Genomic DNA, 221453 nt, shown 5'->3' with positions numbered 1-221453 from the left:
CGGCGTGATCATCCTCTCCACCGGACTGGGCGTGGCCGCGTTGCTGTTCACCTTGGCCACCTACCGCCGCGCACCGGCGGCGGTGGCACAGGCGACCACCTGACCCGGAGCTAGCCCGGCCCGCCCATCGTCGCCCTGGCGTGCTCGACCAGCGCACGGGCCGCCGGCCCAGCGGGCTGGTCGGTACGCCAGGCCAGCCCCATCTGCCCCCGCATGGCGGGCTCCCGGATCTCCAGCACGTGCAGGTCGTGATGCCGCGCGGTCGCCGACCGCGGCAGGATCGCCACCCCCAGCCCGTGACCGGCCAGCTTGGCCAGGAAGTACGGCTCGCTGGCCTCGAACGCCACCCGAGGCCGGAAGTCCGCACCGGCGCAGGCAGACTCGAGGATGGACCGCAACCCGGTCCCCGACGGCAACGTGATCAGCGTATGATCTCGCAGCTCCGACACCGTGACCGAGTCCCGCCCGTCGAGCTCGTGCCCGTGCCCGACCGCCGCCACGACGTCCTGGTCGATGACCACCTGGGTCTCCACCCCGGCGGGCAGCTGCGCCCCGAGCCCGAGCAGGGCCAGGTCCACCTGCCCTGCCGCCAGCGCCTCGGCGAGCGTGACCGGGTCCATCTCGTTGAGCGTGATCTCCACGGCCGGATGCTTGGCGTGGAAGTCCGCCAGGAGCCCGGCCAGGTCCAGCGCCCAGGGCGCGGTCACCACGGCCATGACCACCCGCCCCCGCAGCAGCCCGGTGAACTCGTCGACGACGTCGCGCATCCCGGTCACCGCCCACAGCGCGGCCCGCGCGTAGGGCAGCACCGCCCGCCCCACCTCGGTCAGCGTCACGCTGCGCCCCGACCGGTCGAACAACGGCTGCCCCAGCTCCCGTTCCAACTGCTTGACCTGGGCGCTCACACCGGGCTGCGCCACATGCAGCTTGGTCGCGGCCTTGGTGAAGCCGCCCTCCTCGACCACCGACACGAAGTACTCGAGCTGCCGCAGTTCCATAACTGTGGATTATAGCTACGAGCAGAAACAGCTCTTGGACTTATGGAAAGCCTCTGGGCACGATGGCCGTATGGCTCACACCATCACCCCAGACTCCGACCAGTACGACAGCGAGCGGACCGGCTTCCAGCTCTCCGCGAGCCATCGCCCCGACGTGATCTTCGCCGCGGAGAACGCCGCGGACGTCCGCGCCGCCGTGTCCCATGCCGCCGCGCACGACCTGCCCGTGGCCGTCCAGGCCACCGGCCACGGACTGGCGGTCGCGGGTGACGGCGGCGTCCTCGTCACCACGGGAAGAATGAACGGCGTCCGCATCGACCCGGCGGCCAGGACCGCCTGGATCGAGGCGGGGACCCCGTGGTCCAAGGTGATCGAGGCCGCCGCCGCCCACGGCCTGGCCCCGCTGTCCGGCGCCGCACCGGCGGTGGGCGCGCTCTCCTACACCCTCGGCGGCGGCATCGGCCTCATGGCCCGCGAGCACGGTTACGCCGCCGACCACGTCAAGGCGATCGAGGTGGTCACCGCCGACGCCGACCTCGCCCTGGCCACCCCCGACAAGGAGCCCGACCTGTTCTGGGCCCTGCTCGGCGGCAGGGGCAACTTCGGCGTGGCCACGGGCCTGGAAATCGCCCTGTTCCCGGTGACGACCCTGTACGGCGGCGCGCTGTTCTTCGACGGCTTCGACGCGGTGCACGCGTGGCGCGAGTGGGTGGCGAACGTCCCGGAGAAGATGACCTCGTCCGTGGCCGTCATCCCGTTCCCCGACGTCCCGTTCGTCCCCGAACCCCTGCGCGGCCGCCGGGCGACCCACGTCCGCATCGCCTACGCGGGCCCGGCGGAGGAGGGCGAGCGCCTCATAGAACCCCTGCGCGCGTACGGCCCGCGCCTGATGGACAAGGTGGAGGAGATCCCCTACACCCGATCGGGCATCATCCACAACGACCCGACCGACCCGGTGGCCTCCCAGTCCTCCCACAGCCTCCTGCGGGAACTGCCACCCCAGGCGGTGGAGGCGGCCAGGTCCCTGACCACCACCATCGTGGAGATCCGCCACCTGGGCGGAGCCCTGTCCCGCCCGCCGGCCACACCGAACGCCATCGGCAACCGGGACGCCTCGTTCCTCTACGGCATCGTCTCCAGAGGCGGCGAGGTAGCCCCAGAGCACGCCCAGACCGAAGCCGCCCTACGCCCCTGGTCAACCGGCGGAAAGGCGCTGAACTTCCTGTTCGCCGCCCACGCGACGGAAGAAGACGTGAAGAAGGCCTTCGAGCCGACAGCATACGAACGCCTCAGGGACCTCAAGACGACCTACGACCCGGCCGACCTGTTCCGCCACACCCACCACATCCCACCCCGGTAGGCCGGGAGAGGGGGCCGGCGAAAGGCCGTGACGGCGGGCACCACGTCCGGCGTGAGAGGCGACCCCCACGATCGGCGCCCGCCCACGCCGGCGGGTGGCGTGGGCGGGGGCTCGCCGTAACGGATAGAAGCCCTAAATGAGGGTCAGATCCCCACCGGGTGCCAGACGGTCTTGGTTTCGAGGAAGCGGGTCATGCGGGAAAGGGCCGGGTCCGGGGACCAGTCCTCGGACGCGGGGCGGAAGACGCGCTTGAGGTTCTCGGCGGCCTCCTGCTCGCACTTCAGCGCCAGGTCAGGATCCTCGACGCCGCCGAGGTCCAGGCCGTTGACGTCCATGTGCGCTGCCAGCCACGGGGCCAGTTCCGACTGGTGGCCGGTGAGGAGGTTGACCACTCCGCCGGGCAGGTCGGAGGTGGCCAGCACCTCGGCCAGCGTGATCGCGGGCAGCGGCGCGTTCTCCGCGGCCACCACCACGCACGTGTTCCCGGTGACGATGACGGGCGCGATCACCGAGATCAGCCCGAGCAGCGGGTCGGCGGGCGCGACGACCGCGACCACCCCGGTCGGCTCCGGCGTCGAGAGGTTGAAGTACGGCCCCGCCACCGGATTCGCCGCCCCGCGCACCGAGGCGATCTTGTCCGACCACCCGGCGTACCAGACCAGCCGGTCCACGGCCGCGTCCACCCGCTCGGCCGCGGCCTTCTTGGGCCCGCCCAGCTCCTCGGCGAACTGCGCCCGCCGCCCCTCCAGCATCTCCGCGACGCGGTAGAGGATCTGCCCCCGGTTGTACGGCGTGGCCCCCGACCACCCGGGGAAGGCCTTGCGGGCGGCCACCACGGCGTCACGGGCGTCCTTGCGCGAGGCACGCGCCGCGTTGGCCACGAACTCGCCCTTGGCCGAGGTCACGACGTAGGACCTTCCACTCTCGGAGCGCGGGAACGCCCCGCCGATGAACAGCTTGTAGGTCTTGCGAACGGCCAACCTACTCATCGCCGCGCCCCCTCCACGTGATCTCCTGGGTCAGCTGCACAGGAGCGAAGATCTGACCGCACCTGCTGACGCCGCAGCGGTGCGCGAACCACCCGGTACGGCCGGGCCGCCCGGCCCTGGCGAAGGCGTGTCCCCGAGTGGCCTGCCCGCGGCGGGCCCTGCGTCTGCCGCGCTTGTGCTCACACATCGAGGTAGGCCTCCAGCCCGGCGAGCCCGCCTTCCCTGCCGTAGCCCGACTCCTTGTACCCGCCGAACGGCGAGGTGGGGTCGAACTTGTTGAAGGTGTTGGCCCACACCACTCCGGCGCGCAGCCGGTCGGCCATCCACAGGATGCGCGAACCCTTCTCGGTCCAGACGCCGGCCGACAGCCCGTACGGGGTGTTGTTGGCCTTCTCCACGGCCTCGGCCGGGGTGCGGAAGGTGAGCACGGACAGCACCGGCCCGAAGATCTCCTCGCGGGCGATGCGGTGGGACTGGGCGACGCCGGTGAAGAGGGTCGGCGGGAACCAGAAGCCCTTCTCCGGGATGTCGCAGGGGGGCGACCAGCGCTCCGCGCCCTCCGAGTCTCCAATTTCCGACATTTCACGAATCTTCGCCAGCTGCTCGGCGGAGTTGATGGCGCCGATGTCGGTGTTCTTGTCGAGCGGGTCGCCGAGCCTCAGCGTGCCGAGGCGGCGCTTGAGCGCGGTCAGCAGCTCGTCCTGGACCGACTCCTGCACCAGCAGCCGCGAGCCGGCGCAGCACACGTGGCCCTGATTGAAGAAGATGCCGTTGACGATGCCCTCGACGGCCTGGTCGACGGCGGCGTCCTCGAACACGATGTTCGCGGCCTTGCCGCCGAGTTCGAGCGTGAGCTTCTTGTCGGTGCCCGCGACGGTGCGGGCGATGATGCGGCCGACCTCGGTGGAGCCGGTGAAGGCCACCTTGTTGACGTCGGGGTGGGCCACGACGGCCGCCCCTGTCTCGCCCGCGCCGGTGACGATGTTGACCACGCCGGGCGGCAGGTCGGCCTGCTGGCAGATCTCCGCGAACAGCAACGCGGTCAGCGGGGTGGTCTCGGCCGGCTTGAGTACGACGGTGTTGCCGCAGGCCAGCGCCGGTGCGATCTTCCACGCCAGCATGAGCAGCGGGAAGTTCCAGGGGATGACCTGACCGGCCACGCCCAGCGGCTTGGTGCCGAACCCGGCGTGCTCCAGCTTGTCGGCCCAGCCCGCGTAGTAGAAGAAGTGCGCCGCGACCAGCGGCACGTCCACGTCACGCGACTCGCGGATGGGCTTGCCGTTGTCGAGCGACTCCAGCACGGCCAGCTCGCGGGCCCGCTCCTGGATGATGCGGGCGATGCGGAAGATGTACTTGGCCCGCTCGGAACCGGGCAGCGCGCTCCAGACGCCGAACGCCTTGCGCGCGGCCTGGACCGCGCGGTCCACGTCGTCGGAGGTGGCGGTGGCGATCTCGGCGAGCTTCTCCTCGCTCGCCGGATTGATCGTCTTGAAGGGGGCGCCGGACCCCTCGGCGAACTCGCCGTTGATGAACAGCCCGTAGGACGGCTTGATGTCGACGACATCGCGCGACTCGGGCGCGGGCGCGTATTCGAAGGCCATCGTCAGTCCAAGGTGAAGTAGTCGGGGCCCGCGTAGCGGCCGGTGGCCAGCTTCTCTCGCTGCATCAGCAGGTCGTTGAGCAGCGAGGAGGCGCCCAGCCGGAACCACTCGGGCGTCAGCCAGTCCGCGCCCGCGGTTTCGTTGACCAGGACCAGGTTCTTGACGGCGTCCTTCGTGGTGCGGATCCCGCCGGCGGGCTTCACGCCCACCTGGCGGCCGGTGGCGTCGCGGAAGTCGCGCACGGCCTCCAGCATGATCAGGGTCACCGGGAGCGTGGCCGCCGGGGCCACCTTGCCGGTGGAGGTCTTGATGAAGTCGGCGCCGGCGATCATGGCCAGCCAGGACGCGCGCCGTACGTTGTCATAGGTCGCCAGCTCGCCCGTCTCCAGGATCACCTTCAGGTGCGCCTGGCCGCAGGCGGCCTTCACCGCGACGATCTCCTCGAAGACCTTGAGGTAGTCGCCCTCCAGGAAGGCGCCGCGGTCGATCACCATGTCGATCTCGTCGGCGCCCGCCGCCACGGCCAGCGCGGTGTCGCTGACCTTGACCTCCAGGGAGGAGCGCCCGCTCGGGAAGGCGGTGGCCACCGAGGCGACCTTCACCCCCGAGCCCCTGACGGTCTCGGCGGCGACGGCCACCAGGTCGGGGTAGACGCAGACCGCCGCGACACGAGGCGCGCCGCCACCAGGACGCATCGCCTTGGTGCACATCGCCCGCACCTTGCCGTGCGTGTCCGCGCCTTCCAGCGTGGTGAGGTCGACCATGGAGATGGCCAGGTCGATGGCCTGCGCCTTCGCGGTCGTCTTGATGGATCGGGTGCCGAGCATCGCCGCTCGCTGGTCCGCGCCGACCCGGTCGACACCGGGCAGGCCGTGCAGGAAGGCCCGCAGCGTGGTGGCGGATGCCGCCACGTCCGCGAGCGAGTTAGTCACAGTAGATGACACCCCCACAGCATCGCCGACCGGGCAGGCTACCTCCAAACCGGATCAGGTCACCGATAGCCGAGGATCAGCTGGCGCGTCACTCCAGCCTCACGCGTTTCGGCCGTGGCCCACATCGTCCTGGTTCCCGGCACGTTGGCCAGGCCGTTGAGCGTGACCTTGCCGACCGGGGTCCGCGTCCAGCGTCCGCCCTGGTAGTGGGTGAGGACGTCCGGCAGATCCTGGCGCCGCGTGGCCAGCCACAGCCCTCCGGCTCCGTCCGGCGCGACCTTCGTATAGGAGGTCCCGGCCGGGCGGTGGGCCAGCCGTACCCAGGAGGTGCCGTTCCAGCGCAGCACCAGGGCCTCACGCATGACCCGTTCCTCGCCGATGATGAAGGAGATTCCGCCCACGGCGTACGCCTCGTCCGGCCCGAGCGCCATGATGTCGTGCAGTTCCGCGTAGGCGTCGCCGACCCGCGACCGGCTGGGCAGGGAGATCGACGGCACCGGCGAGCGCCGCCACCCCGAGTCCGTCAGCCGCAGGACCGACGCGGCGTGCGCGGGCGACTCCGCCCCCAGGCTGCTGAGCGCCCACACGTGCTTCGGGGAGGAGGCGGCGAAGTCGGTGATGGGCAGCGGGGCGGCCACCTCCGTCCAGCGCCTTCCCGTCCAGTGCCACACCACGTCGCGCAGCCCGCGCGGGCCGAGCCGCAGCCCCGCCGCCCAGCACTCCGACGGGCCCGTGGCCAGCGCCGCCGTCGCGTGCGCGCCCTCGGCCTCGATCGGGCGCGCGTACCACTTGCCGCCGGTCAGCTGGCGGGCGTCCACCCGGGCCGGGCTCTGCACGAACTGCCAGGCCGTCCCCCGCCCCGCCGCCGTCACCAGGTACGGCACGGCCCCGCCCGCCGAGTTCCGCCAGGCTTTGCCGTTCCATCGCAGCAGGGGTTGCCCGGTCCTGACCACCCAGGCGTCGTCGCCGCCGGTGGCGCCCACGTCCTGATAGCCGCCCAGGGATCCGTCCGTCCTGGAGACCCGCCAGGCCGCTTCCCCGGCCGCGGCGGGCGCCGCCGCCACCAGCGGGAACAGCGCCAGCGCGGCGATCGCGATGCGTCTCATGGGCCATCATCGTGGCCTGCCTTAGGCGGGTGGCAGGCCTGTCCTAGGTAGGGGTAAGCCGATGGTTCGGCAAGAGATAAGGCATCCGACCGATGTGGCCGGCCGGGCCTTAGGAGGAGTGTTAGGGGTGCAGACGACAAAGGAGAAGGAAATGAACCCCGAGCTCGACTTCCAGCTGATGAAGAGCCAAGCCGGTGAGCTTCGGCGGGCCGCCGCCGAGCACCGCAGGGTACGTGAGGCGGAGCGCCGCAACAAGTCCGAGCGCCGCTCGGTCTTCGGCAAGCGCCGCGTGTCATGACCCCCACAAGAGTGCCCGGCCGCAACCTCCCTCGCGGCCGGGCCTCACACCCTCCTTGACCCGGCGGGAAAGCGCCTCGACACATCCCCCCAACCCCGCCGCCTTCGGCCACAAGCCTTCCGGTCGGTCCCTGCGCCTCCGGTCAGCGCCTCCATAAATGCGGCGAAAGCTACAGGTAAGGCGTGACATGCTGGATGACATGCTGGGACGTATGGTGAGTCCCGTCTTCGTCGGGCGGGAAGCGGAACTCGCCCACCTCGCCGACGCCATGGACGCGGCCAGGCAGGGCACCGCCACGGCCGTGCTGCTCGGCGGCGAAGCCGGTGTGGGCAAGACCCGGCTGGTGCAGAAGTTCGCCGATCGGGCCGCCCAGGACGGCGCCCACGTGCTCTTCGGGGGCTGCGTGGAACTGTCCACCGACGGCCTCGCCTACGCGCCGTTCACCGCCGCGCTCAGGCAGCTCGTCAGGGAGATGGGCACCGCCAGGATCGCCCGTCTCCTGCCTGAGGGCGCCGAGCGCGACCTGGCCAGGCTGCTGCCGGAGTTCGGCGAGCCCACCGTCGACGGTGACACCGACACCGGCCGCGCCCGGCTGTTCGAGCAGTTCCTCACCCTTCTGGAACGTCTCGCCGAGTCCCGCCCCACGGTCCTGTTCATCGAGGACATCCACTGGGCCGACCGCTCCAGCCGCGACCTCATCGCCTTCCTCAGCCGCAACCTCGCCGCCGCCCAGGTCCTGATCGTGCTCACCTACCGATCCGACGACCTGCACCGCCAGCACCCGCTGCGCCCCGTCCTGGCCGAGCTGAGCCGGGTCAGGGGTGTGCTCAGGCTCGACCTGCCCCGCCTGTCGCAGGACGAGGTGGCCGAGCAGATGACCGGGATCCTGGGCCGGACCCCCGAATACGCCAGGGTCGAGAAGGTCTTCGAGCGCAGCGAGGGCATCCCGCTGTTCGTCGAGGCGCTGCTCGACGACCCCGACGGCGACTGCGCCTTCCCCGACTCCATGCAGGACCTCATCCTCAGCGCCGTCGAGCGCCTGCCCGAGGAGACCCAGCGCGTCCTTCGGGTGGCCGCCGCCGGCGGCATCCGGATCGGCCACGCCCTGCTCGCCGCCGTCAGCGGCCTGTCCGACCTGGAGCTGGAGTCCGCCCTGCGTCCTGCCATCGCGGGGAACGTGCTGCAGATCGCCGACAACCGGGCCTACGTCTTCCGGCACGCGCTGATCCGCGAAGCCGTACACGAGGAACTGCTGCCCGGCGAGCACCAGCGGCTGCACGCGCGCTACGCCGAGGAGATCTCCCGCGACCGCAAGCTCGTCCCGCCCGGTCGCGCCGCCGTCGAGCTGGCCCACCACTGGTACGGCGCGCGCAACGACGAATGGGCCCTCATCTCCGCCTGGGAGGCGGCCCGCAAGTCGATGAAGGCCTTCGCCTACGCCGAGGCGATCCCACTGCTCGAACGCGTGCTCATGCTCTGGGACAAGGTGCCGGGCGCGGCCGGGCGCATCGACGCCGACCACTCCTACGTGCTGGAGAAGGCCGCGCTGGCCGCGGGCAACAGCGCCGAGGTGGATCGCGGCGTGAAGTTCGTGCGGGCGGCGCTCGCCGGCCTCGACGAGGACACCCAGCCCGACCGCGTGGCCATGCTCATGGTGCGCTGGGCCGGGTTCAAGATCTCCAAAGGCAAGATGGGTGTCGTCGAGGACTTCCACAAGGCCCTGGAACTCGTCCCCGACCACAGCCACCCGCGCGCCGAGGTGCTGACGAAGCTCAGCCAGCACCTGATGCTGCAGGGCGAGGTCGAGGAGGGCACCGCCAGGTGCGAGGAGGGCCTGCTCATCGCCAGGGACGTCGGCGACGAACACCTGGAGGGCGAACTCCTCATGAACCTCGCCCTCGGCCAGGCCATGGCCGGCGGCAGCATCGCCCAGTACGAGACCAACCAGCTCGCCCGCGCGATAGGCGAGCGCATCGACTCGCCCCGCCTCATCCTGCGCTCCGTCGGCAACAACATCGACGCGCTCAACGACCTCGGCCGCTCGGAAGAGGCGCTCGAACTCTCCTACGAGGGCGAGCGCATGGCCAAGAAGTACGGGCTGATCAGGACCATAGGCGTCTTCATCCTCAACAACCGCGCCGAGGCCCTCGAACTTCTCGGCCGCTGGGACGAGGCGCTGGAGACCGCGGAACGCTCGCTGAGGTTCGGCCCCAGCCTGCGCACCCGCCACCACATCCTGCGCGTCCAGGCCGACATCGCGCTGTCGCGCGGCGACCTGTCGACGCTGGAGAGCAACCTGTCCGAGCTGGGCGTGCTCAAGGAGCGTCCCGAGGACTTCGTCCAGGACATCACCTCGAGCTCCCGCCTGCACATGGGCTGGCACCTGCTGAAAGGCGAGCCCGAGTCGGCGCTGGAGGTCGCCCACCGGGTGCTGTCGCGGCCGTCGCAGTCCAGCAAGTCGGCGCTCGGCTGGCGGCTGCTCTCCCTCATCAGCCACGTCTGCGACCAGGCCGAGGCCCTCGACCCCACACTGTCCGAGCACGTACGCGGCCACGCCGCCGAGGTCGCCGCCACGCTGCGCATCTCGGGCCCGCCCGCCGAGGCCTACCGCCTGACCTACACCGGCGACTTCGACGCCGCCGCGGCCGCGTGGGAACGGCTGCGCCGCCCGCACGCCCAGGCCAAGGCGCTCCTGCACGCCGCGACCATCGCCGCCCAGTCGGGCGACCGCGAGGGCGCCGCCACGCGGCTGCGGGTCGCGCAGCCGCTGGCCGAGGCGCTGCGGGCCACCCCGCTGGTGGAGGAGATCGAGATGCTCAGCCGGCGGGTGGGCGGCGCCTCCGCGCCGTCGGCGACGTCGGAGCTGCTGACGCCCCGGGAGTTGGAGGTTCTCCGGCTGGTGGCGCTGGGGCGCAGCAACCGCGACATCGCGGCCGAGCTGTTCATCTCGGCGAAGACGGTCAGCGTGCACGTCTCCAACATCCTGGCCAAGCTCGGCGTCTCCAGCCGGGGCGAGGCCGCCGCCGCCGCGTACCGGCTGTCGCTGCTGTCGACCTGAGCTACCAGATGGCGTCGGCCAGCAGGACGATGCCGAAGACGGCGAACGCCGCGGCGGCGCCGTAGCGGATGGCCTTCTCCGGCAGGTGCTTGCCGAGGATCCGCCCGACCACGATGGCCAGGGCGTCCGCGGCGACCATACCGACGGTGGAGCCGATCCAGGTGCCGAGCCAGCCATGCTGCGTGGCCAGGACGATCGTGGCCAGCATCGTCTTGTCGCCCAGCTCGCTCAGGAAGAACGCGACCGTCACCGCGATGATCGCGTTCCTGGTGGTGCGCTGGGCCTTCTTCGACTCTTCGTCGGTCAGCTCGTCGCCGCGCAGCGTCCACAGCGCGAAGCCGAGGAAGGCGATGCCGGCCGCGACGGAGATCGCGGTGGTGGGCAGGGCGTCGCCGATGAGCCCGCCGACGGCCACGCTGAACAGGTGCACGACGGTCGTGGCGATGGTGATGCCGACCAACACCGGCCAGGCCTTGAATCGGGTGGCGAACGTCATCGCCATCAGCTGGCTCTTGTCACCCAGCTCCGCCACGAAAATGGCCACAAGACTGATCCAGAACGCTTCCAACGGTCCTCATTCCTACGAACCGGACCGGAGCGCCTGCCGGGGCACGACTCTTCGGCCCGGCATGACAGCCAGGCCGAAGGTCTCGTCCGCCTGTGAAGGCCCACGTGACCGGGCGTCGGGACGCCAGTGTGTCGATCACGTGATTTGGGACTACTCCCCTTCGGAATATCTCGGCCACTTTAACAGGCCGAACCCGCCGAATGTTCCTCAGGCGAGGGTGTCAGAGCTCACAGCCGACCATCACCGGCTCGTTGACCAGCCGCACCCCGAACTTCTCCGCGACCCCGTCACGCACCTCCCTGGCCAGCGCCAGCAGGTCGGCCGCGGTGGCCGAGCCGTCGGGGTTGGTGAGAGCGAGCGTGTGCTTGGTGGAGATGCGGGCGGGCCCGCGGCGGTACCCCTTGGGGAAACCGGCATGCTCGATCAGCCACGCCGCCGGCACCTTGACCGTGCCGTCGGGCAGGTCCCAGCGAGGATGGCCGGGCGCGCGCAGCTCCAGCTCGGCGGCCTGGCCGGGAGTCAGGATCGGGTTGGTGAAGAACGATCCGGCGCTGCGGGTGTCGGGGTCTTCCGGGTCGAGCACCATGCCCTTGCTCCTGCGCAGGGCCAGGACGGCCGCGCGGGCGTCCGCGAGCCGTACCCGCTCGCCCATCGGCACCCCGAGGCGCACCGCCAGCTCCTTGTAGGCCACCTCGCCCGACAGCTCGGAGATGTCCAGGACATAGGTGACGCCCAGCACCACGTGCCGCGACAGGTCCCGCTTGAACGCGCTGTCGCGATAGGAGAACCCGCACCGCCGGGCCTCGATGTCCACCACCTGCCGGGTCTTGCGGTCGTAGGCCCGCACGCAGCGGACGGTCTGCGACACGTCCTGCCCGTAGGCGCCCACGTTCTGGATCGGCGTCGACCCCACCAGGCCCGGGACGCCGGACATGCACTCGATGCCGGACCAGCCCTCGGCGACCGCGCGGGCCACGAGCGCGTCCCAGTCCTCGCCCGCCTCGACCGTGAGCAGCACCTGCCCGCCGTCGCGCTCGGCCCGCACCCCGGTCGAGGCGACCTTGACCACCAGCCCGTCGAAACCCTCGTCGGGCACGACCAGGTTGCTGCCGCCGCCCAGCACCAGCGTGGGAACCCCGTCGCGGTCGGCCTCGGCCACGAAGGAGACGAGCTGCTCCGCCGTACCGGCCTCGACGAACTCGCGGGCCGGGCCGCCCAGGCCCAGCGTGGTGTACGGCGCCAGCATCTCCATGGGGCCCTAGCTTATGAGCCCCCCGCGATGCGCGGCACCCGGCGCCCGCGTCAGGAGGAGCGCAGCAGGCGCAGCACCCGGTCGTAGGTGCGGCGGGACTCGCGTTCGCGGTAGTCCTGGTCGACGTCGTGGTAGCCGTGGTGGCGCAGGCCGTGCACGGGGAGCGTCTCCTGCGGCACCACCAGTTCGCCGTCCAGGCCGAGCGAGAGCTCCAGGTCCGCGTTGCGGTAGTAGCGGGCGTCCTGCGGCATGGCGGCCAGCGCCTCGGCCCGCCGTACCGCCATCAGGTAGCCCATGAGCGCGCGGACCCGTCCAGGACCGGCCTCGTGCCACGTGTGGCCGTCCGCGTCGGGGTCGGCGCCCTTCCACCCGGCCGCGACCGCGCCGTGCTGGATCGCCGCCGTCAGCGGCGTGAGCGCGTCGCCCGTGAGGATCGTGGAGGTCTCCATCAGGACGTGCACGTCCGAGGTGTCCAGCCGCATCAATGCCGTACGGCAGGCGCTCCACCCGGCCGACCCCCCGAACCAGTGCGGCAGCTCGGCCACGTGCCAGACGGTCACCCGCTCGGGCCGCCGGGCGGCGAACTCGTGCAGGACGTCGCCCGCGCCGTCCCGGTTGCCCAGGTCGAGGGCGAGGACGGCGGCGTCGGTGTGCTCCAGCAGCGCCTCCACGCAGGCGCGCACGTCGTCCGGCCGGCCGTCGGCGATCAGGCCCGCCGAGACGGTGACGTCGACGATCTCGGCGCGTTGCCGCTCCTGGTTCACCCCGGCGTCGTCGAGCCGGTTGGCGGCCAGGCTGGCGTCCCAGATCCGCTGCGCGTGGAGCATGTCGTCCTCGGGCGTCCCGCTCGATCCGGGGTCGCCGGAGAAGCCCAGTTCGGCGGCGGGGTCCTCCTGGGCTCCCGCGCCGGCCGTCCCCGCCGTGGAGCCCGCTGTGGGGCTCGCTTCAGGGCCCGTGTCGCCGCCGGTCGTGTCGCGGCCGGTGCCCGAGGCAGGGGCGACGGCCCGTGGGTTGAGGTGGCGGGGCGGGCCGGCGTCGGTGACGGCGCTGATCGGGATCGAGCGGACGGTCGGCCAGATGGTGTAGGGCGGCTTCTCGCTCAGCGTGTAGCCGTCGGGGGCGTCCTTGACCAGCCACCCCTCGCGCTCGATCCGCGCGCGCAGCTCGTCGGCGAGCGCGTAGTCGCGCTCCGCCCTCGCCTTCACACGCTGCTCGGCCAGCTCGATGACGTGGTGCGGCACTTCACTCATACCGACCGCCCTACCCCAGGACAGGGCACCTCTATCAGGACAGCTGAACCACCGCACGCGCCTTGGACAGCACGTTGGCGTCCGCGGACTTGGCCACCAGAGCGATGACGACCCGCTTGTCCTCCAGCTTCTCCTCCACGACGCCGCTGACGGTGATCGTCGCGCCCGCGTCGTCGTCGGGCACGACTACCATCGAGGAGAACCGCACCCCGTAGTCGACCACCGCGCCGGGATCGCCGGCCCAGTCGGTGACGAACCGCCCCGCCTGCGCCATCGTGAACATGCCGTGCGCGATGACGTCGGGCAGGCCGACGGTCTTGGCGAACCGCTCGTTCCAGTGGATCTGGTTGAAGTCGCCGGAGGCGCCCGCGTACATGACCAGGTTGAGGCGGCGCACCGGGTAGTCGGCCGCGGGGATCTGCTGGCCGACCTCGACCTCGTCGTACTTGACCGTCGCCGTCATCTCAGGCCGCCCCTCCACGCTCGACGATGGTGTTGTAGGTGGTGCAGACGGGTTCGCCGGCGACGGTGCTGACCTCGCTCCTGATCGTGAGCAGCTCGTTGCGCCCGGCGCTGCGGATGTCGGTGATCGTCGACCGGGTGACCAGTTCGTCGCCGGGGTAGATCGGCCGCGTGTACTCGAACCGCTGCTCGCCGTGGACCACCATCGCGAAGTTCAGCCCCAGTTCGGGGTCGGCCAGCGCCTCACCGCCGCTCTGCAGGCTGAACACGATGGGGAAGGTGGGCGGCGCCACCACGTCCGGATGTCCCGCGGCCTGCGCCGCGTCCCGGTCGCGGTAGATCGGGTTGTGGTCGCCGATCGCCGCGGCGAACTCGCGGATCTTCACCCGGCTGACCTCGTACGGCGCGGCGGACGCATACGACCGCCCCACGAAATCACGGTTCAAGGCCATTCGTGCCCCTTCACGCGTTCCTGAGCTTTGACCCGACCGTAACAGAACAAGGTTCGGCTGTCGCCGTCCCGGCTCCATCATGAACCGCCCGAACCCACGACGGCCCCGGCATTGCCGCACGATGACCCTGAGCACGGATGATGCCCGATCGCCCAACCGGACAGAAGTGAACAGACACTCCACTTAGGGCATGATCTATACCATGCGCCGTTTCCTCAACTGGACCACCGCCGTCCCTCTCCTCGCACTTCTGGCGCTGGCTCTGACGTGGGGACGGGAACCGCCGATGGTCGTCGTGATCATCGTCGCGGTGCTGCTGGCCGGGGCGGTTCTGGCGGCGGTGCACCACGCCGAGGTCATCGCGCACCGCGTCGGCGAGCCGTTCGGCTCACTGGTGCTCGCGGTCGCGGTCACCGTGATCGAGGTCGCGCTGATCGTCAGCCTGATGATCAGCGGCGGCGAGAAGACCGCGACGCTCGCCCGCGACACCGTCTTCGCCGCCGTCATGATCACCTGCAACGGCATCGTCGGACTGTCCCTGCTCAGCGCCACGCTCCGGCGGAGGGTCGTGGCGTTCCACGCCGAAGGGACCGGCGGCGCGCTCGCCACCGTGGCCACGCTCGCGACACTCAGCCTCGTGCTGCCGACGTTCACGACCAGCGCCCAGGGCCCGGAGTTCTCCCCCGGCCAGCTCGCCTTCGCCGCCGTGGCCTCGCTCGCGCTCTATGGCCTGTTCGTCCTCACCCAGACGGTACGGCACCGCGACTACTTCCTGCCCGTCACCCACGACGGCCAGGCCATGCCCCCGGACGCCCACGCGCCCAGGCCGACCACGAGAACCGCGACCGTCAGCCTCGGCCTCCTCCTGATCGCCCTCGTCGCCGTCGTCGGCCTGGCCAAGGTCGAGTCGCCGATCATCGAGAGCGCCGTCTCCGATGCCGGGCTGCCGCACGCCGTCGTCGGCGTGGTGATCGCCCTGCTGGTCCTGCTGCCCGAGACCATCGCCGCGGTACGCGCGGCCAGGCGCGACCAGCTCCAGATCAGCCTCAACCTGTCGCTCGGCTCGGCGATGGCCAGCATCGGCCTGACGATCCCGGCCATCGCGCTCGCGTCCATCTGGCTGGACGGGCCGCTGGTGCTCGGACTGGGCGGCACCCACATGGTCCTGCTCGCCCTGACCGTCGGCGTCTCCACCCTCACCGTGGTGCCGGGGCGGGCCACGTTGCTGCAGAGCGGCGTCCACCTGGTGCTGTTCGCCGCATTCCTGTTCCTGGCAGTCAGCCCTTGACCACTTCCTGGCAGTCAGCCCTTGACCACGTGGCCGGTCTTCAGAGGTCCGACCACCTGGGCGGTCTTTGAGGGGTTGACCCCACCTGGCCAGGCCTTTGAGAGTTGACCTACCTGGCCGGTCTCTGGGGTTGACCACTTGACCGGGTGACGTGGCGCCGTTGCGGCGGGCGCCACGTCCGGCGTGAGAAGCGATCCCCACGATCGGCGCCCGCCCACGGCGGCGGGTGGGGGTGGGGTGGCGGAGCCGTAACGGATGGTGCGCCCTTGAGGGGTTATCCCATGGCGCGCCCTTGAGGGGTTATCCCATCGACTTCTGGCCGTCGATGGACTCGCGGATGATGTCGGCGTGGCCGGCGTGCTGGGCGGTTTCGGCGATGATGTGGAGCATCGTGCGGCGGACCGACCAACGCGCCCCCTGCTCGAACCACGGCGCCGTGGGCAGCGCGTGCGAGGTGTCGAGGTCGAGCGTGCGGGCGAGCTCGTTCGTGGCCCGAGCCACCGACTCGTAGTGCTTGAGCAGGGCGTCGAGCGTGTCGCCCGCGTCCATTCTGAACTGCCCCTCCCAGTCGACGGGCACGCTCTCCATGTGCTCGGCACCGCCGACGGCGAAGCGCGCCCAGCGCTCCTCGACGTTAGCGACGTGCTTGACGAGGCCGCCCAGGCACAGCGCGCTGGCCGTGGGCGTGCGGGCCGCCTGCTCGTCGGTGAGCCCCTGGACCGTGTGGAGGAGGAACCCGCGGTGCTTGTCCAGCGTCTGGACGAGGTCGTCGCGCTCGCTCGACATGTCGTCACCCCTTCCGGGGTCTAGATGCCCTTGCGCATCGCCCGGGTTCCGGCATAGAGGCCGATCAGTGCCACCAGGCCGGCGGCCGCTGCGCCGTACAAGACAGAGATATCACCCAGCTGACCGGAGAAGAGCGAACGTTGTGCGTCGACGAGGTATTTGACGGGGTTCACGTATCCGACGATCCGCAGCCACGTCGGGCCGGAGTCCACGGGCAGCAGCACTCCCGACAGAAGGAGCAGCGGGAACAACGCCCACTGCGTGACCAGATAGAACATCGTGCCGTCCGGCGCCGACTTGAGCGCCAGCACGAACGACAGCGACCCGAGCCCCACCCCCAGCACGATCAGCAGCACGAGCCCCAGGATCACCCCGGCCAGGTGCAGCTCGAAGCCGAGCGGCAGCGCCAGCAAGATGATCAGCACGGCCTGGAGGAACAGGACGGCCATCTCCTTCAGCGTCCGGCCGACCAGCATGGCGGTGCGGTTCAGCGGCGAGACCATGAGGCGTTCGAGCGAACCGCCGATCGCCTCGGTGAGCAGGTTGTAGCCGGAGCCCATCGGCCCGGTCAGGCACATCATGACCAGGATGCCGGGCACGAACCACTGCCACGAGGTGTCCGTCGCCCCCTTCAGCAGCGAGCCGAACAGGAACAGGAACAGCAGCGGCTGCAACATCTCGAAGACCAGGTTCGTCGGCTGCCGAAGCGACGGGGTGAACTCCCTGGTGAAGACCGTCGCGGTGTCACGCAGGAACGTCGTCATCGGCCAGGCTCCTTCCGGTCAGCGCGAGGAAGACGTCGTCGAGGGTCGGGCGCTTCGTCTCCGCCGCGGTGACCTTGATCTCGTGCGCGTCGAGGGTTCTGAGGCATTCGGGCAGCGCGGCCGGGGCGTTGGGGACGCGCAGCTTCACGGTGCCGCCGTCCGCTTCGCCGCCGGTCAGCTCCGCGGCGCGGGCGGCGTCGGAGGTGGTCAGGATGATGTGGTCGCCGGCGAGGTCGTTCTTGAGCTGCTCGGCGGTGCCGTCGGCGATGATCCGGCCGTTGTCGATGATGATCACCCGCTCGGCCATGGCGTCGGCCTCTTCGAGATAGTGGGTGGTCATGAAGATGGTCATCCCGATCGCCTCGCGCAGGCGCAGGATGTGCGACCAGACCTCGGCGCGGCTGGTCGGGTCGAGGCCGGTGGACGGCTCGTCCAGGAAGAGCAGCTTGGGCTCGTGCACCAGGCCGATCGCGAGGTCGAGGCGCCGGCGCTGGCCGCCGGAGAGCGTGCCCGGCTGGCGCTTGGCCATATGGGTGAGGTCGAGCATGTCGAGCACCTCGTCGGCGCGGCGGCGCGCCTGCGGGATGGGAAGGCCGTAGCAGCGGCCCTGCGCGACGAGTTCGTCGCGAACGCGGTAGTTCTCGCCCGCGCTGTTCTTCTGGCCGACGTAGCCGATGCGGGCGCGCACGCCGGACGGGTCGGTGGCGATGTCGTGCCCGGCCACCGTGGCGCTGCCCTTCGTGGGCGGCAGCAGCGTGGTGAGCATGCGCAGGGTGGTCGATTTCCCCGCGCCGTTCGGACCCAGGAAGGCGACCAGCTGGCCGTCCTCGATGTCGAGGTCGATCCCGCGTACGGCGTCGACGGTCTCTTTTCGTTTCAAGGTGAAGCTCCGGGTGAGTCCCCGGGCGCTGATGATGGGCATGGCAAACAGCCCCTTGCTTGGGAGGCGGGCGGATTTCCCCAAGCTTGCGCAGGTCAGCGGGGTTTAGGCAAACGCGAACACTACATTCACATACGGCGCTGACCTGCGGAAACGCCATGTAAGCCATCATTTGAAATAGCGCTCCGACCTGGGATTTCAAGAAATTTCGGCTATGCCGCAGTAGAGCGGTTGCGGGCCCTGCCGTACTCCGCGAAAATCTTGGCCTCATCGGTGAAAAGGGGACCCTCGTGAAGCGTGTTCTGGTGGCCGCGGCGCTGGCCGCGGTCGGTTACGGCGCGAACGCGTTACCCGCCCAGGCCGTCGACGGCGTGCCGGGTGTCGACGTGAGCAACTGGACCGGCGAGGTCGACTGGGCGAGTGTCGCGTCGGGCGGCGCGAAGTTCGCGTTCGTGATGGCCAGCGAGGGCGGCGACTTCGTCAGCCCCACGTTCTCCGCCCAGTTCGAGGGCGCCGCCGACGCGGGGCTGATCCGCGGTGCTTACCACTTCGCCCAGCCGCACGAGTCGGACGGCGCCGCCCAGGCCGAGTACTTCGTGCAGAACGGCGGCCGCTGGACCGGCGACGGCATCACCCTGCCGGGCGTGCTCGACCTGGAGGACAACCCCTACAAGGACCGCAACGGCAAGGACAACTGCTACGGCCTGTCCCCCAAGGACATGGTCACGTGGGTCAAGGACTTCACGAAGCGCTACCACCAGCGCACCGGCCGCCAGGCGATCATCTACACCACGACGAGCTGGTGGAAGACGTGCACCGGCGACTCCGCCAAATTCAAGGCCAACCCGCTCTGGCTGGCCCGCTGGGGCGCCGATCCCGGCGAGCTGCCGAAGAGCTGGGAGAGGCACACGTTCTGGCAGTCGGCCGACAAGGGCACGCTGGCCGGCGGGCAGAACTCCTTCAACGGCAGCGAGTCCGAGCTCAGGGAGCTGGCCATCGCGGCGGTCGAGCTGACGGTGTCCGGCCAGGTGAAGAGCCGCCGCTCGTACACGCTCACGATCGCCAACACCGGCCCGCACCCCGCGGGCACGATCAAGATCTCCGGTCGGGCGTACGGCGGGCAGAAGATCGTCAAGGCCCCCGGCTGCAAGTTCAGCGGCACGGCCGTGAAGTGCACCGTGGCCAAGCTGAACCGGGGACAGAAGGTCCGGCTGACGTTCACCACCAAGGCGCCGGCCAAGGGAGGCGTGGGGATCCGGTTCACGGTCGGAACGGTGGAACTGGACCTGAAGGCGCGCTGAGCCGCGCGATCTTGCGGCTTTTGCATGAGGATATATCCCGACTTTCCCTATAAAACGGAGGCATAGGCGGGTGTCGGGGCGGCTACGGCGGGGACTGCTGCCCGCGCTTGCCCTGGTGCTGCTGCTGGCCACCGCCTCCGCGCCCATCAGGGAGTGGGTGGCGCCGGACATCGTCAGACTCGCCTACGAGATCGAGCGCAAGGACATCACCTACTCCTGGGGCGGCGGGCACGCCGACGAGCCGGGCCCGTCCAAGGGCACCTGCCTCGGCTACAAGGGCAAGATCCGGCCCTGTCCCGCCGCCAGGACCAGGGGGCTGGACTGCTCGGGGTTCACGAGGTGGGTGTACGCGCTCGCGCACGGCTCCGACGTGCTCGGTCCCGGCAACACCGACGACCATGTGCGGCGCATGTACCGGGTGAAGAAGCCGCAGCCCGGCGACCTCGTCTACTTCGGAAAAATCACGAAAAAGCGCATTAAGACGCACCACGTCGGGATCTTCCTCGGCAACGGGAAGATGATGAACGCCCCCGAGACCGGCGCCGAGGTCCGCATCGACGACATCGCCGACAAGAAGGGCTTCGCCGGCTACTACCGGTTCTGACCCACGATGCCCAGGAGGCATGAGTCGCTGCGTGAAAATTGAGAGTCCTGAGGTCTACTCTGTGCCGCTATGGACAGGCGATGGGTGGGCCCCCGCGGCTACGAGGTCGTCCCCGCCACGCGGGCCGGCCGCCAGGTGCTCCGGATCCGGCGCAACGGCTGGCTGATCGCCGACTGCCTGTCCGTGGCCGACGTCGCCAGGCATGTGGATCTGGCCGACCTGTGCGAAGTGATCACGCTACCGATGGACCGTTGTTACAAAGCTGCCGGATAACCGACACAGGCTCCGCCTTACCCTCGTTGACATGCGAAAACAGGCTCTGACGTTCCTCGCGCTCGCCCTGACGGCGGCCTGTGGCGCCGCCGGTGGAGTCCGGGTCGAGGGCCCGGCGCCGCCGGCGGAGTCCCGCGGTCCCGTCTACGTCGTCGCCTACATGGGCGACGCCCTGCAACGCCCGTCGGACTTCGCGCTCACCGAGTTCAGCGGCATGAACGGCGTGCGCTGGCAGTCGTGGGGCGGCGAGCGCGCCGTGGGCACCGGCGAACTGAGCGGCACCTGGTGCCTGCCCGGCTGCGAGGTCAAGGGCTACCCCGCCACGATCACCCTCAGCCGCCTGACGCGGTTGGAGCGCACCGGCTACTACGCCCGCTTCACCGTCACCTCCGGCCACGAGATCAAGGACGACCTGACCGACCAGAAGCTGGAGGTGCCGCCCCGATGACCGACGTCCTGCTCGTCGAGGACGACGCCGTGATCCGCGAGGCCACCCAGCTGGCCCTCGAACGCCACGGCCTGGCCGTACGCACGGCATCGGATGGTCTGTCCGGCCTGTCCGCCTTCCAACGCCAGGCTCCCGACGTGGCCCTGCTCGACGTGATGCTCCCCCACCTCGACGGCGTCAGCCTGGCCAGGCGCATCAGGCAGGCGGGCGGCGTCCCCATCATCATGATCTCGGCCAGGTCCGACGCCATCGACGTGATCAACGCCCTGGAGGCCGGCGCCGACGACTACGTCACCAAGCCGTTCGAACTGGGCGTCCTGCACGCCCGCATCCGCGCCGTCCTGCGCCGCGCCGCCGCCGCGAGCGCCCCCGCCGTCCTCACGTTCGGCGACCTGACGGTCGACACCCGGTCCATGGAGGTACGGCGGGGCGGCGCCCTCCTGTCCCTGACCCCGACCGAACTGAAGCTGCTGCTGGAGTTCGCGGCGAACGCCGGGATCGTCCTGTCCCGGGACACGCTGCTGCAGAACGTCTGGGACTACGCCTGGGACGGCGACACCCGCGTCGTCGACGTACACGTGCAACGCCTGCGCTACAAGATCGGCAACGACCGGGTCGAGACCGTGCGCGGGTTCGGCTACAAGCTGAGGCGCTCATGAGCCTGCGCCTGAAGATCGCCCTGTCGCTGGCTCTCACCGCGGTGGCGGTGGCCGCGGCCATCGGACTCCTCGTCCACCTGCGCACCGCCGACACCCAGCTCGACACCGCGCGCCGTACGCTCGACGCCCAGTTCCAGTCGCTCCTGGCCCGCCAGGCGGAGGGTCAGGACGCCGGCCTGACCGTCGGGCCCGTCCCCGGGCCGCTGTCCCGCGAGATCACCGCCCGCCCCGTCCGCGCCACGTACCTGGACGGCGGCACCCTGTGGGCCGCCACCACCCTGGGCGGCAAGACCGTCTCCCTGGCCCGCCCGTACCACCCCGAACAGGCTCAGCTCGCCGCCCTCGACCGCACCCTGCTCACCTCGGGCGCGCTGGCCACGGTGGCGGCGTGTCTGGCGGGGATCGCGGTGGCCACGGGCTTGAGCCGCCGCATCCGCCACGTCTCCCGAACCGCCGCCACCATCGCGTCCGGCGACCTGACCGCCCGCGTCTTCCCGCCCCCGCCTGTGGTGCGACCGTCTGGGGGCGCTTGGCAGGGGGACGAGGTCGTGGCGGTGGGCAGGGCGCTGGACCGGATGGCCGACGCGCTCCAGGCCAGGCTGGAGGCGGAGCGCCGCGTGACGGCCGACATCGCGCACGAGCTGCGTACCCCGGTCACCGGCCTGATGACCGCCGCCGAGCTGCTGCCTCCCGGGCGGCCCACCGAGCTGGTCCGCGACCGCGCGGCCGTACTCGGGAGGCTGGTCGAAGACATCCTGGAAGTGGCCCGCCTGGACGCCCACACGGAGCGACCCGCCCTGGAACGCCGCCTGCTGAGCGCCCTGACCCGCCGGGCCATCACCGCCGCCCACGCCCACACCGACCCCCTGCCCGCCCCCTCAACTGCCGAACCCGGCCACACGTCCTCAGAGCACCCGGGCCTCACGGAGGCGGCTTCTCCGGTGAGCGATGGCGCCGGGGGCGGGGTGCGGTTGGTGGTGGTCCGGGATGTTGAGGTGGAAACCGATCCGCGGCGGGTCGAGCGCGTTCTGGCCAATCTTGTGGCCAATGCCGTGCGTCATGGGCGGCCGCCGGTCACGGTCACCGTCGACGGCATGACGGTGCGGGTGGAGGATCATGGGCAGGGGTTCCCCGCGGACATGCTGGCCGTACTGCGAGAACATGGTCCTCAGCGGTTCGCCAGCGGTGCGAGCGCCCGCGGGACGGGGGTCGGATTGGGGTTGACGATCGCCGCCGGGCAAGCCCGGATGCTGGGTGCTGACCTGGAGTTCGGCGACACGGGCACGGGTGCCGAGGTGACCCTGAGATTGCCTGGAACCAGTTCGCATCATCGCTGACTGCCGTGTATGGTTACACCTGTCCGCAACGCAGACAGCGCCTGCGGACAGGCCCCTATAGCTCAGTCGGCAGAGCGTCTCCATGGTAAGGAGAAGGTCAACGGTTCGATTCCGTTTGGGGGCTCCAGCTTCACCAGGCCTCACCGGAAGTTTTCGGTCGAGGCTTTTGTTATGAGTTCAGCGGTGAGGCATAGATGAGGTCAACCCACCTGACCAGGTGATGTACGTATGTGCTCCTGAGGTCGGGTATCCTCTACGGGTCCGGGTTGTTTCGCCCGGCTCCAGGCGGAGTAGCTCAGTCAGGCAGAGCAAACGGCTCATAATCGTTGTGTCGCCGGTTCAAGTCCGGCCTCCGCTACGGCCCTTCTCAGGTCACCTGGCCTGGGCACGGGTATGTCCATGTCCCGAACGTAGAAAGGCACTCCCACGTGGCTGCCACCGACGTTAGGCCGAAGATCACGCTGGCCTGCCAGGAGTGCAAGCACCGCAACTACATCACGCGGAAGAACCGGCGCAACGACCCGGATCGGCTTGAGCTGAAGAAGTACTGCCCCAACTGCCGCACCCACCGCGCGCACCGCGAGACCCGCTAGCACTCGGCCGCGGCCAGGCCACCTCCCGATCCGGCCGACCGCGCCTCAGCCGCGATTCCACACGCGGCCCGGGTTCTCCGCAGGGCAGACACTCCTGCAACACACCGCACGAACCGGCACCTCCACCGAGGCGCCGGTTTGTCGCATTTCCAGCACCCCGCGCTGCCCCCGCCACCCCGGCCCCCTGTGGACACCGCGCCACGACTCACCCGCGCACCTGTGCCCTCGTGCGCCCGCGCCAAGGCGCCCAACCACCCACCTGGCGTCCCAGGCCATCGGCTCAGCCGCCACCTGGCCCCAGACCCCCGCCTGCCCGCTCCCCTCGGGCCAACGGCCCGCTGGGTCGCCCTCCGCTGGTCAACCGCTCGTCTGCGGGCTGCGCGGTCTGGGGTGGCGGGCCGTACCGGGTCAGAGGGGTTGGTTGAGTTCTCTCAGGGCCAGGTCCCAGGGCTGGGTCTGCTGTTCGCCGTCCGATCCCGCCACCACCACGACACCCTCGGCCCGCAGGCTCTCCACGCTCCGCACGAACGGCGCCCGCGCCGACAAGGCCGCGTTGACGAAGGTCAGCACCACCACCGGGATCCCCAGACCGGGCGCCTCGGCGAGCAGGCCGAGCGCGTACGAGTCGGTCATCCCCTGGGCGAACTTGTTCACGGTGTTGAAGGTGGCCGGGGCGACGATGATCGCGTCGGGTCTGGGCGGCTTGGGTTCGTGGGGTTTGCGGTAGCGGCTGCGCACGGCCCTGCCGGTCTGGAGTTCCAGCGCGGGCACGTCGATGAAGTCCAGGGCCTGCGGGGTGGCGACGATCTGGACGTCCCATCCGGCGTCTTGGGCCAGTTCGACCAGGCGGCCGACGTCCGAGGCGGGCGCGGCGGCGCAGACGATGACGTAGAGGACCTTCACCAGGCCAGGCTAGTTGCCCGTCCGGTTCGCGATGCATCGCCGACCTTGAAAGGCTCGGTCGGCTTACGTGGGAAATGCGGCTTAGGCTGTCGGTCGTGACGAAGATCCCGCTGCGCCGGTTCACCGGACGCGCACTCCCCATCAATGACGAAGGCCGGGTCCTGTTGCTGCACGGGTTCGATCCGGCCAGGCCGGAGCAGCCGTTCTGGTTCACGATCGGCGGCGCGGCCGAGCACGACGAGACGCTGCTGGACGCGGCGGTCCGGGAGCTGTACGAGGAGGCCGGGATCACGGCGCCCGCCGGCGAGTTCACCGGGCCGCTGACGACCGGGACGATCTCGTTCGACTTCGGCGAGTACGCGATCACGCAGGACCAGACGTTCTTCGCGGTACGGGTGACCGGCGCGGAAGTCTCGTTCGAGCACATGGAGGACATCGAGAAGGACACCACGCTGGGACACCGCTGGTGGAGCGTGGAGGAGCTCGAGGCGACGGACGAGGCCTACTTTCCCGCGGACCTTCCGGCCATCCTTCGCAAGATCACACTGGACGGAGAATCCGGGTAGCTCCGGCGATCAGCGCGGTGGCCAGGATCCACCCGGCGACGATCAGGCCGTACGCCAGCCCCTGGGTCCAACCGGCCGGATCGAACAACTCCCGTTGCCCGAAGGTCGCGATCGGCAACAGCAGGTCGAAGGTGTAGGCGAACGCGTCGAACGCGGGCGCTTCCGCGGGCTTGAGCGCTCTGGGTGGGTTCAGAGCGAAGACGACCGTGCCCACGACCAGCAGCAGGACGAACCAGATCGAGGCCAGCCAGGGGCGGTAGCCGTACCCGACGGTGATGTCGAGGAGATTGCCCCAGATACGGCCACTGAGCGGGAAGGTACGGCGGCGCGCCCGCAGCTTGGCCAGCTGGGTACGGCGGGCCAGATGCTCGTTCCCGTCGCGCAGGCACCACGCGGCGAGCTGCTCGTACGGCTGCGGCCGGAAGCCCGCCGGATCCCGGCCGGCCCAGTCGATGCGCCTGGTGACGCCGCTGCCGCGCAGCGCTTCGTAGACCAGGCCGTTCAGGCGGAGTTTCTCCGGCCAGGTGTCAGGGTCGTCGCGGAGCGTGCCGACGCGGGAGTGGGCGAGGCTGACGACGCCCTCGATGGGTTCGGCGGGCTTCAGGACGAGTTCGCGGACCTCCATGTGGCTGGCGTGCAGCGCGTACGGCGTGTCGGGGCTGTGGATGGCGCCGGTGATCGACAGGGTGCCGTTGACCCGGGCGCCGCGCAGCCGTACGACCCCGAAGGCATGGAAATCGCCCTCGAAGATGTCTTCGACCGTGATGTTGTCGGCGGCCAGCGCGTCCTTGCCGGGGTTGCGGATGGTGGCGTTGTTCATGAACAGGCCGCCGTTGAGCCGCGCCCCGACCAGGCGCAGGCCGCCGGTGATGTCGGCGTTGTTGAGGTACAGGCCTGCGTCGACCACCATCGCGCCCGACCACAGCGCCCACTCGTCCGTGGTGACGATCTTCGTGCCACCGAGCCAGAGACCGCTCTCGAACACCGCCCGCGCCACCCGGACCGCGCCGGTCACGATCGAACCCGACAAGCTCATGTGTCCGGCCACCCGCATGCCGCTGCCACGCAGTCCGGGCAGGTGGCAGTCGGTGAACCGCATCGTCTTGGTGGTCGCTCCCGCGCAGTCGACCGGTTCGTCCAGGTGGCAGCCGCTGATCGCGAGCTCGTATGCGGTGTTCGCCCCTCTGAGGGCGATCTGGCCGGTGATGCGGGCGCCGCGCAGCCGTACGGCGGGGGCGGTGCCCGCGGCGGGTTCGTGGGCGCCGAGGAGCAGGGCCGAGATCACCTCGCCGCGCACGGTGCGCTCGGGGCCCCACGTCTCGCCGTCCGTGGGCGCGTTTTCGCCGGCGGTGCGGCCGGGGCCGGTGATGGGGTCGGCGAACTGGGTCCACGCGCCCGTCTCGAAGGCCTTCCAGACACGTTGCTCGGCCGCGTTGAGCCGCATACGTAACCCCATGATCCAATTGTGCACCACCGGGTGCCGGAACCTCAGCGCCGATATCCCGCCATTCGCTCCAGCCTCGCCACGCGCTGCGAGGTGGGCGGGTGGCTGGAGAACATCCGGCCGAGTCCCGATCCGCTGAACGGGTTGGCGATCATCAGGTGCGAGGCCGAGGTCAGCCTGCTGTTCTCGGGCAACGGCAGTCGCCGGGCGCCCATCTCGATCTTCCGCAGCGCCGAGGCCAGAGCCAGCGGGTCCCCGGTCAGCCGGGCCGCCGACTCGTCCGCCTGGAACTCGCGTGTCCGGGAAATCGCCATCTGCACCATGCCGGCGGCGACCGGGCCCAGCACCATCATCAGCAGCGCCCCGAGGAACCCGGGGCCCTCATCGTCGTCCGAGCCGCCGAAGAACACCGCGACGTAGCTGACCCAGGTGATCATCGTGGCCAGCGCCGCCGTAACGGACGAGAGGAGGATGTCGCGGTTGTACACGTGTGACAGCTCATGCCCGATGACCCCGCGCAGCTCCCGCTCGTCCAGCAGCCGGGTCAGCCCCCACGTCACGCAGATCGCCGCCCGCCGGGGGCTCCTGCCCGTGGCGAAGGCGTTCGGCTGGGCCGTGGGCGAGATGTACAGCCTCGGCATCGGCTGCCGCGCCTCCGTGGACAGCTCGCGCACGATCTTGTAGAGCGTCGGCTGCTCGACCTCACCGACCGGCCGGGCCCGCATGGCCGACAGCGCGATCCGGTCGGAGAAGAAATACGCGACCCCGGAACTTCCCAGCGCCATCAGCAACGCGACCTGGAGCCCGACCCTGCCGCCCACCCAGGTGCCCACGACGAGGATCCCTGCCGACAATCCGCCAAGTAGCACGGCAGTGCGCACACCATTGCGACGCAAGGCTCCCCCTTCCGTGGTCTGGGTTCACCAGCTCCAACGTCCATCCCCCACCCCAACGTTCCCGCCCCACCATCCCGCACGCCGTTCCGGAAATCTCCCGTTCCCCGACTTGACCGGACATTGAGGACGCTGACCTGCACAAACCAGAAACCCACCAACCAGTCAGGGGGTACGGCATGCGGTCAGGGGGCCTGTCAACAGGGGTCCAGTCCGGCCGAAGCAGTCCTTGGCCAGAGCAGCACGCCGCGATCCATCCCGGAGCGGCACAAGCTTCGGCCACAGCGAGCACAGCCCGTGGCCTCGACAGGCACGGGGCGGCGCGGCGCAGGTTTCGGCCAGAGCGGCACGTCCCACAGCCCTGCCAGCCACGGCACGAGGCGGAGCGGCGCTGGGCCTTGCCCGGAGCGGCGCGGCTCGCATGACAGGCGGGGTTCCGCCCGGCGCGGCTTCTCGGGGAGGTGTGGTGCTTGGGTCGCCCGCAGTGGCCGGGGCCCGCGAGATGGCGGAGGCGCCCGCCGTACCTGAAGGGGCGGGTGAGCGGCTCGGGGCACGGCGTGCCCCGAGCGTCGCTAGCGGTAGTTCACGAACTGCAGGGCTACGTCGAGGTCCTTGCCCTTGAGCAGGGTGATGACGTCCTGCAGGTCGTCCTTCTTCTTGGAGCTGACCCGAAGCTCCTCGCCCTGGATCTGCGCCTTGATGCCCTTGGGGCCCTCGTCGCGGATCAGCTTGGAGATCTTCTTCGCGTTCTCCTGGTCGATGCCCTCCTTGAGGGCGATCATCATGCGGTACTCCTTGCCCGACAGCTTCGGCTCGCCGGAGTCAAGGATCTTCAGGGAGAGACCCCGCTTGATGATCTTCTCCTTGAACACGTCGAGGGCGGCGTTGGCGCGCTCCTCGCTGTTCGCCTTGATCTCGATGTTCTGCTGGCCGGACCAGCTGATCGAAGCGCCGGTGTTCTTGAAGTCGAAGCGGTGCCCGATCTCCTTGACTGTCTGGTTCAGCGCGTTGTCGACCTCCTGATGGTCGATCTTGCTGACGATGTCGAATGACGAGTCTGCCAATGCCCGAAACCTCTCAGACGGGCCAAGTCACGGCGGACTCGGCCTTCTTCACTCTCGATAGCCCGCACGGGCGCCGCGGCCCGATAGTCCTTGATAAGCCTGACAAGCCTAGCCAGCATCCGCGCGCGGCGCTCTGCCGGTCAAATGTCGTTTACCCGAGCCTTGGCCGGGGAGATGGGGGTGAGCTGCGGGAATACCCACGACCAGGATGGTGAGAGGTGGAACCTTTGAACAAGCAGTCATTGACCGCGGTGGCCCGCAACCAGCTCGAAACCGCGCGTGTCGCCTCAAGCGGCCGCTCCGCCACCACCCTGTACGGCGGGCACGAACAGGTCCTACGCCAAACCATGATCGCCCTGGCTGCCGGATCCCGCATGGACGACCACAACAATCCCGGCGAAGCCACCCTGTACGTCGTGTCCGGCCGGGTCAGGCTCCTGTCCGACGGAGTGTCCTGGGACGGGATGACCGGGGACCTGCTGATCATTCCGCAGGCCGTACACGCGGTCGAAGCCGTGGAGGACTCAGCCGTCCTCCTCACCGTCGCCAAGCGCCACTGACCCGCGACCACAAGCAGGACATTCTGATGTCACGTCCACCTCGAAAGTCCGCTATTCTTCTACCTGTCGCCGCGCAAGCGGGTCTGACAAGGCAGGTTGCCCGAGTGGCCAATGGGAGCGGACTGTAAATCCGTCGGCTTAGCCTACCCAGGTTCGAACCCTGGACCTGCCACACGCAGTACGAAGGGCCTCTGGTCTGCGCCTACGCGCACCAGGGGCCCTTCGCTTTGGTCGGCGGAGTCATGGCCTGCCGCCGGGTGGCGCCCTCCTGGCCATGCGTCCGCTGGGTGTCGCTTGTCGGTCAGAACTTGGCCGTGGTCAGCAGCCAGGACTCGACGGTGCCGTCGGGGGCTCCCGCGAGTGCCTCCGACTGCAGGGCGAACGCGGCGGCGCCGCCCACGAGAATGCCAGCGATGATCGTACGACGTGAGACTGATTCGGACATGAGTGTCCTCCGTTAGCGGATCTGTTGACGGATGAGGTTGAGTACGTCGGCGTCAACATGGCCCGCGGCGTGCCGCAGGAGTTCCTGGAGTGTGCTCGATTCGGGGTCGGCCAGCAGGACCATACGCCGATCGGCCGACAGTTCCAGCGCGACGACGCGCGGGGCCACCTTGGCCCGTGCCACGCGGCCGTGCGAGGTGTCCAGACCGGTCACCTCGATCCAGCGGAAGCCGAGCCTGCCCTCGTCCGGTGGCTTGAGTCCCTCGTCGACCCGCAGGCCGTCCACCGCCGTCACCACCGCGGAGCGCGCGGATCTGTCGAGGGTCCAGCTCGGATTCGGCCGACCTGAGTAAATCTCGACTGTCGCCACGCTCGGCGAGTCGCCCTGGGCATCAGAATTGCCGCAGGCGAACATGGACAGCGAAACTCCGATCACCGCGAGAACAAGCCGGACAGCCACTGGAACTCCCTGACTAGTTGATAGTGGACCGCGGATTCACCCGGGGATAGATGTACGGAGATCCGTCCACTGTATACGGGCCCCGGTTGCATGTCACCGGATTGGTAATGGCCAGCCCGGAATTGTCGACGTTCGTCGCCGGTGTGCTTCCTGGTTTGTGCGCCCAGCGCTGGAGGCTGCCGGAGTAATCGGCGATCCGGTGGTAGAAGTGAAAGTCCTCCCCCGGCCAGATGCAGAGATAGCTGACGAACCTGTCGTCGTTGCAGGCGCTGGTGTAGCCGTCGCGGAACACCGCCGCCTTGATGTTGGCGATGGTCAGCGCGGTGAAGACGCTGCCGGTGCCGCGGCCGGGCTGGGCGAAGGTGCCGGTGGCGAGACTGGAGGCGAAGTTGTAGCAGTTGTTGGTGGGGCGGCGGGTGCCGTTCCAGAAGGTGTTGAGGTCTGCCCAGGTGGACGACCAGGTCGCGCAGGCCGCGATCTGACCTGCGGCCCCCGATTCCTGCTGTGCCGACGGGGTGCCGATGGTCAGGTCGGCCACGTCGCCGACCTCGGGCGAGATGGTGGCCTGCGAGCCGGGGGTGTGTAACAGCCAGCGTTCCGTGACGTCCGACACCCGCAGGCCGGTGGCCTCTCTCAGGCGGAAGCTCGGTGGCAGGCCGGATGCGGTGAGGCGTTCCTGGCTTGACCGATCGGCGGTCACGACCATTCCGCGATATCCCAGCTTGGACTCGACGTCGTTGACCGGGCGCAGCCCGGAACGATTCGCCTTGAGCCGGTCGATGAGTTCGCGTTCTTCGCGTGCCGTGAGCTTCCAGTGCGGATTCGGACGTCCAGAAAAGACGTCGAGTTCGATGTGGAGCATTGCCTCTCCTCCGCGATCGTTGATTCCACAGAGAAGTTAACAGGCAAGCAAGCACCTGGAAAGACACAAAATTCAGGCCGAAGGCGCCGCCACAGGAAATTCAATTCAAATTGAAACTTCCATTAACCGTTCGGCCATATTTGTAAACCCCGCCGAAAAGGGGTGCGCGCTCTAAAATACCTTCCTGCGTGGTGCGCCTTCTCATCAGGTGAGCGATGGAGCGGTCCCGTGCGACCAGGTTGAGCAGGCGGGACGTGACGGCCGCGAAGTGATCATCAGCGTCGACCTGTCAGGCGGCGACCTTTGGTTTCGGTCGGCCATTCGCCCCGTGTGCTCGCTGTGCCAGGGTGTCAGCCCGTCAGCGTGGTCAGGGTGAGAACCAGTTGCGGGGCCGCGGAGAACAGGACGGCGACCGCCAGGGTGGCGGCGACGGCGACCCAGGTGGCCGGGTGGATCCGGGCGGGTTCGTGGACGGGAGCGGCGGCCGGGGTGACGATGCGGGCGGTCCAGGCCACGTAGTAGTACAGGCCGATGACCGTGTTGACGGCCATGACCACCGCCAGCCAGCCCAGGCCGCCCTCGACGATCTCGCGGAAGACCACGACCTTGGCGAACAGCCCCGCCAGGCCGGGCGGCAGGCCCGCCAGGCAGATCAGGCAGAAGGCCAGGGCGATGCCCGCGACCGGGGTACGGAAGGCCAGGCCCCGGTAGTCGTCCAGTTCGTTGCGCGGGGCGCTCCGGGAGACGAGCATGACCACGGCGAAGGCGCCCAGGTTCATGGCGGCGTACAGGACCAGGTAGGCCATCGACGCCGCGATGGCGGCGCCCGATCCCGCGGCGATGGCCAGCGGGGCGAGGATGTAGCCGGACTGCGCCACCGAGGACCAGGCGAGCAGGCGTACGGCGGAGCGCTGGCGCATGGCCAGCAGGTTGCCCGCGGTCATGGTCAGGGCGGAGAGGATGGCGATCAACGGCGACCACGTCGCCGCCTGGCCCCGCAGGGCGGCCACGAGGACGAGGATGAGGCCGGCGAACCCGGCGGCCTTCGAGATGACCGACAGGAGCGCGGCGACGGGGATGGGCGCGCCCTGGTAGACGTCGGCGGCCCAGGAGTGGAACGGGACGGCGGCGATCTTGAACGCGAAGCCCGCCGTCACGAGGACCACGCCGACCGCGACGACCGCGGGCAGCGCGCCGGAGGCGCCCGGGGCCGGGAGCTGGCCGCTCAGCGTCGCGGCCAGGCGGTTGAGGTAGACGGTGCCGGTGATGCCGTAGAGCAGGGAGACACCGAAGAGCATGATGGCGGTCGAGACCACGGACACCACGAACAGCTTCACCGCCGCCTCCGAACCGCGGCCGTCGTAGCGTCTCAGCGCCGTCAGGGCGAAGACCGGCAGGGAGACCAGTTCGAGCGCGACCACGAGCATGATCAGGTCGCGGGAGGCGGGGAGGGCGACGGCGCCCACGAGGGTGCAGAGGAGCAGGAAGTACCACTCGCCGACCGGGATGCCACCGCCCGCGAGCTCGGTCATCGACAGCAGCACCACGACGACCCCGGCCACCAGGGCCAGACCGGCGAAGACCACGGTGAAGTGGTCGACGACGAAGGAGCACATGGGAGTGGGGCCGGTGTTCAGGGTCTCCGGGACGCAGAACGTGGACAGCCCCTGGGCCGCCGCCGGTGCCTGGGCCACCACGAAGGCCAGGGCGGCCAGCAGGCCGGTCAGCGTGATGAGGCCGAGCGCGGCGCGTACCCGGCGGGTCGCGGGCAGGAAGGCGTCGAGCAGCAGTACAAGGCCCGCCACCAGCGCCAGGATCAGCGGGGCCGCGATGGCGAAGTAGTCGATCGACTGGATCACGACACGACCCCCAGCAGCGCCTCGACGGCGGGTGTGGTGAGCGAGAGCAGGAGGCCGGGCCAGAGGCCGAACAGCAGGATCAGCACGATCAGCGGCACCCAGGCGGCCATCTCGTAGCCGCGGATGTCGGGCATGCGGGACAGCAGGCCGATCCGCTCACCGGACTTCTCCAGGCGCGTGTCGGCGAGCTCGTCGGACGGGCCGGGTGCGGGTGAGGGCGCGGCCCTGCCGCCGGGCAGGCCGTGGGTCACGCGGGAGAGCATGACCAGGAAGTACGCGGCGGTCAGCACCGCGCCGAGGCCGCCGATGACCATGAACGTCAGGAACAGCGGCCGGGACAGCGCCTCGGCCGGGTCGAAGGCGCCCAGCAGCGCGAGCATCTCACCCCAGAACCCGGCGAGGCCCGGCAGCCCGAGCGAGGCGATGGCGGCGAACGTCAGCACCGAGCCCAGGTGCGGGAGCGTGGCGAGCATGCCGGTGATCGAGGGCATGTCGGCGGTGGAGTAGCGCTCCTTGATCGCTCCGGCCAGGAAGAAGAGCAGGCCGGTGATGAGGCCGTGGGCGACGTTGGCGAACAGGGCGCCGTTGATGCCCACGGTGGTCAGCGTGGCGAAGCCGAGCAGGACGAAGCCCATGTGGCCGACGGAGGAGTAGGCGATCATCCGTTTCAGGTCACGCTGGGCCAGGCAGGCCAGGGAACCGTAGATGATGCCGACCACGGCCAGCGCGCCCAGCCACGGCGCCAGGGTGGCGGCGCCCTCGGGCAGGACCGGGATGGCGATTCTGGCGAAGCCGTAGGTGCCCATCTTGAGGAGGACGCCGGCCAGCAGCACCGAGCCGACGGTCGGCGCCTCGGTGTGGGCGTCGGGCAGCCAGGTGTGCAAAGGCCACATCGGGGTCTTCACGGCCAGGCCGATGCCGACCGCCAGGAACGCGATCACCTGGACCGCCCTGGACATTCCCGCGCCGTGCCCGGCGGCCAGCTCCACCATGTCGAGCGTGCCCGCCTGCGCCCAGATGAGCAGCAGGCCCAGCAGCATGACGACGGAGCCGAGCAGGGTGTACAGGATGAACTTGATCGCCGCCGCCCGGCGGGCCTTGCCGCCCCATACGGCGATCAGGAAGTACATCGGGATCAGCACGATCTCGAAGAACACGAAGAACAGCAGCAGGTCGAGGGCCAGGAAGGTGCCGATCATGCCGACTTCGAGCACCAGCAGCGTGAACACCAGCGCCCTCGGCCGGCCGCCGCCCGCCCTGGGGCGTAGCAACTGGCCCTGGCCGCGGCCGTCGCCGACGCCCAGGTAGACGAAGCACAGGAAGGTCAGCAGGGCGGTCAGCGCGACCAGCGGCAGCGAGATCCCGTCGACTCCCACATGGAACCTGAGTCCCAGGCCGGGGATCCACGGCAGGTCGAGGGTGAACTGCATGCGGGCGGCCTGGCCGTACTCGAAGGTCACCACCATGATCGCGGCCAGCACCAGGACCGCGCCGGAGACCGCGAGGCCGTAGAGGCGCAGCGTCCGCCGCAGCACCGGCGGGGGTGCGAGCAGCGCAAGAGCGCCCAGCAGAGGTACGGCCAGCAGTGCGACAGGCAGCCAGCTGAGCCCGCTCATGCGAACATCACCGCCCCGACGACGATCAGGAGCACTCCGGCGAGTACGCCGCTGACGTAGAGCTGCACGTTGCCGTTCTGCGCGAGGCGCAGGACCCCCGACAGGCCACGGGCCGTGCGGCCGGAGCCGCGCACCGCGCCGTCCACGACCCGGTCGTCGGTGCTGACCACCAGCCGGGACAGCGCGAGGATCGGACGGACGAACAGGGCCGCGTAGACGGAATCGACGTAGAAGGCGCGCTCGCAGGGGACGCGGAACGGCCCGAGGATGCGCGCGGGGTCGGCGACCGGATCGCCGCGCCAGAAGGCGTAGACGACTCCTGCGCCGAGCAGCGCCAGCACCACGCTGATCGTGGCCACGCCGGCGTCGAGGTGGAGACCGCCGGCGAAGCCCAGCAGGAGGGCGGGGACCGCGAGCAGGACGATGGGGATCAGCATCGTCCGCGGCGCCTCGCGGGTGTCGACCACGTGCGCCGTGCCGGGCTGCGGCTCGGGCAGGGCGATGGTCCGCGCGGGTCCGAAGAACGTACGCAGCCAGGCACGGGCCGAATAGGCGCCGGTGACGACGACGGTGGCCAGGGCGCAGGCGTAGAGCAGGAGCGCGGCGGCGTCGGTGAGGGTGGCACCGCTGACCGCCCCGTCCATGGCCAGCAGGAGGCTGTCCTTGCTGAAGAATCCGCTGGCCGGTGGCAGGCCCATGAGGGCGGCGAAACCGATCGTGGTCGCGGCGAACGTGACCGGGAGCTCACGGCGCAGGCCGCCCATCTGGCTCATGAGATTGGAGCCGACGTGGTGGATGACCGCGCCCGCGCACAGGAACAGCAGCGCCTTGAACGCCCCGTGCGTGAGCAGGTGGAAGATGGCCGCGTGGTCGGAGCCCGCGGCCAGGCCGCCGGCCATGTAGGACAGCTGGCTGATCGTCGAATAGGCGAGCACGCGTTTGAGGTCGTCCTGGGCCAGCGCGGCCAGGGCGGCGCCCAGCATGCCGAGCGCCGCCATGACGGCCAGCACGTCGAGCGTGGGCCTGGCCCCGAGGAACGCGGGGAAGAGCCTGGCCACGATGAAGATGCCCGCGGCGACCATGGTGGCGGCGTGGATCAGCGCGCTGATCGGCGTCGGACCGGCCATGGCGTCGGGCAGCCAGGTGTGCAGCGGCACCTGGGCGCTCTTGCCCGCCACCCCGGCCAGCAGCAGCATGGTCGCCGTGACCAGCGTGGCCGTGGACATCTCGGGCACCTTGGCGAGCACGTCGGCGATGCGGAAGCTGTCCGCCGAGATGCCGAGCACGAAGATGCCGAACAGGAAGCCGACGTCGCCGAGGCGCGTGACCAGGAAGGCCTTCACGGCGGCCCTGGAGTTGGCCCGGTCTTCCCACCAGTGGCCGATGAGCAGGTAGGAGCACAGGCCCATGACCTCCCAGCCCACGTACAGGACCAGCAGGTCGCCGGAGTAGACGACGAGCAGCATGGCGCTGGTGAACAGGCTGATGAAGGCGCTGTAGGACGGGTAGCGCCGGTCGTCGTGGAGATAGCCCACCGAATAGACCTGTACGGCCAGCGCCACCAGGGTCACCAGGACGCCGAGGACACCGGACAGGGCGTCGACCTGGAGGGTCAACGTGATGGGGACCGTACCGGTGACGATCGTGCCGTAGTCGGCGCCGACGGGGGCGGCCGCGCGTCCGGCGAAGAAGGCGAAGCCCTGAGCGGCCGCGAGCCAGAGCGCCAGAGCGGCCGAGAGCGCGGTGGGAAGGACGGCGATCCAGGCCGCGCGCCGGTTGTCGCCCCGGTGTGGCCGCCCTGCCGCTTCGGCGCCCTCGGGTCGGCTTGCCTGCGGCCTTCCCGGCCGACGGGACAGGAGCAGGCCCGCAAAGGCCGCGAGGAACGGCAGAGCCACGATCAGCAGAGGGAACGGCGAGGACGTCGTGGTCATGCGTTGCCTCCTCGCCTGGCGGGGTGACCGGGGCGGCCCACGCCGTCGCCCTGGTCGGAGGCGCCGTTGCCGCGTGCCGTGAGCTGGGGTGAGGTGACGGTGCCGAGTTCGGCGGGCTGGTGGTCGTCGGCACGCCCGCCGTTGCCGCCGCCCGCGCCGTTGTCGCCGTCGGCGGTGGTGTCCGGGCCGGCGGGTTCGGCGAGGTCGCGCAGGCGGTCGAGGTCGACGCTCTGGCGGTTGCGGAAGAGCGCGAGCACGATCGCCAGGCCGAGACCCAGCTCGGCCGCCGCGATCACGATGATGAACAGCGTGAGCACCTGACCGCTGTGGAGCACGTCGGCCAGCCACATGTCGAACGCGACCAGGTTGATGTTGACGGCGTTGAGCATGAGCTCGACCGACATCAGCACGAGGATCGTGTTGCGTCTGGCCAGCACGCCGTAGACGCCGATGGAGAAGAGCAACGCGGAGACGACCGCGGGGTACACGATGTGCACTAGGGCCCCCCGGGACCTTCAGCCGGAGCCGGATCGCCGCCGGCCTCGTCCGCGGACGGCGGGGCGCCGCGGATGTCGGTGCGGGACAGGACGATGGCGCCGATGAGCGCCGCGAGCAGGAGCACGGACAGCGCCTCGAACGGCAGCACCCACGTGCTGAACACGCTCGCGCCCAGCTCGCCCGCCGAGCCCTCACCCGGCTTCAGCGGCGCGTAGGCCGTACGGAAGCCGTCGATCACGACCGTGACCAGGACCGCGGCCGTCGCCAGCGCGACGACGGCGGCCACGACGCGGTTGCCGCTGTCGAGGTCGGCCGAGCGTCCGATGGGGGCGCGCGTCAGCATGATGCCGAACAGCAGCAGCACCACCACCGCGCCCACATAGATCAGCACCTGCACCCAGGCGACGAACTCCGCGGTCAGCACCAGATATCCGCCGGCCAGCGCGCCGAAGCAGACGACGAGCCAGAGGGCGGCGTGGACGAGCTGCTTGGTGGTGACGACAAGCAGCGCCGATCCGACGGCCACCGCGCCCAGGAGCAAGAACACGACTTCTTGCGTGGTGGGTGGCAGGAAGGGCGCCGCCTCGGTCACGAATCCTCCTCGGACTCCTGTGTCTCGTCGGACTGCGGCTGCCCAGGCGGACGGATGGACCGTGGATCGGCCATCCGCCGCCTGCGCGGGCTCGCGGCAGAAGTCTGCTCCCCCGAATCGGACGGCCGCGACGACTCGCCCGAACCTGTGGACAACTCGTCATCGGATTGCTCGCCTGTGGACAACTGCCCGCCCTCGGGCTCTGCGGGCCCCGGCTCTGGCGTGCCGTCAGGGGGCGCGGGCTCGGCGGGCGTGTCCTGTGCGGGCTTCGCTTCTGGGGTACGGCCGGCGGGGTCGGGCAGCGCGCCGGGGGGCCGGATGCCGCGGACGTTGGTCGCCGGCCTGCGCGGACGACGGCCGCCGGGCTCTTGCGCCGGTCCGGTCGCTCCTGTGGGCGAGCTGCCTGTGGAGGGAGCGCCTGTGGCCGGTTCGTCTGTGGACGCGTCGGTTGCCGGTGCGCCGCCTGTGGACGTTGTCTCGGTGCGCGAAGCCTCCGTGGGCGTTGCCTCGGGGAGGGAACCCGTGGGCGTTGCCTTGGGGAGGGAACCCGTGGGCGTTGCCTCGGGGAGTGAACCCTCTGGGGACGGTGCCTCTGGGGCCGGGCCCTCTGTGGGGGCTGCGGCTGTGGAGGTTGCGGCTGTGGAGGTTGCGGCTGTGGGGGTCCGCTCGGCGGGCGTTTCCGCGGCGGACGAGTCTTCTGTGGGTTTTTCTCCGCCGGTGCCCTCTGGGGGCGGTTTCCTGGCTGGGGTGTCGCGGGTTCGGCGGGGCGCGGGGGTGTCTGAGGGCGCCGGTCTGGCGGAGGGGCCTGCCGTACCGGATGGGCGGCGTGGAGCCGCGGTCAGCTCCTTGGGAGGCTCCGCGCCCGCGTCGTGGGCGGGCGGCGGCGGGACGGTCTCGACCCATGTCCCGAGCTGCTCCTTCTCGTGGAGAAGGTTGCGGATGTCGCCCTCCGCGTACTCGAACTCGGGTGACCAGAACAGCGCGTCGAACGGGCACACCTCAATGCAGATGCCGCAGTACATGCAGAGGGCGAAGTCGATCGCGAATCGGTCGAGGACGTTGCGCTGGCGGGGGCGGCCGCCTTCCGGCGCGGGGAGCGTCTCCTTGTGGGAGTCGATGTAGATGCACCAGTCGGGGCATTCGCGGGCGCACAGCATGCAGGAGGTGCAGTTTTCCTCGACCAGCGCGATGACGCCGCGGCTGCGGGGCGGGAGGGCGGGTTTGACCTCGGGGTATTGCCGCGTCACGGATCTGCGCAGCATGTGGCGCAGGGTGATGGACAGCCCTTTTGCCAGCCCTACTCCCGGTATCCGCACCATGGTTCAACATCATGACGCACTATGCGTCTGAGGTGAATGAGCCAGACTGTTGTCCCCAGTTTTTCCACAGACATCCACAGGCTGTCCCCGAGTTATCCACAGGAGAGCCGCCCCACCTCGCCCTGTCACCCCCGACCGATAGTGTTCCGGCATGCCACACCCCCACCCCGCCCGCCCCAGCGCCGGGATCTGGGCTGCCTTCGTGGGTTGGGCGATCCTCCCCTTCATCAGTTGCGGCCTGGCCACTCCGCTCACCATCGGCTTCGCCGCCTTCTGGCTGCGCAGCACCTTCCACGCGATCGCCGCCGTCGTCTACACGGTGTTCGTGGGCTCGTTCCTGATCACCATCGTGGGGTACGAGGAGTTCGAGCAGATACCCGACCCGATGCGGTCACTGATCACCATCGGCTTCGGCATCAGCTGGCTGGGCGGCGTGATCCACAGCGGCATCCTGGTTCCCTTCATGGCCAAGGCCCGCCTCAAGCCCCCTCTGGACCTTCACCAGCGGGTCACGACCCCCACCTACCATCCGCCGCCCGGCCACACCGGCTTCCAGAGCCAGCCAGGACATCCCGCCTGGATCGGGCATTACCGCGTCCTCCACCTGCTGGGCCGCGGCGGCCAGGGCGCGGTGTATCTGGCGACCGCGCCCAACGGCAACCGGGTCGCGGTCAAGGTCCTGCACGACCTGGTGGACGAGACGGCCCGCGCGCGGTTCGCCCGCGAGGTCGACTCGGCGCGCAGGGTGGCGACCTTCTCCACGGCCAGGCTCCTCGACGTCAACATCACCGGCCAGCACGCCTACATCGTGAGCGAGTACGTCGAGGGACCGTCCCTGGAACAGCTGGTCAAGAAGCACGGTCCGCGCGATCAGGACAGTCTGGTACGGCTCGCGTTATCCACAGCCGGTGCATTGGCGGCCATCCACAAGGCGGGCGTCGTCCACAGGGACTTCAAGCCGAGCAACGTCCTGATCGGCTCGGACGGCCCCCGGGTGATCGACTTCGGCATCGCCAGAGCGCTGGATCAGGTCACGGTGACGCAGGGGAAGATGGTCGGGACGCCTCCGTACATGTCGCCCGAGCAGCTGACGGGTGAGGCGGTGGGTCCGGCTTCCGACGTGTTCAGCTGGGCGGTGACGATGGTGTTCGCCGCCACGGGGCGTCCGGCGTTCGGCGAGGACACGGTTCCGGCGGTTTTCAACAGGGTGCTCACGGTTCATCCGGATCTGTCGCCGCTGCCGCCTGCGTTGCGCGGGGTCATCGGGTCGTGCCTGAACAAGAAGCCAGAGGAACGGCCGTCGGCCTCCGACGTGATGCTGGCGATCGTGCACTGACCGGGTCCTCCGGTGTCACGTGGTGGCGTCGGCGGAGTCCGCGGTCAGGGCCAGGTATTCGTCGTGGGTGAGGGTGCGGATCTCCAGGGGGAGGTTGTGGCGGGCGGCGAACCGGTTGACGTGCTCGGGTGACCAGGGGCCTGGGAGGTGGTGGACCGGGTGCCCGTCGGCGGCCAGGACCACCAGACCGGCCAGGTCCCGGTGGCGGTAGAGGAACAGCCGGGCGGCGAACCCCTCGGCCCTGCCCTCGGGCTCCGGCCTGTCGACGGGGTTCGACGGCGCCTGGGCACCGGGGGTCTCTTCCACGCGAGCATCGGCGGCCGGTGCCGCCCAGGCGCCGGAGCCGGGTGCCGGAGTGGGTGCCGGGTTCGGGCTTGAGGAGTGCGGCACCGCCGAAGCGTCGGGGGTGAGGGTCGCCGGGGTCTCGGCGTGCGGCGCCCCAAGGGGAACGCCCTCTGGGGAGGGTGCCGGGTCGGCCGGGGAGAGTGTCGGGTCGGCCGGGGGCGGTGTCGGGTCGGCCGGGTAGGGCGCCCCGAGGGGCTGCGCGTGGTCGGCCTGCGCTGCAGGAGAGGGAGTCACCGCTGGTGCGGTAGTGGGTGGCAGGTCCGCAACCGGAGAAGGTGGCGGATCCGCGGGCGCGAGGGAAGCGGGCGCGGGGGAAGCGGGCGCGGGGGAAGCGGGTGGGGAGGGCGCGAGGGAAGTGGGCGCGGAGGGGGTGGTGGGCGCGGAGGGGGAGGGCGGGATCCAAGCGGGCGCGGAGGGCGCGGGCGCCGGGGAAGCGGGCGCGGGCGAAGCGGGTGGGGAGGGCGCGGGCGCCGAGGAAGCGGGCGCGGCTGCGGGGGAAGCGGGTGGGGAGGGAACGCGTGTGGGGGCGGTGCGTGTGGGGGCCGTGGGTTGGGAGGGGGTGGGGTGGGGGGTTACGGGGAGGGCGGTCAGGGTTTGGGGGCCGCGGTTGATGTACAGGATGCCGGACGTCAGCTTGAGGTGCAGGCCGCCCACCGACCCCACCATCGCCCCCTTGCGCACGCTCCGCCGCGTGAGGCGCTCGCGCACAGGCGCCAGGAACAACAACAACGGGCTGAACAAGAAGATCAGCCACTTGACCTCGACGACATCGATCAGCATGCGCCCGATCGCCGAGAACCCCCGCCACACGTACCAGAACCCGTTCGACGTCAGGTAGATCATGATCCCGAGGGCCGCCACCCCCAGCCCGATCGCCACCGGCCTACGCCGACGAGCGGCCGGTGCGGGCGGGACGCCGGCGATGCGCCTCCAGCCAGGCGCACGGGCGGCCAGCACCGCCCGGACCCGGGCGGCGGGGGCGTCGAGCGCCGCGTGCAGAGGAACGCCGCCGGCCCGCGCGAAGGCCGAGACGCCTTCCCAGTCGCCGGGCAGGTCGGCGAGGACGAGGCCGTCCTGGTCGAGCACCGCCAGGCCGCTCACGGTCCGCTCGTAGGCGGGCAGGCCGTTGGCGCCGACGGTCGTCTGCTCGTAGCGGTAGTGGAGGAGGGCGGCGGGCGTGAGCCGTACCGGGGAAGGGGAGATGAGGAGCTCGCCTGAGGACCAGGACAGGACGGTGAGGCCGGAGCGCAACTCGCTCAAAGCAGCACCTTCACGACCCCCGTCAGCGCGAGCTGGACGAGGGCCAGCGGCACCAGCCCGACCCAGGCCAGCTTCTGCAGCTGGTCCTCGCGCAGCCGGGGGAAGCTGACGCGCAGCCAGATCACCACGAAGGCCAGCAGGAACACCTTGATCAGCGTCCAGATCCACCCGGCCAGGAAGGGGCCGTGCCAGCCGCCGAGGAACAACACGGTGGTCAGGAAGGAGAGCACGACGATGCCCGCGTACTCGGCGAGCATGAACAGGGCGAACCGCATCCCGGTGTACTCGGTCATCGGGCCCATGATGATCTCGGACTCGGCGATGGGCATGTCGAACGGCGGGCGGCGCAGCTCGGCGAGACCGGCGAGGAAGAAGACGACGCCGCCGACGGCCTGCCACGGCAGCCACCACCACTGCCACTGGTCAAGGATGCCGGGCAGCGAGAGGGTGCCCGCGGCCATGGCGACGGAGGAGGCGGCGAGCACGAGCGGCAGCTCGTACGACATGAGCTGGGCGGCCGAGCGCATGCCGCCGAGCACGGAGTATTTGTTGGCCGAGGCCCACCCCGCCATGATCGAGCCGAGCACGCCGATGCCCATGACGGCCAGCACGAAGAACAGGCCGAGGTCGAGGTTGACGCCGAAGCCGTTCTTGTCGATGGGGATGACGATCAGCACGACGAGGTACGGCACGAGCGCCACGCCAGGGGCGATCATGAAGACGCGGCGGTCGGCCGCGGCCGGGATGACGTCTTCCTTCTGGGCGAACTTGACCCCGTCGGCGATGAGCTGGGCCCAGCCGTGGAAGCCCCCGGCGTACATGGGCCCGAGCCGTGACTGCATGTGCGCCATGACCTTGTGCTCGGTCTGTCCGATGATGAGCGGCAGGAGCAGGAACACCGCGAGGATGACGGCGAAGCGCAAGATCACGTCAAGCATGTGGCCTAACCTCCAGTGCCCCAGTCGGCGGGTACTCCGGGTGGGAGGATCTTACGGCGGCCGGGCGAGGACTCGCCGGGTTCCTTGGCGCCGGGCCAGGCCTTGGCCACGCGGGCGGCCAGGATGAAGTCCTTGCGCAGCGGGTGGCCCTCGAAGCCGTCGGGCAGGAGCAGCGGCACGAGGTAGGGGTGGTCGTCGAAGGTGACGCCGAACATCTCGTACGTCTCGCGCTCGTGCCAGTTGGCGCCCCGGTAGACGCCGACGGCCGAGGCCAGCCGCGGTTCGGCGCGTGGCACCCAGGTGCGCAGCAGGAGCCGGGCGCGTTCGGCGGGGTTGTAGACGTGGGCGACGACGGAGAAGCCTTCCGGCGGGTCGTCGACGCCGGTCAGCCAGTCGAAGAACTCGTAGCCGAGTTCGTCGCGGGCGTAGGTGAGGGCCTCGGTCCAGTCGGCGGCGGCGACGTCGACGGTGTGCTCGCCGTACGACTCGCTGAGCTGGGCCCGCTCACCCCAGGAGGAGAAGCTCACACGTCCTCCTTGTGGGCGCGCGACCAGATGTAGCGGTCGCTGAGCTTCTCCCCCGCGATCTTCTCCTGAAGCTTCATGATCCCGTAGAGCAGCGCCTCGGGCCTGGGCGGGCAGCCGGGCACGTAGACGTCGACGGGGATGATCTGGTCGACGCCGTTGGTGACGCAGTAGGAGTCCCAGTAGGGGCCGCCGGAGTTGGAGCAGGCGCCGAAGGAGATCACGTACTTGGGGTCGGGCATCTGCTCGTAGAGCCGCTTGACCGCGGGCGCCATCTTGTCGGTGACGGTGCCCGACACGATCATGAGGTCGGCCTGCCTGGGCCCGTTGGCGAACGGGATGACGCCGAACCTGATGAAGTCGTGGCGGCTGGTCGAGGTGGCGATGAACTCGATCGCGCAGCAGGCCAGGCCGAAGTTGAACACCCACAGCGAGTAGCGCCGCCCCCAGTTGAGGATGAACCGCATGGGCTTGGGAGCCAGCCGCGAGATCGGCCCCACGGTGGGCATCGGAAGATCGGCCATGTTGACCATTCTCGCGCGGGTGGCGGCGGAAGAGTAGAGCCCCCTACATGTACAGCGCGGCGCGGGCGTTGTCGACGATCTCGCTCGCGATCCGCCGCGCGGCCTCGTCGAGCTCGCGGTCGATGGGCTCCATCCGTGGCGCGCGCACGATCGGTTCGGTGTACGGCCGGCAGGCCAGCAGGTCGCGGCGCAGGTGGGTGGGCGGATGGGTGGTGTCCACGCGCGCCTCCTGCTGCCGCGCGGTGCGGCGGCGCCGGTCGCGCTCGTCCTCCGGCACCTCGGCCACGTAGGACCTGACCGCCGCCCACAGGTCGCCGCGTACCTGGTGGGCCTGGGTGCCGAGGTAGTCGGCGAGGTGGGGCAGGGCCCAGAGCCCCTTGTCGATCGAGGTGAGCGCGGCTTGCGACCCGGCCACGCGCAGGGAGATGAGGTCGGCCCGGTATTCGGCACGCTGCGTGGCCCGGTGGGTGATGCGTTCGAGCGCCGTGTGCGACCAGCCGGCGACCAGCCGCAGCGGGGCCACGACGATTTTGCCGAAGGTGATGGTGTCGCCGTCCAGCCTGGCGGTCTCGCGCAGTTCGGCCAGCGCGCCCAGCGCGGAGCCGACGACGAATCCGTGCCGGGTGTCCTGGTTGACCGAGTGGGCGAGCTCGTGCCCGAGCATCGCGATCCGCTCCTGCGGGGTCAGCGCGAGCCAGAACGGGTAGCCGAGTTCCAGGAAGCGCCGGCGCAGCAGGCCGTAGGTGCCGTAGGCGGCGTTGACCTCGCCGGTGACGACGATCATGTGGGGGCGGGGCGCGCCCAGCGCCGCGGCGATCTCGTCCACGAGCCGGAAGAGCTCGGGCGCGTCGGTACGGCCCAGCGCCACCCCGTCAGGCAGTTTCCCCGGCCGCGGCGCCATGAGCCATGCCAGCCCGAGCGCCCCGGCGCCGAGGATGATCCCGATGAACCCGGGCCGCGTGATCAGCCAGATCCCGGCGGCGACGAGGGCGAGCGTCAGCAGGTGCACCAGCAGCGCGGCGGCGTAGGAGGCCAGGCGGGCGAGGCGGCCGCCGGTGGCGGAATCGTCGCCGGCCTCGTCGTGAAGTCCTTCGGCCGTCGGCGTGCGCGGCCGGTCCCGCCATGACGTCATGGGGCACTGTATCCGGGGCTAGGTCCAGGTCAGGACGCGCTTGCGCCAGGCGTACAGGATGCCGAGGGCGATGAAGCCGAGGAAGACGAACATCTCCACGAGCGTGGTCATGCCGTAGCCGGGGGCGGCGAAGACCGTGGCCCAGGGGAACAGGAAGACGGCGTCGACCGCGAAGACCACGTAGAGGTAGGTGAAGACGTAGTAGCGGATCTGGGACTGGGCCCAGCCGTCGCCCACCGGGTCCACACCGCATTCGTAGGTGGTCAGTTTCTCCGCGGTCGGGCGGGTGGGGCGCAGGAGGCGGTTGGCCATGAGCGCGCCGGCCACGATGGCCACGCCGATGAGCAGCAGCGCGGCGACCAGAGCGTAGTTGCCGTAGTAGCCGTCCATGGGCTGATCGTAACCGCCGTCAGCGCACCCGGCGAGGGGCGGCGCGGCTGCGGAGGGCGGGGGCCACCGGGGCTCCGTTCAGGAAGCGGTCGATGCCGTCCTCCAGGGCCTTGCCGTACACGAGCAGGGCGGCGCGCGCGGCCTCGACGGTGAGTTCGATGTCGTCGGGCGTGTGCGCGGCGGAGACCACGAACGACTGGCACAGGACGCCGTGCCGCAGGAGTTCTTGCAGGAAGAGCGTGCGGAACGGCTGTGACGGCTGCCCGGCGGCGTCCTTGGTGGTGAAGATCAGGCAGGAGGGGCGGCCGACGACCGCGACGTGGTCGGCGACGCCGAGTTCGCGGGCGGCGGAGTTGACGCCGTCGGCCAGCGCGCGCCCGCGTTCCTCCATGACCGCCACGGGGTCGTGCTCGGTGTAGGCGCGGATGACCGCGCGCAGGGCGGTCAGCGACACCGTCTCCGCGCCGTGGGTGGACGACAGCAGGAAGACGCGGTCCCGGTCGGTGCGCAGGCCGCCGAGCTCCATGACCTCGCGGCGGCCGGTCAGCGCCGAGATGGGGAAGCCGTTGCCGATGGCCTTGCCCCAGCAGGCGAGGTCGGGGCGGACGCCGTAGAACTCCTGGGCGCCGGGGTAGGCCCAGCGGTACCCGGTGATCATCTCGTCGAAGACGAGGAGCGCGCCGCGTTCGGTGCACAGGGCGCGAACGCCTTCGAGGAAGCCGGGCTCCGGCTCGGCCAGGGCGGTGGCGGCCTCCATGATGACGCAGGCGATCTGCCCGGGGTGCCGGTCGAACAGCGCGCGCAGCGAGCCGACGTCGTTGTAGGCGAAGCGGAGGGTCTGCTTCCTGGTCGACTCGGGCACGCCGGCGTTCATCTCCAGCGCGCCGACGAACCAGTCCTCGGTGGCGAAGAACGGCTGCGCGCAGACGGCGACCAGGTCGCGGCCGGTGTAGGCGCGGGCCAGCCGGACGGCGCCGGAGGTGGCGTCGGAGCCGTTCTTGGCGAACTTCACCATGTCGGCGCCGGGCAGCGGGGCGAGGAAGTCCTCGGCGGCCCGCAGTTCGAGCTCGGTGGGGCGGCTGAAGCTCAGGCCCTGGTCGAGCACCTCGCGCACGGCGTCGAGCACCGGCCGGTACGCGTGCCCGAGCGTGACCGAGCGCAGGCCCATGCCGTACTCGACGAAACAGTTGCCGTCGGCGTCCCACACCCGCGCGCCCGATCCGCGCACGAGTACCGGCGCCATGCCCTCCGGATACTGGTCGTCGCCGCGCGCGTACGTGTGCGCACCACCCGGCACCAGGTCATGGAGCTTGCGCTGCAGAAGGGTTGACTGGATGAACCCCGTAGACGGTCCTAGATCCCGCACCCATCACATCGTAGGCACGCAACTCCTTTACGTACATACCCCGCTAAAGGCTCGACTCCAAGATTCCCAAGAGAAGGTAAAGCGCTAAAAGGGCCCCCATAGCCTGGCCCGCATGCACAAAATGCGATTCTTCGGAGGAATCGCGCTGATTGCCGCATTCGTCGCCGGTTGCGGCATGACCACCGCCTCCCCCGAGGGCGACCACAAGGTCCCCGCAGAGCCGACGAAGATCGATTTCGTGACCCCGTCGGCGGTCAACGGGCTCGTCACCAGGACCCTCGGCGAGGGGGACGGCGGCGGCCGGTACGTGCACATCACCTACCCCGAGATCAAGGGAGCCGACCCGCTCAACGACAAGGTCAGGCAGGAGGCGGAGCGCCAGCTGCGCGCCTTCCGCGAGTCCACCGTCAAGCACGGACCGGCCCCCCGGCCCGAGCTCAACGTGGACTGGCAACTGCCCGTCGCCTCCGACGCCGCCATCGCCGTACGGCTGCGCACCGGCGAGTTCTACGGCGCCAACTGGGGCAACGCCAACCGGACGATCTGGTACGACGGCCGGACCAAGCAGGCCTTCCCCTCCACCGGGCTGCTCGACGGCGAGGCGGCGCTGGGCGGGCTGGCGGAGAAGGTGAGCCGGCGGCTGGAGGCCCGCGGGTCGGGCGGGGTGGGGGCGAATCCCGAGCTGTTCGACTCGATGGCCTTCAACCGCGACGGGGATCTCGTGGTGGAGTTCGACGACTGCCAGGTCGGCGCCTGCTCCTTGGGGAGGGTGGCGGAAGCCGTACCGGCCGCCGAGGTGGAGCCGCTGCTGTCGGCGGCGGGACGGCGGGCGCGGGAGGCGGCCCGCGCGGCCGCGCCGCCGACGCCGGAGACCACGCCGAAGGTGACGCCCACGCACAGCCCGGAGGCGACCAGCAACCAGGCGGGCACGGTCGACTGCGCGAAGACGAAGTGCGTCGCGCTCACCTTCGACGACGGGCCGGGGCCGCACACGGCGATGCTGCTTGACACGTTGCGCGACGCGGGGGCGCGCGCGACGTTCTTCACGGTCGGCGTCAACGCCGCGGCCCGGCCCGACCTTCTGCGCCGGATGAGCGGCGAGGGACACCTGGTGGGCAGCCACAGCTGGGCGCACCGGGACCTGTCGAAGCTGTCGAGCAGCAAGATCGCCGACTCGCTGATCCGGACCCAGGACACGTTGACGGCCACGCTCGGTGAGCGGCCGACTCTGGTCCGGCCGCCGTACGGAGCGATCAGCAAGGATGTTGTGGCGGTTTCGAAAGAGCTGGGGATCTCGCTCGTCAACTGGGACGTCGACACCCGCGACTGGCGTGACAGGAAGGCGGGGGTCGTGGCCGAGCGGGCGGTCAAGGGCGCGCATCCTGGGGCGATCATCCTGATGCATGACATTCACCGCACGACCGTTGAGGCGGTTCCGGACGTCCTCAAAAAACTCCACGGGAAGGGTTACACCTTCGTCACCGTTCCAGAGTTGTACGGCTCTGCTGGGATGCAGGCCGGACGCCTGTACCCGTCGGGGGCCAGCGGTGCACGCAAGCAACCCCTGACGTAGCCTGAGCTTTGGGGGGACGTATAGTTGGCGCTCGTGACCCGAACCACCCTCTTCGCCCGCCTGCACGTCGATCTCGGCAGGCTCGCGTCCGGGCTGTGTCACCCTTAGTCGTTCTCCCCCGCCACCCCTAACTTTCAACGCGTTTACCCGCATTGTGCGGCGAGGAAACGTCTTGACCCTCCCGAGGATCTAGCATGGAAACAGAGACCGCGCCCGCTCCCGCGCAATGGCGCGTCGAGGAGGACTCGTGACCGAGCGTAGCGAGGGCACCCGCGAGCACACCGCGCCGACCAAGGAGGCGCCGTGACGAAGCAGGTTCAGCAACTCGACCGTGTGATCATCAGATTCGCCGGTGACTCCGGCGACGGCATGCAGCTCACCGGCGACCGCTTCACCGCGGGCACCGCGGAGTTCGGCAACGACCTGTCCACGTTGCCCAACTTCCCCGCCGAGATCCGCGCCCCCGCAGGAACGCTGCCGGGTGTGTCCAGCTTCCAGCTGCACTTCGCCGACCACGACATCCTCACGCCGGGGGACGCTCCGAACGTCCTGGTGGCGATGAACCCCGCCGCGCTCAAGGCCAACCTCGGCGATCTTCCCCGGGGCGCGGACATCATCGCCAACACCGACGAGTTCACCAAGCGCAACCTGCAGAAGGTCGGCTACGAGGGCAACCCCCTCGAGAACGACTCGCTGTCGGAGTGGCGGGTGCACGCGGTGCCGCTGACCTCCCTCACGGTCAAGGCCCTTGAGGGCTTCGACCTGTCGAAGAAGGACGCCGAGCGCTCGAAGAACATGTTCGCGCTCGGCCTGCTGTCGTGGCTCTACCACCGGCCGACCGAGCACACGATCACGTTCCTGGAGCAGAAGTTCGCGAAGAAGCCCGAGATCGCCAAGGCGAACATCGCGGCCTTCCAGGCGGGCTGGAACTTCGGCGAGACGACCGAGTCGTTCTCGGTCTCCTACGAGATCAAGCCGGCCAAGCTGGCGCCGGGCGTCTACCGCAACATCTCCGGCAACCAGGCTCTCGCCTACGGCCTCATCGCCGCGAGCGTGCAGGCCAAGCTGCCGCTGTTCCTCGGCTCCTACCCGATCACCCCGGCCAGCGACATCCTGCACGAGCTGTCCAAGCACAAGAAGTTCGGCGTGCGGACGTTCCAGGCCGAGGACGAGATCGCCGGTGTCGGCGCCGCCCTGGGCGCGGCCTTCGGCGGCGCGCTGGGCGTGACCACCACGTCGGGTCCCGGCGTCGTGCTCAAGGGCGAGACCGTCGGCCTCGCGGTCATGACCGAGCTGCCGCTGATCCTGGTGGACGTGCAGCGCGCGGGCCCCTCCACCGGCATGCCGACCAAGACCGAGCAGACCGACCTGCTGATGGCCATGTTCGGCCGCAACGGCGAGTCGCCGGTGCCGATCGTGGCGCCCAGTTCGCCGAGCGACTGCTTCGACGCGGCCATCGAGGCCGCGCGGATCGCGGTGAAGTACCGCACGCCGGTCTACCTGCTGTCCGACGGCTACCTGGCCAACGGCTCCGAGCCGTGGCGCCTGCCCGAGGTCTCCGACCTGCCCGACATCTCCACCGAGTTCGCGGTCAAGAACGGCGACGAGGAGTTCCTGCCCTACAAGCGCAACACCGAGACGCTCGCCCGCGCCTGGGCCATCCCCGGCACGCCGGGCCTGGAGCACCGCATCGGCGGCATCGAGAAGGCCGAGGGCAGCGGCAACATCTCCTACGACCCCAACAACCACGACCTCATGGTCCGGCTGCGCCAGGCCAAGATCGACGGGATCGACGTCCCCGATCTGGAGGTCGACGACGTCCACGACGGCACCAAGGTGCTAGTGCTGGGCTGGGGTTCGACGTACGGGCCCATCGCGGCGGCGGTGCGGCGGATCAGGAAGGCCGGCGGCAAGGTCGCCCAGGCTCACCTGCGCCACCTCAACCCGCTGCCCGCCAACGTCGGCGAGGTGCTCAAGAGCTACGACAAGGTGCTGCTGCCCGAGATCAACCTGGGACAGCTGGCCCTGCTCCTGCGCGCGAAGTTCCTGGTGGACATCATCAGCTACAACCGTGTGCGCGGGCTTCCGTTCAAGGCCGAGGAGCTGGCCGGAGTCATTCAGGACGTGATTGAGAAATGACTGAGCTGGTCAATGGCAAGGGGCTGAACCTCATCCCCAAGACCGACGTGAAGCAGACGCTCAAGGACTTCAAGTCCGACCAGGAGGTGCGCTGGTGCCCGGGTTGCGGTGACTACGCGATCCTGGCCGCGGTGCAGAGCTTCCTGCCCGAACTGGGGCTCAAGCGGGAGAACATCGTCTTCGTCTCCGGCATCGGCTGCTCCTCGCGGTTCCCGTACTACCTCAACACCTACGGCTTCCACTCGATCCACGGCCGCGCGCCGGCGATCGCGACGGGGCTGGCGGCCAGCCGCCCCGACCTGTCGGTGTGGGTGATCACGGGTGACGGCGACGCGCTGTCGATCGGCGGCAACCACCTCATCCACGCGCTGCGCCGCAACGTCAACCTGAACATCCTGCTGTTCAACAACAGGATCTACGGTCTGACCAAGGGCCAGTACTCGCCCACCTCCGAAGTCGGCAAGATCACCAAGTCGACGCCGATGGGCTCGCTGGACAAGCCGTTCAACCCGATCTCGCTGGCCATCGGCGCCGAGGCCTCGTTCGTGGCGCGCACGATCGACTCCGACCGCAAGCACCTGCAGTCGGTCCTGCGCGAGGCCACCGCGCACCGGGGCACGTCGCTGGTGGAGATCTACCAGAACTGCAACATCTTCAACGACAACGCCTTCGAGCCGCTCAAGGACCCCGAGGTCCGCGACGACATCACGCTGCGGATGGAGCACGACCAGCCGATCGTGAGCACCTCCAAGGCCGTGGTCAGGGCGGCCAACGGCGGCATCGAGGTGGTCGCGCGCGATTCGGTGAGCGAGGACCAGATCCTCGTCCACGACGCGCACAACCCGGACCCGTCGCTCGCGTTCGCGCTCAGCAGGCTCGACGAGCCGGCGTTCGAGCACGTGCCGATCGGCATCTTCCGGCAGGTGGACCGCCCGGCCTACGACGTGCTCATGGCCGAGCAACTGGAGCAGGCGGCCACCGGGAAGGGCCCGGGAGATCTCAGCGAGCTTCTGCTCGGCGGAGACACCTGGCGCATCGGCTGAGCCGAGCCGACAATGTCTCCGTAGCAGAACCTCTGTCGCGGAGACTCACTTGGCTGCCAAGAGCGTGCTGTCTGCCGTCTTGCTCTTGGCGGCCGCATTTCTCGGCTTACCGGCGGTGGCCATACCGCCGGCGGTAGCCGCGCACGTCTCCGTCGTGGAGTCCGAGCAAGCGCCCGTCGAACCCGACTGCGGCGGTCACCCCTGCCGCCTGACCAGGACTCCACGGCACGCCTGGCCCGCGCACTGCTCGCCCAGGCGCTCGTCCCCCGTCGCCACGGCCACCGCCGCCGCGCGGCCGCAACGGCAGCGCCGGGAGATCCGCAGGTACGTCCCGCGACGCCGCACGCGAAGCCACCGCCGCCTCACACGGGCGGGGCCCGACCCCGATCCCCACAATCCCGGCCACCCCCCGCCCAGTCCGAGGGGGCCGCCGCCCCTCCGTTCAGGCACGTTCCGACATGTCATGAAGGAGGGAAAAGAGAATGCCGCAATGGCAAGGAACTCGCGCGCTGGTCACCGGCGCCAGCGGGTTCATCGGATCGCATCTCGCGCGCAGGCTCGAACTGCTCGGCGCCGAGGTGCACGCGGTGAGCAGGCAGCCGCAACCGCAGGTAGGAGCCGAGATCTGGCACCGGTGCGACCTGCGCGAGGCGGCGCCCACCGCCGACCTCCTGGGCACGATCCGGCCCCGCCTGGTCTTCCACCTGGCCAGTGAGGTCACCGGGATCAGGGACGTCGGCATGGTCAGAGCCATGCTGGACGGCAACCTGGTCGCCGCGGTCAACCTGCTCACGGCCGCGGCGGGACAGCCCATGAAGCTGGTCTTCGCCGGGTCCATCGAGGAGATGCGCTCCGAGGAGAGCGCGCCGCACTCGCCGTACTCCGCGGCCAAGTCCGCGGCCACGGTATACGCACGGCTCTTCCACCATCTGTGGTCGGTGGACGTGTCCGTGCTGCGCATCGCGATGGTGTACGGCCCCGGCCAGCGGGACATCGCCAAGCTGGTGCCGTACGTGACCACGGAGCTGCTCAACGGGCGCTCGGCCCGGATCGGCAGCGGCTCCCGGCTGGTCGACTGGATCTACATCGACGACGTGATCGAGGCGTTCGTCGCGGCGGCGGAGAGTGAGAAGGCCGCCGGTGGCATGTACGACGTGGGCAGCGGGGTGGGCGTGTCCATCAGGGACACGATCGAGCTGCTCCATCGTCTGGCCGCCAGCCCGATCACGCCCCAGTACGGCGCGCTGCCCGACCGGCAGCTCGACCGCGCCCATATCGCCGACGTCGGCCCCGCCGGGTCGACGCTCGGCTGGCAGCCCAGAACCTCACTCGTCGACGGGCTGAAGAACACGATCGCCTGGTACGCCGACCAGCAGAGAAAGTCCTGATCAAGGGGGGTGGCAGACCGGCGACCCCGGCCTGCCACCGCTCAAACGGTCTCCGGCGCCAGACGCCGGACCGACGGCAGCTGGCTGAGCTGAAGGACGCTGTAGCCGAACAGCAGCACGCCCAAGGGGAGATGCAGGGTCACCGCCTGCGCGATGCCCAGCGCGATCTGCGCCAGGACGAGAACGAAGAACCCGGCCGAGTACAGGACGGGCCGGCCAGCGCCGCCGCCCCGCCGCCAGACCAGGATCACCGCGATCAGGTGCACCAGACCCGCGGCGAACACCGAGTACGCCGAGGCGCTGTGCAACACCCGTCCACTGGGAGCGGTCAGCAGCAGCCCGGCGGTGATGGAAGTAAGGAAGAGGGCCACGGCTTGCAGGATGATCGCGACACGCAGGAACACGGGTGACTCCTCGACGGCCAGGACGGCGCTGGATGGATCTGTCATGAGTACGACGCCGTAGCCCGCCGGAACGTGAGGCCTCACATTCCCCGCGGCTGTGTCGTCGGACCTCCGAGACAACGCCGATCATAGGGAGAAGCCCCATGTCCGCATCCATTGAGTCGCGCCTGCCCGACCCCATGCAGTTCTTTCCCGAGGTGGGGACGATCGCCGGCGCCATGACCAAGGCCACCCACAACGGCGCGATCCCGGCCATCACCATCATCCTGATCCAGCTGCGCGCCGGGCAGATCGCCGGCAGCACGTACCACACCGTCCGGCAGACCGAACTGCTGCGCAAGGCCGGGGAGACGGAGGAGCGCATCGCCGCCCTGCCGTCCTGGCGGGACGCCCCCTACTTTACCGACGCCGAACGGGTCGCGCTGGAGCTCGTGGAGGCGGTCCTCACCCCGAACCCGTCCGGGGAGCGCGTCCCCGACGAGCTGTACGCCAGGGCGGCGGCCCTCTACGACGAGAAGGCGCTCTGGACACTCATTCTCACGATCGGCCAGATCTGCTTCTTCATCCCGGTCGCCCTCATCGCCAAGCCGATCCCCGGCCGGCCGCTCGGAAAGAACTACAGCAAGGTGGCCGAAGGTGGCCTACCTGGGTAGAAGGCTGGCGCGGTGGCAGCCCGTAGGCGAAGATGACGCGGTGGGATCTCCCTTGCGGAATTTATTCGTCGACGGTCCTAATTCCGTCGCGGCAAAGGCGCGGGCGCGCCGCTGGCGTTGGGTGGCCGAAAGCTTTCCCGACCTGGGACAGATGAACGTCATCGACCTCGGCGGCACCGCCACCGCCTGGATGCGCGCCCCGATCAAACCGGCCAGCGTCCACGTCATCAACCTGGCGCACGATGACCAGGAGCTGCCGAGCTGGCTCAGGACGGAAGTGGGCGATGCCTGTGACCTGCCCAAACGCATTCTGGGCGACGACTATGACCTGGTCTTCTCCAACGCGGTGATCGAGCACGTGGGCGGCTACGCCAGGCGGCAGGCGTTCGCCGACGCGGTGCACTCGCTCGCCGGGCGGTTCTGGGTCCAGACGCCCTACAGATACTTTCCGGTCGAGCCGCATGTGCTTTTTCCTTTCTACCAATTCCTGCCGCTGAACGTCCGGGCCCGGATCAACCGGCGCTGGCCGCTGGTGCACACCAAGTCCCCCGACTGGTCGGCGGCGCTCCAGGACGCGCTGGAAATCGAGCTGATCGGCCGCGCGGAAATGGCGCTGCTTTTCCCCACCGCGCGGATGAGGGCCGAAAGGGTGGCGGGGCTCACCAAATCGCTGATCGCGATCAAGGCGTGACGGTCTCGATCGGGCTGGCCGGCGCCGGGCCGTGGGCGCGGGCGTTTCACGCGCCGACGTTCGCCGCGGGTCCCGAGACACGGCTGGCGGGTGTCTGGTCGCGCGATCCCGGCAACGCGGCACGGGTCGGCGTGCCGGTGTCCGACACGTTCGACGAGCTTTTGGAACGTTGCGACGCCGTGGTGTTCGCCGTCCCGCCGGACGTGCAGGCGGCTCTGGCGGTCCGGGCGGCGCGGGCGGGCCGGGCCGTACTGCTGGAAAAGCCGCTCGCGCTCGACGTCGCCGCGGCGGAGCGGGTGGCGGCGGAGGTCGGGCGGGCGGGCGTCCCGAGCATGCTGACGCTCACCAACCGCTTCCGTCCCGGCGTGCGCGCGTTCCTGCGCGCGTGCGCCGAGACCAGCCTGTACGGCGGGCGGGCCTGCCAGCTCACCAACGAGTTCCGCGACGGCACGTTCGCCCACAGCCCGTGGCGGAGCAGGGGCGGCGTCCTCTACAACACCGGCCCGCACGGCCTCGACCTCCTCGACGCCGCCCTCGGCACGATCAAGGAGGTCAGCTCGGCCGGATCGGCCGTGCACATGCTGACCTGCCTGCACGAGGGCGGCGCGGTCAGCCAGCTGACGCTGTCGGGCCAGGTGCCCGGCGTCGGCAAGCGCACGGTCTACGAGATGTACGGCCCGCACGGCGAGCTTCGCCTCGACCTGGCCGACCTGGCCGGCGACTCCGAGCCGACCAGGGCGGCGCTGCGCGCGGAGTTCGCCGCGGCGGTGCGCGAGTGGCGTCCCCATGAGATCGACGTGAACAGGGGCCTGCACCTGCAAAAACTGCTGGCCGCGGTGTAACGGGGTCATCCACCGCCCGATTACCTAAAGCTGACCTGGGAGGGGCATGTGGGGGATTCGGTCGTCAACCTGACCGTGCACGGCATCGGCGAAACCCGCCGGACGCTCGATCCGGGCGAGGATCTGACCTGGGTGAGCGTGGAACGGTTCGAGCAGGTCATGGACGCGGTGGTGAACCGGCCCGACGTGCGGATCACCTTCGACGACGGCAACGCCTCCGACCTGGAGATCGCGCTGCCGAGACTGCTGGAGCGGGGACTGCAGGCGGAGTTCTTCGTGCTGGCCGGCGAGCTCGGCAAGCCGGGCCGCCTGGACGAGGACGGCGTGCGGACGCTGGTGGCCTCCGGGATGCGGGTGGGCTCGCACGGCTGGGCGCACCGCGACTGGCGGCGCGTCTCGGCGCGCGAGGCCGAACAGGAGCTGGCCCAGGCACACACGGTGCTGAGCGAGGTGTCCGGGCGCCGGGTGTCACGGGTGGCGATCCCGTTCGGCTCCTACGACCGCCGCGTGCTGGCCAGGCTCAGGCGGGCGGGAGTGAGCCGGGCGTACACCAGCGACGGCGGGCGGGCCAGGCCCGGCGGCTGGCTGCAGGCGCGTACCAGCCTCAAGCACGATCTGGACAGCGCGTGGATCGAGCGGGTCCTGCACTCCGGGACGTCGCTGCGCGATCTGGGCGCCCGCCTCTACAAAAGGACACGCGGATGAAGCGGGTCGCGGTGGTGATCGTCACCTACAACAGCGCCGACGTGATCGACGGCTGCCTGCGCTCGATCGTCGCGGGTTCGGAGGGCGTGAAGCTCATCGACGTGGTGGTGGCCGACAACGCCTCCAAGGACGACAGCGTGGCGCTGGCGAAGGCGGGCGGGGCGCGGGTGGTGGAGGTGGGCTCGAACGCGGGGTACGCGGCGGGCTTCAACGCCGCCGTGGCCGCGCTCGACCTGGGGGAACTGGACGCCGTCTACCTGATCAACCCGGACTGCCGGCTGCGGCAGGGATCCATCCTGCCGCTGGCGGAGGCGGCCTGGCGGGGGATCGCGGCGCCGTACATGGTGAATCCGGACGGCTCGCTGCAGCCGTCGCTGCGGCGGATGCCGTCGATCGGCCGGGCCGCGGTGGAGGCGGCCATCGGCGGGATCCGGGCGGGCCGGCTCGGCAGGCTGGGCGAGCTGGTGACGCACCCGAGCGAGTACGCCGAAGCGCGCGAGGTCGCCTGGGCGACCGGCGCGGCGCTGTGCATGTCGGCGCGGATGCTGGCCGAGCTCGGGCCGTGGGAGGAGTCGTTCCTGCTCTACAGCGAGGAGACCGAGTACTGCCTGCGCGCCGCCGACCACGGCTGGGCCACCTGGTACGAGCCGGCGTCGGTGATCGAGCACATCGGCGGCGACTCGGCGGTGAACCCGTCGCTGGCGGCGCTGCTGATGATCAACAAGGTGACGTTGTTCCGGCGCCGGCGCGGCCCTCTGGCCGGGGGCCTGTACTTCCTGATCGTGCTGCTCGGCGAGGCGGCGCGGGCGCTGACCGGGCGCAGGACCTCGCGCGAGTGCGTGGCCTGGCTGCTGCGGCCCGCGCGGCGCTGGAAGAGCCTGCCGCAATGAGGCTGCTGCCCTTCCACGAGCTCACGCTGGAGCAGCTCGACACCTGGCACGGGCTGCGCGCGGCCAATCCGGCGCTGGACAGTCCCTTCTTCCATCCGCGCTTCGCCGGGGCGGTGCACGCGAGCGGCCGGGCCGTGCACGTGGCCGTGGGCGAGGACGCGATGCTGGCCTGCCATCTGATCGGCTCGACGCTGCGTCCTGCCGGGTGGCCGGGGGCGGACTTCCAGGGGCCGCTGCTGGCGCCGGGGACCGCCTTCGAGCCGCTGCGGCTGCTCGGCAAGGGGGTGACCGGGTTCGAGTTCGACCACCTGGTGGAGGGGGTGGCGGGGTTCGACCGGTGGACGGTCACCCGGCGGGCCTCGCCGTACGTGGAGGTGGAGGGCGGGCTCGACGGCTACCTCGCCCGCGCGTCGAAGGCGGGCAAGGACAACATGGGGCAGGCGCGCAGGCGCGCCGCCAAGGCCGGGCGCGAGCTGGGGCCGGTGCGCTTCGCCGCCGACAGCCTGGACGAGGACGCGCTGGCGCGGGTGATCGAGCTGAAGCGGGACCAGTACCGGGCGACGGGCGCGCGCGACTACTTCGCCGAACCCGGCCGTACGGACCTGCTCAAGCTGCTCCTGCACACCCGCGAGCCGGACTTCTCGGGCATCCTGTCGACCCTGCACGCCGGTCCGCACCTGCTGGCCGCGCACTTCGGGATCAGGTCGGGCGGGGTGCTGCACTGGTGGTTCCCGGTCTACGACCCCGGCCACGCCAAGCTGGCGCCCGGCTGGATCCTGCTGCGTGAGCTGGTGCTGGCCGCGCCGTCCCTGGGCGTGGAGCGCATCGACCTCGGGCGCGGCGACGACGAGTACAAGCGCCGCGCCAAGACGGGCGAGACGACCGTGGGTCAAGGTCTGGTCACCCGCAATCCGGTACGGCGGGCCGCCCGCACCGCGCTGGAGCGGGCCAGGCCCACGCTGAGCCGGATGAAGCGCCGCCTGACATGACCACCTAGCGCAGCCGCCGCTCCAGCGGCCGTTCGACATACCGGTAGAGCGCCCACGAGGCGGCGAGCGCGAGCGCGAGCATGCCCGCGACCGCCAGCAGCACGACGGGAACCGCCCGGTCGCCCCCGACCAGCCGCCCCGCCACCCTGATCACCGGCTGATGGACGAGGTAGAAGGCGAAGGAGATCTCGCCCAGCCACACCATGGGCCGCGAGGCCAGGAACGAGACCCGCTCCCCCAGGTTGTCGCTGGTCGCCGCCGCCGCGATCAGCAGCGCGAACGGCCCCGCCGTCCAGGCCACCCATCCCCAGCGCTCCCACACGAACGGCACCGTGGCATAGGCCGCCAGCGCGATCACCGCCGCGACCGGCAGGCCGGGCCCCCGCCAGCGCCCGGAGGCGACCAGCAACGCCAGCGTGATGCCCAGCGCGAACTCCAGCGCCCGCGTGACCGGGAAGATCCAGACGAACCAGTAGGCGATCTCGTCACCCATCGGCTGGGACAGCAGCGGCACCGCCCAGATGCCCGCGAGCATCCCGCCCGCCACCCAGCCCAGCCGATGCGCGGGCACCCGTCGCAGCAACGGCAGCAGCACCGGGAAGGCCGCGTAGAACGCGAGCTCGCACGACAGCGACCAGGCAGGCGTGTTGCCGCCGAAGTAGAAGGCCTCGACCGGCACCCAGCTCTGCAGCAGCGCCAGCCCGCTCAGCGCGGGACCGGCGGAGACGGCGACGCCGGAGACGGCCAGCAACGCCAGTACGGCGAGCCAGGTCAAGACGTGGTTGGGCAGGACACGCGCGGCCCTGCGCCGCCAGAAGACTCCGGCGGAGGTGCCGGGCCGCGCCGACCAGGTCAGCACCATCCCGGACAGGATGAAGAAGAAGGGGACACCGGCGGCGCCCGCGGAGAACAGGGCGGACAGTACCGTCTTCAACGCCGGGTCGCTGGTCAGCCCGGCCGCGTGGATATGGAAACCGAAGACCGCGAAGGCGGCGATCCACCGTAACCCGGTCAGTGAATCCAGCCTCTTGCGAGTTACTACGAGCTCGCTCATCACCCGTAAATATCACGACCTGCTGCCTCTCGTAACGTTCCAAGCGCAGGTATCGATATCCGAGACGTGGGCGGGGGGATGCGCTGCCCTTGCTTGTCTGGAGGGCAGATGAGGATCAGCGTCTTCGGCCTCGGATACGTCGGCTGCGTCTCGGCCGCGTGTCTCGCTTCGATGGGCCACGAGGTCGTCGGAGTGGACGTCAATCCGGAAAAGGCCGAGCTCATCTCCCGCGGGCTCGCGCCCGTGGTGGAGGAGCGGATCGGCGAGCTCACGCGGGAGGTGGTGCAGGATGGCAGGCTGCGCGCCACCACCGACGCGGTCGCGGCCGTGGCGGCCAGCGACCTCTCGCTGATCTGCGTGGGAACGCCGTCGGCGGCGAACGGAAGCCTGTCGACGGCCTTCCTGGAGCGGGTGGCCGAGCAGATCGGGCGGGCGATCGACGGGACGCGCAGGCACACCGTCGTCTTCCGCAGCACCATGCTTCCGGGCACCTGCGCGGACCTGCTCATCCCGATCCTGGAGCGCGCCTCGGGCCTGAAGGCGGGGACGCATTTCGGGGTGGCGGTGAATCCGGAGTTCCTGCGCGAGGGCACCAGCGTGCGTGACTTCTTCGATCCGCCGAAAACGGTGATCGGGGAATCCGATCGCGAGACGGGCGATCTGGTCGCCGCGTTATACCGGGATTTACCGGGTGAGGTATTCCGCGTCCCGATTCCCGTCGCCGAGATGACGAAATATGCCGACAACGCGTTCCATGCGGTGAAAATTGGTTTCGCCAATGAGATCGGCGCCGTCTCCCAGGCCCTCGGCATCGACTCCCACCGCGTCATGGACATCTTCCTGGCCGACAGGAAGCTCAACGTCTCCCCCGCCTACCTGCGCCCCGGCTTCGCCTTCGGCGGCTCCTGCCTGCCCAAGGACCTGCGCGGCCTGGTCTACGCCGCGCGCCGGGCCGACGTCTCCGTACCGCTGCTGTCCCACGTGCTGCCCGCCAACGAGGCGCACCTGCAGCGCGCACTCGACCTGGTCATCGGCGCCGACCGGCGCAAGGTCGGGCTGTTCGGGCTGTCGTTCAAGCCCGGCACCGACGACCTGCGGGAGAGCCCGCTCGTCGAGATGGCCGAACGCCTGCTCGGCAAGGGCTACGACCTGCGCATCTACGACGCGAACGTCACCCTGTCGCGGCTGATGGGCGCCAACCGCGCCTACGTCGAGCAGCGCCTGCCGCACCTGGCCGACCTGCTCACCGACTCCGCGCAGGAGGTGCTCGACCACGCCGAGGTGTGCGTGGTCGGCTGCAAGGACCAGGCCGTGCTCGACGTGCTCACGCGCGCCGGGGACCGCCCGGTCATCGACCTCGTCCGCCTGCCCGACGCCGAGCAGCGGCGGGCTGAACCTGGATATGTGGGCCTTGGCTGGTAGGAAAGCGCTGATCCTTGTCGAGAACCTCTCCGTGCCGATGGACCGGCGCGTCTGGCAGGAGAGCACGACGCTGCGCGACGCGGGCTGGGAGGTGCACGTCATCTGCCCGCAGGGCGCCAAGCAGGACACCGAGCCGTACGCCGTCATCGACGGCATCACCATCCACCGCTACCCGCTGACCGCCGCGACCGGCGGCCCCAAGGGCTACCTCAAGGAGTACGGCACCGCCCTGTGGCACACGTTCCGCCTGTCCAGGCGCGTGGGCCCGGTCCACGTCGTCCACGGCTGCAACCCGCCCGACTTCTTCTTCCTCGTCGCCCTCCTGGCCAAGCTGCGCTGGCGCAGCCGTTACGTCTTCGACCAGCACGACCTCATCCCCGAGCTGTACGAGTCCCGCTTCACCCGCGGCCGCGACCTGCTCTACCGGGCGGTCTGCGCCCTTGAGAGGGCCACCTACCGGGTCGCCGACGTCGTCATCGCCACCAACGAGTCCTACCGGCAGGTGGCGCTCACCCGCGGCGGCAAGCGGCCCGAGGACGTCTTCGTCGTCCGCAGCGCCCCCGTCGTCGAGCGCTTCCACCAGGTGCCGCCCGAGCCCGAGCTCAAGAAGGGCCGCCCCCACCTGCTGTGCTACCTGGGCGTCATGGGGCCGCAGGACGGCGTCGACTACGCGTTACGCGCGCTGGCCAAGCTCCGCGACGAGCTGGGCCGTGACGACTGGCACGCGGTCTTCGTCGGCGGCGGCGACACGTTCGAGGCCATGGTCGAGCTGTCGAGGACGCTCGGGCTGGAGGACGTCGTCGAGTTCACCGGCCGCATCCCCGACGCGGACCTGCTGCGCTATCTGTCCACGGCGGACGTCTGCCTGGCGCCCGACCCGCTCAACCCGCTCAACGACGTCTCCACGATGAACAAGATCATGGAGTACATGGCGATGGCCCGGCCGATCGTCTCCTTCGACCTGCGCGAGGCCAGGGTCTCGGCGGGCGAGGCGGCCCGGTACGCGCCGCCCAACGACGAGTCGGAGTTCGCCAAGCTGATCGCGCTGCTGCTGGACGACCCGGACGAGCGCCGCAAGATGGGCGAGATCGGGCAGGCCCGGGTGTCGGGCCCGCTGTCCTGGGCGAACTCGCGCACCGCGCTGCTGGCCGCCTACGAGGCCGCCGTCGCCTCATCATGAGCTCAGCGGCTGCTGGCGTCGGTGCCCCAGTCGGCGGGGCGGCCGCGCCGTACCCGGGTCAGGAGACGGTCTGCGAGGAGGACGGCGAGGTAGCAGCCGGCGTCGAGCACGCTCACCCGGCCGGCGCGCAGCAGCGCGCCCAGATCGCCCAGCCGCAGCGGCACCGCGTTGACCGGCCGGCCGAGCTCGGCCAGCTGCCGGTTGCCCAGCCGCACCCGCACGCGGCGGCGCAGGTGCGCGCGGACCGAGCGCGCGGGACGCACCACCGAGCTCGCGCCGTCCACGACCACGCGCTCGTGCGGCGCGAAGCTCGCGTGCACCCAGCCGTCGTCGGACAGCACGTCGGGCAGCGGGAAGACGCGCGCGTGCCCCTCCTTGCCCAGCGCGTAGACGCCGACGCCGGCCAGCGCGCGGTGCGGCGCCACGAGCGCGTCGTGCACGCGGTGCACCCGCCCGGCCACCCACGTGGCGCCCTCCAGGTCCCAGACGGGCCTGGGCGCGGCGGCCAGGACGCCCGGCCGGGCCAGCGCGGCCGCGAGCGCGCGGGCGGAGTCCGCGTCGAGCCCGACGTCGGCGTCGGCGTAGATCCGCGGGAAGGCGCCGCAGGCGGCGTCTCCCATCCGCAGCGCGTTGGCCTTGCCCGCGACCGGCGTCTCCAGCACCCGCACGCCGGGGCGCGCGGCGGCCGATACGGTGGCGTCGGCGCAGGCGTTGGCCACCACGATCACCTCGAACTCGCCCGGAGCCGCGCCGCCGAGCAGCCGGTCGAGTCCGGCCGCGATGACCGCTTCCTCGTTGTGCGCGGGGATGACGATGCTGGCGACGGGATTCACCTGTCGTTCCCTTCGGAAGGCCGACCATGAGAGTAGAGCGGACCGCCCTGGACGGGGTCCTGCTGTTCGTTCCGACCCCGCACCGTGACGATCGGGGCCTGTTCACGCGGACGTTCGACGCGGTGCTCGCGGCCGAGCACGGCATCGACCCGGCCGCGTTCGTCCAGGACAGCCAGTCGCGCTCGCGCCAGGGCACGATTCGCGGAATGCACGGGCGAGCCGGGCGCGGTGAGGCCAAACTGGTGAGATGTGCGCGAGGGGCGGTCCGTGACATGCTCGTCGACATCCGGCCGGGTTCGCCGACGTTCGGCCGGAGCCAGGCGGTCACGCTCGACGACGAGAGCTTCGTGACCCTCTACGTGCCCGCTGGATTCCTGCACGGATTCCAGGCCCTGACCGAGCAGACCGACGTCTGCTACCGCATCGACCGCGAGCACGACCCGTCCGAGGACCTCTCGGTCCGCTACGACGACCCGGACCTCAAGATCGACTGGCCGCTGCCCGCCGCGGCGGTCAGCGCGCGTGACCTCGCCGCCGGTTCGTGGGCGCGGCTGCTCGACCGCCTGACCTGAAGGAGTGGCTGCGATGCGACGGTTGTTCAAGGGCCTGCCCGTGCTCGCCGCGCTGGTGACGACGGCGGCGTGCACGGCCGCGGGCGGCCAGGCGCCGTCGAGCGGGGCCCTGACCCCGCGGGGCGGGCCGACCGTCACGGTCACGGTGACCGCCTCGGCGAACCCGTCGCCGAGCGCCTCCCCGCTGACCAGCACCGGCAAACCGCAGCCGACGCCCAAGGCCACGAGCAGGCCGACCGCGCTGGGCCCGCGCCAGGTCGTCGCGCCCGACGGCCGCGCCTGCCCCGACCACCCGACGGCCGCCTGCACCGGCGTGCCGCCCGGCACCAAGCTCACCGAGGCGGTGCTCAACGACAGCGGCCAGGCCCACCGCGTCGACGTGGCCGGGCGGCGGCTCGACCGCGTGCACATCAAGGGTGACCTGGTCGTCCTGGCCGACGACGTGGTGATCACCAACAGCGTGATCGACGGCCGCATACTCAACGAGAAGGACAGGAAGCTCAAGCGCTTCACGATCAGCGACAGCACGGTCGGCCCCGAGCAGGGCTGCGACAGCCTGCCCGGCATCGGGGACGGCGAGTTCACCGCGGTCCGCGTGCACGTGCGCAACCACGGCGACGGCATCCGCTTCTCCGGCGACAACATCGTCGTCCAGGACTCCTTCATCGACCTGTGCTCCAACCCGAAGGACCACTCCGACGGCATCCAGGGCTATTACGCCAGAAGCAACCTGGTCTTCGACCACAACACCATCGACCAGCGCGGCGTCACCGACCACAACGCGCCGATCTTCATCCCGCGCACGCAGAACCCCGACGTGGAGAACGTCGTGATGACCAACAACCTGCTGATGGGCGGCACGTTCAGCATCCAGCTCTGGGACATCGGCGGGTACGTGATCTTCCGCAACAACCTGCTCGTCGACAACACCTGGGACTACAAACCGGCGGAGGTCGAGTGCGCCACCGTCGACTGGCGCGACAACAAGCTCGTGACCATCGACGACGCCTACCGGGTGACCGGGGTGGTCGGGCCGCTGGCCTGCATGGGCTGAGCCTCCTGCCTGGCCACGCGCAGCAGCGCGCCGCACGCGCCGATGAGCAGGAACATGAGCCCGGTCACGGTGGCGAAGGCGAGCAGGTCGAAGGTGGCCGAGGCCACGATCGGGGCCAGCATGACGCCGCCCAGTGTCAGCCCGAGATCGCGCACGTGCGGGTCCTTGCTGAGCCTTCTGGCCCAGAGCCCGGCCACGATGCCCAGCGCCATCATGATGACGTAGACGGCGGTGCCTATCAGGCCCAGGTCGATCGCGGTCTGCATGTACTGGTTGTCGAACACCTGATATTTCGGGAAATACCAGCTGCCGGTGCCGCGCCCCAGCCACAGGTGCCGCTCGATCTCGGCGATGGCGATGCCGTAGTCGTGCGTGCGGTACTGCACGCTGGAGTCGGTGAAGAAGTTGACGAACAGGTCGAGGAACGTGCCCAGCAGCCCCGGCACCGCCACCTTCATCACCGCCAGGAAGCCGGCGAGCACGGCCAGCGCCCGCAGCCGCCGCTTCCACGTCCATCCGCACACCAGCACCGCGCCGATCGCCACCAGGCTCAGCACCGCCGAACGCGAGACCGAGAACATCAGCCCGGCCCCGATCATCGCCGTACACGCCCACCAGCGCAGGAACGGCCGGCCCAGCGCCTTGGCCCGCAGCGCGTAGTGCGCGGCGATCGGCAGCAGCATCGCGCTGATCACGCCGAACTCGATCGGGTGCGCGGTGGTGGCGGCGACCCTGCGCACCGAGCCGCGCTCGAAGACGTAGAGGTCCTCCCAGCTCAGCCGGAGACCGGGCAGCACCAGGTAGCGCGTGATGTCGAAGCCGGTCACGAACTGGATCGCGCCGATGACGCCGATGATCGCGCCACCGGCCACCGCCGCCTTCAGCACGAGGTTCAGCCGCTCGATCCCGCGTACGCCGTCGCAGACCAGCAGCCCGATGCCCAGGTTGGCCAGCAGCAGGAAGAGGTTCTGGTCGGCCAGGTTCAGCTCGTCGGACGGCAGCCAGTGGTAGGTGCCGTAGCCGTAGCTGACCAGGTTCGCGGTGAAGAACAGGAACAGGCCTGAACGCGCCATGTTGCGGCCCTTGGCCGCCCCGAGCGTGGTGGTCAGCTGGGTGATCAGCCACAGCACCAGTCCGATCATGCCGACGATCGCCGCCGGCGTGACCGACAGCGGCAGCCCGCGCACGATGAGCGCGGCCGGCGTCGTCAGCAGGATCACGATGTAGATGCAGGCGATCGTGGCCCCGTCGGCGCGCGGGCCGGCGAACATCCCGTCGAGGTCGGCCACCTGCACCGGCCGGTGCCCGTTGAGGCTGGGCAGCCCGGCGGGCCGGAAGTCGATGGCCATGGTCAGGGCACCCGCTCGGGCAGGACCACCTCGGGCAGGCCCGCGTCCTTGGCCACCCGCCTGCGCCGGGCCAGCGCGAAGCTCTCCGCGGCGTAGGCGGAGGTCAGCGCGGCCATGCCGCCGAGCGCCAGCGCCACGACCATGGCCCGCGACTTGCGGGCCAGCCGGGGCTCCGGCGCGGTGGGCGCCACGACGTCGGTGACCACGATGTAGGTCGTGGCCGGGGCCGCGACCTGCACCTCCCGCTCGCGCAGCTCCACCCGCGCGCGGGCGCTGACCCGCTGCACGAGCTCACGCGACAGGTCCGGCGACGGGCTCTCCACCTCGATGTACACCAGCGGCCCGTTGGCCATCGCCTCCAGGTTGCTGCTGCCGTTGTTGACGCTCAGCTCGACCGCGCCACCGGGGGGCGCGCCCAGTTCGGTGGCCACGTCGGGCGAGTTGAGCGCGGCGATGAGAATCGAGGCCGTGGCGGTCAGCCCGCGCTCGGTGACGATCAGCGGGTTGAGCTCCGGATTGGGCTCCCTGGGGTTGTACGGCAGCACCCCGCCGTTCTTGGGCAGGGTCAGGGCGATCACGGCGTTCGACGCGTACTGCACCGGGACCGTGCGGTAGACCGCGAGCGAGGCGAAGATCGCCAGCGCGAACGCGGGCAGCACCACATACCAGCGCCGGAACAGCACGCCGATCGTGCTCCAGAAGTCCATGGCGCTCCCGTCAGCCGCCGCGCTCGGTGGCCACGGCGTCCTCGGGCTCGCTGTCGTCCTCCGGCTCTTCCGCCTTGGCCTTGCCGTTGCCGTTGGAGGTCTCCTCGGCGACCACGGCGGGGAAGGAGTCGGTCGGCATGTCGTCCTCGTCGGCGGCGGGCTCCGGGCGTTTGCCCGGAATCTGCGCGTGGACCACCAGTTCCTTCTCCGGTACGGCCGGCGCCCGCGCCACCCGCCTCCGGGCACGGCGGCGCTCCAGCCCGTACACGATGCTGATCCCGAGGAACATCGCGATCACGAAGCCCATCGCGGCGCCCATGAACTTGTCCATGGAGTCCGACTCGGGCGGCGTGGGCGGCACGATGTCCATGAGCACCACGTACGTGGCCGTCGGCGCGCCCAGCTCCCGTTGCCGGCCGTCGAGCTCGCGGATCAGCCGCTCCCGCGCCTTGGCCACGACGTCCGCCGACGCCTTGGCCGAGGTGCTGGTGGCCTCCACATAGAGGAACGGTCCGTCCATGCCGATGAGCCGGGGACTGGTGCTGCCGTCGTTGACGACCAGTTCGGTGGGCCCGTCCTTGGGCGCGCCCAGCTCGACCCGCGTCTCCTCGACGCTCAGCGCGAGCACCAGCGTGGCGACGGCGGTGCTGAGCCCCTCGGTCTGGATGAGCAGCGGGTTGCCGCCGCCGCCCGGGTTGACCGCGTTGCGGTTGACGATGCCGCCGTTGACCGGCGGGGACACCATCATGATGGTGCTCGACATGTAGCGGACCGGGATGACGGCGAAGGTCGCCGCCGCGACGCCTACGGCGGCCAAGGCGACTGGGATCCCAATGCGCTTCTGCAGGAGGAGGCGCAGGAGCGCCTTCCAGAAATTCACGTGCCGGTCTCCCCCTCAGTGCCCGGGACGCAGGCCCCCAACACGATTTCATCGTTCCAATGGGGCTTGTCGTTACATAGCACGCGCGGCTTCCGGTATCCGCTCAAGGTCGCTCGCCCGCATGAAGTCGCCCAGCGTGGTGCCGCTGCACGCGGCGTCCACGTTCGGCGCACCCCTTCCGGCCAGCACGTCGTCCAGGTTCACGGTCCGGAAGTCGACGCTGAACCTGGTGCGCCCGGAGGTGTTGGGCACGGTCGAGTGCAGTTGCGCGCCGGAGAACATCAGGATCCCGCCGGGCTCGGGCACGATCCTGATCTCGGGCTGCAGGTCGAGCGGTTCCTCCGGCTTGGGCTGCTCGCGGGTGTCGGAGTGGATGTGGCGCGCGGCCGTGGGCCGCCCGACGCGGTTCCACTCGCCATAGTCGTAACGGGCGCTGCCGTTGGCCACGGGCCGGTCGAAGTAGCGCGGATGGAAGGCCATGACGTTCTCCGGCACCACCTCGAACACCGGGATCCACCAGTTGACCTGGCTGAAGGGCGCCGAATACCAGCAGTCGCGGTGGGCGTGGTAGGCGTAGGAGATGCCCGAGTCGAGGTAGCGGTCGGAGGTGGACGTCCGTAATCGGGGGACGTCGTAGTAGGTGCGCTCCAGGTTCATGCCCATCTCCTCGAAGATCTTGGGCAGGATCTCCTTGCACCGCGGGTGGTGGATGAACCGCGGCTTCAGGTCCGACAGCAGTCCGGCGAACTCTTCTACGGGCATCTCGAACTGCGCCGTCTCCGGGTTCCTGCCCGCGAAGGCCTCCTCGATCAGCTCCCGCGCGAACGTGATCAGCTCGGTCGAGGCCGCCGTGGCCGGAAAGGTGAAGATCTCCCCCTTGAAGATGAGATCCCGGCGAGCGTCGTCGTCAAAGGTGCTGCTGGAGAAGACTGACGTCATGGGTTGAACTTTCTCGTGCTCCCCGCCCCAATTAATTGCTTTATATCTCGGCAATATGGGGCGATCCGTTACATGCCCGGAATGAGGCGCATGAGACGGCGCGTACGGCGGCGCAGCAACATCCGCTGCCGAGCCGCGTAGTGCTTGTAGACCGCGGCCCGCGCCCGGCGGCGCTGGTCGGCGTCGAGCCCGGCCTCCTCGGCGGCGCGCAGCAGCTCGCGGGTGAAGATCACGTTGGCGAAGACGCCGCGCCAGGTCGGCAGCTCGTGCCGCCTGGACATCTTCAGCATGCGGGCCGGAATCCAGATCCGGGCCGCCAGCACCTCGTTGACGTGCGCCCACGGCCCGGCCAGGGCGTAGCGGGCCGCCGCCAGCTCGTCCTCGCGCACCAGGATCGGCCGCGGGATGCTCACCGCCACGTCGCGCCGCATGAGCCCGTAGAGCGGGTCGATGATCGTGTAGCTCTCGGTCAGCAGCCGCAGAAGCTCGGCGAAGCGCTCGACCGGGTCGTCGGAACCCAGCTCGGTGCCCTCGTAGCGGGCCGTGGTGGTCACGCCTTCCGTGGTGTACGCGGTCTGGTGCGTCACCAGGATGACCCGCGGGTCACGCTCGAACTCGCGCAGCACGCGTGAGACGTAGTTCGGCTCGATCCGGTCGTCGTCGCCGATCCAGCGGAAGTACTCGCCCGTCGACAGCTCCATCGCGGTCATGAAGTTGGGGATGGTCCCCAGGTTGCGCGGCTGGCGGTGGTACAGCACGCGCTCGTCGGCCGCCGCCAGCTCGCGGCAGATCTCCTGTGTGCCGTCCGTGGAGGCGTTGTCGGAGATGACCAGCTGGATGTCGGTGTGATCCTGAGCCAGGATCGATCGCACGGTCTCGGCCAGATGCTCGGCGCCGTTGTAGACGGGCAGGCCGATGGAGACGGTCATGACGCGACTTCCTTCTTCCCGAAAGAGGGCATCTTCCTGAGAACGGGCACGACGACAAGGGTGTACACGAGCATGGCGGCGCCGCCCGCGGTGATCAGCTCGACCACCGCCGGAGCACTCACCAGGCGCTCGATCACGTACGCGGTGGCGGTGGCGAGCACAGCCGCGAGCGTCGGACGCAGCAGCGACGGCAGGACGCCGTGCAGGTCCACGCCCGCTCTGCGCAGGAAGAACACGGCCAGCGGCATCGCCGCGGCGACCGAGGCGATCGCCTGGCCGATGGCCGCGCCCCGGATCCCGTCCAGATGCGCGCCGGCGATCAGCGCGGGCAGCAGCACGAAGGCGTGGCCGAGGTTCATCCAGACCGTCGCCTTGGTGGCGCCCTGCGCGGTGAGGATGTCGTAGGTCAGCGCGACCAGCATCCTGACCACCATGACCACCGCCAGCCAGCGCAGCACGCCGGCCGACTGGCCCCACTTCTCGCCGTAGAGGAGGTCGATGAGCGGGTGCGCGAGGGTCGCCATGATCACGGCGAACGGCAGGATGGCGGTGTAGAGCAGTGGGGTGGCCCGCCGTACCCCGTCGGACAGGCGTTCGCCGCCGTCCTCGGCCAGGCGGGAGAACCCGGGGATGGCCACGTTCCTGATCGCGTTGCCGATCAGGCCGGGCACCCAGCTGGAGACGTTGAAGGCGAGCAGGAAGTAGCCGAGCCAGTCCGGGCCCATGACCGCGCCGACCACGATGTAGCCGGCGTTGAGCAGCACGCTCTCCAGCCCGACGCCCGCCGCGGAGGGCAGTCCGAACTTCATCAGCTTGACCGCGATCGGCCGGTCGAAGGCGATCCTGCCGGGCAGCTTGGCCCAGAAGAAGACGATCACGCCGGTGATGACCGCCGCCACGACCTGGCCCCACGCGAAGCTGTACGCGCCCGCGCCCGCCTTGGCCAGCGAGATGGCCACGGCGGCGTTGGCCACGAAGCCGATCGCGATGGCGGTGGTCAGCTTGTCCTGCTCGAAGCGGCGCAGCATGGCCGCGCTGCGTACCGCGGTGAACGCCTCCACCAGGATGATCGCGGTCAGCAGCCGGACCACGCCGGTGGCCTCCGGCGCGCCGGAGGCGGCGGCGTAGTAGGGGGCGCCGAGCCAGAAGATCCCGTAGAGGATGATCGCCGAGACGAACGAGAGCAGGGTCGCGGTCGGCGTGACGTCTTCGAGCTTGCCACGCCACTGCACGACCGCGGCCATGATGCCGAGGTCCTTGACCGTCATGACGAACGCGGTGGCGGCCATGGCCACCGCGAACACGCCGAAGTCCTCGGGGGTCAGCAGCCGGGCCAGGACCAGGCCCATGGTGAACGACCCGGCCCGGGTGATCAGATTCCCGACCAGACCCCAGCGCAACCCGCGCCCGGCCTGCTGACCTATGGATGTCACTGATACTTCTCGCTCTCGTTGACACGTTCCAGCCAGATCTCCCGCCAGAACGGCACGAACTCCCGCGGGCAGTTGACGCTGTAAGCGCCCGCGCAGACGATGTCCTCGAGCGTGATGCACGGGCTCTTCATGGTCAGCAACTCGCCTGTACGCTCGTCGACGCAGACCTCCACCCGTGAGCGGACCCTGGTCACCTTGCCGCAGTGCCTGGCCATCTCCTCTTCGAAACCCAGGCCCCTGTTGTTACGGTTGGCGTCCAACGTCGCGAGGATGTCGGCCTTCGGCCGGACCCGTACGAGCTCGCCCGGCTTGAGGTCGAGTTCGCCGGACGGGGTGCGCTTGAGCGTGCCCGGCGGCACGAAACCCCAGTTGATGCCGTTCTTGATGCGTAACGGCCGGGGCAGCCGGCGGGAGAAGCGCTGCCAGTGGTTGAACAGGCCGACCGTGATCGTGCGCACGGTCGCGAGCACGCCCGCGTTGCCGGTCTTCACATCGGTCACGTACTGGCCGACGTCGCTGAAGCGCACGCAGGTCGGCGCCGCCCGCAGCAGTTCGGTGGCCTGGCAGGCGAAGCGGTCGGGACCCTTCAGCGTGTTGGCGTCCAGCAGCGGCAGCAGCTTCGGCGCCGGCCTGGCCGCCTCCTCCGGATCCGCGGGCGTGACCTTCTTCAGCCAGTCGTGCTTCCAGTAGATGGAGCAGGCCGTCCCGCACCCGCCGTGCGCGCCGCCGTCGCAGCGCGCCCCGGTCAGATGTACGGCATGCTCCATCCTGCGCATGCGTCCTTTCTCGATCGTGTCGCAGAGCTTGTGCGCCACTTTGTGCACGGTCATGCGCTGCCCGCAGTACTTGAGCATCTCCGGCATGAACGGCAGGCTGTCCAGCTCGCCCCGATCGTCCAGGGTGGCCAGGATCTCTTCTTCGCTCCGAACTTCCACCAGGTCCCCGACCCGGAGCTCCATCACGTCTTCTCCTTCAACAAGCTCGCGCCATGCAGCGCGACAGCGGCCTGGGCCACCGCGGAGAACGGCAGGTTCGCGCGCTCGGCGATGTCGAGCAGGGTGTGTTCGCCGTCGGAGAGGTTCAGCACCCACAGCATCGCCATCTGGGCCTGTTTCGTGTCACTCCTTCCGCCCAGTGGCGCGTAGAGGCCTCTCCGGCCTAGTTGCGGCTCGCCGTACGGGCTGAGGTTGAGGTAGGCGCGGTTGCCCTCCAGGACCTCGACCACCTGTTCGAGGGTGTCGAGGGTGTCGGCCATGGCCTCCTCGGTGACGAAGCCCGGGTTGTCGCCCGAGGTGTGGTACTCGGGGTAGCCGGCGTACGGGGTCCTGGTCAGACCGCCGACCGGCAGGTTGAAGCCGGGTGAGCAGTACTGGCGTTCGTCGTAGCCGTAGGGCGAGAAGTCGAGCAGGGTGTGCGGTCGTTCGCGCAGCACGTGGGCGACGACCCGGTCGATCGGGGCGTCGCCGCGCCTGCTGCGTTTGTACGTGAGCGGGCCGGGGTCGCCGGCGCAGGCCAGGGTGAGGCCGTGTTTGATCCGCTCGGTCCGCCCGCGGTTGCGGGCCAGCCAGGTGATCGCGCCGATGGTGCCTGGCGCGAAGATGAACCGGTAGGTGTGGCGGGGGCTGACCAGGCTCTTCGCCAGCTCCACCGCGACCGCGATGCCGGCCAGGTTGTCGTTGGCCAGCGACGGGTGGCAGGTGTGACAGGAGATCAGCACCTCGTCGTCGATTTCGCCCGGGATGACGTGCTCGGCGTAGGTCAGGCTGCCATCGCTCAGCGTGGAGTCGATGAGCACCTCGTAGGGGCCCTCGTCCATCGCGTCGAGCGTCTCCTGCGTGAGGCAGAAGCCCCAGGTCTGGCTGTAGTAGCTGGTGCGGTAGGGCACCAGGCCGGGCAGCGTGTGCAGCCTCGGGCGCAGCTCCTCCAGCGTGAACGTGCCGCGCACGGGCACGCTGTAGCCGACCACGTGCAGGTTGAGCTCCTGGAAGTCGACCACCTTGCGGCCGGACCGGTCCTTGATCCAGGCGTCGCGGATGTTCCACTCCTGCGGCACGTTCCAGTCGAGCACCTGGGTGCCGGTCGGCACCTCGGAGACCGTCAGCGGCAGGTGTTCGCCGATGATCGCCAGCGTCTCGCGGACGCCGTCGCCGGTGATGCTGCGGCAGATCGGATAAAGGCGCTCGACCAGCTCTTTCACGGGCGCAGTGTCCCGTCCACGGTCCCGGCGCCCTGCCGGTCGGCCAGGCGGGCCAGACGGGTGAAGCGGCGCTCGAAGGCGTGCTTGTCCAGGCCGTGCCGCTGGTAGGCCTCGACCAGCTCGGCGGCTCCCGCGGCCACGGTCCAGCCCGCGTCGAAATCGGGCATGGCCTGCCGGATCCTGGCGAAGTCCACACGGTAGGAGCGCGGGTCGTTGCCCGCCTCGCCGGTGATCGTCAGCCGCGAGCCGGGCACCGCGTCCGCGACCTCCCGCGCGATCTCGGCCACCGTCACGTTGTTGCGCTCGGTGCCGACGTTGAAGGGCTGATCGTGTACGGCCCCGCGCGGCGCGACCAGCGCGAGGGCGAAGGCCTGGGCGATGTCCAGGGCGTGCACCAGCGGCCGCCACGGCGTGCCGTCCGACAGCACGCGCACCTCCCCGGTCAGGAACGCGTGCCCGACCAGGTTGTTGAGCACGATGTCGGCCCGGAGCCTGGGCGAGAAGCCGAAGGCGGTGGCGTTGCGCATGTACACCGGCGAGAAGTCGTCGTCGGCCAGCTTGGCCAGGTCCTCCTCCACGCGCACCTTCGACTCGGCGTACGGGGTCACCGGCTTCAGCGGGGCGTCCTCGTTGACCAGGCCGTCGCCGCCGGAGGCGCCGTAGACCGAGCAGGTGGAGGCATAGAGGAAACGGCGCACGCCGGCGGCCTTGGCGAGTTCGGCCAGCCGTACCGAGGCATGGTGGTTGATGTCGTAGGTCAGCTGGGGCGCCAGTGAGCCCAGCGGGTCGTTCGACAGCGCCGCCAGGTGGGCCACCGCGTCGATGCCCGTGAAGACCTCGGGCCCGGCGTCGCGCAGGTCGACGGTGTGGCCGGGCGGGTCGTCCGGCGCCGGGCCCAGCACGCAGTCGGCGAACAGGCCGGAGTCCAGGCCGGTCACCTCATGGCCGGCCGCGCGCAGGACCGGGGCCATCACGGTGCCCAGATAGCCTTGGTGTCCGGTCAGAAGTACCCGCATGTCAGTCTCCAGCCAGGTCGATCGTCAGCTTGTTCACATGGAAGGCCTCGGCGTAGCGGCTGTTGCACTCGATGCCGCGAAGGCGCATCAGGCCGAGGAAGGCCTCGCGGTCGAACCAGGCACGCCCGCGCTGCGAGGGGTAGAGCAGGTGAAGCAGGTCTATCTTGCGCTCGGCCAGCTCGGGCGCGATCGGATGGTAGGCGTTGGGGCGGCCCATGTCGCCGTCCCACTTGGCGATCTCGTAGCCCAGCGTGAGGTGGTCGCGGAACGTCGTCGGCACGAGCTGGGCCAGGCCCCGGTGGTCCTGGTGGGCGTCGCCCGTCCAGGGGGCCAGGATCAGGTCGGGGTCGGTGGCGGCGCGCAGGTCCTCCAGCGCGTTCTTGGCGCGCTCCCAGTGGGCGGGCAGCCGGCCGTCCGGGATGTCCAGGACGGTGACGTGCACCTCGGCCTCGGGGCAGAGCGCCTTCAGCGCGGCCCGCTCCTCGTCCTCCCTGGAGGTGCCGCCGCCGGACAGGACGAGCGCGTCCACGCGGGTCGCGCCCAGCGTGAGCAGCGTGGCGCCGGCGCCGATCGCGAGGTCGTCGCAATGGGCGCCGAGTGCCACGATCCGCCCGGCTCGGCCGGGCCTGAGTCCGATCATGCTTCCCACAGCGCCCACGGACGCTCGCCCCGGCTCCACGAGTTGTCCAGCTCCAGGCGCTGGTTGACGGTGTCGCTCGGACGCCAGTAGCCGCGGTGCCGGTAGGCCAGGAGGCGGCCGCGCTTGGCCAGCTCCATGCAGCCGTCGGCGACCAGGTCGCCGCCCTCCGGGATGTGGTCGAAGATCTCCTGGCGCAGCACGAAGAAGCCGCCGTTGATCCACAGCGGCATCTCGCTGACCGGGGTGATGCCGCCGACCAGGCCCTCCTCGCCCATCTCGATGACGTGGAAGGTGTTGGACGTCGGCGGGACCACCATCATGGACGCGCCCGCGCCGGAGGCGGCGAAGCTGTCGATGATCTTGGGTAGCGGCGCGTCGGCCACCACGTCGGCGTAGTTGGCCAGGAACATCTCATCGCCGTCCAGCCGCTCGCGCACCCGGCGCAGCCGCTCGCCGATCGGCGAGTCGAGGCCGGTGTCCACCAGCGAGATGCGCCAGTCGGAGATGTCCGTCTCCAGCATCTCGACGGTGCCGTCGCGCAGCGCGAACTGGTAGGTCAGGAAGAAGTCCTTGATGTGCTGGGCGCCGTAGCCCAGACACAGGATGAAGTCCTTGTGACCGAAGTGCGCGTAGTAGCGCATCACATGCCACAGCAGCGGCCGGGGACCGACGAGCTGCATGGGCTTGGGGATGTCGCCGCCCACGCCCTCGTGCCGCATGCGGGTGCCGCGCCCTCCGCAGAACAGGACGACCTTCACTCGACGACCTCCAGCCTGGGGATCGGGAAGACCAGCCGGCCACCCCACTCGCGGACGAAGGAGAGCTGCTCGACCAGCTCGTCACGCAGGTTCCACGGCAGGACCAGCACGTAGTCAGGCCGGTCGGTCTCGATCGCCTCCGGAGGCAGGATCGGGATCCGGCTGCCGGGGGTGAACCTGCCATGCTTGTACGGGTTGCGATCCACCGTGTACGCCAGCAGGTCCGGCCGGATGCCGCAGTGGTTGAGCAGGGTGTTGCCCTTGCCCGGCGCGCCGTACCCGACGACGGTCTTGCCCGCGTCGGCGGCGTCGATGAGGAAGCGCAGCAGGTCGCGCCGGACCTTGGCGACGCGGGCCGCGAAGTTCGCGTACCCGGAGATCTCATGCAGTCCGGCGGCCTTCTCCCGCGCCAGGACGTCCGCCACCCGCTCCGACGGCTCGCCCGACGGCTTCGCCCACAGCCGGATCGAGCCGCCGTGCGTCGGCAGCAGCTCCACGTCCACCAGCGTGAGCCCGCCACTGGCCAGCGCGCGCTGCGCCGAGGCGACCGTGTAGTACTGGAAGTGCTCGTGGTAGATCGTGTCGTACTGGTTCAGCTCCATGAGCGTGAGCAGGTGCTGCACCTCGATCGCGACCAGGCCGTCGTCGGCCACCAGCGCCCGCAGGCCCTGGGTGAACCCGACCACGTCCGGGATGTGCGCGTAGACGTTGTTGGCGACGACCACGTCGGCGGGGCCGTGCTCCTCGCGCACCCGCCGCCCCACCTCGGGCGAGAGGAACTCGGTGAGCGTCGGCACGCCCTTCTCCACCGCGGCCGCGCCCACGTTGGCCGACGGCTCGATGCCCAGGCAGCGCACCCCGCGCTCGACCACGTGCTGCAGGAGGTAGCCGTCGTTGCTGGCCACCTCCACCACGAACGAGTCCGGCCAGAGCGTCAGCCCGTCGACGAAGCGGCGGGCGTGCTCCACCCAGGAGGAGGAGTAGGAGGAGAAGTACGCGTACTCGGTGAAGGTGTCCTCGGGGGTGATCAGCGGCGGGAGCTGGGCCAGCCAGCAGTCCGTGCACACCCGCAGGTGCAGCGGGAAGGTCTGCTCGGGCTGGTCGAGGCGGTCGGCGGTGAGGAACAGCTCGCACGGCGGCGTCGCGCCGAGGTCCACGACGCCGGCCATCGCCCCCGACCCGCACAGACGACAAACGATCATTTCAGCTCACTCCCGCGTGTTCGTCGGACATAGCGGACGGATCGTTACAGCTGCTGCCCGCGGAGTAGACGGTGGTCACTTCGACCTAGCCCTTTCAGGAGTGTTTGTGTGATGCTGCGCCCCATGAAGCCCCTGAGCATCGACGGTGCGTGGGAGTTCACCCCGCGCGTCCACGCCGACCCTCGCGGCGCCTTCCTGGAGGCCTACCGAACCGCCGACCTGCCCAGGCCCTTCGAGACCGTGCAGGTCAACTGCTCGGTCTCCAAGGCGGGCGTCCTGCGGGGCGTGCACTTCGCCGACGTGCCTCCCGGACAGGCGAAATACGTGATGTGCGTGTCCGGCGCGATCCTCGACGTCGTCGTGGACCTGCGCGAGGGCTCCCCGGACTTCGGCCGGTGGGAGGCCGTGCGGCTCGACTCCGACGAGCGCAGGGCCGTGCTCATCGCGGAAGGGCTCGGCCACGCCTTCCTCGCGCTGAGCGAGCAGGCCACGGTGCTCTACCTGTGCTCCTCCGGCTACAACCCGGGCGGCGAGCACGGCGTCCACCCCCTCGACCCCGACCTGGGCATCACGTGGCCGGTCGACGAGCCGCTGCTGTCGGACAAGGACGCGGCCGCGCCCACGCTGAAGGCGGCGCTGGAGTCCGGGCTGCTGCCTTCCTACGCCGCGTGCCAGAAGTTCTACGCGGGACTGCACTGACGACCAGCTCTCGTGGCCAGCACCGGCCAGGCGGCGTGCAGCGCGGCTCGCCAGTCGCGCAGCGGCTCGCCTCTGGTGCAGGCGAGCAGGCTGTTGGCAGGGCGCGCGGCGGGCATCGGGTAGTCGGCCGTGGTGATCGGCCTGACCCGGTCGGGGCTCGTGCCGAGCAGCGTGAAGATCTCGCGGGCGAAGCCGTACCAGGTGGTCTCGCCGGCGCTGGTGCCGTGGTAGACGCCCGGCGGCTGGTCCGACTGGGCCAGCCGGACCAGGTAGTCGGCCAGGTCGGCGGTCCAGGTGGGCTGGCCGCGCTGGTCGTCGACCACGTTCACGAACTCGCGTTCACCGGCCAGGCGGATCATGGTCTTGACGAAGTTACGGCCGGCGGCGCCGTACAGCCAGGCGGTGCGGACCACGTAGTGCCCGGCGGCCGCGACCTCGCCGGCGAGCTTGCCGCGCCCGTAGGCGTTGAGTGGATGCGGTTCGTCGTCCTCCCGGTACGGCCGCGCCGACCGCCCGTCGAAGACGTAGTCCGTCGAAAGCTGGACTAATCGCGCCCCGGCCCGCACGCAGGCGTCGGCCAGCACCTCGACCGCCCTGCCGTTGACCGCCATGGCCTCGTCCTCGTGCTTCTCGGCGTCGTCCACGGCCGTCCAGGCGGCGCAGTTGACCACCACTCTGGGCCGGTAGGCGCCGATGAAGTCGCGCACCGCGCGCGGCTCGCACAGGTCGAGGTCGGCGCGGGTGAGCGCGAGCACCGGCTCCCCGGTGAGCGCGATCCGCTCCAGCACGTCGGTGGCGAGCATGCCGCCGCCACCGGTGATCAGCCAGCGCATCAGTCGTTCCACCGGTCCCCGTGCTCGGCGTACCAGCGGACGGTGTCCTTCAGACCCTGGTCGAAGGCGACCTCGGGCCGGTAGCCGAGCGCGCGCAGCTTCGCGTCGTCGAGCGAGTAGCGCCGGTCGTGGCCCTTGCGGTCGCTCACGTACTCGACCATGTCCCAGTCCTTGCCGCAGGCGTCGAGCAGGCGGCCGGTCAGCTCCACGTTGGTCAGTTCGGCGGTGCCGGCGATGTGGTAGACCTCGCCAGGCTCGCCCTTTTCCGCCACGAGCCGGATGCCGGCGCAGTGGTCGCTCACATGGACCCAGTCGCGGACGTTGCCGCCGTCGCCGTACAGCGGGACCTTCTTGCCATTGAGCAGATTCGTCACGAAGAGCGGGATGAGCTTCTCCGGGTACTGGCGTGGGCCGTAGTTGTTGCCGCAGCGGGTGATGGAGACGTCCAGGCCGTGGGTGATGGCGTAGGCGCGGGCGATCAGGTCGCCGCCGGCCTTCGCCGCCGCGTACGGCGAGCGGGGCTGCAACGGCGCGTCCTCGGTCCACGAGCCGATGTCCACCGAGCCGTAGACCTCGTCGGTGGAGACCTGGACCACCTTGCGCGTACCGGCTCTGAGACAGGCGTCGAGCAGCGTCTGGGTGCCGAGCACGTTGGTGCGCACGAACTCGGCGGCACCGTCGATAGAGCGGTCCACGTGCGACTCGGCGGCGAAGTTCACCACCAGGTCGTGGCCGGGCACCACCTCGTCGAGCAGGGCGCCGTCGCAGATGTCACCGTGGACGAACGTGTGGCGCACCTCGTCGAGGTTGCGCCGGTCGCCGGCGTAGGTGAGCTTGTCGAGGACGGTGATCTCGGCCCGGTCGTCCACGCACATGCGCGCGTACGCCGAGCCGATGAACCCCGCACCCCCAGTGATGAGGATCTTCACTATGCCGACTTCGTCGTCATCGTGACATTCATGCTGCGCCTAATGGTTCCCTCACTACGTTCGGTCATGGATCTGCACCTTGCTGTGATCGCCCAGCACGAGGCGGTGGGCTCTGGGGGTGTTCGGGGCGGGTGTGACCTGGACGTCGTGGCCGATGAGTGAGGCCTCGATGCGGCGCACGCCCTCGATGGAGGCTCTGGGCAGCACGATGGAGTACTCGATCTCGCTGTCGGCGATGACGCAGTCGGCGCCGATCGAGGTGAAGGGGCCGACGTAGCTGTCGGCGACGCGCGCGCCCGCCCCGATGACGGCGGGCCCGACGATGCGCGAGCGCTCCACGCGGGCGCCGGCCTCCAGCCGCACCCGGCCGATGAGCTCGCTGTCCACGCTCTCCCCCTGTACGGCCGGCTCCATCGACTCCAGGACCAGCCGGTTGACCTCCAGCATGTCCTCGACGTTGCCGGTGTCCTTCCAGTAGCCGGTGACGGTCGTGGACTCGACGTGGTAGCCGCGGTCGATGAGCCATTGGATGGCGTCGGTGATCTCCAGCTCGCCGCGCCAGGACGGTTTGAGCTCGGCCACCGCCTCGTGCACGGCGGCGGTGAAGAGGTAGACGCCGACCAGGGCCAGGTCGCTCTTGGGGTGCTGCGGCTTCTCCTCCAGGCTCTTGACGCCGCCGTCGGGATTGAGTTCGGCGACGCCGAACTGGCGGGGGTCGCCGACGCGGGTCAGCATGATCTGCGCGTCCGGCTTTCTGGCCATAAATCCGGACACGATGTCGTTGATGCCGCCGACGAGGAAGTTGTCGCCCAGGTACATGACGAAGTCGTCGTCGCCCAGGAAGTCGCGGGCGATCAGCACCGCGTGCGCCAGCCCGAGCGGCGCCTCCTGCCGCAGGTAGGTGACCTCCAGCCCGAACGCGGAGCCGTCGCCGACGGCCGCCTCGATCTCGGCGTGCGTGTCACCGACCACGATGCCCAGCTCACGGATGCCCGCCGCGGCGATCGCCTCCAGCCCGTAGAACAGGACCGGCTTGTTGGCGACGGGCACCAGTTGCTTGGCCGAGGTGTGGGTGATCGGCCTGAGCCGGGTCCCCGACCCTCCGGCGAGGACGAGTGCTTTCACGGCTAGTAGGCCCCTTCTCCACGGGTGACGACCGACCAGGTCTTCCAGAGGATCTGCAGGTCGAGAATGAGCGACCAATTCTCGACGTACCTGAGGTCGAGCCGTACCGACTCCTCCCAGGTTAGGTCGGAACGGCCACTGACCTGCCACAATCCGGTCATACCCGGCTTGACGACCAGGCGCCGGCGGACGTCTATGCCGTATCTGGCGACCTCTTCCGGCAGCGGCGGGCGCGGGCCGACCAGCGACATGTCCCCGGCGACGACGTTGAGCAACTGGGGCAGCTCGTCGATGGAGTATCGGCGCAGGAAGGCGCCCACCCGGGTGATCCGTGGATCGTTCCTAATCTTGAAGAGCACGCCGTCGAACTCGTTCTCGTCGAGAAGCGTGTCCTTGAGTTGCTCCGCGTTTACCACCATGGTCCGAAATTTCAGGACCTTGAAGGTCGTGCCGTCCCTGCCCACCCGCGTCTGGCGGAACAACGCGGGCCCGGGACTGGTCAGCCGGATCGCGAGCGCGATGCCCAGCAGCGGAATCGACAGCAGCAGCACCGCCAGCGCCGCGACCACCCGGTCGAAGGCGTTCTTCACCACCCGCTTGGCCCCGCCGAACTCCGGGTGCTCCACGTGCAGCAGCGGCATCCCGGCGACCGGCCGGATGCTGATGCGCGGCCCGGCCACTTCCATGAGCGCCGGAGCCACGAACAGATCGGTCTTGGCCGTCTCCAGGCTCCACGCCATCCTGCGCAGGGTCGTCCCGTCGAGTTCGGGACAGGCCAGCACCGCGACGGCGTCCGCCCCGACCTTCGCCACGACGTCGGCCACCTCGGTGAAGGAGCCGAGCACCGGCGTCCCCTCGAGATCGGCGTCCATCGCGCCGGGCGGCAGGCACGCGCCCACGACCACCATGCCGTGGTGCGGCTGGCGGCGGAAGGTCACCACCAGGTCGATCACGGCCTCCCGATGGCCGACCGCGATGACGTGGCGCATGTAGTCGCCGACCGCCCGCCTGCTGTGCAGGCGTTTGCGCATGCGGTAGCGGAAGAACAGCGTCGTCATGATGGCCAGCGGCAGCGTGGCCATGACGAAGCTTCTGGCGACGGCCGTCTGGGTGGCGTAGGCGCCGATGGCCACAGCGGCCATCAGCCCGACACCGCCGTTGAACACCGCGCGGAACTCGTCAGTGCCCTCGCCGTGGGCTCGCTGACGGTACGCGCCGCCCAGCATCAGGGCCAGCGGCCAGGCCACCAGCAGCCCGATGCCCAGCGCGAACTCCTCCGCCGGAATGTACGCGCCGAAGCCCAGCCGCACCCCGAACACGAAGGCACAGCAGGCCACCGCACAGGCGACGTCGCCCAGTAATAAGAGCCGTAGATACGCCCGCGTCCAGATACTGGATGCGTGACGCGGCACGGCATGGAGGAGCACGACATCGGACTCCCCTATCCCCACCCTCATAACACCCCACCTGCAACTCTCGGCACCGCAATAACGTGACGTTCCTTGAAGCGCATGGGTTTACCCACATCCCACATGAACTCAAGGGCGGCGGCCCCCACTAAAGAGTAAAGATCGATTCCATGCTGGGGAATAACGCACTATGTCCACAATCGGACGCCGGGGCGCAGATTTCTGACCTTGACGGAACGATCCAAAGATGCAGCGAGGAGCAGGAGAAATGTCTGTTTGACCACTGGAAACCCAGCGATAGCGCCAGAATTCAGGAGCTAGTCATACTCAAGATCTGGCAATGCGGACGGCGGATCCGGACTGCGCCACACGACCACAATCCCGTCCTGCACCGACTCCGCCGCGACGGCCAGTCGATCAAGATCGAAATCCGGCAGATACCGCAGGCGCGCAAGGAACGTCGCATCGGTCGCCGACCTCGGCACGACGCAGCCCTCGCCGTCGCGATCCAGCAAGATGTAGAGGACGTCGGCCCCGGGCTCGGTGACAACCCTCACCTCGACCACGTCCTCCCACGCCAGCGCCTCGACGCTGCCGTCGGCGTAGTGACGGGTGACGCCCTCCTCGGTCACGTACACGTAGGAGTCCGGCATCGGGTTGCCGTGCATGGGCGCGATTCTCGCGACTCGGGGCCTCGTCCCGCAAGGGCCTGCGCTTATAGGTGCTTATGGGACCACCGGCAATCGCGTACCGGCGATCATGGGCTGTCGATGAGCCCCAGGGTGGCCTCGAACGCCGTCACCATCTCCTGCGGCGCCGTCAGGCACCACGCCTCGGCGACCAGCTCCCACAGCTCCTCGGCGTCGATCCGGTCGAGGTGCACGACGACCCAGCCGAACCGCCCCGCGGTGAACTGCACCTCGAACACCTCGGGCCGCTCGGCCACGAGCGCGAGCTGCTCCTCGATGGTGGCCTTGAGCCCGACCGTCTCCGTGCGCTCCCACAGGTAGCCGAACCCGCGTCCGTGGACCTTCACGCTGGTCCACTCGCCGCCGTCGCCGAGCTCGTGCTCGGGCAGCCGCCGCAGCATCTCCAGGAACTCGTCAACGGTTACGCCCATGCCCACAGGTCTAGCAGAGCCGTCCGACATTTGCCGTATCGAAGGTGAGAAGCGGCCTTTGTCTAGCTGAGGTAATGTCTGTCCGGTGCCGGAGCCTCTTGACGACACGGAACTCGATCGGCTGATGGCCGACACCCGCGCGCTGATCGACGCGTTGCGGACGGGTGAGGCGGACGCGGCGCCGTACGGCGAAGGCACGAGCGAGGACGGCCGGGTGCGCGTCACCGTCGGACGCGGCGCCGTCGAGAGCATCAGGCTGGACCCCCGCCTTCTGCGGCTGCCGCCGGACGAGGTGGCGGAGCTGGTGCTCGGGGCCGTCAACGCGGCGATCGGGCAGGCGCGCGGCGCCCACGGCGCTCCCGACGTCCCCGACCTGGCGGCCATGTCACAGATGTTGCGCCAGGCGCGCGACGAGGCCCTGTTCCAGATGGACACGATCGCCCGCGGCATCGCCTCTGCGATGGCCGAGCTGCACGGCCGTACCCGGGTCGAGGGCGCGGCCGACACGCGCAGCCTCGGCCTCGACCAGCTCCTCGAACTCACCCAGGCCTACCTGGACGTGGCGGCCGAGGGACAGGAGCGGCCGATCGAGCCGCCGCGCGGCGAGGGCCTCGCGCTCGACGGCCAGGTACGCGCGCTCGCGGCCGACGGCCGCCTGGACGCCTTGGAGATCGGGGCGAAGGCGATGTCCGCCGGTACGCACGAGCTGGCCGGGCATCTGCGCACCGCCGTCAACGAGGCGTTCGCCGACCTGCGGGCCCAGCGTGCCGAGAGCGAGGCGGCGGCCGGCCTGCACCGTGAGGACCTCGACCGGCGGGCTCGCCAGCTCCAGGACCTCAGCCTCGACCAGATGCACCGGGCCACGCGGGCGCTGCGCGACATCATGTCCAGCGTCCGGGGTCCGGACTAGGGAGGTGGCCGTGGAAGACAGCCTGCACAGACCCGCGCGGACGTACGGCGCGGCCGGCGAGGTCGGTGCCTCGGCCGACGAGCTGCGGGCGCAGCTGGACGCCTTCCGCCGCGAGGTCGAAGGCGACGGCGGCGCCCTCGGCGGCGACGACCTCGGCATGCTCATCGGCGCCGTCTACGCGGCCATCCACGAGATGGCGTTCGGCTCCTACAGCGAGAACACCGACGATCTGAAGGCCGTCGCCGCGGACATCGAGACCATGGGGGCGAACCAGCAAATGGGCGAAGAGCTGAATCTCATCGAGATCAACAACGTCAAGAAACTGCTCGGGTAGACGTCATGGGGATGCAGCCCCCGGCCGGGCTCGGCAAGGTCATGTACTCGCTGGGCCGCCACTGGCCGATGACCGACGAGGAGTACCTGTTCAAGATCGGCCTCGCCTGGATGGCGCTGGGCCGGGACATGGGCACGGCGGTGAACAAGAGCGAGACCCCGGCGGCGGGGGTGTGGGCGGAGCAGAAGGGCGACGGCGTCACCGCCTTCCGCCAGGCGTGGAACGCCGGGGACTCCCCTCAGGGCAACCTGCGCGACGGCACGACCGGCGCCGGCGTCATCGGCCTCGGGCTGATGGTCCTGGCCGCGATCGTCCTCATCCTGAAGATCAACTTCATCGTCCAGCTGATCCAGCTCGTCATCCAGCTCCAGATCGCCATCGCCGCGGCCCCGGCCACGATGGGCGCCTCGACGGCGCGCATGCCGATCATCATGGAGATCACCGGGCGCCTGCTCGACCTGTGCGTCACCATCGCGATGAACGGGGTCATCGGCGGCTGAGGCTCAGGGCGCCTGCCCGCTCTCGTAGGCCTCCAGCGCGGACTCGCGGGTGTGGAAGGACGGGAAGTCGATGATCCGCCCGTCCTCGCGCAGCACCAGCAACGGCCCGGCACCGGCCAGACCCTCGCCGGGCTCGCGGGTACGCAGGTAGGACACCGTCGTATAGGTGAACAGCCACCCGTAGGGCTTCTCGATCGTGGCCGCGTCGTCGACGGCGACCTCCTCGGCGCCGTCCAGGTCCGGGAACTCCCTGGCGACGAAGTCGCGCGCGGCGCGCTCGGCCGCCTCTCTGCCGATCATCGATGGCCGCCTCCTCACGCGGTGCGGAAGAACTCGAACGAGCTGAACTGGGTGTGGGTATTGACCGGCGACACCAGCCTGGACTGCCCGTCCAGGTAGAGCACCCTGCCGTTGACGTTGGCGACATTGTAGATGTGGGCGTTGCCGTTGCCGCCGCTCGCCATGATGATGCCGCGCGATCCCGGGTTGGCGGCGATCGTCCGCGCCACGGGGTCGAGGGAGTCGCTCCGCGTCGAGCCCTCGATCGCCCTCCTCTGCAGGACGCCCCGGGCCTCGCCCATCGGCGAGCCCCGAAGCGGACCGGCGACCGCGACCCGCCTGGCCAGCACGTCGTCCACGGCCAGGGCCGTCTCGGGACAGTTTCTGAGGCTCCTGGTCGGGTTGATGCGCTCCAGCATCTCCCGGATCTTCATGCGCGACAGCGGCCCGTCGCCCGCCGCCCTCTGGAGGCGGGCGATCTCCTGGTGCGCCGCCCGCATCAGGGCCTGGTCCGCGGCCGACACCGGCGCCACGGCGCGCTCGAACTGGTCGATCTGCCGTGGGCGGATGTTCGCCAGCGGCACAGGGCCACGACCCGGCACCCGGGGCGGAACCCGGCCGGGCCCGGCCGCCATCTGCGGGCGCCTGCCCTTGCGCGCCGCCTTACCGCGCTTGAGCCAGGGAGCGGCGACGCGGAACAGCCCAAGCCGCACGACACCACCGAACTTCGCCATTGGGGATTTATAGCAGTCAGTAGGCTGGAGGCATGTCGGCTCCCCGGTTCGGAGTCCTGGGGCCGTTGGAGGTCAGGGGCGAGGATGGCGAACCCGTCGCGCTCGGCGGCCCCCGCCCCAGAGCGCTGCTGGCTCTCCTCCTTCTGGACGCGGGCAGGCTGGTCAGCACCGAGCGTCTCATCGACGGCCAGTGGGGCGAGGACCCGCCGGCCGGCGCGGTCAACGCGATCCAGGCCCACGTCTCCCGGTTGCGGCGGCAGCTCCCGCCCGACCTGATCGAGTTCCACGGCAGCGGCTACCGGCTCGCGGTCGACCCCGACGACGTGGACGCCCACCGCTTCGAGCACCTGGCCGCCGACGGCCGCGCGCTGCTGGCCGCCGCCCAGCCGGAGCGCGCCGCCGCCACGCTCCGGGAGGCCCTCGCGCTGTGGCGCGGCCCCGCCCTGCCGGAAGTGGCCCACGCCGGCGCGCAGATCGCCCGCCTCGACGAGGTACGGCTGGCCGCGACGGAAGACCTGATCGAGGCCGAACTGGCCCTCCCCGCGGGCACCTCGGTCGGCTCCCTGAGGCAGCTCGTCTCCGCGCACCCGCTGCGCGAGCGGCTGCGCGGCCAGCTCATGCGCGCGCTGCACGCGGGCGGCCAGCAGGCCGCGGCCCTGGAGGTCTACGAGGAGGGGCGCCGGTTGCTGGCCGACGAGCTGGGCGCCGACCCCTCGCCCGAGCTGGCCGGACTCCACGTGGCGATGCTGCGCGCCGACGCCCCTCGCGCCAGCCTGCGGCTACCCGCCCCCTTGACCAGCTTCGTCGGCCGCGAGGCCGAGCTGGACCGGCTCACCGCCCTGGCCGCCGCCCGGCTGGTCACGATCACCGGGCCGGGCGGCACCGGCAAGACCCGCCTGGCGGTGGAGTCGGCCCGGCGGGGCGGCCGGGACGTCTGCTTCGTCGACCTGTCGGCGGTGGCCGATGCCGGGCTGGTCCCGCACGCGGTGATGGGCGCGCTGGGCGTGCGCGAGACCGGGCTGGGGCTGCTCCAGCCGCCGGACCCCGTGGAGCGGGTCGTGTCCGCGCTGGCCGACCGGGACCTGCTACTCGTCCTGGACAACTGCGAGCACGTCGTCGCCGCGGCCGCGCTGCTGACCAGACGGCTGCTCGACGCCTGCCCGAAGCTGTCGGTCCTGGCCACCGGCCGCGAGCCGCTCGGGCTGACCGGCGAGGTACTGGTCCCGCTGGCCCCGCTGGCGCTTCCGGTCGCCGGCGCGGAGCCGGGCGAGTGGACGCGGGCCCCGGCCGTGCGGCTGTTCACCGAGCGGGCCCTGGCCGTGCGCCCCGGGTTCGAGCCGGGACCAGAGGTGGTGGAGATCTGCACGGCGCTCGACGGCTCGCCGCTGGCGATCGAACTGGCGGCGGCGCGCCTGCGCTCCTTCACCGTGGCGGAGATCGCCGCCCGGCTGGCCGAGCACGGCCGGTTCAAGCTGCTCTCCCGCGGCGACCGGACCGCCGCGGCCAGGCACCGGACGCTGCGCGCCGTCGTCGACTGGAGCTGGAGCCTGCTCAGCCACGAGGAGCAGGTGGTGGCCAGGAGGCTGAGCGTGTTCGCCGGCGGGGCCGGGCTGGAGGCCGTCGAGCGGGTCTGCGGCGACGGCGAGGTGCTCGCCGATCTGGTGGACAAGTCCTTCGTGGAGGCGGCCGACGGCCGGTACCGGATGTTCGAGACGGTCCGCCTGTTCTGCGCGGAGAAGCTGGAAGAGGCCGGCGATCCCGCCCGGGACGTGCATGCCGCGTATTTCCTGGAACTGGTGCGGGAGGCCGATCCCTGGCTGCTGCGGGCCGAGCAGCTCGACTGGCTGGCCCGGCTCTCCGCCGAGCAGGCCAACCTCCAGGCGGCGCTGCGGCACGCCGTACGCCACGATCCGGGAACGGGGCTGCGGCTGGTCGGGGCGCAGGCGGCCTACTGGTTCCTGAGCGGGCGGCGCGGGCAGGCCGCCGCGTCGGCGCGGGAGCTGCTCGACCGGGTGGGTGAGCCTCCTGCCGAGCTGGTTGAGGAGTACGTGCTGTGCGTGCTGCTGGCCGTACCGGATGTGCGGGAGGAGCAGTGGGCTCGGGCGGAGGCGATCATGAACGTGCTGGACCGCACGCTGCGCCACCCGTTCGGGACCGTCCTGTGGGGCATGGTCGCTGGGCCCGGCAGTCCCGGCGTCGACCGGAGGCGGCGGGGGCGGATGCTCGGTCCCGAGCCGTGGAGCAGGGCGGTGGCCGTGCTCGGCGAGGCGCTGGTCGACCAGCTCGACGGGCGGCTGGCCGAGGCCGAGCGCGGGCTGGAGACGGCGCTTGCCAGCTTCACCGCCCTGGGCGAGCGGTGGGGCATGGCGCAGGGCCTGGAGTCGCTGGCGACGCTGGCGAGCTGGCGCGGCGAATGGGCGCGGGCGCGCGAGCTGTGGCAGCGGGCACTCGACCTGATCGGCGAGCTGGGCGCGGACGACGAGGTCGTGGACATCCTGTGCCGCCGGGCCAGCGGGCTCATGCGCGAGGGCGACCAGGACGCGGCCGCCGCTGACCTGGCCAGAGCCGCCGAGCTGGCCCGCATGACCGGGCGGCCGGCGATCGTGGAGTTCACGCTGGGCGAGCTGGCCGACCGGCGCGGTGACCCGGCCGCGGCCCGCGCGCACTACGAGAGCGCGCTGGCCGTCGCCCAGCCCGGCGTCTTCGTCACCGAGGGCCTGCGGCCGCACGCGCAGACCGCCCTCGCGCGCCTGGCCGTGCGGGACGGCGACCACGCGCGGGCACGCGCGCTGCACGCCGAGGCGCTCACGGGCATCTCGCGCTCGCTGGCCGGCGACCTGGCCACCGTGGTCGAGGGCCACGCCGACCTGGCCCTTCTCGACGGTACGGCGGAGCGTGCCGCCTACCTCCTGGGCGCTGCCGCGACGCTGCGCGGCATGGCCGTCACCGGCGACCGCGCCGTGGCCGACGTGGCCGCGGCGGCGACGCGGGCGATCGGCGCCGAGCGGTTCGCCGCGCAGTACGCGAAGGGCGCGGCGCTGAGCAGGAACGAGGCGCTGACAGTGCTGTCGTGACCGTCAGCCGGCCGTCGCCGGACTGTCAGCGCCCCCGCCGAAGCTCGTGGACATGAAGAACAGCAACATCCTCATCTCCGGCGCGAGCATCGGCGGCCCCGCACTCGCCTACTGGCTGGCCCGCCGCGGCTTCAACGTGACCGTCGTCGAGAAGTCGCCCGTGCTGCGCCCCGGCGGCCAGGCCGTCGACTTCAAGGGTGAGACGCACCGGCTCGTGCTGGAGCGCACGGGCATCCTGCGGGAGGTGTCGCGGCACCAGACCGGCGGCACCGACCAGCAGATCGTCGACGCCGCCGGGCGTGAGCTGGCGGTGATACCCGGTTCCTTCACCGGCGGCGACCTCGAGATCGGGCGCGGCGACCTGTCCCGCATCCTGTACGACGTCAGCGTGGCGGCCGGCGCGCGCTACGTCTTCGGCGACTCGATCACGTCGCTGACCGAGACCGAGGGCGGCGTGCACGTCACCTTCGAGCGGAGCACGCCGCGCACCTACGACCTGGTCGTGGGCGCGGACGGCATCCACTCCAACGTGCGCAGGCTGGCCTTCGGCCCCGAGTCCGACTACGTCACCCATCTCGGCCACTACTACGCGCTGGCCGATCTGCCGCAGCGGTTCGACGGGCCGGCGCAGATGTACAACGAGCCTGGTCGCATGATCGCCTCGGGTGGGCCGAAGGCGGGGGCGCTCTTCGTCTTCGCCTCCGGTGAGCTGTCCTTCGACCGCCACTCGGCCGAGGACATGAAGCGGGTCCTGGCGGAGGCCTACCGCGGCATCGGCTGGCGGGGGGCGGAGATCGTGGCCGCGGCCGGCGACGTCTACCTCGACTCCATCAGCCAGGTCCGCCTCGACCACTACGCCAGGGGCCGCGTGGTGCTGATCGGCGACGCCGCCTACGGCAACACGCTGGGCGGGTTCGGCACCGGTCTGGCGATGGTCGCGGCGTACATGCTGGCGGGCGAGCTGGCCGCGGCCGGCGGCGAGTACCGGGCCGCCTACCAGGCCTATGAGGACGCCTTCCTCGGCTACGCCAAGATCGCGCGTACCGGCAACGCGGGCACGTTCCTGGCGCCGACCACCAGGCGCGGAATCAGAATGCGCAACTGGATCTTCAAGTACCGCTTCCTGCTGCGGGCGATGACGAAGATCGGCGACCGGGCGGCCACGGACATCGAGCTGAAGGACTACCCGAGCCCCGAGCCGCCGCTCGACAGCCGCTCGGCGTCGGCGATCACGTCGAGCACGAAGTCCGCGGCCTCGCGGGGGCGCACGGCGGCGGGCGGGCCGCCGCGCCAGTAGGCGAGGGCGCCGCGCAGGAAGGGGTGCCAGCGGGCGTCGAAGACGTCGAGCGCGTACTCACCGGCGGCCTCCTTCGAGATCACTCCGCCGGTGGCGATCGTGTGATGCAGCCGCGGCGGTCCCAGCGCCGTCCAGGCCATGCCCGTTCTCCGTCCGGTCAGCGACGGCTTCGCGCGGCGGGCCGTCCGCTCCGCCAGGCCCTTCCAGTAGCCGCGCAGGTTCGCGAGGTTCCACTCCTTCAGCCGCGCGGGCTCCGGGTCGAGGCCCAGCTCCGCAGGCTCGGCGCCGCGCACCGCGATGCCGTGTTCGCGCAGGATCTTCCAGGTGACCGGGTTCACGTCGAAGGCGGCGCCGGCCCGGAAGCCGGAACCGCTGTGGGAGGCGACGGGCCTGATCTGGGTGACGGGCCGGGTGAGTTCCTCGCGGGGGACGAACACGCCGTTGACGGTGCCCGGGATCGCCCAGTTACCGCGGGCGAGCTGGCGCAGGCCGGCCGGGGTGTTGGCCGTCCATTGCAGGGCGCGCAGGCGGGGCAGGCTGATCGCGCCCTCGGTGACGGCCACGAAGTCGATGTCGCTGCGGCCCCGGCGGAAGGCGCCCAACGCGGTGGAGCCGACCACGTAGAAGCCGGTGATCCTGCCGGGGAGCAGGCGGTCGGCGATCGAGAGGTAGCGCCGGACCTCCGGCCCGATCATCCTCGGGTCGCCGCCTTGCGCAGCCTGCCCCGTACGGCCCGCCGTACCAGAGGGCCCATCTCGTCCAGGACGCTCACCAGGACGGCGAGCTGTTCGAGCGAGTCCAGCGCCTTCGCGGCGCCGTCGGCGTCGACCCCCTCATACAGTTCCAGTCCGATGAACGCGGCGGCGACCGAGCGCGCCAGCCCGGACACGTCCACCAGTTCGGCCAGCGGCGTCTCGCCCAGCACCCGCGCCAGCGTCCGCTCCAGCTCCTCGACCCACAGGTGGAGACCGGCCGCGGTCGCGGGGGCCAGCTTGGCGTCGGTCTGGCTGCCGGCCAGTAGTTGCGCGAGCACGGCGATGTTGCCGGACTCCTGCTCCTCGTCGTGGATGGCGCGGCCGAGTGCGAGCAGTTCGGCCAGGGTCGTGACGGCGGCGAAGCGCTCGCGGTAGTGGGCCACCCGCTCGGTGGAGCCGTTCTCGCACGCCTCGGCGAGCAGTTGGTCGACACTGCCGAAGTGGTAGAACACCAGCGCCTGGTTGACCCCGGCCGTGGCGGCGATCGTGCGGGCGGAGACGCCTGCGATGCCCTGGACGCGCAGCGTCGCCAGGGCCGCGTCGAGCAGCTTGGCGCGGGTGGTGGTGGACATCGGCAGCGGCACTCCTCTTCGGGTTTCCAAGCGTAGATGGGGCTGAGCGACCGCTCAAGTCGACGCTGTGATGGGGTATATCGGTATATGTCGGCAGTAGGGGGGATATTTCTTGACAGGGATAGAGCTGCGAGAGTGGCGCGACGCGGACACCCCCGCGGTGCTCCAGGCCTTTCAGTCCGAGGACATGCGCCGGCAGGCGCCGTGGCCCATGATCACCCTCAAGGACGCCCAGGGCTGGATCGCCGCCTGGGAAGGGGTCGGGCACGCGTTCGCCGTGACACTGGACGGCCAGGTCGCGGGCAACGTCGCCGTCACCGGCATCGACCGCCACCTCAACGGCTGGGTCTCCTACTGGACCGTCCCCGAATTCCGCGGCAGGGGCGTGGCCGCCATCGCCACCTCCATGCTGGCCGACTGGGCGTTCAAGGAGCGCGGCCTGTTCCGCCTCGAACTCGGCCACCGTGTCAACAACCCCGCCTCCTGCAAGGTCGCCCTCAAGGCCGGATTCCTCGCCGAGGGCATCGAACGCGCCAAGCTCAGCTACGACGGCGTCCGCTACGACGTCGAACGCCACGCCCGCCTGGCCACCGACTAGCGCAGATCCTCCAATAACCGGTCGAGCAGCCGCACCGCGGGCCCGGTCACCTCGATCGTGTACTCATCCAGCAGGACCAGCGCCTCCTCCACCGTCGGCACGCTCTTGCGCGGCAGTTCGACGAGCGGCTCGTCCTCCGCGACCACCTCGCCGTCCACGCGGTACGCGCCGTCGGCCACCGCGACCGAGACGGCGAAGCGCACCTCCCGCCCGTCGGGCAGCGTGAAGACGGTCCCGGCGACCGCACCGGCGGGTGGGGCGAGGTAGGTGAACGGGGCGCTCCGCACGAACGGATGACGCAGCTCGGCGAGGGTTCCCGCGGCCCGGCTCAGCGCCGAGAGCAGGGCGGCCGCGGCCAGACTCTCGCTGTCCACGCACCTGAGCGTAGATCAGCGACGTCACTCCCGCCACCTGATCCCCTGGACAGGATTGTCTGTTTGTCAGACAATCCTGGTATGCGCAATGGTCCGTCCGCCGTCGTCGGCGCCGCCGTCCTCTGGGGTACGGCAGGCACCGCCGGCCTCCTCGTCTCCGCCGACTCGGTGGCGCTGGCCGCCGCCCGCCTGGTCATCGGCGGCGCGGCGCTGGCCCTGCTGGCCTCGTCGGAACTGAGATCCGCCCTTCGCCCAGGCCTTCTGCTGGGCGCGGTGGCGGTGGCGGCGTACCAGCTGTGCTTCTTCGCGGCCATCAGCCGCACCGGCGTCGCCATCGGCAGCGTCGTCGCCATCGGCAGCGGCCCCGTCTTCACCGGCCTGCTGTCCTGGCTGCTCCACGGCCGGCGCCCCAGCGCACGCTGGTCGGCCGCCACGACCGCCGCGATCGCCGGCTGCGCGGCCCTCATCGCCGGCGGCGGCGCCCAGGCCGGCGGACAGGTGCTCTCCGGCATCCTGTTCGCCCTGGCGGGCGGCCTCGTCTACGCCTATTACGCCGTCACCGCCGCCCGCGCCATCTCCCAGGGCCTGCCGTCCAACGCCGTGATGGGCGTCCTGTTCGGCGGCGCCGCCGCGATCATGCTCCCCATCCTCCTGTGGCAGGGCATGGACTGGCTCACCACCCCGACCAGCCTGGCGGCCGTCCTGTACCTGGGCCTCGGCACCACCGCATTCGCCTACTTCCTGTACGGCAGAGGCCTGCGCACCACCCCGGTGGCCACAGCCGCCACCCTGGCCCTGGCCGAACCCGCGGTGGCCGCCCTTCTGGGCGTGGTGGTCCTGGGCGAACACCTGGCCCTGCTCTCCATCCTCGGCCTGGCCCTCCTGGCGATCAGCCTGGTGACCGTAGCCCTTCCCGAACCCCGTACGGTGAGCCGCTAGAGTGCCATGGTGCCGTTCAGACCCGTGTCCACCGTCGACGCGCTGGCCGAAGCGCTACGCGGCCGAATCCTGTCCGGCGAACTGGCACCCGGCGCCTCCCTCCCCGAACTGGAGATCGCGGCAACCTATGGCGTGGCCCGCCCGACGGTCCGCGAGGCCCTGGCCGTACTGGTCCACGAGGGCCTGCTCCGCCGCGAACGCAACCGCAGCGCCCAGGTCCGCCTGGTCACCCTGGAAGACCTGAGCGACCTCATGTACGTCCGCCGCCCCTTGGAAGACCTGATGGCCAGAGCATTGGCCGGCCGGAGGGTGGAGGCGGCGGAATCAGCGCTGGCGAGACTGGAGTCCCTCCCGGAAGAAGCCCCGTGGTCCGCGATAGTGGCCGAACACATGGCGTTGCACCAGGCGCTGATAGAGGCGGTGGGCAGCCCCCGCCTGGAACGCCTCTACAGCGCCCTGGCCGCCGAAACCCAGCTCGGGGTGGTCCGCCTACGCGAGGTCTACAAGGACCGCGACCGCCTGATCGCCGAACACCGAGACCTCCTGGACGCGATAGCCACCGGCCCGGCAGAAGCCGCCCAAGCCGCAGTGGCCACCCACCTCAACCACTCCTGGGGCGAATAGAAGGGCAAGGAGCTCCGCTCCGCACGCTTTGACCGTGCTAGCGCTTTCCGGCAGCAGGTCAATGCGCCGAACGTACCGAGTGCCCCCGGCCAACGCCCAACAAATCAACCTCAGGCCGCAGGCGCACGCGGACTGATGCGTACCTCCAGATCGGCGTCCAGAGCCCTGGCCAGTCGCCCAAGAACCGGCAACGTCGGGACGGTGCCTCCTCCTTCGAACCGAGCCACGACCGACTGTGTCATGTCAGCCGCACGAGCCAGTTCACTCTGGCTCCACCCACGAGATTCCCGCATCTCTCTAACCGCCCGGCCCAGCTCAAAGGCGAGATGGGCAGCATCGTAGGCCTCCGCCGCCCCGGGCTCACGCAGTCGTCGGTCCCGCAGATCAGCCCAGTCGCTCCGCTCGGTCATCACCACTCCTCGTCCGCCGAGTGCGCCTCATCCTTACAACGGAACAACGCCCGCCGCGCTCGGTCCACTTCTCGATCTTCCCTCATTCGCGTTTTGTGGAAGACGGTCAGAAGGATGATCCTCCGGTCCGGAGCGATCCAGTAGGTGATTCGCATTGTCAGCTCATCAAGGTAGAACCGCAGCTCGCGCAGCTTTCCATCGAGCTGTCGCGTGTACGGTTCTCCCAGCGACGGGCCTTCCGCCGCCAGCAGGTCGATAGAGAAAGCCGCTCGCGCGAACGACTCTGCCGAGAGCTTCTCAAGCCACTCCCGGACTTCCGGTTCCAGCTCCACGCTACCCCAAGCCATAGCAACGATGCTATGGCCAGGGTCCTCTACAGCCAGGCGATTGTAGGCATTCGGCCACTTAGCGTTATCTCGCTCCCATCCACAGCCGCTCCAGTCACCCGCTTCAGCGGTTGGACAATCGGAGTCCCACCAGTAAGCCGCGCTTCGCGCGAGCGCTTTGATCGTGCGCGGCGCTGCCGCCCTGGGCTCAGCCAGTCGCCGGTCCCGCAGATCAGCCCAATCGGTCCGCTCGGTCACGTGCGCCTCATCCCTGCGACGGAACAACGCCCGCCGTACCAGCTCCGCTTCGCGACCTTCACTCAGAGAAGACGACCAACCAGATACCGCCACCCCAGGATCCCGTACCAGATCATGATCGGCAGGAGGAGCGCATAGCCGAGCCGCTCCAGCGCCACCGAAGCTCCGCCGGTCCCGGTCGTCCAAGGAAGCGCGACCGCGACCAGCCCGGCGAGCGCCGCTCCTACACCGACAGCCCGAAGCCAAGCAGGCAGAGCGAGCCCCACCACCCCAGCGACGGTCGCGGCCACCCACAGCAGTCCGGCAAGGTTGACCAGCCATTTAGCGGTGAGCAGCACCGCCAGGGCCACGGTGGCGACGGCCGGATCCGCAGGCCGGGCGGCCAGCTGCGTCATGGCCAGGTTTCCACCGTCATGAAGCAGCCCCGCCAGCCCAGCTCCCGCCAGCAGACCACCGGCGAGGGTCTCCAGGTACGCCTGAGCCGGACCGGCCGCCACGACCAGCCCGGCCGCGGTCAACGCCAGCCAGCCCAGCACATCGAGAGCCAGCTCGGTCAGATGCAGCCCGACCTGCTGACCCACCGCCTTCAGCGCAGCGGTGGGGTCGGCCGGACTCAGGGACAACCCCGATGGCACCACGGCGGCCGCACCAGCGACCATGGCTACCAACGAGGTCAGCAACAGCGCGCCAATGAGCCGGCCGCGAGCGTTCGCATCGGTCATGACGGTGACGCTAAAACTCTGCCGCAGGGACAAAGTCAACAGGCCGGGGAAAGGTGACGCGATGTGGCGAATCGGGAAACTGGCGCGTATGGTCGGCGTCTCCGAACGCACGTTGCGCCACTACGACAAGATCGGGCTGCTCGTTCCCGCCGCGGTCGACCGCACGACGGGCTATCGCTGGTACGGCGTGGCCGAGCTGTCCCGGCTGGAACGCATCCGCGGCCTCCAACGCCTCGGCCTGCCCCTACGCCAGATAGCCGACCTCCTGGAAGCCCCCGATTCCCAGCTGCGACAGGCACTGACCGACATCGTGACCAACATCCGCGACGACATAGCCGCCCTGGCCGCCACCGCGGCCCAAGCCGAAGACCACCTCGCCGTCCCGATGTCGATCCTGCCTCAGCAGGCGACGGTGCCCCCGCGCCGGCTACGCGTCCACCACACGCGCCTCACCCACCCATCCGAACTGACCACCCTCTGCCCGTCCCCACCCGCGACCCTGCTGACCTGGCTCAGGGAGCGACCGACGGGCGCCTTCCACGCCGCGATAGCCACCGATCGGGCCGCCGACCATCTCACCCTGCCCGTACGCACCGTGATCCGAGCCGTCGTCCCACCCTCGGCAGGTGTCGTACACGCCGGTCAGGACCTGTTCGCCTGGCTGACCCGCCACAACCTCGCCATCACCGGCCCCACACTGGAAGACCACCTCATCGACGCCGACGGCACCCACGCCACCGTCCTAGAGATCCCCGTCGCGTCCCCCAGTAGTGGATCAGCCAAGAGACGACCTACATGACATCGGCGTCTTGGAACACCATCAGGTACGCCCGGCAGGGCTGAAGTCAGTGCAGGCACGGTTGGACGAGGACGAACTGCACACCTTCACCCAGATCTTCTTGCCCTCCGTGTAGTTCTGCTTGTACCTGCCTTCGCCGTAGAAGGTCGCGGTCCCGCTCCCGGCAACCTTCACGTAGGCGACAGGCGCCTTGCCACCGTTGTCGAACACCTCGACGACATCCCCCTCGTCGGTGTACCGAACTCCGGCGACCAGGTTGGCCTCACGCTCACAGGACCGCCGGCAGATCCACGCCTCGGTCTGCCCGGAGCCGTAGCTCCCCGAGCAGACCCAGTTGGGCTTGGACGGATAGCACTTGTCCGAGTCGGCCAGAGCCGCCCCACTACCACCGACCAACACCGCGGCCCCCACAAGGGCTCCCGCGCAGATCGCGACAAGCTTCTTGATCATCTCATCTCCCCATACATCCGGCTTGAGCGATGAACATGGGGAGTCTAGGGAACCCGGCTTTCGATCCCCTTTACCACCGCACAAACCGCCCGATCCATGGACATCGCCCGACTTCCCGCAACCGAGCACACCCGGGACCTTGAACACGTACTGCTGGTGGCGGCGCTTCGCCTCCCGCGAGAGTTCCGAAGACTTCTGCTCACCCCTCAAGCCGTCTCAGACAGGGACTACTCGCACCGCCTTTTCGCATAGTTTGCTCATATCGTCCTCGTCAGATGTCAGAACGATGGCCGGGCGCTCCGAGCGCAGTGCGGTGGCCGCGACCACAGCGTCGATGGCGTAGATCGACGACAGCGACACGCCGCTGCTGCTCGCGGGCAGGCGTCTGACCCTGCTCATCAAAGCTTTGTGGAGGGCGGTAATGCTCAGGCCTTGCCGTACATAGACGGTGGTGTCCGTAGTTTCTCCTGACAAAGGATGCCCGTGACTGAGGAACGGCTGGCCAGGTTCGAGGCCGTTTACCGGCAGACGTATGGTCAGATCACCGCATATGCGATACGGCGCTGCGCCGTGCCGCAGGACGCGGCCGACGTGGTCGCCGATACGTTCGCCATCGCCTGGCGCAAGGTGGACAAACTGCCAGACGGCGAGCAGGCCCTCCTCTGGTTGTACGGCGTGGCCAGGAAGGTGCTGGCCAACCACCACCGCACCGACAACCGGCGCCGGGCCAGGACCGTCGAGCTCGACGCGGAGATGACCGACCTCTATGCCGCCGCGCCGGAGAGCAAGATCGAGGCCGAGGCGGTGGCGCAGGTGTTCACCACACTTCCCGGCGACGATCGGGAGGTGCTGGCCCTGGTCGCCTGGGAAGGCCTGGACCGGGCGGAGGTCGCCGCGGTGCTGGGCCTGTCGCGCAACGCCGTACGGGTGCGGCTGCATCGCGCGCGCAAACGGTTCGCGCGGGCGCTGACCGAGGCAGGAGTGCGGACGGACCGGCGGGTATCTGCGGAAGGGGCGCTGTGATGGACGAGATCGAGACGATGACGAAAGCCCTGGCCAGGGTGAAGCCGGGCGAGCACGGCGGGGACCCGTCCGGCGCGGGGGCGCGGGCGCTGCTGGCGGAGATCACCGCGCGCCCGCCCGCCGAGAGAGCAACGGCGCGGCGCTGGTCGCAGCGGCCTCGATTGGCGCTGGGACTGGCGGTCACCGTGACGGTCGCCGCGGCGGCGGTGGTCGTGCCGAGCGTGCTGGATGACAATGGCACCTACAGCTCGGCCTCCTGGGCTGTCACCAAGCAGGCGGACGGCGTGGTGTGGGTCAGAGTGACCGACTTCAAGGACGCCACCGGGCTGAGCAGACAGCTCAAAGAACTGGGCGTGCCCGCGATCGTGGACTACGTGCCCGAGGGCGACAAGTGCAGGGAGCCGCGCGCTGAGCACGTCGAGGACGTGCCCAAGGGCCTCTACCACGCGCCACGGAACATCCCGGGCGACGACCGGGGCTGGCAGATGCGGGTCGACACCAAGCTATTCCGCCCGGGTGAAACGTTCGTCTGGACGATCACTCCGCTGTCCGGCGGCGGCAGCAGCACCAGCACGATCCTCATGAAGGATCCCGTCGCGCCGTGCGAGCTGGTCCCCGACGACCGCGCTGAGAAGCTGATCAAGGAGTTCGCCTCCCGCTCGGCGACCGGGAAGGGCGGCCTCCTGGAGGACTACCCGGTTGAGGGCAAACCGCTGGAAGAGGTGCGCAAAGAACTCGATCGTCGCGGCCTGGACTCGACGTTCGTGGTGATGCCCGGCGGCCAGGGCGAGAACCTGGTGGTCGTGGACGCGCGCCAGGACCCGCTGGAGGGCGAACGGTTCATCCAGCTGCTGGTGAAGCCCGCTCCGTGAGGATGGGCAGCGCATCCGGCGAACCCATCCCAGCTCCCCGGGGCCACCTGGCGGCCGGGGTCCGCCTAGGTTCGGTGTCCGAGCACGGCGAGCGCGTTCCGAAGCAACGGTATGCCCCTGGCTGCGTGGTCGCTTCAGTTCTGGCCGTAGAGGGCGGGCAGGTCGATCTCGTGGCCAGTATGGGCGACGGGGTCGTGGAATGGCGTGCCCACTCGGGCGGACAACCCGCCGAGCAGGTCGGGTTCAGCGTGGTGCAAGGCCCAGTCGCGGCGAACCTGTTCGAAGTGGGGGCCGAGGACATCGCCGGCGAACAGCGCTTGCTTGCCGGCCAGACTCACTTCGCGCTGCCGGCCGCGAGTGGTGTTCCCGTCGGCCACCGCACCCAGGACGCGCAGATCGGGTTCTCAGCAAGGAGACAGCGAGCCTCTCGGAAGAGCGGTGTCTCCGGGTTGAGGACCGTACGGACGGCCAATCATCGAAGTCGGCCGGGGAGTCACCACGCGCGAACTCACGCCGGTAGGCGGGTATGCCACCGACGATCGAGTTCACCATGAGAGCCAGGCGCGGATCGGTGACGTCCCAGAACTCGGCGGCAAGGCGGTGATCAAGTGGGGCGAACGAGCAGTTCAAGGCCGGACCGGCCGCGCAATGGTGCGTTGCCCGCCAGGAACTCGCCCATGAAGGACAAGGCGGAGCCGGCCGGGGCAACTCGGCGTCAGCGGCCTCAGCCACGTCGAAGTAAAACCCTCCGGCTGCCCGACATGCGGCGTCGAGCAGGAAGGGCTCCGGCCCATCATCGGCACTGGGCGATCAGAGGTCGAGATCTAGCTATATCCGTACGTCTATGCCTCTCCGGAGGTCAGACCCACAGGGCAGGAGACGCCGGTGCCTGTGGGCGCGCAGTAGCCCTGGACCGGAACGCTCACACTGCGACGAGTTTTACGGCTTTCCCGCACAGTTTGCTCATGTCATCGACATCCGACGTAAGCAGGATGGCAGGCCTGACAGCGCTTAAGGTCGTAGCGGCGACCACGGCATCGATGGCGTACTTGTGACCGTGCAACCGAGACGCACGAAGCAACTCGATCGCGGCCAGGCTGATCTCCTCGCTGACCGGCTCTACCCTCAGCCGGGACAGATGCCAGCGGAGGCGATCCGTCTTGACTCTCACATCCTGGGCTTCGACGGGGGTCAGCGCACTGACCACCACGCGAAAATCGTTGCCCTGCGCTTCCCTGACATACGCGCTGACGCGCGGATCAGCCTGACACCACTTCGACAACCCCTGGCAGTCCAGGACCAGCGTCCCAGCGCTCAACCGGCTTCGTGTGCGCGCCATTCGCCGCCCTCCTGAAGTTCAGGTGCGGACTTCACCTCGCGGAACAGTGCTGCCGCCTCATCCCGCATCGCCTGTGGGATAGGCCCGGCGGCTTCCTCATTCGCCTGGAGCGCTTCCTCCAGCAGGTCACGCTCGATCTGACGCTCGACAGCGGCGTCCACGTAGGCCGAGAAGCCTCGAGAACCCACCCGCTCCTTGACTGCCCGGATGTTGCCGGCCCGCAGCGACACGCTCACCTTTGCTGCAGGACCCCCACCGGGCTGGTACTCCTGTTCTGGCATGGCCATCCCCCTAGTTTACTACTCGAAGTAGCAATACTTCTAGGCATCGTCGTGAGAGGCCGTGAGTCCCGTTGGACAGACCACAAGGAAGGGTCACCTAGCTTGACGTTGGTGCCACCGATGCCGCAGTAGCCGTTCGGGACCTTGAACAAGTACTGCTGGTGGTAGCACTTCATCTCGCGCGATAAATCAGGCTCAGGCTGCGGAAGCACGTGGACTGATCCGCACCTCCAACTCGGCGTCCAGAGCCGTAGCCAGCCGCTCGAGGACCGGCAGCGTCGGCACGGTGCCTCCTCCTTCGAAACGGGCCACTGCTGACTGCGTCATGTCAGCCGCACGAGCCGGCTCACTCTGGCTCCACCCACGAGATTCCCGCATCCGTCGTACTGCCCGACCGAGTTGGAAGGCGAGACGAGCCGCATCGTATGCCTCGGCCGCCCCGGGCTCGGACAGTCGTCGGTCACGAAGATCAGCGCATTCGGTCCGCTCGGTCATCACCACTCCTCGTCCACCGAGTGCGCCTCGTCCTCGCAACGAGACAACGCCCGCCGCGCCCGGTCCACTTCTCGATCTTCCCTCATTCGCGTTTTGTGGAAAACGGTCAGAAGGATGATCCGTCGATCCGAAGCGATCCAGTAGTACGGCAGACCAGCCACGGTAGATGCGGCAAATCTGCCGTAGACGTATCGGCAGATCCGCCACAGGCAATGCGGCAGATCTGCCACAGACCTGGACGGGATCCTGACGGGATCGTGCACCACGATGGGCTCCTTCTCATCGATGCGGCGTTCCGAAGCGGTCCTGATCTCAAGATTCCGAGATCTCCGTTGCGTCGAGCCGACTATGTGGATCGCGCTCTGAGGGGCGGCTATCCAGAGGCGGTCCACCGCCCCACGCATCGGAGAAGGGCCCGCTTCTTCGAGTCCTACATCTCCGATTTGATCAATCGGGACGTGAAGCAGGTGTCCGACATCGAGCGCCCTGCCGACATGCGACGTCTGCTCAACGTCCTTTGCGGCCGGATGGGCGGACTGGCTGTGATCGACAACATCAGCCGCGACCTCGGACTCCCTCGCAACACTGTGAAGCGATACCTTGACCTGCTAGACCTCGTTTACGTCATCAGGCGGATTCCGGCTTGGTCGTCCAACACGACCACGCGCGCCGTCGCGACGCCTAAGCTTCTCGTGGTCGACTCCGGACTGGGAGCGCACCTCGCCGGCCTCACCCCGGCTCGGACTACCGATGTAACGGTGCCCGTGGGGCCGCTGCTGGAGAATTTCGCCCTCGGCGAGTTGGCCCGCCAGTTGACGTGGTCGGAGGAACCCGTACGCCTCTACCACTACCGAGACCGCGACAAGGTCGAAGTGGACGGCATTCTGGAGCGGGCCTCCGGCGAAGTCGTCGGTATCGAGGTGAAGGCGGCGGAGACCGTACGTTCCGACGATTTCCGGGGACTCCAGCACTTGGCCCGTAAGCTCGGCGACCGTCTCATCGCCGGATATGTCCTCTATGCGGGCCAGGAAGTGCTTCCTTTCGGAGACCGAATGCGTGCCCTCCCGCTATCCGCGCTATGGGAGGCAACCGCAAACCCATGAGCAACCTTCGCGGTACAGGGCTTTCGCCGAAAACGGCTCTGGCCCCTGATCGTCATCGGGCAGGCTGGGCAACCAGGAGCCAGGGTCAGTCAGCTATCGCAGGTCAGGCCTCGCCGGTGGTCAGGCCGATCGGACACGAGACGCCCGTACCGCCGATTCCACAGTACCCATTGGGCACTTTGTGGAGATATTGCTGGTGATACTCCTCGGCGAAGAAGAACTCGGGGGCCGGGGCGATTTCTGTGGTGATCTCGTCGTAGCCGGATGCCTTCAGGACGGCCTGGTAGGCGTCTCGGGATGCCAGAGCCGACTTCTCCTGCTCGGGCGAGTGGTAGTAGATCGCGGATCGGTACTGGGTGCCGACGTCGTTGCCCTGGCGCATGCCCTGGGTCGGGTCGTGGTTCTCCCAGAAGAGCTTGAGGAGTTCCTCGTACGAGACCTTCGCCGGGTCGTACACCACGCGCACCGCCTCGGTGTGGCCGGTGGCGCCGGTGCAGACCTCTTCGTAGGTGGGGTTCTCGGTGTAGCCGCCCTGGTAGCCGACCGCGGTCGTGTACACGCCTTCGGTCTGCCAGAACTTGCGCTCGGCGCCCCAGAAACAGCCGAGGCCGAAGTCGGCGATCTCCAGCCCCTCCGGGTACGGCGGAGCCGGCGGAGCGTCGAGTACGGCGTGCCGCGAGGGCACCGGGATCCTGGCGGAGCGCCCCGGCAGGGCCTCCTCCTGACGGACCATCGATGTCTTGTTGCCGAACAGCCAACCCATGGTGCACCTCCTGCTTTCCAGCGTACAGAGCGATACAGAGGTGCCAACCGTTAAGACAGCCTAAATAGTCCCACATAGTAGTACGCGTTTGTGTTTAAGCATGTAATGTCCGAAAATGGGCTACATGCCTGACGAGAAGCGTGGTGTGTTGTTCGGGGTCGCGGCCTACGCGATGTGGGGGCTGTTCCCCCTCTACTGGCCGCTGCTCAAGCCCTCGGGAGCGCTTGAGATCCTCGCCCACCGCATGGCGTGGTCGCTGGTGGCGGTGGTCGTCATCCTCGCGGTGAGGCGGCACTGGTCGTGGTTCAGGGAGTTGCTGAAGCAGCCCAGGAAGCTCGTCCTGCTGGCCCTGGCCGCCGTGATCATCACGGTCAACTGGGGCACCTACATCTACGCGGTCAACACCGGCCATGTCGTCGAGGCAGCCTTGGGGTACTTCATCAACCCGCTGGTCAGCGTGCTGTTCGGGGTCCTGCTGCTGCGCGAGCGGCTGCGGCCGCTGCAGTGGGCGGCGGTGGGGTTCGGCATGCTGGCCGTTGTCGTGCTCACCCTCGACTACGGCCGGCTGCCGTGGATCGCGCTCACGCTGGCCGTCAGCTTCGGCGTGTACGGGCTGGTCAAGAAGCAGGCCAACGTCGGCGCCGCCGAGAGCCTCACCGTCGAGACCCTGGTCCTGCTCACGCCCGCCCTCGGCTACCTCGTCTACCTGGAGGCCTCGGGCCAGGCCACCTTCGGCCACACCAACCCGGGCCACGCGCTCCTGCTCGCCGGCGCGGGGCTGATCACCGCGGTTCCGCTGTTGTTCTTCACCGCCTCGGCCATCAGGGTGCCGCTGAGCACGATCGGCGTCCTGCAGTACATCGCGCCGATCCTGCAGTTCCTGTGCGGCGTCCTGATCGTCAAGGAGACCATGCCGCCGAGCCGCTGGATCGGGTTCTCGATCGTGTGGCTGGCTCTGTCGGTCTTCACCTACGACAGCATCAGCGCCGCGCGGGCCAACCGGAAGCGGGCCGCCGCCGAGCTGGTCAAGACGGCGGCCTGACCGTGCTCGACGGCATCTACGCCGGCGACGAGCAGGTCTTCCGCTTCTATCCCGACGGTCTCGTCCTGGATGTTCTGGTACGGCCCGCCCCCACCCCCCGGAGTGGAGCCCTCATCGCCACCTGGCTCCGCCGGGAAGACCCACCGGCCGGCGTCCACACGGCCCGCTACACACGCGACGGCGGCGCGTACACCTTCGAGACCAGAGGCCATCTCAGAGACGAGCAGGTCGTCGTCCGGGCGACGAAGGCCAAGGACCATCTGGTCGTCGACCGCCGCGACGGCGGTCGACTACGCCGCAACCTCCGCTTTGATCGGATATATCCCGAAAAATCAGCCTGAGCGTTCCACCACGTAGTCGCACAAAGCGAGAAACGCGTCCTTCGCCGGAATGTTCGGCAGGCCCGACAGGTCGGCCCGCGCCCGGTCCACCCACGCGTCCAGTTCCGCACGGGCCTGAGCCATCGCCGGGTGCGCCCGCAGCAGCGTCAGCGCCTCCTCCAGGTCCTCCTCCGCCACCGGCCCCGACAGCAGCGTCTTGAGCCGCGAGTCCTCGGGCGAGGCCAGCAGGTAGAGCACCGGCAGCGTGCGGATGCCCTCGCGCAGGTCCGTCCCGGGCGTCTTGCCGGACTCCGACGAGGTCGAGGCCACGTCGAGCAGGTCGTCACCGAGCTGCCAGGCCACGCCGATCGCCTCGCAGGCCCGGCTCAGCCGCTCCTCCACGCCCGTGGGCGCGCCCGACAGCAGCGCCCCGAACCGCCCGGAGGCGGCGATGAGCGAGCCGGTCTTGTCGGCCAGCACGTTGATGTAGAAGGAGATCGGGTCGTCGCCGGGACGCGGGCCGATCGTCTCCCTGATCTGGCCCTGCACGAGCCGGGAGAACGTCTGCGCCTGGACCCTGATCAGGTCCGGGCCGAGGTCGGCCAGGAGGTCGGAGGCCTGGGCGAACAGGTAGTCGCCCGTCAGGATGGCCACGGTGTTGTCCCACCGGGCGTTGGCCGACGGGGAGCCGCGCCGTACCGGAGCCTCGTCCATGACGTCGTCGTGGTAGAGCGAGCCGAGGTGCGTCAGCTCGATCACCACCGCGCCCGGCACGACGCCGGGCGCGGACGGATCGCCGAACTGGGCCGCCAGCAGCAGCATCAGCGTGCGGAACCGCTTGCCGCCCGCCTCGATGAGGTGCTTGGACGCCTCCGTGACGAAGGCGTCCTCACTCTCGACCGACGAGCGCAGCAGTTTCTCGACCGCGTTCAGCCCACTGGCGATGTCCTGCGCCAACCGCTCATCCTCAATGGGCAGATCAACAACCGGTGGCGCGGACATAGGTACCCCTATCTAATGAACAGGCCGGACGCAGCCTGGTTGGCGATGTCGAGTGCGGGCTGCGGGAAAAGCCCGACTCCTACCGTAACCAGCAGCGCGACGCCGATGACCACCGCGGTGCCCATGCTGGGCGCGACCACGGTGGGGCCGTCGGCGGCAGGCTCGCTGAAGAACATCAGCACGATGACGCGGACGTAGAAGAAGGCCGCGATCGCCGAGGCGATGACACCCACGACGACCAGGCCGGTCATCCACGCGCCCATCGAGTCTCCGGTCTGCGTGCCACTGCTCACGGCAGCCGCGAACACGGCGTACTTCCCGAAGAACCCGCTGGTCAGAGGGATACCAGCGAAAGCCAGCAGGAAGAAAGCGAACACACCGGCAAGCAGCGGAGATCTCTTCCCGAGTCCGGCCCAGCGGGACAGATGACCCGCCTCGCCGCCGGGGTCGCGCACCATGGTGACCACGGCGAACGCGCCCACGGTGGTGAAGCCGTAGACCAGCAGGTAGAACAGGATCGCCGACAGCGAGGCGGCGTTCTTCTCCGCGGCCTCGAACGTCGCCATCACGCCGATGAGCAGGAAACCCGCGTGCGCGATCGAGGAGTAGGCCAGCATGCGCTTGATGTCGGTCTGCGTGATCGCCAGGATCGCACCGACGATCATCGTCAGCGCCGCGACCACCCACATGACCGGACGCCAGTCCCAGTCCAGGTTGCCCAGAGCCACCCAGAACACCCGCAGGACCGCGCCCATGGCCGCCACCAGCGTGCCGGAGGCCATCAGGGCGGTGACCGGCGTCGGGGCGCCCTGGTAGACGTCCGGCTTCCACGCGTGGAAGGGGGCCGCACCGATCTTGAAGAGCAGGCCCACGCCGAGCAGCGAGAGGCCGAGCAGCAGCAGCGGGTCCATGAGCGAGCCGGTGGACATCGACTGGCTGATACCGGGCAGGCTGACCGTGCCGGCGTAGCCGTAGATCATGGCCATGCCGTACAGGAAGAAGGCCGAGGAGAACGCGCCGAGCAGGAAGTACTTCAGCGAGGCCTCCTGCGACAGCAGGCGGCGCCGGCGGGCCAGGCCGCACAGCAGGTACAGCGGCAGCGACATGACCTCCAGGGCCACGAACATCACCAGCAGGTCATGCGAGGCCGCGAACAGCAGCATGCCGCCGACGGCGAAGAGCACCAGCGGGTAGACCTCGGTGTGCGCGCTACCGCTCGTCTCCGCCTCCTCCTCATCCGCACTCCCCGGTACGGCCGCCGCCGACGCGACGAAGTGCCCGTCGTCGTTGACCATCAGCACGGCGCCCAGCGAGAGCACCAGGATGACGCCCCAGATGAACAGCGAAGGACCGTCCACCGCGACGGCGCCCATCGCCGAGGCCGTGGTCGGCACGCCGCCCCTGGCCACCTGCACGATGACCAGCGCGAAGGCGCCGATCAGGCTCAGCAGCGAAAGCGGCACCTGGATGGACTTGCGCAGGTAGCGCGGCGCGAACGCCTCCACCAGGACGCCGATGCAGGCCGCGCCGAAGACGAGCAGCAGCGGCGCGAGCTGCCCGTACTCGATGGTCGGCGCCTCGAAGCCGTTCACTCTCCGGCCCCCTTCTCAGCGATGGCGGGGTTCTTGACGTCCACGTTGGTGAGCGTGTGCTGCACCGACGGGTTGATCACGTCGAGCAGCGGCTTCGGGAAGAAGCCGAACCCGATGATCAGGGCGACGAGCGGGGCGAGCACCACGACCTCGCGGACGTTGAGGTCCTTGAAGCCCTTGACGCCCTCGGCCGTCGGGCCGTTCAGCGCCCGCTGGACCATCCACAGGATGTAGACGGCGGCGAGGATGACCGCCACCGCGGAGACGATCGCCGCCACCGCGAGGGCGCCGGATCCGAACGCCTGGCTGGAGTACGTGCCGATCATCACCATGAACTCGCTGACGAACGACGACAGCCCCGGCAGCGACAGTCCGGCCAGACCGGCGATCAGGAAGAACCCGGCCAGGACCGGGGCGACCTTCTGCACGCCTCCGTAGTCGGCGATGTACGGCGAGCCGCGGCGGGAGATGAGGAAGCCCGCGACCAGGAACAGCGCGCCGGTGGCGAAGCCGTGGTTGACCATGTACAGGGCGGCGCCGGACTGCGCGACCTGGGACATCGCGAAGACGCCCATGACGATGAAGCCGAAGTGCGAGATCGAGGTGTAGGCGATCAGGCGCTTCATGTCCGTCTGCCCGATGGCCACGATCGCGCCGTAGATGATGCTGATCACCGCGAGCACCACGATCGGCATCGTGAACGCCTTGGCCGCCTCCGGGAAGAGCTCCAGGCAGAAGCGCAGCATGCCGAACGTGCCGACCTTGTCGAGCACGCCCACCAGCAGCACGGCCGCGCCCGCCGGAGCCTGGGCCGCCGCGTCGGGCAGCCAGGTGTGCACCGGCACCAGCGGAGCCTTGATGGCGAAGGCGATGAAGAATCCGGCGAACAGCCACTTCTGCGTGGCCGGGTCCTGGATGGCGCCGACGAGCTCGGGGAACATGAACGTGCCCTTGCCCGCCGCGAAGTACAGCCCGATGACCGCGACCAGCATGAGCAGGCCGCCGAACAGCGAGTACAGCAGGAACTTCACGGCCGCGTAGGACCGCTGGGCGCCGCCGTAGGAGCCGATCATGAAGTACATCGGGATCAGCATGGCTTCGAAGAAGATGTAGAAGAGGAAGATGTCGGTCGCCGCGAAGACGCCGATCATCATCGTCTCCAGCACCAGCAGCAGCGAGAAGTAGGTCTTGACCGACCTCTTCGGCGCGATGACCGTGCCGTCCGCAGTCTTCACGCCGTCGGCGTCGTTCCACGAGGCCAGCACCACGATCGGCACCAGCACCACGGACAGGGCGATCAGCACCAGCGCGATGCCGTCCACCCCGACGCCGAACTTGACCCCGAAGCTGGGGATCCAGTTGTACTCGGCCACGAACTGGAAGCGGTCGCCGCGCGGGCTGAACTGCACCGCCATGACGAGCGTCAGCACCATGACGACCAGGGAGACCAGCAGGGTCACCTGCTTGGCCAGCTTGTCGCTGCCCTTGGGAAGCAGGGCCACCACGACGGCGCCCAGCACGGGCACCGCCATGAGGATGGGAAGCCAGGGTGACATCAGATGTTCCCAACGAGGAGCAGGGCGCCGGCCAGGAGGGCCGCACCGAACAGGATGGACAGCGCGTACGTTCTGGCGAAGCCCGTCTGCAGCCGCCGCATGCGGCCCGAGGTCCCGCCGATCGCCGCCGCCAGCCCGTTGACCAGGCCGTCGACGCCGCGGTTGTCGAAGAAGACGGCGATCCTGGTCAGCCACTGGCCGGGGCGCATGAACAGCGACTCGTTGAGCGCGTCGCCGTACAGGTCGCGCCGGGCGAAGACGGTCAGGAACGAACCGCGCGGCGCCAGGACCGGAACCTCGGACTTGCCGTACTTGTACCAGGCGAAGCCCGCGCCCAGGGCGACGAGGGCCAGCGACGACAGCCCCACCGTGGTGGTGCTGAACAGGTGGAATTCGGGCAGCCGCTCAGGCAGGCCGACGGCCGGGGCGAGGAACTTCATGAACCGGTTGTCGCTGATCAGGTAGTAACCCAGGCCGATCGAGCCGAGCGACAGCAGGATCAGCGGCACCGTCATGACCGAGGGCGACTCGTGCGGGTGCGCGTCCTTGTCCCAGCGCTTCTCGCCGAAGAACGTCATGAAGATCATGCGGGACATGTAGAAGCCGGTGATGCCCGCGCCCAGCACGGCCAGCCAGCCCATCCACTGCCCGTGCTCCATGGCCGTCTCCATGATCCCGTCCTTGGTGTAGAACCCGGACAGGAACGGGAAGCCGATGATCGCCAGGTAGCCCACCATGAAGGTGGCGAAGGTGATCGGCATGAGCTTGCGCAGCCCGCCGTACTTCCTCATGTCGACCTCGTCGTTCATGGCGTGCATGACCGAACCGGCGCCGAGGAACATGTCGGCCTTGAAGAAGCCGTGCGCGATGAGGTGCGCGATCGCGAAGGCGTAGCCGGCGGGGCCGAGGGCGGCGCCGAGCATCATGTAGCCGATCTGCGACATCGTCGAGCCGGCCAGGCCCTTCTTGATGTCGTCCTTGGCGCAACCGATGATCGCACCGGCCAGCAGGGTCGCGACGCCGACGATGGCGACGACGAGCGAAGCCGTACTGGATGCCTCGAAGAACGCGCCCGAGCGGACCACCAGGTAGACGCCGGCGGTGACCATGGTGGCGGCGTGGATGAGGGCCGAGACCGGGGTCGGGCCCTCCATCGCGTCCAGAAGCCAGGACTGCAGCGGCAGCTGGGCCGACTTGCCGCACGCGCCGAGCAGCAGCAGGAGCCCGATCGCGGTCAGCGTGCCCGAGGAGGCCTCGCCCACCTTGCCCTGCAGGTCGCCGAAGGCGAGCGTGCCGAAGGAGGTCCAGATGATGAACATGCCGACCAGCAGGCCGAAGTCGCCGACGCGGTTGACGATGAACGCCTTCTTCGCCGCGACCGCGGCCGACGGCTTGAACTGCCAGAACCCGATGAGCAGGTAGGACGCGAGACCCACGCCCTCCCAGCCGATGAACAGCCCGACGTAGTTGTCGGACAGCACCAGCAGCAGCATCGCCGCGACGAACAGGTTCAGGTAGGCGAAGAACCGGCGCCGGTCGGGGTCGTGCGACATGTAGCCGATCGAGTAGATGTGGATCAGCGATCCGACACCCGTGATCAGCAGCGCGAAGCTGATCGACAGCGGGTCGATCAGCAGCCCCATGTCGACCATGCCGGGGATGAACTCATACAGGTGTACGGCCAGCCGCCGGTTCTCCTCGGGAAGCCCGAGCAACTCCACGAACCCGAGCACCGCCACGACGAACGAGGCGAGCGACATCGCCACGCCCAGCAGGTGTCCCCACTTGTTCGTGATCCGGCCGAGAACCAGCAGAATCGCGGCGCCGAGGAGTGGCAAGGCGATCATCAGCCATGACACACCGATCGCGCCGCTGCCGGCGAAATCGGCGATCTTAACGGGATCCACCAGTCACCCCTCAGTACTTCAGCAGGTTCGCGTCGTCCACGGACGCCGACCTGCGGGTTCGGAAGATCGTCACGATGATGGCCAGACCGACCACGACCTCGGCCGCGGCCACCACCATCACGAAGAACGCGATGATCTGGCCTTCGAGGTTGCCGTTCTGCCTGGCGAAGGTGACGAACGCGAGGTTGCAGGCGTTGAGCATCAGCTCCACGCACATGAACACCACGATCGCGTTACGCCTGATCAGCACACCGAGCGCGCCAATGGCGAAAATCAGCCCCGAGAGGATCAGGTACTGCGTCGTCACTTCGAGTCCTCCTCGACCTCGACCGAGTGCTTGATCGCCTCGGCGAGCTTCGGGTCGGCGGGCAGGTGGCCGTGCTCGACGTCGTAGCGCGCGATGTAGCGGTTGACCGACTTCTCGGAGACCGAGCCGTCGGGCAGCAGCGCCGGCATGTCGATGGCGTTGCTCCGGGCGTACGTGCCGGGGCCGGGCAGCGGCGAGGGCTGGTCGCCCTGGAACCGGGCGCGCGAGAGGTCCTTCTGCGTGGCCTTGGCGGTGAGCCGCTCGCGGTGGGCGAGGACCATCGCGCCGAGCGCCGCGGTGATCAGCAGCGCCGAGGTCACCTCGAAGGCGAACACGTGGCGGGTGAAGATCTGCCCGGCCAGCGAGCGGATGTAGCCGCCCTGACCGGTCGCCGCGGCCAGGCCCTTGGCGTTGCCGAAGACGGCGTTGCCGACGGCCAGGATGATCAGCGAGGCGAAGCCGAGCCCGGCGATCGCGGCCCAGAAGCGCTGCCCCTTCAACGTCTCCACGAAGGAGTCGGAGGAGTCGACGCCCACCAGCATGAGCACGAACAAGAAGAGCATCATGACGGCGCCGGTGTAGACGATGATCTGCACCGCGGCGAGGAACGGCGCGTCCTGCGCCGCGTACAGCACCGACAGGCAGAGCATGACGCCGCCCAGCATCAGCGCGGAGTAGACCGCCTTGCGGCTGAACACCACGCCCAGGGCCGCCGACACGGACACGACGGCGAGCACCCAGAAAGTGACTTGCTCACCCATTGGTCCGTCCCAGGCGGTAGTAGTCCTCTTCGGTCTCACCGAGCCGCATCGGGTGCGGCGGCTGCTCCATGCCCTGCGTCAGCGGTGCGAGCAGCATCTCCTTGGTGTAGATGAGGCTTTCACGGTTGGTGTCGGCCAGCTCGTACTCGTTGGTCATGGTGAGCGCGCGAGTCGGGCAAGCCTCGATGCAGAGACCGCACAGGATGCACCGCAGATAGTTGATCTGGTAGGTGCGCCCGTAGCGCTCGCCCGGGGAGAAACGCTCCTCCTCGGTGTTGTCCGCGCCCTCGACGTAGATCGCGTCGGCCGGACACGCCCATGCGCACAGCTCACAGCCGACGCACTTCTCCAGCCCGTCGGGCCAGCGGTTGAGCTGGTGGCGACCGTGGAAGCGAGGGGCCGTGGGCCGCTTCTCCTCCGGGTAGTTCACCGTGACGGGCTTCTTGAACATCGTGTGGAAGGTGACGCCGAAGCCCTTGACGGGGTTCAGCCAATCAGTTAGTCCCACTGGGAACCTCCTTGTGCTGCACCCCGTGGTAGTGCGGCAGATCGAGCGGCGGCACCGGGAATCCGCCGGCGGTCGGCTCGCGGTCCAGCTCCTCGAACTCCGCGGCGACCTTGGCCTTCTCGGCTTCCTTGCGGCGCTGGTTGACGGTGTCGAACCGGGCCCAGATGCCGAGCGCGCCGAGGACCACGACGGCGGTGATCGTCAGGACGACCGCCATGCTTCCCTCGAAGCCGGAGGTCGGACCCTCCTTGACGTACATGATCGCCCGGACCGAGGCCACGAGCATGATCCACGCCAGGTTCAGCGGGATGAGGACCTTCCAGCCCAGCGACATCAGCTGGTCGTAGCGGACACGCGGCAGCGAGGCCCGTACCCAGACCACGAAGGAGAAGACCAGGACGAACTTGATGAAGAACCAGAGCAGTCCCCACCAGCCCTCGTCCGGCAGGCCGAAGGGCGCCTGCCAGCCGCCCAGGAACAGCGTGATCGCCATCGCCGACGCGGTGAACGTGTGCAGGTACTCGCCCATCATGATCAGGGCGAACTTCAGCGAGGAGGAGTACTCGGTCTGGAACCCGCCGACCAGCTCGCCCTCGCCCTCGGGCAGGTCGAACGGGATACGGGCGGCCTCGCCGAAGCCACAGATCACGAAGATCAGGAAGGACGGCAGCAGCAGCACCACGTACCAGGAGGGCATCGGGATGCCCCAGAACTCCCCGCCCGTGGCCTGCGCCTTGACGATCTCCGACGTGGACAGCGTCCCCGCGAACAGGAACACGCCGACGAAGGACAGTCCCATGGCGATCTCGTAGGAGACCACCTGCGCCGCACTCCGCAAACCACCCAGCAGCGCGTACGGCGAGCGCGACGACCACCCGGCCAGCACGACGCCGTACACCGAGATGGCGCCCATGGCCAGCATGAACAGCACCGCGACCGGAAGGTCCACCAGTTGCAGCGGCGTCTGCACGCCGAACAGGTTGACCATGCCGGCGAACGGCGTGATCGAGAAGGCCAGGAACGCGGGGATCACCATGATGACCGGAGCCATCAGGTAGAGCGCCTTGTCCACGGTGTTCGGGAACAGGTCTTCCTTGAGGCCCATCTTCAGGCCGTCGGCCACCGACTGCAGCAGGCCGAACTTGCCCGCCCGGTTGGGGCCGATGCGGTTCTGCAGCTTGGAGATGAGCTTGCGCTCGTACCAGACGCCGAACAGGATCCCCAGCATCAGGAAGACGAAGAGCATCAGCGCCTTGACGATGGTGATCCAGAGCGGATCCTTGCCGAAGTCGGCCAGGGTCGGTTCCGTGGCGAGGAGGATCATGAAGCGCTCCCGATCGTGACGATGTCGCCGGACACCGCGCGCAGGTCGCGGGTGACCGAGCTGCCGCCGGAGTTCGCCGGCACCCACACCACACGGTCGGGCAGTTCGGCGATGCGCACCGGCAGCGTGATCGCGTCGCCGATGACGAGCTTGTCGCCGTCGCCCACGCCGATCTCGGCGGCGGTGCTCTCGGAGACCAGCGCCTCGGCCGCGCGGGAGGTGCCCGCGAGGTAGGGCTCGCCGTCCTGCATGCGGCCGTCGTCGAGCAGCAGGTGCCAGGTCGCCAGCAGCGCCTGACCCGCCTGCGGCGCCCCGGCGGCGCCGCCGCCGACGTTGGGCGCGGCCACGTGGCTGCCGCGCCAGGCGCCGACCGAGCCGAGCTCGCGGCGGGCGGCCTTGGCGTCGGGCAGACCCAGGTGCACGTCCAGACGGTCGGCCAGGTTGCCGATCACGTGGAGGTCGCTCTGCAGGCCGGGCACCCGGATGGGCGCCTCGAACGAGCGGCCGCGGCCCTCCCAGTTGACGAACGTGCCGGACTTCTCCTGCACGGCCGCGACGGGCAGCACCACGTCGGCGCGGTCGGTGACCGCGCTCGCGCGGATCTCCAGGCTGACGATGAACGGTGTGTTCTCCAGCGCGGCCAGTGCGGCGGCCGGGTCGGCCAGGTCGTAGGGGTCGACGCCGGCGATCACCAGCGCGTCGATCTCCTCGGCCCGCGCGGCGGCCAGGATGCCGTCGGTGTCGCGGCCCGGGGTGGCCGGCAGCGAGGCGACGTTCCACGCCCTGGCGATCTCCGCCCTGGCGCTCTCGTCCTCGACCGGACGGCCGATCGGCAGGAGGTTCGGCAGCGCGCCGGCCTCGATGGCGCCACGCTCGCCGGCCCTGCGCGGGATCCAGGCGACCTTGGCGCCGGAGGCGGCGCTCAGCCGTACCAGAGCCGACAGGGCGCCCGGGGCGGTGGCGAGCCGCTCGCCGGCGAGCACGATCGTGCCCTCGGCCAGCGTGCCGATGAGGTCGCCGATGGCTTCGGCCTCGGCACCGGGGGCGGTGCGGATGAGCGTGCCGCCCATCTTGGCCAGCCCCTTGGCGGCGAACGGCGCGATCGCGGTGACCTTCAGTCCGTGCTTCTTCCAGGCCTTGCGCAGGCGCAGGAAGACGATCGGCGACTCCTCCTCGGGCTCGAAGCCGACCAGGACGACGGCCGGGGCCTGCTCCAGGTCGGTGTAGGAGACCTCGATGCCCTTGCCGGCGACGGCGTGGGCGAGGAACTGGGTCTCCTCGGCCGAGTGCGGCCGGGCGCGGAAGTCGATGTCGTTGGTGCCGAGCGCGAGCCTGGCGAACTTGGAGTAGGCGTAGGCGTCCTCGACGGTCAGCCGGCCGCCGAGCAGGACACCGGTCCTGCCGCGGGCCGCGGCCAGGCCCTCGGCCGCGACGGCCAGCGCCTCGGGCCAGGAGGCCGGGACGAGCACGCCCTCCTCGTTGCGGACCAGCGGCGTCTTCAGCCGGTCGGGCTGCGTGGCGTAGGTGAACGCCCAGCGGCCCTTGTCGCAGTTCCACTCCTCGTTGACCTGCGGCTCGTCACCGGCCAGCCGGCGGGTGACCCGGCCGCGGCGGTGGTCGGTGCGCTGGGCGCACCCAGAGGCGCAGTGCTCGCAGACGCTCGGCGAGGAGACCAGGTCGAACGGCCGGGCGCGGAAGCGGTAGGCGGCACCGGTCAGCGCGCCCACCGGGCAGATCTGGACGGTGTTGCCCGAGAAGTAGGACTCGAACGGCTGGCCGTCGGCCACCCGTACCTGCTCCTTGGCCCCGCGCTCGAAGAAGTCGATGAACGGGTCGCCGGCGATCTGGTCGGAGAAGCGGATGCAGCGCGCGCACTGCACGCAGCGCTCGCGGTCGAGCAGCACCTGCGTCGAGAGCGGCAGCGGCTTGGGGAAGGTCCGCTTGTGCTCGTGGAAGCGGGACTCGCCCTGGCCGTTGGACATCGCCTGGTTCTGCAGGGGGCACTCGCCGCCCTTGTCGCAGACCGGGCAGTCGAGCGGGTGGTTGAGGAGCAGGAACTCCATGGCCGCCCGCTGCGCCTTCTCGGCCACCGGCGAGGTGAGCTGGGTCTGCACGACCATGCCCTGGGCGACCTCGATCGCGCAGGAGGGCTGCGGCTTGGGGAAGCCGCGGCCGTTGCCGGCGTCGGGGATGTCGACCAGGCACTGGCGGCAGTTGGCCGCCGGGTCGAGCAGCGGGTGGTCGCAGAACCTCGGGATCTGGATGCCCAGGAGCTCGGCGGCCCGGATGATCAGGGTGCCCTTGGGGACGCTGACCTGGAAGCCGTCGATGCTCAGGGTCACCAGGGAGGTTTCTACAGCGGTGGTCGTCACTGGTCACCCCAGACAGTGGACTTCTTCGCGTCGAACGGGCAGCCGCCGACCTCGAAGTGCTTGAGGTACTCGTCGCGGAAGTACTTCACCGACGAGTGGATCGGGCTGGCCGCGCCGTCGCCCAGGGCGCAGAAGGACCGGCCGAGGATGTTGTCCGCGATGTCGGTGATCGTGGACAGGTCCTCCTCGGTGCCCTGACCGGCTTCCAGGCGCTTGAGCACCTGCTTGAGCCAGTAGGTGCCCTCGCGGCAGGGCGTGCACTTGCCGCAGGACTCGTGGGCGTAGAACTCCGTCCAGCGCAGCACGGTCCTAACCACGCAGGTGGTCTCGTCGAAGATCTGCAGCGCGCGGGTGCCGAGCATCGAGCCCTTGAGGCCGACCTGCTCGAAGTCGAGCGGCACGTCCAGGTGCTCGGCGGTGAAGATCGGCGTGGAGGAGCCGCCCGGGGTCCAGAACTTGAGCTCGTGGCCCGCGCGGATCCCGCCGGCCATGTCGAGCAGTTCGCGCAGCGTGATGCCCAGCGGCGCCTCGAACTGGCCGGGCCGCGTGACGTGCCCGCTCAGCGAGAAGATGCCGAAGCCCTTCGACTTCTCCGTCCCCATCCCGGCGAACCAGTCGGCGCCGTTGGTGAGGATCGAGGGAACACTGGCGATCGACTCCACGTTGTTCACGACAGTAGGCGAGGCGTACAGGCCCGCCACGGCCGGGAACGGGGGCTTGAGCCGAGGTTGACCGCGACGCCCTTCGAGCGAGTCGAGCAGCGCCGTCTCCTCGCCGCAGATGTACGCCCCCGCGCCCGCGTGCACGACCAGGTCGAGGTCATACCCGGAGCCGAAGACGTCCTTGCCGAGGTAGCCCTTCTCGTACGCCTCGCGCACGGCCGCGTGCAGCCGGCGGATGACGTGGAGCACCTCGCCGCGTACGTAGATGAAGGCGTGGTTGGCGCGGATGGCGTAGGACGTGATGATGATGCCCTCGACCAGCGAGTGCGGGTTGGCCATCATCAGCGGGATGTCCTTGCAGGTGCCCGGCTCCGACTCGTCGGCGTTGACGACGAGGTAGTGGGGCTTGCCGTCACCCTGCGGGATGAAGCCCCACTTCATGCCGGTGGGGAAGCCCGCGCCGCCGCGACCGCGCAGGCCGGAGTCCTTGACGGCCTGGATGACCGCGTCGGGATCCATGCCGAGGGCCTTCTTCGCCGCCTCGTAGGGGCCGTAGCCCTCGAGCGTGAAGGAGTTGGGCTGGTCCCAGTTGGCGGTCAGGACCGGCGTCAGCGTAGTCGTCATGCCTCAGGGGCCTTCCATCCGTTGGCCTTGGCGACCTTGAGGCCCTCCAGCGAGGCGCCGGCGGCCGAGGGGCCGTCGCCCGCCAGCTCGTCGGGCAGCCCGGCGAGCACGCGCGAGGCCTCCTTGAAGGAGCAGAGCTTCTTCGGGCCGCGGGTCGGCGAGACGCTCTTGCCGTCACGCAGGTCGTCGACGAGCTGCTTGGCCGAGTCGGGCGTCTGGTTGTCGAAGAACTCCCAGTTGACCATCATGACCGGGGCGAAGTCGCAGGCCGCGTTGCACTCGATGCGCTCAAGCGAGACCTTGCCGTCGGCGGTCGCCTCTTCGTGACCGACGCCGACGTGCTCCGACAGCTCTTCCCAGATCTGGTCGCCGCCCATGACGGCGCACAGGGAGTTGATGCAGACGCCGACGTGGAAGTCTCCGGCCGGGCGGCGCTTGTACATGGTGTAGAACGTCGAGACGCCCACCACCTCGGCCTTGCTCAGGCCCAGGATCTCCGCGCAGAACTCGTGACCGTCGTCGGAGACGTAGCCCTCCTCCGACTGCACCAGGTGCAGCAGGGGCAGCAGCGCGGAACGAGTCTTCGGGTAGCGCCCGATGATCTCCTTCGCGTCCCGCTCAAGACGCTCGCGGACCTCCGGTGAATAACTCACCGGTCAACACCTCCCATAACCGGGTCGATAGAAGCCACCGCGGCGATCACGTCGGCGACCTGTCCGCCTTCCGTCATGGCGGGGAAGGCCTGCAGGTTCGTGAAGGAGGGCTCGCGGAAGTGCACGCGGTAAGGCCGGGTGCCGCCGTCGCTGACCACGTACGCGCCGAGCTCGCCCTTGGGCGACTCGATCGAGGCGTACGCCTGGCCGGCCGGCACCCGGAAGCCCTCGGTCACCAGCTTGAAGTGGTGGATCAGGGCTTCCATGGAGCTGCTCATGATGTGCGCGATGTGGTCGGGCGAGTTGCCGAAGCCGTCGGGGCCGAGCGCGAGCTGCGCCGGCCAGCCGATCTTCTTGTCCTCGATCATCACGGGCTTGCCCTTGAGCGGACCGGCGATCCGGTCGAGAGCCTGCTCGATGATCTTGAGGGACTCCTCCATCTCCTTCATGCGCACCAGGTAGCGGGAGTAGACGTCGCAGCCGCGCTCGGTGGCGACCTCGAAGTCGTAGGTCTCGTAGCCGCTGTAGGGCTGCGACTTGCGCAGGTCCCAGGGCAGGCCGGCGGCGCGCAGGATCGGGCCCGTGACGCCCATCGCCATGCAGCCGGTCAGGTCGAGGTAGCCGACGTCCCTGGTCCGGCGGACGTAGACGGGGTTCTCGTCGAGAAGCTTGCGGACGTCCTTGATCCGCTTGGGCATCTCCTTGAGGAACTCGCCCACCTTGTCCACGGCGCCCGCGGGCAGGTCGACGCTGACGCCGCCCGGCCGTACGTAGGCGTGGTTCATGCGCAGGCCGGTGATGTACTCGAACAGGTCCATGATCAGCTCGCGGTCGCGGTAGCCGAACAGGAACGGCGTCGTCGCGCCCAGCTCCATGCCGAACGTGCCCATCGCGACCAGGTGCGAGGCGATGCGGTTGAGCTCCATCATCATCACGCGGATCGCCTGGGCCCGCTCGGGGACCTGGTCGGTGATGCCGAGCAGCTTCTCCACGCCCATGCAGTACGCGGTCTCGTTGAAGATCGGCGCGAGGTAGTCCATGCGGGTCACGAACGTGGTCCCCTGGGTCCACGTCCGGTATTCCATGTTCTTCTCGATGCCGGTGTGCAGGTAGCCGATGACGCCGCGCGCCTCGGTGACCGTCTCACCGTCGAGGGTCAGGACCAGGCGGAGCACGCCGTGCGTGGACGGGTGCTGCGGGCCCATGTTGATGACCAGGCGCTCTTCCTCGGAGTCGCGCGCGCTGGTGACGACCTCGTCCCAGTCGCCGCCGCTGACCGAGTAGACCTTGCCCTCGGTCGCCTCGTCGTAGCCGGTGCTCACGAGTGATCCTCCCTTCGGTCGTCAACGCATGAAGCTCGACGCGGCTCGCTCATGCGTAGGACCTCCTCTCGTCCGGCGCGGGGATCGTGGCGCCGCGGTATTCGACCGGGATGCCGCCCAGCGGGTAGTCCTTGCGCTGCGGGTGACCGTCCCAGTCGTCCGGCATCATGATCCGCGTCAGCGCGGGGTGTCCGTCGTAGACGATGCCGAAGAAGTCGTACGCCTCGCGCTCGTGCCAGTCGTGCGTCGGGTAGACGCCGACCGACGACGGGATGTGCGGGTCGTCGTCCGGCGCGCAGGTCTCGACGCGCACCCGGGTGTTGTGCGTGATCGAGACCAGGTGGACGACCGAGTGAAGCTCCTCGCCCTGCAGGTGCGGGTAGTGCACGCCGGTCACGCCGAGCGACAGCTCGAAGCGCAGGCCGGCGTCGTCGCGCAGCTTCTGCAGGACCTCCACCAGGCGCTCGCGCTTGACGTGGAGGGTCAGCTCGCCCCTGTCGACGACGACGCGCTCGATGGCGTCGTCCAGGTCGAGGGTGTCGACCAGGGCGTCGAAGTAGCCGCCGAAGGGGCGGGGGGTGGACAGTTCGGGGGCCCGCCGTACGACGAGGCCGCCGTAGCCCGAGGTGTCGCCGGTGTCGTGGGCGCCGAACATGCCCTGCCGGGCGATCGGCGTCTGCGGCGGCTCGGTCCCCGGTACCTCGGGGAGGTTGTCGCTCACTTGCCCGCCCCCTGGTCGATCAGCGGAAGCGTACGCAGGGCCTGCAGTTCGAGCTCGTCGATCTGCTTCTTGCGGTGCGCGCCGAACTTCATGTTCTGGATCTTGTCGTGCAGCTTCACGATCGAGTCGATCAGCATCTCCGGCCGCGGCGGGCAGCCGGGCAGGTAGACGTCGACCGGGATGATGTGGTCCACGCCCTGCACGATGGCGTAGTTGTTGAACATGCCGCCGCTGGAGGCGCACACGCCCATGGAGATGACCCACTTGGGCTCGGCCATCTGGTCGTAGATCTGGCGCACGACCGGCGCCATCTTCTGCGACACGCGGCCGGCGACGATCATCAGGTCGGCCTGGCGGGGAGACGCCGAAGCGCGCTCCATGCCGAAGCGCGCCAGGTCGAAGTGGGGGCCACCGGTGGCCATCAGCTCGATGGCGCAACATGCGAGGCCGAACGTGGCCGGCCATACGGAGTTCTTGCGCGCCCAACCGGCGGCCTGCTCGACCGTGGTGAGGATGAACCCGCTGGGGAGTTTCTCTTCAAGTCCCATAATCAGTCCCAGTCCAGACCCTTGCGGCGCCACACGTACGCATAGGCGACAAGCACGGTGACGATGAACAGCACCATCTCGACCAGCGCGAACACCCCGAGGCCCGAGGCGATCACCTGGCCGTCGGCGCCCTTCAGCGGGGCGAAGGAGACCGCCCACGGATAAAGGAAGATGATCTCGATGTCGAACACGATGAACAGCATCGCGGTGATCATGTATTTCAGCGGGAAGCGTCCGCCACCGACAGGCTGGGGCGTCGGCTCGATGCCGCATTCGTAGGCGTCAAGCTTGGCGCGGTTCCAGCGCTTGGGACCGGTGAACGGAGCGACCGCGACCGAGAAGATCGCGAAGCCTCCCGCGAGAATGGCGAGCACCAGGATGGGCACATAAAGGTCCATCGCTACGCCTCCTCTTCTGTCGCAACGCGCGCGGGCGCGCAGTCTGACCTATAAGTTTGCCGGGTGGGTCTGCGGTTCATGCTGGTGGGGCGACCTTCGAGAGTGCGTTGATGATCCTGTCTGACGCATCGCCTCGCCGGTCGGTGAGATTACCAAGGAGTTTGAGCGCGAAGCGCATCAGCCTCGGGTGAGGCAGCCCGTGCCTCGTACCGAAGCTCATCACACCTGGCTTCCCGATCGCTTCGACGAACAATCTGCCCAAGGTGAAATATCCGCCATACGCGTCCTTGAGGACCTGCGGGTACGTGCGCAGGATACGTTCCTGCTGCGCGGGAGTGGTGCCGCGAAGCGCCTTCGCGATCACCTCGGCCGCGATCTCGCCCGTCTCCATGGCGTAGGCGATGCCCTCGCCGTTGAACGGATTGATGGCGCCGCCGGAGTCGCCGACGAGCACCAGGCCGCGGGTGTAGTGCGGCTGCCTGTTGAAGGCCATCGGCAGGGCCGCACCGCGGATCGGCCCCGTCATGTTCTCCTCGGTGAAGGCCCATTCGGCGGGCATGTTCCTGCACCACCGCTTGAGGAGTTCACGGTAGTCGATCTTGCCGAAGGCGTCACTGGTGTTGAGAAGGCCGAGCCCGACGTTGCTGGTGCCGTCGCCGACGGGGAAGATCCACCCGTAGCCCGGCAGCAGCGTGTCCTGGTCCCACAGTTCGAGCCACGTCTCGAGGTAGTCGTCGTCGTGGCGCGGGCTCTGGAAATAGGTGCGTACGGCCACGCCCATCGGACGGTCCTCGCGCTTGTGCAGCCCCATCCCGAGCGCCATGCGCGTGCTGTTCCCGTCGGCGGCGACCACGAGGCGGCTGCGGTAGGTCGCGCCGTCCTTGGTGGTGACACCGGTCACGTGCCCGCTGCGGTCGTCCAGGATCGGCCCGGTGACGTTGACGCCCTCCATGAGGCGTACCCCGGCCTTGACCGCGTGGGCGGCCATGATCTGGTCGAAGTCTTGGCGGGTGCGGACCAGGCTGAAGTCGGGGAAGCTGTCGAGCTGCGGCCAGTCGAGCTCGAAGCGGAGCCCGCCGCCGACGACCCGCAGACCCTTGTTCCTGATCCAGCCGGGCCCGTCGATGTCGACGCCCATGTTCTGCAGTTGCTTGACCGCGCGTGGGGTCAAGCCGTCTCCGCAGACCTTCTCCCTGGGGAAACGCGTCTTCTCCAGGAGGAGCACGTCCAGCCCTGCTCGGGCCAGGTAGAACGCGGTCGCGGAGCCTGAGGGACCGGCGCCGACGACGATGACGTCGGCGTCAACTGTGTTCATGGTCGCGCCCGCTCACCACTCGTTGGCATCGTGCCTCGCTCTCTCGTGGCGAGCTCCTGCGCTTGGCGTATGGCTGCTGGCACGGTCACTGGACTGTCCTGTCCTACACGCTCGAAGGCCGTGGGGTATGGCGCCTTCGTTCCTTTGTGAACCCCTTCACAAACTTGTCGGCCCGCAGTCTAACGCTTTTACGGGGCAAAGTGGCAGTCGGGGGGTTCGTTCATGAGGCGGGCTTGAAGCCGCGGTGCATGGCGACGATGCCGAGGCTCAAGTTGCGCCAGGCGACACGTTCCCAGCCGGCCTCCTGGATGATCCGCGCCAGCGACGGCTGGTCCGGCCAGTCTCTGATGGACTCGGCCAGATACTCGTAGGAGTCGTCGTTGGAGCCGAGGACCTTGGCCACCTTGGGCAGCATCTTCATCAGGTACTCGCGGTAGAAGAGGTCGAACGACTTGACGGTCACGTGCGAGAACTCCATGATCACCAACCGGCCGCCCGGCTTGGTGACGCGCAGCATCTCGCGCAGCGCCACCGGGGTGTCGTGCACGTTGCGCAGCGCCACCGAGATCGTCACCGCGTCGAAGCTGTCGTCGGCGAACGGCAGCCGCATCGCGTCACCCGCGACGAACGGGATCCCCGGGCCGCTGAGGGCGTTGCCTCCATGGCGGCGCACACCGGTCTGGAGCATGCCCAGCGAGAAGTCGGAGGCGATCGCCCGCGCGCCCAGCGTGGTGAAGCTGTCGGTGGAGGTGCCCGTCCCCGCGCCCAGGTCGAGGACCACCTCGCCGGGCCCCGCGTCCACGGCCGCGGCGACCGCCTTGCGCCAGTAGCGCACCTGACCGAACGAGATCACATCGTTGACGAGGTCATAGCGCCGGGCCGTGCGATCGAACATCGCGGCGACCTCGTGCGGCTGCTTGTCCAACTGAGCGCGGGTCATGCGGCAAGCCTATTGCCCCCGCCCGTAAGGCCCTCATCGCGTGTGCCCTATCCCGACAACCAACGGAAAGTAGCCACTCCATAACGCACCGTCTGCTAGAACTTGGCGAATGTTCGCGCGTGTCACCCTTGCAGCGGTCATCACGATGGCCCCTGTCACGCACACCCGCGTGGTGTCCGCCAACCCGGCCGACACCACCCCCCATGTCCTCGACGGCATCGTCAACACCATCGCCCTGGTGGGCGGCACGGTGGTGGTCGGCGGCTCGTTCAGCGAGGTAGCCGACGCGAGACGCACGACCACCTTCCCCCGGAGCAACCTCTTCGCCTTCGACCTGGCCACCGGCGCCGTCCTGACCGATTTCGCCCCCGACGTCGCCGGCCCGGTCCACGCCCTGGCCGCCGGCGCCGACGGCACCGTCTACGTCGGCGGCGACTTCCCGTCGGTCAACCGCACGCGGGCGCGCGCGCTGACCCGCCTGAGCCTGTCCGACGGCTCGACGGTACGCGGCTTCACCCCGCGCGTGTCCGGCGGCGCCGTGACCACGCTGGCCAGGCGCGGCGCCCACCTCTACACCGGCGGCGACTTCACCTCGCCGAGAACCGCCCTGGCCAGGCTCGACGCCACGACCGGCGCCGCCGACCCGCGCTTCGCCATCGAGCCCGGCCTGCCCCGCACCCCCAAGGTCAAGGTCCACGCGCTGGCCGCGAGCGCCGACCGGCTGGTGGTCGACGGCAGCTTCACCACGCTCGACGGCGAGCCGCGGCCCCAGCTGGGCGTGATCGACATCTCCACGGCGACGCCCCGGGTGGCCAACTGGCGCACGGCCGCGTACGAGCCGCGGTGCCAGGACGTCTTCCCCAGCTATGTACGCGGCCTCGACCTGTCACCCGGAGGCGACTATTTCGTGGTCGTCACGACCGGCGGCAACGGCGACCCGCGCCGCCTGTGCGACAGCGCGGCCAGGTTCGAGACCCACACCAGGAGCCAGCGCGTCAGGCCGACCTGGGTGAACCACACCGGCGGCGACTCGCTCTACTCGGTCGCGGCGACCGGCGCGGCCGTCTACGTGGGCGGGCATCAGCGCTGGATGAACAACCCGCGCGGCCGTGACTCGGCGGGGCCCGGCGCCGTGCCCAGAGAGGGCATCGCCGCCCTCGATCCGCGCACCGGAAAGGCGCTGGCGTGGAATCCGGGACGTGAACGCGGTATCGGCGTCAAGGCTTTTCTGGCGTACAGCCGTGGACTACTCGTTGGTAGTGACACAACTCGACTCGGACGGGAGTACCATGCCCGGATTGGCATGTTCCCTCTGCCCTAGTCGTCCTGCGGCTTAGGCCGGTTGATCTTGTCGCTGATGCGGGCGCTCATGGCGTCACGCTGCTTGGACAGCAGGACGTAGCTGGCCACACCGCTGATCAGGAAAGCCACCAGGATCAGCACCAGCGGATTTTGCAGTCCGAGCAAGTACAGGACACCGAGAGTCACGGTGAACAAGCCGATGCGCGACGCGGTGTAAACGAGAACGGGATGCACAGGTCAGAGGCTACTCGCTCCTGGTCGTGCCCCTGCGAGCCGTACCGGCTGCCGCTCTTCGCATCGGGCGCGAGCACTGCTACTGTTCCCAGTCAGGGTGTTTCGTAAAGAAACACCCACGAGAGCCCCAAAGAGGCTCTATCATATAACAATCGGGCAGTCAGCCGATAACAACCCGTGATCTTTGTCGAAAACCACGGATAAATCAGGCTTCGCTCGACACACTGGTTACCTGTCCGCCCGCTGGCAGGAAGCGGGATGCGAGGGGGAGAGATTGGTGGAGAGTAGCAGCGAGCGTCTGCTGACCCCAGGAGAGGTTGCCGCCCTCTTCCGGGTAGACCCAAAGACGGTTACACGCTGGGCTGCGGCAGGCCGCATCAGCAGTATCCGCACCCCCGGAGGGCACCGTCGCTTCCGCGAGTCGGAAGTGCACGCCCTTCTTAGAGGCGAGGATGTTCTTACGGCCGAACGGCCGGCAGGTGAGTCCCCGCGCGTTTGACGTTCCGTCAGGTCGGTGATCCTGCGCCGCAGGATCACCGCCACGGATCCCACAGGCACGCTCTTCTCGCCGGTACGGCCCGGCCCCCGTGGCCGAGGACCGAAACGAGCGCCCCACCCCGCGCTGAATCCCGGCACGCGTGCCCACGCCCTCTACGTACATTGCCCGGACGACCCGAACCACGACCCGGCCTCCACCCCTCAGGCCGTCGCGGTGACCACCACCCCCCGTCGGTCAGGGTTGTCCCCCGATGTCAGGCGTCCTCCTGCTCCGCCTTGAAGGCCAGGAACTCCTGTTCCAGCTCGTCGTTCTCCGCCGCCCAGCGCGCACGCCGCTCGGCCGCCTCTTCCTCGGTGCACGACTCCGGCAGCCATCGCTCGTAGTCGGGATCCCCGGGCTCCAGTTCCACATACGCGTTGCCGATGAGACGCCCGTCTTCACTGGTCAGGCTCTGCGGCACGCGCAGGGTCCCGTCAGCGAGCCGGATGACGTACATCGCTCATCACCTAGATTCCGTAGCGCCGGTTGAAGAACAACATGACGTCGAGGGCCATCCGCGTGTCACCGCCCAGCATGTCGACCAGCGCGGGACGCTGGCGCGAGGAGATCGCGGCGAAGGCGTCCGCGAAGAACTCCTTGCGGCCGAGCCCCCCGCCCTGCCGGTGGAAGGCGGAGGCCAGCATGGGAGCGGCCTTCTCGTAGAGTGCCACGAACTCGGGCAAGTCGGAGACCCAATCGCCATGCGGGGAGTCGATGTCGTCGAGGGCGTGGCCGACCTCGTGCATCATCACGTCGGGGGTGGGAGAAGGCCTATCGCCGACGACGATCTTGCGGTCGCCGTACGCGCCGGCGCAGATGTCCCAGGAGGCCTTGCCGGAGGGCAGGGGGGCGCCGCGCAGGTAGCCCATGTCGTCGAGGTCGGGGACGCCGCCGGCGCCCACGTAGATGCCTTCGAGCCCGATGGCGAGCTTGCGCTTCAGCCGTTCCGGCAGCCGGGCGAGGCTTTCCACGGCGCGCACGGCCTCCGGCGAGGGCGGACCGAGCCTGGCGTCCCACTGGCGGTGCAGGACGGCTTCCAGGTCGCCGCAGTGCCGTAAGCCGTCCGCCTGGACGGGCGCGTCGGGCCGGTTGGGCTGCGCGCGCGGCGGCAGGTCGGTGAGCTCGAAGTCGTGCCAGGTGTACTGCGGCCGCTCCACGACCGCGGCGGGCAGCCGCTCGCGCCGCCAGCCGGGCTCGTCGGCCCGCTCGGGTCGCCGCGCCTGCTCCGCCTCTTCCGCGCGCTCGACGCGCTCGCGTCTTCGGAACGGCCACACGCTCCGCTCGGCCTGCGGCTGTGCGCGGAAGGACGGCCCGTCTCCCCCGGCCGGCCGGTCCGCGCGCTTCCGCTCGGCCTCGCGGAAGCCCTCCGCGGGCGTGTCACGGGACCAGAACGAGCGGTCCGCCTCCGGCGGCGCGTCACCGCGGCGCGAGAAGAGGTAGGACCCGCGCCGCCACCAACGTCCACGTCGATGCCGGCCCTTGTCGCTGGAGAAGGCCATCTCACCCCTAGACACCCTGCCCATCAGGTGAAACCCCTCCGCCCCACCTGATCCGGTTCCACGGTACGCGGCCGATCTTCCCGAGTCATCCGAAATGGGACACCGAGCAAGCACGATCACGCCTCGGATGGCTTACAGTTCGGGCATGGCAGGTGTCCTGGTCACCCTGGCGGTGCTGGCTTTCTGGCTCTACTCCCTGTTCGACGTCATCACGACGCCGGAAGACGAGGTGCGGAACGTGCCAAAGACCCTCTGGGTGCTCGTCATCATCCTCGTCCCCGTGGTGGGCGGGCTTCTGTGGTTCCTGCTCGGCAGGCCCACCCGTGGCGCCGCCGAGGACGGTCCCCCGCGCATGCCGCGGCGCCCGGCGCCGCCGCGCCAGGATCCGCCCAAGGGACCGGAGGACGACCCGGAGTTCCTGCGCGACCTCGACAAGCGGATGCGCGGGGAGGAGTGAGCGTCCGCGGCTAGTTGCCGACGTCGGCGTAGCTGTGCATGCCGCCGAGGAAGATGTTGACGCCGACCAGGTTGAACATCAGACAGGCGAAGGCGACGAGCTGCACGATCGTGGCGGCCCTGCCGCGCCAGCCGGCCGTGACCCTGGCGTGCAGGTAGGCGGCGTAGGCCACCCACGTGATGAACGACCAGACCTCCTTGGGGTCCCAGCCCCAGTAGCGCCCCCACGCCTTGTCGGCCCACAGCGCGCCGGCGATCACCGCGAAGGTCCAGACGGGGAAGGCCACGACGATCGCACGGTGCGCGACCCGCTCCAGGTCGGAGCGGGTGGGCAGGCGTGAGAGGCCGTCGCCGCGGATGAGGTAGAGCACGCCGGCCGCGCCGGCCACGATGAACAGGCCGCTGGCCAGGATCGCGGCGGAGACGTGGATGGCGATCCAGTAGGAGTTGAGCGCGGGCACCACGGGACCGGCGGCGGTGTAGAGGAACTTCACCGCGGCGCCGAGCCCGAGCACCGCCACGACCATGACGAACGGGCCGAGGAAGCGCACGTTGGCGCGCAGCTGCGTGGCCAGGAACGCGGTCACGGCGGCCAGGCAGATGGCGACCACGAACTCGTACATGTTGCCCCAGGGCCAGCGCTCCACCGCCAGCCCGCGGGTGACGATGGCGGCGGCGTTGGCCCCCCAGCCGACCCAGGCCAGGGCCATCCCCACCTTGCCCGCGGTGCCCGCCCAGGCGGGCGGCTCGGGCTCGGCGGGAACCGCGATCTGGTCGGGAGCCTCGTCCTGCGGGGCGCCGACGGTCGCGGGCTGCTTGACGCGGCCCTTGGCGGGCGCGTCGGTACGGGCCTTGCCGTAGGCCAGCTCCAGAGCGAAGCCGATCATGGCGGCGAGGTAGAGGAGCACGGCGCCGACGACGAGCTGGTCGCTCGCCTCGGCCAGTACTTCAGCGGACATCCTTGTCTCCAGCTGATAGGACCTTGACGATGTCGGCGAACTCCTCGGTGAAGCCCGCGGCGGAACCCTCGGTACGGGTGAGGCCGCCCACCTCTGCCGCGCCGTCCTTGACCCGGACGAACACGCGGCGGCGGCGGATCACCAGCGAGAACACGATGGACACGGTGGCGAGACCGGCGGCGAGCAGGGCGGGCACGCGGCCGGGATCGTAGGCGATCTGGAGCGTCATCCACTCCTTGACCTCGACGAACTCCAGCTTGCCGAGTCCGTCGGGCAGGTCGAACGACTGGCCGGGGGCCAGCGGCTCGGGTGCCGTGGAGCCCATGACCAGCGGCTTGAGCTTCTTCATGACGTCGGGCGGCGCCAGCTCGTACACCGACTGGGGTCGTCCCGAGCGCACTCCGAAGTCGCCCGTGAAGGCGCCGAGGACCTGAACCCTCGGCATGAGGTCGCCGGGGAAGCTGGAGGTGAAGCCGCCGCCCTGGGCCGGCGCGATGGTCGGCAGGAAGCGCATGAGGAAGCCGAGCTGACCCGGCTGGGCGTCGGGCGCCTTGAGCACGCAGCCGGAGACCCGGGTGGCCGGGAACTCGATCAGGCATGGGACCGCGCCCTCGAAGGCGACCTGGCCCTTGCCGTCGGTGATGCGGAAGAACGGCGCGTAGCCGTTGCCGATCAGGTAGGTCTGGGTGCCGTTGATCTCCAGCGGCTCGTTGACCTTCAGCTCGTAGTCGCGCTTGGGCGCGCCGGGCGCGTCGCTGACCTTGAGGTGGGCCGAGAAGTCGAGCGGCTGGCCGACCTTCGTCGGGTCGCCGCCGACCTGGTAGGAGGCCTTGAACTCGTCGAGCGTGAAGGAGAACGGCTCCAGCGACTCGGCCGAGACCCGGTTGCCCGGCATGAACCGGTCGTAGGCGGCGACGGTGTTGGCGAAGCCCTCGTCCTCCACGACCAGCACGTTGCCCCGGTAGCCGAACACCGCGCCGATGCCCACGGCGACCAGCAGGCCGAGCAGGGAGATGTGGAAGAGCAGGTTGCCGGTCTCGCGCAGGAAGCCCTTCTCGGCCGAGACCCAGCCGTCGCCGGTCTCGACGCGGAAGCGCAGCTTGCGCAGCCGTCGGGCGGCCACCTCCACGGTGAGCTCCCCGTCGAGGACCGTGTGGTGGGGCAGGCGCGACAGGTGGCGGGGCGCGGCCGGCGGCTTGCGCCGCAGTTCCTTGAAGTACGTCGTGGTCCGCGGCACGATGCAGCCGACCAGCGAGGCGAACAGCAGCAGGTAGATCGCGGCGAACCAGACCGAGTTGAAGACGTCGAAGAGCTGGAAGCGCTCGTACCACTCGGCGCGGACCGGGTCGTTGATGTAGATCTGCGCGACCTTGTCCGGCTCGACGCCGCGCTGCGGGATCAGCGAGCCGGGGATCGAGCCCAACGCGAACAAGAACAGCAGGAGCAGCGCCGTCTTCATCGAGGTGAGCGTGCGCCACGTCCAGCGCAGCCAGGCCACCGGGCCGAACCCGGGCGGCTTGGGCGCCTGCTTCTCCATCTCCTGAACGGCCATCAGATCACCGGCTGGAATCCGCCGATGAGCCCCTGCAGGCTCGCGATCATCTGTCCCCACAACCCGGTGACGAGAAGGACTCCGACGGCGACCATCATGCCCCCGCCGATGCGGGTGATGAGCTGGGAGTGCTTACGGATCGCCGCGAACGTCCGCAGCGCCCTGCTGTACGCCAGCGCCGCCACGACGAACGGCAGCCCGAGCCCCAGCGCGTAGAAGACGGCCAGGGTCGCGCCGCGCGCCGCACTGCCCTCGTTCAGCCCGAGCGCGAGCACGACGGCCAGCGTCGGGCCGATGCACGGCGTCCAGCCGAGCCCGAACACGATGCCGAGCAGCGGCGCCCCCGCCAGCCCGGCGGCGGGCTTGCGGTGGATGCGCACGTCCCGCATGAAACCCGGTACGAGGCCGAGGAAGGCCAGCCCGAGCACGATCGTCAGCACCCCGAGCACCCGCGTGATCACCTGGGCGTTGCCGAGCACCAGCGAGCCGAGCCCGCCGAACAGCGCCCCGCTGAGCACGAACACCACCGCGAACCCGGCCACGAACAGCACGGTGCCCAGCACCAGCCGCCCGCGCTTGGGGTCGGCGCTCATCCCGGTCACGTACGACAGGTAGCCCGGCACCAGCGGCAGCACGCACGGCGACAGGAACGACACGATCCCGGCGAGCACCGCGATCGGCACGGCCAGCAGCAGCGACCCCGAGGCCACGACCTCATTCATCGCGGACCTTGGTGACGGTGTTCATCAGGTCGGTGAACTTCACCGCGCCCAGCGCCCTGGCCGCGATCCTGCCCTGCTTGTCGATGATCAGCGTGGACGGGATGGCCGCCGGCGGCACGGTGCCCTGGAAGGACAGCGCCACCTCGCCGGGCTGGTCGAAGATGCTCGGGTAGCCGGACTGCTCGGTGCGCTCGAACGCGATCGCGTCGGCCTTGCGGTCCTTGAAGTCGATGCCGAGGAACTCCACGCCACTGGCCTTGGTCTTGGCCGCGACGTCCTTGAGCACCGGTGCCTCGGCCCGGCAGGGCCCGCACCAGGAAGCCCAGAAGTTGATCACCACGACCTTGCCCTTGTGCCCGGCCAGCGAGGCGGTGCCGCCGTCGAGCGTCGGCCCTTCGACGGCGGGGGCGGGCTTGCGCTCGGCGGCGGGGAAGATCTGCATCTTCCCGTCGCCGGCGATGAAGCGGGTGTCACCGGCCTGCGGCTGGCCGCTCTGGTTGCCCGCGCACCCCGCGACCAGGACAGTCAGCAGGGCGAGGGAGAGGGACGTCGCGCGCACGGGAGGATGATCTCCTTGTACTACAACCGGTAGAGCTTGCAACTCTACCGGCGAGGTCGCACGCCCCGAACACCAGGGCTCAGGCTCCCGGCGGACCATGACCTTTCCGCAGAGACCCGGCGGGCTCGCTGTAGCCGACGCTGATCAGCCGGTCCTGGTCGAAGGTGAGGCTGGTGAGGCTGGCCAGGGCGCACTGACGTCGCCGCGGGTCGGGCGACAACCGGCGTCCCTCGGCCGCCAGCCTGATCGCCCAGATCGGGAGCTGGTGGCTGACCAGCACCGCCTCGTGCCCGCGCGCGGCGGCGCGGGCGTCCTCGATCACCGTGCGCATCCGCTGGACGATCTCCAGGTACGGCTCGCCCCACGAGGGCTTCCACGGGTTGTAGAAGTAGCGGTAGTTACGCGGGTCGCGCAGGATCCCGAGGCCCGGGCCGGCAGTGCGGCCCTCCAGGAGGTTGCCCGCCTCCACCAGCCGGTCGTCGGGCTCCACGGGCAGGCCGAGCGCGGTGGCCAGCGGTGCGGCGGTCTCGCGGGCACGTTCCAGCGGGGAGGAGTACAGGGCCACGATGTCGCGGCCGGCGACGGCCTTGGCGACCATCTCGGCCATCTGCTGACCCGTCTCGGACAGGTGGTAGCCGGGCAGTCTGCCGTAAAGGATGCCGTGGGGATTGTGCACCTCACCGTGGCGCAGCAGGTGAACGACGGTGGTCTCAGCCATGGTGTGGCACAGCCTATCCGTTTCGATGGCGCCGATAGGCGACCCGGTCTCGTCCGAAAAGGGCACCGAAGGTAAAGTCGCCTTGACTGCGCCTAGGGTTCCGCGTTCCGGTCCGCCCTGATGAACCACAACCAGGGCCGGGGAGACAGGTCCGAGCGGCGCCGCGGCCCTGGGCCGTACAGCTGACGGGACAAAAGCCTGGAGGCTCCTATCCGCGTACCCGGAAGGAGCTCATCGCTTGAACGCCTGGGCCCTCGCTCTCGTCCTCGTCGCCGCCGTGGCGCACGCCACCTGGAATCTCCTCAGCAAGAAGGCCTCCCAGGCCGACGGCCTGGTCTTCCTCTGGCTGGTCGCGGTCGCCTCGACCGTCATGTGGGGTCCGGTTTTCGCCGGGTTCCTGCTCGTCACGGACACGTCGGTGCGGTGGAGCGACGTGGCGGTGGTCTGCGTCAGCACGGCGCTGCACCTCGGCTACTTCGTCCTGCTGCAGCGCGGCTACCGGTACGGCGACCTGTCGACGGTGTATCCGGTGGCGCGGGGTACCGGGCCGATGCTGGCCAGCCTGGTGGCGGTGCTGTTCCTGGGCGAGCGGCCCGGCATCGCGGGGATCGCGGGCATCGCGCTGGTCGGGGCCGGGGTGTTCATGATGAGCGGCGGTGGCAGGGCCGACGCCCGTGGGCTGGGGTTCGGGCTGGGGACCGGGGTGTTCATCGCGGCGTACACGGTGTGGGACGCGCAGGTGGTCGGCGCGTTCGCGGTGGCGCCGCTGGTGCTGAACTACCTGGGCGAGGCGGGGCGCGCGCTGGCGCTGACCCCGGCGATGCTGAAGGGCGGGCGGCGGCTGCGGATCGGGGCGATCTGGCGCGAGCACCGCTGGCGCGTGCTGGGTGCGGCCGTGCTCATTCCGCTGTCCTACCTGCTGGTGCTGTTCGCGTTCACGATGGCGCCGGTCAGCGTGGTGGCGCCGACGCGGGAGATCAGCGTGCTCATCGCGGTCCTGCTCGGCGGCAGGCTGCTGGCCGAGGGTGACCTGCGCCGCAGGCTCCTGGCCGCCGGGGTGATCCTCGGCGGCGTGGTGACGATCGCCCTCAGCTGAGCCCGCCTGAGGGCTCAGGTGTGGGCTCCGGCTTCTTTCAGGGCTTCGACCATGGCTCTGATGGCGGGACGGCGGGCGGCGTCGGTGCGCCAGATGGCGTAGATGCGGCGGGTCTGCCGGGGCAGGGTGGGGATCGCGCGCACCCGCGACGGCATGCAGTCACGGCCCAGCCTGGGCACGATCGCGCAGCCGAGACCGCCGGCGACCAGCGCCATCTGCGTCGGGTACTCGTCGGCCATCGAGACGATCTCGGGTTCGAGGTCGGCGCTGCGCAGCGTGTAGACCAGCCAGTCGTGGCAGATGGTGCCGGGCGAGGAGCTGATCCACCGCTCGCCGCTCAGCTCCGCCAGCTCGATCTCCCTGCGGTCGGCCAGGGGGTGGTCGGCGGGCAGGATCACGTCGGCGATGTCGTCGAGCAGGATCGCCTTGGACAGCCCGTCGGGGATGGCCATGGGCCGGTTGAGCCAGTCCTGGACGACGCCCAGGTCGAGCTCTCCCCTGGCGACCTCGCGCACCACGCGCTCCGGCTCCCGCTCGTTGAGCAGGATCTGCAGGTCGGGGTGGCGCTCGCGCAGCGTGCCGAGCGCGGGCGGCATCAGGCCGCGGGCGGCCGTCGGGAAGGAGCCGACGTGGAGCTTGCCGACCACCTCACCGCGCAGCGCCTCGAAGTCGGCCTCCGCGGTCTCGACCAGGGCCAGAATGCGCTCGGCGTGTTCGGCGAGCAGCCCGGCGGCGTCGGTGAGCCGCACACCGCGCCCGTTGCGCTCCATGAGCCGTGAGCCGGTCTCCCGCTCCAGCTTGGCGATCTGCTGCGACACCGCGGAGGGCGTGACCATGAGGGCGTCGGCGGCGGCGCCCACGGAGCCGTAGACGTGCACCGCGTGCAGCGCTTTGAGCCGATTCAGATCCAGCATCAGGTGTGAGCCTCCTCTCGTAAGCCATCCTAAAGGGTTTAGCGTAGAAAGTCTCGCTTGTGGTTGATTGTGTAGCGAGAGAAAATATATGCATGAGAAACAACACCGCACAGAAGACCGAGACCTCCTACCTCAAGAAGCTTGCCGAGCAGGCCCGCGAGCAGCGCATCCGCGCCCAGAAGCCCGCCTCCAAGTAGTGAGGCCGCGCCATCTGGCCCTCGCCGTCGGCCTCGCGGCCGTGTGGGGCTTCAACTTCGTCGTCATGGAAGTGGGCCTGCGCCACTTCCCGCCTCTGCTGTACGCGGCGCTCCGGTTCGCCCTGGCCGCCTTCCCCGCGCTCTTGCTCGTGGGACGGCCGGGCGTACCGTGGCGCTGGGTCGCGGGTGTCGCGGCGGCGGTTGGAGTGGGTCAGTTCGGCTTTCTGCTCATCGGCATGCGGGCGGGGATGCCGCCCGGCCTCGCCTCACTGGTCCTGCAGGCCCAGTCGCTCTTCACCGTCGTCTTCGCGGTAACCCTGCTGGGCGAACGGCTGACCGGCCGCCGGATCACCGGGCTGACCCTCGCGCTCGGCGGCCTCGTCCTCGTCGCCGTCGACTTCGGCGCCTCGGGCCCGTTCGGCGCCTTCGCGCTGTGCGTGGCCGCCGCCGCCTCGTGGAGCGTCGGGACGATCATGCAGCGCCGCGCCGCGCCGCCCGACTCGCTGCGCTTCATGGTGTGGGTGAGCGCCCTGTCGGCGCCGCCGCTGTTCCTGCTGTCGTTCGCGGTCGAAGGCGTGCCCGTGCTGAGCGCCCCGCTTGAGGGCTGGCTGTCGCTGGGCTACGTGGCGTTCATCTCCACGCTCGGCGGCTTCGGCGTCTGGGGCTGGCTGCTGCACCGCTACGACGCCTCGGTCGTCGCCCCCTACACACTGCTCATCCCGGTGTTCGGGATGTCGTCGGCCGCGCTGTTCGTCGGTGAGCCCGTCGGCTGGGCGAAGGCGGGCGCGGCCGTTCTCATCGTCTGCGGCGTCCTTTACGCCGGTACGCGCCCCCGCTCGGCCCCTTCGCCGTCACCCTCGCCGGCGCTCGCGCCCGCCGGGCGGTCGAGCCGGTAGATGACGTGGTCCCGGTCGTCGACCGGGTTGTCCGGCTCCAGTTCGCCCTCCGCCACCCGGCGCAGGCCCGCCTTCTCCAGCGCCCGCCACGAGGCCCTGTTGGCCTTGGACACCGGGACGATCACGCAGGTCGCCTCCGGGTCCGCCCAGGTCGACTCGACGAGCGCGCGGATCATCGACGGACCCAGGCCCTTGCCCACCTGTTCCTCGTCGCCGATCAGGTAGTCGATGCTGACCGCGCCGCCGGGCACGTCGAGGATCGGGGCCAGCTCCTCGGCGTACTCGGGGTAGTCGGCGTATCGGGAACGCTGCACCAGGCCCAGCGGACGGCCGTCGAGGAAGACCAGCAGGTCCTCCGACGGCTCCTCGCCCCGGGCCGCCGGGCCGAAGTCGCGCGCGACGGCCTCCGCCGAGGTCTCGTGGTTCCACCACCGGGCCACGTGCGGCCGCTCCAGCCACTGCTTCACCAGCGGGAAGTCGTCCTCGGCGAGCCGGCGCCAGGTGATCACCATGACGTCGACGGTACCCGACACGCCGGCTCGCCGCCTGCGAATATCCGGCCGGGTCAGGCCACCGCGGCGGCGGCCTTGGCGGCGGCGGGCAGGGCGTCGCCGATGCGGTTCAGGGCCTCGTCGTCGTGCGACGCCGACAGGAACCACGCCTCGTACGCCGACGGCGGCAGATAGACGCCCCGATCGAGCATGGCGTGGAAGAAGGCGGTGAACGCGGCGGTGTTCTGGCTCCTGGCCCCGTCGAAGTCGCTCACCTCGCGGTCGGTGAAGAAGATCGAGAACAGACTGCCCGCCGCCTGCAGCCGGTGCGGCACGCCCTCGGCCGACAGCGCCTCGGAGGCCGCCTGGGCGACCGTGGCGGCCGCGGCGTCCACGCGGGCGTAGGCGTCCTCGTCGAGGTTGCGCAGCGTGGCCAGGCCCGCGGCGCAGGCCAGCGGATTGCCCGACAGCGTGCCCGCCTGGTAGACGGGGCCCTCGGGCGCCAGGTTGGCCATCACGTCGGCCCGCCCGCCGAAGGCCGCCGCCGGCAGGCCGCCGCCCATCACCTTGCCGAAGGTCATCAGGTCGGCGTCGACCGGGTCCAGGCCGTACCAGCCGGAGCGGGAGACGCGGAAGCCCGTGAGCACCTCGTCGACGATCAGCAGCGCGCCGTTGCGGGCGCAGATCTCCTTCAGGAACGCGTTGAAGCCGGGCGATGGCGGCACCACGCCCATGTTCGCCGGGCACGCCTCGGTGATCACACACGCGATCTCGGCGGCGGCGAAGGCCTCCTCGACCGCCGCGCGGGAGTTGTACGGCAGCACGATCGTGTCGGCCGCGGACGCGCCGGTCACGCCGGGGGTGTCGGGCAGCCCGAACGTCACCACGCCGGAGCCGGCCGAGGCCAGCAGGGCGTCCACGTGGCCGTGGTAGCAGCCGGCGAACTTCACCACCTTGGAACGGCCGGTGAAGCCGCGGGCCAGGCGCACCGCGCTCATGGTGGCCTCGGTGCCGGAGCTGACCAGCCTGATCTTCTCCACGGGCGCCACCCGGGAGACCAGTTCCTCGGCGAGTTCGACCTCGCCCGGGGTGGCGGTGCCGTACGACATGCCGTGGGAAAGCGCCGCGGAGACGGCCTCGACGACGGCGGGATGACGGTGGCCCAGGATCATCGGCCCCCAGGAGCAGACCAGGTCGACGTAGCGGTTGCCGTCGACGTCGGTGATGTAGGGGCCCTGGCCGTCGGCCATGAAGCGCGGCGTGCCGCCGACGGCGCCGAAGGCGCGCACGGGCGAGTTCACGCCTCCCGGCACGATGGTCCTGGCGCGGTCGAACAGGCTCTCAGACTTGTCAGTGCGGCTCACCCCTACAGGGTAGAGGCCGACCCCCGAGCCCGGTCAGTCGGTGAGCTGCTCCAGAACGCGCAGCGGGTCGGGCAGCGGGCGGCCGTCCGGCGGGCGCAGCCAGGAGACGGGCTGGCCGGTGGGCAGCGTGGACGGCGGCGCGAGGACGTAGCTGTCGCGGCAGTGCCAGCGCAGCCCCGGGTTGTCGTCGATGGTCGCGGGGTCGCAGTCGAGCTGGCAGGACCACCACTCGTCCTCGTCGTCCGGGTTGCCGCGCGTGGCCACGTAAAACAGAACCCGGTCGCCGTTGGCGGCGACCGGGCCTGAGTGGGAGCCGGCTTCGTCGAGGCGCGTGAGCGCGGCGAGGCCGGCCGCCAGGGGTACGTCGAAGACATCGAAGACGCGTCCCGTGGGGAGAATCACGTTGGCGTCCGGCTCGTGCTGCCACCACCGGGTGAGCTGGGTGGCGTCGGTCGTGGCCTGGAGGTGCCAGGCCGGGGAGAGCGGATGCGCGCCGGGGTCGGGACAGCCGAGGCGGTCACAGGAGCAGGCGCGCGGCCCGTGCCGCAGCGGATGCGCCCCCGGCGCGCTGGGCCACCCGAGAGCGGCATAGCCCAGCACCGCGTCGATTCTGGTCGGGCGCGTGAGTTTCGCGGCCCGCTTCCGCGTACGCCGAGCGAGTGGTACCCCGACCATGGTGACTCCCGTTCGAAAATCCCGCGCGCCTGAGGAGGTCCCTGACCCCGGGGCTCCAACGCGCCACCTGGGACACACCAGCACTTGTTATCGCACTCTAACGCACAGGTCGCAGGGGTGAGCGGGAAACCCCCACCTAGAGACGCCGAGCCACCTCGGTGGCCCAGTAGGTGAGGATCAGGTCGGCTCCGGCGCGCCGGATCCCGATCAGCGACTCCATGATCATCCGCTCGCGGTCGATCCAGCCGTTGGCCGCGGCCGCCTCGATCATCGCGTACTCGCCGCTGACCTGGTAGGCCGCCACCGGCACGTCCACGTTGTCGCGGAACTGGCGGATGACGTCGAGGTAGGACATCGCCGGCTTGACCATGACCACGTCGGCGCCTTCCGCGAGGTCCAGACGTACCTCACGCATCGCCTCCTCCAGCGGCCCCGCGGGGTCCTGCTGGTGGGAGGCGCGGTCGCCGAACTGTGGCGCGCACTCGGCGGCGTCGCGGAAGGGGCCGAAGAACGCCGAGGCGTACTTGGCCGTGTAGGCCATGATCGGCAGGTGGGAGAAGCCCGCCCCGTCCAGGGCGGCGCGGATCACGCCGACCTGGCCGTCCATCATCCCGCTCGGGGCGATCATCTGGGAGCCGGCCTCGGCCTGCGCCACCGCCATCGAGGCGTAGCGCTCCAGCGTGGCGTCGTTGTCCACCTCGCCGTCGGGAGTCAGCAATCCGCAGTGCCCGTGGTCGGTGAACTCGTCCAGGCAGGTGTCGGCCATCACCACGATCGCATCACCGACCTCGGCGTTCACCTCGCGCAGTGCCTGCTGGAGAATCCCGTCGGGGTCGTCGGCCGCCGAGCCGCGGGCGTCCTTCACCGCCGGGATGCCGAACAGGATCAGCCCGCCCACGCCCGCCTCCGCCGCCTCGTGGGCGGCCTTGCGCAGCGACTCGCGGGTGTGTTGGTAGACGCCGGGCATCGAGGCCACGGGACTCGGCTCGGCGAGGCCCTCCTTGAGGAAGGCCGGCAGGATCAGCTGCGACGGGTGCAGACGCGTGCCCGCGACCATCCGTCTCATGACAGGGGTACGGCGAAGCCGCCGCGGACGTGCGGCGGGGAACTCAGCACTCATGTGACGAAACTCCTATTTGCGGCGGCGTGCCCCACGGCGGTTCTGCGAGGGCTTACGCGGGGTGTCACCCGCGGCGATCGCCGCCTGCCTCTGCTTAGCACCGTACTCGGCGAGGGCGGCGGCCAGCGCGGAGGCCGATGGCCTGTCCGCCATGACATCCACACGCAGGCCGAACTCCTCGGCCGTTTTGGCCGTCTGCGGGCCGATGACCGCGATGACGGTGACGTTGTGCGGCTTGCCGGCGATGCCGACCAGGTTGCGCACGGTCGAGGACGAGGTGAACAGCACCGCGTCGAACCCGCCGCCCTTGATCGCCTCGCGGATCGGCGCGGGCGGCGGCGCCGCCCGCACGGTCCGGTACGCCGTGACGTCGTCGCACTCCCAGCCCAGCTCGGTCAGCCCGGCCACGAGCGTGTCGGTGGAGATGTCGGCCCTGGGCAGCAGCACCCGGTTGATCGGGTCGAGCATCGAGTCGTAGGGCGGCCACTCGGCGACCAGGCCCTCCGACGACTGCTCGCCCGAGGGCAGCAGGTCCGGCTTGACGCCGAACTCGACCAGCGCCCTCGCGGTCGCCTCGCCCACCGCGGCCACCTTGAGCCCGGCGAAGGCCCGCGCGTCGAGCCCGTACTCCTCGAACTTCTCGCGCACCGCCTTGACGGCGTTGGAGCTGGTGAAGGCGACCCACTCGTAGCGGCCGGTGACCAGGCCCTTGATGGCCCGGTCCATCTGCTGCGGCGTACGGGGCGGCTCGACCGAGATGGTCGGCACCTCGTCGGGCACCGCGCCGTAGGAGAGCAACTGCTCCGACAGCGCCTTGGACTGCTCCTTGGTACGCGGCACCAGGACCCGCCAGCCGAACAGCGGCTTGGTCTCGAACCACGAGAGCTTGTCGCGCAGCCCGACGGCCTCGCCCACGACGATCAGCGCGGGCTCGGTGAACCCGGCGTGCTTGAGGTCGGGCTGCAACCTGCCCAGCGTGGTCGCCACGGTGAACTGCTCGGTCGTGGTGCCGCTGCTGCTGACCGCGACCGGCGTGCTGTCGGGCTTGCCGCCCGAGATGAGCGCCTTGCCGATGGCCACGGCGTCGCCGATGCCGTTGTAGATCACCAGTGTGCCGGGGCAGGCGGCGTGCGAGGCCCAGTCCTGATCCTGTGCGGCGTCGACCACACGGAACTCGGGCACATCGTCCGCCGGCGGGATGCCCGCGTAGGTGAGCACCGCGGTCGCGGGCGGCACACCAGGCACGATCTCGAAGTCCACCCCGGCGGCGGTGCAGGCGGCGACCTCCTCGGTGATCGAGGAGAACAGCATCGGGTCGCCCTCGCACAGGCGTACCACCAGCCCGCCGTCACCGGCACGCTTGAGGTAGTCGCCCTCGACCACTTCGACGCCCTCGCGGCAGTGCTTGAGCAGCGGGCCGAACAGGTCCTCGTCGAGGACCACCGCGTCGGCCTTGCCTAGCAGCTCGGCACCACGCAACGTCAGCAGGTTCGGGTCACCTGGACCCGCACCCACGAACGCCACGAAACCGGAGGTGGGACTATCGGCGCTCAATGGGAATGCTCCCCCATCAATCTGTCGGCCCCCTCGGCGAGCATCTCGGCCGCCAGAAGGCGGCCCAGGCGATCGGCGTCCGAGGACGGGCCGGCGGCGGACTTGCGGACCGCAGCCTGGCCGTCGAGCGAGACGACGGCGGCGGTCAGGTTCAGAGTCTGCCCGTCATCGGCGGCGAAGGCACCCACCGGAGCGGAGCACCCTGCCTCGAGAGCGGACAGAACGGCGCGCTCGGCCGCGACCGCGGAGCGGGTCCGCGGGTCGTCGAGCACACCAAGGAAGGCGATCAGGTCGGCGCGGCCGGCGAGGCACTCCACCGCCAGCGCGCCCTGGCCGGGCGCGGGCAGCATCTCCTCGACCTCGAAGATCTGGGCGATCTCCGTGTCGCGCCCGATCCTGGTCAGACCCGCCGAGGCGAGTACGACGGCGTCGAGCTCGCCCGAGGTTACCTTGCCGATCCGGGTGTCGGCGTTGCCGCGGATCGGGACGTACTCCAGGTCGGGCCGGAGCGCCCGCAGCATCGCGACCCGGCGCGGCGAGCCGGTGCCGACCCTGGCGCCGGGCGGCAGGTCGGCCAGCTTGTGCGCGCCGACCAGCGCGTCGCGGTGGTCGTGGCGGGCGGGCAGGGCTGCCAGCGTGAAGCGCTCGTCCCGCTTGGTCGGCAGGTCCTTGAGCGAGTGGACGGCGAAGTCGATCTCGCCGTCGACCAGCTTGTCGCGCAGCGCGCTGACGAACACGCCGGTGCCGCCGAGCTGCGCCAGGTGCGCCTTGGTCACGTCGCCGAAGGTCGTGATGCCGACCATCTCGATCGCCCGGCCGGTCGCGCGGGTGTAGCCGTCGGCGACCATCTGCGACTGCGTGGTCGCCAGCAGGCTCCTTCGCGTCCCCAGCTTCAGGGTCACAGCTCCACCTCCCTCACGGCCTCGGGCATCTTCGGATCCAGGTCGAACAGCTCGCGCAGAGCTTCCGCATAATGATCCCCCCCTGGGGAGGTGGCGAGCTGTTTGACACGCACAGTGGGCTCATGAAGGAGTTTGTCCACCACGCGCTGCACGGTCTGCGTCACTTCGCCGCGCGCCTTGTCGTCGAGTTCGGGCAGACGCATGAGCAGGCGGCCGAGCTCGGCCTCGACGACGTCGGCGGCCTTGCTGCGCAGCGCCACCACGGTCGGGGTGACCCTGGCCGCGCGCTCGGCGTTCAGGAAGGCCGTCAGCTCGTCGGCGACGAGCGCGCGCACCGTCTGTACGGCGTCGCCCTCCCGCGAGCCGATGCCCGACTCCTGGATGGTCTCCAGGTCCACCAGCGTGACGCCGGGCAGTTCGCGCACCGCCGGGTCCACGTCGTGGGGCAGCGCCAGGTCGAGCAGGAACACCTCTCCGGCGGGCCGGCCGGCGAGCATGGCCGGGGTGACCACGTGCGACCCTCCGCCGGTGCACGTGATCACAAGGTCGACCGCGGCGAGTTCCCGGGGAACCTCGCGCAGCGGCACCGCCCGGCCGCCCACGCGCTCGGCGAGCCGTACGCCTCGCTCGAAGGTGCGGTTGGCCACCACGATCTCGCCGGCGCCCGCGCGGGAGAGCGTGGCGGCGGCCAGCGCGCTCATCGAGCCGGCGCCGACGATCAGCACCCGCTTGCCCTCCAGCGGCCCGACGAAGGCGAGGCCCGCCGAGACCAGGGACGCGCCCGCCTGGTCGATGTCGGTGTCGGCGTGGGCCCGCTTGCCCACGCGCAGCGCCTGCTGGACGAGCTCGTTCAGCGTGGCGCCGACGGTGCCGTGCTTCTGGGCGAGCTTGAGCGCCCCGCGCATCTGGCCGAGGATCTGCCCCTCGCCGACGACCATCGAGTCGAGGCCGGACACCACCGAGAACAGGTGCTCGACCGCGCGGTCCTCATAGTGGACGTACAGGTGTGGCGTGAGCTCGTCGACGGGCACGCCGGAATGGACGCTCAGCAGCCTGCTGATCGCCGTGACGGCCGCGTGGAAACGGTCCACGGCGGCGTAGACCTCGACCCGGTTGCAGGTCGAGACCACCATCGCTTCGGCGACGCAGACGTCCTGCTGCACGTCGTAGATGAGTTTGGAGAGAGTGTCCCCCGACACCGAGACACGTTCGAGCATGGCCACCGGAGCCGTCCGGTGGCTGAGCCCGATCGTCAGAACACTCATTGACTGTCCACGGCCATGAGTGGCCCCCCAGCTTTGCGTTGCTCATGGAACGCAAGGATCTGCAGTTCGATTGATAGGTCAACCTTACGGACATCGACGCTGTCCGGCACAGAAAGTACGACAGGAGCAAAGTTCAGGATGCTGGTCACGCCCGCGGTCACCACTCGGTCGCACACTTCCTGAGCTGCCGCCGCGGGTGTCGCGAGGACCACGATGGAGACCCCGCGCCGCCCGATCACGGCTTCCAGTTCGTCGATGTGTTCAACATTCAACCCCGCGATGTCGTCGCCCACGATTTCGGGGTCGGCGTCGAGCAGGGCGGCGATCCGGAACCCCCGGGACACGAAACCGCCGTAGTTCGCGAGGGCACGGCCGAGGTTGCCGACGCCGACGATGGCGACGGCCCAGTCCTGGGTCAGGCCCAGCTCCCGCGAGATCTGGTACACGAGATACTCAACGTCGTAACCCACCCCGCGCGTGCCGTACGACCCCAGATGCGACAGATCCTTGCGGAGCTTGGCCGAATTGACGCCGGCGGCGGCCGCCAGGTCCTCAGACGAGACCGTGGCGATCCCGCGCTCGGCCATCCCGTTCAGCGCCCGCAGATACAGCGGGAGCCGTGCGACCGTCGCCTCGGGTATGCCTCGGTCACGGGGCTGGGACGGGCTCTTCACGTGCCGGAGCTCCAGGGGAACGGGCGGCCTCTCGGCCGCGTCATGGGAATCGAACCGCCTTTCAGGTTAATCCCTTTGTGAACCGACGCACAAAGTCGCCACTACCGTGGACCCCATGCACGAGATCACTCTGTACGGCCGGCAGGGCTGCCACCTGTGCGACGACGCCCGCGCCGTCATCGCGAAAGTCGCGGCTGAGCTGGGGATCAGGTGGACCGAAGTGGACATCGACGGCTCCGCTGAGCTCCGGGAAAAGTACAACGACATGATTCCGGTCACGCTCGTGGACGGAGTGCAGCACGACTTCTGGCGCGTGTCGGAGGAGCGCCTGCGGGCGGCCCTGGGAGGTTAGAAGAGCGCCGTCGGCAGCGGGACGACCTTGGCGGCGTTGACGTTGAGCTCGATGATGTTGGTGGCCAGGACCATCGCCTGGCGTTCGTTGACGAAGCGCTCGACGTGGGGCTGGCGCTGGTGGTCCTGGAAGGCCACCTCGTCGCGGTAGAGCTCGTAGACGATGCGCTGCAGGGGCGCGGACTTCACCGCGTGGCAGGCGTAGACGAGCGTGTCCGGCTCGCCGCGGCGCACGGCCTCGACGGTCTGGTCGGCCAGGCGGTCGAACATGTCGCCGGATCCGTCCATCAGCGTGAACACGGTCAGCAGGCCGTAGATGCTGGGCGAGGGGCGTCCGCCGACGGCCGGCTGGGGCGCGCTGGGCTGGAAGACCTCGGCGCCCGGGTAGACGACGCCGGTGTTCGGCATGTTGTAGGTGTCCGGCTGCTGAGGCGGGGGCGGGCCGCCGCTGTGACGGCCGAGCGCCTGCTCCTGGCCGCCGTTCATGATGTAGCCGGTCGAGGGGCCCGGGTCCATCGCGGGCGCCGGGTTCATCGGGTTCATCGGGTTGATGTGGCCGGTCGCCGGGCCCGGTTCCATGCGGGCGCCGAAGCCCACGTCCTGGTCGCCCGCGCGGTACTCGGCGACGAGGTCGCTCAGGCCCGAGGGCCTGGGCCGCTGGGGCTCCAGCGGCGCCTGCGCCTCCATGCGGGCGGGCGTGCGCTCAGGCACGGCTCTGCGGCCCGTCGAGGCGGGTTCCCAGCTCTCGCTCTTGATGTCGTCCTCCTCGTCCTCGTACGGCGCGAGCGGGCGCAGCACGGCGTACCAGATCGCCGCGGCGGCCACCACGAGCAGCGCGGTGGTGAAGACGCCGGGCACGGCGAAGCGCACCGCGCCGATCAGGGCCAGGGCCGAGGGCGCGATGACGGCGGCGGCGTGCAGGTTGTCGGTGTCGTAGTCGTCGCCGTTGCGCCAGCGCAGGGCGGCGATCACCACACAGCCGAGCAGGATGAGCGCGGCGATCACGTGCGCGCCGACCAGGACGGAGCTGGCGATCAGGCTCCAGTGGGACGAGCCGGGTGGCAGCGCCTTGGCCATCTCCGTGGCCTTGAGCACGGGGTCGAAGACGATCACCACCGAGCTGACGATCGTGAACGCGATCCCGAACAGCCAGGCGAGGAACTTCGGCGGCGTCTTCTCCGCCAGCAACTGGATGAGGCCGATCGCCATCCACAGCGGGGCGATCAAGGATCCGGCCAGTTGGTAGATCCTGAACGTTCCCTCGCCGAAGCCGATAAGGTAACCCGTGCCGATCGCACCCAGCGCGACGCAGAGCATCGCCGTGGCGACCGTCCAGGCGATGAGCCACCCTTCGCGCTCCTCGCGAAGACTACGGATCAGGGCACCGGTTGCGATCGCGGCGAGGAGCGCGCCCGCGAACGCGATGACAGCAACAAGGATCTCCATGGTGACTCCAATGCTGCCGGACGATGCCTCCCAGCCGGTAGCCGAAGAGGGAACGGGTCGGTCCACACCGTATCCGCCGATTACGGCTAGTGACGCCACCCTGAAGCGGATTGTGGAATTTCCGGTTGATTTCTAGAGTGTTCGAGCACGCCGCAGCCCTTACCCCTAGGGACACCGGATGCCTGACTCGTGGCCGTTCGCCGGGCTTCTGTCGCCAGCGGTCGCTGGCAACACCCGGTCGAGCGAGCTTGCCGTGCGCGAAGAGATCCCAGATGACGTGCGTACGCTGGTGTTGCGGGCGAAGACCGGCGACACGGAAGCCTTTGGCACGCTCTACGACCGCTACGTCGATCTTGTCTACCGCTACATCTACTTCCGCGTGGGCTCTCACCCCCTGGCCGAGGACCTCACCTCAGAGACATTCTTACGTGCCCTCCGTCGCGTGGCCGACTTCACCTGGCAGGGCCGCGACTTCGGCGCCTGGCTGGTGACGATCGCCCGCAACCTCGTCACCGACCACTTCAAATCCGGGCGCTACCGCCTGGAGATCACTACCGGCGAGGTGCTCGACGTACCGCTCGACGGGGCTTACATCCCGGAGAACGCGGTGGTCACGGCCATCATCAACGACCGCGTCCTGCGCGCCGTCCGAGACCTCAATCCCGAGCAGCAGGAGTGCGTGGTCCTGCGCTTCCTGCACGGCCTGTCTCTCGCGGAGACCGCGTTGATCATGGGGAAGAAGAGTGGAGCGATCAAAGCCCTGCAGTTCCGTGCGATCCGGGCGCTGGCCAGGGCTCTCAAGCACGACCTCGCGTAACCTCCGCCCGCGGCGCCTCGTTAGGCAGGTGTCACACCGGACGGGGGCCACAGGGAGCAGTCATGGGTAGGGCGCGACCTAGCCGATGGCCGTTCGGAGCCACGCGAGGGTCGCACGAACGGCTTCTCGGCCATCTGGACGAGCTGCGCACGGTGCCTCAGGGCGGCGGGCCGGACGGCGACTTCCGCGAGCGGCTGAGAACGCGGCTGATCTCGGCCGACGCCGATGCCGCCGCCCCGGCCGTGCCCGAGCCCCAGGCGCCGCCTGGCAGGGCCCGGCACGCCAGGCGTACCAGGAGGGTGCGGTTGTCGTGGCCGTCGCAGCTCGCCACGCTCGGCCTGGCCGCGGGCATGATGGTGTCGGCCTTCTTCACCTACCAGTCGGTGCCCGGCGACACGCTCTACCCGCTCAAGCGGGCCGCTGAGCACACGCTCGTACGGCTCAGCACCGACGACAGGGAGCGGGCCGAGCGCGAGATGGTCTCGGCCAAGGAACGCGCCGCCGAGGTGGCCGTGCTGCTCGGCGGCTCCGGTGACGGGCCCCTCGTCTCGGCTACTCTGAGTGACATGGCCGAATCCACGAAATCCGCCATCAAGCGGATGGAGCGGGTCGAGCCGCGCTCCCCCAAGCTCAACAGTTTCGCCCAGGACCAGCGCGACATGGTCGAACCCATGCTGGAGCAGCTCAACGGCCCCGAGCAGGACCAGGCGAATACGTATTTGCACTACATCGAAGGCCTTGCGGTGCCTAGGTAAGCTGCTGTCCATGAGGCGGCTACTTCGACGACGACACGAGACGGAAGCCCAGGTCGCCGGCGAGGTCGCCGCCGCGGCGGCGGTCGTGACCCAACCTGCCGACCCCGACCCAGAGGCCGCCGCGTTCTTCGACGTGGACAACACGATGATGCGCGGCGCCTCGATCTACCACTTCGCCAGAGGCCTGGCCACGCGTGGCCTGTTCACCACCTCCGACCTGCTGAAGTTCGCGGTCGGGCAGGCCGCGTTCCGGCTGCGCGGCAACGAGAACCCCGAGCACATCGCGGTCGCCCGCGAGACCGCGCTGGCCTTCGTCGCCGGCAGCAAGGTCGACGACGTCGTACGGCTCGGCGAGGAGATCTACGACGAGGTCATGGCCGACCGCATCTGGGCGGGCACCAGGGCGCTGGCACAGTCGCACCTGGACACCGGCCAGCGGGTCTGGCTGGTGACCGCCACCCCGGTCGAGCTGGCCCACGTGATCGCCCAGCGCCTCGGCCTCACCGGCGCGCTCGGCACGGTCTCCGAGACCCGCGACGGCGTCTACACCGGCCACCTGGTGGGCGACCTGCTGCACGGCCCCGCCAAGGCGGAGGCGGTGCGCGCGCTGGCCCGCAGGGAAGGGCTCGACCTGACCCGCTGCACCGCCTACAGCGACTCGGCCAACGACCTGCCGCTGCTGTCGCTGGTCGGGCATGCGGTGGCCATCAACCCCGACTCCGAGCTGCGCGATCACGCCAGGAAGCACGGCTGGCCGATCAAGGACTTCCGCACGGGCAGGAAGGCCACGATGGCCGCGCTGCCGATAGCGGCGGGCCTGGGCGCCGTCGCGGGCGGCATCGCGGCCGGGATCGCGCTACGCCGCCACTACCGGTCCAAGTGAGCGCCGGATCAGCGCCTTCAGCGCGGCGTTGACCAGTTCCGGACGTTCCAGTCCCAGCATGTGACCGGCGCCGGGCGCGACCACCAGCGTGGCGTCCGGCAGCGCGCTCGCGATCCTGCGGGCGTGCGCGGGCGTGGTGAGCCGGTCGCGCTCGCCCACCATGACCAGCGTCTCGACCCGGCTCAGAGCCTGGAGGGCGGCGAGCTTGTCGTGCGCCAGGATGGCGTGGAAGTAGCCGACCATGACCTCGGTGGGGGTCGCGGCGACCATCCTGTTGACGAAGCGCACGTGGTGGGCGCGCGCCTTGGGCCCGAAGGCGGCCAGCCGGGTGACCGGCCAGTTGGTCCCGGCACGCAGGAGCGCCGGGCTGGCGTCGATGAGCGCCGCCCTGGCCTTCAGCCGGTTCAGCAGGACGGGGGCGGTTCTGCCGGCGAGCCCCTCCGCCAGCCTTCCCGACGAGGTGCTGATGAGCGCCACGGCGACGACCCGGTCGCCGAACAGTTCGGGCCGGCGGGCGGCCAGACCCATGATGGTCATGCCGCCCATGGAGTGGCCGGCCAGGACGATCGGCAGGCCCGGCGGGACCACCGCGTCGATCACGGCCTCCAGGTCGGCGGCGAGCCGTTCTATCGAGCAGGGTCCCGCCGGGCCGGCCGTGGAGGCCCCGTGCCCGCGCTGGTCGTATCCGACCAGCATGGCCTCATCGGGCGTGTTCACGGTCGCGGCCGCTTCGGGGCTCGTTGGCTCCTTCGTCGCTCTCTCCCCCCGAGCTCCTCCGCTCAGCGCCTCCCGCTGGTAGTGCCAGCTGTGCCGGTTGAGCACCCAGCCGTGGGAGAAGACCACGGCGTAGGCGGGCGTGCCGGACTCCCTGACGTCGACGTCGATGACGGCGCCGTCGTCCGTCTCGACGGGCAGCCGGCGGCCGTGCCGGCCGCCGAGCGTCTCGCTGGACCTCTTCCGGGCGACGAGTCCCACGGCGAAGCCGAGGAGCAGCCCGGTCACGAGCACCTTGTACCGCATGCCCGCCACTATAGGACTTTTCGTCTAATAAGACTATCGGAGCTTCTCGAAGAGCTTCTTGGCCTCGGGCTGCTTCCAGGCCAGGCGGTTGGGGTCGTCGGGGTCGGGCGCCCAGGGGACGGTCAGGAACATCGGCTTGCTCTGGCGCAGATCGACGGCGAGCTGGTACATCTCCTCGACGTCGAGGTCCGACTTGACGGCCGCCGTCGCCGCGGCCAGGAACTCGCGGAACCTGGGCGGGTTGGCGACCAGCTCGGTCTTCGCCTTCGCCAGCATCGCGTAGAGCAGGCTCTGCTGGCGCATGATGCGCATGTTGTCGGAGCCGTCGTCGTGGTTGCGCAGCCGGAAGTAGCCGAGCGCCTGTTCGCCGTCGAGCATGCTCTTCCCGCTGGGCAGTGTCAGCTTCGACTTCGGGTCGTTGACGGGCTGCCTGAGCGTCACCTCGACGCCGCCGAGGGCGTCAACGACCTTCTTGAAGCCCGAGAAGTCCACTTCCACGTAGCGGTCCACGCGGACCTTGGTCAGCTTCTCCAGTGTCTTGACCAGGCAGCCGACGCCGCCCGTGGTGTAGGCACCGTTGATCATGCCCTGGCGCGCGGGAGAGCCGCCGCACGCGGGGAGCTGCACCATCGAGTCGCGCGGAATGCTCACCACCATCGGCTCGCCCCGGTCGGCGGGCAGGTGCACGAGCGCGATCGTGTCGGCCCGCGCCCTGGACCCCGTTCGCGCCTCCCGCGGCCCGTACTCCTCGTTGCCCTCGCCCTGGCGGGTGTCGGAGCCGATGAGCAGGATGTTCTGGACGCCGGAAACGTTCACCGGCCGGTTCCCCGACCCCACCGGCAACGCCCGATCCCGGTTGCCCAGCAGCAGCGTGGGCACCGCCACGGCCACCGCCGTCGCCACGACCACCGCGCCCATCATCATCCAGCCGGTACGGACGCGCCGCCTGGGCGCCGTCTCCATGTACCGGCGGCGCTGGCGGACCAGCGTGACCGGCGGCTCCTGCTCCAGCTTCCTGCCGAAGTCACGGAGCAACTTCAGATCGTCCATCGTCACTCCTCCTCGATCATCGGGTTGGTGTCGCCGAGGGCCGCGCGTACCTTCCGCCTGCCCCTGTTGAGGCGGGAGCGCACGGTGCCGATCGGGATGTCGAGCGCCCGTGCGACCTCGTCGTAGGTCAGATCGCCCCACGCGATGAGCAGAAGGACGTCGCGGTCCTTGGCGGGCAGTTTGGCCAGGGCCGCGGCCAGTTCCGGCCTGGCGGCCCGCGCGGTGACCCCGGCCGCCACGCGGTCGGCCGGGGACTCCACGTCACCGTCGAGCGGCGCCCGTCGCATGGCGCGGTAGCGGGCCGCCTCACCGCGGTGATGGCGCGAGATGAGCTTGGTCAGGATTCCGAACAACCAGGGCCGGGCGTCGGAGTAGCCCGTGTCGTAGGTCCTCCTGCGGGAGAAGGCCACCAGAAACGTCTCGCCCACCAGGTCCTCGGCGGGCTCGGGGCCCAGCCGCTTCACGACGTACCGGTAGAGCATGCCGGAATAGCGGTCGAACAGTTCGGCGAACGCCTCCGGGTCGGTCCAGGACGCGCTGACGAGCTCTGCGTCAGCGGCCCTGGTGGCGGGTTGCGTGATCATCTCCGCCCTTCTGTGAGGAACCAGTCAGGGATGTCTTGCCGCAACCCGCCCATCCGGTTCACAGCTCCTTGAGGAAGCCTCCGTCGATCACGAAGTCGGCGCCGGTCGTGCTCGCGGAGCGCGGCGAGACCAGCAGCGCGACGGCGTCGGCGATCTCCTGCGGCTCCACCAGGCGTCCGGTGGCCAGCCGCATCATCTCAGGCGCGGCCCGCTCGATCACGGTCGCGGTGTCGCCGCCGGTCATCGAGGCCAGGACCTCGGCCGCGCCGCCCTCCTTGGTCCACCAGGCGGTCAGGGTCGGGCCGGGCGAGACCGTGTTGACCCGGATGCCCTGCGGGCCGTACTCCTCGGACAGGGCCTTGCCCACCGAGTTCAGCGCCGCCTTGGCGGCGTTGTAGTCGACGTTCATCGGCGCGGGCTGCCGCGCGCCACCCGAGGAGACGTTGACGATCGAGCCGCCGCCGCGCTCCAGCATCAGAGGTACGGCCGCGCGCATCGCCCGCACCGCCGAGTACAGGTTGAACTCGAACATCGCCCGCCAGTCGTCGTCCCCGGGCGTGAGGAAGCCGAAGCGCGGCAGGGTCACGCCGGGCGGCGGCCCTCCGGCGTTGTTGACCAGGATGTCGAGCCCGCCGAACCGCTCGGCGGCGGTGGCGATCACGTGCGCGGGCGCCTGCGGGTCCATGAGGTCCACGGGCACGTGCACGATCTCGGGCGGAAGCTCGGAGGTACGGGTGCGCGAGGCCGCCACGACGTGGGCGCCCTCCTCGGCAAGCGTGCGGGCGACGGCCAGGCCGATGCCCTTGGAAGCACCGGTGACAACGGCCACACGGCCGGAAAGCTGCAGGTCCACGAGGGTTCCTTTCTTGGATGACGCCTCGTGAACACCCGCCGGGCCGGATCGGTTGCAGCCTTCTCAGACGAAGGCGTGGCCTCTTCTCAGCCGCAGCTCGTTGAGCATCTGCTGGATGACCTCGCGCACGTGGTCGGTGAGGTTGAACACGAGCATCGGGTCGTCGGCCGCGCCCGGCTCGTACTCGTCGGTGCGGATGGGCTCGCCGAACTCGATCATCCACTTGGACGGCAGCGGCAGCAGCCCCAGCGGCCCCAGCCACGGGAAGAGCGGGGTGACCGGCAGGTACGGCAGGCCAAGCGCCCTGGCCAGCGTCTTCATGTCACCGAGCTTGGGATAGATCTCCTCGGCGCCCACGATCGCGGTGGGCACGATCGGCACCCCGGCCCGGATCGCGGAGGCGACGAAGCCGCCCCTGCCGAAGCGCTGAAGCTTGTACCGGTCGGCGTACGGTTTGCCGAGGCCCTTGTAGCCCTCGGGGAAGACCCCGACCAGCTCGCCCTTGCGCAGCATGCGGTCGGCGTCCTCGCGGCAGGCCAGCGTGTGGCCGGACTTGCGCGACAGGTGGCCGAGCACCGGGAGCTGGTAGACGAGGTCGGCGCCGAGCAGCCGCAGCGCCCGCCCGGCCTCGTCGTGCAGCGCGACCTGGGTCATGAGCGCGTCGACGGGCAGCGTGCCGGAGTGGTTGGCCACGACGAGGGCGCCGCCGTCCTCGGGAACGTTCTTGACGCCGACGGTCTCCACCCGGAACCAGCGGTGGTAGATCGGCCGCAGGAGTTCGAGCAGGACCTTGTCGGTCAGCTCGGGGTCGTAGCCGAACTCGTCGACCTCGTACTCGCCGTTGAGTCGCCTGCGCACGAAGGCCAGGATCTCCGCCAGCCGATCGGGCTCGCTCATGTCAGCATGGCTCCAAGCCCGCGCGAGCGGAGAAAGTCGTCGAAGGCCGCCGCGGTGGTGAACTTGGGCCTCCAGCCGAGCTCGGCGGCGAGCTTGGCGGGGTCGACGGCCCTGCCGTGGCTCATCAGCCGGAGTTGCTCGGGTGAGAACTCGACCAGCCCGGCGCGCCTGGCCATCTCGCCCATGACGCGGAAGGCGGGTGAGAACAGCGGCAACGAGAGCCGGCCGGCACGGCGTACGCACTGCGAGAGCAGCAGCACGCCCGCCCCGGCCACGTTGTACGTGCCGGGGTGGTCTTCCGTGGCCATCCGCCGCAGCACCTCGACCGCGTCGTCCTCATGGACGAACTGCAGGCGAGGGTCGAAGCCGAACACCGTCGGCAGGACCGGCTGGGCGAAATAGCGGGTGACCGGCGAGTCGACGCCGGGACCCATGAAGTTGGCGAAGCGCAGCATGGAGACGGTCACGTCGGGACGCCGGCGGGCGAACCCGCGCACGTAGCCCTCGACCTCGGCCGCGTCCTTGGCATAGCCGTGGCCGGGGCCGTCGTGCGGCTCCACGTCCTCGTCGAAGACCGCCGGATCCTTCGGCGACGAGCCGTAGACCGCGGTGGTGGAACGGACCACCACGCGGCGCACGGTCGCCGACCGCTGGCAGGCACCGAGCAGTTGCATGGTGCCGATGACGTTGTGCTCTTTCATCAGTGCCCGGCCCGTGCTCCGCGAGGGAGCGCTGACCAGGCTCATGTGCACAACGGTGTCGATGTCCGCGGCCGCGATCACCTGGGCGATGTCGGGGCTGCGCAGATCCACCCGGACGAACTCCGTCCGGCCGAGGGAACCGCCGCCGTCTCGCGTCAGCGAGGGAAGCGTCGGCGACAAGGGCGGTACGGTGTCGACTCCGATGACGCGGCTGATGTCCGGGTCGGCCGCCAGGACGCTCGCCACCCGGGCGCCGATGTGGCGCGAGACCCCGGTGACGAGCACGGTGCGGGTCATCAGCGCCTCACAACAGCGTCTACTACTTCTTGTTACGCCGCTGGATGCGCGTCTTCTTGAGCAGCTTGCGGTGCTTCTTCTTGGCCATCCGCTTGCGGCGCTTCTTGATCACAGAGCCCACGGGACCCCCAGTTAACTGATAGCAAGTCTGAATCGACGTGCGAGCGCACGCCGGCTCACAGACTACCGGCGATCGGTGGTAGATCGCCCCTCGGGGGTGGGCGCCCGGCCGCGTTCGTGCGACCGGGCCATGTCCCACGGCGTGTATTCACGGCGAGAGTACGAACGCGCCGCTACTCCAACTCTCATCCGGCCTCGATGTAGGCCTCTCGCAGATAGTCGTGTACCGCCTGCTCAGGCACCCTGAACGAGCGGCCGACGCGAATGGCCGGCAGTTCGCCCGAGTGCACCAGCCGGTACACCGTCATCTTGGACACTCGCATGACCGTGGCCACTTCTGCCACCGTCAGGAACTTCACCTCGCTGAGAGGTCTTTCGCCTGCACCCATCGGACGCCTCTTCCGCACGTGTTTCCGGGTTATCCCCACTGGTGCCATTGCTCACGCACGTGTACTGCCGTCAGCGTAAGTCGGGACTCCGAGTGCGCAAACCCCCTATTTTCTCAGCTCGCGGAGCCACCTGTCAGCCAAACCAGCAAAGTCGCTGGCCAGCAGCCGGGCAGAGCACCTCGCCAGGACGTTGGAACTGTCCAACTTCGTACACATAAGAGTCGCCCCAGGCCCATCAAAAGTTGGCAAAGGGACGACGAGCCTCTTGGAATGCAGGCGCGAAAAGACGGTATGGGGATGACCGAATTCGACTCAAAGGGCTCGTGAGACCCGTGTGACCAGATGGTCCGTCAACGGTGTGTAATAGCGCGGAAGCACGTTGTCATCGAGCGGGACGACCACATCGATCTTGCCCTCGGCCTCGCCCACGAACAGCGCGGGGTCGTTGCTGTCGGCGAAGCCCACGGTCGGGATGCCCGCCTCGCCCGCGGCGCCGGCCCATCCGTGGTCGGCGACGACCAGGTCAGGGCGCTCCTCGCCCATCTCCTCGATCATCGCGACCATCGGCGCGGGGTCGTGGCTGTGCACGAATCCGCCGCGGTCGTCGAGCATCGCGACGTCCTGCAGATAGCGGATCTTGCGCTTGCGGCCGAAACCCTGGCCCCAGTAGGTCCAGCCCTCGGCGGGCGTCAGCAGCCGCGCGCCGCGCTCGGCCGCGAACCGCGCCAGCGGCAGGTGTACGGCCAGCAGCCCCGTCGGATGCCCCGTGGCGAACAGCAGCCGGGGCGAGGGCCGCGACAGCGCGGCGGCGATCCGGTCGGCCATGGCGTCCAGGGCGTCGATCGTCCGCTCGGGATCGATGGTGTCCTGCCCGGAACGGTGCTTGACGTCGGCCACCACGCCCGCGGACTTGGCCATGAGCTCCAGGATGTCGCGGTAGGACCACGGCTGCGAGACGGTCAGGCCCAGCGTGTAGTGCGGGTCGCGGTTGGCGAGGGAGCTGTAGTGGTCGAGGTTGTTCTCGCGAGGGGTCGCGACGTCGCCGGCGATGCGCGTGCGAACCAGGTGCTCGCGGAGTTCGTCGCGGGTCTGCACAGCTCTCCTAGGGCAGCGGGTCGATGCCGTGCAGAGGGAACACCGCGTTACGCGTCGCCATGATCGCACGGTCGATGGGATCCGCAGGATCATAACCACCGGAAAGGTCACGAAATTCCGGGCTCCGGCCGTCCGTCATGGTCAGCGGAGGTGTCTCACCGGTGCGCTCGCGGACGAAACGCTGCCAGGACTCGGGTGTTCTGGTGGCCGGGTCCACCGGGCTGCCCGACGCCTCGGCCATGAGGTGCGTCCAGGCGCGGGGCACCACCTGGACCAGTTCGTAGCCGCCGCCGCCGGTCGCGATCCACTTGCCGCCCGCCGTCTCGTGCGCCAGCCGGTGCAGGGCCTCGTACGCCGCGCGCTGGCCGTCCAGGCTGAGCATCAGGTTGGCCAGCGGGTCCAGGGCGTGGCTGTCGCAGCCGTGCTGGGTCACCAGGACCTCCGGCCGGAACTCGCGCAGCAGCGGCGGCACCACCGCCTCGAAGGCGCGCAGCCAGCCCGCGTCGCCGCAGCCGGCCGGCAGCGCCACGTTCACCGCGCTGCCCTCCGCGCCGGTCTCCTCCGGCCAGCCGGTGCCGGGAAACAACGTGCGGGGGCTCTCGTGCAGGCTGATCGTCAGGACCCGCGGGTCGTCGTAGAACATCGCCTGCACGCCGTCGCCGTGATGCACGTCCACGTCGACGTAGGCGATCTTCGTGACGCCCTTGGACAGCAGCCAGGCGATGGCTACCGCCGGGTCGTTGTAGACGCAGAAGCCGCTGGCCGTGGCCGCCATGGCGTGGTGCAGGCCGCCGGCGACGTTGAGCGCGTGCTCCGCCGTACCGTCGAAGACCGCGCGGGCGGCGGCCAGGGTGGCGCCGGCGATCAGCGCGGAGGCCTCGTGCACCCCCGCGAAGGCCGGGTTGTCCGAGGTGCCCAGCCCGGCGGACACGTCGGGCATACCCGCGACCGAGACGCGCTTGACCGCCTCGATGTAGCCGCGCTTGTGCACCAGCGCCAGTTCGTCGTCGGTGGCCGGGGCGCAGCCCGCGAGCTCGACCCGCTCCAGCACGCCCAGGTCGCGGGCGAGCGCCATCGTCAGCTCGACCCTGACGGGAGCCAGCGGATGATCAGGGCCGAAGTCGTAGGAGGTCAGGGCATCGTCCCAGATCACCCTCGCCGCACCAGACATGAGTCTCCCTCCTAGCCTTGCGCCGACGTTACCGCAGGCGCACGCCACCGCCCATCGTCATGATCCGGAAATCGCGAGGTATCCTCCGCGGCATGCGCTTCCCCCGGCTGCACCGCTTCGTGCGCAACCCGTGGGTCCAGGACGCCGCACTGGCCGCCCCGCTCGTGATCGGCAGCCTGTTCGCGGTGGCGGTGTCGCACTCGATCCCGCAGGTCGACCGGGTCGCGCCGATGCTGCTGCTGGTCAGCTCCCTGCCGCTGATCTGGCGGCGGCGCTACCCCCTCACCGTGGCCGCGATCGTGCTCGGGCTGGACGCGGCCGTCCCGGTCCTCATCGAATCCGGCGCCTTCCTCGGGATCACGTCGCTGATCGCGCTCTACACCGTGGGGCGCCATCGCGCCGGCCGGACCGTCCTGCTCACCGGGCTGGCCGCGAGCGCGGCCTACACGATCACCGCCATGATCACCGAGTACGACCCCGCCTTTGTCGGCTCCGCCGTCGCGCCGGTCATCAGCGGCTTCGCCGGCCCGTTCCTGGGGCTGGGCCTGGGCCAGTTCGTACGGCTGCGCCGCGAGCTGAAGGAGCGCAGGCAGCGAGAGATGCGCGACGAGGCGATCCACGGCGAACGGCGCCGTATCGCCCGCGAGCTCCACGACGTCGTCGCCCACCACCTGAGCGTGATCAACGCGCTCGTCGGCGGCGCCCGCACGGTGCTGCCGCCCGAGCCGACCCCGGCCCGCGAGGCGCTGGAGGCCGCCGAGCACAGCGCCCGCCAGGCGCTGTCGGAGATGCGCCAGCTGCTGCAGGTCCTGCGGGCCGACACCACCGACGGCCCGGACGCCGCCACCGGCGTGGGCGCCTCCCGCCTGCCGGAGCTGGTCGAACAGTCGGGCAACGCCTCGCTGCGCGTGGACGGCGAGCCGGTGCCGCTGCCCACCGCCGTCGACCACGCGGTCTACCGGGTCGTCCAGGAGGCGCTCACCAACTCCCGCAAGCACGCCCCCGGCTCGCGGGCCGGCGTGCGGCTCGCCTACCTCAGCCAGGGCGTCGAGGTGGAGGTGCTCGACGACGGCTCGCCGGTCAGGACCGCGGGCGGCGGGTCCGGGTACGGATTGGGCGGCATGGCCGAACGTGTGGCACTGTGTGGCGGTCGTCTGGAGACGGGGCCCCGCGCGCGAGGCGGGTTCCGGGTGTACGCGCTGCTGCCGCTGGAGAACGCATGATCAGGGTGTTGCTGGTCGACGACCAGGCGCTCGTGCGCACGGGCTTCAAGCTCATGCTGAACGCCCAGCCCGACATCGAGGTCGTCGCCGAGGCGGGCGACGGCCAGGAGGCGCTCACGCGTACCCGCGAGCTCAAGCCCGACGTCGTGCTTATGGACCTGCACATGCCCGTCATGGACGGCGTGACCGCCACCGGGCTGATCTCCGCCGAGCTCCCGGAGACGAGGGTCCTCGCGCTCAGCACCTTCGACCTCGACGAGAACGTCGTGGCCGCCCTCCGCGCCGGCGCCGGCGGCTTCCTGCCCAAGGACATCTCGCCCGAGGAGCTCGTCGAGGGGGTACGCGTCGTCCACCGCGGCGAGTCCGCCGTCGCGCCCCGGCTGCTCACCCGGCTGATCGGCACGTTCGTCCGCGCCGCCCGCCCCCGCCGGACGCCCGCCGCGCTGCCCGAGCTGACCGACCGCGAACGCGAGGTGCTCGTGCTCATCGCCAAGGGCAGCTCCAACTCCGAGATCGCCGACCGGCTCGGCGTCTCGCCGTCCACGATCAAGAACCACGTGACGAGCCTGTTCGGCAAGACGGGGGTACGCGACCGGGCACAGGCCGTCATCCTCGCCTATGAGGCGGGCCTGGTCAGCCCCGGGGAGTAGGAGCAGGCTCCTACCTCCCGCCGAGACGAACGGTCCTCCGGCAGGAAGCCCCCAGCCGATCTCCCCGGCACCCTTGAAACCATGACCTCCATCAAGGCCACGGGCCTGACCAAACGCTATGGGCAGACCACCGCGGTCTCCGGCCTGTCGTTCACCGTGGAGCCCGGCCAGGTGACCGGCTTCCTCGGCCCCAACGGGGCGGGCAAGTCGACGACGATGCGCATGATCCTCGGGCTCGACCGTCCCAGTGGGGGCTCCGTGGTGGTGGACGGCCTGCCGTACCAGAAGCTCAAGCACCCGCTCCGCAAGATCGGCGCGCTCCTCGACGCCAAGGCCGTGCACGGCGGGCGCAGCGCGCGCAACCACCTGCTGGCCATCGCCCAGAGCAACGGCCTGCCCGCCTCGCGGGTCGAGCAGGTCCTGGAGAGCGTCGGTCTCAGCCAGGTGGCCAAGCGGCGGATCGGCGGGTTCTCGCTGGGCATGTCCCAGCGGCTCGGCATCGCCGCCGCGCTGCTCGGCGACCCGGAGATCCTGCTGTTCGACGAACCGGTCAACGGGCTCGACCCGGACGGCATCCTGTGGATCCGTACCTTCATGCGCAAGCTGGCCGCGGAAGGCCGCACGGTCTTCGTCTCCAGCCACCTGATGAGCGAGATGGCCCAGACGGCCGACCACCTCATCGTGATCGGCAAGGGCGAGCTGATCGCCGACACCAGCGTGACCGACTTCATCGGCCGCAGCTCCCAGGGCTTCGTCAAGGTACGCTCGCCGCGCCTGGCCGAGGTCGCCCAGCTGCTCAACACGGGCGAACTCCACCACGACCACCTGCGGGTGACCGGGATGCAGCCCCTGGAGATCGGCACGCTCACCGCACGCGCCGGGCTGCCGCTGGAGGAGCTCACCTTCGTCCAGCCCACGCTGGAGGCGGCCTACATGGAGCTGACCAAGGACAGCCTGGAGTACACCTCATGATCGACGTGATGCGCTCCGAATGGACCAAGCTGCGCTCGCTGCGCTCCACGGTGTGGACGCTCATCGCGGGCTTCGTGATGACGGTCGGCCTCGGCGGCCTCATCTCCTGGGCCACCGTCTCCAACGCCCCCGCCGACGCCACCGGCACCCCGGCGCAGGCGGTGATGGGCGCGCTGGCCGCCCTGCCGTTCGGCGCGATCGCCATGGCGACGCTGGGCGTACTGGTCATCTCGGGCGAATACCGCACCGGGATGATCAGGACGTCGCTGCAGGCCGTACCTCAACGCCTGACCTTCCTGTACGGCAAGGCCGTCGTCTTCACCATCGCCGCGCTGATCGTGGGGTTGGTGACCGCCTACGCCGCCTTCTTCGTCGGCCAGGGCATCCTGTCCATCAAGGACCTCGACACCTCGATCACCGCCCCGGAGGTGCTGCGCGCGGTCACCGGCGCCGGGCTCTACCTGGCGGCCAGCGGCCTGTTCGGCCTGGCCCTGGGCTCCCTGATCCGCCACACCCCCGGCGCCATCGTCGCGGTCATCACCCTGACCCTGGTCCTGCCCCAGCTGACGACCGTGCTGCCGGGGAAGTTCGGGGAGATCGTCACCAAGCACTTCACCTCCAACGCCGGCCTCCAGCTCACCATGGTCGAACCCCGGGCCGCCGGCCTGCCCCCGTGGACCGGCTTCGCGGTGTACCTGATCTGGATCGCCGTCATCCTGATCGCCGGCACCGCCCTCCTCCACCGCCGCGACGCCTAACCCTTTCGCCGCGGCCCGAACCGGCGGCCGGCCCACAGCCCGAACCGGCGATAGACCCGCATGGGCAAGCCGGTGGGACACCCGAGGGGGTGACCGGGCGCGAACTTCTGCGGGGGCAGGGCGACCCGGACGAGCAAGCGGGGCTACCCGCGCGGAGCCCGCGCACGCGGAGCGAGCGGGCGGCCCACGGCGGGAGAGCAGTGCGGCAACACCCACGAGCGGGCGGCCCTACCCGCGCGGCGAGGCCAGCGCGGGTAGGGCGAGCGGAGGGGCCTGCGGTGTGAGGGCACCTGCGGGTGCGAGGGCGGGTCTCAGCGTGGGGCGGGCCCCCGGGAGGTGGTGTGGGGCAGGCCCCGGGGGGTGTGGGTCGGGCCCCGGGGGATGGTGTGGGGCAGGCCCTCGGGGGTGGTGGGGCGGGCTCCCCGGGGGTGGGTGGTTACTCGGCGCGGAGGGCTACGACGGGGTCGAGTTTGCCGGCTCGCCGGGCCGGGGCCACTCCGAAGAAGACGCCCACCGCGGCCGAGACGCCGAAGGCCAATGCCACCGACCACCAGGTTATGGAGGCCGGGACAGGGGTGAAGGTGGCGATGGCCAGGGCGCCGCCCACACCCAGGGCGATGCCGATCAGGCCGCCGATCGTGGTCAGGAGGACGGCTTCGATCAGGAACTGGCGCAGGATGTCACCCTGGCGGGCGCCCAGCGCTTTGCGGAGGCCGATCTCCCGGGTGCGTTCCCTGACGCTGACCAGCATGATGTTGGACACGCCCACCCCGCCGACCAGGAGTGAGATGCCGGCGATGGCCGCCAGTACGCCGGTGAGCATGCTGATCACGGTGCCGATGGTGCCCAGGAGCTGGGTCTGCGTCACCGCCGAGAAGTGTTCTCCGGGGTAGCGGTCCACCAGCGCGTCCACGACCTTCTGCTGGAGCGGCTCGATTTCGTCCGGGCCGCCGGCGCCGACCGCCATGCCGTTGATGCGGGGGATGCCGAGCAGGCGCTGCGCCGTGGTGACCGGCATGTGGATTTCCTGGTCTCTGGCCACTCCGAAGGCGGAACCCAGCTGGGCGTACACGCCCACCACCCGGAAGCGGGCGCCGGAGATCGAGACCTGGCGGCCGATCGGGTCGATGTCGCCGAAGAGCTTGTTCGCCACCTCTGAGCCCAGGACCGTGACGCGGCGGCGGGTGTCGACGTCGGTTTCGCTGAGGTAGCGGCCTTTGTCCAGGGGGCGGGCGAAGATCTTGGGCAGGTTCTCGTCGGTGCCGACGATGGTGGAGAACACCTCGGCCCTGCCCACGCGTACCGTCTCGCCGGACTGCAGGGACACGGTCACCTTGCCCGGATCCCCCACCACGCGGCGCACGTACGCCACGTCGGTCAGGTCCAACCGGCTCTGGGTGGGGGCGGCGCCGACGTTCAGGCGGCCGGGGACGATCAGGATGATGTTGCTGCCCAGGCCGGAGATCTCCCGCTCGACGGTGTCCTTCGCGCCGGTGCCCACCGAGACGAGGATCACGACCGACAGCACACCGATGATCACGCCGAGCATGGTCAGCAGGCTGCGCATCCGGTTGACCCGCAGCGCCTCCAGCGCCATCCCGAACGCCTCACGCCCCCTCACCGGCCCTCCTCCCGCGAACGGTCCCCGGAACCGAACCCGTGGGCCCGCGTCCCGGACGACGCGCCACCCCCGGAGCGGTCGCCCTCGGACTGCTCACCCTCGGGGTGACCGCTCTCAGGATCGCCGCCCCTGAAGGGGTGGTCGCCCCCGGTGGGGTGGCCGCGCTCGGAGGGGTGGTCCGGCCCGGAGAGGTGGCCGCCCCCGGAGGGGTGAGCGTGCTCGGAGGGGTGGTCAACCCCGGGGTGGGTGGTCTCGGGGAGGTGGTCGGTGTCGAGTTCTATGAGGCCGTCCCGGACGTGGATCTGGCGGCGGGCGTGGGCGGCGATCTCGGGTTCGTGGGTGACCAGGACGATGGCGACTCCGCTGTCGGCGTTCAGGCGGTCGAGCATGGCCATGACCTCGGCCCCGTTGCGGGTGTCGAGGTTGCCGGTGGGCTCGTCGGCCAGCAGTACCTTGGGCTCGCCGACCAGGGCTCTGGCGATCGCGACCCGCTGCTGTTCGCCGCCGGACATCTGGGACGGGCGGTGGTCGAGGCGGTGCGCCAGGCCGACGGCCTCCAGCGCGGCCCGCGCGCGGTCGCGCCGCTCCGCCTTGCCCAGGCCCCGGTACACCAGCGGCAGCGCCACGTTCTCCAACGCCGACGTCCTGGCCAGCAGGTGGAACGACTGGAAGACGAAGCCGATGGTCCGGTTGCGCAGCTCGGCCAGTTCGGTGTCGGACAGGCCGGACATCTCCACGCCGTTCACGCGCAGTTGCCCGGACGACGGACGGTCGAGGCAGCCGAGCAGGTGCATGAGCGTCGACTTGCCGGAGCCCGACGGGCCGATGATGGCGGCGAACTCCCCCTGGTCGATCCGGAGCGTGACGCCCCGCAGCGCCTCGACGGACACGCCTTCGAGCTGGTAGCGCCGCGTGAGGTCGACGGCCTCCAGCGCCGGGTCGGTGGGGGTCATGGCAGTTGCTGGCCCTGCCGTACGGAATCAGCGCCCTTCACCACCACGCGCTCCCCCACCGACAGCCCGCTCAGTACCTCGACCACCGCCTCCCCCTGCGCGCCGAGCTTGACCACGCGCCGCTGCGCCACGCCGCCGGCGGCGGCCCACACGACGCTCTCCCGCCCGCTGCTGACGATCGCCGCGGCGGGCACCGAGACGGCCTCGGGCGACTCGCGGACGATCAGGCGGGCCACGGCGCTCATGCCCGGTTTGGGGGCGGGCGCCTTGGTGCCGTCGTCGAAGGTTCCGGCGCCCAGGCTGAGGCGTACGGGGTAGCTGACGCCGCCGGTGCTGGACTGCATGGGGGTGACGCCGATCCCGGCGACTCCGGCGGTGTAGGTGGCGCCGGGGACGGCGTCGAGTTCGACCTCGGCCTTGGCGTCCTCCTTCACGAGGAGGATGTCGGTCTCGTCGATGTCGGCGGAGATCGTGAGCTTGGAGATGTCCGTGACGGTGATGATCGAGTCGCCGGCCGAGACGGGTACCCCGGTGGCGACGGCGGTACCGGCGCCGTTGGAGGGCAGGTTCGGGAGTGGTTGCCCGCCGCCGGGCAGCTGGCTGAGCAGGCCGCTCAGGCCCGGGGTTCCGGCGCCGCTCTGGCCCGAGGCGCGGCCGAGCGTGACGACGCCCGCGAACGGGGCCTTGATCGTGAGCGCCTTGACGGTCCCCTCGGCGGCCTTCACCGCGACCTTGGCCTGGGTCAGCGAGGCCGCCTGCAGCGAGGACATCGAAGCGCTGAGCCCGCCGGCGGTCTGCGCGAGCACTTGGGAGATGGTCCGTCCGAGTTGCGCGGTGATGCCGGCCAGCGCCTTCGACTGGGCCTGGTACTGGGTGCGCGCCAGGCTCACCGCCGCCAGCACCTGCGTGCGCGCCCGCGGGTCGTCGATCTTCCTGGCCTCGCGGGCGGCCTTGGTGAAGTGCGCGCCGACCTTGCGGTCGAGGGCGGAGGTGTCGAAGGCGGCGAGCTGGATCCGCGGCGTCCCGATCGACGGCGTACGGGCCGGTTTGGCGGCCTTCCTGGCCTGCTTGAGCTGGTCCTCGGCCTGCGGGGAGCGGATCTTGGCCAGGATCTGGCCCTTCTTCACGTGGTCGCCGTCGCTGACGTACAGCTTGGCGACGGTGCCCTGCGCGGGTGAGCGCAGGGTGGCGGTGGCGCGCGCGCCGATCGTGGCCGGGGCCTCGACGACCTCGGTGACGGGCGCGCGCTTGACTTCCGCGAGCTGTACGGCGGGCGGCGCGTCAGCCGAACAGCCGGTCAGGGCGAGAAGGACGAGCAGCGGGGGAATTCCGCGACGGATCGTCACCCGGCCCATCGTAAAGAGAGGGTCACGCGCCCCTCACACGGCGTCGGCCTCGACCGGCCGGGGGGCCGCCAGCCGTACCCCCCGGACAGCCGGTACGGCCAGCAGCGCCAGACACCCCGACACCGCGATCACGGCCGAGAACCCGAGCACGCTCTCCGCCCCCACGAAGCCCGCGACCGGCCCGGCGATGGCGTTGCCGATGGGCATGGCCATGACCGAGCCGCCGATCTCGTAGGCGCTGACCCGGTTGAGCGCCTCGCCGGGGATGTTGGTCTGAATGCTGGTCGCCCACATGACCGACCACAGGCCCCATGCGGCGCCGCCGAGCAGGTGCCCGGCCATCATCACGGGAAGCGGGGCGCCGAGGGCGATGGTGAGCGGTTCGAGGGCGAACAGGAGCATGCCGGTCGCGCCCGCGGCCAGCGGGCGGGCGGGGCGCACCCGCATGGCGACCAGGCCGCCGACGATGGTGCCCGCGCCGCCGGCGGACAGGACCAGGCCGTAGGCGGCCTCGCCGTACGCGCCGGTGATGAGTTCGGAGCCGAGCGGGATGAGCGGGCCGAACAGGGTGATGCCGAAGATCATCCACATCAGGATGACGCTCCACATCCAGGTGCGAGAGCGGAACTCCTGCCAGCCCTCCCTGAGCTGGTGGAGCATCGGCCGGGCGGCTTCGGCGCGGGTCACCCGGACGCGCATCAGAAGCAGGCAGACGGCGCTGGCGGCGAACCCGGCGGCGTCCAGCGCGAACACGGTGCCGACGCCGGCCAGCCCGACCAGCGCGCCGGCCAGGCCGGGCCCGGCCAGCATCATGATCGACTCGGAGACGCGGAGTGAGGCGTTGGCCTTCTGGATGTCGGCGGTGATCCTGGGGATGGTTCCGGCGACGCCGGGGCTGTACATGGCGGTGGCGACGCCGTTGACGGCGGACAGGACGAGGATCTGCCACAGCGCGGGTTTGCCGGTCATGAACAGGACCGCGGTGGTCGCCTGGGTGGCGATCCTGGCGACGTCGGCGCCGATCATCATCCGGCGAGGTGTGAAACGGTCCATCAGGACGCCGCCGAACAGGATCAGCGCGACCATCGGCGCCGACGTGGCGGCCAGCGCCAGCCCCACGCCGGTGGCCCCGTGGCCGGCCTGCCGCATGCCCAGGGCGGTGGCCACGGGCATCATGGCGAATCCGGCCATGGAGACCGTCCTGGCCACGAAGAAGAGACGGAAGTCCCGGGTCCACATGGGCGCCCATCCTGCCCCACACAGGAAAGTTTCCTGTTGGTGGGGGTGCGCCCTCAGCCGGAGGCGAGTTCGCGCCCCCGGTCGCGGGCGGCCTCGATGGCGGCCAGGAAGGCGGCGCGCACGCTGTGGCGCTCCAGTTCGGCGATCGCCGCGATGGTGGTGCCGCCGGGGCTGGTGACCGCCTCGCGCAGGATGACCGGGTGCTCACCGGAGTCGCGCAGCATGATGGCGGCGCCGACGATCGACTGGGTGACCATGTCGAGGGCGGCGGCCCTGGGCATGCCGAGCAGGATGCCGGCGTCCACCATGGCTTCGACCAGGTAGAAGAAGTACGCGGGCCCGCTGCCGGAAAGGGCGGTGGCGGCGTCCTGCTGCGACTCGGGGATGCGCAGGACCTTGCCGACGGGCTTGAGCAGGTCCTCGGTGCGGCGCAGATGCTCCTCGCCCGCGTGGGCGCCGGCCGAGATGACGCTCATCGCCTCGTCGAAGCGGATCGGCGTGTTGGACATGACCCGCACCACCGGCACGTCCACGCCCAGCCGCTCCTCGACGAAGGAGGTCGTGATGCCGGCGGCGGCCGAGATGACCAGGCGGTCGGCGGCCACGTAGGGGGCGATCTCGGCGAGGAGGGCCGCCATGTCCTGCGGCTTGACGGCCAGGATGATGGTGCCGGCCATCTTGGCGGCCTCGGGGTTGGCGACCGTCTGTACGCCGTAGGTCTCGCGCAACGCCTGGGAACGCTCCGACCGGCGCGCGGTGGCCACGATGTCGCCCGGCTTGAACCCGGCACGCAGCAACCCCGACAACAGGGCCTCGCCCATCTTGCCCGTGCCCAGAATCGCGATCATGTCAGGTTCCTCGCAGGTGTAGACGCTGGCCCGCAGCCTACCGGGCGGGCCGCGGCTACTTTCTGGAGAGCAGGGAACGGGCGAAGAAGGCGAGGTTCGCGGGCCGTTCCGCCAGGCGGCGCATCAGGTAGGGGTACCAGTCGGCGCCGTAGGGCACGTACACGCGGACCTGGGCGCCGACTCCGGCCAGCCGCTCCTGCTCGGCGGGACGCACGCCGTACAGCATCTGGAACTCGAAGGCGGTCGCGTCGCGGCCGTTGAGCACGGCGAGCGCGGAGGCGATCTCGATGAGGCGCGGGTCGTGCGTGGCGACCATCGGATAGCCGCTCCCGGCCATGAGGATCTTGAGGCAGCGCACGAACGAGCGGTCGATCTCGCGCGCGGAGGTGTAGGCGCCCGGCGCGGTGTAGGCGCCCTTGCACAGGCGTACGCGCGCGCCGTCGAGGCGGGCGCAGCGCTCGGCGGCGTCGAGCAGGTACGCCTGCACGACGATGCCGACGCCGGGATGTTCCTTGCGCAGCGTGGCGTGGACCGACTCCAGCCCGGCGATGGTGTCGTGCTCCTCGGCGTCGAGCGTGAGCGTGATCCCCCTGCCCGCCACGGCGTCGCAGATCGTCGCGGCGTTGTCGAGCGCGAGTTGCTCGGACAGGCGCAGGCCGAGCGCGGTGAGCTTGACGGAGACGTCGGCGCCGGGCGGCAGCCGGTCGAGCACGGCGAGGTAGGCGCGTACGGCGCCGTCGGCCTGCGCCCGGTCGCGCACCTCCTCCCCGAGGTGGTCGACGGTGACCAGCAGCCGCCGGTCGGTCAGCTCGGTGACGACGGCGCCGATGTCGTCGGCGACGTAGCGCCTGACCAGATCCCTGGTCAGCGGCGAGGAGGAGACGACGCGCTCGGCGCGTTCGCTCTTGGAGACGGCGATGAGGGCCTGACGAAGCACGTCCCTCACCCTAACTTCCGGGCCGCGGATGAACCCGCACGACGCGGGATCCGTCGAAAGGTTATGCGGACAATCCTCCTGGCTGGATGCCTGGTTCTGGTAACGAGTTGCGGAACGGCTGCGCCGCCCCAGACGGCGGCCCCCAGCGGTACGAAAGCCGCCCCGGTGAGTTCGGCGCCCGTGGAGCGGGCCCCGGCCAAGGGCCCGGAGCCGGTCAAGCCGGTCGCCGACACGATCAACACGAGGAAGGTTCCCTTCGCCAAGGCCAAGTCCTTCGACAGGGGCCGCAAGGTCAGGCTCACCTGGGAGTCGGGCGTGGCTCCGTGCACGGTGCTCGCCCGGGTGAAGGTGAAGGAGACCCGGGGCAAGGTCACCATCACGCTCTACGAGGGCACGCCGAGGAAGGCCAAGGACGTCGCCTGCATCATGATCGCCATCCAGAAGACGACGACCGTCAAGCTCAAGGCGCCCCTGGGCAAGAGGAAGATCGTCGACGGCGCCAAACTCCGATAGTTCGGGATATGTCCAGATGAGGACATCCCCAGTGACTTCCCTGCGATTTCTTGCGTAGATCAAGACAAACGGTCACTGGGGGGTTCTCTTGACACGGCTCTTACGCGCGCTCACCTCTGTGCTCTTACTCGCCGCCGGCATGGTCGCCTTGGTCGCGCCGCCCGCGCAGGCCCTGCCGGCGCAGTTCCAGAAACAGGTCGTCTTCAGCGGCCTGACGCGCCCGTCGAACATCGAGTTCGCCGCCGACGGCCGCGTCTTCGTGGCCGAGAAGAGCGGGATCATCAAGGTCTTCGACTCCCTCACCGACACCACCCCCACCGTCTACGCGGACCTGCGCACCCAGGTGCACAACTTCTGGGACCGCGGCCTGCTCGGGATGGCGCTCCACCCGAACTTCCCCGCCGACCCCCGGCTGTACGTCCTGTACGCCCGCGACGCGGTCCCCGGCGGGAACGCTCCACGCTGGGGTACGGCCGGCGCCACCGACGACCCCTGCCCCAGCCCGCCCGGCCCCACCGGCGACGGCTGCCTGATCACCGGCCGCCTCTCCGTCATCTCGCCGGCCGGCGCGGAGACGCCGCTGATCACCGACTGGTGCCAGCAGCACCCCAGCCACTCGACCGGCGACCTGCAGTTCGGCCCCGACGGCATGCTGTACGCGACCGGCGGCGACGGCGCCAGCTTCAACTTCGCCGACTACGGCCAGGACAACCTGCCCAGCTCCGACATCACCCCGGACAACCCCTGCGGAGACCCGCCCAACTCGGTCGGCACCGCCCTGTCGCCCCCGTCGGCCGAGGGCGGCGCGCTGCGCTCCCAGGACGTGCGCACCAGCGGCGACCCGAGCGGCCTCGACGGCACGATGATCCGCGTCAACCCCGACACCGGCGCCGCCGCCGCGGGCAACCCGAACGCCGGCAGCGCCGACCAGAACACCGCCAGGATCGTCGCCAACGGCCTGCGCAACCCGTTCCGCCTGACCAACCGGCCGGGCACCGCGGAGATGTGGCTGGGCGAGGTCGGCTGGACCACGTGGGAGGAGATCAACCGCGTCGCCTCCCCGACCGCGGGCGTGACGAACTTCGGCTGGCCCTGCTACGAGGGCGCCAACCGGCAGGGCGGCTACGACGCGCTCAACCTGACCCTGTGCGAGAACTACTACGCGGCCGGCCCGTCCGCGCACGCCGCGCCGTACTTCGGCTGGAACCACAGCACCCGGCCGGCGCCCAACGACCCCTGCCCCAGCGGCAACTCCTCGGCCAGCGGGGTGGCGTTCTACCCGGGCGGGCCGTACCCGCCGGCCTATGACGGCGCGCTGTTCTTCTCCGACTACAGCCGCTCGTGCGTCTGGGTGATGACCAAGGGCGCCAACGGGCTGCCCGACCCCGCGACGATCACGACGTTCGACTCCGGTGTCGGCTCGGTCGAGCTGGAGACGGGGCCGAACGGCGACCTGTTCGCGGTGGACTACAACGCCGGCACGGTCGTGCGCTACCTGTACAACAACAACCCGCCGACGGCCGCGATCACGGCCAGCGCGACCTCGGGAGAGGCCCCGCTCGCGGTCAACTTCTCCGGCACCGGCTCGGCCGACCCCGACGGCGACTCGCTCACCTACGCCTGGGACCTCGACGGCGACGGCGAGCTCGACGACTCCACCTCCGCCACCCCCTCGCGCACCTACACCCAGCCGGGCTCCCACACGGTACGGCTGCGCGTCAGCGACGGCAGGGGCGGCCAGGGCGACGCCACCGTGACGATCAACGTCAGCAACACGGCGCCCACGGCGGCGATCACCACCCCGACCGCCGCGACGACCTGGGCGGTGGGCGAGTCGATCGGGTTCTCCGGCACCGGCACCGACGCGCAGGACGGCACGATCCCCGGCTCGCGCATGCACTGGGCGCTGATCATGCACCACTGCCCGGGGGGCTGCCACGAGCACGAGATCACCACGTTCACCGGCGCGTCCGGCTCCTTCCAGGCACCCGACCACGAGTACCCGTCGCACCTGGAGCTCAAGCTCACCGTCACCGACGCGCACGGCCTGACCGACACCAAGAGCGTGCTGCTGCAGCCCAAGACAGTGAACCTGACCTTCCAGACGAACCCGCCCGGCCTCCTGCTCGGCTTCAACGCCGAACAGACGGTCGCGCCGTTCACCCGGACGGTGATCGTCGGTTCGAGCGTCGGCCTGTCCGCGCCTTCTCCCCAGGGCGACCAGGGCTTCGTCTCCTGGTCGGACGGCGGCGCCGCGGCCCACAACATCACCGCCCCGGCGAGCGCGGCCACCTACACCGCGACCTATGAGACCGTGACGAGCCAGCCGGGTCTCGTGGCGGCGTACTCGATGAACGAGGGCACCGGCACCGCCGTCGGCGACGCCTCACCCTCGGGCAACAACGGGACCACGACCGCGACCACCTGGGCCCAGACCGGCAAGTACGGCAAGGCCCTGTCGTTCAACGGCACCTCCAGCTGGGTCACCGTCGCCGACTCGCCCAGCCTGCGCCTGACCGGCGGCCTGACGTTGGAAGCCTGGATCCGCCCGGCCACCACGACCGGCTGGCGCACCATCGCCATGAAGCAGTTCGGCAACGACCTCGCCTACTCCCTCGACCTCAACGACCGCGCCCACAGCACCATCCACACCACCTCGGAACGCGGCCTGTACGGCACCACCTCCCTGCCCCTCAACACCTGGACGCACGTCGCCGCCACCTACGACGGCGCCAACCTCAAGCTCTACGTCAACGGCACGGAAACCAGCTCAGTGGCCGCATCAGGAAATATCAGGACCGACAACGGCGTGCTGCGCATCGGCGGCAACGCCGTCTGGGGCGAGTACTTCAACGGCCTCATCGACGAGGTGCGCATCTACAACAGAGCCCTGACGCCCGCCCAGCTCACCGCCGACATGAACACCCCGATCGGCACCCCCCAACCGCCCGACACCCAAGCGCCGAGCGCCCCCGGCTCCCCGGCGGCCACCGGCGGCGCCGGCTTCGCCTCCCTGTCGTGGACCGCCTCCACCGACAACGTGGGCGTCGAGGGCTACACGATCCACCGCTCGGCGACGCCCGACTTCACCCCGTCCGGGGCGAACCAGGTCGGGTCCACGCCGTCCACGTCGTTCACCGACTCGGGCCTGGCGGCGGGCACGTACTACTACCGCGTGCGCGCCTTCGACGCCGTCCCCAACACCAGCGCCTCGTCCGGCGAGGTGAGCGCGGCCGTGACCGCGCCACCGACCGGCCAGGGCCTGGTGGCGGCCTACGCCATGAACGAGGGCACCGGCGTCACCGTCGCCGACTCCTCGGGCAGCGGCAACAACGGCGCCTCCACCGCCACGTCCTGGACGACCACCGGCAGGTACGGCAACGCCCTGTCGTTCAACGGCACCGGCAGCTGGGTCACGGTCGCGGACTCCCCCAGCCTGCGCCTGACCGGCGGCATGACCGTGGAGGCGTGGGTCAGGCCGGCGGTCGGCACCGGCTGGCGCACGATCGTGATGAAGCAGTTCGGCAACGACCTCGCGTACACCCTCGACCTCAACGACCGCGCCCACAGCACCATCCACACCACCTCGGAACGCGGCCTGTACGGCACCACCTCCCTGCCCCTCAACACCTGGACGCACGTCGCCGCCACCTACGACGGCGCCAACCTCAAGCTCTACGTCAACGGAGCGGAGGTGAGTTCCGTCACCGCGTCGGGGAACATCAGGACCGACAACGGCGTGCTGCGCATCGGCGGCAACGCCGTCTGGGGCGAGCACTTCAACGGCCTCATCGACGAGGTGCGCATCTACAACAGGGCCCTGACCCCGGCCCAGCTCACCACCGACATGAACACCCCCATCACCTGACGGACCGCTTGCCGGCCGTCAGCCGCTCGGCCTGCCTGCGCCCCACCTCAGCGGTGCGGCGCAGGTAGTCGATGATCACTTCCAGCTCGCTCCCGGAGTAGCCGGTGAGCGCCTGGCCGAAGTCCGTGCCGGGCTCGGTCCAGGCCGCCCCGATCCGTTCCCTCGCCGCGGGGGCCGGCGCGACGAGCGTGCGCCTGCGGTCCTGCTCGTCGGCCTGCCGTACGACCAGCCCGGCCTTCTCCAGGCGGTCGACCAGCCGGGTGGCCGACCCATGCGTCAGTCCCGTGAGCGCCGCGACCCTGCCCGTGGTCACCGGACCGGGCTCCAGGTCGAGCAGCCCGAGGCACTGCAGGTCCGTGGGGTGAATGCCGAGGCTGTCGGCCAGCGCCTGGTTGAACAGCACATACGCCGCGTAGTGCCGCTGGCTCTCGGCGACGAGGACGTCGAACAACTCCGCGCGGTTTGACATCGTGCGCCTCCACTCGGCTAACTTATGTGCGTCACGCAATATTTGCGTGACGCCTTCATTTTATCGTCCTGAAGGGACAACCCCAGCATGACCACCCTCGTCACCGGAAGCCGCGGCGCCGTCGCCCGCGCCCTCATCCCGATGCTGCGCGAACGCGGCCTACCGGTCCGCGCGGCCTCCAGCGCGCCGGACGACGCCCGGACCATCCGCTGCGACCTCACCGATCCGGGCACCTTCCCCGCCGCGCTGGACGGCGTGAGCTCCGTCTTCCTCTACGCCGAGCCGTCCCACGCCGACGCCTTCGCCGCCGAGGCCGCCAAGGCCGGAGTGCGGCACATCGTGCTGCTCTCCTCCTCCTCGGTGCTCACCGACGACCCGGCCGGCAACCCCCTGGCCGTCTCCCACCTCGACGCCGAGAACGCGCTGCTCCGCTCCCCGATCCCGGCCACGCTGCTGCGCCCGGGAGCGTTCGCCGGCAACGCGACGGCATGGTCGTGGGCCGTCAAGTCCGGCGAGCCGGTCAGCCTGCCGTACCCCGGCGCGCACAGCGACGCGATCCATGAGGACGACGTGGCCGCCTGCGCCGCCGCGGTGCTGGCCGATCCCGGGCTGGGCGGCCGGGCGTACACGCTGACCGGGCCGCGGTCGATCACCTTCGCCGAGCAGCTCGAGATCCTCGGACGCGCGCTCGGCCGCGAGATCGGCGTCAAGCCCGTCACCCGCGAGGAGTGGAAGGCCGAGGTGGCCCAGTACGTGCGGGGCGCCTATGCCGACGCGCTGCTCGACTGGTGGCAGTCGTGCGACGGCGTGCCCGCGTCCCTGACCACGGCCGTCGAGGACCTGACCGGCCGCCCCGCCCGTACCTTCGAGTCCTGGGCCCGCGCCCACGCCGCCGACTTCGAGCGCTGACGGCTCAGCCCTTGCGCGGACAGCCCTTCGGCATCCGCGGAGGGAGGTCCGTCCAGCCGCTCACGAGGGTCGCGTCGTACGAGACGATCCGGCCGCCCTTGACGGCGTAGGCGACATTGGCCTGCCAGGCGCCGTTGTGGAGGCTGATGAAGAGGCGGTACTTGACGGGCACGTCGTTGAAGGTCCCGCCCTCCCCGCCCAGGTCCACGACCAGGCCCTCGCGGCCGAGCGGATCGCGCGCGACGCCGTGCGCGCGGGTGCCGGGCTGCCCGGCCAGCACGCGCAGCACCCCCGCCCGCACCTGGGGACTGATCGGCATGTACAACATGTTGCCGAGCACGGGGGCGAACTCCGCGAAGGATTCGCGGAAACCCCGCTCGTTCCAGATCCGGTTGTACTCCCGGAACTTCCGCTCCAGAGCCCCGGTCTCCGCGGGCAGCGCCGCGAGGTCGGCCATGGTGAAGTCCGCGACGGACCTGTCGCCGTACCTGCCGCCCCAGTCGCCGCTGAAACCCCACACGCACTTGCCGCCGGCCACCCGCCACAGCATGACCTGATCACCGGCCGACCGCGGCAGCCAGTTCTCGGTCCGCGTCTTGTCGTCGGCCGTCCGTGACGTCCGCCAGTACCGTCGTGGCGGCTCATGCAGCTTCTCGATCCGCGCGGCGAGGTCGAGCATGGCCTGGTTCGGCCCCGGCTTCGGAGAAGGCGCCGGGGTCAGCACCGGGGCGGGCGCCGGCGCGAGGTTCGCGGCCAGCGCGACGACCACCGCCACGACCGCCGCCGTCGCCACTGCGGCCCATGCCCAGCTCCTCCGTGCCCAGTTCCTCGGCGCCCAGTTCCTCGGTACCCAGTTTCTCCGTGCCAGGCTCCCTCGCGAGGTGAGCCGGCCCGGCCGCGGCCGGGTCCGCGCGGCCGCCGCCTTGGCGCGCCCTCTCGCCACGACCTCGTCCGACGGCGGCCGGGCGTCGGGCAGGGCACGTGCGAGCAGCTCCAGCTCATCCATCGACTCCACCGAACTCCTCCTTGAGCGCCTCGCGCAGTTGCTTGCGCGCCCGGTTGAGCCGGGACGCGACGGTTCCGTAGGGGATGTCCAGAGCCGCGGCCACCTCGGCGTGGCTCAGCCCGGCCAGCGCGACCAGCAGCACCACGTCGCGGTCGCGCCGCTTCAGCCCGGCCAGCGCCCCCGCGAGCGGCCCGGTGAAGCGCGCGGCGTCGATCCGGTCGAGGACGGCGTCCTCCCGGTCGTCCCAGTCGCGCTCGGCCGCGCGGGCCAGCGCCTTCCACCTCCTGCTCTCGGTACGGCGGTGCCGAGCGACCAGGTTGGTGGCGATGCCGTACAGCCAGGGCCTGACCTGACCCGCCGCCGGGTCGTAGCCGCCGCGCAGCGCGGCCACGAAGACGTCCGCGGCCAGATCGTCGGCGACGTCCTCGGTCAGGCGGCGGGCGATGTAGCGGTGGATCTCACCGAAATATCGGTCGAAGAGATCGGGTGGAACCCCCAGCGGATCTGCCCCGTTACGCGTGTTGTGCACGATCACACCCGTTCTTGCCCGATGCCGCGGAATGCTTTCACGCTCATCGGGGTTGAGTCGGGTAGGCTCAACTCGTTTGACAAAGGCCACTCGGCTTCGTAAGTTGAGCCCATCGGACTCAACTTTGACTACAAGGACGTACTCATGGCACGTGCGGTAGGTATCGACCTGGGGACGACCAACTCTGTCGTCTCGATCCTCGAGGGCGGTGAGCCCACCGTCATCGCCAACGCGCAGGGCTCGCGGACCACGCCGTCCGTGGTCGCCTTTGCGAAGAACGGCGAAGTCCTGGTCGGCGAGGTCGCCAAGCGACAGGCCGTCACCAACGTGGACCGGACCATCCGCTCCGTCAAGCGGGAGATGGGCACCGACTGGTCCCAGGAGATCGACGGCAAGAAGTTCTCCCCCCAGCAGATCAGCGCGTTCGTGCTGCAGAAGCTCAAGCAGGACGCCGAGGCGTACCTGGGCGAGAAGATCACCGACGCGGTGGTCACCGTCCCGGCGTACTTCAACGACGCCCAGCGTCAGGCGACCAAGGAGGCCGGCACCGTCGCGGGCCTCAACGTCCTGCGCATCATCAACGAGCCGACCGCGGCCGCTCTGGCCTACGGGCTCGACAAGGACCAGGACCAGACCATCCTCGTCTTCGACCTCGGCGGCGGCACGTTCGACGTGTCCCTGCTCGACGTCGGCCAGGAGGACGGCCACGGCTTCGTCGAGGTGAAGGCCACCTCCGGTGACAACCACCTCGGTGGCGACGACTGGGACCAGCGCGTCGTCGACGAGCTCGTCAAGCGCTTCCAGAACGCCCACGGCGTCGACCTGGCCAAGGACAAGATGGCTCTCCAGCGTCTCCGCGAGGCCGCGGAGAAGGCGAAGATCGAGCTGTCCAGCCAGTCCGAGACGAACATCAACCTGCCCTACATCACCGCTTCCTCCGAGGGGCCCCTGCACCTCGACGAGAAGCTCACCCGCAGCGAGTTCCAGCGGCTCACCGCCGACCTGCTCGAGCGGACCAAGGGCCCGTTCCACCAGGTCATCAAGGACGCCGGCATCAAGGTCGCCGACATCGCCCACGTGGTGCTCGTCGGTGGTTCGACCCGCATGCCCGCCGTCTCCGAGCTCGTCAAGGAGCTGACCGGCGGCAAGGAGCCCAACAAGGGCGTGAACCCGGACGAGGTCGTCGCCATCGGCGCCGCCCTGCAGGCCGGTGTGCTCAAGGGTGAGGTCAAGGACGTCCTGCTGCTCGACGTGACCCCGCTGTCGCTGGGCATCGAGACCAAGGGCGGCATCTTCACCAAGATCATCGAGCGCAACACCACGATCCCGACCAAGCGCTCCGAGGTCTTCACCACGGCCGAGGACAACCAGCCGTCGGTGCAGATCCAGGTGTACCAGGGCGAGCGTGAGATCGCTTCCTACAACAAGAAGCTGGCCACCTTCGACCTGACCGGCATCGCCCCGGCGCCGCGCGGCATCCCGCAGATCGAGGTCACCTTCGACATCGACGCCAACGGCATCGTCAACGTCTCCGCCAAGGACCTCGGCACCGGCAAGGAGCAGACGATGACGATCACCGGCGGCTCCGCGCTGCCGAAGGACGACATCGAGCGCATGATGCGCGAGGCCGAGTCCTACGCCGAAGAGGACAAGCAGCGCCGCGAGGAGGCCGAGGTCCGCAACAACGCGGACGGTCTGGCCTACCAGACGGAGAAGTTCCTGCGCGAGAACGACGACAAGGTTCCCGGCGAGATCAAGACCGAGGTGAACGAGGCGCTCACCGAGCTGAAGAAGGCTCTTGAGGGCACCGACACCGACGTCATCCGCACGAACGCCGAGAAGCTGGCGACCGTCAGCCAGAAGATGGGCTCGGCGATCTACGCCCAGAACCAGCAGCAGGGCGGCGAGGGCGCTCCGCAGGACGCCACTCCCGGCCCCGAGCAGGACAAGAGCGACGACGACGACGTGGTCGAGGCCGAGATCGTCGACGACGACCAGCCGAAGAAGGACAAGTGATGCCGGGGGCAGACGAGCCGGTGATCCGCGACAACCGCAAGATCGACCCCGAGACGGGCCAGGCGCGCCAGAGCGCCGGGTCCGACTCCCAGGACGCCGCCGGCGCGGGCACGACCCCCGCGCCCGGCGCGGGCTCCGCCAACGGCGGCGGCGAGTCGAACACCAGCGGCGCACCCGGCTCCGACACCATCCTGCTGGCGGAGCGCACCGCCGATCTCCAGCGGCTCCAGGCGGAGTACACCAACTACCGCCGCCGGGTCGAGCGCGACCGCGTCGCGGTCCGCGAGCAGGCCATGGCCGGGATTCTCGCCGAATTCCTGCCGGTCCTCGACGACATCGGCAGGGCCCGCGACCACGGCGAGCTCACCGGCGGCTTCGCGAAGGTGGCCGAGTCGCTCGAAGCGGCCGTCACCAAGCTGGGGCTCAGCTCGTTCGGGCAGAAGGGCGACCCCTTCGACCCGACCATCCACGAGGCGCTGATGCACAGCTACTCGTCGGAAGTGTCCGAACCCACCGCCATCGAGGTGCTGCAGTCCGGGTACCGCCTCGGAGAGCGGGTGCTGCGCCCGGCGCGAGTGGCCGTGGCGGAGCCGGACGACTCGCCGGCTGACGACGACAACGACGAAAACTAAGACGAAGGGCCATCGATGAGCACCAAGGACTACCTGGAGAAGGACTACTACGCCGTCCTTGGTGTGCCCAAGACCGCCACCGCAGACGAGATCAAGAAGGCTTACCGGAAGCTGGCCCGGCAGTATCACCCCGACACCAACCAGGGTGACTCCGTCAAAGAGGCCAAGTTCAAGGAGATCTCCGAAGCCAACGACATCCTGTCGGACACCAAGCGCCGCAAGGAGTACGACGAGGCCCGGACGCTGTTCGGGTCCGGCGTCGGCGGCCAGCGTCCCGGCGGTGGCGGTTTCCCGTTCGACCTCGGCGACCTGTTCGGCGGCACCGCCGGCCAGCAGAGCGGCGGCAGCGGTGGCGGCGCGGGCGAGCGGCTCGGCGACCTGTTCGGCGGGCTGTTCAACCGGGGTGGCGCCGGCACCGGCCGTACCGGCGGCACGACCAGGCCGCGGCGCGGGCAGGACATCGAGTCCGAGGTCACACTGACCTTCACCGAGGCGGTGGAGGGCAGCACGGTCTCGCTCCGGCTGACCAGTTCGGCCGCGTGCAAGTCGTGCACCGGCACCGGCGCCAAGGCCGGCACCACGCCGCGCGTCTGCCCGACCTGTGAGGGCACCGGCGCGGCCAGCCGCAACCTGGGCAACTTCGCCTTCTCCGAGCCCTGCCGTGACTGCAAGGGCCGTGGTCTGATCGTCGACGACCCCTGCCCCGACTGCGACGGCAGCGGGCGGGCCAAGAGCACCCGCACGATCCAGGCGCGCATCCCCGCGGGAGTGGGCGACGGCCAGCGGGTCAAGCTCAAGGCCAAGGGCGCGCCGGGCGAGAACGGCGGGCCCGCGGGCGACCTCTACATCGTCACCCACGTGAAGCCGCACGCCGTCTTCGGCCGGACCGGCGACAACCTGACCATCACGGTGCCCGTGACCTTCACCGAGGCCGCCCTGGGCGCCGAGATCAAGGTCCCGATCCTCAAGGGCCTGCCGGTCACGCTGCGTATCCCCGCGGGTACTCCCAACGGGCGCACCTTCCGCGTCCGGGGCCGCGGCGTCACCCGCAAGGACGGCACCAAGGGCGACCTGCTCGCCAGCGTCGACGTGCTCGTGCCGGAGACGCTCGATGAGAAGTCGCGCGACCTGCTGACGGAGTTCAGCACGGCCACCGCGGGCGACGACCCGCGCGCCGAACTCATCCAGCGAGCCAGAAGCGAGTAAGCCGATGGACGCCAACTATTTCGACCTGTCCGACGACACCCCCGTCTACGTCATCTCGGTGGCCGCGCAGCTCTCGGGACTGCACCCGCAGACGCTGAGGCAGTACGACCGGCTCGGACTGGTCAGCCCCGGCCGCACGGCCGGACGCGGCCGCCTCTACTCCACGCGCGACATCATCATGCTCCGCGAGGTCCAGCGCCTGTCCCAGGAAGAGGGCATCAACCTCGCCGGGATCAAGCGCATTCTCGAGCTGGAGAACGAGGCCCTGCGGCTGCGTGAGGAGGTTCACCGGCTCAGGGCCGAGATGCAGATGGTGAGGGCGTTGATCCGCTACGAGCTGCCACCGGGGGCGTAAGAACACATGGACTACAAGCTCACCCAGAAGAGCCAGGAGGCGCTGTCGGGGGCCATGCGGCGTGCCGCCGCCGAGGGCAATCCGGAGATCGCCCCGGCCCACCTGCTGACCACGCTGCTGGCCCAGACGGGCGGCACCGCCGTACCTCTGCTGGAGGCCGTCGGAGCCGACTGGAAGGCGATCCGCGCGAAGTCGGAGGAACTGCTCGCGGCGCTGCCGAAGGCGCAGGGCGCCACGGTGTCGGCGCCGTCGAGCTCGCGCCAACTGCTCACCGTGATCAACACGGCCGCGCAGCGCGCCAAGCGGCTGGAGGACGAGTACGTCTCCACCGAGCACCTGCTCGTCGCGCTCGCCGCCGACGGCGGCCAGGCCGCCGGCCTGCTCAAGGCTCAGGGCGCCACGCCCGAGGCGCTGCTCGACGCCTTCGAGAAGGTACGCGGCAACGCCCGCGTCACCAGCGAGACTCCGGAAGACACCTACAAGGCGCTGGAGAAGTACGGCGTCGACCTGACCGAGCGGGCCCGCAGCGGCAAGCTCGACCCGGTCATCGGCCGCGACTCGGAGATCCGGCGCGTCGTCCAGGTGCTCTCGCGGCGTACCAAGAACAACCCGGTCCTGATCGGCGAGCCCGGCGTGGGCAAGACCGCCGTCGTCGAGGGGCTGGCCCAGCGCATCGTGGCCGGTGACGTGCCCGAGTCGCTGCGCAACAAGAGGCTGATCTCGCTCGACCTGGGCGCGATGGTCGCCGGGGCCAAGTACCGGGGCGAGTTCGAGGAGCGGCTCAAGGCCGTGCTCTCCGAGATCAAGGAGAGCGACGGGCAGGTCATCACCTTCATCGACGAACTCCACACGGTCGTCGGCGCCGGGGCCGCCGAGGGCGCCATGGACGCGGGCAACATGCTCAAGCCGATGCTGGCCCGCGGCGAGCTGCGGATGATCGGCGCGACCACGCTCGACGAGTACCGCGAGCGCATCGAGAAGGACCCGGCGCTGGAGCGGCGTTTCCAGCAGGTCTACGTCGGCGAGCCGACCGTCGAGGACACCATCGCGATCCTGCGCGGCCTGAAGGGCCGCTACGAGGCGCACCACCAGGTCGTGATCGCCGACAGCGCGCTGGTCGCCGCCGCCGCGCTGTCCGACCGCTACATCACCAACCGCTTCCTGCCCGACAAGGCCATCGACCTGGTCGACGAGGCCGCCTCCCGGCTCCGCATGGAGATCGACTCGCGGCCCGTCGAGATCGACCAGCTCCAGCGCAACGTCGACCGCATGAAGATGGAGGAGCTCGCCCTCTCCAAGGAAACCGACGAGGCCAGCCAGCAGCGCCTGGAGCGCCTGCGCAAGGAGCTGGCCGACCGCCAGGAGGAGCTCAACGCCCTGGTCGGCCGCTGGGAGCGGGAGAAGGCCGGGCTCAACAAGCTGGGCGACCTGAAGAAGCAGCTCGACGAGGCCCGCAGCACCGCCGAGCGCTTCCAGCGCGACGGCAACTACGCCGAGGCCTCCAAGCTGCTCTACGACGAGGTCCCGCGCCTGGAGAAGGAGCTGGAGATCGCCGGCGCCGCCGCCCAGGAGGCCGAGTCCCAGCCGATGGTCAAGGAGGACGTCGGCGCCGACGACATCGCCGAGGTCATCTCCTCCTGGACCGGCATCCCCGCCGGACGCCTGCTGGAGGCCGAGACCGCCAAGCTGCTGCGCATGGAGGAGGAGCTCGGCCGCCGCCTCATCGGACAGTCCCAGGCCGTCCAGGCCGTCTCCGACGCCGTACGGCGCAGCCGCGCCGGCATCTCCGACCCCGACCGGCCCACGGGATCGTTCATGTTCCTGGGCCCGACGGGCGTCGGCAAGACCGAACTGGCCAAGGCGCTGGCGGAGTTCCTGTTCGACGACGAACGGGCCATGACCCGGATCGACATGAGCGAGTACTCCGAGAAGCACAGCGTGGCCCGGCTGGTCGGCGCGCCTCCTGGATACGTCGGCTACGAGGAGGGCGGGCAGCTCACCGAGGCGGTACGGCGGCGGCCGTACACCGTGGTGCTGCTCGACGAGGTCGAGAAGGCGCACCCCGAGGTCTTCGACATCCTCCTGCAGGTGCTCGACGACGGCCGGCTGACCGACGGGCAGGGGCGCACGGTCGACTTCCGCAACGCGATCCTCATCCTGACCTCCAACATGGGCTCGCAGTTCCTCGTCGATCCCAAGCTGGAGAACGGCGCCAAGCGCGATGCGGTGATGGGCGCGGTGCGCAACGCGTTCAAGCCGGAGTTCCTCAACCGGCTCGACGACGTGATCCTGTTCGACGCGCTCGGCTCGGAAGAGCTGGGCCGGATCGTCGACCTGCAGATCGACCGGCTGGCCCACCGCCTGGCCGACCGGCGCATCACGCTCGACGTCACCGCGGCGGCCCGCGAGTGGCTCACGCTCACCGGCTACGACCCCATGTACGGCGCCCGGCCGCTGCGGCGGCTGGTGCAGTCGGCGATCGGCGACAAGCTGGCCAAGGAGGTGCTGGCCGGGGCGGTCGTCGACGGCGACACGGTCCGGGTGGACCTGGGCGACGACGAGCTCACCGTGGAGCGCGCCGCCTGAGGTCAAAGGCGATCTCCGGCCGGGGCGGCCGGGTAAGGTCTGGCCCACCCTTCGGGCAAGCACCCCTCCCTGTCCCGGCCGCGTGACTAGCTTCAGCGTTCGTCGGATCACCAAGAACGATCAGGGGGACGTGAAGTGTCATCTCGGAGCATCCGAAGCATCCTTGCGGTGGCCACTCTGACCACGGGAGTGAGCTGGCTGGTCGCGGGCCCCGCGCTGGGGGCGGACTACTGCGCCGACAGGGTCGCCGCCCTGCGGGCGCCCACCACGGTGGCCTCGGTCTGCGAGGAGCTGCTCGACCTGCGGATGAGCGGCAACTACGGCGAGAGGATGACCGCGCCCAAGGACAGCGACCTGGCGATGTCCGCCGAGACGCTGGCCAGGAAGGCGGGCCTGCCCGGCCTGTCGAAGGCGTCGGCGGTACTGAGCCTGGCGGACCTGGGCGGCGTTGCCGCGGCCGCCGGCGCGCCGTCGATGCCCACCGGCACGCCGGGGGTGGCGGGCCTGAGGAGCGTGGCGAACGTGCCCACCGCGCCCGATCTGCCGGGTCTGCCCAACACCCCGGCGATCCCCGGCACGCTGGCGGCGCTGCCGGCGGTGCCGGTCGAGGGTGAGGTGCCCACGCTGCCCGACGCGTCCGGCCTGGTGGCCGGCGTGGAAGCCCCGATCGCTCTGCCGCAGCCGGCTGAGACCGTGACGGACCAGATCACCGGCAGGCTGCCCGAGACGCCAGGCAAGGCGCTGGAGGCGGTACCGGTGCCCGAGAGCAAGCCGGTGACCGGGGGGATCGCCGACCTGCTCAACGGTCTCAAGCTGAGCTGACCGCGCGGGCGGCGCGCGCCCGCCGTCCGCGAGCCATGAGAAAGGGCCGCGACCCGCCAGGTCGCGGCCCTTCGCTCGTGCCGGGGTCAGGACAGGCCGAGGCCCTGGGAGACGCCCTGCCCGAGGTCCTTGTGGACGTTGCTCCAGTACTCCACGACGCGCTTCTTCATCTCCGCCGTGACCTCGGGCGCGGAGGCGTGGCCGACGATGTTGCCGACCAGGTGCTCGCGGTCGGTCTCCGACAGCACGTTCTCCCACAGGGCGCGCGGCTGGCCGTAGTCGTCGTCCTCGGCGTGCAGCGTGTAGGCCGAGCGGATGATCTCGCCGGCGACCTTGTAGTCCGATCCGGCGTACGGGGCCGGGTCGGCGGCGGGGCCGTTCACGCTGTTGGGCGCGTAGACGGGGTCCTGCTGGTTGCGGAAGGTCATCGGCCCGTCGAAGTTGTAGCTGTTCACCGGTACGGCCGGCGCGTTGATCGGCAGTTGCTGGTAGTTCGGCCCGATCCGGTACCGATGGGTGTCGGGGTAGGAGAACAGGCGGCCCTGGAGCATCTTGTCCGGCGAGGTGTCGATGCCCGGCACCAGGTTGGACGGCTCGAACGCGGCCTGCTCGACCTCGGCGAAGTAGTTGTCCGGGTTCCGGTTCAGGGTCATCGTGCCGATCGTGATCTCGGGGTAGTCGCTGTGCGGCCACACCTTGGTCAGGTCGAACGGGTTGAACCGGTAGTCGGCCGCCGCCTCGAACGGCATGACCTGCACGTTCACCGTCCACGACGGGTGCTCGCCGGCCTTGATCGCCGTGTGCAGGTCGCGGATGTGGTGGTCGGGGTCGGCGGAGGCCAGCGCGTCCGCCTCGGCCGCGGTGAGGTTCTTGATGCCCTGGTCGGTCTTGAAGTGGTACTTGACCCAGAACTTCTCGCCCGCGGCGTTGTACCACAGGAACGTGTGCGAGCCGAAGCCGTGCATGTTCCGCCAGCTCGCCGGGGTGCCGCGGTCGCTCATGAGGAACGTGACCTGGTGCGCCGACTCCGGCGAGAGCGTCCAGAAGTCCCACTGCATGTTGTTGTCGCGCAGGTGGTTGTCGGCGCGCCGCTTCTGGCTGTGGATGAAGTCCGAGAACTTCTGCGGGTCGCGGATGAAGAAGATCGGCGTGTTGTTGCCGACGAGGTCGTAGTTGCCGTCCTCGGTGTAGAACTTGATCGCGAAGCCGCGGGGGTCGCGGGCGGTGTCGGCGGAGCCCAGCTCACCGGCCACGGTCGAGAAGCGCAGGAAGAGCGGCGTCTCCTTGCCCTTCTGGAACAGCTTGGCCTTGGTGAACTGGCTGACGTCCTCGGTGATCCGCAGCACGCCGTGAGCGCCTCCGCCCTTGGCGTGCACCACTCGTTCCGGGACACGTTCGCGGTTGAAGTGCGCCATCTTCTGGATCAGGTAGTGATCCTGAAGCAGCAGGGGGCCGTTCGGTCCGACGGAGAGCGAGTGCTCGTCGCTCGGCGCGGGGATACCGGCGTCGTCGGTGCTGATTGGCCTGGTGGTCATCGCGAGGTCCTCCCGAATTCCGGACGTGGACGGGGACCCTGACGGGTCCCCCTCTCCTCGCAACCTATGCCCTTAACACGAATGATTCAAGTAAAGGAGTCATCCAAGTTTTGGTCTGACGAGGAAAAGAGAGGACAAGCCCGCCAGTACGGCCAGCCCCGCCAGCGCCACCGCGGTGGCCCCCTCGCCCTGCGCCATGAACAACGTCCCCACGGTCGCCACCCCGATCACCTGGCCGAGCTGCATCACCGTGAGCAGCGCGCCGCTGGCGTCGGCGGCGTACTCGTCCGACACCGACTGTGTGGCCAGGTTGGTGACCGCGATCTGCACACCCAGCCCGGCGCCGATGAGTGCGCTCAGCACGGCGTACGGCCAGCCGCCCCCGCTGACCAGCCCGAGCCCGAAGTACGCGGGCGCCGCCACCACGTACCCGAACGGCAGCAGCGTCCGCTGCAATCCGGCAGGCAGCCGGGGCCACAGCAGCCCGACCCCCGCGAACGCCACGGCGCACGGCACCAGCATCAGCCCCGACTGCAAGGGCGTCAGGCGGAGCTCACCCTGCAGATGCAGCGCCGAGGTGAACAGGAACGCGCCCCACGTGGCGGGCCCGAACAACAGCACCCCGAGCCCCGGCCGCATGCCCGGCGCCCGCAGGACGGAGGCGTCCACCAAGGGCCGCCCCCCGCGGCCCGACACCCAGCGCTCCACACGGACGAAGACATAGAAGACCACGGCGCTGAGCCCGATCGAGACCCAGCCCCACACCGGCCAGCCCAGGTCGCGGCCGAGCACCAGCGGCACCACGAACAACAGGACGGCCACCGACAGTGTGACGAGCCCGAGCGGGTCAAGGCCGGTGCGCCCGCCGCCCCCGTCGGGCGGCAGCACCCGGAGCCCGGCGATCAGCAAAATGGCCCCGATCGGGACCATCACCAGGAACAGCACCCGCCAGCCCAGCCCGAGCCCGAGCATGATGCCGCCGAGTGCCTGGCCGACCACGATGCCGCCGCTGACGACGGCTGACCACAGGCCCATCGCCCGGCCTCTGGCCGCGCCGTGGTAGTTGCGCTGGATGAGCGTGAGCACCTGGGGCATCATCAGCGCGGCGCCGGCGCCCTGCGCGAAGCGGAACACCACGAGCCACCCGGTGGTGGGCGCCAGCCCGGAGCCCAGCGTGGTCAGGGTGAAGAAGGCCAGCCCGGCCAGGAAGGTGTTGCGGTAGCCGAAAAGGTCGCCGACCCGCGCGCCCGTGATCAGCAGGACGGCGTAGACGATGGTGTAGCCCGCCACGATCATCTGCAGGCCCGCGCCGGAGGAGTGCAGGTCCCGCTCGATGGTCGGGATGGCGACGTTGACGATGTTGACGTTCAGGATGGCCAGGAACTGCCCGACGAGGATGATCGCCAGGAGGATTCCGCTGGTCTTCGTCCTTTCCTGTTGGGGGGCAAGGGTGGCAGTAGTCATGACTACCAGATTGCGACAGACTGGATACCAGTAACGAGAGCCCATTTATCCTGGTATTGGAGGTACCTGGCTATGAAGCGGACCGACCTCGCCGCCTACCTCCGCAGCCGCCGCGAGCGCATCACCCCCGACATGGCCGGCCTGCCGCCCGGCACCCGCCGGCGTACGCCCGGCCTGCGCCGCGAGGAGGTCGCGCAGCTGGCCGGGGTGGGCGTGACCTGGTACACGTGGCTGGAACAGGGGCGGCCGATCAACGCCAGCATCCAGGTACTGGAGGCCATCTCCCGCACCCTCCAGCTCGACCCCGCCGAGCGCCTGCACCTGTTCCGGCTGGCCGGGCACCAGGATCCGGTACCCGTCGCCGACTCCGGCCGGGTCACTTCGGAGATGCGCCAGATCCTCGACCAGCTGAGCCCGATGGCCGCCTGCATCGCCACCAGCCGGCACGACATCCTCGCCTGGAACGCCGCGTACGCCGCGATCTTCCCCGAGATCGTCGAGGGCGAGCCGAACACCCTCTGGCTCACCTTCACCCGCGGCGACCTGTTCACGCGGCTGGTCAACCGGGAGGACGAGCTGGCGCGGGCGGTCGCCGTCTTCCGCGGCGCCTACAGCAGGCACGCGCACGACCCATGCTGGAAGGAGTTCGCCGAGAAGCTGATCGCGGCCAGCCCGGACTTCGCCCGGATGTGGGCGCGGCAGGACGTGGCCGACCCCGGACGCCGCGACAAGGTCTTCGTCAACGACGCCGTCGGCGAGCTCCACTTCACCACCACCAACTTCAGCTGCGACGCGGCCACCGAAACCCGCATGATCATCTATACCCCCGCGAACGAGGCAACCCGCTCCGGAGTGGTGTGGTTGACCGCACACACCCGCGAATCCGTCTGACATGGCATGCTCAATCCCTGAAGTGTGGGATCGAGGAGAAGTAGCCATAGATGAGACACCGCCCTGCCCTCCTGGCATTAGCCGTGGCCGTCACCGTGGCCGCATGCTCCGCGGCCCAGTCGGACCCGGATAGGTCCCCCGCGCGCAAGTCGATGCCGACCTCCCCCGAGGTGCCGACCAAGACCGCCGCCGAGCGGGAGCCGTACACGATCTCCTTCGGTGGGGACGTGCACTTCGAGGGCGTCTTACGCGCCCGGCTGGACGGCGACCCGCGCACCGCGTTCGGCCCGATCGCCAGGGTGCTGAGCCGGGCCGACCTGGCCATGGTCAACCTGGAGACGGCGATCACGACGGGCGGGACGAAGGCTCCGGGCAAGCAGTTCACCTTCCGGGCGCCGATCACCGCGTTCTCCGCGCTGAAGGCGGCCGGGATCGACGTGGTCAGCATGGCCAACAACCACGGCATGGACTACATGCAGACCGGCCTGGCCGACTCGCTGGCCGCGATCAAGCGCTCGAAGTACCCGGTCGTGGGCATCGGCAGGAACGAGGACGCCGCCTACAAGCCGTGGCGCAGGACCGTGAACGGCAACCGCGTCTCGATCATCGGCGCCACCCAGGTGCTGGACGCCGAGTTCATCCAGGCCTGGACCGCCACCGACAGCCAGGGCGGCCTGGCCTCGGCCAAGAACGAGGAACGGCTGATCCAGGAGGTCAGGAAGGCCCGCCGTACCTCCGACACGGTGATCGTCTATCTCCATTGGGGCACCGAGCGCATGACCTGCCCGAACCCGGCGCAGCGCTCCCTGGCCCCCAAACTGGCCAAGGCCGGCGCGGACGTCATCGTCGGCGGCCACGCCCACGTCCTGCTCGGCAGCGGTTACCTCGGCAGGTCCTACGTCAACTACGGCCTGGGCAACTTCCTCTGGTACGGCAACAGCCCCAGCGGCGTCCTCACCCTGACGATCAACGGCCGCAAGGTCATCAAGGACCAGTGGACCCCCGCCAACATCCAGGGCGGCACCCCCATCCCCCTGACCGGCACCGCCCGCACCCAGGCCGTCACGAGCTGGAAGGCGCTCCGCTCTTGCACAGGACTGTCCGCCCGTTAATCATTGGACCGTGCGTCTAATACCGTCTGGCGATGTACGGCTCGCGCTCTTCGAGGAAGGCGAGCGGGAGAACCCCACGATCCTGCTCGTCCACGGCTACCCGGACACCCACCGCGTCTGGGACGAGGTCGCCGGTCTGCTCAGCGAGCGCTACCACGTGGTCCGCTACGACGTGCGCGGAGCCGGGCAGTCCGGCGCACCGCACGACCGGCGTCACTACTCCTTCGACCACCTGGCCGCCGACCTCGGCGCGGTGCTCGACGAGATCGGCAAGCCGCGTGTCCACCTGGTCGGGCACGACTGGGGCTCGCTGCAGTGCTGGGAGGCGATCGGCCGCCCCGGCATCCGCGAGCGCGCCGCCTCCTTCACCACCTTCGGCGGCCCCGGCCTCGACCAGGCCGCCCACTTCCTGCGCTACGGCGGCCGCCGCGAGGTCGCCGGCCAGCTCGCCAGGTCCTGGTACATCGGTGCCTTCCAGCTCCCCGTCCTGCCCGAACTGGCCTGGCGCGGCCCGCTGCCCCGCGCGCTGGCCCGTTCTATGCGCCTGGCCGAGGGCATCGAACCGAGACAGGGACACCCGGCCGACACCCTGACACGCGACGGCCGCAACGGCCTGGCCCTCTACCGCCAGAACTTCTTCACCCGCCTGCGCGCCCCCGCCGACCCCGGCGTCGAGGTGCCGGTCCAGCTCATCGAGACCAGCCGCGACATCTTCGTCTCGCCCAATCTGCTGGCGTCGATGCGCCAGTGGGCGCCGGAGTTCTGGCACCGCAGGCTGGCGGCCGGGCACTGGGCGCAGCGCAGCCACCCCGAGGCCGTGGCCAGGATGATCGCCGAGTTCGCCGCGCACGTCGACGGCGGCGCCTCGACCCGCTCGCTGCGCCGCGACCGCGTGCGCGAGGGCCGCCGCGCCTACCAGGACCGCCTGGTCGTGATCACGGGCGCCGGCAGCGGCATCGGACGGGCGACCGCGCGCGCCTTCGCCGCGCACGGGGCCGAGGTGGTCTGCGCCGACCTCGACCGCGAGGCGGCCGTGCGGGTCGCGGAGGACATCGGCAAAGATTTCCGGCGTACGGCTCACGCCGTCCAACTCGATGTCGCCTCAACCACGGCCATGGAGGAGTTCGCCGGAAATATCGCGGCACAGTATGGCGTGCCGGATGTGGTGGTGAACAATGCGGGAATCGCGGTGGCCGGGCCGTTCCTTGACCATTCCCTCGACGATTGGCGTCGCACGCTCGATGTGAATCTCTGGAGCGTCATTCACGGCTGCCGGCTCTTCGCCCGCCAGATGGTCGATCGCGGCGAGGGCGGGCACATCGTCAACATCGCCTCGCTGGCCGCCTTCGTGGCGACGCGGGAACTGCCGGCGTACTCGACGTCCAAGGCGGCGGTGAAGATGCTCGGCGACTGCCTGCGGGCCGAGTTGGCCGGCCACGGCATCGGCGTGACCACGGTCTGCCCCGGCTTCGTGTCCACGGCCATCGCCCGCAACGCCACCTATGTCGGGTCCGACCTGCGGGAGCTGGCAGAGCTGGGACTCCAGCGGCGTGGGTATCCGCCGGAGCGGGTGGCGGCGCACATCCTGCGGGCCGTACACCGAAATGAGGCGGTTGTCCCGGTCAATGCGGAGGGGAAAATCGGATATGCGATGTCGCGGATCTCGCCCTCGGCGATGCGGGCTTTCGCCCGGTTATCCGGTGTCGTGAGAAATCCCGTCGTTGGACGGTAACGATCGCCCGCTTCGGGGGAAGATGGATTTCGTGTCCACCCCCGAAATTGACGACGACGACTGTTCGCAGCCCCAGCCGCTGCGCCGCAAGCCCACCCAGCGACGGAGCACACGCCGGGTGGAGCGGATGCTCGACGCGTGCGCGGCGCTGCTCGACGAGATCGGCTACGAAGCGCTCTCCACCACCCGCATCGCCGAACGCGCAGGCGTCGCGATCGGCTCGGTCTACCAGTTCTTCCCCGACAAGCGGGCCATCACCCAGGAGCTGACCAGGCGCAACGTGGAGCAGTTCGTCTCCAGGGTGGGCCGCAGATTCATGGAGGAGGACTACCGCGGCTGGTGGGAGGCGGTCGACGCGATCATCGACGAATACGTCGACATGCACAGGACCGTTCCAGGCTTCAAGAGCCTGCACTTCGGTGACGCCGTCGACCTCAACCTGCTCGACGTCGACATCGACAACAACGCGGTCATCGCCGGACGGCTGCGCGGCCTCCTGCTCAAGGAGTACGGCCTGGCCGACAGCGACGAGCTCGACATCGGGGTACTGGTGGCGGTGGAGGCCGGAGACGCGGTGCTCAAGCTGGCCTTCCGCCGCGACCCCAAGGGATCACCGGAGCTGATCGACGCGGCCAAGCAGATGGTCCGCGGATACCTCTCCCGCCAGCTCCGCCACCTGTCACCACAGAGCGACAGTTAACTCACCACCCGAAGACCGGGCGCCCGGGCCGCTCCCACAGGATCTCCAGACAAGCGCCCACCCACACAGCCCCTCGCCCGGACCTCTTCGCAGCGGTCGCACCCCCTCAGAGCCGCTCACCCCCGCTGGGGCTCTTCGGAGCGGATCGCAACCCCTGCGACGCCCACCCGCTGCACGATGCGCCGGCCAGGTGATGTCGCCCCACAGAGGCGCTCACCCCTCGGAGTGGCTCACCCCTCAGGCCCGCGCACTCCCGCCCAGGAGGCTTCCTCCTCGCGGCCGACCGGGGTGGTTCACTCGGGGAGCCACGCGGGCGGCGGGACCACGGGCGGGCGTTCGCGCTTTCTGGGCTTGAAGTCGGGCTTGTACTCCGGGGCCGGGACGAACGCCGCCGGGGCGGGCTGCTCGCGGATCGGCCTGGCAGGTGGGACCTCGCACGGCGCCGGGTAGGAGACCGGTCTGGTCTCGCGGGCGAGCCGGGCGTTCAGCCGCGCCTCCTGGGCGTGCAGATTACGCTCGGCCGCCTCGATCGACTCGACGCGGGCGGACAGGTAGCCGGCGGCTCCGGGGATGAGCGCGGACAGCACCACCGCACACGCCAGCGAGAAGGTCACCTGCTTGGACAAGCCCATCACAGCCCCCTCCGTCGCGGTTCGCGCGACGGCTATATGCCCTGCCGCCTGGGACAACACGCGGGCTGTGACCAGAGTTGTACCAGGCGTTACTCAATCTGTGCGTGTCTCGCCCTGCGTATTGCCCAGCAAAGACACCTGGTCGCTCGGTAGTCTCGGCGGTGTGGCGTATGTGACCCGTGAGCACCTTGATCGCCTGCTGGAGCGGGCCCTCCTGGCAGACGACCACAGCTCGCTGGCCAGGCAGCTCGACGATCTCGCCCATGAGTACTCCGAGGGCGACGTCTCCCGAGCGTCCATCCTGGTCCTTGCGGCTGAGGAGTGGCGCGCGGCCGGTCAGCCGGCGCGCGCGATGGACTGTTTTCAGCGCGCGCTGGAAGACGGTGGCGAGGCCAGTATCGATCCGCGCGCCGGGATCGCCGACACGCTCTTCGAACTGGAGCGTCCCGACGAGGCCCGCGAGATCATCGAAGCCCTGCGAGCCGAGCCGGCGATCCAGCCGGCCACCGCCCACAACATCGCCGAAACCCTGGTGGCCTATGGCGACCTGAGGGGCGGCCTGGAGTGGGCGACGCAGGCGGTGCTGTCGTGCGACAAGGACGACCCGGAACACGTCGCCCTCCTCCGCACCCGCTACCGCATCAGGGTGGACCTGGGCCTCCCGGAAGACGACCTGGACGCCCTGGTGTCCTAACCCCGAGCATCGGCCTCCTCCCACGGTCGCGCCCCCGGCACCGACCAGACCTCCGGCCGTGCCCGTCCTCGTCTCCGGGCGCTCCGGCCTGCCCCAAACCACGGGCCTCCTGCGGCACGGCCCTCCGGCGAGCGAGGCGGCGCACCGGCACGCGGGCTCCGTGCGGCGCGGCACTCTCGCGCGGCGCGGCGGGCATCAGGCGGTCACACCGAGGCGTCGTCTCGCCGAAGGCGGCCGCTCTGGCAACGCAGGGCCGCAGCCATGGCAACGCGATTCCCGCGAGACAGGCAAACGCCGGCTGTGCGCCCAAGGCGGGTGGCCGGGGTCAGGGCCTGTGGGGGTCGGTGGAGTCGTGGGATGGCGGGGGGACTGAGGTGGTCTCGGGGGTGGGTGGCGGCGCAGTACGGATGAGCGCGCAGATGTCATGGGTGAGCCCGCGTTCGTCGCGAGGGGTACGCGAGGACGTGCGACAGCGCGCAGGCTCGCGAGTGAGGCAAAAGGCAAAGGCAGAGCGAAAGGCAACAGGCAAGAAGCAAGAGGTAAGGGGTTGGAGCGCCACGATGTGGGGCTCGGGCCGCGTAGGTGTTTCCTCGCCGGCCACCAGGGCGCGGGCATGGTGGCGGCGGTCAGGGGTTCGCGTGGCCATCCGGGTGGAAGCTTGGCAACAGATCACCAGCACCCATTGCCAGAGATGACCTTGGTTGTGCCATGATTATCTTCGTCTTCGTGCAGGGCTGGTCGGAGACAACGAATGGGCTGGTCAGAGCCCTTATCGGAGCGGTCCTGTAAGTTGTGGTCAGCAACGTGCACGGGCCGCTCTGATCTATGCGCCTACGGCGAGCGTGTCGAGGTCGAATTCGCCGGCACGGACACCGAGGGTGAAGGCGTCCCACTCCTCGGGAGTGAAGACCAGGACCGGTCCGTCCTGCTCCTTGCTGTCCCTCAGCGCGACGTTTCCGTCGGCCAGGCGAGCGAATTCAACACACGCGGAATTGCCGTTGCAGAAACGGCTCTTCCGCCAGGCGGGCGTGACGTCCATTGGTTGTTCCTTATCCTGAATAGCGCTTCAACAGCCCCTTTGGTGTTGATTGCGCTTCCTAGTGGCCCTACCGCCACTGCATGATCTTGCGTTGGACCAGTACCCGAGATTCGTCCTCGGACAGGGCCGTGGCTCGAAGATGCTCAAATGCCTGCTCGTAGTCAGCCACGAGCTCCAGCGCTTCCACGAAGCGAGCCCCGTAGAGCAGCTCCAAGTAAACAGCATCGTCGAGGTCCACGAACTTCAGATGGACGAAGGCGCCGGTGTTGACCGGGTGCTCGCCGTCCAAGGGCAGAACCTGAACATTCACGTGAGGAAGCAGGGACATCTCCAGGAGGTGTCCGAGCTGCTCACGCATCACCGAGGGCTCACCGAAACGCCGCGTGAGCACGGATTCGTCCAGCACGACGGAGACCTCGGCCGGATCGGATCTGTGCAGGACACGCTGCTGCCGGTCGAGGCGGGCCTCGACGCGGCTGCGGACACCGCTGTGCGTGATCCGCGCGATGCCCCGGGTCGCCAGGATGACCTCCCTGGCGTAGTCCTCGGTCTGCAGCAGGCCCGGCACCAGCTGGGGTTCCCAGCCGCGATGAGCGGTGGCCTCTGCTTCCAGCCCCAGGAATGTCGTGTATTCCGAGGGCAGGGCGTCCTCGTAATCCTCCCACCAGCCGCGCTGGTCGGCATCCCTTAGGAGCCCCAGCAGTTCGTCGAGTTTCTCATCGTCGACCTTGAACAATCGGGCCATCGCCTCGATGTCCTCGGTGCTCGGCATGGTCTTGGAGGACTCGATCCTCGATACCTTGCTGGGCGACCAGCCGAGGCGCTCGGCGGTCTTGGCCCCGGTCAGCTTTCGGCGCTCACGAAGTAGGCGCAGCTCCTGGCCTAGCCTGAGCCTGCGGACAGTCGGGCTGCCCTGCTCTGATGGCACCGTCCACTCTCCTCATCGGGAATGAAGGTGTAGCGGTAAAGGACCGTTTGGAGCCCGGGTTTCTGGGCCGTTCACCCAATCTTACACTGCAACTTGCACGTGTAGTGCCACTTGGGCTTGCTCAAAGAGTTCCACGGGAGGACGGTGGAGGCAAGAACCTTCGCTGGTGCTACCCGAAGCGCACCTGGCAAGCCCACGACAGTTCTGATGCAAGTTGCACCGCAAGCCGGGTAGCAAGATGCGAAGAAATGTAAATCTTCTCTTGCTTAGAGTATTGCAGCAAGCACGGCCCGGGAGGACGATCAGGCCAGGAGGAGATGACGAGGGAAAAGGGAGGCCGACATGGACATCCGGCCGCGCGCCCCGCATCTCCCGCTGAACGCCTGCGGCCATGGCCGCGCCACCGGCAACGTCGCCGTCCCGGATACGTGCAACAACACCAGGGAGGCCGTTTGCCGGAAGGACACCGAACGCAAGTAGCGCCGCGTCGTAGCTCGTTCGAGCACAGAAATGCCGGACCGAAGCTGACCGCCAACCCGCCGCTCAAGGGCTGCCACCCTGCGACGACCCGGCTGCAGCACTCGGCCCGGCGAAAGAAGCCACCTCGAGTAATGCCGCGAAAGGGGTCTTCTATGTACTCACAAGGTACCAAGGGCCTGAGCCGAATCAAGTCCCGGATCCAGGAACTCATCGCGTGGGCCGACCGGGAAATCTGTATGGAGCCAGACGAATTCGCCCACCGGCGAGGCTGGACCGTGGCAAGGACCGGATTCGGAGCACGTTGCTACCGCGACCCACGCTTCGACCAGCTGAAGGTCACGGCCAAAGTTCCCGAGGAGGTGTCCTAGATGTCCCCCAGGAACCCCAGGAACCAGATCTACCCGGGATACGAGGACCTTCCCCCGGCCGGTCGCCCCGGCATCCTCACCGCCCTGTGGCGCATCCGCACCGAGCTGCTGCTGATCGCCGCGCTCGCCCTGTTCGTCCTGGCGGTGGTCGCCGCCACCCAGGACGGCACCTGGCTCCCCTTCATCATGCTGAGCAGCGCGGTCTCCGTCCCGGCCGCCACCCGTTACGGGCGCGGCTGGTTCGTCGGCCACTTCTGGTGCCTGGTCACCCGGCATCGCCTGCAGCGGACCTGCCTGGAGACCACCATGCACACCAGGTCGGGCCGCATCCCCCTGGTCCTGTGGATCACGCCGACCGTCACCGGCGAGAAGGCGCTCATCATGACCAGGGCCGGTATCTCCGCCGAGGAGTTCGAGGCCTACGCCGAGGAGATCGCGGCGGCCTGCTGGGCACGCAGTTCGCGGGTCTTCCGGCACCGCAAGTGGGCCAGCCTGCTCATCGTGGAGACCGTACGCAGGGACGGGGTCGAGGGCGCCGCCTCCCCTGGACTGGACCGTTTCTACGGCCGCAGGGCCTGGGTCAGTCTCAGGCCCGACGTCGAGGAGCCGCCTGATCTTCCCAAGACGCTCCTCCTGCCCCTCGTGGGCTGAAACACCAAGCAAGCCCCGGAGACCGCGGGGGCTCCGGGGCTTCCGCCCCACAAAGCCCACCCAGGGTTTTGTGGGGCTTTCGCTGTCACGAGTTGGGGTCTTCACGACGGGACGGCAAAAGGTCAAGATGAGTCTGGATAGCGAACTCAGGAGCTCTCATGACGACCGTGCACCGTACCTGCCCGCTCTGCGAAGCCGTCTGCGGCCTGACCCTGACCCTCGACGACGGCGGGCACGTGACGAGCGTGCGCGGTGACAAGGAGGACCCGTTCAGCAAGGGCTTCATCTGCCCCAAGGGGGCGAGCCTGGGCAAGCTGGACGAGGACCCGGACCGGCTGACCCGTCCGCTGGTCCGGGAGGGCGAGCTGTGGCGGGAGGTCGGCTGGGACGAGGCGTTCGCGGTGGTCCAGGAGGGTTTCTCCAGGGTCACCGAGACACACGGGCGCGAGGCGTTCGGCGTCTACCTGGGCAACCCCAACGCCCACACGATGGCGGGAGCCCTCTACGCCGCGCCGATGATCCGGGCGCTCGGCACCCGCAACGTCTTCTCCGCCAGCACCGCCGACCAGATGCCCAAGCACGTGGCCAGCGGGCTGATGTTCGGCCACCCGCTCAGCATCCCGGTGCCCGACCTCGACCGCACCGACTACCTGCTCATGCTCGGCGCCAACCCCCTGGACTCCAACGGCTCCCTCTGCACCGCCCCGGACTTCCCCGGCCGCCTCAAGGCGCTGCGCGGGCGCGGCGGCCGCCTGGTCGTCGTCGACCCGCGCCGCACCAGGACGGCGGCGCTGGCCGACGAGCACGTGTTCATCCGCCCCGGCACCGACGCCTACCTGCTGTTCGGCATCGTCCACACGCTGCTGGCCGAGGGCCTGACCGACGTGCGGCAGGAGATCAACGGGCTGGACGAGCTCACGCGGGCGGCCAAGCACTTCGCCCCCGACGTCGTGGCCCGCCGCACGGGCGTTCCCGCGGAGGTGATCGTACGGCTGGCCCGCGAGCTGGCCGGAGCCCCCACAGCCGCCGTCTACGCGCGCATCGGCACCTGCACGGCCGAGTTCGGCACGCTGGCCCAATGGCTGGTGGACGTGGTCAACGTGCTGACCGGCAACCTCGACCGGCCGGGCGGCGTCATGTTCCCGATGCCGGCCACGGAGGGCGGACGGCGGCGCAAGCCGTACCAGACGGGAAGGTGGCGCAGTCGCGTCAGAGACCTGCCGGAGGCGAACGGCGAGTTGCCCGTCGCGACGCTCGCGGACGAGATCGAGACGCCGGGGCAGGGCCAGATCCGCTGCATGGTGACGGTGGCCGGCAACCCGGTGCTGTCCGCGCCGAACGGCGGGCGGCTGGACGGGGCGCTGGGCGATCTCGCGTTCATGGTGAGCGTCGACCCGTATATGAACGAGACGACCAGGCACGCGCACGTCATCCTGCCGCCGCCGAGGGTGCTGCAGGCGGGACACTACGACTTCGCGCTGCTCGGCTTCGCGGTGCGCAACTACACGCGTTACTCGCGGCCGCTGCTGCCGCTGGCCGACCGGCCCTCCGAGGGCATGATCCTGGCCAGGCTGGCGGTGATCGCCTCGGGGCTGGACGGGGATCTGGACGCGTTCATCATCGGGCAGACGTTGGAGAAGGCGGTCTCCACGCCGGGGTCCGGTGTGGAGGGCAGGGACGCCGGCGAGCTGGCGGCGCTGCTCGACGGCGAGTCCGGCGCCGAGCGGCGGCTGGACATGATGCTGCGGCTCGGCCCCTACGGCGAGTGGTCGGGGCGCGGTGAGCTGTCGCTGCGCAAGCTGCTCGACAACCCGCACGGCCTGGACCTCGGCCCGCTGGAGCCCCGCCTGCCCGAGTTGCTGACGACCGCGTCGGGGCGGGTCGAGCTGGCGCCGCCACAGCTCATCGACGACGTGGAACGGCTGCGCGACGGCCTGGGTGACGAGGCGCCGGGCTTCCTGCTGATCGGGCGCCGGCACCTGCGCTCGAACAACAGCTGGATGCACAACGTCGCGCCGCTGGTCGGCGGGAGCAACCAGTGCACGCTCCAGATCAACCCGGCGGACGTGGCCCGGCTGGGCCTGGACGGCCACGCCACGGTCAGATCGTCGACCGGTGAGCTGACCGTGCCGCTGGAGCCGACCGACACGATCATGCCGGGTGTCGTGAGCCTGCCGCACGGCTGGGGGCACGCGGGCAGTGCACAGAGCGTGGCGGCCGAGCACCCGGGAGTGAGCGCGAACACGCTCACCGACGAGTCCACCGTGGATTTGCCGTCCGGAAACGCAGTGTTCAACGGGGTTCCGGTCACGATTTTGCCAACCGGTGTGATCACCGCACATTAGGGTGTCGCGCGTGACTATCGCGCCAGAAGAGGACCGCCTGAACGCCCAGATCGCCTTCGCCGTCGAGATCGACAAGTTGAAGCGGGTGATCCGCCGCAACCATCTCATGGATGGTTCGCGGAGGGAGAACGACGCAGAGCACTCCTGGTATGTCGGACTCCTGGCCATGATCTTGGGAGAGCACGCCCCGGCGGGCACCGACATCCAGCGCGTGGTCGCGATGCTGCTCGTCCATGACCTGGTCGAGATCGACGCGGGTGACACCTTCATCTACGACGCCGAGGCGGTGGCGGCGCAGGCCGGCGCCGAGCGGGCCGCCGCCGACCGGATCTTCTCCATGCTGCCGGGTGAACAGGGCGCGGAGATGCGGGCGCTGTGGGAGGAGTTCGAGGCCAGGCAGACGGTGGAGTCGCGCTTCGCCAAGGCGCTCGACCGGTTCGCGCCGATCCTGGCCAATCACCACACCGAGGGCGGCACGTGGCCGCTGTTCAAGGTGAAAGCGTCGCAGGTGCGGGAGAAGGTGCGCATCATCGAGGAGGGCTCGGCCTCGCTGGGCGTGTACGCGCTGGAGTTGGTGGAGCTCTCGGTCGCCAGAGGGCACCTGTCTGAGTGACCGGCCCATGCCCGGGGTAGGGCACTTGTCGTGAAAGAGACAGTACGCGCGAGACGTCGGCACTTGCGGCGTTTCGTGGGGCCGGTCGACCTGGCCGACCGGCTGGAGAAAACCAGAGCCCTGGACGAGCCGATCCGGGTGCTGGCCAAGACCGTACGCGAGAAGGTCCGCCCGGGGCGGCTGCGCGATTTGCTTCACGGCGTGCCCACGGGCAAGCCGTTGCACCCTCCGCTGGCCACCGTGACACTCGGCTGCTGGCTGTCGGCGAGCGTCCTGGACGTGGCCGGCGCCGACCGGCGGGCGGTCCGGCTGCTGCTGGCGGCCGGGATCGCGGGCGCGGTGCCGACCGCCGCCGCGGGGCTCACCGACTGGTCCTCGCTTCACCGGGAGCAGCAGCGGGTCGGGTTCGTGCACCTGCTGGCCAACGTCGGCGCGCTCGGGTTGTTCTCCGCCTCGCTGCTGGCCCGGATGCGCGGCCACGATCGCGGCGGGCGGGTCCTGTCGTTCCTCGGGCTGGGCGCGGCGGGCGTGGGCGGCTACCTCGGCGGCCATCTGGCCTACCGGCAGGCGGCGGGCGCCAACCACGCGCCGCAGGTCTCCCACCTGGTGCCGCTCGGCTGGCACGACCTCTGCCTGCTCAAGGACCTGCCGAGCGGGCGGCCGGTCGCGCGCCGCCTCGGCTACATCCAGTTGTTCGTGCTGCGCACCGGCGAGTCGGTGACCGTGCTGGCCGACCGCTGCCCGCACCTGGCCGGACCGCTGCACCAGGGCCGCCTGATCGTGGAGGACGGCGAGGCCTGCGTGGTCTGCCCCTGGCACGGCAGCACGTTCCGCCTCGACGACGGCACCGTCAAGCACGGCCCGGCGACGGCCCCCGCGCCCACGTTCGAGACCCGGATCAGGCGTGACGGGACCATCCAGGTACGCCCGGGAGGTTGACGTTAACCTTACTTGAGGTTCTACGGTCGATCCATGTGCGAGATTCTGGTGACCGGGGCCTCCGGCGACATCGGCCGGCACGTCTTCGCCTCGCTGAGCGCGGCGGGAGTGCCCGTGCGGAGGCTGTCAGGGGAAGACGCCGACCTGCTCGATCCGGTACGCCTCGAACCCCGCCTCGACGGGGTGGAGACGGTGTTCCTCGTGTGGCCGGCCCTGAACGCGAAGGGCGCGGCGCCGGTGATCGAGCTGATCGCCGGGTACGCGCGGCGCGTGGTCCTTGTGTCGGCCTACACGCACGGCTTCTACACCGACATCGAGCGGCTGATCGAGCATGCCGGGCCCTCCTGGACGTTCCTGCGGCTCGGCGGCCTGGCGTCCGGCACCCTGGCCATGGCCGACCAGGTGCGGAACGGGGTGGTACGCCGGCCGTACGGGATGGCCAGGAGGTCCTTGATCCACGAGAAGGACGTGGCGGCGGTCGCCACGCACGTGCTGGCCTCGGCCGGGCACGGCGGCGTGCGTTACGCGCTCAGCGGGCCCGAGGCGCTCACCCAGGTCGAGCAGGTGCGCATCCTCGGCGAGGCGGTGGGCCGGGAGGTGCGGTGGGAGGATCTGGCGCCCGAGGTGGCGCGGCCGGAACTGCTGAGGACCTGGGGGGACGAGGCGTACGTGGACGCGGAGCTCAAGGCCTGGGGCGAGTTCGCGGACTCACCGGAGCCGGTCACCAACACCGTGCGGGTGCTGACCGGCCGGGAGCCGCGGACGTTCCGGGAGTGGGCGCGCGATCACGCGGACGCCTTCCGCTGATCGGCGGGGTGCTCGACCAGGGCGAGGATGCGGCTGGACATGAACCGGGCGGTGCGTACGGCACTGCCGCTCCTGGTCACCTCGCTGACTTCGACCAGACCTCGGCGGGTGGCCACCTCGACCCTGCGGCCGGCGCGGGTGGCCTTGACTTCGTAGGTTCGCGGGGTTCCCCCGGCGTCGATGACGATCTCTACCCAGTCACCCTTCATGTCTAGATTTATACCCAGAAAGACCTATTTTTATCCGTACACTAGTTTGATAATCGCCGCGATTCCGACGCAGACGATGACCCCGCGCAGCACCGGTGCGGGGATCTTCCTGCCGACCTTGGCGCCGACGTAGCCGCCGATCGTGGCGCCCACGGCGATCCCGGCCACGGCCCACCAGTCGACCTCCGCCACCAGGATGAACAGCACGGCGGCCGCGCCGTTCACGATCAGGGACAGGACGTTCTTGGCGGCGTTGACCCGCTGCAGGCCGTCGGTGAGGAAGCTGCCGAGCAGGCCGATGAGCAGCACACCCTGGGCGGCGCCGAAGTAGCCGCCGTAGACGCCCGCGCCCAGCACGCCCAGCCAGAGGACGACACCGCCGTCGGGGTGCGCGTGCTCACGCCGGGCCGACAGCCAGCCGTTCAGCTTGGGCTGGATGACGACGAGCACGCAGGCCAGCCCGATCAGGATCGGCACCACGATCTGGAAGACGTCCGGGTCCAGCCAGAGCAGCAGCAGGCCGCCGGCGAGCGAGCCGATCAGCGAGGCCACACCCAGCTTGACCAGCCGCTCACGCTGCCCGGACAGCTCGGCGCGGTAGCCGTAGGCACCGGTGAACGAGCCCGGCACCAGGCCGATGCTGTTGGAGACGTTGGCCACGACCGGGTCCACGCCTACCGCCACCAGCGCGGGGAAGGTGATCAGCGACCCCGACCCCACCACCGCGTTGATGGCTCCGGCCCCGACCCCGGCCGCGCACACCGCGGCCACCTCCCACGGCGTCACTGCCCCTCCTCGCTCAGAACTCGTTTCCCGAGCTTAGAGACCTGGGAGATATCTCTTTACGCCGGGTCCTTCGGCGGGCCGAACAGGCCGCCGAGACCCTCAAGCACCTTGCCCATCTCCGACGGCACGATCCACAACTTGTTGGCGTCGCCCTTGGCGATCTCGGGCAGCATCTGCAGATACTGGTAGGCCAGCAGCCGCTGGTCGGGATTGCCCTCGTGGATGGCCTTGAACACCATGCCGATCGCGTCGGCCTGGCCCTTGGCCCGCATCGCCTGCGCCTCGGCGTCGGCCTGCGCGCGCAGCACGGCCGCCTCCGCCTCGCCGCGCGCCCGCAGCACCGCCGCCTGCTTCTCGCCCTCGGCGGTCAGGATCGCCGCCTGCCGCTGGCCCTCGGCGGTCAGTACGGCGGCGCGCTTGTCGCGGTCGGCGCGCATCTGCTTCTCCATCGAATCCTGGATGGAGGAGGGAGGGTCGATCGCCTTGAGCTCGACCCGGTTGACCCGGATGCCCCACTTGCCGGTCGCCTCGTCGAGCACGCCGCGCAGCTCGGTGTTGATCTCCTCGCGGGAGGTCAGCGTGCTTTCGAGATCCATGCCGCCGACCACGTTCCTGAGCGTGGTGACGGTCAGCTGCTCGACGGCGACGATGAAGTTGGCGATCTCGTAGGTGGCCGCCTTGGGGTTGGTGACCTGGAAGTAGATGACGGTGTCGATGGAGACGACCAGGTTGTCGGAGGTGATCACCGGCTGGGGCGGGAAGGAGACCACCTGCTCACGCAGGTCGATCTCGTCCCTGATCCGGTCGATGAACGGCATCACGAGGTTGAGTCCCGGGCCGAGCGTGCGGTGGTAGCGGCCGAGCCGTTCGACGATCGCCGCGGTCGCCTGCCCGATGATCCGGACCGTCCGGTACAGGGCCAAGCCCACCAGCACGACCACGACGAGGATGACGATGAGCTCCGTGGCCATGGCACGCTCCGGAAAGTCGTGGGGGTCCCGACCACGGAGATCCTATTTGGTTTTGTACAGAGGCGGTCGGTAACCGCACAAATACGATCTAGTGCGCTCTCGCGTACCAGCGGCCCTCGGCGCTGCGGTCCAGCGACAGCGGAACGCCGAAGGTGCGGGAGAGGTTGTCGGCGGTCATGACCACGTCGAGCGGCCCCTGCGCCACCACCGAGCCGTGCTTCAGCAGCAGCCCGTGCGTGAACCCGCTCGGCACCTCCTCGACGTGGTGCGTGACCAGCACCAGAGTCGGCGAGCGCTGGTCCCCGGCCAGCAGTGACAACCGGCGCACCAGGTCCTCGCGCCCGCCCAGGTCGAGCCCGGCGGCCGGCTCGTCCAGCAGCAGCATCTCGGGGTCCGGCATCAGCGCGCGGGCGATCTGCACCCGCTTGCGCTCGCCTTCCGACAGCGTGCCGAACCTGCGCCTGATCAGATGGGCGGCGCCCATCATGTCGATCAGCTCGACCGCGCGGGTGACGTCGTTGGAGTCGTACTCCTCCGTCCAGCGGCCCAGGATCGCGTACGACGCCGTCAGCACCAGGTCGATGACCTTCTCCTCGGCCGGGATGCGCTCGGCCAGCGCCGCGCTGGCCAGCCCGATCCGCGGACGCAGGTCGAAGACGTCGGCCTGCCCCAGCCGCTCGCCCAGAATCTCGACCAGACCTTCACTCGGATACAGCAGCGTCGCCGCCACCTGCAGCAGCGTGGTCTTGCCCGCGCCGTTCGGCCCGATGACCACCCAGCGCTCGTCCTCGTTGACCGTCCAGTCGATGCCACGCAGGAGAGCCGCGCCGTCGCGTCTGACGGCGACATCCTGTAGCCGCAGCACCTGACCGCCCATCCCCGATACCTCCTCGCGCCCGATTGTCCCGGTTGCCGGAACGCACGGGACAAACCTATTGCAGGGCGAGCACATATCGTGGATCAGTGCGCGCTGAATCACCTGTCTCCCCCGCACTCGTGGCCTGGGGCAACGCCTGGCTGGCCGGTCACGTGGGCCTCGACGAGGCCGCCGACCAGGTGGAGTCCGTCGCAGGACCCACGTTGATCGCCACCGTCCCCCTCCGTGTGCACCTCGCCGACCTGCGCTCGCAAGGTCTCCATGAGGTACGGCTGGCCCTCCCGGCCCCCGGCGACCCGCTGGGGCTGTCGGGGCCGCCCGACTTCAACGCCGCCGCGGTGGACGCCGGGCAGGCGGCGATAGCCGTACTCGCCGAGCGGAACATCGGCCTGGTGCCGGAACCCGACCTGCGCGGCTCCTCCTACCAGGGCACCGCGTTCACGGTGCACCCGGCCGGACCGGTCCGCGCCGACCTGCCCTCCGTGGCCGAGGCCGAGCGCGATCTGGCCGAGGCCATCCAGGCCGCCACCGAGGCGCTCACCTCGGTCGAAGGGCCGGGCCAGGCCCATCCCGGCCAGTTGGAGCGCGCGGGCGGCGAGCTCGCGCCCGGCTACCCGGGCCGCGCCCACCGCGTGTCCGCGCTGGCCGCGCGACTGGCGGTGATGCTCCGGCTGGCCGACGAGGGCCTCGGGCTGACCTCCGCGCAGATGGCGACCAGGTCCGCGGCCCTGCGCCAGCTTGATCACGCGGTACGGCGGGCCACCGTGGCCGCCCACCACGCGATCTTCGAGCCGATCAGGAACCCGTGAGCTTCCAGAACCGGATCCGCTTGTCCTTGCCGGCGGTGACGATGGCCGGCCTGCCCGACATCGTCACCACGGCGACCAGCAGGACGCCCTTCTTGTGGGCTTTCACCGGCTTGCCGAGCGGTTTCCTGGTCTTGGGATCCCACAGCCGCATCGTGCCGTCGGTACTACCCGAGACCAGCACCACCCGCTCGCCGACCACGCCGAACGACAACGAGTAGACGATCTTCTTGTGCCCGGTCATCGGCTTGCCGATGGACTTGCCGGTCTTCGGGTCCCAGAGGCGGATCTTGTTGTCCTTGCCGCCGGAGGCCACCACCGGGCGGCCGTCCAGCGCGCCCATCGCGATCGAGTAGACGCCCTTGGTGTGCCCCTTGTACGGCTTGCCGTACTTCTTGCGCTTGGCCAGATCCCACAGCCGCAGCGTCCTGTCCTCGCCGGCCGAGACGGCGACCACGCGTGCGCCGACGCGGCCCACCCCCAGCCAGTTGACCGATCGGGAGTGGGCGCGGACGGTCTTGCCCGCCTGCTTCCTCTTGCCCAGGTCCCAGAACTTCAGCATGCCGTTCGCGTCGCCGCTCACCGCGACCCACTTGCCGCCCGCCTTGCCGACCGCGACCGCGTAGACGGAGTCGCCGTGGTAGCCGAGGACCTTGCCCTTGCGGGTCTTGAGGTTCCAGAGGCGGACCGTGCCGTCGTACCCGCCGGAGACGGCCATCGGCGTCTTGCCCATGGTCAGGCAGGCGACGGCGTACACCTCCTGGCTGTGGCCCTTCAGCCTGGCCACGTACTTGTGGTCCTTGGCGTTCCAGATCCGCACCTGGCCGTCCTGGCCGCCGGAGACGAGCATCAGCTTGCCGGAGATGGTGATCGCGGAGACGGTCTGGACGGCTTTGGAGTGGCCCTTGAGCGGCTTGCCGTCCTGTTTGCCCAGGGCTGGGGGCTGGATGACCACCTGGGGCGGCGGCGTGGGCGTCGGGGTCGGGGTCGGGGTCGGCGTTGGGGTGGGCGTCGGGGTGATCGAGGTGGTGACGCCCGCGACGCTCTGCTTGTCCGGCTCGCCCTCGCCAGAGGTGAACAGCCTCGGCACCACGACCAGCAACGTCGCGCTCAAGGCCAGTGCGACCACCAGGGCGGCGGTGACCAGGCCGGCGCGTCTGCGCTGGTTCGGGCCCGGGTTCTGGGGGACGCCCTTGAAGAACGCGTCGTTGTCGCCCGGAGGCGGCGGCGGGCTCAGGTGAGCGTGCGGGTTCGGGTGCTGTGCGGCCTGGGGGTGCGGGCTCTGGTGCTGCGCGGCCTGGGGGTGCGGAGCCGGCTGCGCGGCCTGGGAGTGCGGAGCCGGCTGCGTGGCCGGCTGTGCGTACGGCCGGCCGTACACGCCGGAGGGGTTGGCCCATCCGGTCGGCGGCACGGGCGGCGGGAACCCCGCGGGACCCTGGGCCGGGTGGGCGGGCGGGATGGACGGCGGGTCGGCGGCGACCTGGGAGCCCGTGGTCATCGCCACGTCGGCGTCGCGCTCCGGGATGGGGCCCTGGTTCTCCAGGAGGGCGAAGAGGGTGTCGGCGGCCGTCGGGCGTTCGTCGGCGCGCTTGCTGAGGCAGGCGCGCACGATCGTGCGGAGGTTGTCGGGAAGGGCGGAGAGGTCGGCTTCCTCGTTCATCACCCGGTAGATGACGGCGGGCAGGCTGTCCTGGCCGAACGCGGGCCGCCCGGTGGCCGCGAAGGTCATCGTCAGGGCCCAGCTGAACATGTCGCCGGCCGGTCCCACCCGCTCGCCGGAGATCTGCTCGGGCGACATGTACGCGGGTGTGCCCACGACCCCGCTGCTGATCGTGATCGCCGAGTCCAGCGCCCTGGCGATGCCGAAGTCGATCACCCGGGGGCCGTCGCTGCCGATGAGCACGTTGCTGGGCTTGAAGTCGCGGTGGACGATGCCGGCCCGGTGGATGGCGGCCAGCGCGGTGACGGTGCCGACGGCCAGCCGGTAGAGCGCGCCGCCCTGGCGCGGTCCCTCGGTCTGGACGACCCGCTGCAGCGAGACGCCGTCGACCAGCTCGGAGACGATGTACGGCCATTCGCCGTCCATGTTCGCCCCGATGACCTGCGCGGTGCAGAACTGCGCGACGCGGCGGGCGGCGGCCACCTCGCGCATGAACCGCTCGCCGTCGATGCCCGGACGGTCGAGCCGGGTGTTGAGCAGTTTGATGGCGACCATCTGCCCGTCGGGGCCCTGGCCCTGGAAGACGACGCCTTGCGCGCCTTTACCCACCCGGCCCAAGAGCCGATAGTTCCCCAGCGATACAGGATCACCCTGCTGTAAGGGGTGCAAATCCGGCACGTATCCCTCCCCCTTACGCAGAAACCCCCAAGACAAGCCTGGCCAGCAACCCCAAACCCGCGCAAGCACCGCCAGATCACGAAAGATCATCACTCTTTGTGGGATATTTGCCCTCGGCAATAATCAGCTGAAGAATCTGGGATTTCCAGCACCGTAGGGGGAGCCGCATATGCGCAAGTCTCTCAGCATGCTCTTAGGCGCGAGCCTGGCCGTCACCGGATTGACCGCCATACCCGCCCAGGCAACCACAAAAGCCACCATTGTTTCCCAAACCGCCCGCGCGCCGTACTCGAACTTCAAGGTCAGCGTCAAATACAGCACCCGTACCAAGCGCGGCGGAAAGATCCTCTACAAGATCAAGGCCAAGAACCTCGGCCCCCACTACGCCGACTACTTCTGGGTCGGCGGCCAGGTCCCCAAGGGCGTCGTCCCGACGCTGCGGTGGAGCGCCGCCAAGGGCACCAAGTGCAACTGGGAAGGCCGGTACTTCTGGTGCTGGGGCCGCTACGCCCTCGAAGTCGGCGACTCCGAATGGCTCAACTTCCAGGTGACGCTCAAGAAGAACACCAAGGGCACCGCCGTGGCCAAGCTCGGCGTGATCGCCTTCGATGTGCCGCTGGGCGCGGAGAACATCGACGAGGAAGAGCTTGAGCGCATCGGCATCAAGGGCTGGAAGTGGCTCAAGACCACCAAGACCAGGATCGTCTGGCCGCCCAAGCGCCCCACGCGCGGCTGGACGCCTCCGCCGGTGGTCAAGGACTACAACCCGCCGGTGGTGCACGAAGAGTCCAACAAGAAGAAAGACACATAAAGACCTTAAGGGCGTCACTTTCCTTTACGGCAAGCCGACCGAGCCGCCACCCGCCGACCATGGCCGGCGGCCTCCAGGAAGACGCCATCAGCCCCGCACAGGGCCGGGCGCCGCAACGGCGCCCGGTCACCGGGCACGGCGCTCCCTTCCCAGCGCGCGACCAACTCCTGCTTCCCACGAGATGCGAACAACCAGCGGACCCACCGGGGAGGTCCGGCCAGGCGGGTGGTCGGGCGGGTCAGGCCAGGCCGTGGCGGACGGCGTAGAGTGCGGCCTGGGTGCGGTCCTGGACGCCGAGTTTCATGAGCACGTTCGACACGTGTGTCTTGACCGTCTTCTCCGCCACCGTCAGCGCCCGCGCGATCTCCCGGTTGGAACGTCCGGCGGCGATCAGGGTGAGGACCTCGCGTTCGCGTTCGGTCAGCTGGACCGGGCCCGGGACGTGCGCCTCGGGAGCGGACGGGCCCGCGCCGAGCATGGCCTCGGCCGCCTCGGGGGCCAGCAGCACCTGACCGCCGTGCACCGCCCGGACCGCCTGCACCAGCGCCGACGGGTCCACGTCCTTGTACAGGAAGCCCGCCGCGCCCGCCCGCATGGCCGGGCCCACGTCGGAGCGGTCGCTGACCGAGGTGAGCACCACGATCCGCGTCGCGGAACCGGTCAGGCGTTCGAGTGCGCCGAGCCCGCCGAGCACCGGCATCTTGAGGTCGAGCAGCAGCACGTCCGGCTTGAGCTCGCCGACGAGTTCGACCGCCGCCTGCCCGTCTCCGGCCTCGCCCACGACCGTGATGTCGTCCTGGAGGTCGAGGAAGGTGCGCAGGCCCTGCCGTACCACCGGATGGTCGTCGGCGATCAGCACCTTGATCAAATCCCCACCTCCACCAGAACCGTGGTCCCCTCGTCCCGGGACGAGCCGACGGTCAGCGTGCCGCCGACCGACTCCGCCCGGTCCTTCATGGACGCCAGCCCGAGCCCTCTGGAGCCGGCCTGGTCGAAACCCGTGCCGTTGTCGGCCACCGAGAGGGCCAGCTTGCCATCCTCGTACGCCAGCCGCACCCACACCTGGGTGGCGCCCGAGTGGCGCAGCGCGTTGTGCAGCGACTCCTGGGCCACGCGCAGCACCACCACCTCGACCGCCGGGTCCAGCGGCGGGAATTCGTCGCTGTCGAACGTGATGGCCGCGGGCTGCAACCGGTCGAGCATGCGTACGTGCTTGCGCAGCGTCTCGCTCAGGCCGTGGCGGTCGAGCTCGGCCGGGCGCATCTCCACGATGACCGCCCGGAGCTCGGCCATGGCCTCACCGGCCAGCTTCTGGACGCGTTCGAGCTCGGCGGCGGCCCGGTCGGGGTCGGTGCGCAGCATCGTGGCCGCGGCCTGGGCGGTCAGCCGCAGCGAGAACAGCTTCTGGGTGACCGCGTCGTGGAGTTCGCGGGCCATGCGGTTGCGCTCTTCGACGAGGGCCAGCTCGCGGCCCTGCTCGTACAGCCTGGCGTTGGTGAGCGCGATCGCGGCGTGCGCGGCGAACAATGTGAGCAGGTCCTGGTCGTCCTGGGTGAAGCCGCCGGGGGTGCGCTTGTTGGCGAGGAAGATGATGCCGAGCACCTCGTCGCCGTCGCGGATCGGGACGCCGAGGAAGTCCTTCATGACCGGGTGCGCCTTCGGCCAGTACTCGAACCTGGGGTCCTCGCGCAGGTCGGGCAGCCTCGCGGGGGTCCCCTCCTGGAGCATCGCGCCGAGCATGCCATGCTGGCGGGGCAGCGGGCCGATCGCGTCCCACTGCTTGTCGGTCAGGCCCTCGGCGACGAACTCGGCGAACGAGCCGTCCTCGTCGGGCACGCCGAGCGCGGCGTAGCGGGCGTCGAGCAGGCGTTGCGCCGAGCGCACGATGACCTGCAGCACCTCGCGCACCGACAGGTGACGGGTGACCGCCAGCACGGCCGAGCTCACGGCCTGCAATATCTCGTCGCGATCGGGGGTCACCCGACCACTCTATGGTCCTAGGTCGATGTGCCCAGTCCCGGGCGGGACTTCAGCCCGATGTACGGCGGGCCACGCCTTTCTAGCGTCTAACCATGACGAACACCGCACTCATCACCGGCGCCTCCCGCGGTCTCGGCCTCGCCCTCGCGAGGTCCCTGGCAGGTGCGGGATGGAACCTCGTCCTCACCGCGCGCGGCGCCGACGATCTGGAGAAGGTCGCCGCCGAGATCGGCGCCACCGCGATCCCCGGCGACGTGGCCGAGGCCGAGCACCGCGAACGGCTGGCCAAGGCGGCCCCCTCGCTGGACCTGCTGGTCAACAACGCCAGCGGACTCGGCGCCACACCGCTGCCGAAGATCGCGGGCTATCCGCTGGAGGCGTTCCGCGTCCTGCTGGAGACCAACGTGATCGCCCCGCTCTCCCTCATCCAGGCGACCATTCCGGCGCTCAGGGCCGCCGGGGGCGCGATCGTGAACATCACCTCCGACGCCGCCACCGGCGCCTACGAGGGCTGGGGCGGCTACGGAGCCACCAAGGCGGCCCTGGAGCAGCTCTCGAACGTCCTGGCCGCCGAAGAGCCCGACGTCGCCGTCTGGTGGGCCGATCCGGGCGAGATGAACACCCGGATGCTGGCCGACGCCGTGGGAGCCGACGAGGCCGCGGGCGCCGCCGACCCGGCGCGGGTCGCGATCGCCCTGCACGACCTCATCAAGCGCCGCCCGGCCAGCGGGCGGGTGACCCTGCAATGACCGCCATCCTGGACGGCGGGCCCTCGGGTCTCGACTTCCGGCTTCCCGCCGCGCTGGAGGCCCACGCGCCGCCCGAGGCCCGTGGTCTGTCCCGCGACGGGGTACGCCTGCTGGTGAGCCGGGGCGGCACGCACACCCATCACCCGTTCGGCGACCTGCCCGGTCAACTGGATCCCGGCGACCTCGTGGTGGTCAACAACTCGGCCACGCTTCCCGCGGCGGTGCGGCTCGACCGGCTCTCGGTGCACTTCTCCACCGCCCGCGAGGACGGGACGTGGCTGGTGGAACTGCGGCGCCGTACGGCGAAGGCGTCCGAGCCCTACGGCGGGGGCGAGCCGGGCGAGTGGCTGCCGCTGCCGGGCAACGCGACGCTCAGGCTGATCGAACGCGAGACCCCGCGGCTGTGGCGGGCGCGGCTCGACCAGGACGTGGAGAAGTACCTGGCCAGGAAGGGCGTGCCGATCCGCTACTCCTACGTGGACCGGGACTGGCCGCTGGCCGACTACCAGACGGTGTTCGGCACCGTGCCGGGCAGCGCGGAGATGCCGAGCGCGGGACGGCCGTTCACGGCGGAGCTGGTGACGGCGCTCGTGTCACGGGGCGTGGGGGTCACGCCGATCACCCTGCACACCGGCGTCGCCTCCCCGGAGAAGGACGAGCCGCCCTACGCCGAGCGCTACGACGTGCCCGAGCACACGGCGCGCCTGGTCAACCTCACGCGGCGCGATGGCGGGCGCGTGGTCGCCGTCGGCACGACCGTCGTACGGGCGCTGGAGACGGCGACCGGCGCCGACGGGCTGGTCAGGGCGTCGAACGGATGGACCAGGCACCTGGTCACGCCCGACACGCCGCCGCGTGCGGTCACCGGGCTGATCACCGGGCTGCACGAGCCGAGGTCGAGCCACCTGCTGATGCTGACGGCGTTCGCGGGCCGGGAGAGGCTGGCGGAGGCGTACGCGGAGGCGCTTCGCGAGGGGTATTTGTGGCATGAGTTTGGTGATGTGCACTTGATTCAGAAGTAATTGCTTTACATGGATTTTGCCTGCGTGATAGGAAAAGCCGACGTTCACGGGGGGTTTTCCTCGTCCCACTTTCCTCACGGAGACAGCTGCATGCGCAACTCCATCACGAAGGTAGCCACCTTCACGCTCGTCGCGGGGGCCATGATCCTTCCGGCCGTCCCGGCGGCTGCCGGCACCGCCACCACGACCACCACCGTCGCCGCCAAGGCCTCGGACCAGCCTTACTCGATCATGAAGGTGGGCGTCAGGGCGCCCAAGACGGTGAAGCGCGGCGGCAAGATCCAGTACCGGATCGACGTGCTGAACACCGGCCCCCACCAGGCCGACTACTACTGGGTCGGCGGCAAGCTGCCCAAGGGCATCGTCAACGGCCTGCGCTACAACGGCCCCAAGGGCACCCAGTGCGACTGGGACCCGACCGGGTTCTGGTGCTGGGGCCCCTGGGAGCTGGAGAAGGGTGACAAGGACTGGCTCGACATCCAGGTCACCCTGAAGAAGGGCACCCGCGGCACGGCCACCGCCCAGCTCGGGGCACTGGTGTACGACATCCCGATCGGCATGGAGAACATGGACAAGGAGGAGATCGACCGGATCGGCGGCTTCAAGTCCTGGTTCTACGGCAAGAAGGTCAAGACCAAGATCGTCCGCTAGGTCGCTCCACGCGAACCCCGGGACACCCGGGGTTCGCCCTTGGTCCGTGGTGGACGGTCAACAGGGCGTCGTGGCGGTGGGGGCCACGTGCGACGTGCGCGGCGCCCGACGATCGGCGCTCACCCCCTCCGGCGGGAGGCGGGGGCGGTGGCTTGCCGTAACGGGAAGCGGGCGTCCGAATGTTGGGCCGATGAGCAGCGGGCGGATGCGGCGCAGTACCGTGGCTCAAGTGGACCAGCGCACCCTCCTGATCACGCTCACCGGCCCCGACCGGCCCGGTGTCACCAGTCGCCTGTTCTCCGTCCTGGCCGGGTTCCCGGTCACCGTCTCCGACATCGAACAGGTCGTCATCCGCGGCCGGCTGACCCTCGGCGTGCTCGTCGCCTACGTCGGCGGCCCGTCCACCGGCACCGGCAGCACGCTCGGCGCCATGTGGACCGCCGTCGAGCGCACCGCGGAAGACCTCGGTCTGGAGGTCGAGCTCTCCACCGGCTCCCTCACCAAGGAGCAGCGCCGCCGCGGCCGCCTGTCGGTCAGCGTGCTCGGCCCCTCGCTCCCCCCGGCCGCCATCGCCGGCATCGCGGGCAGGATCGCCGCCGCCGGCGCCAACATCGACCGCATCGAACGCCTGGCCCAGTGGCCGGTCACCTGCATCGAACTGTCGGTGTCCGGTGCCGACCCCGACGCGCTGCGCGTCGAACTGGCCGCCGAGGCCGCCGCCCAGAAGGTGGACGTGGCCGTCCAGCGCACGGGCCTGTCCCGGCGGGCCAAGCGGCTCATCGTCATGGACGTCGACTCGACCCTCATCCAGGGCGAGGTCATCGAGCTGCTGGCCGCCCACGCGGGCTGCCTGGACGAGGTGGCGCGGGTCACCGAAGAGGCGATGCGCGGCGAGCTGGACTTCGCCGAGTCGCTGCGCCGCCGGGTGGCGTTGCTGGAGGGGCTGCCGGCGTCGGTGTTCGAGCAGGTGCGCCAGGAGGTCGTCCTCACCGCGGGCGCCCGGACGCTGGTGCGCACGCTCAAGCGCCTCGACTACCGCTTCGCCATCGTCAGCGGCGGCTTCACCCAGATCACCGACTCGCTGGTGTCGGACCTCGGCATCGACTACTCGGCGGCGAACGTCCTCGAAGTCGTCGACGGCCACCTCACCGGCCGGGTCGTCGGCGAGATCGTCGACCGTCCCGGCAAGGCGCGCGCGCTGGAGCGCTTCGCCCGCGAGGCCGGCATCGCGATCAGCCAGACGGTCGCGATCGGCGACGGCGCCAACGACCTCGACATGATCGCCACCGCCGGGCTGGGCATCGCCTTCAACGCCAAGCCCGTCGTCCGCCAGGCCGCCGACACCGCCGTCAACTCCCCGTACCTGGACGTGATCCTCTACCTCCTCGGCATCTCCCGCGACGAGGTCGAGGCCGCCGACGCCGAGGACGACGTCCTGGCGCCGAACTGAGCGCGACGGCTCAGCGCCGGGTGACCGATCGGGCCAGGTCGAGGGCGTCGGTGTTCAGGGTGCGCAGCGCCGGGTGGGCGGTGACCGCGTGGCGCAACGCCCGCCGTACCGAGGAGGGCTCGCCCTCGGCGGCCTCCTCCAGCAGCTCGTCGACGTGGCTGGCCACCTCGTCCAGCCCGTCGCCGTAGGCGTCCTCCTCCGGAGGCCGCGTGTTGTCCCGTACGGCCCGCGCGCTCGCCACCAGCCGGTCGGCCACCGCGTCGAGCACGGCGGTGGTGGCGTCGGATCCCACCTCCGAGCCCCGCAGCACCGCGGCCAGCAGCAGCGCGTCGTCGCGCAGCTTCCTGGACAGGGTGAGGGCGGCGCGTAGTTCCTCGGGCGCCTGTCCGCGGGGTTCCTTCTCCAGCCGGTCAAGCGACTCGCCGAGCCGGTCGGCGGCCTGACCGGCGGCCTCGGTGCGCTCGGACATGGCGTCGAGGTCGCGTTCGGCCAGGGCGCGGATGACCGCGGCGTGCTCGGTCAGGAGGTCCACGGTCAGGTCCTTGATCCCGCTCGCCTCGCCGCGCGGCCACAACAGCCGGGCGGCGACCAGCGCGAGCACGCCGCCGCCCGCGGTCAGCACGAGGCGGATTCCCGCGGCCTCCCAGTCCAGCCGGGTCGAGAAGTCCGTCAGCAGCAGCGCCAGCGGCGTCGCGAACACCGTCCAGTACCCGTAGCTGACCTCACGCAGCGCGAACCCGAGCGTCCCGAAGACCAGCACCGTCGCCACGATCGTGTACGCGCTCGGCACCGCCGCCAGCACCAGCGCCGCCGCGCCGGCGCCGACCACGGTCCCGGCGACCCGGAGCACCACCCGGTCCACGGTGTCGCCATAGGTGGAGCGCAGGCCCATCATCACGGTGAACACGAACCACTTGCCGTAGTGCTCGTGCAGGCCCACCATCAGCGCCATCGACGCGGCCACCGCGATGCCGAGCCTCCCGGCGTGCTCGGGTTCGTCGCCGAACCTGAGCTGCCAGGTGAACCGCGGCAACCGGGCCGGGGCCTGGATGCCCTCGCTGGTGAACACCCCGAGCGTCCGCACCGCCACGGCGATCCGGTCGAGACAGCGCCGTACCTGACCGAGGAGCGCGACGGTCCGCAGCGACTCCGGGTCGGACAGCCGCCGCGCCCGCAGCCGCGAGATGTGCTCGGCGAAGTCGGCCGTGGCCGCCATCGCGACCGGCACACCCACGACGCTGCCCGCGGCCACCTGCCGCAACGCGGCCGTCAGCGCCGCGACGACCTTGTCGATCTCCTGCCGTTCCGCGCCCGCCTCCGCCCGGAACGCCCGCAGCGCCACCGTCTCGTGAAAGATCCGCACCAGCGTCTGCACGTAGGCGTCCGGCGACCGGTCGAGATCCTCCCCACCGCGATACGCGGCGGAGGAGGTGGCGGCGTCATCCAGCGCCTGGGACCCGCGCTCGCGCAGCTCGGCCCAGTCCTCCTCGGACCGCCCGAGCCCCTCCAGCATGCCGGCCAGAGCCTCGACCGCCTCGTCGAAGGCGTCCTTCAGCGGGTCGAGCCGTCGCACGGGCCACAGCGCGAGCGCGAGCACGCAGAACTCGATCCCCCCGAGCCCGACCATCAAGGCGCCGTCGAACCCCACCCGGGGGATCAGATAGAACCCCGTGACCACGGCCAGCACCGGCGGCATCCCCACGGTCCGCCACTGCCCGCCGGCCGCCGCCACCAGCCCGATCACCCCGACCGCCCACCACGGGTGCGGCGCGATCAATGTCCCGAGCCAGAACCCCGCCGCGATCAGCCCCACCTTGATGGCGAGATTCCGGGCGCGCTGCCCGTACGGCTTCCCGTAGGCATCCCCGAAAGCCGTGAAATAGGCCCCCAGAGCCGCCAGCCCACCCGCCTGCGGCGCCCCGGCCACGGACCCGATCACCAGCGGAAGCGCGATCGCCACCCCGCACAGCAGCCCGTAGCCCCACGGCGGACGGGCGGGCAGCTCGAAACCACGCCTCAGCGAACGAACGGCCCCCCGCATGGATCCGCCCCCGGTGTAGCTCCTAGGCCTGCTTGGGATCCCAGCGCGTGACCAGGCGTCCCTCCCCTGGCCAGAGATCTACCCAGGCCGAAGCCATCTGGATCACCGCGAACGACCCAGGCCGAAACCCGTAATCCCCACCCGCCAGCCCGAGCGCCAGCTCGTGAACCCCCGGGTTGTGCCCGCACAGGACCAGCGTCCGCGCCTCCGGATCCTGCAGCCGCACCAGCGCCAGCAGTTCGTCGGCGTAAGCCTCGTAGATGTCCTGCTCGAAGCTGACGCTTCGCTCGGGGAAAGCCAGCTCCGCGGTACGCCGCGTGCGCAGGGACGGAGAACAGAGCACCAGGTCAGGCTCGTACCCCAGAGCCCGGATCTCGTCACCGGCCCGCCCGGCGTCCCGCTCGCCCCGCTCGGTGAGCGGCCGATCCCGATCCGCCAGCCCCGGGACCTGGGCGGCCTTGGCGTGCCTCAGCACGATGAGCGTACGCACGCCGCTCACCCTCTCGACGCCCAGACGGCGAGCCCGACGAGAACGCCCAGGATCACCACCATGGCCAGCAGAATCAGGGCCAGCGTCCTGCCACCGTTGGGCCGCTTCTCTTCCACCCGCCCAGTTTCCCACCCGACCACCCCGCCCCGGCATCCGCCCGGTTCCAGTTTCGCCTCATGCCGTTGGCGTTGGGCCGGCCCGTGCCGGTCCTTGCCGCGGTGGCCGGTCAACGGGGCGTCGTGGCGGTGGGGACCACGTGCGACGTGCGCGGCGCCCGACGATCGGCGCGCGCCCGCTGCGGCGGGAGGTGGGGGCGGTGGCTTTGCCGTAACGGAAGGGCGGGTTTTACGGACGCGAAAAGGCGCCCGCCGAGAACGACGGGCGCCTTTCCGAGTGGTACCGCTTGACTACATGGCCGCTACGACGCCACGGGGGCGGGGTCGCGGTCGTTGTCGGAGGTGGAGTCGACCGGCACCGAGCGGCGCTTGCTGATCACGATGGCCACGATGACCACCACGACCGCGAACGTCGTCACGCCGATCCGCACGGCCGGGTTGTCCGCGTAGAGGACGACGGCGGGGGCCACCAGCAGTGCCACCAGGTTCATGACCTTGATGAGCGGGTTGATGGCCGGGCCCGCGGTGTCCTTGAACGGGTCGCCGACCGTGTCGCCGATGATCGTTGCCTCGTGCGCCTCGGAACCCTTGCCGCCGTGGTGGCCGTCCTCGACGAGCTTCTTGGCGTTGTCCCAGGCGCCGCCCGAGTTGGCCAGGAAGACCGCCATCAGCGTGCCGCAGGCGATGGCGCCGGCCAGGAACGCGCCCAGCGGCGCGTAGCCCAGTGCGAAGCCGACCGCGATCGGGGTCATGACGGCGAGCAGACCTGGCGTGGCCAGCTCGCGCAGCGAGTCGCGGGTGCAGATGTCGACGACGCGGCCGTACTCCGGCTTGACGGTGCCGTCCATGATGCCGGGGTTGCTGCGGAACTGGTCGCGGACCTCGTAGACCACCCGCATCGCCGCCCGTCCGACGGCCATGATGGCCAGGCCGGAGAACAGGAAGACGACCGCGGCGCCGATGATCAGGCCGACGAGCACGTTCGGCTGGTCGATGTCGAGGCCGAAGGTGGCCGGGTTCGGTAGTTCGCCCTGGACGGCGGTCTTGAAGGCGCCGAACAGGGCGGTCGCCGCGAGCACCGCCGTGGCGATCGCGATGCCCTTGGTGATCGCCTTGGTGGTGTTGCCGACCGCGTCGAGGCTGGTCAGGACGCGGGCGCCCTCACCCTCGACGTCGCCCGACATCTCGGCGATGCCCTGCGCGTTGTCGGAGACCGGGCCGAAGGTGTCCATCGAGACGATGACGCCCACGGTGGTCAGCAGACCGGTTCCGGCCAGCGCGACCGCGAACAGCGCCACGGTCACGTTGCCGAAGCCCAGCAGGAACGCGCCGTAGACGGCGCCACCGATGATCAGCGCGGAGTAGACCGCGGACTCCAGGCCGACACTGATGCCGGACAGGATGACGGTCGCCGCGCCGGTCCGGGAGCTCTCGGCGATCTCCTGGACGGGACGCCGGTTGGTCTCCGTGAAGTAGCCGGTGAGCAGCTGGATCGCGCTGGCCAGCACGAGGCCGACGAGCACGGCGCCGATCGCGATGATCCGCGGGTCGGCGTCGGACTGGACCGAGGAACCGGCCAGGCCGCTGAAGCTGCTCGGCAGGTACCAGAAGGCGGCCGCGGCCACGAGCACCGCGGAGATCGCGGCGGAGATGAAGAAGCTGCGGTTGATGGCCGCCATGCCGTTGCGGTCCTTGTCGCGCAGGCCGGTGACGAAGATGCCGATGATGGCGGTGACGACACCGATCATCGGCACGATGAGCGGGAAGATCAGTCCCTGCTCACCGAAGGCCACCTTGCCCAGGATCAGGCTGGCGACCAGCATGACCGCGTACGACTCGAACAGGTCGGCCGCCATACCCGCGCAGTCGCCCACGTTGTCGCCGACGTTGTCGGCGATGGTGGCGGGGTTGCGCGGGTCGTCCTCCGGGATGCCCTGTTCGACCTTGCCGACCAGGTCGGCTCCGACGTCCGCGGCCTTGGTGAAGATGCCGCCGCCGACACGCATGAACATGGCGAGCAGCGCCGCGCCGAAGCCGAAGCCTTCGAGCACTCCGGGGGCGTCACCCTGGTAGAGGAACACGACGACGGCGGCGCCCAGCAGGCCCAAGCCCACCGTGAACATGCCGGCCACGCCGCCGGTCCTGAAGGCGATGCGCATCGCGCGCTTCTCGCCGCTCGCTCGGGCCGCGGCCGCCACACGCACATTTCCGCGTACGGCCAGCCACATGCCCATGAATCCCGTCAATGCGGAAAAGCCCGCACCGACGATGAAGAAGATCGAGCGGCCGATCTTCACATCCGTCGCGCCGGGCAGGAACCACAGCACGATGGGGATGATGACGACGAAAATGGCGAGAGTCTTGAACTGCCGCTTCAGATAGGCGGCCGCTCCTTCCTGTACGGCACGCGCGATGTTCTGCATGCGCTCTGTGCCTTGGTCGGCCGCCAGCACCTCGCGTACGAGGCCGCCGGCGACGGCCAATGCGATGAGTGCCACGGCGGCCACCACGACCACGATGGTCAGATTGCTTCCGCTCAGGGTCAGATTCGACGCTGGCTCGGCAGCCAGGTAGTGCCTAAACATCCGTTCTCCTCGGCAAGACCGGTACGTCCTGCCCGGGCGGTGCTGCAAGGTTCTCGGTTGGTGCGGCACCATCCGGGTAATGGGTGCCGCTTCCGGTTGAGTCCGCAGTGTCGCCGGATCACCTTGGCCGGTGCGGGGGAGTCTACGCAGGGGTTCCGCGGATATGAAGGCTCTTGAGGCGGGCAATTATGCCCACGTCCAGTAAGCCCCAGACTGGGACCCGATTTGGGAACTGGCTCGGGTTATGTCCGGCGGTTTACGGTCATGACAACTTCTTGAAAAGTGCTGTCCGAAATGGGGGTAAGTGGAGGCGGGCCACCGGGCGCCGTCGCGGCGGCCGGGCGCGTGCGGGTTCAGAAGCGTCACCCTGGAGGCCGCCGGCCATGGTCGGCGGGTGGGGGTGGCCGGCTTCGCCGTAATGCCGGAAGGGGCTCTTCCGCGCCCGACGCGGCACCACGACACCATGAGGGCGCGTTTTGTAAGACGGACGCCCGCTACGACCCCGGGGACACGCGACCACGGACGTGGGCGCGCATCCCCTGTCACAGGCGTGTCCTTTTAGGACAAGCACCACGCTTCCGCGGGCGCGCCCCTTACGAGGGCGGCGCCGAAGTCAGGAGGCGCGGCCGTTGAGAGAGGCCGGCCAGCTCATCCTGATGCGCATCCCCTTGGGGCTGGGGAACACCTCGACATCGTCGGCCAGCCCCGCGATCACCGCGATGCCGAAACCCGACATGAACGAATCGGAGAGCATGCCCAGATCGACCGGCTGCTCCTGCTGGATCTCGTCGCTCGGGGCCTGGTCGCTGACCGTGACCTCGAAGCGGCCGGAATCATCGCGAAGCTCGATGCGGATCGGCTCTCCCGGGCAGTGGGCGCGATGCGCCTCCACGGCCCGGGAGCAAGCCTCACCGACGGCCAGCCTGACCTCGTCAAGCAGCGACTCCTCCACGCCGGTACGCCGGGCGATGGCCGTGGCGACCAGCCTGGCGGTCCGCACGTGGGCGGGGAGGGCGCTGAACGTCAGCTCGACGGTAGCCATGGCTACTTGTCTTTGCCGTGAGCTTCCTTGGCCTCGTCGACCGAAGCGTAGATCCCGAAGACCTTGGTCAGACCGGTGATCCGGAAGATCTTCAGGATGCGCTCCTGCGTGCAGACCAGCTCGAGAGAGCCATCGTGCGCGCGAACTCGCTTGAGCCCGCCGACCAGGACGCCAAGGCCGGTCGAGTCCAGGAAGTCGACCTTCTCCATGTTCACGAGAAGGTGGAAGTTGCCCTTGTTGACCAGGTCGATCAGAAGCTCACGCAATCTGGGCGCGGTGTAGACATCGATCTCACCCTCGACCTCCACGATGGTGAGTCGGTCCTCGTTGTGGTGATCCAGCTTCAGATCCACAGATCCTCCAGCGCCTCGCCTGCGAAAGTACCCTTGCGGGCCTGGCAGTCTGGAGCGGGACTCCCGACTGTCGGACCCTGACGCGCGGCATTCAACCACGCGTCTGCCTTGTGTCTATACGAAATCACGATTCCCGGCGACTTTGCCCACGGATGCCAGACTGGAAACAGTGACTTCCTCCGCTTCCTCCCCACACCGGCCAGGTCCACTCCTCCAGCACCTGCTCGGCGTTCCCGCACGTCATGAGCGCGTCACCCATGTGGAGCATGTTCCAGCACGTCAGGCGGGTCAAGTGGGATGGCCCAAATGGGCACCGGAACTCCTGGTTACGCGCTTGGCGAACCAGGGCGTAGCGGGTTTGTGGCCCCACCAGTACGAGGCCGCTGACCTGGTGCGCCGTGGCCGAAACGTGATCATTTCCACAGGAACGGCGTCCGGGAAGTCGCTCGCGTACCTCACGCCCGCGATCGCCGCCTGCCTCGACGGCGGCACCGTCCTCTACCTCACGCCCACGAAGGCGCTCGCCGCCGACCAGCTCCGCTCGGTGCGCGAACTACGCGTCTCCGCGGTACGGCCGGCCACCTTCGACGGCGACACCCCCTTCGAGGAACGTACGTGGGTCCGCCAGCACGCCAACTACGTCCTGACAAATCCCGACATGCTCCACCGCGGCATCCTGCCCCGCCACGCCCAGTGGTCCGCCTTCTTCCGCCGCCTGCGCATGATCGTCGTCGACGAGTGCCACGGCTACCGCGGTGTCTTCGGCTCCCACGTGGCCCAGATCCTGCGGCGGTTGCGCCGCGTGTGCGGCCGGTACGGCTCCGCGCCCGTCTTCATGCTCGCCTCCGCGACGGCGAGTGAGCCGGCGGTGTTCGGGAGGCGGCTGACGGGGCTTGAGATGGACGAGGTGACCTTGGACGCCTCGCCCAAGGGGTCGACCACGTTCGCGCTCTGGGAACCGCCTCTGACGGATCTACGGGGCGAAGGCGGCGCCCCGGTCCGCCGCACCGCCACCGCGGAGACCGCCGACCTGCTCGCCGACCTGGTTCTGGCCGACGTCCGCACCCTCGCCTTCGTCCGCAGCCGCCGGGGGGCGGAGACGGTCGCCCTGTCGGCCCGCGCGAAGCTGGCCGACGTGGCCGCCACCCTCCCCCACGGCGCCCACCTCGGCCCCCTCCCCGGCGCCCCCCTCCCCAACCTCCAGGACATCCCCCTCCCAACCCCCCCAGCCGACACCCTTCCCACACCCCCGGCGGACACCCTCCCCGCTCCCGCACCGGACGCCCTTCTTGGCGTCCCCGCGCCCACACCCCCGGCCGACACCCGCCCCGACGTCCCCGTGCCCATGCCGCCAGCCGACACGCTCCCTGGCCTCCTCGCACCCACACCCCCGGCTGACCGCACCCCCCGCGATCTCCCGGCCGAAGACGCCCAAGCCGTCCCCGCCGGCCTGTGGGCGGATCTGGCCGGTCTGCCCGACAAGGTGGCCGCCTACCGCGCGGGCTACCTCTCGGAGGATCGCCGTCTCCTGGAGAAGGCCCTGCGCGCCGGCACCCTGATCGGCCTGGCCACCACCAACGCCCTCGAACTCGGCGTGGACGTCTCCGGCCTGGACGCCGTCCTGATCGCCGGTTGGCCGGGCACCCGCGCGTCCCTGTGGCAGCAGGCGGGCCGGGCGGGGCGTGACGGCCAGGACGCGCTGGCCGTACTGATCGCCCGCGACGACCCCCTGGACACCTACCTGGTCCACCACCCTGAAGCCCTGTTCGGCCGCCCGGTGGAGGCCATAGTCCTGGACCCGGACAACCCGTACGTCCTCGGCCCCCACCTCTGCGCCGCCGCCGCCGAGATCCCGCTGGCGGAGGAGGATCTGGCGACATTCGGCGACACCACCGCGACGGTCCTGGACGACCTCGTAGAGCAGGGCCTGCTCCGCCGAAGGTCCGCGGGCTGGTTCTGGACCAGACGCGAACGCGCCACCGACCTGGCCGACATCCGAGGCGCCGGCGGAGCCCCCGTCCAGGTGGTGGAGTCCGCGACCGGCCGCCTGCTGGGCACGGTGGACGAGCCCTCGGCCCACACCACCGTCCACACCGGCGCCGTCTACCTCCACCAGGGCGAAACCTTCCTGGTGGAAGAGCTGGACCTGGAAGCCGGTGTCGCTCTGGTGGGCGCCGCCGAGCCCGACTACTCGACGTTCGCCCGCGACATCACCGAGATCCGCGTACTCAAGTCCCTCCGCACCGCCCCCATCGGGCCGGGCACCCTGACGTTCGGGGAGGTGGAGGTCACCCGGCAGGTCGTCTCCTACCTGAAGCGCCGCCTCCACTCCGGCGAGATGCTGGGCGACGAACCCCTGGAACTCCCCCCACGCACCCTCCGCACCCGCGCCGTCTGGTGGACCCTCCCGGCCGACACGATCGCCACCCTCTCGGAGGAGGGCTTCGACCTGGCCGGCGCCGCCCACGCCGCCGAGCACGCCTCCATCGGACTACTCCCGCTGTTCGCCACCTGCGACCGCTGGGACATCGGCGGCGTGTCCACCGAACTCCACTTCGACACCGGCCTCCTGACCGTCTTCGTCTACGACGGCCACGAGGGCGGCGCCGGCTTCGCCGAACGCGGCTACTCCCGAGCGACGGACTGGCTCACCGCCACCCGCGAAGCCATCCGCTCCTGCGAGTGCGAACGCGGCTGCCCATCCTGCATCCAGTCCCCCAAATGCGGAAACGGCAACGAACCCCTCAGCAAACCCGGCGCCCTCCGCCTCCTGGACACCCTCCTAGACCCCTGACCCCGCACAAGGCCGCCGGGCAGCCAACCTGCCTACCTGCCAAGCCGCTGGGCCGCCCCGCCAAACCGCCGAGGCCGCCGGCCGCTGAGCCGGGTCGAGACCTGCCTGGCGAGCCGGGGGAATTCGGGAGCCGGCCGAGAGGGTGCTCTGGTACGGACCAGTTGGCGATCAAAGGCCGGGCCGATCTGGGTATCCGGGCCACGGCGACCGGCCCACGGTGCGGTCGTCGCGGCGGCCGACCACGCGCGGCCGACGACCGTCACCCTGGAACGCCACCAGCCCCGTGCGGCGGGTGGGGCAAGTTGGCCGGCCGTAAGAGAAAAGCGGCCTTCAAAGCAGCGGCCGTAAAGGAGGGACGCGGTCAGCTTTCCACTCGCTCGTCGGGAGTCCAGAAGTCGCCCGGCTGGGGACGCTCCCAGAACCCGCTGTCCTCCATCGCCCGAGGAGTCGGCGGGAGGTAGTCATCCCAACGATCCTCAAGCCGTACGGCAGGCGCGGGCACCGACGACTCCGGCATCTCGGTCACCGCCGAACTGGGCAGAGCGATACGGACCGGCTCGTGACGGGCGGCGTCGGCCTGGTTCTGCGCGGTGCGGATGTCGTCGGCGCTCAGGTACAGCGGTAAGGCAGCGGGCGGCTCCACCCCGCCCGCGGCACCAGGCACCTGGCCGTCCGGCAGCTGACCGGACGCCGAGGCCGGACCCGACGGCGCACTGGACGCCCTCGTCAGGCCGGAGACCTGCGGCGGCACCCGCGATGGCGCGCTCCCAGGCAGGGGAACGTCCGGCTGGTCACGCTTCGGGCGGGTCTTGGCCACCGCCAGAACCACAGCCGGACGGCGAGGCGCAGTCGTGGCGGGCGGAACGCCGTCGCCGGACGGTGGCCCGTCATACCCGCCTCCACCAACCCCCACGCCAGGCCCGCCGCTCGGACCGCCCGCGTTCGCCAGCGACCGCCGCCGCGCCCAAGCGCCGAAGTGAACCGCGACCAGCAGAAGAACAAGGCCACCTGCGACATAGAGCCCGTACTGCCCCACGCTGCCCAACGGGGACTCCGACGACTGCGCCGTCACCTTGCTGTCGGCAGGCGCCTGGCTCTCTTCGGCGGCCGGGGCGAGCCCGTCGTCCTTGGCCTGTTCGTCGGCGGTGGGCAGCGGCAGGTTGCCGTTCTTGTCGGTCTCCGGCATCGCCGGGAGCTTGGTGTCGTTCTTGGGAGAGGTGACCCTGCCGGTGGTCTTGGGCTCGGTCTTCTTCTTGTTGTTCGGGATCGTGGGGAGTTCGTCGACGCCGTTCTTGTTGGTCTGCGGCTTGGTGGTGGGGGCGGTGGTCGCCTTCTTCGTGGTCGGCTTGGCGGCGGGCGGCGCGGGCACGTTCACATACGCCGCGCCCGAGTTGCCCGACCCGATCGAGCCGCCGTCACCGTCCCCGCGGTACGCCCTCACCGTGAACCCCACCCGCTGCCCCGCGGCCTTGGGCGGCACGGACAGCGTCGCCTTGCAGGTGCCTCCCCCGCACGCCTCGTCGGCCGACATCCGCCCGACGATCCCGGACTGGGTGGTGGCCACCTCGTACGACTGGAGATCGGGCTCACTGCCCTTGCTCCAGGTCACGACCACCTTGTCCGCGCCCCGCAGCGTGGCGTCCACCCCGCTGGGCGCCGCCGCCGCCCGCCGGAGCTTGAACGTGCTCGTCTCATAGGTGCTGCCGCTGATCTCGCCCCGGAGCGTCACGGTGAAGGTCCCGTTGGGCACGTCCCCGGCGTCGAACGTCCCCGACAACGTCTGGTTCGCGCCCCCACTGGCCACCTTCTGCCGAGGCGTGGACGGCCCTTCCACGTAGAGCGCCATGCTCAGCTGCGCCAGCCGGGTACGCGCGGAAACAGGCACCGACCCACCACTGACGACCTGGCCATCGGAAGGCGACGTGATCTGCCCATCCTGCCCACGGACGGCACCGAGCATCCCTTGCCTCTGGGCGAACCCTTGACCCGGTACGAACGTCTGCCCCTGGGCCGACGCCGTACCGCCACCGAGCGCGATGGACCCGGCCACGACCAGCGTGGCGGTCACCAGTCTGCCAACCACCGTCACGACGCATCCCTTCAGGAGAGCCTCGTGCCGCCTGTCAGGGCGGCCGGAAGTGCCAGTTCCCCGGCGACCATAGCGACTGAGATGCGCCGTTCCCAGGCCTAATCCCAGAAGGCATGAACCGAGGGTAAGCGCGACCTTACGCCAGATATCTCACTCTTGGACACGGCGTCCAAGAAGTCGTGATTCGATTGCGACCTACCTCCCACCAACCCCCACAACCCCACCCCTAACCACCCCACCGCCCCAATACGCCCCCCGCAACCGCCCTCAACCCCGACCCCCGACCCCCGACCCCCGACCCCGCCCCCGAGACAGCCAAGCAGCCGAGCAGGGTCGGGACGATCAGGCGGGAGGGGTGGGACAGCCAGAGGGGTCCAGGAGCGGGGCAGCACGGGACGAGGCGAGTGCGGGGCAGGAACAAGGGGCGAGACGGGAGCTGGACAGGGACACGGGGTGAGACGGGAGCGGGGTCAAAGCCCGTGTGAAGGGCCGCCCGGGGCCGCACTTGAGTGGGACGGGGGGTGGAGCGGGTGCGAGGTGGGCGTCATGGGTCGGTGGTGCCTTCTGAGGTGATCCAGGACGGGCCTGCGCGGGCTCGGCCTGTGACGACGCGTTTGCCCACGCCTGGGAGGGTGATGTCCAGGGATGTCCACACGTCGGCGGTCTCTTCGGTGATGGTGCAGCGGGTCAGGCGTACGGCGTTGGCCAGCGCGACCTTCTCAGCCCGCGCGCAGGCCTGATCCGGGGCGGCCAGGGCTAGACGGGCGGCTTCCAGGGCACTCAGGTCGGCGGCCGCGTACACCCGGTGCCTGGCGACGCGGACGGAGCCGACCGCGGCCAGAGTCATGGCCGCCGACATGAGCAACGCCATGAGGCCAACGCCCCAGATCGTGGCCGAGCCTTGGTCGCGGAGCCGCCTGCTCCTGGTTGCCGGGTTGCTGGCGCTGGGCTTGGGCTTGGGCTCGGGCTCGGGCTCGGGCTCGGGCTCGGGCTCGGGCTCGCCGGTCATTGTTCGGTGCCTGCTGTCGCGGAGGCCGTCACCGTGACGGCGGGCAGGCGGGTGGCCCAGTTGGGGCGGACGTCCATGGTGATCTCGACCTTCGTCAGTTGCGGGGAGCGGGTGATGCGGACCTGAGCCCCGGGCCGGGTGGCCGATCGGGCGGCCTCCTGGACCTTGTCCAGGGGTTCACCCCGGGCCGCGGCTCTGGCGGCGGCTCTGGCGGCGTCCACGCATTCCAGCTGGGCGCCTACCGCCTGGATGGCCCACAGGGCAGCCGCCAGGACCACGATCAGGGCGGGGAGCATGGCGGCGGTCTCGGCGGTGACCGAGCCTCTCGACGCGGCGGGGGTGGCGGCCCGCGCTTGCGTTGGACGCCACCAGGTACGCATCGTCATCCGGCTG

Annotated in this window: 228 protein-coding genes, 3 tRNA genes and 2 pseudogenes (2 of these 233 cut by a window edge); 88 read left to right on the top strand and 145 right to left on the bottom strand. The window is 69.9% G+C overall.

Translation table 11 applies throughout. The features are described from left to right. Positions 1–103: the 3' portion of an MFS transporter gene (locus tag ACIBHY_RS24295; protein ID WP_397247874.1), read on the top strand. 1046 nt of this gene lie to the left of the window's left edge; 103 of the gene's 1149 nt are visible here — the last part of the coding sequence; the start codon falls outside the window, past its left edge; the stop codon is at positions 101–103. Positions 104–110: 7 nt separating this feature from the next. On the opposite strand, the gene ACIBHY_RS24290 is transcribed toward ACIBHY_RS24295, so the two are convergent. Further along, on the bottom strand, positions 111–998 hold the full coding sequence (locus ACIBHY_RS24290) for a LysR family transcriptional regulator (protein WP_397307752.1): 888 nt from the start codon (positions 996–998) through the stop codon (positions 111–113). A gap of 70 nt (positions 999–1068) precedes the next feature. Here ACIBHY_RS24290 and ACIBHY_RS24285 point away from each other — a divergent pair, with 70 nt between their 5' ends. Then, the gene (locus tag ACIBHY_RS24285; protein WP_397307751.1) at positions 1069–2358 is read left to right on the top strand and encodes an FAD-binding oxidoreductase; all 1290 of its coding nucleotides are present in this window, start codon (positions 1069–1071) and stop codon (positions 2356–2358) included. Between the two features lie 143 nt (positions 2359–2501). On the opposite strand, the gene ACIBHY_RS24280 is transcribed toward ACIBHY_RS24285, so the two are convergent. The 4 genes from ACIBHY_RS24280 to ACIBHY_RS24265 all read right to left on the bottom strand — a co-directional run bounded on the left by ACIBHY_RS24280 (position 2502) and on the right by ACIBHY_RS24265 (position 6986). Beyond that, on the bottom strand, positions 2502–3347 hold the full coding sequence (locus ACIBHY_RS24280) for an aldehyde dehydrogenase family protein (protein ID WP_397247868.1): 846 nt from the start codon (positions 3345–3347) through the stop codon (positions 2502–2504). A 179-nt stretch (positions 3348–3526) separates the two neighbouring features. Further along, positions 3527–4948 (bottom strand): aldehyde dehydrogenase family protein, encoded by a 1422-nt coding sequence (locus ACIBHY_RS24275; RefSeq protein WP_397307750.1) that lies wholly within the window; start codon positions 4946–4948, stop codon positions 3527–3529. Positions 4949–4950: 2 nt separating this feature from the next. Continuing rightward, positions 4951–5880 carry a deoxyribose-phosphate aldolase gene (gene deoC, locus ACIBHY_RS24270; RefSeq protein ID WP_397247864.1) on the bottom strand — a complete coding sequence of 310 codons (930 nt, stop codon included), beginning with the start codon at positions 5878–5880 and terminating at the stop codon, positions 4951–4953. Positions 5881–5939: 59 nt separating this feature from the next. After that, the gene (locus ACIBHY_RS24265; protein WP_397307749.1) at positions 5940–6986 is read right to left on the bottom strand and encodes a hypothetical protein; all 1047 of its coding nucleotides are present in this window, start codon (positions 6984–6986) and stop codon (positions 5940–5942) included. A gap of 151 nt (positions 6987–7137) precedes the next feature. Here ACIBHY_RS24265 and ACIBHY_RS24260 point away from each other — a divergent pair, with 151 nt between their 5' ends. Together ACIBHY_RS24260 and ACIBHY_RS24255 are read left to right on the top strand one after the other, a co-directional pair. Continuing rightward, positions 7138–7284 carry a hypothetical protein gene (locus ACIBHY_RS24260; protein WP_397104137.1) on the top strand — a complete coding sequence of 49 codons (147 nt, stop codon included), beginning with the start codon at positions 7138–7140 and terminating at the stop codon, positions 7282–7284. A gap of 199 nt (positions 7285–7483) precedes the next feature. Then, entirely contained in the window at positions 7484–10342 is a 2859-nt protein-coding gene (locus tag ACIBHY_RS24255; RefSeq protein ID WP_397307748.1) for an AAA family ATPase, read from the top strand. A 1-nt stretch (position 10343) separates the two neighbouring features. Here the strand turns inward: ACIBHY_RS24255 and ACIBHY_RS24250 are convergent, their stop codons facing one another. The 5 genes from ACIBHY_RS24250 to ACIBHY_RS24230 all read right to left on the bottom strand — a co-directional run bounded on the left by ACIBHY_RS24250 (position 10344) and on the right by ACIBHY_RS24230 (position 14326). Beyond that, positions 10344–10910 carry a TMEM165/GDT1 family protein gene (locus ACIBHY_RS24250; protein WP_379615273.1) on the bottom strand — a complete coding sequence of 189 codons (567 nt, stop codon included), beginning with the start codon at positions 10908–10910 and terminating at the stop codon, positions 10344–10346. A 220-nt stretch (positions 10911–11130) separates the two neighbouring features. Beyond that, the gene (locus ACIBHY_RS24245; protein ID WP_397307747.1) at positions 11131–12162 is read right to left on the bottom strand and encodes a UDP-N-acetylmuramate dehydrogenase; all 1032 of its coding nucleotides are present in this window, start codon (positions 12160–12162) and stop codon (positions 11131–11133) included. Positions 12163–12212: 50 nt separating this feature from the next. Next, positions 12213–13412: a hypothetical protein gene (locus ACIBHY_RS24240; RefSeq protein WP_397247856.1), complete on the bottom strand. Its 1200-nt coding sequence runs from the start codon at positions 13410–13412 to the stop codon at positions 12213–12215. Positions 13413–13446: 34 nt separating this feature from the next. Beyond that, positions 13447–13875, bottom strand: coding sequence for a MaoC family dehydratase (locus tag ACIBHY_RS24235; RefSeq protein WP_397247854.1), 429 nt, complete (start codon positions 13873–13875; stop codon positions 13447–13449). Position 13876: 1 nt separating this feature from the next. Continuing rightward, complete coding sequence (locus ACIBHY_RS24230) at positions 13877–14326, bottom strand: MaoC family dehydratase N-terminal domain-containing protein (protein ID WP_397247852.1); 450 nt, start codon at positions 14324–14326, stop codon at positions 13877–13879. 202 nt (positions 14327–14528) lie between these two features. Here ACIBHY_RS24230 and ACIBHY_RS24225 point away from each other — a divergent pair, with 202 nt between their 5' ends. Beyond that, positions 14529–15614: a calcium:proton antiporter gene (locus ACIBHY_RS24225; RefSeq protein ID WP_397247850.1), complete on the top strand. Its 1086-nt coding sequence runs from the start codon at positions 14529–14531 to the stop codon at positions 15612–15614. A gap of 300 nt (positions 15615–15914) precedes the next feature. On the opposite strand, the gene ACIBHY_RS24220 is transcribed toward ACIBHY_RS24225, so the two are convergent. The 3 genes from ACIBHY_RS24220 to ACIBHY_RS24210 are packed head-to-tail and all read right to left on the bottom strand — an operon-like array spanning position 15915 to position 18080. Next, the gene (locus ACIBHY_RS24220) at positions 15915–16400 is read right to left on the bottom strand and encodes a DinB family protein (protein ID WP_397247847.1); all 486 of its coding nucleotides are present in this window, start codon (positions 16398–16400) and stop codon (positions 15915–15917) included. Positions 16401–16420: 20 nt separating this feature from the next. Continuing rightward, on the bottom strand, positions 16421–17164 hold the full coding sequence (locus ACIBHY_RS24215) for an ABC transporter permease (protein ID WP_397247845.1): 744 nt from the start codon (positions 17162–17164) through the stop codon (positions 16421–16423). Further along, positions 17145–18080 (bottom strand): ATP-binding cassette domain-containing protein, encoded by a 936-nt coding sequence (locus ACIBHY_RS24210; protein ID WP_397307798.1) that lies wholly within the window; start codon positions 18078–18080, stop codon positions 17145–17147. Before ACIBHY_RS24210 ends, ACIBHY_RS24215 begins: the two co-directional genes overlap by 20 nt. Before the next feature lie 254 nt (positions 18081–18334). Here ACIBHY_RS24210 and ACIBHY_RS24205 point away from each other — a divergent pair, with 254 nt between their 5' ends. The 9 genes from ACIBHY_RS24205 to rpmG all read left to right on the top strand — a co-directional run bounded on the left by ACIBHY_RS24205 (position 18335) and on the right by rpmG (position 23259). Further along, the gene (locus ACIBHY_RS24205; RefSeq protein ID WP_397307746.1) at positions 18335–19345 is read left to right on the top strand and encodes a lysozyme; all 1011 of its coding nucleotides are present in this window, start codon (positions 18335–18337) and stop codon (positions 19343–19345) included. A gap of 70 nt (positions 19346–19415) precedes the next feature. Continuing rightward, positions 19416–19949, top strand: coding sequence for a C40 family peptidase (locus ACIBHY_RS24200; protein WP_397247841.1), 534 nt, complete (start codon positions 19416–19418; stop codon positions 19947–19949). A gap of 69 nt (positions 19950–20018) precedes the next feature. Beyond that, complete coding sequence (locus ACIBHY_RS24195; protein ID WP_397307745.1) at positions 20019–20222, top strand: transposase; 204 nt, start codon at positions 20019–20021, stop codon at positions 20220–20222. A gap of 31 nt (positions 20223–20253) precedes the next feature. Continuing rightward, positions 20254–20670, top strand: a complete 417-nt coding sequence (locus ACIBHY_RS24190) for a hypothetical protein (protein WP_397307744.1) — start codon at positions 20254–20256, stop codon at positions 20668–20670. Beyond that, positions 20667–21329: a two-component system response regulator CseB gene (gene cseB, locus ACIBHY_RS24185; RefSeq protein ID WP_397247835.1), complete on the top strand. Its 663-nt coding sequence runs from the start codon at positions 20667–20669 to the stop codon at positions 21327–21329. Before ACIBHY_RS24190 ends, cseB begins: the two co-directional genes overlap by 4 nt. After that, a complete protein-coding gene (locus ACIBHY_RS24180) occupies positions 21326–22666 on the top strand; it encodes a sensor histidine kinase (protein WP_397307743.1) in 1341 nt (446 codons plus the stop codon). Before cseB ends, ACIBHY_RS24180 begins: the two co-directional genes overlap by 4 nt. Positions 22667–22717: 51 nt before the next feature. Then, a tRNA-Thr gene (locus tag ACIBHY_RS24175) sits at positions 22718–22793 on the top strand. A gap of 157 nt (positions 22794–22950) precedes the next feature. Beyond that, a tRNA-Met gene (locus ACIBHY_RS24170) sits at positions 22951–23024 on the top strand. Between the two features lie 70 nt (positions 23025–23094). Next, entirely contained in the window at positions 23095–23259 is a 165-nt protein-coding gene (rpmG, locus tag ACIBHY_RS24165) for a 50S ribosomal protein L33 (RefSeq protein WP_101786011.1), read from the top strand. A 408-nt stretch (positions 23260–23667) separates the two neighbouring features. Here the strand turns inward: rpmG and ACIBHY_RS24160 are convergent, their stop codons facing one another. After that, positions 23668–24162 (bottom strand): flavoprotein, encoded by a 495-nt coding sequence (locus ACIBHY_RS24160; protein ID WP_397247831.1) that lies wholly within the window; start codon positions 24160–24162, stop codon positions 23668–23670. Between the two features lie 95 nt (positions 24163–24257). On the opposite strand from ACIBHY_RS24160, the gene ACIBHY_RS24155 reads away from it, so the two are divergent. Next, entirely contained in the window at positions 24258–24728 is a 471-nt protein-coding gene (locus ACIBHY_RS24155; RefSeq protein ID WP_397307742.1) for an NUDIX hydrolase, read from the top strand. Here ACIBHY_RS24155 and ACIBHY_RS24150 read toward each other — a convergent pair. From ACIBHY_RS24150 to ACIBHY_RS24140, 3 genes are all read right to left on the bottom strand, one after another. Beyond that, positions 24703–26184 (bottom strand): hypothetical protein, encoded by a 1482-nt coding sequence (locus ACIBHY_RS24150; RefSeq protein ID WP_397307741.1) that lies wholly within the window; start codon positions 26182–26184, stop codon positions 24703–24705. The two genes, ACIBHY_RS24155 and ACIBHY_RS24150, sit on opposite strands and share 26 nt — an antisense overlap. A 32-nt stretch (positions 26185–26216) precedes the next feature. Continuing rightward, complete coding sequence (gene htpX, locus ACIBHY_RS24145; RefSeq protein WP_397247825.1) at positions 26217–27068, bottom strand: zinc metalloprotease HtpX; 852 nt, start codon at positions 27066–27068, stop codon at positions 26217–26219. A gap of 569 nt (positions 27069–27637) precedes the next feature. Then, the gene (locus tag ACIBHY_RS24140; protein WP_184958497.1) at positions 27638–28129 is read right to left on the bottom strand and encodes a YajQ family cyclic di-GMP-binding protein; all 492 of its coding nucleotides are present in this window, start codon (positions 28127–28129) and stop codon (positions 27638–27640) included. A gap of 227 nt (positions 28130–28356) precedes the next feature. Between ACIBHY_RS24140 and ACIBHY_RS24135 the strand changes: the two genes are divergently transcribed. Both ACIBHY_RS24135 and ACIBHY_RS24130 read left to right on the top strand, forming a co-directional pair. Further along, complete coding sequence (locus ACIBHY_RS24135; protein ID WP_397247823.1) at positions 28357–28689, top strand: cupin domain-containing protein; 333 nt, start codon at positions 28357–28359, stop codon at positions 28687–28689. Between the two features lie 90 nt (positions 28690–28779). Then, positions 28780–28861, top strand: a tRNA-Tyr gene (locus ACIBHY_RS24130). Positions 28862–28990: 129 nt separating this feature from the next. Here ACIBHY_RS24130 and ACIBHY_RS24125 read toward each other — a convergent pair. The 9 genes and pseudogenes from ACIBHY_RS24125 to ACIBHY_RS24085 all read right to left on the bottom strand — a co-directional run bounded on the left by ACIBHY_RS24125 (position 28991) and on the right by ACIBHY_RS24085 (position 38108). Then, complete coding sequence (locus ACIBHY_RS24125; RefSeq protein ID WP_379615318.1) at positions 28991–29134, bottom strand: hypothetical protein; 144 nt, start codon at positions 29132–29134, stop codon at positions 28991–28993. A 12-nt stretch (positions 29135–29146) separates the two neighbouring features. Next, complete coding sequence (locus ACIBHY_RS24120) at positions 29147–29593, bottom strand: hypothetical protein (protein ID WP_397247821.1); 447 nt, start codon at positions 29591–29593, stop codon at positions 29147–29149. 13 nt (positions 29594–29606) lie between these two features. Beyond that, positions 29607–30455: a hypothetical protein gene (locus ACIBHY_RS24115; protein ID WP_397247819.1), complete on the bottom strand. Its 849-nt coding sequence runs from the start codon at positions 30453–30455 to the stop codon at positions 29607–29609. Between the two features lie 350 nt (positions 30456–30805). Beyond that, positions 30806–32314 (bottom strand): NADH-quinone oxidoreductase subunit N, encoded by a 1509-nt coding sequence (locus ACIBHY_RS24110; protein WP_397307740.1) that lies wholly within the window; start codon positions 32312–32314, stop codon positions 30806–30808. After that, a complete protein-coding gene (locus tag ACIBHY_RS24105; RefSeq protein ID WP_397307739.1) occupies positions 32311–33930 on the bottom strand; it encodes a NuoM family protein in 1620 nt (539 codons plus the stop codon). The genes ACIBHY_RS24110 and ACIBHY_RS24105 overlap by 4 nt, the downstream gene beginning before the upstream one ends. Beyond that, the gene (locus ACIBHY_RS24100) at positions 33927–35861 is read right to left on the bottom strand and encodes an NADH-quinone oxidoreductase subunit L (protein WP_397307738.1); all 1935 of its coding nucleotides are present in this window, start codon (positions 35859–35861) and stop codon (positions 33927–33929) included. The genes ACIBHY_RS24105 and ACIBHY_RS24100 overlap by 4 nt, the downstream gene beginning before the upstream one ends. Positions 35862–36073: 212 nt before the next feature. Further along, positions 36074–36358 (bottom strand): annotated as a pseudogene (gene nuoK, locus ACIBHY_RS24095) (NADH-quinone oxidoreductase subunit NuoK); the annotation flags it as partial. Continuing rightward, complete coding sequence (locus ACIBHY_RS24090; RefSeq protein WP_397247811.1) at positions 36358–36951, bottom strand: NADH-quinone oxidoreductase subunit J; 594 nt, start codon at positions 36949–36951, stop codon at positions 36358–36360. The pseudogene nuoK (ACIBHY_RS24095) and the gene ACIBHY_RS24090, both read right to left, overlap by 1 nt. Further along, a complete protein-coding gene (locus ACIBHY_RS24085) occupies positions 36948–38108 on the bottom strand; it encodes a 4Fe-4S binding protein (protein WP_397307797.1) in 1161 nt (386 codons plus the stop codon). Before ACIBHY_RS24085 ends, ACIBHY_RS24090 begins: the two co-directional genes overlap by 4 nt. A gap of 313 nt (positions 38109–38421) precedes the next feature. Between ACIBHY_RS24085 and ACIBHY_RS24080 the strand changes: the two genes are divergently transcribed. Further along, a complete protein-coding gene (locus ACIBHY_RS24080) occupies positions 38422–39606 on the top strand; it encodes a serine/threonine-protein kinase (RefSeq protein WP_397247809.1) in 1185 nt (394 codons plus the stop codon). 15 nt (positions 39607–39621) lie between these two features. On the opposite strand, the gene ACIBHY_RS24075 is transcribed toward ACIBHY_RS24080, so the two are convergent. From ACIBHY_RS24075 to ACIBHY_RS24045, 7 genes are read right to left on the bottom strand one after another with little or no spacing between them, the layout of a single operon-like run. Next, positions 39622–41211, bottom strand: a complete 1590-nt coding sequence (locus ACIBHY_RS24075) for a hypothetical protein (protein WP_397307737.1) — start codon at positions 41209–41211, stop codon at positions 39622–39624. Then, entirely contained in the window at positions 41208–42149 is a 942-nt protein-coding gene (locus tag ACIBHY_RS24070; protein WP_397247805.1) for an NADH-quinone oxidoreductase subunit H, read from the bottom strand. Before ACIBHY_RS24070 ends, ACIBHY_RS24075 begins: the two co-directional genes overlap by 4 nt. A gap of 5 nt (positions 42150–42154) precedes the next feature. Continuing rightward, positions 42155–42676 carry an NADH-quinone oxidoreductase subunit C gene (locus tag ACIBHY_RS24065; RefSeq protein ID WP_397307736.1) on the bottom strand — a complete coding sequence of 174 codons (522 nt, stop codon included), beginning with the start codon at positions 42674–42676 and terminating at the stop codon, positions 42155–42157. After that, on the bottom strand, positions 42673–43182 hold the full coding sequence (locus ACIBHY_RS24060) for an NADH-quinone oxidoreductase subunit B (RefSeq protein WP_379615455.1): 510 nt from the start codon (positions 43180–43182) through the stop codon (positions 42673–42675). Before ACIBHY_RS24060 ends, ACIBHY_RS24065 begins: the two co-directional genes overlap by 4 nt. A 58-nt stretch (positions 43183–43240) precedes the next feature. Then, complete coding sequence (locus tag ACIBHY_RS24055) at positions 43241–44329, bottom strand: M48 family metalloprotease (RefSeq protein WP_397307735.1); 1089 nt, start codon at positions 44327–44329, stop codon at positions 43241–43243. Positions 44330–44347: 18 nt separating this feature from the next. After that, entirely contained in the window at positions 44348–44719 is a 372-nt protein-coding gene (locus tag ACIBHY_RS24050) for an NADH-quinone oxidoreductase subunit A (protein WP_379615344.1), read from the bottom strand. Between the two features lie 19 nt (positions 44720–44738). After that, positions 44739–46085, bottom strand: coding sequence for a glutamate-1-semialdehyde 2,1-aminomutase (locus ACIBHY_RS24045; RefSeq protein WP_397247799.1), 1347 nt, complete (start codon positions 46083–46085; stop codon positions 44739–44741). Positions 46086–46197: 112 nt separating this feature from the next. On the opposite strand from ACIBHY_RS24045, the gene ACIBHY_RS24040 reads away from it, so the two are divergent. The 4 genes from ACIBHY_RS24040 to ACIBHY_RS24025 all read left to right on the top strand — a co-directional run bounded on the left by ACIBHY_RS24040 (position 46198) and on the right by ACIBHY_RS24025 (position 50840). Further along, positions 46198–47658 carry a polysaccharide deacetylase family protein gene (locus ACIBHY_RS24040; protein ID WP_397307734.1) on the top strand — a complete coding sequence of 487 codons (1461 nt, stop codon included), beginning with the start codon at positions 46198–46200 and terminating at the stop codon, positions 47656–47658. 33 nt (positions 47659–47691) lie between these two features. Then, positions 47692–47766, top strand: a complete 75-nt coding sequence (locus ACIBHY_RS24035; RefSeq protein WP_376773454.1) for a putative leader peptide — start codon at positions 47692–47694, stop codon at positions 47764–47766. A 195-nt stretch (positions 47767–47961) separates the two neighbouring features. Beyond that, positions 47962–49797, top strand: a complete 1836-nt coding sequence (locus ACIBHY_RS24030) for a 2-oxoacid:acceptor oxidoreductase subunit alpha (protein WP_397247795.1) — start codon at positions 47962–47964, stop codon at positions 49795–49797. Continuing rightward, entirely contained in the window at positions 49794–50840 is a 1047-nt protein-coding gene (locus ACIBHY_RS24025; RefSeq protein ID WP_397247793.1) for a 2-oxoacid:ferredoxin oxidoreductase subunit beta, read from the top strand. The genes ACIBHY_RS24030 and ACIBHY_RS24025 overlap by 4 nt, the downstream gene beginning before the upstream one ends. 195 nt (positions 50841–51035) lie before the next feature. Here ACIBHY_RS24025 and ACIBHY_RS24020 read toward each other — a convergent pair whose 3' ends face one another. Continuing rightward, on the bottom strand, positions 51036–51185 hold the full coding sequence (locus ACIBHY_RS24020) for a hypothetical protein (protein WP_397247791.1): 150 nt from the start codon (positions 51183–51185) through the stop codon (positions 51036–51038). A gap of 137 nt (positions 51186–51322) precedes the next feature. Here ACIBHY_RS24020 and ACIBHY_RS24015 point away from each other — a divergent pair, with 137 nt between their 5' ends. Continuing rightward, a complete protein-coding gene (locus tag ACIBHY_RS24015) occupies positions 51323–52228 on the top strand; it encodes an NAD-dependent epimerase/dehydratase family protein (RefSeq protein ID WP_397247789.1) in 906 nt (301 codons plus the stop codon). Between the two features lie 41 nt (positions 52229–52269). Here ACIBHY_RS24015 and ACIBHY_RS24010 read toward each other — a convergent pair whose 3' ends face one another. Next, positions 52270–52677, bottom strand: coding sequence for a hypothetical protein (locus ACIBHY_RS24010; protein ID WP_397247787.1), 408 nt, complete (start codon positions 52675–52677; stop codon positions 52270–52272). Positions 52678–52775: 98 nt separating this feature from the next. Here ACIBHY_RS24010 and ACIBHY_RS24005 point away from each other — a divergent pair, with 98 nt between their 5' ends. From ACIBHY_RS24005 to ACIBHY_RS23980, 6 genes are all read left to right on the top strand, one after another. Continuing rightward, entirely contained in the window at positions 52776–53285 is a 510-nt protein-coding gene (locus ACIBHY_RS24005; RefSeq protein ID WP_397307733.1) for a carboxymuconolactone decarboxylase family protein, read from the top strand. Between the two features lie 151 nt (positions 53286–53436). Then, entirely contained in the window at positions 53437–53976 is a 540-nt protein-coding gene (locus tag ACIBHY_RS24000; RefSeq protein WP_397307732.1) for a hypothetical protein, read from the top strand. Next, positions 53973–54818, top strand: a complete 846-nt coding sequence (locus ACIBHY_RS23995) for a Gfo/Idh/MocA family protein (RefSeq protein WP_397247781.1) — start codon at positions 53973–53975, stop codon at positions 54816–54818. The genes ACIBHY_RS24000 and ACIBHY_RS23995 overlap by 4 nt, the downstream gene beginning before the upstream one ends. A 48-nt stretch (positions 54819–54866) precedes the next feature. Next, positions 54867–55523, top strand: coding sequence for a polysaccharide deacetylase family protein (locus ACIBHY_RS23990; RefSeq protein WP_397247779.1), 657 nt, complete (start codon positions 54867–54869; stop codon positions 55521–55523). After that, positions 55520–56413, top strand: a complete 894-nt coding sequence (locus ACIBHY_RS23985; RefSeq protein WP_397247776.1) for a glycosyltransferase family 2 protein — start codon at positions 55520–55522, stop codon at positions 56411–56413. Before ACIBHY_RS23990 ends, ACIBHY_RS23985 begins: the two co-directional genes overlap by 4 nt. Further along, the gene (locus ACIBHY_RS23980) at positions 56410–57402 is read left to right on the top strand and encodes a GNAT family N-acetyltransferase (RefSeq protein ID WP_397247774.1); all 993 of its coding nucleotides are present in this window, start codon (positions 56410–56412) and stop codon (positions 57400–57402) included. The genes ACIBHY_RS23985 and ACIBHY_RS23980 overlap by 4 nt, the downstream gene beginning before the upstream one ends. Positions 57403–57406: 4 nt before the next feature. Here ACIBHY_RS23980 and ACIBHY_RS23975 read toward each other — a convergent pair whose 3' ends face one another. Further along, positions 57407–58456, bottom strand: coding sequence for an acyltransferase family protein (locus ACIBHY_RS23975; RefSeq protein ID WP_397307731.1), 1050 nt, complete (start codon positions 58454–58456; stop codon positions 57407–57409). A 108-nt stretch (positions 58457–58564) separates the two neighbouring features. Here ACIBHY_RS23975 and ACIBHY_RS23970 point away from each other — a divergent pair, with 108 nt between their 5' ends. Then, positions 58565–59878, top strand: a complete 1314-nt coding sequence (locus ACIBHY_RS23970) for a nucleotide sugar dehydrogenase (RefSeq protein ID WP_397247770.1) — start codon at positions 58565–58567, stop codon at positions 59876–59878. Beyond that, on the top strand, positions 59868–61058 hold the full coding sequence (locus tag ACIBHY_RS23965; protein WP_397247768.1) for a glycosyltransferase family 4 protein: 1191 nt from the start codon (positions 59868–59870) through the stop codon (positions 61056–61058). The genes ACIBHY_RS23970 and ACIBHY_RS23965 overlap by 11 nt, the downstream gene beginning before the upstream one ends. A 2-nt stretch (positions 61059–61060) precedes the next feature. Here ACIBHY_RS23965 and ACIBHY_RS23960 read toward each other — a convergent pair whose 3' ends face one another. Next, the gene (locus ACIBHY_RS23960; RefSeq protein ID WP_397247766.1) at positions 61061–61891 is read right to left on the bottom strand and encodes a glycosyltransferase; all 831 of its coding nucleotides are present in this window, start codon (positions 61889–61891) and stop codon (positions 61061–61063) included. A 26-nt stretch (positions 61892–61917) separates the two neighbouring features. Between ACIBHY_RS23960 and ACIBHY_RS23955 the strand changes: the two genes are divergently transcribed. After that, the gene (locus tag ACIBHY_RS23955; protein WP_397247764.1) at positions 61918–62463 is read left to right on the top strand and encodes a dTDP-4-dehydrorhamnose 3,5-epimerase family protein; all 546 of its coding nucleotides are present in this window, start codon (positions 61918–61920) and stop codon (positions 62461–62463) included. 13 nt (positions 62464–62476) lie between these two features. After that, positions 62477–63517: a hypothetical protein gene (locus ACIBHY_RS23950; RefSeq protein WP_397307730.1), complete on the top strand. Its 1041-nt coding sequence runs from the start codon at positions 62477–62479 to the stop codon at positions 63515–63517. Here the strand turns inward: ACIBHY_RS23950 and ACIBHY_RS23945 are convergent. The 12 genes from ACIBHY_RS23945 to ACIBHY_RS23890 all read right to left on the bottom strand — a co-directional run bounded on the left by ACIBHY_RS23945 (position 63472) and on the right by ACIBHY_RS23890 (position 75567). Next, on the bottom strand, positions 63472–64866 hold the full coding sequence (locus tag ACIBHY_RS23945) for an O-antigen ligase family protein (RefSeq protein ID WP_397247760.1): 1395 nt from the start codon (positions 64864–64866) through the stop codon (positions 63472–63474). The two genes, ACIBHY_RS23950 and ACIBHY_RS23945, sit on opposite strands and share 46 nt — an antisense overlap. 2 nt (positions 64867–64868) lie before the next feature. Next, positions 64869–65573 (bottom strand): hypothetical protein, encoded by a 705-nt coding sequence (locus tag ACIBHY_RS23940; RefSeq protein ID WP_397307729.1) that lies wholly within the window; start codon positions 65571–65573, stop codon positions 64869–64871. A 10-nt stretch (positions 65574–65583) separates the two neighbouring features. Beyond that, positions 65584–66453, bottom strand: coding sequence for a hypothetical protein (locus ACIBHY_RS23935; protein WP_397247756.1), 870 nt, complete (start codon positions 66451–66453; stop codon positions 65584–65586). A gap of 72 nt (positions 66454–66525) precedes the next feature. Then, entirely contained in the window at positions 66526–67392 is an 867-nt protein-coding gene (locus tag ACIBHY_RS23930) for a hypothetical protein (protein ID WP_397247754.1), read from the bottom strand. A 68-nt stretch (positions 67393–67460) separates the two neighbouring features. After that, positions 67461–68321: a glycosyltransferase family 2 protein gene (locus tag ACIBHY_RS23925; protein ID WP_397247752.1), complete on the bottom strand. Its 861-nt coding sequence runs from the start codon at positions 68319–68321 to the stop codon at positions 67461–67463. Beyond that, positions 68318–69754: a lipopolysaccharide biosynthesis protein gene (locus tag ACIBHY_RS23920; RefSeq protein WP_397247750.1), complete on the bottom strand. Its 1437-nt coding sequence runs from the start codon at positions 69752–69754 to the stop codon at positions 68318–68320. Before ACIBHY_RS23920 ends, ACIBHY_RS23925 begins: the two co-directional genes overlap by 4 nt. Then, positions 69751–70713, bottom strand: a complete 963-nt coding sequence (locus tag ACIBHY_RS23915) for a hypothetical protein (RefSeq protein ID WP_397248029.1) — start codon at positions 70711–70713, stop codon at positions 69751–69753. The genes ACIBHY_RS23920 and ACIBHY_RS23915 overlap by 4 nt, the downstream gene beginning before the upstream one ends. Next, positions 70713–71951, bottom strand: coding sequence for a DUF4910 domain-containing protein (locus tag ACIBHY_RS23910; protein ID WP_397307728.1), 1239 nt, complete (start codon positions 71949–71951; stop codon positions 70713–70715). Before ACIBHY_RS23910 ends, ACIBHY_RS23915 begins: the two co-directional genes overlap by 1 nt. Then, on the bottom strand, positions 71948–72967 hold the full coding sequence (locus ACIBHY_RS23905) for an NAD-dependent epimerase/dehydratase family protein (RefSeq protein ID WP_397247746.1): 1020 nt from the start codon (positions 72965–72967) through the stop codon (positions 71948–71950). Before ACIBHY_RS23905 ends, ACIBHY_RS23910 begins: the two co-directional genes overlap by 4 nt. Before the next feature lies 1 nt (position 72968). Next, positions 72969–73607, bottom strand: coding sequence for a PIG-L deacetylase family protein (locus tag ACIBHY_RS23900; RefSeq protein ID WP_397247744.1), 639 nt, complete (start codon positions 73605–73607; stop codon positions 72969–72971). Beyond that, the gene (locus ACIBHY_RS23895) at positions 73604–74365 is read right to left on the bottom strand and encodes a glucose-1-phosphate cytidylyltransferase (RefSeq protein WP_379639470.1); all 762 of its coding nucleotides are present in this window, start codon (positions 74363–74365) and stop codon (positions 73604–73606) included. Before ACIBHY_RS23895 ends, ACIBHY_RS23900 begins: the two co-directional genes overlap by 4 nt. Further along, a complete protein-coding gene (locus tag ACIBHY_RS23890) occupies positions 74362–75567 on the bottom strand; it encodes a class I SAM-dependent methyltransferase (protein WP_184958545.1) in 1206 nt (401 codons plus the stop codon). The genes ACIBHY_RS23895 and ACIBHY_RS23890 overlap by 4 nt, the downstream gene beginning before the upstream one ends. A gap of 123 nt (positions 75568–75690) precedes the next feature. Here ACIBHY_RS23890 and ACIBHY_RS23885 point away from each other — a divergent pair, with 123 nt between their 5' ends. Then, positions 75691–76266 (top strand): dTDP-4-dehydrorhamnose 3,5-epimerase family protein, encoded by a 576-nt coding sequence (locus tag ACIBHY_RS23885; protein ID WP_397307727.1) that lies wholly within the window; start codon positions 75691–75693, stop codon positions 76264–76266. On the opposite strand, the gene rfbD is transcribed toward ACIBHY_RS23885, so the two are convergent. The 6 genes from rfbD to ACIBHY_RS23855 all read right to left on the bottom strand — a co-directional run bounded on the left by rfbD (position 76248) and on the right by ACIBHY_RS23855 (position 81682). Then, positions 76248–77099 (bottom strand): dTDP-4-dehydrorhamnose reductase, encoded by an 852-nt coding sequence (gene rfbD / locus ACIBHY_RS23880; protein WP_397247740.1) that lies wholly within the window; start codon positions 77097–77099, stop codon positions 76248–76250. The genes ACIBHY_RS23885 and rfbD overlap by 19 nt on opposite strands. Continuing rightward, on the bottom strand, positions 77099–78028 hold the full coding sequence (gene rfbB, locus ACIBHY_RS23875) for a dTDP-glucose 4,6-dehydratase (protein ID WP_397307726.1): 930 nt from the start codon (positions 78026–78028) through the stop codon (positions 77099–77101). Before rfbB ends, rfbD begins: the two co-directional genes overlap by 1 nt. A gap of 54 nt (positions 78029–78082) precedes the next feature. Then, positions 78083–79153, bottom strand: coding sequence for a glucose-1-phosphate thymidylyltransferase (locus ACIBHY_RS23870; RefSeq protein WP_397247736.1), 1071 nt, complete (start codon positions 79151–79153; stop codon positions 78083–78085). A 2-nt stretch (positions 79154–79155) separates the two neighbouring features. Further along, a complete protein-coding gene (locus tag ACIBHY_RS23865; RefSeq protein WP_397307725.1) occupies positions 79156–80610 on the bottom strand; it encodes a sugar transferase in 1455 nt (484 codons plus the stop codon). Positions 80611–80879: 269 nt separating this feature from the next. Next, the gene (locus ACIBHY_RS23860) at positions 80880–81230 is read right to left on the bottom strand and encodes a hypothetical protein (RefSeq protein WP_397247732.1); all 351 of its coding nucleotides are present in this window, start codon (positions 81228–81230) and stop codon (positions 80880–80882) included. An 89-nt stretch (positions 81231–81319) separates the two neighbouring features. Then, a complete protein-coding gene (locus ACIBHY_RS23855; protein ID WP_397247730.1) occupies positions 81320–81682 on the bottom strand; it encodes an MmcQ/YjbR family DNA-binding protein in 363 nt (120 codons plus the stop codon). An 85-nt stretch (positions 81683–81767) separates the two neighbouring features. On the opposite strand from ACIBHY_RS23855, the gene ACIBHY_RS23850 reads away from it, so the two are divergent. From ACIBHY_RS23850 to ACIBHY_RS23840, 3 genes are read left to right on the top strand one after another with little or no spacing between them, the layout of a single operon-like run. Continuing rightward, entirely contained in the window at positions 81768–82592 is an 825-nt protein-coding gene (locus tag ACIBHY_RS23850) for a YbaB/EbfC family nucleoid-associated protein (RefSeq protein WP_397247728.1), read from the top strand. Positions 82593–82602: 10 nt separating this feature from the next. Then, positions 82603–82926 carry a hypothetical protein gene (locus ACIBHY_RS23845; RefSeq protein ID WP_397307724.1) on the top strand — a complete coding sequence of 108 codons (324 nt, stop codon included), beginning with the start codon at positions 82603–82605 and terminating at the stop codon, positions 82924–82926. A gap of 5 nt (positions 82927–82931) precedes the next feature. Further along, positions 82932–83426 (top strand): hypothetical protein, encoded by a 495-nt coding sequence (locus ACIBHY_RS23840; RefSeq protein ID WP_397247724.1) that lies wholly within the window; start codon positions 82932–82934, stop codon positions 83424–83426. A gap of 3 nt (positions 83427–83429) precedes the next feature. Here the strand turns inward: ACIBHY_RS23840 and ACIBHY_RS23835 are convergent, their stop codons facing one another. Both ACIBHY_RS23835 and ACIBHY_RS23830 read right to left on the bottom strand, forming a co-directional pair. After that, a complete protein-coding gene (locus tag ACIBHY_RS23835; RefSeq protein WP_397247722.1) occupies positions 83430–83726 on the bottom strand; it encodes a YrhB domain-containing protein in 297 nt (98 codons plus the stop codon). Between the two features lie 14 nt (positions 83727–83740). After that, entirely contained in the window at positions 83741–84439 is a 699-nt protein-coding gene (locus tag ACIBHY_RS23830; protein WP_397247720.1) for a toxin glutamine deamidase domain-containing protein, read from the bottom strand. Between the two features lie 32 nt (positions 84440–84471). On the opposite strand from ACIBHY_RS23830, the gene ACIBHY_RS23825 reads away from it, so the two are divergent. Further along, positions 84472–87513 (top strand): BTAD domain-containing putative transcriptional regulator, encoded by a 3042-nt coding sequence (locus ACIBHY_RS23825; protein ID WP_397307723.1) that lies wholly within the window; start codon positions 84472–84474, stop codon positions 87511–87513. Between the two features lie 52 nt (positions 87514–87565). Beyond that, positions 87566–88810 (top strand): FAD-dependent monooxygenase, encoded by a 1245-nt coding sequence (locus ACIBHY_RS23820; RefSeq protein ID WP_397307722.1) that lies wholly within the window; start codon positions 87566–87568, stop codon positions 88808–88810. On the opposite strand, the gene ACIBHY_RS23815 is transcribed toward ACIBHY_RS23820, so the two are convergent. Together ACIBHY_RS23815 and ACIBHY_RS23810 are read right to left on the bottom strand one after the other, a co-directional pair. After that, entirely contained in the window at positions 88696–89505 is an 810-nt protein-coding gene (locus ACIBHY_RS23815) for a nucleotidyltransferase domain-containing protein (RefSeq protein ID WP_397307721.1), read from the bottom strand. The two genes, ACIBHY_RS23820 and ACIBHY_RS23815, sit on opposite strands and share 115 nt — an antisense overlap. Continuing rightward, positions 89502–90137: a TetR/AcrR family transcriptional regulator gene (locus ACIBHY_RS23810; protein WP_397247712.1), complete on the bottom strand. Its 636-nt coding sequence runs from the start codon at positions 90135–90137 to the stop codon at positions 89502–89504. The genes ACIBHY_RS23815 and ACIBHY_RS23810 overlap by 4 nt, the downstream gene beginning before the upstream one ends. A 112-nt stretch (positions 90138–90249) precedes the next feature. On the opposite strand from ACIBHY_RS23810, the gene ACIBHY_RS23805 reads away from it, so the two are divergent. Then, positions 90250–90735, top strand: coding sequence for a GNAT family N-acetyltransferase (locus ACIBHY_RS23805; protein ID WP_397247710.1), 486 nt, complete (start codon positions 90250–90252; stop codon positions 90733–90735). Here ACIBHY_RS23805 and ACIBHY_RS23800 read toward each other — a convergent pair. Further along, a complete protein-coding gene (locus ACIBHY_RS23800) occupies positions 90732–91109 on the bottom strand; it encodes a hypothetical protein (protein ID WP_397247708.1) in 378 nt (125 codons plus the stop codon). The two genes, ACIBHY_RS23805 and ACIBHY_RS23800, sit on opposite strands and share 4 nt — an antisense overlap. Positions 91110–91190: 81 nt before the next feature. Here ACIBHY_RS23800 and ACIBHY_RS23795 point away from each other — a divergent pair, with 81 nt between their 5' ends. Both ACIBHY_RS23795 and ACIBHY_RS23790 read left to right on the top strand, forming a co-directional pair. Continuing rightward, positions 91191–92048 (top strand): DMT family transporter, encoded by an 858-nt coding sequence (locus tag ACIBHY_RS23795; RefSeq protein ID WP_397247706.1) that lies wholly within the window; start codon positions 91191–91193, stop codon positions 92046–92048. A 24-nt stretch (positions 92049–92072) separates the two neighbouring features. Beyond that, entirely contained in the window at positions 92073–92672 is a 600-nt protein-coding gene (locus ACIBHY_RS23790) for a GntR family transcriptional regulator (RefSeq protein WP_397247704.1), read from the top strand. A gap of 110 nt (positions 92673–92782) precedes the next feature. Here the strand turns inward: ACIBHY_RS23790 and ACIBHY_RS23785 are convergent, their stop codons facing one another. The 3 genes from ACIBHY_RS23785 to ACIBHY_RS23775 all read right to left on the bottom strand — a co-directional run bounded on the left by ACIBHY_RS23785 (position 92783) and on the right by ACIBHY_RS23775 (position 94388). Continuing rightward, complete coding sequence (locus tag ACIBHY_RS23785; RefSeq protein WP_397247702.1) at positions 92783–93082, bottom strand: multiprotein-bridging factor 1 family protein; 300 nt, start codon at positions 93080–93082, stop codon at positions 92783–92785. Further along, positions 93082–93429, bottom strand: a complete 348-nt coding sequence (locus ACIBHY_RS23780) for a type II toxin-antitoxin system RelE/ParE family toxin (protein ID WP_397307720.1) — start codon at positions 93427–93429, stop codon at positions 93082–93084. Before ACIBHY_RS23780 ends, ACIBHY_RS23785 begins: the two co-directional genes overlap by 1 nt. Before the next feature lie 299 nt (positions 93430–93728). Continuing rightward, positions 93729–94388 (bottom strand): hypothetical protein, encoded by a 660-nt coding sequence (locus ACIBHY_RS23775; protein WP_397307719.1) that lies wholly within the window; start codon positions 94386–94388, stop codon positions 93729–93731. A gap of 61 nt (positions 94389–94449) precedes the next feature. On the opposite strand from ACIBHY_RS23775, the gene ACIBHY_RS23770 reads away from it, so the two are divergent. Beyond that, positions 94450–95187 (top strand): MerR family transcriptional regulator, encoded by a 738-nt coding sequence (locus ACIBHY_RS23770; protein ID WP_397247696.1) that lies wholly within the window; start codon positions 94450–94452, stop codon positions 95185–95187. A 21-nt stretch (positions 95188–95208) separates the two neighbouring features. On the opposite strand, the gene ACIBHY_RS23765 is transcribed toward ACIBHY_RS23770, so the two are convergent. Both ACIBHY_RS23765 and ACIBHY_RS23760 read right to left on the bottom strand, forming a co-directional pair. Beyond that, positions 95209–95637, bottom strand: a complete 429-nt coding sequence (locus ACIBHY_RS23765; RefSeq protein WP_397247694.1) for a hypothetical protein — start codon at positions 95635–95637, stop codon at positions 95209–95211. Positions 95638–95853: 216 nt separating this feature from the next. Continuing rightward, positions 95854–96036: a hypothetical protein gene (locus ACIBHY_RS23760; RefSeq protein ID WP_397247692.1), complete on the bottom strand. Its 183-nt coding sequence runs from the start codon at positions 96034–96036 to the stop codon at positions 95854–95856. A gap of 84 nt (positions 96037–96120) precedes the next feature. Between ACIBHY_RS23760 and ACIBHY_RS23755 the strand changes: the two genes are divergently transcribed. Together ACIBHY_RS23755 and ACIBHY_RS23750 are read left to right on the top strand one after the other, a co-directional pair. Beyond that, positions 96121–96660 (top strand): RNA polymerase sigma factor, encoded by a 540-nt coding sequence (locus ACIBHY_RS23755; protein WP_397247690.1) that lies wholly within the window; start codon positions 96121–96123, stop codon positions 96658–96660. Beyond that, complete coding sequence (locus tag ACIBHY_RS23750; protein ID WP_397307718.1) at positions 96660–97532, top strand: hypothetical protein; 873 nt, start codon at positions 96660–96662, stop codon at positions 97530–97532. Before ACIBHY_RS23755 ends, ACIBHY_RS23750 begins: the two co-directional genes overlap by 1 nt. A gap of 134 nt (positions 97533–97666) precedes the next feature. Here the strand turns inward: ACIBHY_RS23750 and ACIBHY_RS23745 are convergent, their stop codons facing one another. The 4 genes from ACIBHY_RS23745 to ACIBHY_RS23730 form a co-directional block, all read right to left on the bottom strand. After that, a complete protein-coding gene (locus ACIBHY_RS23745) occupies positions 97667–97909 on the bottom strand; it encodes a hypothetical protein (RefSeq protein WP_397247686.1) in 243 nt (80 codons plus the stop codon). A gap of 545 nt (positions 97910–98454) precedes the next feature. Next, the gene (locus ACIBHY_RS23740) at positions 98455–98871 is read right to left on the bottom strand and encodes a DNA-binding protein (RefSeq protein ID WP_397247684.1); all 417 of its coding nucleotides are present in this window, start codon (positions 98869–98871) and stop codon (positions 98455–98457) included. Continuing rightward, the gene (locus tag ACIBHY_RS23735; RefSeq protein ID WP_397247682.1) at positions 98847–99158 is read right to left on the bottom strand and encodes a hypothetical protein; all 312 of its coding nucleotides are present in this window, start codon (positions 99156–99158) and stop codon (positions 98847–98849) included. Before ACIBHY_RS23735 ends, ACIBHY_RS23740 begins: the two co-directional genes overlap by 25 nt. Positions 99159–99347: 189 nt before the next feature. Next, on the bottom strand, positions 99348–99647 hold the full coding sequence (locus tag ACIBHY_RS23730; protein WP_397307716.1) for a helix-turn-helix domain-containing protein: 300 nt from the start codon (positions 99645–99647) through the stop codon (positions 99348–99350). Between ACIBHY_RS23730 and ACIBHY_RS23725 the strand changes: the two are divergent. After that, positions 99578–100564, top strand: a pseudogene (locus ACIBHY_RS23725) (ATP-binding protein); the annotation flags it as partial. The gene ACIBHY_RS23730 and the pseudogene ACIBHY_RS23725 sit on opposite strands and share 70 nt — an antisense overlap. A 289-nt stretch (positions 100565–100853) precedes the next feature. Here the strand turns inward: ACIBHY_RS23725 and msrA are convergent. Then, a complete protein-coding gene (msrA, locus tag ACIBHY_RS23720; protein WP_397307715.1) occupies positions 100854–101513 on the bottom strand; it encodes a peptide-methionine (S)-S-oxide reductase MsrA in 660 nt (219 codons plus the stop codon). 124 nt (positions 101514–101637) lie between these two features. On the opposite strand from msrA, the gene rarD reads away from it, so the two are divergent. Both rarD and ACIBHY_RS23710 read left to right on the top strand, forming a co-directional pair. Next, positions 101638–102555, top strand: coding sequence for an EamA family transporter RarD (gene rarD / locus ACIBHY_RS23715; protein ID WP_397247676.1), 918 nt, complete (start codon positions 101638–101640; stop codon positions 102553–102555). A gap of 2 nt (positions 102556–102557) precedes the next feature. Next, positions 102558–102896, top strand: coding sequence for a hypothetical protein (locus tag ACIBHY_RS23710; protein ID WP_397247674.1), 339 nt, complete (start codon positions 102558–102560; stop codon positions 102894–102896). On the opposite strand, the gene ACIBHY_RS23705 is transcribed toward ACIBHY_RS23710, so the two are convergent. The 17 genes from ACIBHY_RS23705 to ACIBHY_RS23625 form a co-directional block, all read right to left on the bottom strand. After that, positions 102888–103877 carry a polyprenyl synthetase family protein gene (locus tag ACIBHY_RS23705; RefSeq protein WP_379638235.1) on the bottom strand — a complete coding sequence of 330 codons (990 nt, stop codon included), beginning with the start codon at positions 103875–103877 and terminating at the stop codon, positions 102888–102890. The genes ACIBHY_RS23710 and ACIBHY_RS23705 overlap by 9 nt on opposite strands. Before the next feature lie 8 nt (positions 103878–103885). After that, positions 103886–105469 (bottom strand): NADH-quinone oxidoreductase subunit NuoN, encoded by a 1584-nt coding sequence (nuoN, locus tag ACIBHY_RS23700; RefSeq protein ID WP_397247672.1) that lies wholly within the window; start codon positions 105467–105469, stop codon positions 103886–103888. Beyond that, a complete protein-coding gene (locus ACIBHY_RS23695) occupies positions 105466–107025 on the bottom strand; it encodes an NADH-quinone oxidoreductase subunit M (protein WP_397247670.1) in 1560 nt (519 codons plus the stop codon). Before ACIBHY_RS23695 ends, nuoN begins: the two co-directional genes overlap by 4 nt. Continuing rightward, entirely contained in the window at positions 107025–108872 is a 1848-nt protein-coding gene (gene nuoL / locus ACIBHY_RS23690) for an NADH-quinone oxidoreductase subunit L (RefSeq protein WP_397247668.1), read from the bottom strand. The genes ACIBHY_RS23695 and nuoL overlap by 1 nt, the downstream gene beginning before the upstream one ends. Before the next feature lie 70 nt (positions 108873–108942). After that, positions 108943–109239: an NADH-quinone oxidoreductase subunit NuoK gene (gene nuoK / locus ACIBHY_RS23685; protein ID WP_184958585.1), complete on the bottom strand. Its 297-nt coding sequence runs from the start codon at positions 109237–109239 to the stop codon at positions 108943–108945. Beyond that, on the bottom strand, positions 109236–110000 hold the full coding sequence (locus ACIBHY_RS23680) for an NADH-quinone oxidoreductase subunit J (protein ID WP_397247666.1): 765 nt from the start codon (positions 109998–110000) through the stop codon (positions 109236–109238). Before ACIBHY_RS23680 ends, nuoK (ACIBHY_RS23685) begins: the two co-directional genes overlap by 4 nt. After that, the gene (gene nuoI / locus ACIBHY_RS23675; protein ID WP_090931991.1) at positions 109993–110508 is read right to left on the bottom strand and encodes an NADH-quinone oxidoreductase subunit NuoI; all 516 of its coding nucleotides are present in this window, start codon (positions 110506–110508) and stop codon (positions 109993–109995) included. The genes ACIBHY_RS23680 and nuoI overlap by 8 nt, the downstream gene beginning before the upstream one ends. Beyond that, positions 110495–111832 (bottom strand): NADH-quinone oxidoreductase subunit NuoH, encoded by a 1338-nt coding sequence (nuoH, locus tag ACIBHY_RS23670; RefSeq protein WP_397247664.1) that lies wholly within the window; start codon positions 111830–111832, stop codon positions 110495–110497. The genes nuoI and nuoH overlap by 14 nt, the downstream gene beginning before the upstream one ends. Further along, positions 111829–114204 carry an NADH-quinone oxidoreductase subunit G gene (locus tag ACIBHY_RS23665; protein ID WP_397247662.1) on the bottom strand — a complete coding sequence of 792 codons (2376 nt, stop codon included), beginning with the start codon at positions 114202–114204 and terminating at the stop codon, positions 111829–111831. Before ACIBHY_RS23665 ends, nuoH begins: the two co-directional genes overlap by 4 nt. Beyond that, positions 114201–115490, bottom strand: a complete 1290-nt coding sequence (nuoF, locus tag ACIBHY_RS23660) for an NADH-quinone oxidoreductase subunit NuoF (RefSeq protein WP_397247660.1) — start codon at positions 115488–115490, stop codon at positions 114201–114203. Before nuoF ends, ACIBHY_RS23665 begins: the two co-directional genes overlap by 4 nt. Further along, complete coding sequence (gene nuoE / locus ACIBHY_RS23655; RefSeq protein WP_397247658.1) at positions 115487–116143, bottom strand: NADH-quinone oxidoreductase subunit NuoE; 657 nt, start codon at positions 116141–116143, stop codon at positions 115487–115489. Before nuoE ends, nuoF begins: the two co-directional genes overlap by 4 nt. Further along, a complete protein-coding gene (locus ACIBHY_RS23650; RefSeq protein ID WP_397247656.1) occupies positions 116140–117465 on the bottom strand; it encodes an NADH-quinone oxidoreductase subunit D in 1326 nt (441 codons plus the stop codon). The genes nuoE and ACIBHY_RS23650 overlap by 4 nt, the downstream gene beginning before the upstream one ends. Positions 117466–117514: 49 nt before the next feature. Then, positions 117515–118186 carry an NADH-quinone oxidoreductase subunit C gene (locus tag ACIBHY_RS23645; RefSeq protein ID WP_397307714.1) on the bottom strand — a complete coding sequence of 224 codons (672 nt, stop codon included), beginning with the start codon at positions 118184–118186 and terminating at the stop codon, positions 117515–117517. Then, positions 118183–118734 carry an NADH-quinone oxidoreductase subunit B family protein gene (locus ACIBHY_RS23640; protein WP_184958604.1) on the bottom strand — a complete coding sequence of 184 codons (552 nt, stop codon included), beginning with the start codon at positions 118732–118734 and terminating at the stop codon, positions 118183–118185. The genes ACIBHY_RS23645 and ACIBHY_RS23640 overlap by 4 nt, the downstream gene beginning before the upstream one ends. 2 nt (positions 118735–118736) lie before the next feature. Further along, positions 118737–119132 carry an NADH-quinone oxidoreductase subunit A gene (locus ACIBHY_RS23635; protein ID WP_184958606.1) on the bottom strand — a complete coding sequence of 132 codons (396 nt, stop codon included), beginning with the start codon at positions 119130–119132 and terminating at the stop codon, positions 118737–118739. 76 nt (positions 119133–119208) lie between these two features. Beyond that, positions 119209–120447: a geranylgeranyl reductase family protein gene (locus ACIBHY_RS23630; RefSeq protein ID WP_397247652.1), complete on the bottom strand. Its 1239-nt coding sequence runs from the start codon at positions 120445–120447 to the stop codon at positions 119209–119211. 220 nt (positions 120448–120667) lie between these two features. Beyond that, a complete protein-coding gene (locus ACIBHY_RS23625; RefSeq protein ID WP_184958610.1) occupies positions 120668–121387 on the bottom strand; it encodes a demethylmenaquinone methyltransferase in 720 nt (239 codons plus the stop codon). A gap of 109 nt (positions 121388–121496) precedes the next feature. Here ACIBHY_RS23625 and ACIBHY_RS23620 point away from each other — a divergent pair, with 109 nt between their 5' ends. Continuing rightward, positions 121497–122708, top strand: a complete 1212-nt coding sequence (locus ACIBHY_RS23620; RefSeq protein WP_397307713.1) for a hypothetical protein — start codon at positions 121497–121499, stop codon at positions 122706–122708. Here the strand turns inward: ACIBHY_RS23620 and ACIBHY_RS23615 are convergent. Next, complete coding sequence (locus ACIBHY_RS23615) at positions 122705–122923, bottom strand: DUF4229 domain-containing protein (RefSeq protein WP_397247648.1); 219 nt, start codon at positions 122921–122923, stop codon at positions 122705–122707. The genes ACIBHY_RS23620 and ACIBHY_RS23615 overlap by 4 nt on opposite strands. Positions 122924–123200: 277 nt before the next feature. Between ACIBHY_RS23615 and ACIBHY_RS23610 the strand changes: the two genes are divergently transcribed. Further along, entirely contained in the window at positions 123201–123422 is a 222-nt protein-coding gene (locus ACIBHY_RS23610; protein WP_157248821.1) for a BldC family transcriptional regulator, read from the top strand. A 253-nt stretch (positions 123423–123675) separates the two neighbouring features. Here ACIBHY_RS23610 and ACIBHY_RS23605 read toward each other — a convergent pair whose 3' ends face one another. Continuing rightward, on the bottom strand, positions 123676–123918 hold the full coding sequence (locus ACIBHY_RS23605) for a hypothetical protein (protein ID WP_379625274.1): 243 nt from the start codon (positions 123916–123918) through the stop codon (positions 123676–123678). Positions 123919–123928: 10 nt separating this feature from the next. After that, positions 123929–124975 carry a hypothetical protein gene (locus ACIBHY_RS23600; RefSeq protein WP_397247646.1) on the bottom strand — a complete coding sequence of 349 codons (1047 nt, stop codon included), beginning with the start codon at positions 124973–124975 and terminating at the stop codon, positions 123929–123931. A gap of 130 nt (positions 124976–125105) precedes the next feature. Here ACIBHY_RS23600 and ACIBHY_RS23595 point away from each other — a divergent pair, with 130 nt between their 5' ends. Then, on the top strand, positions 125106–125417 hold the full coding sequence (locus ACIBHY_RS23595) for a PLDc N-terminal domain-containing protein (RefSeq protein WP_397247644.1): 312 nt from the start codon (positions 125106–125108) through the stop codon (positions 125415–125417). Between the two features lie 10 nt (positions 125418–125427). On the opposite strand, the gene ccsA is transcribed toward ACIBHY_RS23595, so the two are convergent. The 5 genes from ccsA to ACIBHY_RS23570 form a co-directional block, all read right to left on the bottom strand. Beyond that, positions 125428–126375: a cytochrome c biogenesis protein CcsA gene (gene ccsA, locus ACIBHY_RS23590; protein ID WP_397307712.1), complete on the bottom strand. Its 948-nt coding sequence runs from the start codon at positions 126373–126375 to the stop codon at positions 125428–125430. Further along, complete coding sequence (locus tag ACIBHY_RS23585; protein WP_397307711.1) at positions 126365–127927, bottom strand: cytochrome c biogenesis protein ResB; 1563 nt, start codon at positions 127925–127927, stop codon at positions 126365–126367. Before ACIBHY_RS23585 ends, ccsA begins: the two co-directional genes overlap by 11 nt. Continuing rightward, positions 127927–128649 carry a cytochrome c biogenesis CcdA family protein gene (locus tag ACIBHY_RS23580; RefSeq protein ID WP_397307710.1) on the bottom strand — a complete coding sequence of 241 codons (723 nt, stop codon included), beginning with the start codon at positions 128647–128649 and terminating at the stop codon, positions 127927–127929. The genes ACIBHY_RS23585 and ACIBHY_RS23580 overlap by 1 nt, the downstream gene beginning before the upstream one ends. Continuing rightward, positions 128642–129208 carry a TlpA family protein disulfide reductase gene (locus tag ACIBHY_RS23575; protein WP_397307709.1) on the bottom strand — a complete coding sequence of 189 codons (567 nt, stop codon included), beginning with the start codon at positions 129206–129208 and terminating at the stop codon, positions 128642–128644. The genes ACIBHY_RS23580 and ACIBHY_RS23575 overlap by 8 nt, the downstream gene beginning before the upstream one ends. Positions 129209–129287: 79 nt before the next feature. Next, on the bottom strand, positions 129288–129926 hold the full coding sequence (locus ACIBHY_RS23570) for a histidine phosphatase family protein (RefSeq protein ID WP_397247634.1): 639 nt from the start codon (positions 129924–129926) through the stop codon (positions 129288–129290). Between the two features lie 238 nt (positions 129927–130164). Between ACIBHY_RS23570 and ACIBHY_RS23565 the strand changes: the two genes are divergently transcribed. Continuing rightward, positions 130165–131022: an EamA family transporter gene (locus ACIBHY_RS23565; RefSeq protein WP_397247632.1), complete on the top strand. Its 858-nt coding sequence runs from the start codon at positions 130165–130167 to the stop codon at positions 131020–131022. A 14-nt stretch (positions 131023–131036) separates the two neighbouring features. Here ACIBHY_RS23565 and ACIBHY_RS23560 read toward each other — a convergent pair whose 3' ends face one another. After that, complete coding sequence (locus tag ACIBHY_RS23560) at positions 131037–131936, bottom strand: LysR family transcriptional regulator (RefSeq protein WP_397307708.1); 900 nt, start codon at positions 131934–131936, stop codon at positions 131037–131039. Between the two features lie 196 nt (positions 131937–132132). Between ACIBHY_RS23560 and ACIBHY_RS23555 the strand changes: the two genes are divergently transcribed. Next, positions 132133–133029: an EamA family transporter gene (locus ACIBHY_RS23555; protein WP_397247628.1), complete on the top strand. Its 897-nt coding sequence runs from the start codon at positions 132133–132135 to the stop codon at positions 133027–133029. Here the strand turns inward: ACIBHY_RS23555 and ACIBHY_RS23550 are convergent. The 8 genes from ACIBHY_RS23550 to ACIBHY_RS23515 form a co-directional block, all read right to left on the bottom strand. After that, on the bottom strand, positions 132948–133541 hold the full coding sequence (locus ACIBHY_RS23550) for a GNAT family N-acetyltransferase (RefSeq protein ID WP_397307707.1): 594 nt from the start codon (positions 133539–133541) through the stop codon (positions 132948–132950). The two genes, ACIBHY_RS23555 and ACIBHY_RS23550, sit on opposite strands and share 82 nt — an antisense overlap. Before the next feature lie 53 nt (positions 133542–133594). Then, complete coding sequence (gene hemL / locus ACIBHY_RS23545; RefSeq protein ID WP_397307706.1) at positions 133595–134884, bottom strand: glutamate-1-semialdehyde 2,1-aminomutase; 1290 nt, start codon at positions 134882–134884, stop codon at positions 133595–133597. Between the two features lie 33 nt (positions 134885–134917). Next, positions 134918–135559 carry a bifunctional DNA primase/polymerase gene (locus ACIBHY_RS23540; RefSeq protein ID WP_397247624.1) on the bottom strand — a complete coding sequence of 214 codons (642 nt, stop codon included), beginning with the start codon at positions 135557–135559 and terminating at the stop codon, positions 134918–134920. A 136-nt stretch (positions 135560–135695) separates the two neighbouring features. Then, entirely contained in the window at positions 135696–136679 is a 984-nt protein-coding gene (gene hemB, locus ACIBHY_RS23535) for a porphobilinogen synthase (RefSeq protein WP_397247622.1), read from the bottom strand. Between the two features lie 12 nt (positions 136680–136691). Continuing rightward, positions 136692–138233 (bottom strand): uroporphyrinogen-III synthase, encoded by a 1542-nt coding sequence (locus tag ACIBHY_RS23530; RefSeq protein WP_397247620.1) that lies wholly within the window; start codon positions 138231–138233, stop codon positions 136692–136694. Further along, positions 138230–139135, bottom strand: coding sequence for a hydroxymethylbilane synthase (gene hemC, locus ACIBHY_RS23525; protein WP_397307705.1), 906 nt, complete (start codon positions 139133–139135; stop codon positions 138230–138232). Before hemC ends, ACIBHY_RS23530 begins: the two co-directional genes overlap by 4 nt. Beyond that, positions 139132–140400 carry a glutamyl-tRNA reductase gene (locus ACIBHY_RS23520; RefSeq protein WP_397307704.1) on the bottom strand — a complete coding sequence of 423 codons (1269 nt, stop codon included), beginning with the start codon at positions 140398–140400 and terminating at the stop codon, positions 139132–139134. The genes hemC and ACIBHY_RS23520 overlap by 4 nt, the downstream gene beginning before the upstream one ends. After that, the gene (locus ACIBHY_RS23515; protein WP_379611408.1) at positions 140397–141074 is read right to left on the bottom strand and encodes a redox-sensing transcriptional repressor Rex; all 678 of its coding nucleotides are present in this window, start codon (positions 141072–141074) and stop codon (positions 140397–140399) included. The genes ACIBHY_RS23520 and ACIBHY_RS23515 overlap by 4 nt, the downstream gene beginning before the upstream one ends. A gap of 115 nt (positions 141075–141189) precedes the next feature. Here ACIBHY_RS23515 and ACIBHY_RS23510 point away from each other — a divergent pair, with 115 nt between their 5' ends. Further along, the gene (locus ACIBHY_RS23510; protein ID WP_397247614.1) at positions 141190–141426 is read left to right on the top strand and encodes a glutaredoxin family protein; all 237 of its coding nucleotides are present in this window, start codon (positions 141190–141192) and stop codon (positions 141424–141426) included. On the opposite strand, the gene ACIBHY_RS23505 is transcribed toward ACIBHY_RS23510, so the two are convergent. After that, entirely contained in the window at positions 141423–142871 is a 1449-nt protein-coding gene (locus ACIBHY_RS23505; protein WP_397247612.1) for an antibiotic biosynthesis monooxygenase, read from the bottom strand. The genes ACIBHY_RS23510 and ACIBHY_RS23505 overlap by 4 nt on opposite strands. Before the next feature lie 178 nt (positions 142872–143049). On the opposite strand from ACIBHY_RS23505, the gene ACIBHY_RS23500 reads away from it, so the two are divergent. The 3 genes from ACIBHY_RS23500 (at position 143050) to ACIBHY_RS23490 (ending at position 145326) form a co-directional block, all read left to right on the top strand. Next, positions 143050–143688, top strand: a complete 639-nt coding sequence (locus ACIBHY_RS23500; protein WP_379611405.1) for a sigma-70 family RNA polymerase sigma factor — start codon at positions 143050–143052, stop codon at positions 143686–143688. Positions 143689–143750: 62 nt separating this feature from the next. Continuing rightward, complete coding sequence (locus tag ACIBHY_RS23495) at positions 143751–144443, top strand: DUF5667 domain-containing protein (RefSeq protein WP_397247610.1); 693 nt, start codon at positions 143751–143753, stop codon at positions 144441–144443. A 10-nt stretch (positions 144444–144453) separates the two neighbouring features. Next, entirely contained in the window at positions 144454–145326 is an 873-nt protein-coding gene (locus ACIBHY_RS23490) for an HAD family hydrolase (protein WP_397247608.1), read from the top strand. Here the strand turns inward: ACIBHY_RS23490 and ACIBHY_RS23485 are convergent. From ACIBHY_RS23485 to ACIBHY_RS23440, 10 genes are all read right to left on the bottom strand, one after another. Further along, the gene (locus ACIBHY_RS23485) at positions 145300–146346 is read right to left on the bottom strand and encodes an alpha/beta fold hydrolase (RefSeq protein ID WP_397307703.1); all 1047 of its coding nucleotides are present in this window, start codon (positions 146344–146346) and stop codon (positions 145300–145302) included. The genes ACIBHY_RS23490 and ACIBHY_RS23485 overlap by 27 nt on opposite strands. A gap of 33 nt (positions 146347–146379) precedes the next feature. Then, complete coding sequence (locus ACIBHY_RS23480; protein ID WP_397307702.1) at positions 146380–147396, bottom strand: LCP family protein; 1017 nt, start codon at positions 147394–147396, stop codon at positions 146380–146382. Between the two features lie 2 nt (positions 147397–147398). Then, positions 147399–147980, bottom strand: a complete 582-nt coding sequence (locus ACIBHY_RS23475; protein ID WP_397247602.1) for an RNA polymerase sigma factor — start codon at positions 147978–147980, stop codon at positions 147399–147401. Between the two features lie 58 nt (positions 147981–148038). Then, positions 148039–148833: an SDR family NAD(P)-dependent oxidoreductase gene (locus tag ACIBHY_RS23470; RefSeq protein WP_397247600.1), complete on the bottom strand. Its 795-nt coding sequence runs from the start codon at positions 148831–148833 to the stop codon at positions 148039–148041. 63 nt (positions 148834–148896) lie between these two features. Beyond that, the gene (locus tag ACIBHY_RS23465) at positions 148897–149730 is read right to left on the bottom strand and encodes a lysophospholipid acyltransferase family protein (protein WP_397247598.1); all 834 of its coding nucleotides are present in this window, start codon (positions 149728–149730) and stop codon (positions 148897–148899) included. After that, positions 149727–150728, bottom strand: coding sequence for an NAD-dependent epimerase/dehydratase family protein (locus ACIBHY_RS23460; protein WP_397307701.1), 1002 nt, complete (start codon positions 150726–150728; stop codon positions 149727–149729). Before ACIBHY_RS23460 ends, ACIBHY_RS23465 begins: the two co-directional genes overlap by 4 nt. A gap of 22 nt (positions 150729–150750) precedes the next feature. Then, positions 150751–150849, bottom strand: coding sequence for a 30S ribosomal protein bS22 (locus ACIBHY_RS23455; RefSeq protein WP_018654693.1), 99 nt, complete (start codon positions 150847–150849; stop codon positions 150751–150753). A gap of 184 nt (positions 150850–151033) precedes the next feature. Next, on the bottom strand, positions 151034–151237 hold the full coding sequence (locus ACIBHY_RS23450; RefSeq protein WP_026214222.1) for a helix-turn-helix domain-containing protein: 204 nt from the start codon (positions 151235–151237) through the stop codon (positions 151034–151036). Positions 151238–151549: 312 nt separating this feature from the next. Continuing rightward, a complete protein-coding gene (locus tag ACIBHY_RS23445; protein ID WP_397307700.1) occupies positions 151550–152332 on the bottom strand; it encodes a phosphatase in 783 nt (260 codons plus the stop codon). Between the two features lie 7 nt (positions 152333–152339). After that, on the bottom strand, positions 152340–153503 hold the full coding sequence (locus ACIBHY_RS23440; RefSeq protein WP_397247592.1) for an acetoin utilization protein AcuC: 1164 nt from the start codon (positions 153501–153503) through the stop codon (positions 152340–152342). 92 nt (positions 153504–153595) lie between these two features. On the opposite strand from ACIBHY_RS23440, the gene ACIBHY_RS23435 reads away from it, so the two are divergent. The 4 genes from ACIBHY_RS23435 to ACIBHY_RS23420 all read left to right on the top strand — a co-directional run bounded on the left by ACIBHY_RS23435 (position 153596) and on the right by ACIBHY_RS23420 (position 157106). Continuing rightward, the gene (locus tag ACIBHY_RS23435) at positions 153596–154726 is read left to right on the top strand and encodes a sensor histidine kinase (RefSeq protein WP_397247590.1); all 1131 of its coding nucleotides are present in this window, start codon (positions 153596–153598) and stop codon (positions 154724–154726) included. Next, positions 154723–155376 carry a response regulator gene (locus ACIBHY_RS23430; protein ID WP_397247588.1) on the top strand — a complete coding sequence of 218 codons (654 nt, stop codon included), beginning with the start codon at positions 154723–154725 and terminating at the stop codon, positions 155374–155376. The genes ACIBHY_RS23435 and ACIBHY_RS23430 overlap by 4 nt, the downstream gene beginning before the upstream one ends. Positions 155377–155457: 81 nt before the next feature. After that, positions 155458–156348: an ABC transporter ATP-binding protein gene (locus tag ACIBHY_RS23425; RefSeq protein WP_397247586.1), complete on the top strand. Its 891-nt coding sequence runs from the start codon at positions 155458–155460 to the stop codon at positions 156346–156348. Next, complete coding sequence (locus tag ACIBHY_RS23420) at positions 156345–157106, top strand: ABC transporter permease (RefSeq protein ID WP_397307699.1); 762 nt, start codon at positions 156345–156347, stop codon at positions 157104–157106. The genes ACIBHY_RS23425 and ACIBHY_RS23420 overlap by 4 nt, the downstream gene beginning before the upstream one ends. Before the next feature lie 436 nt (positions 157107–157542). On the opposite strand, the gene ACIBHY_RS23415 is transcribed toward ACIBHY_RS23420, so the two are convergent. The 6 genes from ACIBHY_RS23415 to ACIBHY_RS23390 are packed head-to-tail and all read right to left on the bottom strand — an operon-like array spanning position 157543 to position 164050. Beyond that, on the bottom strand, positions 157543–158727 hold the full coding sequence (locus ACIBHY_RS23415) for an ABC transporter permease (protein WP_379611388.1): 1185 nt from the start codon (positions 158725–158727) through the stop codon (positions 157543–157545). Next, positions 158724–159680: an ABC transporter ATP-binding protein gene (locus ACIBHY_RS23410; RefSeq protein ID WP_397307698.1), complete on the bottom strand. Its 957-nt coding sequence runs from the start codon at positions 159678–159680 to the stop codon at positions 158724–158726. The genes ACIBHY_RS23415 and ACIBHY_RS23410 overlap by 4 nt, the downstream gene beginning before the upstream one ends. After that, positions 159677–161026: an efflux RND transporter periplasmic adaptor subunit gene (locus tag ACIBHY_RS23405; RefSeq protein WP_397307697.1), complete on the bottom strand. Its 1350-nt coding sequence runs from the start codon at positions 161024–161026 to the stop codon at positions 159677–159679. The genes ACIBHY_RS23410 and ACIBHY_RS23405 overlap by 4 nt, the downstream gene beginning before the upstream one ends. A 33-nt stretch (positions 161027–161059) precedes the next feature. Then, positions 161060–162265, bottom strand: coding sequence for an MFS transporter (locus tag ACIBHY_RS23400; RefSeq protein WP_397247578.1), 1206 nt, complete (start codon positions 162263–162265; stop codon positions 161060–161062). Positions 162266–162318: 53 nt separating this feature from the next. Continuing rightward, entirely contained in the window at positions 162319–163113 is a 795-nt protein-coding gene (gene proC / locus ACIBHY_RS23395; protein ID WP_397247576.1) for a pyrroline-5-carboxylate reductase, read from the bottom strand. A 55-nt stretch (positions 163114–163168) separates the two neighbouring features. Further along, on the bottom strand, positions 163169–164050 hold the full coding sequence (locus ACIBHY_RS23390) for a proline dehydrogenase family protein (RefSeq protein WP_397247574.1): 882 nt from the start codon (positions 164048–164050) through the stop codon (positions 163169–163171). Between the two features lie 165 nt (positions 164051–164215). Here ACIBHY_RS23390 and ACIBHY_RS23385 point away from each other — a divergent pair, with 165 nt between their 5' ends. Both ACIBHY_RS23385 and ACIBHY_RS23380 read left to right on the top strand, forming a co-directional pair. Further along, positions 164216–164563: a hypothetical protein gene (locus ACIBHY_RS23385; protein WP_397247572.1), complete on the top strand. Its 348-nt coding sequence runs from the start codon at positions 164216–164218 to the stop codon at positions 164561–164563. 118 nt (positions 164564–164681) lie between these two features. Then, positions 164682–168431, top strand: a complete 3750-nt coding sequence (locus ACIBHY_RS23380; protein ID WP_397307696.1) for a LamG-like jellyroll fold domain-containing protein — start codon at positions 164682–164684, stop codon at positions 168429–168431. On the opposite strand, the gene ACIBHY_RS23375 is transcribed toward ACIBHY_RS23380, so the two are convergent. Next, complete coding sequence (locus ACIBHY_RS23375; protein ID WP_397307695.1) at positions 168424–168900, bottom strand: MarR family winged helix-turn-helix transcriptional regulator; 477 nt, start codon at positions 168898–168900, stop codon at positions 168424–168426. The genes ACIBHY_RS23380 and ACIBHY_RS23375 overlap by 8 nt on opposite strands. An 87-nt stretch (positions 168901–168987) precedes the next feature. Here ACIBHY_RS23375 and ACIBHY_RS23370 point away from each other — a divergent pair, with 87 nt between their 5' ends. Then, complete coding sequence (locus tag ACIBHY_RS23370) at positions 168988–169809, top strand: SDR family oxidoreductase (protein ID WP_397247566.1); 822 nt, start codon at positions 168988–168990, stop codon at positions 169807–169809. Positions 169810–169813: 4 nt separating this feature from the next. Here the strand turns inward: ACIBHY_RS23370 and ACIBHY_RS23365 are convergent, their stop codons facing one another. Both ACIBHY_RS23365 and ACIBHY_RS23360 read right to left on the bottom strand, forming a co-directional pair. After that, positions 169814–170824, bottom strand: a complete 1011-nt coding sequence (locus tag ACIBHY_RS23365; RefSeq protein WP_397307694.1) for a hypothetical protein — start codon at positions 170822–170824, stop codon at positions 169814–169816. Beyond that, positions 170808–171344: an RNA polymerase sigma factor gene (locus ACIBHY_RS23360; RefSeq protein WP_397247562.1), complete on the bottom strand. Its 537-nt coding sequence runs from the start codon at positions 171342–171344 to the stop codon at positions 170808–170810. The genes ACIBHY_RS23365 and ACIBHY_RS23360 overlap by 17 nt, the downstream gene beginning before the upstream one ends. A 144-nt stretch (positions 171345–171488) precedes the next feature. Here ACIBHY_RS23360 and dnaK point away from each other — a divergent pair, with 144 nt between their 5' ends. The 6 genes from dnaK (at position 171489) to ACIBHY_RS23330 (ending at position 178961) form a co-directional block, all read left to right on the top strand. Further along, positions 171489–173360 carry a molecular chaperone DnaK gene (gene dnaK, locus ACIBHY_RS23355; RefSeq protein ID WP_397307693.1) on the top strand — a complete coding sequence of 624 codons (1872 nt, stop codon included), beginning with the start codon at positions 171489–171491 and terminating at the stop codon, positions 173358–173360. Further along, positions 173360–173992 (top strand): nucleotide exchange factor GrpE, encoded by a 633-nt coding sequence (grpE, locus tag ACIBHY_RS23350; protein ID WP_397247558.1) that lies wholly within the window; start codon positions 173360–173362, stop codon positions 173990–173992. The genes dnaK and grpE overlap by 1 nt, the downstream gene beginning before the upstream one ends. Before the next feature lie 15 nt (positions 173993–174007). Beyond that, positions 174008–175198 (top strand): molecular chaperone DnaJ, encoded by a 1191-nt coding sequence (gene dnaJ / locus ACIBHY_RS23345; RefSeq protein WP_397247556.1) that lies wholly within the window; start codon positions 174008–174010, stop codon positions 175196–175198. A 4-nt stretch (positions 175199–175202) separates the two neighbouring features. Then, positions 175203–175553: a heat shock protein transcriptional repressor HspR gene (locus ACIBHY_RS23340; RefSeq protein ID WP_184958700.1), complete on the top strand. Its 351-nt coding sequence runs from the start codon at positions 175203–175205 to the stop codon at positions 175551–175553. A gap of 6 nt (positions 175554–175559) precedes the next feature. Then, positions 175560–178139 carry an ATP-dependent chaperone ClpB gene (gene clpB / locus ACIBHY_RS23335; RefSeq protein ID WP_397247554.1) on the top strand — a complete coding sequence of 860 codons (2580 nt, stop codon included), beginning with the start codon at positions 175560–175562 and terminating at the stop codon, positions 178137–178139. A 168-nt stretch (positions 178140–178307) separates the two neighbouring features. After that, a complete protein-coding gene (locus ACIBHY_RS23330) occupies positions 178308–178961 on the top strand; it encodes a hypothetical protein (protein WP_397247552.1) in 654 nt (217 codons plus the stop codon). Between the two features lie 86 nt (positions 178962–179047). Here the strand turns inward: ACIBHY_RS23330 and ACIBHY_RS23325 are convergent, their stop codons facing one another. Both ACIBHY_RS23325 and ACIBHY_RS23320 read right to left on the bottom strand, forming a co-directional pair. Continuing rightward, complete coding sequence (locus ACIBHY_RS23325) at positions 179048–180496, bottom strand: catalase (RefSeq protein ID WP_397247550.1); 1449 nt, start codon at positions 180494–180496, stop codon at positions 179048–179050. A gap of 99 nt (positions 180497–180595) precedes the next feature. Further along, on the bottom strand, positions 180596–181960 hold the full coding sequence (locus ACIBHY_RS23320; protein ID WP_397247548.1) for an MFS transporter: 1365 nt from the start codon (positions 181958–181960) through the stop codon (positions 180596–180598). Positions 181961–182032: 72 nt separating this feature from the next. On the opposite strand from ACIBHY_RS23320, the gene ACIBHY_RS23315 reads away from it, so the two are divergent. The 4 genes from ACIBHY_RS23315 to ACIBHY_RS23300 are packed head-to-tail and all read left to right on the top strand — an operon-like array spanning position 182033 to position 186395. Then, positions 182033–182851 carry a helix-turn-helix transcriptional regulator gene (locus tag ACIBHY_RS23315; RefSeq protein ID WP_397247546.1) on the top strand — a complete coding sequence of 273 codons (819 nt, stop codon included), beginning with the start codon at positions 182033–182035 and terminating at the stop codon, positions 182849–182851. A 50-nt stretch (positions 182852–182901) separates the two neighbouring features. Further along, positions 182902–183963: a CapA family protein gene (locus ACIBHY_RS23310; RefSeq protein WP_397247544.1), complete on the top strand. Its 1062-nt coding sequence runs from the start codon at positions 182902–182904 to the stop codon at positions 183961–183963. A gap of 10 nt (positions 183964–183973) precedes the next feature. Further along, positions 183974–185695 (top strand): SDR family oxidoreductase, encoded by a 1722-nt coding sequence (locus ACIBHY_RS23305; protein ID WP_397307692.1) that lies wholly within the window; start codon positions 183974–183976, stop codon positions 185693–185695. Positions 185696–185726: 31 nt separating this feature from the next. After that, on the top strand, positions 185727–186395 hold the full coding sequence (locus ACIBHY_RS23300; protein WP_397247540.1) for a TetR family transcriptional regulator: 669 nt from the start codon (positions 185727–185729) through the stop codon (positions 186393–186395). A gap of 293 nt (positions 186396–186688) precedes the next feature. Here the strand turns inward: ACIBHY_RS23300 and ACIBHY_RS23295 are convergent, their stop codons facing one another. Next, the gene (locus ACIBHY_RS23295) at positions 186689–187030 is read right to left on the bottom strand and encodes a hypothetical protein (protein WP_397247538.1); all 342 of its coding nucleotides are present in this window, start codon (positions 187028–187030) and stop codon (positions 186689–186691) included. Positions 187031–187190: 160 nt separating this feature from the next. Between ACIBHY_RS23295 and ACIBHY_RS23290 the strand changes: the two genes are divergently transcribed. Next, positions 187191–187721 carry a tetratricopeptide repeat protein gene (locus ACIBHY_RS23290; RefSeq protein ID WP_379611360.1) on the top strand — a complete coding sequence of 177 codons (531 nt, stop codon included), beginning with the start codon at positions 187191–187193 and terminating at the stop codon, positions 187719–187721. An 823-nt stretch (positions 187722–188544) separates the two neighbouring features. Here ACIBHY_RS23290 and ACIBHY_RS23285 read toward each other — a convergent pair. Together ACIBHY_RS23285 and ACIBHY_RS23280 are read right to left on the bottom strand one after the other, a co-directional pair. Next, entirely contained in the window at positions 188545–188760 is a 216-nt protein-coding gene (locus ACIBHY_RS23285; RefSeq protein WP_397247536.1) for a DUF397 domain-containing protein, read from the bottom strand. Between the two features lie 67 nt (positions 188761–188827). Further along, on the bottom strand, positions 188828–189688 hold the full coding sequence (locus ACIBHY_RS23280; protein WP_397247534.1) for a helix-turn-helix domain-containing protein: 861 nt from the start codon (positions 189686–189688) through the stop codon (positions 188828–188830). A 342-nt stretch (positions 189689–190030) separates the two neighbouring features. On the opposite strand from ACIBHY_RS23280, the gene ACIBHY_RS23275 reads away from it, so the two are divergent. The 6 genes from ACIBHY_RS23275 (at position 190031) to ACIBHY_RS23250 (ending at position 195891) form a co-directional block, all read left to right on the top strand. Continuing rightward, positions 190031–190168, top strand: a complete 138-nt coding sequence (locus ACIBHY_RS23275; protein ID WP_397247532.1) for a hypothetical protein — start codon at positions 190031–190033, stop codon at positions 190166–190168. A gap of 368 nt (positions 190169–190536) precedes the next feature. Continuing rightward, a complete protein-coding gene (locus ACIBHY_RS23270; protein WP_397307690.1) occupies positions 190537–191187 on the top strand; it encodes a hypothetical protein in 651 nt (216 codons plus the stop codon). Between the two features lie 158 nt (positions 191188–191345). After that, positions 191346–193532 carry a molybdopterin-dependent oxidoreductase gene (locus tag ACIBHY_RS23265; RefSeq protein WP_397307689.1) on the top strand — a complete coding sequence of 729 codons (2187 nt, stop codon included), beginning with the start codon at positions 191346–191348 and terminating at the stop codon, positions 193530–193532. Between the two features lies 1 nt (position 193533). Next, on the top strand, positions 193534–194145 hold the full coding sequence (locus ACIBHY_RS23260) for an HD family hydrolase (RefSeq protein WP_379611356.1): 612 nt from the start codon (positions 193534–193536) through the stop codon (positions 194143–194145). Between the two features lie 63 nt (positions 194146–194208). Next, on the top strand, positions 194209–195084 hold the full coding sequence (locus ACIBHY_RS23255) for a Rieske 2Fe-2S domain-containing protein (protein ID WP_397247526.1): 876 nt from the start codon (positions 194209–194211) through the stop codon (positions 195082–195084). A 33-nt stretch (positions 195085–195117) separates the two neighbouring features. Beyond that, entirely contained in the window at positions 195118–195891 is a 774-nt protein-coding gene (locus ACIBHY_RS23250; protein WP_397247524.1) for a nucleoside-diphosphate sugar epimerase, read from the top strand. Here ACIBHY_RS23250 and ACIBHY_RS23245 read toward each other — a convergent pair. From ACIBHY_RS23245 to ACIBHY_RS23230, 4 genes are all read right to left on the bottom strand, one after another. Further along, on the bottom strand, positions 195870–196100 hold the full coding sequence (locus tag ACIBHY_RS23245; protein WP_184958722.1) for a hypothetical protein: 231 nt from the start codon (positions 196098–196100) through the stop codon (positions 195870–195872). The two genes, ACIBHY_RS23250 and ACIBHY_RS23245, sit on opposite strands and share 22 nt — an antisense overlap. Before the next feature lie 30 nt (positions 196101–196130). Next, positions 196131–196886, bottom strand: coding sequence for a sulfite exporter TauE/SafE family protein (locus ACIBHY_RS23240; protein ID WP_397247522.1), 756 nt, complete (start codon positions 196884–196886; stop codon positions 196131–196133). Positions 196887–196942: 56 nt separating this feature from the next. Continuing rightward, entirely contained in the window at positions 196943–197857 is a 915-nt protein-coding gene (locus tag ACIBHY_RS23235) for an SPFH domain-containing protein (RefSeq protein ID WP_397247520.1), read from the bottom strand. Between the two features lie 88 nt (positions 197858–197945). Next, on the bottom strand, positions 197946–198734 hold the full coding sequence (locus tag ACIBHY_RS23230; RefSeq protein ID WP_397247518.1) for an ABC transporter ATP-binding protein: 789 nt from the start codon (positions 198732–198734) through the stop codon (positions 197946–197948). Positions 198735–198820: 86 nt separating this feature from the next. Between ACIBHY_RS23230 and ACIBHY_RS23225 the strand changes: the two genes are divergently transcribed. Further along, entirely contained in the window at positions 198821–199543 is a 723-nt protein-coding gene (locus ACIBHY_RS23225; protein ID WP_397247516.1) for a hypothetical protein, read from the top strand. Here ACIBHY_RS23225 and ACIBHY_RS23220 read toward each other — a convergent pair. Next, entirely contained in the window at positions 199530–201818 is a 2289-nt protein-coding gene (locus tag ACIBHY_RS23220) for a protein kinase (protein WP_397307688.1), read from the bottom strand. The two genes, ACIBHY_RS23225 and ACIBHY_RS23220, sit on opposite strands and share 14 nt — an antisense overlap. Before the next feature lie 229 nt (positions 201819–202047). Between ACIBHY_RS23220 and ACIBHY_RS23215 the strand changes: the two genes are divergently transcribed. Continuing rightward, entirely contained in the window at positions 202048–202689 is a 642-nt protein-coding gene (locus tag ACIBHY_RS23215; RefSeq protein ID WP_397247512.1) for a hypothetical protein, read from the top strand. Between the two features lie 238 nt (positions 202690–202927). On the opposite strand, the gene ACIBHY_RS23210 is transcribed toward ACIBHY_RS23215, so the two are convergent. After that, the gene (locus ACIBHY_RS23210) at positions 202928–203557 is read right to left on the bottom strand and encodes a response regulator (protein ID WP_397247510.1); all 630 of its coding nucleotides are present in this window, start codon (positions 203555–203557) and stop codon (positions 202928–202930) included. Next, complete coding sequence (locus ACIBHY_RS23205) at positions 203554–204669, bottom strand: GAF domain-containing protein (RefSeq protein WP_397307687.1); 1116 nt, start codon at positions 204667–204669, stop codon at positions 203554–203556. The genes ACIBHY_RS23210 and ACIBHY_RS23205 overlap by 4 nt, the downstream gene beginning before the upstream one ends. A 92-nt stretch (positions 204670–204761) precedes the next feature. Here ACIBHY_RS23205 and ACIBHY_RS23200 point away from each other — a divergent pair, with 92 nt between their 5' ends. The 4 genes from ACIBHY_RS23200 (at position 204762) to serB (ending at position 208541) form a co-directional block, all read left to right on the top strand. After that, a complete protein-coding gene (locus ACIBHY_RS23200; RefSeq protein ID WP_397247506.1) occupies positions 204762–205418 on the top strand; it encodes an SDR family NAD(P)-dependent oxidoreductase in 657 nt (218 codons plus the stop codon). After that, on the top strand, positions 205415–206440 hold the full coding sequence (locus tag ACIBHY_RS23195) for an S-adenosylmethionine:tRNA ribosyltransferase-isomerase (protein ID WP_397307686.1): 1026 nt from the start codon (positions 205415–205417) through the stop codon (positions 206438–206440). The genes ACIBHY_RS23200 and ACIBHY_RS23195 overlap by 4 nt, the downstream gene beginning before the upstream one ends. Before the next feature lie 90 nt (positions 206441–206530). Continuing rightward, positions 206531–207091: a hypothetical protein gene (locus ACIBHY_RS23190; protein WP_397307685.1), complete on the top strand. Its 561-nt coding sequence runs from the start codon at positions 206531–206533 to the stop codon at positions 207089–207091. A 229-nt stretch (positions 207092–207320) separates the two neighbouring features. Then, positions 207321–208541 (top strand): phosphoserine phosphatase SerB, encoded by a 1221-nt coding sequence (gene serB, locus ACIBHY_RS23185; protein ID WP_397247500.1) that lies wholly within the window; start codon positions 207321–207323, stop codon positions 208539–208541. 10 nt (positions 208542–208551) lie between these two features. On the opposite strand, the gene ACIBHY_RS23180 is transcribed toward serB, so the two are convergent. The 5 genes from ACIBHY_RS23180 to ACIBHY_RS23160 form a co-directional block, all read right to left on the bottom strand. Continuing rightward, positions 208552–210582, bottom strand: a complete 2031-nt coding sequence (locus tag ACIBHY_RS23180) for an FUSC family protein (RefSeq protein WP_397247498.1) — start codon at positions 210580–210582, stop codon at positions 208552–208554. A 22-nt stretch (positions 210583–210604) separates the two neighbouring features. Beyond that, positions 210605–211072 (bottom strand): SixA phosphatase family protein, encoded by a 468-nt coding sequence (locus ACIBHY_RS23175; protein ID WP_397307684.1) that lies wholly within the window; start codon positions 211070–211072, stop codon positions 210605–210607. Between the two features lie 418 nt (positions 211073–211490). Further along, the gene (locus tag ACIBHY_RS23170) at positions 211491–213773 is read right to left on the bottom strand and encodes a sodium-translocating pyrophosphatase (protein ID WP_397247494.1); all 2283 of its coding nucleotides are present in this window, start codon (positions 213771–213773) and stop codon (positions 211491–211493) included. 613 nt (positions 213774–214386) lie between these two features. Then, positions 214387–214815 (bottom strand): ATP-binding protein, encoded by a 429-nt coding sequence (locus ACIBHY_RS23165; protein ID WP_379611337.1) that lies wholly within the window; start codon positions 214813–214815, stop codon positions 214387–214389. A 2-nt stretch (positions 214816–214817) separates the two neighbouring features. After that, positions 214818–215168, bottom strand: coding sequence for an STAS domain-containing protein (locus tag ACIBHY_RS23160; protein WP_020542579.1), 351 nt, complete (start codon positions 215166–215168; stop codon positions 214818–214820). 409 nt (positions 215169–215577) lie between these two features. Here ACIBHY_RS23160 and ACIBHY_RS23155 point away from each other — a divergent pair, with 409 nt between their 5' ends. Next, positions 215578–217962 (top strand): DEAD/DEAH box helicase, encoded by a 2385-nt coding sequence (locus ACIBHY_RS23155; protein ID WP_397307683.1) that lies wholly within the window; start codon positions 215578–215580, stop codon positions 217960–217962. A 361-nt stretch (positions 217963–218323) separates the two neighbouring features. Here the strand turns inward: ACIBHY_RS23155 and ACIBHY_RS23150 are convergent, their stop codons facing one another. From ACIBHY_RS23150 to ACIBHY_RS23135, 4 genes are all read right to left on the bottom strand, one after another. Next, positions 218324–219847, bottom strand: coding sequence for a hypothetical protein (locus tag ACIBHY_RS23150; protein WP_397307682.1), 1524 nt, complete (start codon positions 219845–219847; stop codon positions 218324–218326). A 748-nt stretch (positions 219848–220595) separates the two neighbouring features. Beyond that, entirely contained in the window at positions 220596–221060 is a 465-nt protein-coding gene (locus ACIBHY_RS23145) for an Rv3654c family TadE-like protein (protein WP_397307681.1), read from the bottom strand. Further along, positions 221057–221446, bottom strand: coding sequence for a TadE family type IV pilus minor pilin (locus tag ACIBHY_RS23140; RefSeq protein WP_397307680.1), 390 nt, complete (start codon positions 221444–221446; stop codon positions 221057–221059). Before ACIBHY_RS23140 ends, ACIBHY_RS23145 begins: the two co-directional genes overlap by 4 nt. Continuing rightward, positions 221443–221453 carry the final stretch of a DUF4244 domain-containing protein gene (locus ACIBHY_RS23135; protein ID WP_397247484.1) on the bottom strand. It continues 322 nt past the right edge of the window, so the window shows 11 of its 333 coding nt (coding positions 323–333); its start codon lies off the right edge, out of view; it ends in the stop codon at positions 221443–221445. Before ACIBHY_RS23135 ends, ACIBHY_RS23140 begins: the two co-directional genes overlap by 4 nt.

It is taken from the genome of Nonomuraea sp. NPDC050547 (assembly GCF_044457345.1).
In the GTDB taxonomy this organism is placed as follows: domain Bacteria; phylum Actinomycetota; class Actinomycetes; order Streptosporangiales; family Streptosporangiaceae; genus Nonomuraea.
The sequence above is the reverse complement of the archived record's forward strand: the minus strand, read 5'-3'. Positions and strand labels throughout refer to the sequence as shown.

Excerpts from the sequence above, each read along its gene's own strand:
- ACIBHY_RS23440 (WP_397247592.1), bottom strand. The coding sequence starts at position 153,503 with ATGTCTGGTGCGGCGAGGGTGATCTGGGACGATGCCCTGACCTCCTAC.
- ACIBHY_RS23975 (WP_397307731.1), bottom strand. The coding sequence starts at position 58,456 with ATGAGCGAGCTCGTAGTAACTCGCAAGAGGCTGGATTCACTGACCGGG.
- ACIBHY_RS23635 (WP_184958606.1), bottom strand. The coding sequence starts at position 119,132 with ATGGACCTTTATGTGCCCATCCTGGTGCTCGCCATTCTCGCGGGAGGC.
- nuoL (WP_397247668.1), bottom strand. The coding sequence starts at position 108,872 with ATGATCGCCTTGCCACTCCTCGGCGCCGCGATTCTGCTGGTTCTCGGC.
- ACIBHY_RS23370 (WP_397247566.1), top strand. The coding sequence starts at position 168,988 with ATGACCACCCTCGTCACCGGAAGCCGCGGCGCCGTCGCCCGCGCCCTC.
- ACIBHY_RS23495 (WP_397247610.1), top strand. The coding sequence starts at position 143,751 with ATGGGTAGGGCGCGACCTAGCCGATGGCCGTTCGGAGCCACGCGAGGG.
- ACIBHY_RS23885 (WP_397307727.1), top strand. The coding sequence starts at position 75,691 with ATGAAGCCCCTGAGCATCGACGGTGCGTGGGAGTTCACCCCGCGCGTC.
- ACIBHY_RS24010 (WP_397247787.1), bottom strand. The coding sequence starts at position 52,677 with ATGACAGATCCATCCAGCGCCGTCCTGGCCGTCGAGGAGTCACCCGTG.
- ACIBHY_RS23320 (WP_397247548.1), bottom strand. The coding sequence starts at position 181,960 with ATGACTACTGCCACCCTTGCCCCCCAACAGGAAAGGACGAAGACCAGC.
- ACIBHY_RS24040 (WP_397307734.1), top strand. The coding sequence starts at position 46,198 with ATGCACAAAATGCGATTCTTCGGAGGAATCGCGCTGATTGCCGCATTC.
- ACIBHY_RS24275 (WP_397307750.1), bottom strand. The coding sequence starts at position 4,948 with ATGGCCTTCGAATACGCGCCCGCGCCCGAGTCGCGCGATGTCGTCGAC.
- ACIBHY_RS23825 (WP_397307723.1), top strand. The coding sequence starts at position 84,472 with ATGTCGGCTCCCCGGTTCGGAGTCCTGGGGCCGTTGGAGGTCAGGGGC.
- ACIBHY_RS23855 (WP_397247730.1), bottom strand. The coding sequence starts at position 81,682 with ATGGGCGTAACCGTTGACGAGTTCCTGGAGATGCTGCGGCGGCTGCCC.
- ACIBHY_RS23145 (WP_397307681.1), bottom strand. The coding sequence starts at position 221,060 with ATGACCGGCGAGCCCGAGCCCGAGCCCGAGCCCGAGCCCGAGCCCGAG.
- ACIBHY_RS23680 (WP_397247666.1), bottom strand. The coding sequence starts at position 110,000 with ATGGGTGAGCAAGTCACTTTCTGGGTGCTCGCCGTCGTGTCCGTGTCG.
- ACIBHY_RS23955 (WP_397247764.1), top strand. The coding sequence starts at position 61,918 with ATGAGAGTAGAGCGGACCGCCCTGGACGGGGTCCTGCTGTTCGTTCCG.
- ACIBHY_RS23640 (WP_184958604.1), bottom strand. The coding sequence starts at position 118,734 with ATGGGACTTGAAGAGAAACTCCCCAGCGGGTTCATCCTCACCACGGTC.
- clpB (WP_397247554.1), top strand. The coding sequence starts at position 175,560 with ATGGACTACAAGCTCACCCAGAAGAGCCAGGAGGCGCTGTCGGGGGCC.
- ACIBHY_RS23200 (WP_397247506.1), top strand. The coding sequence starts at position 204,762 with ATGACGAACACCGCACTCATCACCGGCGCCTCCCGCGGTCTCGGCCTC.
- ACIBHY_RS24230 (WP_397247852.1), bottom strand. The coding sequence starts at position 14,326 with ATGGCCTTGAACCGTGATTTCGTGGGGCGGTCGTATGCGTCCGCCGCG.
- ACIBHY_RS24000 (WP_397307732.1), top strand. The coding sequence starts at position 53,437 with ATGAACGTCATCGACCTCGGCGGCACCGCCACCGCCTGGATGCGCGCC.
- ACIBHY_RS24225 (WP_397247850.1), top strand. The coding sequence starts at position 14,529 with ATGCGCCGTTTCCTCAACTGGACCACCGCCGTCCCTCTCCTCGCACTT.
- ACIBHY_RS23980 (WP_397247774.1), top strand. The coding sequence starts at position 56,410 with ATGAGGCTGCTGCCCTTCCACGAGCTCACGCTGGAGCAGCTCGACACC.
- ACIBHY_RS23265 (WP_397307689.1), top strand. The coding sequence starts at position 191,346 with ATGACGACCGTGCACCGTACCTGCCCGCTCTGCGAAGCCGTCTGCGGC.
- ACIBHY_RS23215 (WP_397247512.1), top strand. The coding sequence starts at position 202,048 with ATGCGCAAGTCTCTCAGCATGCTCTTAGGCGCGAGCCTGGCCGTCACC.
- ACIBHY_RS23190 (WP_397307685.1), top strand. The coding sequence starts at position 206,531 with ATGCGCAACTCCATCACGAAGGTAGCCACCTTCACGCTCGTCGCGGGG.
- ACIBHY_RS23905 (WP_397247746.1), bottom strand. The coding sequence starts at position 72,967 with ATGCGGGTACTTCTGACCGGACACCAAGGCTATCTGGGCACCGTGATG.
- dnaK (WP_397307693.1), top strand. The coding sequence starts at position 171,489 with ATGGCACGTGCGGTAGGTATCGACCTGGGGACGACCAACTCTGTCGTC.
- ACIBHY_RS23195 (WP_397307686.1), top strand. The coding sequence starts at position 205,415 with ATGACCGCCATCCTGGACGGCGGGCCCTCGGGTCTCGACTTCCGGCTT.
- ACIBHY_RS23580 (WP_397307710.1), bottom strand. The coding sequence starts at position 128,649 with ATGAATGAGGTCGTGGCCTCGGGGTCGCTGCTGCTGGCCGTGCCGATC.
- ACIBHY_RS23505 (WP_397247612.1), bottom strand. The coding sequence starts at position 142,871 with ATGGAGATCCTTGTTGCTGTCATCGCGTTCGCGGGCGCGCTCCTCGCC.
- ACIBHY_RS24255 (WP_397307748.1), top strand. The coding sequence starts at position 7,484 with ATGCTGGGACGTATGGTGAGTCCCGTCTTCGTCGGGCGGGAAGCGGAA.
- ACIBHY_RS23830 (WP_397247720.1), bottom strand. The coding sequence starts at position 84,439 with ATGGCGAAGTTCGGTGGTGTCGTGCGGCTTGGGCTGTTCCGCGTCGCC.
- ACIBHY_RS23230 (WP_397247518.1), bottom strand. The coding sequence starts at position 198,734 with ATGGGCGGTCAGGTGCTGCGGCTACAGGATGTCGCCGTCAGACGCGAC.
- hemB (WP_397247622.1), bottom strand. The coding sequence starts at position 136,679 with ATGAGTGCTGAGTTCCCCGCCGCACGTCCGCGGCGGCTTCGCCGTACC.
- ACIBHY_RS23465 (WP_397247598.1), bottom strand. The coding sequence starts at position 149,730 with ATGAGCGAGCCCGATCGGCTGGCGGAGATCCTGGCCTTCGTGCGCAGG.
- ACIBHY_RS23795 (WP_397247706.1), top strand. The coding sequence starts at position 91,191 with ATGCGCAATGGTCCGTCCGCCGTCGTCGGCGCCGCCGTCCTCTGGGGT.
- ACIBHY_RS23410 (WP_397307698.1), bottom strand. The coding sequence starts at position 159,680 with ATGACCCCCACCGACCCGGCGCTGGAGGCCGTCGACCTCACGCGGCGC.
- ACIBHY_RS24085 (WP_397307797.1), bottom strand. The coding sequence starts at position 38,108 with ATGCTGTGCGCCCGCGAATGCCCCGACTGGTGCATCTACATCGACTCC.
- ACIBHY_RS23860 (WP_397247732.1), bottom strand. The coding sequence starts at position 81,230 with ATGCACGGCAACCCGATGCCGGACTCCTACGTGTACGTGACCGAGGAG.
- ACIBHY_RS23450 (WP_026214222.1), bottom strand. The coding sequence starts at position 151,237 with ATGGGTGCAGGCGAAAGACCTCTCAGCGAGGTGAAGTTCCTGACGGTG.
- ACIBHY_RS24195 (WP_397307745.1), top strand. The coding sequence starts at position 20,019 with ATGGACAGGCGATGGGTGGGCCCCCGCGGCTACGAGGTCGTCCCCGCC.
- ACIBHY_RS23310 (WP_397247544.1), top strand. The coding sequence starts at position 182,902 with ATGAGACACCGCCCTGCCCTCCTGGCATTAGCCGTGGCCGTCACCGTG.
- ACIBHY_RS23420 (WP_397307699.1), top strand. The coding sequence starts at position 156,345 with ATGATCGACGTGATGCGCTCCGAATGGACCAAGCTGCGCTCGCTGCGC.
- nuoH (WP_397247664.1), bottom strand. The coding sequence starts at position 111,832 with ATGATCCTCCTCGCCACGGAACCGACCCTGGCCGACTTCGGCAAGGAT.
- ACIBHY_RS24070 (WP_397247805.1), bottom strand. The coding sequence starts at position 42,149 with ATGCTTGACGTGATCTTGCGCTTCGCCGTCATCCTCGCGGTGTTCCTG.
- ACIBHY_RS23625 (WP_184958610.1), bottom strand. The coding sequence starts at position 121,387 with ATGACCCGCGCTCAGTTGGACAAGCAGCCGCACGAGGTCGCCGCGATG.
- ACIBHY_RS24180 (WP_397307743.1), top strand. The coding sequence starts at position 21,326 with ATGAGCCTGCGCCTGAAGATCGCCCTGTCGCTGGCTCTCACCGCGGTG.
- ACIBHY_RS23170 (WP_397247494.1), bottom strand. The coding sequence starts at position 213,773 with ATGTTTAGGCACTACCTGGCTGCCGAGCCAGCGTCGAATCTGACCCTG.
- ACIBHY_RS24080 (WP_397247809.1), top strand. The coding sequence starts at position 38,422 with ATGCCACACCCCCACCCCGCCCGCCCCAGCGCCGGGATCTGGGCTGCC.
- ACIBHY_RS23605 (WP_379625274.1), bottom strand. The coding sequence starts at position 123,918 with ATGTACGTCATCCGGCTCGCTGACGGGACCCTGCGCGTGCCGCAGAGC.
- ACIBHY_RS23630 (WP_397247652.1), bottom strand. The coding sequence starts at position 120,447 with ATGAACACAGTTGACGCCGACGTCATCGTCGTCGGCGCCGGTCCCTCA.
- ACIBHY_RS23760 (WP_397247692.1), bottom strand. The coding sequence starts at position 96,036 with ATGAGCAGGGTCAGACGCCTGCCCGCGAGCAGCAGCGGCGTGTCGCTG.
- dnaJ (WP_397247556.1), top strand. The coding sequence starts at position 174,008 with ATGAGCACCAAGGACTACCTGGAGAAGGACTACTACGCCGTCCTTGGT.
- ACIBHY_RS24125 (WP_379615318.1), bottom strand. The coding sequence starts at position 29,134 with ATGTCCGAATCAGTCTCACGTCGTACGATCATCGCTGGCATTCTCGTG.
- ACIBHY_RS23865 (WP_397307725.1), bottom strand. The coding sequence starts at position 80,610 with ATGAGGGTGGGGATAGGGGAGTCCGATGTCGTGCTCCTCCATGCCGTG.
- ACIBHY_RS23140 (WP_397307680.1), bottom strand. The coding sequence starts at position 221,446 with ATGACGATGCGTACCTGGTGGCGTCCAACGCAAGCGCGGGCCGCCACC.
- ACIBHY_RS23270 (WP_397307690.1), top strand. The coding sequence starts at position 190,537 with ATGTCCCCCAGGAACCCCAGGAACCAGATCTACCCGGGATACGAGGAC.
- ACIBHY_RS23285 (WP_397247536.1), bottom strand. The coding sequence starts at position 188,760 with ATGGACGTCACGCCCGCCTGGCGGAAGAGCCGTTTCTGCAACGGCAAT.
- ACIBHY_RS23945 (WP_397247760.1), bottom strand. The coding sequence starts at position 64,866 with ATGGCCATCGACTTCCGGCCCGCCGGGCTGCCCAGCCTCAACGGGCAC.
- ACIBHY_RS23900 (WP_397247744.1), bottom strand. The coding sequence starts at position 73,607 with ATGATCGGACTCAGGCCCGGCCGAGCCGGGCGGATCGTGGCACTCGGC.
- ACIBHY_RS23510 (WP_397247614.1), top strand. The coding sequence starts at position 141,190 with ATGCACGAGATCACTCTGTACGGCCGGCAGGGCTGCCACCTGTGCGAC.
- ACIBHY_RS23820 (WP_397307722.1), top strand. The coding sequence starts at position 87,566 with ATGAAGAACAGCAACATCCTCATCTCCGGCGCGAGCATCGGCGGCCCC.
- rfbD (WP_397247740.1), bottom strand. The coding sequence starts at position 77,099 with ATGCGCTGGCTGATCACCGGTGGCGGCGGCATGCTCGCCACCGACGTG.
- ACIBHY_RS23705 (WP_379638235.1), bottom strand. The coding sequence starts at position 103,877 with ATGTCCGCGCCACCGGTTGTTGATCTGCCCATTGAGGATGAGCGGTTG.
- ACIBHY_RS23835 (WP_397247722.1), bottom strand. The coding sequence starts at position 83,726 with ATGATCGGCAGAGAGGCGGCCGAGCGCGCCGCGCGCGACTTCGTCGCC.
- ACIBHY_RS23540 (WP_397247624.1), bottom strand. The coding sequence starts at position 135,559 with ATGGTCGGGGTACCACTCGCTCGGCGTACGCGGAAGCGGGCCGCGAAA.
- cseB (WP_397247835.1), top strand. The coding sequence starts at position 20,667 with ATGACCGACGTCCTGCTCGTCGAGGACGACGCCGTGATCCGCGAGGCC.
- ACIBHY_RS23180 (WP_397247498.1), bottom strand. The coding sequence starts at position 210,582 with ATGCGGGGGGCCGTTCGTTCGCTGAGGCGTGGTTTCGAGCTGCCCGCC.
- ACIBHY_RS24220 (WP_397247847.1), bottom strand. The coding sequence starts at position 16,400 with ATGTCGAGCGAGCGCGACGACCTCGTCCAGACGCTGGACAAGCACCGC.
- ACIBHY_RS23785 (WP_397247702.1), bottom strand. The coding sequence starts at position 93,082 with ATGACCGAGCGGAGCGACTGGGCTGATCTGCGGGACCGACGACTGCGT.
- ACIBHY_RS23585 (WP_397307711.1), bottom strand. The coding sequence starts at position 127,927 with ATGGCCGTTCAGGAGATGGAGAAGCAGGCGCCCAAGCCGCCCGGGTTC.
- ACIBHY_RS23925 (WP_397247752.1), bottom strand. The coding sequence starts at position 68,321 with ATGACCGTCTCCATCGGCCTGCCCGTCTACAACGGCGCCGAGCATCTG.
- grpE (WP_397247558.1), top strand. The coding sequence starts at position 173,360 with ATGCCGGGGGCAGACGAGCCGGTGATCCGCGACAACCGCAAGATCGAC.
- ACIBHY_RS24290 (WP_397307752.1), bottom strand. The coding sequence starts at position 998 with ATGGAACTGCGGCAGCTCGAGTACTTCGTGTCGGTGGTCGAGGAGGGC.
- ACIBHY_RS24280 (WP_397247868.1), bottom strand. The coding sequence starts at position 3,347 with ATGAGTAGGTTGGCCGTTCGCAAGACCTACAAGCTGTTCATCGGCGGG.
- ACIBHY_RS24240 (WP_397247856.1), bottom strand. The coding sequence starts at position 13,412 with ATGAGTGAAGTGCCGCACCACGTCATCGAGCTGGCCGAGCAGCGTGTG.
- ACIBHY_RS23840 (WP_397247724.1), top strand. The coding sequence starts at position 82,932 with ATGGGGATGCAGCCCCCGGCCGGGCTCGGCAAGGTCATGTACTCGCTG.
- ACIBHY_RS24060 (WP_379615455.1), bottom strand. The coding sequence starts at position 43,182 with ATGCCCACCGTGGGGCCGATCTCGCGGCTGGCTCCCAAGCCCATGCGG.
- rarD (WP_397247676.1), top strand. The coding sequence starts at position 101,638 with ATGCCTGACGAGAAGCGTGGTGTGTTGTTCGGGGTCGCGGCCTACGCG.
- ACIBHY_RS23550 (WP_397307707.1), bottom strand. The coding sequence starts at position 133,541 with ATGGTGATCACCTGGCGCCGGCTCGCCGAGGACGACTTCCCGCTGGTG.
- ACIBHY_RS23275 (WP_397247532.1), top strand. The coding sequence starts at position 190,031 with ATGGACATCCGGCCGCGCGCCCCGCATCTCCCGCTGAACGCCTGCGGC.
- ACIBHY_RS24015 (WP_397247789.1), top strand. The coding sequence starts at position 51,323 with ATGCCGCAATGGCAAGGAACTCGCGCGCTGGTCACCGGCGCCAGCGGG.
- ACIBHY_RS24055 (WP_397307735.1), bottom strand. The coding sequence starts at position 44,329 with ATGACGTCATGGCGGGACCGGCCGCGCACGCCGACGGCCGAAGGACTT.
- ACIBHY_RS23435 (WP_397247590.1), top strand. The coding sequence starts at position 153,596 with ATGCGCTTCCCCCGGCTGCACCGCTTCGTGCGCAACCCGTGGGTCCAG.
- ACIBHY_RS23735 (WP_397247682.1), bottom strand. The coding sequence starts at position 99,158 with ATGGCCATGCCAGAACAGGAGTACCAGCCCGGTGGGGGTCCTGCAGCA.
- ACIBHY_RS23915 (WP_397248029.1), bottom strand. The coding sequence starts at position 70,713 with ATGGAGCTCCGGGTCGGGGACCTGGTGGAAGTTCGGAGCGAAGAAGAG.
- ACIBHY_RS23770 (WP_397247696.1), top strand. The coding sequence starts at position 94,450 with ATGTGGCGAATCGGGAAACTGGCGCGTATGGTCGGCGTCTCCGAACGC.
- ACIBHY_RS23490 (WP_397247608.1), top strand. The coding sequence starts at position 144,454 with ATGAGGCGGCTACTTCGACGACGACACGAGACGGAAGCCCAGGTCGCC.
- ACIBHY_RS23765 (WP_397247694.1), bottom strand. The coding sequence starts at position 95,637 with ATGATCAAGAAGCTTGTCGCGATCTGCGCGGGAGCCCTTGTGGGGGCC.
- ACIBHY_RS23430 (WP_397247588.1), top strand. The coding sequence starts at position 154,723 with ATGATCAGGGTGTTGCTGGTCGACGACCAGGCGCTCGTGCGCACGGGC.
- ACIBHY_RS23930 (WP_397247754.1), bottom strand. The coding sequence starts at position 67,392 with ATGACGTCAGTCTTCTCCAGCAGCACCTTTGACGACGACGCTCGCCGG.
- ACIBHY_RS23560 (WP_397307708.1), bottom strand. The coding sequence starts at position 131,936 with ATGCTGGATCTGAATCGGCTCAAAGCGCTGCACGCGGTGCACGTCTAC.
- ACIBHY_RS24150 (WP_397307741.1), bottom strand. The coding sequence starts at position 26,184 with ATGGGGTTACGTATGCGGCTCAACGCGGCCGAGCAACGTGTCTGGAAG.
- ACIBHY_RS23485 (WP_397307703.1), bottom strand. The coding sequence starts at position 146,346 with ATGCGGTACAAGGTGCTCGTGACCGGGCTGCTCCTCGGCTTCGCCGTG.
- ACIBHY_RS23620 (WP_397307713.1), top strand. The coding sequence starts at position 121,497 with ATGTTCGCGCGTGTCACCCTTGCAGCGGTCATCACGATGGCCCCTGTC.
- ACIBHY_RS23400 (WP_397247578.1), bottom strand. The coding sequence starts at position 162,265 with ATGTGGACCCGGGACTTCCGTCTCTTCTTCGTGGCCAGGACGGTCTCC.
- ACIBHY_RS23375 (WP_397307695.1), bottom strand. The coding sequence starts at position 168,900 with ATGTCAAACCGCGCGGAGTTGTTCGACGTCCTCGTCGCCGAGAGCCAG.
- ACIBHY_RS24245 (WP_397307747.1), bottom strand. The coding sequence starts at position 12,162 with ATGGAGATGCTGGCGCCGTACACCACGCTGGGCCTGGGCGGCCCGGCC.
- ACIBHY_RS23520 (WP_397307704.1), bottom strand. The coding sequence starts at position 140,400 with ATGAGTGTTCTGACGATCGGGCTCAGCCACCGGACGGCTCCGGTGGCC.
- ACIBHY_RS23570 (WP_397247634.1), bottom strand. The coding sequence starts at position 129,926 with ATGGCTGAGACCACCGTCGTTCACCTGCTGCGCCACGGTGAGGTGCAC.
- ACIBHY_RS24260 (WP_397104137.1), top strand. The coding sequence starts at position 7,138 with ATGAACCCCGAGCTCGACTTCCAGCTGATGAAGAGCCAAGCCGGTGAG.
- ACIBHY_RS23500 (WP_379611405.1), top strand. The coding sequence starts at position 143,050 with ATGCCTGACTCGTGGCCGTTCGCCGGGCTTCTGTCGCCAGCGGTCGCT.
- ccsA (WP_397307712.1), bottom strand. The coding sequence starts at position 126,375 with ATGTCCGCTGAAGTACTGGCCGAGGCGAGCGACCAGCTCGTCGTCGGC.
- ACIBHY_RS24215 (WP_397247845.1), bottom strand. The coding sequence starts at position 17,164 with ATGACGACGTTCCTGCGTGACACCGCGACGGTCTTCACCAGGGAGTTC.
- ACIBHY_RS23695 (WP_397247670.1), bottom strand. The coding sequence starts at position 107,025 with ATGTCACCCTGGCTTCCCATCCTCATGGCGGTGCCCGTGCTGGGCGCC.
- ACIBHY_RS23340 (WP_184958700.1), top strand. The coding sequence starts at position 175,203 with ATGGACGCCAACTATTTCGACCTGTCCGACGACACCCCCGTCTACGTC.
- ACIBHY_RS24265 (WP_397307749.1), bottom strand. The coding sequence starts at position 6,986 with ATGAGACGCATCGCGATCGCCGCGCTGGCGCTGTTCCCGCTGGTGGCG.
- ACIBHY_RS23985 (WP_397247776.1), top strand. The coding sequence starts at position 55,520 with ATGAAGCGGGTCGCGGTGGTGATCGTCACCTACAACAGCGCCGACGTG.
- ACIBHY_RS24025 (WP_397247793.1), top strand. The coding sequence starts at position 49,794 with ATGACTGAGCTGGTCAATGGCAAGGGGCTGAACCTCATCCCCAAGACC.
- ACIBHY_RS23460 (WP_397307701.1), bottom strand. The coding sequence starts at position 150,728 with ATGACCCGCACCGTGCTCGTCACCGGGGTCTCGCGCCACATCGGCGCC.
- ACIBHY_RS23425 (WP_397247586.1), top strand. The coding sequence starts at position 155,458 with ATGACCTCCATCAAGGCCACGGGCCTGACCAAACGCTATGGGCAGACC.
- nuoF (WP_397247660.1), bottom strand. The coding sequence starts at position 115,490 with ATGACGACTACGCTGACGCCGGTCCTGACCGCCAACTGGGACCAGCCC.
- ACIBHY_RS24050 (WP_379615344.1), bottom strand. The coding sequence starts at position 44,719 with ATGGACGGCTACTACGGCAACTACGCTCTGGTCGCCGCGCTGCTGCTC.
- ACIBHY_RS23480 (WP_397307702.1), bottom strand. The coding sequence starts at position 147,396 with ATGGACGATCTGAAGTTGCTCCGTGACTTCGGCAGGAAGCTGGAGCAG.
- ACIBHY_RS24190 (WP_397307744.1), top strand. The coding sequence starts at position 20,254 with ATGCGAAAACAGGCTCTGACGTTCCTCGCGCTCGCCCTGACGGCGGCC.
- ACIBHY_RS24235 (WP_397247854.1), bottom strand. The coding sequence starts at position 13,875 with ATGACGGCGACGGTCAAGTACGACGAGGTCGAGGTCGGCCAGCAGATC.
- ACIBHY_RS24115 (WP_397247819.1), bottom strand. The coding sequence starts at position 30,455 with ATGCTCCACATCGAACTCGACGTCTTTTCTGGACGTCCGAATCCGCAC.
- ACIBHY_RS23730 (WP_397307716.1), bottom strand. The coding sequence starts at position 99,647 with ATGACCGAGCGGACCGAATGCGCTGATCTTCGTGACCGACGACTGTCC.
- ACIBHY_RS23315 (WP_397247546.1), top strand. The coding sequence starts at position 182,033 with ATGAAGCGGACCGACCTCGCCGCCTACCTCCGCAGCCGCCGCGAGCGC.
- ACIBHY_RS23890 (WP_184958545.1), bottom strand. The coding sequence starts at position 75,567 with ATGATCGTTTGTCGTCTGTGCGGGTCGGGGGCGATGGCCGGCGTCGTG.
- ACIBHY_RS23475 (WP_397247602.1), bottom strand. The coding sequence starts at position 147,980 with ATGATCACGCAACCCGCCACCAGGGCCGCTGACGCAGAGCTCGTCAGC.
- ACIBHY_RS23940 (WP_397307729.1), bottom strand. The coding sequence starts at position 65,573 with ATGGACTTCTGGAGCACGATCGGCGTGCTGTTCCGGCGCTGGTATGTG.
- ACIBHY_RS23815 (WP_397307721.1), bottom strand. The coding sequence starts at position 89,505 with ATGATCGGGCCGGAGGTCCGGCGCTACCTCTCGATCGCCGACCGCCTG.
- ACIBHY_RS23740 (WP_397247684.1), bottom strand. The coding sequence starts at position 98,871 with ATGGCGCGCACACGAAGCCGGTTGAGCGCTGGGACGCTGGTCCTGGAC.
- ACIBHY_RS24100 (WP_397307738.1), bottom strand. The coding sequence starts at position 35,861 with ATGACCACGACGTCCTCGCCGTTCCCTCTGCTGATCGTGGCTCTGCCG.
- ACIBHY_RS23245 (WP_184958722.1), bottom strand. The coding sequence starts at position 196,100 with ATGAAGGGTGACTGGGTAGAGATCGTCATCGACGCCGGGGGAACCCCG.
- ACIBHY_RS23950 (WP_397307730.1), top strand. The coding sequence starts at position 62,477 with ATGCGACGGTTGTTCAAGGGCCTGCCCGTGCTCGCCGCGCTGGTGACG.
- msrA (WP_397307715.1), bottom strand. The coding sequence starts at position 101,513 with ATGGGTTGGCTGTTCGGCAACAAGACATCGATGGTCCGTCAGGAGGAG.
- ACIBHY_RS24285 (WP_397307751.1), top strand. The coding sequence starts at position 1,069 with ATGGCTCACACCATCACCCCAGACTCCGACCAGTACGACAGCGAGCGG.
- ACIBHY_RS24105 (WP_397307739.1), bottom strand. The coding sequence starts at position 33,930 with ATGAGCGGGCTCAGCTGGCTGCCTGTCGCACTGCTGGCCGTACCTCTG.
- ACIBHY_RS23810 (WP_397247712.1), bottom strand. The coding sequence starts at position 90,137 with ATGTCCACCACCACCCGCGCCAAGCTGCTCGACGCGGCCCTGGCGACG.
- ACIBHY_RS23235 (WP_397247520.1), bottom strand. The coding sequence starts at position 197,857 with ATGGCCACGGAGCTCATCGTCATCCTCGTCGTGGTCGTGCTGGTGGGC.
- proC (WP_397247576.1), bottom strand. The coding sequence starts at position 163,113 with ATGATCGCGATTCTGGGCACGGGCAAGATGGGCGAGGCCCTGTTGTCG.
- ACIBHY_RS24005 (WP_397307733.1), top strand. The coding sequence starts at position 52,776 with ATGTCCGCATCCATTGAGTCGCGCCTGCCCGACCCCATGCAGTTCTTT.
- ACIBHY_RS23325 (WP_397247550.1), bottom strand. The coding sequence starts at position 180,496 with ATGACCACCAGGCCAATCAGCACCGACGACGCCGGTATCCCCGCGCCG.
- ACIBHY_RS23250 (WP_397247524.1), top strand. The coding sequence starts at position 195,118 with ATGTGCGAGATTCTGGTGACCGGGGCCTCCGGCGACATCGGCCGGCAC.
- ACIBHY_RS23595 (WP_397247644.1), top strand. The coding sequence starts at position 125,106 with ATGGCAGGTGTCCTGGTCACCCTGGCGGTGCTGGCTTTCTGGCTCTAC.
- ACIBHY_RS23165 (WP_379611337.1), bottom strand. The coding sequence starts at position 214,815 with ATGGCTACCGTCGAGCTGACGTTCAGCGCCCTCCCCGCCCACGTGCGG.
- ACIBHY_RS23780 (WP_397307720.1), bottom strand. The coding sequence starts at position 93,429 with ATGGCTTGGGGTAGCGTGGAGCTGGAACCGGAAGTCCGGGAGTGGCTT.
- ACIBHY_RS23750 (WP_397307718.1), top strand. The coding sequence starts at position 96,660 with ATGGACGAGATCGAGACGATGACGAAAGCCCTGGCCAGGGTGAAGCCG.
- ACIBHY_RS23775 (WP_397307719.1), bottom strand. The coding sequence starts at position 94,388 with ATGACCGATGCGAACGCTCGCGGCCGGCTCATTGGCGCGCTGTTGCTG.
- ACIBHY_RS23970 (WP_397247770.1), top strand. The coding sequence starts at position 58,565 with ATGAGGATCAGCGTCTTCGGCCTCGGATACGTCGGCTGCGTCTCGGCC.